Below are 230686 nucleotides of genomic sequence, written 5' to 3'. Positions count from 1 at the left end.
TTGCATATTGCGGGAAGACGTCGACAAGCCCTTCTTCTTCAAGCCGCATCAGCGCATCGCGGATCGGCGTCGAACTGACGCCGAATTGGCCGGCGAGCGCGGCGCGCGACAACGGCGATCCCGGCGGCAGTTCCAGCGAAATGATCATGCCGCGCAGGCGCTCGAACACCTGCGGCGCGGCCTGGCGATCGCGATCGAGCCGGTCGGTGGAACGCGGCGCTGCGCGGCGGGAGGCAGTGTTCGGGGGAGCCATCGGGCGACCGGCCGTTTCAGAAGGGACTTGCTTCAGATGCACTAATACATTAGTGCATCTCCCCAGAAGCGTCAACGAGACGCCGGAGGAGATGCACAATGAAAAACAGGGTGTGGAGCGTCTGCGCGGGCGCCGTTGCGATGCTGATGTTGCTGCCGGGCTCGCAGGCTTCGGCCCAGCAGAAGTCGGAGGTGACGCTGTCGCGGCAGCCGGGCATTTTCTACATGCCCTCGCACATCATGGAAAAGAACAAGCTGATCGAGAAGCACGCGGCTTCCCTCGGCGTTCCCGGCGTCACCACCAAATGGATCAACCTGAGCGGCGGCGGCGCGCAGACCGATGCATTGCTGGCTGGCAGCGTCGACATCCTCAACACCGGAACCGGCAATCTGCTGCTGTTGTGGGATCGCACCCGCGGCGGCGTCAAGGGCATCGTCGCCACCTCGGCGCAGCCGATGACGCTGATCAGCCGCGATCCGAATATCAAGTCGATCAAGGATTTCGGGGCGAACGACAAGATCGCGGTGCCTACCGTCAAGGTCTCGACGCAGGCGATCGTGCTGCAGATCGCGGCCGCCGAAGCCTTCGGCGCCGACCAATGGTCGAAGCTCGATCCCAATACCGTGCAGCTCGGTCATCCCGACGCCTATGTGGCGATGACCAATACGCAGCACGAGGTGCGCAATCATTTCGCGATCCCGCCATTCACGTTCCTCGAACTGAAGAACGTCCCTGGCGCCCATGTGGTGCTGTCGTCGCCCGACGTGATGGGTGGCCCGCTCAGCCAGGCGCAGTTCTTCACGACAACCAAATTCGCCGACGCCAACCCGAAGATCGTGCAGGCGGTGCGCGACGCCACCAAGGAGGCGCACGACCTGATCCGCAGCGACACCAAGACGGCGGTCGAAATCTACAAGGAAGTCACCGGCGACAAGACCAGCGTCGAGGATCTCTTGGCGTGGCTCAAGGAGCCCGGCATGATGGAATGGAACCTGCAGCCGCAGGGCACCATGAAATTCGCCGCCCATCTGTTCAAGGTCGGCACGCTGAAGACCATGCCAAAAGCGTTCACCGATTACTACCTGCCGGTCGCCCACGACCTGAAGGGTAATTGATCGCCATGGCCGCGCTTCTCGACGTCAGTGATGTGACGCTGCGCTACAAGACTTCGAGCGCGGTGGTGACCGCGACCGAGCGGGTCAGCTTCACGGTCGATCGTTCCGATCGCTTCGTGCTGCTCGGCCCCTCAGGTTGCGGCAAGTCGACGCTGCTGAAGGCGGTCGGCGGCTACATGACGCCGAGTGAAGGCAAAATGCGCATTAGCGGCCGCGAAATATCAGAGCCCGGCGCCGACCGCATGATGATCTTCCAGGAGTTCGACCAGTTGCTGCCGTGGAAGACGGTACTGGAAAACGTGATGTTTCCGCTCCTGATGACGCGCCGCCTGCCGCGCAAGGAAGCCGAGGCGCGGGCGCGTGCCTATATCGAGAAGGTCAGCCTCACCCGCGTCGTCGATGCCTATCCGCACACGCTGTCCGGCGGCATGAAGCAGCGCGTCGCGATCGCGCGCGGCATGGCGATGGAGCCGGATATTCTGTTGATGGACGAGCCGTTCGCCGCGCTGGACGCGCTGACGCGACGGACTTGCCAGGACGAACTGTTGCAGCTCTGGGCAGAAACCAAGTTCACCGTCCTGTTCGTCACCCATTCGATCGCGGAAGCGATCAAGATCGGTAACCGCATTTTGCTGCTGTCGCCGCATCCCGGCCGCGTCAAGGCCGAGGTGATCGATGTCGACCAGGTCTCCGGCGAGGACGGCAGCGCCGCGCGGCTGGAACAGCAGATCCATGATCTGCTGTTCGCTGACGCCGTCACGGCACACTGAGGGGAGCGCGCGATGGGCGAGGCAAGAATTCTGCTGCGCGATGCGGCCGATGCATCGGCAATTGTCCCGGCGGAAGTCGAACGCAAGCTGACGGTGCTGGAACTGCTGTGGAACGACGGCTTCGTCCGCAAGTCCGTGATCATCATCTTCCTCGCCGCGGCCTGGGAGATCTACGGCACTATCCTCAACAATCCGCTGCTGTTTCCGACCTTCCACGACACGATTCTGACGATGTTCGATAAAGTACGTGACGGCACCATTCCCTTGCGTGCCTGGGCGTCGCTAAAAGTGCTGTTCATGGGCTATGCCGCCGGCATCATCCTCGCGGCTATCTTCACGATTCTCGCGATCTCGACCCGGATCGGCACGGACTTTCTCGAAACGATCACCGCGATGTTCAATCCGCTGCCGGCGATCGCGCTGTTGCCGCTGGCACTGATCTGGTTCGGTCTCGGTAATGGCAGCCTTGTTTTTGTGCTGATCCATTCGGTGCTGTGGCCGGTCGCGCTCAACACCCATTCCGGCTTCAAGAGCGTGTCGAACACGCTGCGCATGGTCGGTCGCAATTACGGCCTGCGCGGGCTGCCCTATGTCGCGCGCATTCTCATTCCCGCGGCGTTCGGCTCGATCCTGACTGGCCTGAAGATCGGATGGGCGTTTGCCTGGCGCACGCTGATCGCAGCCGAGCTCGTATTCGGTGTGTCGTCGGGGCAGGGTGGCCTCGGCTGGTTCATCTTCGAGAACCGCAACCTCCTGGATATTCCTGCGGTGTTCGCCGGCCTGTTGACGGTGATCGTGATCGGCTTGATTGTCGAGAACCTGATCTTCCGCACCATCGAGCGCAACACCGTCCAGAAATGGGGCACGCAGTCATGAGCAGCAAGAAGAACCCCGCCGACCTCCGCAGCGCGCGCTGGTTCGCGCCCGACGATCTGCGCGCCTTCGGTCATCGCTCGCGCGCGATGCAGATGGGTTATGCGCCGGAAGAGTGGAAGGGCCGGCCCGTCATTGCGATCCTCAACACCTGGTCGGACGCGCAGCCCTGCCACATGCATTTCAAATCGCGCGTTGACGACGTCAAGCGCGGCATCCTGATGGCGGGCGGTTTCCCGATGGAGCTGCCGGCGCTGTCGCTGTCGGAATCTTTTTTGAAGCCGACCACCATGCTCTACCGCAACATGCTGGCGATGGACGCCGAGGAATTGCTGCGCGGCCACCCCGTCGATGGCGTCGTGCTGATGGGCGGCTGCGACAAGACCACGCCGGGGCTTCTCTTGGGCGCCACCAGCATGGGCCTGCCGACGATCTACCTTCCGGCCGGGCCGATGCTGCGCGGCAACTGGAAGGGCAAGACGCTGGGCTCCGGTTCGGACGCCTGGAAATACTGGGACGAGCGGCGCGCGGGCAAAATCTCCGACAAGGATTGGGTCGATGTCGAGGCCGGCATCGCCCGCAGCTACGGCACCTGCATGACCATGGGCACGGCGTCGACCATGACCGCGATTGCGGAATCGATCGGCATGACGCTGCCGGGCGCGTCCTCGATTCCCGCCGCCGACGCCGGCCACATCCGCATGGCTTCCGAATGCGGCCGACGGATTGTCGAGATGGTGTGGGAGGATTTGACGCCGGAAAAAATCCAGACGCGCAAGGCGTTCGAGAACGCGATCACGGTCGCGATGGCGATGGGCTGTTCCACCAACGCGATCATCCATCTGATCGCGCAGGCCCGTCGTGCCGGTCAGGATATCGGCCTCGACGATTTCGAAAAGGCCAGCCGCAAGGTGCCCGTGATCGCCAATGTGCGACCGAGTGGCGACAAATATCTGATGGAGGATTTCTTCTATGCCGGCGGCCTGCCGGGCCTGATGAGCCGCATCCGGGAGCATCTGCATCTCGACGTCATGACGGTGACCGGTGAGAGCCTCGGCGACAACATCGCGCGCGCCGAGGTCTACAACGACGACGTCATCCGCACCGTGAAGGATCCGATCTATGCCGAGGGCGCGCTCGCCGTGCTCAAGGGCAACCTCGCGCCTGACGGTTGCGTGATCAAGCCGAGCGCCTGCGAGCCGCGCTTTCTCAAGCACACCGGTCCGGCGCTGGTGTTCGACGATTACCCCTCTATGAAGAAGGCGATCGACGATCCGAATCTGGACGTCACCGCCGATCACGTGCTGATCCTGCGCAATGCCGGGCCACAGGGCGGGCCCGGCATGCCGGAATGGGGCATGCTGCCGATCCCCACCAAACTGGTGAAGCAGGGCGTGCGCGACATGGTGCGGCTGTCGGATGCGCGCATGAGCGGCACCAGCTACGGCGCCTGCATCCTGCATGTCTCGCCGGAATCCTATGTCGGCGGGCCGCTGGCCCTGGTGCGAACCGGCGACAAGATCACGCTCGACGTCAACGCGCGCAGCATCAACCTCGATGTGCCCGAAGCGGAGCTCGCAAAGCGTCGCGCCGCATGGAAGGCGCCGGAGCCGCGCTACGAGCGCGGCTATGGCTGGATGTTCACCCGCCACATCAAGCAAGCCAATGAAGGCTGCGACTTCGATTTTCTGGAGACCGGATTTGGGAAGCCGGTGGAGGAGCCGTCGATTTACTAGCCGTCGTCGTTCCGGGGCGATGCGAAGCATCGAACCCGGAACCTCGAGATTCCGGGTTCACGCTTCGCGTGCCCCGGAATGACAAACGAGAGGACCGGCGAGAAACGCCGGTATCAAACAAAAGCATCACAGGGGAGGACGACCAATGAATATGAATCGACGCAACCTGCTCGCAGGGGCCGGCGCTGCCGCCGCTTCCACACTTCTCGCCCGCGCCGCCGGCGCACAATCATTCCCATTCACGCCGAACCAGCGCTATCCCGATCCGGCCGTGCAGATCCTCGATCCCAGCTTTGCGAAATACCGGATCTATTCATCGACCGTCGAGCAGGTCGCGACCGGCATGCGCTGGGCCGAAGGGCCGGCGTATTTTCCCGAAGGTGGTTACCTGCTGTTCTCCGACATCCCCAACAACCGCATCATGAAGTTCGACGAGAAGACCAGCCAGACCTCAGTCTTCCGCGCCAACGCCAACTACGCCAACGGCAATGCCCGCGACCGCCAGGGCCGGCTCGTCACCTGCGAGCATTCGGTCACCCGCCGCATCACCCGCACCGAGAAGGACGGCAAGATTACCGTGCTGGCCGACAAGTTCGAGGGCAAGCGGCTGAACGCGCCGAACGACATCGTGGTGAAGTCCGACGACACCATCTGGTTCACCGATCCGCTGTTCGGCATCAACGGCGAGTGGGAAGGCAAGAAGGAAAAGCCCGAGCAGGCCACCACCAACGTCTATCGCCTCACCAAGGACGGCAAGCTGACGGCCGTCATTACCGATATCGTCAATCCCAACGGGCTGGCGTTCTCGCCGGACGAGAAGAAGCTCTATGTGGTGGAGTGGAAGGGGACGCCGAACCGCAGCATCTGGAGCTTTGACGTCAACGACGACGGCACGGTAGGCAACAGAACCAAGCTGATCGATGCCGCGGATCAAGGCGCGCTCGACGGTTTTCGCGTCGACCGCGACGGTAATCTATGGTGCGGCTGGGGCTCCAACGGCGCGCTGCAGTCCGAGCCGACGGACGTTGGCATCCGAAAAGTGTTCCAGCTCAAGGGCAAGTCCGAGGATCTCGACGGCGTGATGGTGTTCAGCCCGACCGGCAAGCCGCTCGCCCACATCCGCCTGCCGGAACGCTGCGCCAATCTCGCCTTCGGCGGCCCGAAGAATAACCGCCTCTACATGACGAGCTGCCACTCGGTTTACGCGCTCTACGTGGAGTGCCACGGCGCGGTTTGAGCCACGATGTCGTTCCGGGGCGCGAAGCGAACCCGGAACCTCGAGATTCCGGGTCTGGTGCTCGCGCACCATCCCGGAATAACGACAAACTGGGATGAATGCTATGACAAAACTGAGCGACGCTACCCGCAACAAGCTGAAGACGGTCTCCACCGCCACCGTCGCCACCGCGCTGTTCAAGCGCGGTTTTCGCATCCAGATGATTCAGGACGTTCATCCGCTCGGCCCCGATCAGCCGGTGCTGGTCGGCGAGGCCTTTACACTGCGCTACATGCCGGCGCGTGAGGACCTCAACAAGATTGATGTGTTCCGCGACCGCAGCCACCCGCAGCGCAAGGCGATCGAGGATTGCCCGCCCGGCGCGGTGTTGGTGATGGACAGCCGCAAGGACGCGCGTGCCGCCTCCGCCGGCGCCATCCTGGTGACGCGGTTGATGCAGCGCGGTTGCGCCGGCGTGATCACCGATGGCGGTTTTCGCGATTCGGCTGAAATCGCGGCCCTCGGCTTCCCCGCCTATCACCACCGCCCAAGCGCGCCGACCAATCTGACGCTGCATCAGGCGATCGAGATCAACGTCCCGATCGGCTGCGGTGACGCGCCGGTGTTTCCCGGCGACGTCATCTTGGGCGATAACGACGGCGTCATCGTGATCCCCGCGCATCTGGCGGATGAGATCGCCGACGAGGCGGTCGAGATGACCGCGTTCGAGGATTTTGTTACCGAGGAGGTACGCAAGGGCCGCTCGATCCTCGGCCTCTACCCCGCAACCGACGAGCAGACGCCAAAGGATTTTGCGGCTTGGCGCAAGGCGAACGGGCGATAATATGCCGCTGGCTGGCAACGAACGCGTTTTTCTCTAACAGCGAGTCCACATCATGCTGATGTTCAACAATCTGATCGACGGCGAATGGCTGTCCGATGGCGCCCGCGCGCCCAACGTCAATCCATCCGACACCAAGGACATCGTCGGCGAGGCGGTGCGCGGTACGCGCGCGCAGGCGGAGGCGGCGATTGCCGCCGCAAAGACGGCATTCCCGGCCTGGTCGCGATCAACGCCGCAAGCGCGCTACGACATCCTGAAGAAGGCATCAGACGAAATCCTGGCGCGCAAGGATGAGTTGGGCCGGTTGCTGTCGCGCGAGGAAGGCAAGACGCTGCCGGAAGGCGTCGGCGAGGTCGCGCGCGCCGGACAGATCTTTGCGTTCTTTGCCGGCGAATGTCTGCGGATGGCGGGTGAGAAACTAGCTTCCGTGCGTCCCGGCATCGACATCGAGATCACGCGCGAGGCGCTGGGCGTTGTCGGCCTGATCACGCCGTGGAATTTTCCGATCGCGATCCCGGCCTGGAAGATTGCGCCGGCCTTGGCCTATGGCAATACCGTGGTGATCAAGCCTGCGGATCTCGTACCCGGCTCGACTTGGGCGCTGGTCGATATCCTGCACCGCGCCGGCCTGCCCAAGGGCGTGCTCAACCTCGTGTTAGGACGTGGCTCGGAAGTCGGAGCGGTCCTGCTGGAGCATCCCGACGTTGCCGCCATCAGCTTTACGGGATCGGTGGCTACCGGCCAGAAGGTCGCGGCGGCCTGCATCGCCTCGCGGCCGATGAAAAAGTTTCAGCTGGAAATGGGCGGCAAAAACCCGCTGGTCGTGCTGGACGACGCGGACGTGAAAGTCGCGGTGGAATGCGCCGCCAATAGCGCGTTCTTTTCCACCGGGCAACGCTGCACGGCTGCGTCACGGCTGATCGTCACCGCCGGGATTCACGACAAATTCGTCGAGGCCCTGACCGAGCGGATGCGCGGCCTGAAGGTCGATGACGCCGTCAAGGCCGGTACCGATATCGGTCCCGTCGTTGATCAGAGCCAACTGGATCAGGATCTCAAATATATCAGCATCGGCAAGGACGAAGGCGCCAAGCTCGCCTTCGGCGGCGAGCGGCTCAACCGCGAGGCACCCGGCTTCTACCTGCAGCCGGCACTGTTCACCGACGTCAGCAACAAGATGCGGATCGCGCGCGAGGAAATCTTTGGGCCGGTGGCGGCGGTCATCAGGGTCAAGGATTATGCTGAAGCGCTGGCGACCGCGAACGACACCGATTTTGGCCTGTCATCCGGCATCTGCACCACCAGCCTGAAATACGCCAGCGACTACAAGCGCAATTCCGAAGCCGGCATGGTGATGGTCAACCTGCCGATCGCCGGCGTCGATTACCACGTGCCGTTCGGTGGCCGAAAAGGCTCCAGCTTCGGAGCCCGCGAACAGGGCCGCTACGCCGCCGAGTTCTATACGACGGTCAAGACAGCCTACACGTTGCCGTAACGGGCGGCCTCTGTTTTCCGCGATGATGAGCAGGCAGTGACTTCGGAAAGAGAAGCCGTCGCGCATCGCCAGATGCACGACGGCTTGCCGGAGCACGCTGCGGTGAAACGCCTGCGAATTCTCGGGCCGTGACGGCCGCGAACTCGCCGTCTCACTCGGCCGGACTGCGCGCGATATTTCCTACCGATGCTTGGCCATGCTGCGTCAGCGGCCGGTTGCCGGCCAATGCGCGCAGCAGTACGTAGAACATCGGCGTGAAGAAGATGCCGAACGCCGTGACGCCGATCATGCCGGAAAACACCGCAACCCCCATGGCATGACGCATCTCGGAGCCTGCGCCACTGGAGATCACCAGCGGCACCACGCCCATGATGAAGGCAAGCGAAGTCATCAGGATCGGCCGCAGCCGCAAGCGGCTGGCTTCGATCGCGGCCTGCACCGGCGTACGTCCGGCGAATTCCAGCTCGCGCGCAAACTCCACGATCAGGATGGCATTCTTGGCCGACAGTCCTACTAGCACGATCAATCCGATCTGGGTGAACACGTTGTTGTCGCCCCTGGTCAGCCAGACGCCGAGCATCGCCGCCAGCAATCCCATCGGCACGATCATGATGATCGACAGCGGCAGTGCCAGGCTCTCGTATTGCGCGGCGAGCACCAGGAATACCAGCAGCAGCGCCACCGGAAACACCACCAGCGACGAATTGCCGGCAATGATTTCCTGATACGTCAGGTCGGTCCACTCGAACGCGATGCCCTTCGGAAAGGTCTCTGCGGCGATCTTCTCCACCACTGCCTGGGCCTGCCCGGTCGAATAGCCGGGCGCCGCACCACCATTGAGGTCAGCGGTGAGGAAGCCGTTGTAGCGCATTGCGCGCTCCGGCCCGGCGCTTTCCTTGATCTTCAGCAGCGCCGACAGCGGCACCATCTCGCCGGTGTCGGAGCGCACCTTCAACAGCCCAACATCGTCGGCGCGGGCGCGGAATTTCGCGTCCGCCTGTACCCGCACCGAATAGGTGCGGCCGAACTTGTTGAAGTCGTTGACGTAGAGCGAGCCGAGATAGATCTGCATGGTCTCAAACACGCTGGTCACGGGCACGCTGAGCTGCCGCGCCCGGGTGCGGTCGATGTCGGCATAAAGCTGCGGCACATTGACCTGATAGCTGGAGAACAGCCCGGCCAGTTGTGGCGCCGCCTGAGCCTTGGCGATGAACGCCTTGGTGGCGTCGTTGAGCGCCTCATAGCCGAGCCCGGCGCGATCCTCGATCTGCAGCTTGAAGCCGCCGATGGTGCCGAGTCCCGCCACCGGCGGCGGTGGGAACATGGCAATGAAGGCTTCCTGGATCGCGGAAAACTTGCCGTTGAGCTGACCTGCGATCGCGCCCGCGCTGAGATTGGCCGCCTTGCGCTCTTCGAAAGGCTTCAACGTGACGAACACGATTCCCGAATTCGAGCTGTTGGTGAAACCGTTGATCGACAGGCCGGGAAACGCTACGGCGCTTTCAACCCCCGGCAGCTTCAAGGCGATATCACCCATGCGGCGGATCACCTCTTCGGTGCGGTCGAGCGTCGCGCCGTCGGGCAGTTGCGCGAAGCCGACCAGATATTGCTTGTCCTGGCCGGGGACAAAGCCACCGGGCACCGCCTTGAACAGCCCAAAAGTGACGCCGATCAGCGCGACATAGCCGACCATCACGATTGCCCGGCGCGAGATCACCCGTTTGACGCCGTGGCTGTAGGCTTCGGAACTGCGGTGAAAGAAGCGGTTAAAGCGCTGGAAGAACCAACCGAGCACGCGATCCATGCCGCGGGTCAGCGCGTCCTTCGGTGCGTCGTGGGATTTCAGCAGAACTGCCGCCAGCGCCGGTGACAGCGTCAACGAATTGAACGCGGAAATCACCGTGGAGATCGCCACCGTCAGCGCGAACTGCTTGTAGAACTGGCCGGTCAATCCGGTAATGAACGCCAACGGTACAAACACCGCGATCAATACCAGCGCGATCGCGATGATCGGCCCGGTGACTTCCTGCATCGCTTGATATGCGGCCTCCTTTGGCGTTAGCCCCTGCTCGATGTTGCGCTCGACGTTCTCGACCACGACGATGGCGTCGTCGACGACGATGCCGATCGCCAGCACCAGCCCGAACAGTGTCAGCGCGTTGATCGAGAAGCCAAACACATGCATGACGGCAAAGGTGCCGATGATGGAAACCGGCACCGCGATCAGCGGAATGATCGACGCACGCCAGGTCTGCAGGAACAGGATGACCACCAGCACCACCAGGGCCACGGCCTCCAATAACGTGTGCACCACCGCCTCGATCGAGGCGCGAACGAATTGCGTGGGGTCATAGACGATACTGTAATCCATGCCGTCGGGCATATTCGCCTTCAGCTCGACCATCATCTTGCGGACGGTGTCGGAAATCTGGATCGCATTGGAGCCCGGCGACTGGAAGATCGGTACCGCGACCGCTGATTTGTTGTCCAGAAGCGAGCGCAGCGAATAGTCCGCGGCGCCAAGCTCGATCCGGGCGATGTCGCGCAGCCTTGTGACTTCGCCATTGGCGCCGTTCTTGACGATGATTTCGCCGAACTCTTCCTCAGTCTGCAGCCGCCCCTGTGCGTTGATGGAGAGCTGCAAATCGAGCCCGACCTCGCTTGGCGATGCCCCGACTACGCCCGCCGCCGCCTGGACGTTCTGGGCCCGGATCTCGCGCACCACGTCGGCGGCCGACAGCCCGCGCTCGGCGACCTTCTGCGGATCGAGCCAGACCCGCATCGAATAGTCGCCGGAGCCGAACAACTGCACCTGGCCGACGCCTTCGATGCGCGCCAACCGGTCCTTGACGTTGAGCACGGCATAGTTGCGCAAATAGGTCATGTCGTAGCGGCCGTTCGGCGACAGCAGATGCACCACCATGGTGAGGTCGGGCGCGCTCTTGATCGTGGTGATGCCGAGGGTACGGACCTCGGTGGGCAGCCGCGGCTCGGCCTGCGCTACCCGGTTTTGCACCAGTTGCTGTGCCTTGTCCGGATCGGTGCCGAGCCGGAACGTCACGTTGAGCGTCATCAATCCATCGGTGGTGGCCTGGCTGCTCATGTAGAGCATGCCTTCGACCCCGTTGATCTGCTCCTCGATCGGCGTCGATACCGTCTCGGCGATCACCTTGGGGTTGGCGCCCGGGTATTGCGCGCGCACCACCACCGTCGGCGGCGCCACTTCCGGATATTCCGAGATCGGCAGCGCCGGCAGCGACAGCAGTCCTGCCACGAAGATCACGGTCGACAGCACGCCCGCGAAAATCGGTCGATCGATGAAGAATCTGGAAAAGTTCATGACTGTCTCGCTGATGGCTGGGCTGCGAAGCGCAAGGATCCCGGCGCGGCCGACCGTGATCGACCGCACTGATGCACTTCTGTTGCTTTTTTGATATTTGCCCGGCGCTCTCGTAAAAGCACCGGCATCAGACTGCTAGCGTTGCGCCACCTCGGTCGCGGAAGAAGCAAAACCCATCGCCACCACCTCGGGCGCGACCAGCGCACCGGGACGCACACGCTGCAGTCCCTTGACCACGATGCGTTCGCCGGCGTGCAGCCCGCCGGTCACTACGCGCATGCCGTCGATCGATACGCCGAGCGCAACTTCGCGATATTCCGCCTTGCTGTCCTTGTCGACGACCATCACGAATTTCTTGTTCTGGTCGGTGCCGACGGCGCGTTCGCTGATCAGCAACACCGGCTCGGCCTTGGGCTGTCCCATCAGCAGCCGCGCGAACTGGCCCGGCATCAGCCTGCCATCGGCGTTATCGAACACCGCACGCACCCGCACGGTGCCGCTGCGCGCATCGACCTGGTTGTCGATCAGCTGCATCTTCCCCCTGTAGGGTGTGCCGTCGGTGGTGCCGGTCCCCATCTGCACCGGGATGCGTCCGATCTCGGACGGCGTCGATTCATCCGCCAGCGTCCGCAATGCCCGCGTCACCACCTGCTCATCGGCGTTGAAGCTGGCATAAATCGGATCGACCGAGACCAGCGTGGTCAGAACCGGCGTGCCAGGTCCGGCGGCGATCAGATTGCCGACGGTGATCTCGAGCTTGCCGACCCGCCCGGAGACCGGCGCGCGTACTTCGGTATAGCCGAGATTGAGTTTTGCCGTTTGCAGCGTCGCCTCGGCCGCCTTGAGATTGGCTTCGGCCTCTCGGTAGGCGTTAACGCGACCGTCAAAATCGCGCTGCGAGATCGTGCGCGAATCCGTCAATTGCTGGCCGCGCTCGAAATCGCTCTTGGTGAGGATCAGGCGCGCCTTGGCCGCGGCCACCTGGCCTTCGGCGCGCGCCACATCGGCCGCATACAGCGACGGATCGATCAGGATCAACAGGTCGCCCTGCTTGACCAACGCCCCCTCCGTAAAGTGGATTTCCTGAATCGCGCCTGCGACTCGGGAGCGGATTTCGACCCGTTCGACGGCCTCAAGCCGGCCGGAAAACTCGTCCCAAGGCACGGTCTGCCGGGGCGCGACGACGGAGACCGAGACCGGCAGGGCTGCGGGCGCTGCTGTGGCCGTCTCGGCCTGCGCGCTTCCGCCTCGACCGCTCAAGAAAGTCGCGCCTGCAGCGATGGCCAAGGCGGCCAGCACCAGCCCTGCCCCAACCAAGCGTTTGTTTTTGATAATATTATTCATAAAGACCCCAGTTCGGCAGGACATTCGGCGCCGTTAACGCGGTTTGAACAGACCGGGCCGGTGACGGCACCCGATCGACGTCCACATTGCAGCGCACACATTCGTAACGTTCGGTATAAATGGCCCATCGACATGTCCTGTCAAGTCACTTATCTAACGATTGGTAGGAAACTAAAGGAGGACCCATCATGGCGATGGGACGGCCCCGCGAATTCGATGTCGAAAAGGCGCTCGACCTGGCGCTCCAGGTGTTCTGGCGCAAAGGCTACGAAGGCGCGTCGATGGCGGACCTCACGGAAACCATGGGGATCACCAAGCCGAGCCTTTATTCCGCGTTCGGCAACAAGGAAGAACTGTTTCGCAAGGCGCTGGATCGTTACGTCGACGGCCCCGGCGGTTACTTTCAGGTCGCGCTGGCCAAGCCGACCACGCGCGCCGTGGTCGAACACTTGCTGTATGAAAGCGCCGATGCCGTCACTGACCCGAACCATCCGCCAGGATGTCTGGCGGTCCAAGGCGCACTGAGCTGCGGCGATGCCGCCGAATCCATCAAGCAGGAATTGATGTCGCGCCGCGCCAAAGGCGAACAGGATTTGCGCCAGCGCTTCGAGCGGGCGACCGCCGAAGGCGACCTGCCTGAGGGATCCGATGCCGCCGATCTCGCAGCCTACCTGTCGGCGATCCTGCAGGGCATGGCGGTGCAGGCGGCCGGCGGCACGACGCGCGAGCAATTGCGCAAGATCGCCGAGATGGCGCTGCGCACGTGGCCGCCGCCGAGTCTGGCGTCGGTCTGACGTTCACACCTCGCCCTTCTCCGCCATCCCCACCGCCCACAGCGCAAACGCATAGGCGATCGCGACTTCATCCAGCCGGTTGAATCGTCCGGACGCGCCGCCGTGGCCGGCGCCCATGTTGGTGCGCAGCAGCACCGGGCCGCCGGCACTCATCGTCGCGCGCAGGCGAGCGATCCATTTCGCCGGCTCCCAATAGGTGACGCGCGGATCGGTCAGCCCGCCCATCGCCAGGATCGCGGGATAGTCCTTGGCCGCGAGGTTGTCGTAGGGCGAGTACGACAAAATGGTGCGAAAATCCTTTTCGCTCTCGATCGGGTTACCCCATTCCGGCCATTCCGGCGGCGTCAGCGGCAGCGTGTCGTCGAGCATCGTATTCAGCACGTCGACGAACGGCACTTCCGCGACGATGCCCGCAAACAATTCGCCCGATCGGTTGGCGACCGCGCCCATCAGCATGCCGCCGGCGCTGCCGCCATGGCCGACGATGCGTTTTGCGCTGGTGTACTTCGCATCACACAGCGCCCGGCCTGCGGCGGCGAAATCATCGAACGAGTTCGTCTTCTTCTCGCGCTTGCCGTCGAGATACCAGCCCCAGCCTTTGTCCGCACCCCCGCGGATATGCGCGATCGCGTAGACAAAACCGCGATCGACCAGCGACAGCCGGTTGGCGGCAAACGACGCCGGCATCGCCATGCCGTAGGAGCCGTAGCCGTAGAGCAAAAGCGGCGCGCGGCCGTCGCGCACGAGGTCCTTGCGGTGCAGGATCGAGACCGGCACCAACGCGCCGTCATGCGAGGCCGCCATGATGCGCGTGGTGACATAGTCGGCCGGGTTATGGCCGGACGGAATCTCCTGCCGCTTGCGCAGCACGCGCGCTCGCGTGGCCATGTCGTAATCATAGACTTCCGCCGGCGTCGTCATCGACGAGTAGGAGAACCGCAAATTCGTGGTCTCGAACTCGTAACCACCCATGGTGTCGAGCGAGTAGGCGGCCTCGTCGAAGGCGATGGCGTGCTCTTCGCCGTTAGCGAGGTCGCGGATGATGATCGCAGGCAGCGCATTGGCGCGCTCCAGCCGCACCATGTGGCCGGCATAGAGCTCGACATCGAGCACATAGACGCCCTCGCGATATGGAATCAGATCGCGCCAGTTGGCGCGTTCGGGTGCGGCGAGGGGCGCGGTGACGACCTTGAAGTCGATGGCGTCGTCGGCATTGGTGAGAATGAACAGTTCATCGCCACGGTCGGCCAGCGAATATTGCACGCCTTCCTCGCGCGCCGCGACCAGCCGCGGCGGCGCCTCGGGATGTTCGAGGTCGATCAGCCGCTGCTCCGAGGTCTCATGGTCGCCGCCGGCGATGACGCAGAAGCGGCCGGACGAGCTCTCATGCAGATGGGTGAACCAGCCGGAATCCTGCTCTTCATAAACGAGCGTGTCGTCGGCCTGTTGGGTGCCGAGCTTGTGGCGCCATACCTGCATCGGGCGGTGGTTGTCGTCGAGCTTGACGTAGAAGAAGCTGTTGCAATCCTTGCTCCAGACGATTCCGCCATCGGTCTCTTCGACGAGATCGTCGCGATCGGCGCAATCAACCCAGTCGCGCACGCGTATCGAGAAATATTCCGAGCCCTTGGTGTCGGCGCTCCACGCCTGCAGCTTGTGGTCAGGCGAATGCCGCGCGCTGCCGAACTTGAAATATTCATGGTCTTTGGCTAGCGCGTCGCCGTCGAGCACGATTCTTACGTCGCCGCCTTCGCGCGGCGTGCGGCCGAACATTTCATGCTGCCCGCCCTCGCGGAATTTTCGCAAATAGGCAAACGGGCCATCCGGCGCCGGCACGCTGGAATCGTCTTCCTTGATCCGGCCGCGCATTTCCGCGACCAGCTTCTTCTGCAACGGCGCGGTATGGCCGAGCAGGCTCTCCGTGTAGTCGTTTTCCGCTTCCAGATATTTTCTGATATCCGGATCCAGTATCGAGGGATCGCGCAGCACTTCCTGCCATTTGGCATCCTTCAGCCATGCGTAATCGTCCGTCACCGTGATGCTGTGCGTGGTGAAGGCATGCGGGCGGCGCGGGGCGACGGGAGCGGGCAGGGCGGTTTTCTTGGCGGCTTGGGTCACGCAGTCCTCGTTTGGCTCTGGAATTGAGCCTTATATCGGGGTGAATGTGGCGGATTACCAGATGCCTGCGGCCGTCATTGCGAGCGGAGCGAAGCAATCCATACCTCCGCGGGGGATAGATGGATTGCTTCGTCGCTTCGCTCCCTTGCGCAAACGCTTTGCGTTTGTCGCAAGCAATGACGGGGAGACACGGTCACTAGCTATTCCTCAGCCTCGCCGCGGCGCCGCCCCCGAACATCGGAATCCGGTTCACCGCGAGCACCACCGCAAACGTGATCACCAGCATCGCAATGCCCAGCACCGAAATCGCGGCAAGGTCGCCGCTTTCGTTGAGGTCGTAAATCAACACCGACAGCACCTTGGTCTGCGAGGTGAACAGCACGATCGCCGCGGATAGTTCGCGCATCACGCCGATGAAGATGAAGCACCAGGTCGCGATCACGCCGGTGCGCAACAAGGGCGCGGTGATATGGCGCAGCGCCTGCAGCCGCGTCGCGCCGAGGATGCGGCTGGCGTCTTCCAGCTCGGGGTGAATGGTCGCAAACGCCGCCTGCAATTGCTGATAGGCCGAGGGCAAATTGATGGTGAGGAACGCCAGCAGCAGGATCCACAGCGTGCCGTAGAGCACGAAGGGCGGCCGCGTGTAACTCAGGAACAGCCCGACACCGAGTACGATGCCGGGTACCGCGACCGGCGCGGTCGCGAGAAAGCCGAGCACGCGGTGGCTCGCGATCACGCGACGGGTCGTGACATAGGCGATGACGAGCGCGAGGATCGTGCCGATGGTCGCCGTCGATGCGCCCAGGATCACCGTGTTTTTCAATGCGAGCTGGGTCGACGACAATTCGGTGAAGACGAACACGATGTTGTGCAGCGTCGCCGTCGACGGCGTCACCAGCGTGGTCGCGTTCGGCGAGAACGCCGCGTTGAGCAGCGCGAAGTAGGGCAGGAACACCGGATTGAGCAGCACGACAAGGCAGAACGCCAGCGCCGCCCAGCGCCAGCCCTTCATCTCGACCCGGCGCGGCGCGCCATATTTGCCGCCGACCACGGAAAAACCGCGGCGGCCGAGTAGAAATTTCTGGCCCTGCAGCAGCAGGATCGTGAGCAGCAGCAGCGGCACGGCCGCGGCGGCCGCGAGTTCGAGTTTTGGCGGATACTGGAACAGGCTCCAGATTTTCGTCGTCATAGTGTGGAAGCCGGCCGGCAGCGCCAGGATCGCGGGCGATCCGAACAGCGTCATCGCCTGCAAGAACGCGATCAGCGCGCCCGCGACCAGCGCGGGCAGCGCCAAGGGGATCGTGACGCGCCGCGCCGTGGTCCATGCCTTGCCGCCGAGAATGGCGGAGGCGTCTTCCAGCTCGCCCGGCATGTTGTCGAGCGCGTTGGCGACCAGTACGAAGACGAACGGAAACGTGTAGCAGGAGATCACGAAGATCAGTCCGGTGAGCGTATAGATGTCGAACAGGGGATCTTCGGCGCCGGTGAGATAGCGATAAAGCTGGTTCAACAGGCCGCTGTTCGGCGCCGCCAGCAATTCCCAGGCGACCGCGCCGAGAAACGGCGGCGTGACAAAGGACGCCGTCACCAGCGCGCGGATGGTCTGGCGCCCCGGCATGTCGGTGCGCGACACCAGCCAGCCGATGGGAGCTGCGACAAGGCAGCAGATCACCGCCGAGGTGGTGGCGATGATCGCCGTCGTCAGCAGCGGATCGAGGAACGCCGGGTCGGTGAACAGCGTGACGAAATTCTGTAGCGTCGGATGCCGTGCCTTGTCCGTGAACGCAAAAACCGCCAGCCACGACAGCGGCAGCACGATCAGCACGATCATGAACGCGGCGAACAGCCACAGGACGGGGCGGGTCCAGTCGATGCGGGATTTTGGGGTTTCAGCGGCAGTGATCGTGACGGTGGTCATAAGAACTTTCTCTCCGTCATTCCGGGGCGATGCGCAGCATCGAACCCGGAATCTCGAGATTCCCCGATGCGCAATTTGCGCATCTGAGGTCTGGTCCTTCGGACCATCCCGGAATGACGGTGGTGGGTGTGGCGGACGGCATCCTCAAACCCTGAACAACCGCGCATAGCGCGTCTTGATCTCTTCAGCCATCTTCTCGACGCCCTCCGCATCTTCCTTCATCAGCTTGATGTCCGAAATCTTCCGCCGCCCCGGCTTCGATTGCACCTGCGCGTGAACCGAATACTGCGCGGTGAAGTCGGTGAAGAATTGTTGCGTCTCGCGGGTGTGCAGCCAGGCCTGGAACAGCCGCGCGGCGTTCGGGTGCGGCGCTGACGCAAAGATCGCCGTCGGCCCCGAGATCGTCGGCGCGCCTTCGGCCGGATAGATCGGCTCGACCGGTTGGCCGGCTTCCTTCAGCAGCACGACGCCGTATTCATTGCCGTCGGCCATCACGGCGCGTTCGCCAAGCGAAAGCTTTTTCGGCGGATCGGTCGAGGACTGCACCTGCATGACCCGCTGCTTCGACAGCTTCTCCAGGTAATCCCAGCCCAGCTCACGGATCAGCTGGAAGGTCGCAGTCATGATGGTGCCGCTATAGGCCGGGTGGCCCTTGACCATCTTGCCTGCCCATTTGGGATCAAGCAGGTCGGCAAAGCTTTTCGGTGCGTCTTCGGCCTTTACCAGATTGGTGTTGTAGGCCATCGACGACAAATAGATCCGCGACGTGGCGGACATGCCGTCGGGGTCGCGATATTCAGGAAGAAAATGCCGGGCCATATCCTCCGATACAAATGGCGCCAGCCACTTGTTCCGCTTCCAGGTGATGACGTGCGACGCATCCGAGGTGTTGATCACGTCGGCTGCGCGGATGCCCGAACCGAATTCCTGGTCGATCCGCTGAAACAACCGTTCCGAACCGGAACGCTCGATCTGAATGGTTATGCCGGGATAGGCGGCCTCGAACGCCTTGCCGAGCTTTTCGCCGACCGGCAGGTCCATCGACGAGTAAAGGATCAGTTTGCCTTCCTTCTTCGCCGCCTCCACCAGATCAGGCGTGATCGCGACCGGCTCCGGCGCCTGGGCGCGAACGGGGGAGGCGAACATCGTCCCGGCGGCGAGCGTGGCCGCGCCTTGCAGGACGTCGCGTCTCGAAAGTTTTCGGCGCTTCATCGCGTCCTCCCGTTTTCTTTTTCTTGCTTAACGGCTCAGCGCCCGGCAGCGCTCGGGCGGCAGCGTCAACCAGACCTCGCTGCCTTTTTGCACGTTGGTTTCAGTCGGCGTGGTGGCGCGCAAACTGGTGCCGTCGGCCACTTCCACCATGTAGTCGCGCGCGGCGCCGAGATAGACCTGGCGCGTGACGACGGCCTTGATCGCATTCTCGGGCGAAGCCGGCGCCTGCGTCGAAAGCCCGATATCGTGCTGGCGGATCGCGACCACGGCGCTTTGGCCCGATGTGAGCGGCGCACCGACCACCTTCAATGTCGCGCCCGCAAAGGCAACATGGGTGGCATCAAGCGCGGTGCCCTTGACGACATTGCTGGCGCCGATGAAGCGGGCGACGAACTCGGACTCGGGGCGGGCATAGATGTCTTCGGGCGTACCGAGCTGGTCGATTTTGCCGCCGTTCATCACCGCGATCAGGTCGGCCGTGGTCATCGCCTCGGACTGGTCATGGGTGACGTAGACGGTGGTGTAGCGGTACTCGTCATGCAGCCTGCGGATTTCGAACCGCATCTCCTCGCGCAGATTGGCGTCGAGGTTGGAGAGCGGCTCATCGAGCAGCAGCGTCTGCGGTTCGACGATCAGCGCGCGCGCGAGCGCCACGCGCTGCTGCTGCCCGCCGGAGAGTTCGCCGGGATAGCGCTGCGCCAGCGGCTCGAGCTTGGTCGTGGCCAAAATCGCCGCGAGTTTTTTCGCGATGGTGTCGCGGTCGAGCTTACGCAGGCGCAGACCGTAGACGATGTTTTCGGTCACCGTCATGTGCGGCCACAGCGCGTAGCTCTGGAAGATCATCGACATGTTGCGCTGTTCGGGCGGCAGCGTGCGCGCCTTCGACGATACCAGCCGCTCGCCGACATGGATCTCGCCGTCGGAGGGTTCCAGAAAACCGGCAATCAGCCGCAGCGTCGTGGTCTTGCCGCAGCCGGATGGGCCGAGCAGGCAGACCAGTTGTCCATGGTCGATTTTCAAGGAGACGTTATCGACCACCGCAAGCGAGCCGAATCGCTTGGTCAGGCCACGCAAATCCACCGACGCCAATCGCCTCACTCCCACTCTTGTTCGTGCACGGATCAGCGCCCGGCTTGGTATGCCAGTATACGGACAAAAACGGGATGGGAAAGGGAGTTGAGTTAGGAAACGATGTCGTCCGCGCCTCATGCGCAATGGCGCACGGCGCGGGATTTCACATTGTGAGAGACGCTACCTCGTCGTCCCTGCGAACGCAGGGACCCATACGCCGCGGCCGACGGAAGGGGCACATTGGAAGACGGCTCCGGTCCAGCAATCCACAGTTGATGTTGGCCAACGCAGAGCGTCATCCACCGCGCCATCATCGATGGATCACGCGGTATGGGTCCCTGCGTTCGCAGGGACGACCACCAAGATTGGACGTCATCTACGCCCCGACGTTCTCGCCGAGATATTCGATCGCGGCCTCGGTTCCGCCCTTGCCATGCGGAATGTTGAGCGCGTTGAGGCCGACCTCGATGACGCCGAGCGTGCCCAGAACCATCGGCGCATTCACATGGCCCATATGGGCGATGCGAAAAGCCTGGCCGGACAAGTCGCCGATGCCGGTACCGAGCACCACGCCGCATTTGTCCTTGCAGTAGCGCTGCAGTGCGGCCGGATCAAAGCCGTTCATCGTCACCGTCGTCACCGTGTTGGAGCGCTCATTGGCCTCCGCAATGTTGAAGCCGAGCACCTGGCCCTCGGACCACGCCGCCACCGCGCGGCGCACCGCCTCGGCGAGCAGGCGATGACGCAGGAAGGCGTTTTCAAGTCCCTCGACATGGAGCATGTCGATCGCCTTGCGCAGCGCGAACAGCAAATGCACCGGCGCGGTGCCGGCATATTTGCGGTAGTGTTCGCTGCCTTCGCGCTCGGTCCAGTCCCAATAGGGCGTGCGAAGGTTGGCCTTTTTGTGCACTTCGCGGGCGCGGTCGTTGGCGGCGACGAAGCCCAGGCCCGGCGGCGTCATCAGGCCCTTCTGCGAACCGGACATCGCGACGTCGATGCCCCATTTGTCCATCTCGAACGGCATGCAGCCGAGCGAGGCCACGGTGTCGACCATGAACAGCGCCGGGTGGCCGGTCGACTTGATCGCCTTGCCGATCGCTTCGATGTCGTTATAGGCGCCGGACGCCGTATCGACCTGTACAGCTACGATCGCCTTGATGGTGTGATCCTTGTCCTGCTTCAGCCGCGCTTCGACCTCGCTCGCGCGGATCGCGCGGCGCCAGTCGCCCTTCAGCACCTCGACCTCGGCGCCCATCGCCGATGCCGCATTGCCCCAGCCGATCGCAAAGCGTCCGCTTTCCAGCACCAGCAGCTTGTCGCCGCGCGATAGCACGTTGGAGAGCGTCGCTTCCCATGCGCCGTGACCGTTGGCGATGTAGATGTAGGATTGGCCCTTGGTGGCGAACAGTTTCGAGAGGTCGGTGAGCAGGCTTTCGGTCAACTGCACCATCTGGTCGGAATAGATGTCGAGCGCCGGGCGGTGCATCGCCTGCAGCACTTCGTCGGGCATGGTGGTAGGTCCCGGGATGGCCAGAAATTCCCGGCCCGCGCGAACGGTCATTTTTTGGTTTTCCTTATGGGCAGGTACGCGACGTCGAAGCGCACGAGGTTTGTTGTCATATTATTCGATCGAAGTCGTCATTGCGAGCCACCGCATCGCACAAATGTACATCCGATGACAGGCGCAGCGAAGCAATCCAGAGCCGCAAAAAAGATCAAATTGCTCTGATTGCTCCGCTCCTCGCGATGGGTGCGCACGTTATTTCCCCACCGCATTGGCGATCGCGCGCCAGATCTGATCCTTCAATTCGGTCGCCGGCGGGCTAGGGATCGTCACCGCAGGCCCGTCCCGCTTTTTGCAGGCCTCGACCAGCCGCAGCACCCAGATTTCGCCGTCGGTGTAATAGAGGTCGCCGCCGCCATTATGGCCCGCAATCGTCGGCCCTATGCCGGTGACCTGATATTTCGCCTCGACCATGCCGGCATTTTCCAGATCAGCCGCGAGCAGCGCGCGCTCGGCGTCGAGATCGGGGCTGATGTGGTGCGTCACGGCCGCAGTGTATTTGCTGACGCCGACGCCGCGATCTTCCGTCGCCGCCCCAAGCCAGACCGGTCGCTTCTCCTCGCCGCTTTCCAGCACCTTCCAGTAGCGCACATGGTTGCGGCGGTCGGCACTGGCCCCGATCGGCTTTTCATAGGCGAGATCCTCGCGGCGGCCGAGATAGTAGAGATTGCTCACCGGCGCGTCCTTGTAGGGCCGGTCGAGCAGTACGCTGCCGACGATCTCGATCGACGATTTCAGCGTGATCCGGTCGGCCGGATACCAGCCGGCCGCGTGCATGGCGCAGACCACGTCGGCGAGATCGCCGATCAGTCCGACATTCATGGGATCGCCGGGAATGCCCTGGCCGGTCCGCGTCACCATCGGCATGTCGGCGAGCCCGCGCTGATGCTCGTAATGCGTCCAGAACCCCGGCAGCACCAGATAGGCGAGCAGGCCGTAACCGCCGAGGATGACGAGCACGAGCATCGTCGCGCGCCGCAGCCCGCCGCGTTTTTTTCGCGGCGGCGCTTGCGGTTGTTGGTTGGTTTGAATATCCGGCACGGCGTTGCGCTCTAAGGAAGTCGGTCAGGGACGGCAGCCGCACTTCTCCCTCTCCCCGTTCTTACGGGGAGAGGGTCGGGGTGAGGGGCTCTCTCCGCGAATTCTGATGCCAGATAGATGGACCTGTACCCCCTCACCGGGATCGCGAAGGGCGATCCGACCTCTCCCCGCAAGCGGGGCGAGGTTAAGACAAAAACTACCGCCTCGTCTCCCGGCAGCCGGCGGCTTCGGCTTCCTCGACCGAGCAGAACCAGCGCGTGCCCTTTGAGATTTTCATCTCGATCTTCGCATACCAGCGGCTGGTCGGCTGGTGAAAGATGCATTCGCCGGAGCGGTTGACATTGCCCTTGATGGTGCAGTCCGGCGATGGCGCAACCGGACCGGACGCCGACGCCAGCAGGATCGCTTTGGCGTTCTCCGGCGGCTTGATCGCGCCGAGAATAGTGGTCTTCTTGTTGCGGACGCGCCAGTCCCACGGCGCGATGAACGCACCCTGCCACATCCCGGCCTTGGCCTCGCGCGCGGCCTTCTCGTCGCCCTCGTAGTCGTGCGAGACGCGCGTCAGCGCCAGCGCCCAGCCGTTCGACACCAGCCATTTCTGGATGTCCTCGCCGTCGGCCTCGCAGCGCGCCACCGTGCGGCCGCGGCGGTCGGTGACGGCCCTTGTATGACAGGTCCAGCTCTTGCTCCCGAAGCGTTTGATCAGTTCGTCGCGCGCGGCGGCGCCGCAGGCCCAGCGCTCGCCCTTGGTGTTGAGGCAGAGCTGATCGACGGACGGCGCGTCGATGCCGCCCAGACGGATGCGGCTGTTGCCGATCTGGAGCTGATCGCCTTCGCGGATTTTCGGGACGCCGGTGATGTCGGCCGCTTGCGCCATGGCGGGGAGCGACAGCAGCAAAAGCGCGGCCAGCAATTTCCGTATATTCATCGGTGGCCCCAGCAGCGGAATGATGCGGATAGTGCGGACAATGGGGCCGTCTTGCCAGTGTCGTAGCGTCGCATCGTTTTCAACTTCCCGTCATTGCGAACCGTAGCCCGGATGGAGCGAAGCGCAATCCGGGAAACTGCTCCCTCTGGCGAGACCGCCCCGAATTTCGCTTCGCTCCATCCGGGCTACGCTACTTCGCCTAACCGCCCCCTACGCGTTCTTCACCATCGCCCTTCTTGCCAGCGCCAGTCCCATCAACACAAACGCCGACGTCACCTCGGGTCCGCCGACCAGAATCCGCGTCGGCGTCTTCATCTTGTTCCATTCATAGGCCCTGTACGGCCCATGCCTGCCGCCTTCGCCGAAATGGGCCGTGATGCAGTTGAGCGCCGGCGCGAAGGTCGAGACGTCGGCGCCGAGATGCGCCAGCGCCATCAGCGCCAGCGCGGCGTCGAACGGGTTCATCTCGCGCGCGATCAATTCTCCCTGGACATAGCCGAGCACCTTGTTGCGGATGAACGCGAACGTGCCATCCGGATCGATCGCCCGCCGCGCCGCATCAGGCAACGCCATGAACGCGGCATGGCAGCGGCCGAAATAGGCGGAGTAGAGTTCCGGCAGATAATAGATGTGCGAGGGCGGATTTCTGAACGCGCCGCTTTCGGCCAGCCGCCGCTGGAAGCCCAGGATGCGATGCACCGTCTCCAGCCGCAAAGGCGTCTCCAAAATCCTCCAGCGCGCAAGATTACGGAAAGAGACTTCGAGAATGTCGAGATTGAGCGTCGGATCGAGGTCGTTGCCGTAGGGCCGGTCGCCGGCGAGATTGTCGATCCAGGTGACGACACCGCCTTCGTAATCGATATTGTCGTTCAAGGGCACGGTGACGCGCGGCTCGTTGGCGCCCTCGCGCACCTGATAGCCGCGGTAGAAATCCAAAAGCGGCTGGTCGAGGATCGGATCGGCGGAGCCTGCCTGGGTCGCCGCCGAGAACGAGCACGCCGTGGTGTCGCAGTCCGGCACGTAGATGCCGAAGCCCAGATCCTGCTTGATCTGGGCGAAGAAGCGCGAGAAGCGCGGATGCGGCAGCGGCGCCAGGGCCGTGATCACTCGCACCGTGGAGCCGTCGTGTGAGGACACTTCCTCGGCCGAGGTCTTTAGGCAGAAATCCACCATGTCGGCTATCGCGCGCCGCGACGTCGCGGCCTCGTCGGCGGACGCCAGCCCGGTCTCGACATAGCTCAGCAGCGCCTCGGTGAAGAAGGCGTCGTAATAGGCCGAGCGGTGGCGGATCTGCATCGGCTGCCATATCGGCTCGGCGACCCCCGTCCATGGCGGGTTGATCAGGGCGCGGGCGGGCGAATGCGCGATGAAAATCCGCGCCAGGCTGAACAGCAGCGTCGAGTTCTTGTAGCCGCGCGAGTTCAGCCCCGTTAGCGCCATCAGCATTTCGCGCCCGCCCATGTCGGGGTCGCCGATCAGGTTGAAGGCGGCATAGGTCGGAATGAAGCCGTTTCTGGCAAACGAGCCGAGGAGATGCACGCCGCAGCGGCGGATCACCCGGTCGATCTCGGCGAGACCGGGCGCCCGGTCCGCTGCCGCCGCCGGCTGCGGGGCGGGGTGGTGCACGCCGATATCGGCCATCAGTTCGGCGATCGGGGCGCCGACGGCGGCCCAGTCCGGCTCGGCCTCGTCGCGCGCCCTGATCAGCGCCTCCTGCAAGGCGCCTAGTCGTTTTTCGTCCCGCAACGCGGGCAGCCCGGTCCGCCGCAGCAGCGGCCGCAGCGCCGGATTGCCCAGGGCCGTGCGATAGAACTTGCCGAGATGGGGGTCGCCGCCGCGGTATTTCAGCAGCACGGGATCGCAGACGTCGTACAGCGAGGGGCCGTCTTTCCGCGCGGTCAGCGCCCGAAATGCGGCGCCGGCGATGGTGTGGAAGCCCATGCAGTTTCTTTCCGCCGGAACGGTGAAGGGAGGGCCGCGTTGGGCTTGGTCAAAAGCCCATGCGACCACCGCCGGCCGGATTCGGGCCTGCAAGCCCTTGAAAACTATACAAATCCGCGAAAAACACAAATGTGATGTAGATCACTTAAGTGAAATTAACTTTCCACCAGTATCTGCGGTTATGGGGATCCATGCACCAAATGAGGTTGTTCGGGAGGGCCCGGCAGGCTAAAAGCCCGGTTGTTGCGGTGCCGCAAATTGCGCGCAATTGGTCGGCACACACCCTGCAACCCCTTTCAAACTTGAACGGTCCTCAGCGACTAACTGGCGCTGGTCTTGCTTTGGTGCCTTGGGACAAACTTGGGATGGTAACGTGATGAACCTCGGTAAGCTCCGCATCTCCCGCCGCACCGTCACCATTGCCGTTGCTTTCGCAGGCGTGGTGTCGCTGGCGATCGGCGCCCATGCCGCGCTGAACAAGCGTTCGCTCGACGCCGCCAAGGCGATCGGCACCGAGCAGACCGGCTCGATCGGCACGTCAGCCAGCCGCGTTGCGCTGGTGATCGGCAACGGCCATTACCCGGATGCGTCAGCGCCGCTGTCCCAGCCCATCAACGATGCCCGCGGTCTCACCGCTGCGCTGCGGGCCAAGGGTTTTGACGTCGACGTGGTCGAGGACGCCACCAAGGACGACATGGCCCGCGCCATCGTCCGCCTGAAGGCCAAGCTCAAGCAGGACACCGTGGCGATGCTGTTCTTCGGCGGCTACGGCGTGCAGGTCGGCCGCGAGAGCTTCATGATTCCGGTCGATGCCGCGATCTGGAAGGAAGCCGACGTCCGCCGCGACGGCGTCAGCATCGAACAGGTGCTGGACGCGATGACCGAGAAGGGTGCCAAGGCCAAGCTCGTCGTCGTCGACGCCTCCCGCCGCAACCCTTATGAGCGCCGCTTCCGCTCCTATTCCCATGGGCTGGCCCCGATCTCCGCGCCGGAAAACGCGCTGATCCTGACCTCGGCGACGCCGGGCAAGGTGGCCGATGACGGCAAGGGCCAGTACAGCGTGCTGGTGACCGAACTGCTCAACAATCTGAATTCACAGCCCGGCGCGGCCAGCGCCTTCAACAAGACCCGCATCTCCGTCTCCCGTGCCTCCGACGGCGAGCAGGTGCCGCAAGTGTCGTCGTCGCTGATGGAAGACGTCCGCCTCGGCGGGTAAGAGCGGCGCTTTCAAGCCGAAACCTCTCCCCCGTCGTCCCTGCGAACGCAGGGACCCATACGCCGCGGCCGGCGTAACGGGCACGCGGGGAGACGGCTTTGCTTCGGCAAACGACAGCGGTAGTCGGCAGAGCGTCTGCGACCGCGCGCTATTTAGAGATCACGCGGTATGGGTCCCTGCGTTCGCAGGGACGACCGTGGGGAGAGAGTTGGCATTCCTCAAACAATCAGATCGCTGAGATCGCGCCACTCCAGATTCTCCCGCTCGATCAGCTCGATCTTCCAGTCCCGCTTCCAGCGCTTGAGCTGCTTTTCACGGGCAATCGCTTCATCCGGCCGCTCGAACGCCTCGACATAGACCAGCCGATAAACGCCATAGGTTTTGACGAACGACGAGCCCTCGCCTTTGCGATGCTGCTCCATCCGTTTCGCGAGGGAATTGGTGACCCCGATATACAGCGTCCCGTGACGCCGACTCGCTAGGATGTAGACGTAATACATGCGCGAAACATCATTTGGCCGTCGTCCCTGCGAACGCAGGGACCCATACCGCGTGATCTATCGATGAAGGGCGGTAGCCGACACCTTATCACGCAACGAACGCCGGTGGTTATGGGTCCCTGCGTTCGCAGGGACGACGGCAGCAGTTGTGCCCGCCCGCGCTACTTCCCCTCCGCCGCCGCCGTCACCGCGCGCACCGGATCGCCTTCGCGGAGCAGCGCGCCCGCGCGGGCCACCACGATGTCGCCTTCCTGCAGGCCGGAGGTGATCTCGACCTGGCCGGCCGACATCAGCCCCGTCTCCACCCGCCGCGTTTCGACGCGTGCGCGCCGCACCACCTGCACCACGGTGCCGGCGGAGCCATAGAGGATGGCGGTGAGCGGCACCGAGACGCCGCAGCTTTGCCCGGTCTTGATCTGCGCGCGGCCTGAGGAATTCACCAATAGCCGCCGGTTGGTGGTGACGCCGAGGAACACCTGCGCGAGCTGGCTGTTCGGCTCGACGGTGGTCGACAGTCGCCGCACCTTGCCGTCGACCTCGCCGGCGCCGATCACCTTGATCCGCGCGGTCTGGTTGACGGCAAGCTTGGCGATATCGCGCGTCGGCACCATGCCGACCAGATCGAACTCGCCGCGCGCGATGATCGAGAACAGCGCTTCGCCCTTGCCCGAGGCAAGCGCGCCGACCGACGCGGTGGATGCCGAGATCACCCCGCCCACCGGCGCCTGCACCGTGATCTGCCCGCCCTCCGGCAAAGTCAGCCGCGCCAGCACCTGGCCTGCGGTGACGCTGTCGCCCGCATCCACCATCACCTCGGCGACCTTCAGCCCCATCCGCTCGGGCCGCACCTGGTTCTCCTCGCGCGGAATGATGGTGCCGGACACCTCGACAATATTGGCGAAACAGGATTTGGCGGCGTTCAGCACGGTGACGGCGGCGCCCTTGGCGGGGACCTCCGGGTCGTCGGCGGCGAGGGCGGGGCAGGAAAACAGGCAGAACATCCCCGCTGCGATCAGGGGGGCCAGCTTGGGCGAAAGGTCGCGTGCGCGGATGGTCATCGGCATTTCGTTCCCGGTTTTAGGTGTTAACCGATACCAGAACGCCGACAGGAGAGCCAAGCGCCAAGAATGTCACCCCTCCGCCCGGACCGCCGCCGCCAGCGCCGCATCGAGCGCCAGTGGAACGCCTGCGAGTTCGTCCGCGCGGGCGATATGCCTTGCGATCGCGGGATTGATCGATGACGCATGGGTGAGCGGGAGCATATGACCGGCGGCCGGCAGATGCTGGACCTCGGCGCAGTCGATGATCGCGCCGAGCCGCTGTACGATGCGTTGGGTGACGTAGGGCGACAGCCCGCCTGAAACCAGCAGGGTCGGAACGCGAAGGGAGGCCGCCGCGGTCGCGACATTCTCTTCGGCGAACGCAGCCGTGAAATCGAACGCCAGCTTGTCGGCGCGCTCGATCATGCGCAGGCGCGCGCTGGCCGGCAGCGGATCCTGCGGACCGGACCCGTTCCAGAATTCGATGAACTGGTCGATCGCCTCGAGCGCCGATCCATTCCAGAGGTCCTCGGAAACGTCACGCGCGACCTGCGCGAAACGCGCGTGCAGCCGCCGGTCCGCATCGCTCTCGCACAACAGCGTCGGCAGCACCGGCTCGATCAGCGTCAGGCTGCGCAGGCGATGCGCGAACGGAGAACAGGTCGCGATCTTGAACGCGATCGCGCCGCCATAGGAATGGCCGACGAGATGGATCGGTCCCTTCGCGTCGTTGAGCGTGCCGCTCAAGGCGTGGACTTCTTCCGCGAGCGTCAGGGGCAGGTCCAGCGCGCAGGCGTTGGCACCATAGCCGGAGATGTCAGGGGCGAAGAACGGATGGCTGGGGCCGAGTTGATCGGCGAGCGTCTTCCATTGGCGGCCCGAGCCAAGCGAGCAATGCAGCGCCACGACGCAAGCCTTTTCGCGTTCCTTGCCACGCTCCGCGCGCGAAATTTGAATCACATTGGTCATCGAATTTTTGCTCATCGAAATTTTTTCCTGGCGATGAAGAGGCTGGTCTGATGGTCTTCTCCCTCTCCCCGCTCTTCGCGGGGTCGAGACGAGCGAAGCTCGCTCTTAGAGGGTCGGGGTGAGGGGCTCTCTCCGCGAGAGCTGACGCCAATTGCTGGACCTGTACCCCCTCACCCGACGCTGCGCCCGACCTCTCAGCGCGAGCTTCGCTCGTCGCGGCCCCGCAAGCGGGGCGAGGTTAAGTCTCACCGCTTGGTGATGACGATTTCGAGATATTCGGATGGCACCACCATCGTGCTGTCGCCGGAGCGGTTCATGCGAACGATCAGCGCATGTAGATCGTTGTACAGCTCTTCCTGCTTCGCCGGCTCCAGCGCGGCAAACGCTTTCAGCACCGGGCCGTAATAGGTCTTGAACACGTCAAGGAAGTGCGAAGGCGAGCGATAGCGGAACTTGAACAGGCGCGATTCGGCCTTGATCGCGCGCGCCTCCGCGTCGAACATTTCGGTCAGCCGCGCGCGCGTGCCCCACAGCGCCGGCGATTTGGTGCCAGCAGGCGGCGGCAGATATTTGCCGAGCGTCTTGAAGACCTGACCGATAAAGCCTTCCGGCGTCCAGTTCGCCAGGCCGATCTGGCCCTTGGGCCTGCAGACCCGCATCAGCTCGGCGGCTGCGCGGTCCTGGTTCGGCGTGAACATGACGCCGAAGGTGGAGAGCACCGTGTCAAAACTGTTGTCGTCGAACGGCAGGTTTTCCGCGTCGGCTTCCCTGAATTCGAGTTGCCAGCCTTCCGCCGCGGCGCGCGCCTGGCCGCGCTCCAGCAGCGCCGGCACGTAGTCGGTCGAGGTGACGTCGCACCACCGCCGCGCCGCGGCGAGGCTCGCCATGCCGTTGCCGGCGGCGACATCGAGCACCTTTGAGCCGGCCTTGAGATCGAGCGCCTCGCAGAGTTCCTCGCCGACGATCTGCAGCGTTGCGCCGACGATGGCGTAATTGCCTGACGACCATGCGGCCTGTTGACGCGTCTTGAGGGCGGCAAGGTCGGGGGCGGGTGCGGCGGAATCGGTCTGGGTCACTGCGATCGCGGTCTGGGCGGCCATCGGGTCTCCTCCCGTGTCATGCAGCCACGGAATGGGGCTGCGATGAACCAAACATGGCTCTGCTCGGACCTAAAGACTCTGGGGGGAGCCTGATTTTGCCTTGAGGGAACTTTGATTTTTCAGTGAGAGGCCGGCGTCTGTGAGATTTCGCACACGATCTCGCCGGAGAATCCGGTCAATCTCCCGCCGGACGAAGTGGCCGGAAATCGCGTGCCGGGACCAGGTGATCTCTGATAATTAAACCGGGATGAATCCGTGCAATTTCATTTTTCAAACCATGTGCTGGATGTCGACCTTCGCGAGCTGACCCGCGGCGGCGAGAGTGTGGCGGTCGAGCCGCAGGTGTTCGATCTGCTGGTTCACCTGATCGAAAACCGCGACCACGTCGTCACCAAGGACGATCTGATCGAGACGGTGTGGGACGGCCGCATCGTCTCCGAATCCACGTTGACGAGCCGGATCAACGCCGCGCGCAAGGCGGTCGGCGACAGCGGCAAGGATCAGATCATGATCCGCACCCTGGCGCGAAAGGGCTTTCGCTTCGTCGGCGACGTGCAGCCGAAGGCCGCGAATGGTGGCGAGGCGTACGCGGCTACGCCGCTCGATCCCACGGGCGAGCTGTTGCATCCGCCACTCCCGGCGCTTGATCGCACCGCGATTGCGGTGTTGCCCTTTGCCAATCTCTCCGGCGAGCCGGAGCAGGAATATTTTTCCGAAGGCATCAGCGAGGACATCATCACCGCGCTGTCGAAGCTGCGCTGGTTCTACGTGATCGCGCGCAATTCCTCGTTCATCTACAAGCAGAAATCCGTCCACCACCAGCAGATCGGCGAGGAGCTCGGCGTCGGCTACATCGTGGAAGGCAGCGTGCGCAAGGACGGCGATCACGTGCGCATCACCGCCCAGCTCGTCGATGTTGCCACCGGCAGTCACCTCTGGGCGGAGCGCTACGACCGCGATCTCGCTGACGTGTTCGCCGTGCAGGACGAAATCACCCAGGCCGTCGTCGCGGCGATCGAGCCGCAGCTCTACGCCGCCGAGGATTTCCGGGCCCGGCGCAAGACGCCCGACAACATGGATGCGTGGGATCTGGTGATGCGCGCGCTGTCGCATTACTGGCGCGTGACGCGGCAGGACAATCTGGTTGCGCAGGCGCTGTTGGAAAAGGCGATCAGCGTCGACCCCGGTTACGGCCAGGCGCTTTCCCTGCTGGCGGCCTGCCATACGTTCAGCGCCCATATGGGCTGGCAGGACATGCCCAAAGCCGTCTCGGTCGCGGAACGCGCGGCGCTGGCGGCGATCCGTGCCGACAGTGAGGATGCGTGGGCGCATTATGCGCTGGCCAGCGTCTATCTGTTCCACCGGCGCTTCGATGATTGCATCGCCGAATTCGAGCTGGCGCTGCGGCTCAATCCCAATTTTTCGCCCGCGCGCGGCATTTACGGTGTTGCGCTGTCCTATCGCGGCCAATGGGAGGAGGGCGATCGCGCCGCGCGCGAGGCGCTGAAATTCTCACCCCGCGATCCCTTTGCCGCGATCTATTGCGGCGTCGCCGCCTATTGCCAGTATGTCGGCAAGAATTACGCGGAAGCGATCCGCCTGTCGCGTGAAGCGTTGCGGCACCGCACCGACTTTGTCGGCGCTCACCGCGTGCTGACGGCCGCCCTCGGCATGGCCGGCGCCACTGACTCAGCCAAAGCGGCACTCGAGGGCCTCCGCCGCACCCAGCCCAACATCTCGCTCGCCTGGCTGGCCAGCGGACTGCCGTTCGAGCACGAGGCGGACAAGGCGCATTATCTGGAAGGGTTTCGGCGGGCGGGCTTGCGATAATTGACTAGAGCATGATGATTTTAGGTCGATGCATGCGCTCGCACCATCTCCGTCATCTCAGGAATAAGCGCACTTGCGCTTATTCCGAAGGTGCGAGCGGAGCGAGCCTCAAAGGATGAGCGGCCCGTGGCGGTCGCCCTTCGAGGGCCGCTGCGCACGGCCACTTCAGGGTGACGGATCACATTGATTCAAGCTTGCTTCATCAGGCTTTAGGATCTGCAATAGCTGCGCGGCGATATCTCAAGCTGAACTGGACGGCAAATCATAGCTGTCTGAAAGTCTTTGCCGGCCGCAACGGGCATGTTGATGCTGCCTCGCTTCCGCGATGCAACCCTCAAGGAGAGCTACATGCCATTGATAGAGGTTCACGTCATCGAGAACGTGTTCAATGCTGAGCAGAAGCGTCAGATGATCAGCAAGCTCACGGACGCCATGGTGTCGATCGAAGGCGAGGCCATGCGCGGCGTCACCTGGGTCAAGATTTCCGAAGTCGCGAGCGGCGATTGGGGCATCGGCGGTCAGTCGCTGACCACCGAAGCCGTCAAGGATCTCGCGGCCGGACGAAAGGTGGCCTGACGAGCTTCCGGCCTTGCATCGCCGGCGGGCCGGCCCTGCCGGGGGTGCGGCGTGCCGCTTCCTCATTCAGATCTTCACGCCGCCGTGTCCGGTGCTAATCGCCTTTAAGCGCATGCGCCGAAGCCTGCTGACACCATGCTGGCAGCAGGCCTTCGATAGAAAGGGGTCCGGCAATCTTCCCGGGTTCCGGCTACCGTTTGAAAGAAATAGCCATGACGATGCTGACCACCATTCCGACCTCCGCCACCAGGCCATTTGCCTGGCGAACCGCAGTTTTGCTGGCGCGCTTGCGCCGTCTCGTCAACCGCTTCTTCGCGGCGGTGATCGCCCGCCACGAGCGTCACGCCGCGCGCGCAGCCCTGCACAGGCTCGACGATCGCCAGCTCCAGGATATGGCGATGTACCGCTCGCAGATCGAGAGCAGGCTCGAAGAATTGGCCCAGACGCGCGCGCGAATGCAGCAGCCGGGGTGGCACTGAGGGTGGGTACGGAGACGCGGCTTATTGTCAGTCGGCCGAAATTACCCGGAGACGATCCACCTCTTGGGTGAGGGCGCGCCGGTACCCGAAAATCCAGCGGCATCCATCCTTGAAATGATATCGTAACAATGATATCATTCCTGGTTCGCTGGAGGATGCCATGCAGGTTTCAAAATGGGGTGACAGCCTGGCTGTGCGGCTGCCCAAAGCCCTGGTCGAAAAGATGGGTCTGCGTGTCGGCGACGAACTCGACATCGTCGACGTGGCCGAGCGAACGCTGATCGTCCAGAAGGAAGACCGCCGCAAGGCGGCGCTCGAGCGCCTGGCTTCCCTCAACTGGACGCTTCCTTCCGATTACAAGTTCGATCGGGACGAGGCGAACGAGCGGTGAAGGCGTTCTTCGACACCAACATCCTCGTCTACACCGCGACCTCGGACGCCAGAAAACAACGGGCGGTGGATTGCCTGAGCCGCGGCGGCGTCGTCAGCGTTCAGGTGCTGAACGAGTTCGTCCACGTCGCCCGCCGCAAGCTTCGTCATGACTGGCCGCAGGTCGAACTGGCGCTCGGGCTGTTCCGCGCGTCGCTCGATGACGTCTTGCCGGTCACGCTGAACACGCACACCGGCGCCGTGTCCCTCGCCCGCGAGCACGGCCTGCCGTTCTACGACGCCCTGATCGTCGCCGCCGCGATCGAGGGCAGTTGCGACACGCTGTTCAGCGAAGACATGCAACATGGCCGCAGCATCGGCGGCCTCGCGATCGTCAATCCGTTTCTCGACAGTGCACCATAGTCTGCCGCCCTCGGGCAACGCAGGCACTTGGCAGTTTTGCCCGACGGGCAAATCACCCAAAACTCTGTCAATCCGCCCGTGTAAAAATAATTCGCTTCGTGATTGACCCAAATCACCCGTACAACTCCGCGCATCCCGTCCCACCAAGAGGGGCGTATCGCCATCGTCACGGACGTTGGGGCGGGACGCGGTGGACGCAGGCAGTGTCGGGGCGCAAGAGTGGCGCCGGCGAGCGGCGCTGAAGCGTACGGTGAAGGCGTGTGGTTCTGACGTTCGCGGTGCTGGCGTCAAGTTCGCGGGAGGCAAGCTTCTCGCGGGCGACGGAGGCAAAAAAGCCGTTCTCCGGGGAGATCACGTTATAAGCCGTAAAGCCATTGCGCAGGGAAGGCCGGAGTGTTTCCGCTGAACCTGTATGCTCGTGTGCATTTCCTCTTTGTGCAATCGCACGCGAGACCGCGGGTGCAGCGCGCACCCGGTCTTCCCTGCGCCCTCTGAATTTTCATGGGGCGGTGACTGAAGAAAATCCTCGGGCGCGTGGCGTCGCGGGAGGTTTGCTGCTGTTTGAAATTTGAAGCGAGCGTGCGGGTAACACCCTCCCGTCGTCCCTGCGAACGCAGGGACCCATAGCCACCGGCGGGTGTTTTGCGAAAGGCGTCTGCTGCTCTGCCCTATCGAGAGATCACGCGGTATGGGTCCCTGCGTTCGCAGGGACGACGGAAACTACTGCATCTTCTTCCGCCGCGCCGCGGCCGCATCCACCACGTTGTCGACCGCTTCACGCCAGCTCATGATCTCCGCCGCCAAGATCGGATGATTGAACCCCTTCAGATTCAAATCGTCGATCGGCCTTCCCTCGACCCATGGCTCGACCATGCCGTAGACGCGCCTGGACACCACGATCTGGTTGGCCTTGGCTTCGTCGCACAGCCGCGATGCCAGATTGGTGACGCTGCCGATCGCGGCGTATTCCAGCCGCTGCTCGAAGCCGATCTGGCCGAGCGTGGCGTAGCCGAGCGCGATGCCGATGCCGAAGCCGAGATTGTGGCCGCGGTTGCGCCACTTGTCGGTCAGCCCGCCGATGGTGTCGCGCATCTCGACCGCCATGCGAACGGCGCGCGCGGTATGGTCGTCGAACTGGATCGGCGCGTTGAACAGGATCATCACGCCGTCGCCGGCATAGCGGTCGAGCGTGCCTTCATACTTGAAGATCAATTCGCCGAGCGCTGCGTGATATTCGCGCAGCACGTTCATCGCCTCTTCCGGCTCGGTGGTCTCGGTGAACGCCGTAAAGCCGCGCAGATCGCAGAACACCACCGTGACCTCGCGGCGGTGGCTGTCGAGCAGGCCCTCATGGCCGTCGGAGGAGGCGATCAGTTGCGCCACCTGCGGCGCGAGGAAACGTTCCAGCCGCCGGATGCGCTCGATCTCGCCAAGTTGAGTCTCCACGCGCTCCTCCAGCGAGCGGTTCCAGTCCTTGAGCTGGTCGGTCTGCTCCTGCAGCTTGTCGGCCTGCTCGCGCACGATGTCGTTGGCGGCCAAGAGTTCGCGGCTCTTGTGGTCCACTTCGGTGAACAGCCGCGCATTGCGCATCGCCAGCACCGCCTGGTGCGCAAAGGTCTTCATCAGCCCGATCAGGTTGGCGGAGAATTCGCCCTCGTTCCGCCGCAGCACCACCAGCGATCCCAAAATGCCGGTCTGGTCGACCAGCGGCACCACCAGCACCGAGTGGAAGCCGGCCTCGATCGCGACGTCGCGCAAGGGATGTTCGGGCACCGCGCCGAGCTGGGGGATCGAGATCGGTTCGCCACTGGTGGCGGCCTCGCCGAGCGGCGAGTGGTCGGCGTCGATGGCGCGGTGGCGGCCTTCGGCGTCCTTGTCGATGCCGATCGATTCGGTGAGGCTGAACTGGTGGTTGCCGGCGTCATAACCGTAAATCAGCACGGCGTCGGCATGGGTGATCTCCAGCGCGCGGGCGGCGACCGTGGGCAGCACGGCGTTGAGGTCGAGCGAGGAGGCGACGGCGCGACCGACCTCTTCGAGCACCTTGAGCTCGTTGATCGACTGCGCCAGATCGCGCGTCCGCTCCTTCACCTTGGATTCGAGGTTCGAATAGGTCTCGGCCAATTGCCCGGCCATGCCGTTGAACTGGTTGGCGAGCTCCTCCAGCTCGTCGGACGTCTTCACCTCGATGCGATGACCGAAATCGCCGGCGCCGAGACGCCTGGCGCCGGCCTGCAGTGCCGTGATCGGCACCAGCATGCGGCGCGCCATGATGATGCCGGCGATGATCGCGACCACGAGGCCTAGTCCGATCAAAAGCGCAATCCGTATCAGTTGATCGCGGATCGGCGTCAGCGCCTGCGCGGTCTCCTGTTCGAAGAACACGTGCCAGCCGAGCTTCGGCACCAGGCTCGACGTTGTCAGCACGGCGTTGCCCCTGGCATCCTTGCCCGACGCCGGCGCCACGCCGCCGGGCTTGCTGACGGCTGAGACCTGCGGCAGCGCCGACAGATTCTTGCCAACTTCAGGCCCGTTCGAGGAGGCGGCCAGCACGTCACCCTTGGAATCGGTGATATAGGCAAATGCCACCTTGCCGACCTGGGCATCGATCAAAAACTCCGACAGGAAATCAAGGTCGATCTCGGCGACGGTGGTGCTGCCATCGGCATGCGACAGCGCGATCGACATCAACGGCCGTTCACCGCGGAAGTAGGCCGGCGCAAAACTGGTGCCGCGGGAGATGGCTTCAGTGAATCTGCGGGAAAAATCGGCGTCGCTGCCGAGCGTGACGGTCTGGCGCGTGTGGCGGAGTTGCTCACGGCCCTGGCCGTTGAGGAACGAGAGCTGGGTGACCTGCGGCACCTGCCGCAGCAGCTGCGCATAGTCTTCGCGGTGCTGCTCCAGCGTTGCAGCTTCGGTGATCTTGGTGGCGCTGGCGCGCGTCACCCAGGAAATCTGCCGCTCGAGGTCGGACAGGGATTGCTGGATCCGCTTGGCGGTCGCTTCCGCCTTCTCGCTCATGCCGTCGTTCAGCGAGCTCTTGATGCCGCGGTAGCTGATCCAGACTTCCATCGCGCCGTTGATGGCCAGCACGAACACGACGAGGCCGACCAGGGCTACGACGTATTTGGCGAACAGGCCTTCGCGCAGTAACCAGACTCTGTCCTTCACCTCGTTCATCCGGGCCCTCGTGCCGGCCCACGGCTTGGGCGCGCGCATCGGTTTGTCACTGGCGCCGGCCTGTCTCGGCAGCCCCGGCGTGAGGGCCTGTCTAGCATGAATTGGGGGGAGGGGCTGTGAGCCCGCCGACATGGTTAGGAGGTTCTATTGCCCAAATTAGGGTCAAAAAGCCGCGGCGACGGCACTCCGCGCCCCTTCTTGTGGAAGAAGGCTAGGGTGAGGAGTCACGGCCTATCGAGAGAGCTTCACCGGTTGAACAACTGCCGCATGACCTCGTTCATTGGCTGGCTGTCCTGCTGGGCGGTCGTATCGCTCGGCGGCGCGGGAGGGGCAGGCTCAGCCGGAGTAGCTTCGGTCGGCGCGGCCTGGGTCGGCGCCTCGGCGGGCGAGGTGCGGCTCGGGATGCTGCGCTGGCCGCTTGGCCGGCCGCCGCCCTGGCCTTGGCCCTGGCCGAGACCACTCAGGCCCTGCTGCAGGAGATTGCCGATGGTCTCGCCGAGCTGGCCGCCGAGCGGACTGCCCGGCTGGGTTCCAGCCTGTCCGCCGGCACCGCCTTGCTGCCCGCCGGCCGCCCCCGGCTGTCCGCCGAGCAGGTTGCCAATTGCAGCCCCGAGGCCGGCGCCGTTCTGGCCAAACAGGCCCTTGCCCATCTCCTTCAGCTTGGCATAGGCGGCTTCGGGATTGTCGAGGATGCCCTGCATCTCCGGATAGATCCGCGGGCTCCCCCACGGGCCCGCGATCATCACGGGGATGCCGAGCCCGACCGGATCGCTGGCGCGGCCCTGGCCTTCGGTCGTCATCACGAGTTTTGGCTCGACGCGGAACCCGATCTGCTTGGTGCCGAGATCGATGGTGCCGGCGCCGGTCATCTTGACCAGCGGGCCCACCAGATTGAGATCGGTGGTCTGCGCCTGGCCCTTGTCGATCCTGAACGATGCCGACAATTGCGAGAGGTCCGTCGCCTTCTCCTCACTCTCCTGCCAACCCGACAAGGTGCTTGCCGTCAGCGAGCGGATCATCTGCGCGACGTTGAGCCCCTTGATGGCGCCGTCCTGGAACACGACGAAGGCGGTGCCGGCCATGTTCGACAAAATCGCGCGCTGGCTGGTGCCGGAGGAGCGCACGCTGAGCTTCGCCTGCATCTTGCCGTCGATCCTGTCGAAATCGGCCAGGCCCTGCAACAGCGGCAGCGCGCGTACGCCGGCGAGGTCGGCCCGCATCGCGTAGGTGGGATTGGCGGTGGAGACGTCGAGGGTCAGATCGCCATTGGCGTTGCCTTCATAGGCGCCGACGTTCGAAACCTGTGCCTTCAGGACGCCGCTTGTGAGCGTGGCGTCGATCGCGGCGGGGGTGAAGCGCGCGTCACCGATCTTGAGTTCGGCCGCGGACATGCGCACCTGCAGGTCGATATAATTCAGGCCGTTGACGTCGATCGTCGCGCTGCTCCAGGGCTGGCCTGCGGTACTGCCGGGGCTGCGCGTCGTCGCGACCGCAAGCTTCTGGAAATCGAGGTCGAGCTTCACCAAGGGCTTGCTCGACAGATCGACCGAGGCCCAGCCGTTGAACGCGGCGTCGCCGAGCGCGCCGGTGACGCTGTTGATCATCACGACGGAACCGTTGAGCCGGGCTTCGGCCTTGGCTGTGAGCGGGGCGGGCAACAGGTCGGGCGCGTCGATCCTGATCTCGGTCGGGATATTCTGCCGCTCGATCGAGGTTGCGGGTGGCGTCGCCTTGATCTCGAATTTCAGCGGATGGCCGTCCCTGCGGGCGCTGCCGGACAGCATGACCTTGCGGTCGGAATCAATGGTGATGTCGGCATTGAGGGCCTCGATCCTGCGCTCGACGCGGTCGCGCAGGTTTGAGAGCACGATGGTGCCGCCGGTGACGCTGATGTGCTCGATCGAAAAGGCTTCAGCTGTCTTGTCAGTAGCGGGCTTCGAGGGAGGGTTGGCGTTCCGCACGCGCTCGCGCCGCAGCGGCAAATTTGCCACCGGGCGAATGAGGACGAGTTCGGTGATATGCGGCTTCCCCGACCACAGGCTGGCGAGCGTCACGTCCGCCTCGATGCTTGCGGCCGCGAAGTGGCGGTTGATGTCGCGGTCCGCGGGATGCTGCAGCGTGACATCGTTCAGCGTGATGTTGAGCGATGGCCACAGGCCGATCCTGGCGCCGCCGTTGATGGCGAGCTTGTAGCCGGTCTCGCGCTCGACGCGCTCCTGGATCTGCGCCGTCAGGAAGCCCGACGGGACGCCGATCACAAGCAGCAGCGCGATGACGACGATCACGGCGGCAATGGCGACGCCGGCAAGTTTCAGTGCTTTCATATCGACATTCCAGACCGCGCAAACGGCACTTATTTCGGTAGCGCGATACGCACGCGCAACCGGTCAGGCGAGCTTATCCCGGAAAGAGGATGGGACCCAATGAAGCCAAAAATATTCCGGGGCTACTGCAAAGTTATGTGACTTATGACACACTCGTTGGTGTGTGAATCTTGCTAACGGCCTGAGGGGGCGGGTCCAAGCTTATTTTGGAAGGTAGTACAATGAGCAAACAGGCCGAATTTGCGGTCATTCTGAAAATGAACCCGATGTTCGCGGATCTGGGCGCCGACGAATTGCAGCGCATCTCCGGCCTTTGCCACACGGAGCAGCTCGGTCTCGGCGAAATGCTGTTCCAGAAGGGCGATGCCGGCGATGCCCTGTACGGGGTCCGGCGCGGCCAGATCAGGATCGAGACCGGCGCTTCCGACGGCAGCCGACTGACGCTGAATTTCATGGGCCCGGGCGATCTGTTCGGCGAGGTCGCCGTGCTCGACGGCCAGAGCCGCACCGCGGACGCCACCGCCGGCGAGCCGTCGGAACTGTTCGTGCTGCGGCGCGAGGATTTCCTCGCCTTCCTCGAGCGCGAGCCGAAGGTCGCGATCAAGATCATGATGCTGCTGTGCCAGCGCATCCGCTGGCAGAGCGAGCGGATGGAAGAATCGGTGCTGCAGCCGCTACCGGTTCGCCTGGCGCGAAGGCTTTGCGCGCTCGCCTCCGATTTTGGTTCCGAAGTGCATATCTCGCAGGAGCAACTCGGCGTCTTCGTCGGCGCCGCCCGCGAAAGCGTCAACCGTCAACTGCAGCTCTGGCGCAAGGACGGCATTTTGGACCTGCAGCGCGGAAGGATATTGCTGCAGAACATGACCAAGCTGACGGCAGTGGCGAGGAACGATTAAGTTACTTCCATCGTCAGGCACCGCCTGCCGTGGTAAAGTGATCGTATGAACAGGATCCTCAAAGAAATGATCGAGCATGCCGAGAACTGGCCCCTGGAGGACCAGGAGGAGCTTGCCGAGTATGCCCGCGAAATCGAGGCGCGCCGGACGGGCGTCTACACAATGTCAGACGACGAGCGGGCAGCTGTCGGGAAGGGATTGGCCGAGGCGGATCGCGGGGAGTTCGTGTCGGATGAACTGATTGCAGAAGCCGACAAGCGCCACGAAGGATGAGGGTACGCTATACGCCCGCGGCGTTCTCCGACCGTGAACGAATACTCGAATATTTGAGAGAGCGTTCCCCTAACGGCGCCATGAACGTTGCGGCAAGCATTCGCGAAACGGTCGCAAAGCTTAAAGACCATCCGCTCAGTGGTTATGAGACGGACGATCCCGGTGTGCGGGTGCTGTTTGTCGTCCGTTACCCCTACAAAATTTTCTATCGCGTACGCGACGCGGTAGAAATCTTGCATATCCGACACACGTCCCGGAGAGCATGGAAAAGCGATCGATAGCGGGAATCGCTTGAGGCAACCATGCGGTCTTCGTCACTTCGCCGCAGGTGACATCACCGGGGGCACGGCGGGCGGGCCCTTGGCGGGCGGCTCGTTGTGATGATCCGTTCCGTGGCCGGCGTGCTCCGTCTCGGCGCTTGATACCAGCAGCTTCTTGCCTAAGCGCCAGCACAGGGCGCCGAGATCGTCCATCACCATGAACATCGCCGGCACGAACACCAGCGACAGGACGGTGGAGAAGATCAAGCCGCCGATCACCGCGAGCGCCATCGGCGAGCGGAATTCGCCGCCGGCGCCGATCGCCAGCGCTGACGGCATCATGCCCGCGGCCATCGCGATCGTCGTCATCACGATCGGGCGCGCGCGCTTCATGCCGGCGTCGATGATGGCCTCGTCGCGCTTCTTGCCTTCGCGGATCGCTTCCACCGCGAACTCCACCAGCATGATGGCGTTCTTGGTGACGATGCCCATCAGCATCAAGATGCCGATCCACACCGGCGTCGTGAGCTGCTTGCCGGTCAGCAGCAGCGCTACGATCGCGCCGCCGATCGAGAGCGGCAGCGAGAACAGGATGGTGATCGGCTGCAGGAACGTTCCGAACAGCAGCACCAGCACCGCATAGACCATCATCAGGCCGGCGGTAATGGCGGTGGCAAAACCGTCTGACAATTCGGCCAGACTTTCGGCGTCGCCAGACGGGCTCACCTTTACGCCCTTCGGCAGGCTCTTCATGACCGGAAGGTCGTAGATTTTCTTGGTCGCATCGCCGAGGGCGGCGGTGCCGACGAGGTCGGCGGCCACCGTCGCCTGCCGTTCGCGATCGTAGCGGTTGATGCTGGTCGGGCCCTGATCGAGCTGGATGTCGGCGACAACCGACAGCGGCACGCCGCCGCGTTCGCCGCGCTGGCCGAGCGGCACCCGTAACTGCTGCAGCATCTGCAGGTCGCTGCGCGCATTGTCCTCGAGCTGGACGCGGATCGGCACCTGGCGGTCGCCGGCATCGAATTTTGCCAACGCCGGACCGACGTCGCCGATGGTGGCGACACGAATCGTCTGCGACAGGCTCTCGGTGGAGACGCCGAGCCGCGCCGCGAGCTCGGCCCGCGGCCGGATACGCAGTTCAGGCCGGTCGAGCGAGGTCTCCGAAATCACGTTGGCGATGATCGGAATCCGCTTCATCTGCGTCGCCAGCTCGCTGGCGACGTTATTGACGATATTGCTGTCGACGCCGGTCACGACCAGCGAAATCGCGCGCAGGCCGTTTTCGTCGAGGAACCAGAAGCGGATGTCGGGAACGTTTTCCAGTTCCTGGCCGATCTCGAGTTCGAGCTGCCGCTGGGTGATCTTGCGATCGGCCTTCGGCGTGTAATTGATGATCAGCGCGGCGCGCCGCACTTCCTGCGTTCCCGGCGGCACCCTGCCGCCATCGACGAAGATGCTCTTCACCTCGGGACGCTTGCGCAGGCGGGCGACGATTTCCTCCGTCACCTTCTCGGTATAGGCGAGCTGCGAGCCCGGCGGCAATTCCATCGCCAGCAGCGAGCGCGCGGTGTCCTGCGCGGGCAGGAAGCCTTGCGGCAGCAGCGTGATGCTCCAGATCGATGCGGCGAAGACGCCGAAGCCGATCAATACCGTGATGAAGTAGTGATGCACCGACCAGGTCACGAGCTTGGTGTAGCCCTGCAGGATGCGCCCGGGCGGCGGATCCTCGTGCGGATGATCCTTCAGGAAGTAGGCCGCCAGCACCGGCGTGACGAAGCGCGCGGCAAGCAGCGAGAAGAACACCTGCACCGACACCGTGATGCCGAACTGCTTGAAGAACTGCCCGGCGATCCCCGACATGAAGCTGGCCGGCGCAAAGATCGCGATGATCGTCAGCGAAATCGCGATCACGGCGAGGCCGATTTCGTCCGCCGCTTCGAGCGCCGCGCGGTAGGGCGACTTGCCCATGCGCATGTGGCGCACGATGTTCTCGATCTCGACGATGGCGTCGTCGACCAGAATACCGGTCGACAGCGTGATGGCGAGGAAGGAGACCAGGTTCAGCGAGAAGCCGAGCAGGTCCATCGCCCAGAACGCCGGGAAGATCGACAGCGGCAGCGAGATCGCGGCGATGATGGTTGCGCGAATGTCGCGCAAAAACAGCAAGACGACGACGACCGCGAGGATCGCACCTTCGAACAGTGTCGAGATCGCGGCATGGTAATTGCCCTTGGTGAATTCGACCGAGGTGTCGATCAGCTTCAAGTCGACATCGGGGTAGGCGGCCTTCAGCGCGTCAATGCGCTTCTCCACGGCCTCGGCCACCTTCACGTCGCTGGCGCCCTTGGAGCGCTTGATGCCGAGCGCCACCACGGGTTCACCGTTGAAACGGGCAAAGGTCCGGCGATCGGCAATGGTGTCGGTGACGGTGCCGAGATCGTCGAGCCGCACTTCGCCGCCGCCGAACAGCGGAATCATGGTGCCGGCGAGTTCGTTCAGCGTCTTGGCGCCGGCGAGCGTGCGGATCGCCTGGTCGTTCTTGCCGATTTCGGCGCGGCCGCCGGCGAGGTCGACATTGGTGCCGCGCAGGATCTGGCTGACATTGACGGCGGTAAGCCCCGCGGCCTGCAGCCGGTCGGGATCGAGCGAGACAAGAATCTCGCGCTCGACACCGCCGATGCGCTCGACCTGCGCCACGCCACGCACGCCCTGCAGCGCGCGTTTGACGACGTCGTCGACGAAATAGGAAAGCTGCTCCGGGGTCTTGCCGGGCGAGATCGCAGCGTAGGTGACGATCGGCAGGCCGATCACGTCGACGCGCTGGATCAGCGGTTCGTTGACGTTTTGCGGCAGGTTGGAGCGGACGCGGGTGACAGCGTCCTTGACGTCATTGAGCGCGCGATCGGTGTTGGTCTCCAACGCAAACTGGATCGTGGTCACCGACAGACCGTCGGTGATCGACGACGAAATATGCCGAACGCCCTCGACGCCGGACACGCCGTCCTCGATGGTCTTGGTAACCTGCGATTCGAGTTCCGCAGGAGCGGCGCCGAATTGCGCGACAGCGACCGAAATCACGGGGATGTCGGCACTCGGCAGCCGGGTCACCGCGAGCTTGCCGAAGCTGACCCAGCCCAGCACCAAAAGAATGATCGAAAAAACGACCGAAGGCAGCGGGTTCCGGATCGACCATGCCGAGATATTCAAAGCCATTAGCGTGCCCGCGTGCGCTCGAGTTCGTCGGCGAACATGATCTTGATCTGGTCGCCGTCATGCAGCGAGGTGCCAGCATCGGCCACGACGGTTTCGCCGACGTCGAGGCCTTCAAGAATTTCGGTGGAGGTTTCGGAGGTCAGGCCGACGCGCACTCTTCGCGTCTCGATGGTGTTGCCTTTCACGACCTGCAGGGTCAGGCGGTCGATGGCGGTGCGCGGGACGGCGACGCCGCAGGAGCGCTTGGCGTCGATATTGGCGCGGGCGAACATGCCGACCTTGAGCGACGGATTGTTGTTCAGCGAAATCCGGACCTTGCCGAGCTGGGTGGTGCGGTCGATCTGCGGCGAGATCTGCCGGACCTTGCCGACAACATCCGGCGCGTCGTCACGGCTGATGCGCACCGTGGCACCCGGATTGAGCTTGAGCAGATGCACGCTCGGCACCTCGGCTTCGAGCTCGATTTCATTGTTGACGGAAATGCGGAACATCGGGCCTGCCTGCGGCGAGGCGGGGGCGCCCACCGCGGTCCTGACCTCGGTGACGAGACCGGCCGCGGGGGCGCGCAGCGAGATCGGCCCCTGTCGGCCGCCCGGAGCGCCGGGCTGCTGCGGCGGCGCGGTAAGGCGCGCGAGTTCCTGATTTTCGGTGACCGTATCGCCTTCCTTGACGAACAGATCGGTGACCCTGGAGCCTTCCTGATCGACGCCGACCTGGGCCTCGCGGCGCGGCACGATGAAGCCGGTGACCCGGACCATGTCGGAGAAGCAGGCATTGGTGGATTTGGTCACGATCACCAGCGCCTGGCCCGGCGTGTCTTTTTCTTCTGCGTGCGGACGGTGCTCGAACCAGTAATAGCCGACGGCCAGAACGGCAACGAAGGCCACTCCGAGCGCAGGTTTGAGATATTCGGAGAGTTTCATCGCCGGATCAATCCAGACTGGAAGTCAAATCAAACAGGGCGCATCAGGCCGGCCGAAGGCCTGCAATGGAGCCCAAAACGAATACGTCCCGCACGGGGGCTGCGGGACGTATTGTAGCCGGAAAATAATGATCGGCGCCACGCCCTTACTTGCACGCCTTATTTGGCTGCGTTGGACGCTGTGGTCTTGTTTTCCATATTCACGACCTGGACGCGGCGGTTCACTTCCGCCATCGGCTGGCTCGGATCCTTGAGCTTGCTCTTGCCATATCCGACGGTGACGAGATCGGTGCCGTTGATGCCATATTTGTCGACGAGATAGCGCTTGATCGCGTCCGCGCGGCGCTCGGAGAGGTCCTGGTTATAGGCATCGCCGCCGGCCGCATCGGTATGGCCCGCGACCACGAAGGTCGAGCCTTTGAGATCATTGTTGGTGAGCGCGCGGCCGAGCGCCTGAACCGACGGCAGCGACTTCGCGCTGATATCGGCCGAATTGTAGTCGAAGTTGATCTCCAGATCGATCTTCGGCTTGTCCTTGACGATGGCGGCGATCTCCTCGCGTTCGGCGCTCGAAAGCGAACGCGTGGAGCGGCCGCGGATCTTCTGGACGAACTTGCCCTCCGCGGCGGCGGCTGCCGGGTCGACGGTGGTCTGCGGGCCGGTCGAAAGGCCGCGGGTCAGCGGCTTCTTTTCGGGCACCAGCGCGCGGACGATCTGATCCTCGGTGACGTTCTTGTCCTGGGCCAGGGCGGTTCCCGCACTGAAGCAAATTGCGGCGCCGAGCGTCGCAACCGAGACGATTGCGGTAAAGGGTTTCGCTGCCGAGATAGTTGCCATTGCCTGTCCCCTCCTGCGGGCTTCCCGCGTGGTTCCAACGTCATCCAAATGAGCTGCCGGACCCTGGATGCGGCCGGCTGCTTTCCTTTAGTCTGGACGCCAGCCACAAGGGTTCGAGGTGCCGCCAGCCTTCATCCAAAAAATCGTTACTGCACCCCGTAATCGGCGAATTCCTTGACGATATTGGGGTCCATCGCCTTCGCATTGTTGATATCCAGGTCGCCTTCCGGAATCGAGCCGTTGCGTTTCTTGGCAAGGCCGCGACCGTAGAGCGACGACGTCAATCTCGGGTTGATCTTGAGGGCGGCGTCGAAATCAGCAATTGCATTCTTGTTCTGGCCGCTCTTCAGGTTGACGAGGCCGCGGCTGTCCAGCGCGTCGACGAAATTCGGTCGCAGCCGCAACGCCTCGTTGCAATCCTTCAGGGCCGCCTGCAGGTCGCCGATCACCGTGCGCGCCCAGCAGCGGTTGTTGAAGGCTTCCACATCCTTCGGGTTCAGCCGCAGCGAATTGTTGAAGTCCTTGATGGCGAGTTCGTAGGCGCCCTTGCTCGCATAGACCTGCCCGCGCCGGTACAGCGCCGCCGCATCGTCCGGATTGTCCTTGAGCTTGTCGTTCAGGCTCTTGATGGTCGGGTCGTCGGCAAGCGCGGGCACGGTCGGGCTGGGGCCCTCGGCCGGCTTGGCCGGTGGCGCCGGCGGAGGAATCGCGGCTTCAACCGGTTTTTGCACCGCGGGCGGCGGAGGCGGAGGTGCCGGTGCTGCCACCGGCGGGGACGGCGGCGGCGGTGCGGGAGCAGGAGCGGGTGGCGCTGCAGGCGCCGTGGCCACCGAAGTCGAAGGCTGGCTCGCCGGCCGCGGACCTGAGCCGCTGGGGATGAAGGAGAAATCTTCGGCCAGCGACGACGAAATCCACGGCACCTGTTCCTGGCGCGAGGCGCGGGTCACGCCGACACGGGTGCGATTGAGCGTTTCCTCGGCCATCAAATCGGGCGTGCGCATTTCCTTCAGCAGCTCTCTTACGAACAGGCTGCGGTCGCTGCCATTGTCGGAAACGACGGACGAGAGCGCGGCCGAATACATCACCAGCGTGCCGTTCGGCGCAATCACCGGGGCAAGGCCGGCTGAAAAGCTGCGGAACCGGCGCTCGAACGGATTGCGCCTGGAGGCATCGATCAGCGCGATCTTGACGCCGGCGCCGCGGCTGTTGATTTCCCCCAGCACGGTCTCGAGGCTGAAACCGTCACGGCGCGGACGTCCGGCTCGGTCCAGATCTGGGCATCGACAGGGATCATGTAGCTCTGGCGGCTCGATTGCACGCCAAAGCCGGAGAAGAAGATCAGCGCCACCGAGCCCGGCTTGATCTTGCCGTACAGGCGCTCGAAGGCGCGGCGCATCTGCTCGCCGGTCAGGTTCTCGCCGATATCGACATTGAAACCGTTGCGCTTGAGCTCTTCGGCGATGTCGCGCGCATCGTTGATCGGCTCCTTCAGCGGCGCCTCGGCGTCCGGATATTTCGCGTTGCCGATGACCAGCGCATAGCGCTCACCGGCTGCGAACGACGGGGCTACCGACGCGACTGAAAATAACAATGTGAGGAGCAATGCGAGGCGGATTTTCATAATGACGGCAGTCCAGATCACGGCAGTCCAGCCAAAATGGCGCCGATGCCGGCTCGCGCCGCGGCGACCTTACTCTACGGTTTCGGCATTATCAAACCGCGCCCGCAGCCCGTCAACCGCTTGCGATATCGTCACTAATTGCGACAATTAACCGCGACAGGGACTGGGCGAATGAACGGAATAAAAGCGTTCTGTGATCGCAGAACCACAGCTTGCAATTGGTCGGCGCAAACGGTTCCTGGTCAGCCGACAATGCTTTCGCGCATGCACCCGGCTTCGCGTCCCGACATGACAGTCATATCGCGCGAAAGTGGTAGGCCTGTTCCATCGCTGCCGCGCTGATATCGCGTCATCCGCTTTCGCGGGGCACAACAACCGGCGGTAATGTGATCCGTCTCACATAGCTTGCGCCCTGTCGCGCGGCTGTCATTCGCCTTCCGGGGTTTGACCTTTGCGGATGACAATGGCTTGTTGCCGGGATCGGCCAATCCAAACATCCAAAGAAAAAAGTGACACCGATGGGAAATGCCTACGAAATCTACGCGCTGCGCTATGCGACGATGTCGCCGCGCACCCCCCATTTGAATTTTCTGATCCCCGATCCGCACGAGACCACGGCGCAGGACCTGGATTATTTCGTCTGGCTGATCCGAGGCGGCGGCTGCGACATCCTGGTCGATACCGGCTTCAATGCCGAAGAGGCGAAGACGCGCTCGCGCAAGCTCACGCTCAATCCGGTCGACGCGCTGGCGAATTTTGGTGTCGCGGCCGATTCCCTCCGCGACGTGATCGTTACCCATCTGCATTACGACCACGCCGGAAATCTCGATCGCTTCCCGAACGCGCGGTTTCATCTGCAGGACCGCGAGATGAGCTACGCGACAGGGCGCTGCATGTGCAACGGCATGCTGCGGCATCCGTTTTCGGTCGAGCACGTCACGACAATGGTGCGTCATGTCTATGGCGAGCGCGTCACCTTTCATTCCGGCGATGGCGAGGTCGCGCCCGGCGTGACGGTGCATCGCGTCGGCGGCCATTCCGACGGGTTGCAGGTGGTGCGCGTGGAAACCGCGCGCGGGCCGGTGGTGCTGGCGTCGGACGCGGCGCATTACTATGCGAACCTCCAGAAGCGCAGCCCGTTTCCGATCGTCTACAATGTCGGCGACATGGCGCAGGGCTGGGAGATCGTCGAGCGGCTTGCCGGTCATCCCGACCGTTTCATCCCCGGCCACGATCCGATCGTGAGCGAGATCTATCCGCGCGCCAGCGACAAGGTCGATGCGTTCGCGCTGCACCTCGCGCCGTCGCGCTCGTTTGCGAAATAGCGGGCGGTTGTGATGTCAGCGTACAAGACGATCGGCTTCATCGGCCTCGGCGTGATGGGCGAGCCGATCTGCCGCAATCTTGTGAAGAAGAGCGGCAAGCGTGTCATTGCCTTTGACCTGTCCCCGGAGCCGTTGGCGCGGCTGCGGGCCGACGGGGCCGACGTCGTGGGCTCCGTTGCCGATGTCATCAAGCAAAGCGAACTTCTGTTCCTGTGTCTGCCGAGCGCCAAACATGTCCGCGCGGTTTTCGAAGGCGACGGTATTCTGAAAAACATCCAGAGCGGGCAGGTGGTCGTCGATCTCGGCACGTCGTCGGTCAGCCAGACCCGGGACTTTGCCGCGCAGTTGCGGGCCAAGGGCGCGTCCTGGGCCGATGCGCCGATCGCGCGCACGCGACAGGCGGCGCAGGACGGCACACTCAGCGTGATGGTCGGAACGACACCCGCGCTTTACGCCGATATCGAGCCACTGATCCGCTGCTTTGCCACCGACGTCACCTATTGCGGCGAGGTCGGCGCCGGGCAGGTCACAAAAATTCTCAACAACATGGTGCTGTTCGAAACCGTCAACGCGCTGGCCGAAGCGGTTGCGGTCGCCAAACATAATGGCGTCGATCCCAGGCTGCTGCTCGACACGCTTTCAAAGGGCTCGGCCGACAGTTTTGCGCTACGCAATCACGGCATGAAGGCGATCGTGCCGGGCAATTTTCCGGAGCGCGCGTTCTCGACCGAGTATGCGCTGAAGGATTTGTCCTACGCGCTGGAGCTGGCGGCCGACGCTAATTTGAGAATTCGCGGCGCGGAGCTGATCGGCACGGTGTTGCAGGAAGCCATCGATGCCGGATCGGGAGATAATTATTTTCCTGTCATCGCGAAGCATATTGATAGCCGCTAACCGGAGATTCCCATGATCACCCGCTTTGCCGGGCTTACGCCCACCCGCAGCCGCGCCGTCACTCATGACGATCTGGTTTTCACGGTGGCCGTCGCGCCCGATCCGGTGAGCCCCTCGATGTATGAGCAGAGCGCAACGGCGCTCGCCCGGATCGACGAAAGCCTCGCGCTGTGCGGCACGGACAAGAGCAAAATCCTCTCGGCCATCGTCTATATCACCGACATCAAGCAGAAGGGCGAGATGAACCGCGCGTGGGACGAATGGGTCGATACGAAGAATCCGCCGATGCGCGCCTGCATCGGCGTCGATCTCGAGCCTCCGCACATCGTGGAAATCGTGGTGACGGCAGTGAAGTGAGCCGAGCTACCCCGGTCGTCATTGCGAGCGCAGCGAAGCAATCCGTCGCGCGTCATAACGGATAGATGGATTGCTTCGTCGCTTTGCTCCCTTGCGCAAACGCTTCGCGTTTGTCGCAGGCAACGACGTGGAGAGAGCGTGCCTCAGTACGCCTCTTTCGCGTCCGCCTCTTCGCTGGTCTGCACCAGTTCGAGGCTTTGCTCGATCTTGCCGAGCAGCCGCGCGAAATCGCGCCGCTCCTGCGCGGAGAGGGATGACAGGATTTCCTGCTCCTTGCGCAACAGGCGCGGAATCAGTTCTTCGTAGAGCGCCGTACCCTTGCTCGTCAGGCGCAGGCGGAATTCGCGGCGGTCGTCCTCGTTTTCGACGCGCTCGACGATCTGCCGCTTCATCAGCGACGTGACCGCGCGGCTGATGGTGGATTTATGCGTGCGGGTGCACTGAGCGATATATTGCGCGCTGCAGGCATCGTGGCGGAAGCCGAGCGTCGCCAGCACGCGCCATTCCGGAATGTCGAGCCCGTAGCGCGCCGCATATTCCACCGAGAGCGCGGAACTGACTTCCGCCGCCAGCCGGTTGAGCTGAAACGGCACGAATTTGAAGAGATCCAGCCGCGCGGCCTTTTTCGGCCCGCTCTCTTCTCGTGGATCGGCAGCCATTTCGCCTGAAATCGCCTTTGGCAAGAATCGCCTCGATTTGAGTTGACGCCGGACCCGGCTCGGGGTTTAAGATAGTTGCAGGTGAGACTAATTTAGCAGGGTCGCAGGCCACTAGCCAGCGTTTTCGAGCGAAGTGGGTAACGGTTCGCGTCAAGAAAACGCGTTAAAGCAGGAAATCTAGGCTTATCGGTCCTGACTCAATCAGAACCGATAAGTTCTAGTCACGGGGTTGAGCCCGCATGGCGCAGACTAAAACCCAGTTCGGATATCACCGCCACCCCGATCAGGACCGGGCGGCCGCCGATATCGCTGAACACGCCGTCGTCGTGGTCGGCGCGGGTCCCGTGGGGCTGTCGCTGGCGATCGATCTGGCGCAGCGCGGCCAGGCGGTCGTGCTGCTCGACGACGCCGACCGGATTGGCGAGGGCTCGCGGGCGATCTGCTTCTCAAAACGCTCGCTCGAATTCTGGGACCGGCTCGGCATCGGCCAGCGCATGGTCGACAAGGGTGTGGTGTGGAGCGTCGGCAAGATCTTTCACGGCGAGCAGCAGCTCTATCAGTTCAACCTGCTGCCGGAGCAGGGCCACAAGCGGCCGGCTTTCATCAACCTGCAGCAATTCTATGCCGAGGCCTATCTGGTCGATCGCGTCGGCGAGCTTCCCGCAATCGACCTGCGCTGGCGCAACAAGGTGACCGGGCTCGAGCCGCGCAACGACTCTGTGCTGCTGACAATCCAGACGCCTGATGGTCCGTACCGGCTGAACGCGCAATACGTCATCGCCTGTGACGGCGCGCGCTCGTCGCTGCGGCAAATGGTGGGTGCGGAATTCGCGGGGCAGGTGTTCGAGGATCAATTCCTGATCGCCGACGTCAAGATGACGGCCGCGTTTCCGACCGAGCGCTGGTTCTGGTTCGATCCGCCGTTCCATGCCGGTCGCTCGGCGCTGTTGCACAAGCAGCCGGATGACATCTGGCGGATCGACCTGCAGCTCAATCGCTTTGCCGATCCCGCGCTCGAAAAGCTGCCGGAGAACGTGCGGCCGCGCATCGCCCGCATGCTCGGGCACGACAAGTTCGATTTCGAATGGATATCGCTGTACAAATTCCAGTGCCGGCGGATGAACAAGTTCATCCATGGCCGGGTGATCTTTGCCGGCGATGCCGCGCATCAGGTCTCGCCGTTCGGCGCCCGCGGCGCCAATTCCGGGCTCGAGGATGCCGAGAATTTGGCGTGGAAGCTCGACCGCGTGCTGCGGGGCACGTCGCCCGAGGCGCTGCTGGAGAGCTACCATACCGAACGCAGCGCGGCGGCCGACGAGAACATCCGCGAATCCACCCGCTCGACCGACTTCATGGCGCCTAATTCCCACCAGGAGGCGCGGCTGCGCAAGGCGGTGCTGTCGCTCGCCAAGGAAACCGAGTTCGGCAAGCGCATGGTGAATGGAGGGCGGCTCTCGACGCCATCGGTCTATGCGACGCCGCTCTCGACCGCCGACGGCGATTCCTGGCGCGGCGGCGCGCAACCCGGCGCCTCGATGCCGGACGCGCCGGTTGCAGGCCCAGGCGGCGAACCGATGTTCCTCACCGAGGCTTTCATCGGAGCCGGAACGCGGTTCACACTGCTGGAGTTTAGCAATGGCGCGACGGCGGAAACGCCCGAAGGGTTGGGCGCAATCCGGATCGGCGGGAAGCGCGGCCTGATCGACTCGGCGGGCCTCGCCGCCGCGCGTTACGACGCCGAACCCGGCACCGCCTATCTGTTACGGCCTGATGGCTATGTCGCGGCGCGGTTCCGGCATCCAACCCGCGAGAGGCTCGACGCCGCGCTGGCGCGTGCCGCCGGCCACAACTGAGGTTTCGAACTGAGGTTTCATCATGGCGCTATCGACTGCTTCGAATTTTGCCAAGCCCGACGACGCGTTTCGTGCCATCGTCGAGGCGCATCGGGGCTTAAGCGACGAACAGAGCGCCGATCTCGACGCCGCGCTGGTTCTGGTGCTTGCCAATCACATCGGGGATATCGCCGTGTTGCACGAAGCGATCGTGCTCGCCAAGCGGCGAATGCTCGACGCGAGCCAACAGCAACAACAGCAGCAATAGTTCACGTCTCGAACGAAGTCAGGAATCGAATTGATGGCCAAAGGTTTCGCGTCCACCACGGATCTGGCGGAGAAGAAGATCACCTTCTCCGAAATCGGCACCGATCTCTACGCGTTCACCGCCGAGGGTGATCCGAACTCCGCCATCATCGTCGGCGACGACGGCTGCCTGGTGTTCGACGCGCAGTCGACGCCGGCGATGGCCAACAAAGTGATCGAACGGGTTCGCACGGTTACCGACAAGCCGATCAAATATGTCGTGCTGTCGCATTACCACGCGGTGCGCGTGCTCGGCGCTTCCGCCTACAAGGCGCAGGGCATCGTGGCCTCGGCGGAAACCTACCGGCTGATCGAGGAGCGCGGTCAGCAGGATTGGGATTCCGAGTATGGCCGTTTCCCGCGCCTGTTCCAGGATGCCGAGAGCATTCCCGGCCTGACCTGGCCGACGCTGACCTTCGAAGGCGAGATGTCGATTTACTTAGGAAAACGCGAGGTGCGGCTGATGCAGCTTGGCGCCGGGCATACGTCGGGCGATATCGTCGCCTGGGTGCCAGATGCCGAAGTCATGTTCTCCGGCGATCTCATTGAATACCACTCGGCCTGCTATTGCGGCGACGCGCATTTGCGCGAATGGCCTGCCACGCTGAACGAAATTCGCGCCTTCAATCCCAAGGCGATTGCGCCGGGCCGGGGCGACGCGCTGAAGGGACTTTCGACCGGGCGCGACGCGATCGCGATGACGCGTGATTTCGTCACCTCGCTCTATGGTGCGGCGGAGAGCTCCGTCGCCAAGGACCGCACACTGAAGGAGACCATGGCCGCGACCCGCGAGGTGATGGATCCGAAATTCTCCAGCTTTGCCATTTACGAGCACTGCCTGCCGTTCAACGTCTCGCGCGCGTTCGACGAGGCTTCGGGGATCGACGATCCCGTGATCTGGACCGACAAGCGCGACCAGGAAATGTGGGCCGCCCTGCAAGGAGGAGGATGACCATGAATATCAACACCTCGCCCGATCAGATCGTTCGCAGCTCCGCGCAACTGACGCCGGGCTACATGTCCGGCTTCGGCAACAGTTTTGAGACCGAGGCGCTGCCCGGCGCGTTGCCGATGGGGCGCAACTCGCCGCAGCGCTGCGCCTACGGGCTCTATGCCGAACAGCTTTCCGGCTCGCCCTTCACCGCGCCGCGCGGCAGCAACGAGCGCTCGTGGCTCTATCGCATCCGCCCGTCGGTGAAACATTCGGGGCGGTTCGAAAAGGCCGATGCCGGGCTGTGGCGCACCGCGCCGTGCCACGAATACGAACTGCCGATCGCGCAACTGCGCTGGGACCCGGCGCCGATCCCGAAGGACGACATGACCTTCCTGCAGGGCGTGCAGACCATGACGACGGCGGGCGACGCCAACACCCAGGCCGGCATGGCGGCGCATGTCTATCTCGTCACCAAGTCGATGGTCGATCAGCACTTCTACAATGCCGACGGCGAGATGATGTTCGTGGCCCAGCAGGGCAATCTGCGCCTCGTCACCGAATTCGGCCGCATCGATATCGAGCCGGGCGAGATCGCCGTGATCCCGCGCGGCGTGAAATTCCGCGTCGAGATTTCGTCAGGCCCCGCGCGTGGCTATCTCTGCGAAAATTACGGCGGCGCCTTCACGCTGCCGGAGCGCGGGCCGATCGGCGCCAACTGCCTCGCCAATTCGCGCGACTTCCTTACCCCCGTAGCCAGCTATGAGGACAAGGACACGCCGACCGAGCTCTACGTGAAATGGGGTGGTTCGCTGTTCAAGACAACCTTGCCGCATTCGCCGATCGACGTGGTGGCGTGGCACGGCAATTACGCACCTTACAAATACGATCTGCGCACCTTCTCGCCGGTCGGCGCGATCGGCTTCGACCATCCCGACCCGTCGATCTTCACGGTTTTGACCTCGCCATCGGAAACCGCGGGCACCGCGAATATCGATTTTGTCATCTTCCCGGAGCGCTGGGCGGTCGCCGAAAACACGTTCCGTCCGCCCTGGTATCACATGAACATCATGTCGGAGTTCATGGGGCTGATCTATGGTGTCTACGACGCCAAGCCGGAAGGCTTTGTTCCGGGCGGCATCTCGCTGCACAACATGATGCTGCCGCATGGTCCGGATCGCCAGGCGTTCGATCATGCCAGCAATGGCGAATTGAAGCCGGTGAAGCTGACGGGCACCATGGCCTTCATGTTCGAGACGCGTTTTCCGCAGCGTGTCACCGCGCACGCAGCGAAGTCGGCGACGTTGCAGGATGACTACGCCGATTGCTGGAAGGGACTGGAGAAGCGGTTCGATCCGAACAAGCCGTAACACTCTGCTCGTCATTCCGGGGCATCGCGCAGCGATGAACCCGGAATCTCGAGATTCCGGGTCTGGTCCTTCGGACCATCCCGGAATGACGACAGTTAGAGTTTGTCGCGATACCAGCAGGATAGCATTGTGCCCCATCCCAACGACCCCAAACTCCGCTCCTTCATCGACGTCGCGGCCGATTCCCACTTCCCGATCCAGAATCTCCCCTACGGCGTGTTCTCCGCCAAGGACGGGCTCGCCCCGCGCATAGGCGTCGCGATCGGCGATTATGTGCTGGATCTCTGGCAGCTCGCACAGGATTGCCGCTTCGATGTCGTCGAACCCGCAGTGTTCGCAGCACCTCAGCTCAATGCGTTCATGGCGCTGGGGCCAAAGGTCTGGTCGAACACGCGCGCGCGGATCAGCGAGTTGCTGCGGCACGACCATCCCGAACTGCGCGACAATGAAAAACTTCGCAAGCGCGCGCTGGTGCCGATGGCTGATGTCAAGCTGCACATGCCGTTCGCCGTCTCCGGCTACACCGATTTCTATTCGTCAAAGGAGCACGCCACCAATGTCGGCGTCATGTTCCGCGGCAAGGACAACGCGCTGCAGCCGAACTGGCTGCACATGCCAATCGGCTATAACGGCCGTGCCTCGACCGTCGTGGTCAGCGGCACGCCGGTGCGCCGGCCGCGCGGGCAGTTGAAGCCGCCGACCGCCGATGTGCCGAGTTTTGGGCCCTGCAAGCGGCTCGATTTCGAGCTGGAAATGGGCGTGGTGGTCGGCCAGCCGTCGGTGATGGGCGAAATGCTCACCGAGAAGCAGGCCGAGGAAATGATCTTCGGCTTCGTGATCCTGAACGACTGGAGCGCACGCGACATCCAGCAGTGGGAGTACGTGCCGCTCGGGCCATTCCAGGCCAAGGTGTTCGCGACCTCGATCAGCCCGTGGGTGGTGACGCGCGAGGCGCTGGAGCCGTTTCGATTGCAGGGACCGGCGCAGGATCCAAAACCGCTGCCGTATCTGCAGCAGGTGCAGCCGAACAATTACGACATGGCGCTCGAAGTCGGCCTGCGCGCGGCGCAGATGAATGCGCTCAAGAACATCAGCCGCACCAATTTCAAATACATGTACTGGTCGTCGGTGCAGCAGCTCGTGCACCATGCGTCGTCGGGCTGTGCCATGAATGTCGGCGATCTCTTGGGGAGCGGCACCATCTCAGGTCCGGAGAAGGACCAGCGTGGCAGCCTGTTAGAGATAAGTTGGAACGGTACCGAGCCGGTGGAGTTGGCCGGCGGCGTGAAGCGGACGTTCCTGGAGGATGGCGATTCGCTGGTGATGCGCGGCTGGTGCCAGGGCGACGGCTACCGTGTCGGCTTCGGCGAGGTCGAGGGGACGATTTTGGCGGCGGAGTGACGCCGGTCGCCGTCATTGCGAGCGAAGCGAAGCAATCCATCGAGCCGCAAAGAAAGTATGGATTGCTTCGTCGCTTTGCTCCTCGCAATGACGCGGATGGCTCAGCGCTCTTGCGGCGGAATGTCCCGCAGCCTTGCCGAATGCGCGGCGACGTCCTCGACGCTGAATTTCAGATGGACCCGCTTATCCGATGGCAATTGCTTGGTGACGCACACGCCGGGTCGCCGCTCAGTGGCGGGACGGATCGGCCGCGGCGCGAAACCGCCGCCGCAGTTCGGGCAGACATTATGCAGCTTGTTGTCCACGCAATCCGCGCAGAACGTGCATTCGTAGGAACATATCCGCGCGTCCGCCGCATTCGGCGGCAGGTCCTTGTCGCAATATTCGCAGTTCGGCCGGAGTTGCAGCGCCATCGTCGCCTCGCGTGATGCGTTTCAGTCTATCATGGCAAATCGAACGGGAAACGCGAATGGCGGATTTCCCTCGGTTTGGGCCATGCACCGGATTTCGACGAAGTCAGTGATCCGTCACCCTGAGGTGGCCGTGCGCAGCGCGGCCCTCGAAGGGCGACGGCCACGGGCCGTTCATCCTTCGAGGCTCGCTCCGCTCGCACCTCAGGATGACGGATCACGAATCCTGACGCTTCATCTCCTTCAGCGGCAACCTCGCGCGCTCCTTCAACCGGTCCAGCACGATTGACGAGCGCACATGGGCGACGCTCTGGTGCGGCATCAGCACGTCGTTGACGAGGCTGGAGAGGTTCTTGAGGTCGCGCAGCACCACCTTCAAGACATAATCCGCATCGCCGGTCAGCGAGTACGCTTCCTGGATATCGTCGACGCGGTTGACCAGTTCACGGAATTTCTTGGCGTTGTCGGGCGAATGCGTCGCCAGCGTGATGTGGATGAAGGCGATCAGGTTGAAGCCGAGCGCCTCGCCAGCGAGGTCGGCGTGGTAGCCCGCGATCACCTTCTCCTCCTCCAGCCGCATCCGCCGCCGCGAGCATTGCGAGGCCGACAGGCCCACGAGATCAGCGAGCTGCTGGTTGGTCAGGCGGCCGTCGTCCTGCAACGCGGCCAGCATTTTGAGGTCGAAGGTGTCCACCGAGATCATGCGTAAAATGCCTGTTTCATGCACAAAGTGTGCGTCATTATAGCCGAATTCGGGTGCATTTGCATGCACCTTGCGTCCGATTTGACTGATATTGACAAGGTCAATTTTCGGGAGATTTCGCCATGGGTCCGTTTCCGCACGACGCACCAGCCGCCACCATCAGCGCCGACAATCCGATGGGCACCGACGGCTTTGAGTTCGTCGAATACGCGCACCCGAAGCCTGAAGAGTTGCACGCGCTGTTCAAGCTGATGGGCTACGCGCCGGTCGCCCGGCACAAGACCAAGAAGATCACGGTCTACCGCCAGGGCGATATCAATTATCTCGTCAACGAGGAGTCTGGTACCCACGGCCACGGCTTCGTCGCCGCGCACGGGCCCTGCGCGCCGTCGATGGCGTTTCGCGTGGTCGATGCGAAGCTGGCCTATGAGAGGGCACTCTCGCTTGGTGCGGAGCCGGCGGATGTGTCTTCGGCGCAGAAGACGCTCGACGTTCCCGCCATCAAGGGTATCGGCGGCAGCGTGCTCTATTTCGTCGATCGTTACGGCGCCAAGGGATCGGCCTATGACCTCGAGTTCGAATGGCTTGGCGCAAAGGACCCGCGCCCCGCTGGCGCCGGGCTCTATTACATCGATCACCTCACCCACAACGTCCATCGCGGCCGCATGGATGTCTGGACCGGCTTCTACGAAAAGCTGTTCAACTTCCGCCAGATCCGTTTTTTCGACATCGAGGGCCGCGCGTCCGGCCTGTTCTCCCGCGCCCTGACCAGCCCGGACGGCAAGATCCGGATCCCGATCAACGAGGACGCCGGCGATTCCGGACAGATCGAGGAATATCTCAACATCTATCGCGGCGAGGGCATCCAGCACATCGCCTGTGGCGCGCGGGACATCCACGTCACCGTCGAGCGGCTGCGAGAGGCAGGATTGCCGTTCATGCCGTCACCGCCGGATACCTATTTCGAGAAGATCGACACGCGCCTGCCGCGGCACGGCGAGGACGTCGTTCGCCTGCAGCGCAACGGCATCCTGATCGACGGTGAGGGCGTGGTCGAAGGCGGCCACACCAAGGTGCTGCTGCAGATTTTTTCGGCGAACGCGATCGGACCGATCTTCTTCGAATTCATCCAGCGCAAGGGCGACGACGGGTTCGGCGAGGGCAATTTCAAGGCGCTGTTCGAATCGATCGAGGAGGATCAGATTCGCAGGGGCGTGTTGAAGGTCGGTAACGCGGCCTGATCCGTCATTCCGGGGCGCGCGTTAGCGCGAACCCGGAATCTCGAGATTCCGGGTCTGGTCCTTCGGACCATCCCGGAATGACGGTTATCTCTTCCACGCGCTAGTTACATCGGCGATCTTGGCCACCTCTGGCTCGCGGATCGCTGACGGCGTGCGCGAGAAACGCGGCGCGGGCGCAGGTTGGGTCACGCCATGCCGCTCGACGAACACCTTGCGCGCCGCCATGTGCGGGTGTTTTGGCGCTTCCGCCATGGTCAGAATCGGCGCGAAGCAGATGTCGGTGCCTTCCATGATCTTGCACCAATCCTCACGGGTCTTACTCTTGAACACTTTTGTCAGCTTTTCCTTCAGCGCGGGCCAGGCCTTGCGGTCCATCTGCGCATCGAAATCAGCGTCGGTCAGGTCGGCATGTTTGCGCAGCAGCGCGTAGAACTGCGGCTCGATCGAACCGATCGAAATGAAGTTGCCACAGGAGCACTCATAGACGCCGTAGAAATGCGCGCCGCCGTCGAGGAAGTTCTGGTCGCGTCCTTCGGTCCAGCGTCCCATCGCGCTCATATCGAAGAACATCGACATCAGCGACGCGGCGCCGTCGCACATCGCGGTGTCCACCACCTGGCCCTTGCCCGACCTTGAGGCTTCCAGCATAGCGGCAAGCACGCCGACCACGAGGTAAAGCGCACCGCCGCCGAAATCGCCGACCAGGTTGAGCGGCGGCACCGGTTTTTCCTTCGTCCCGATCGCGGCGAGTGCGCCGGTTATCGAGATGTAGTTGATGTCGTGGCCGGCGGCGTTCGCCAGCGGGCCTTCCTGACCCCAGCCCGTCATGCGGCCATAGACCAGCTTCGGGTTGCGCGCGAGCACGACGTCCGGGCCGAGGCCGAGACGTTCCATCACACCGGGGCGGAACCCCTCGATCAGTGCGTCTGCGCCGGCGAGCAGGTCGAGGACCTGCGCGATGGCGGCTTTATCCTTCAGATCAAGCTCGATGACCTTGCGGCCGCGCACCGCGACCGCCTTCAGGTTCTTGCCGGCGCCGATGCGGTCGAGCGTAACGACCTCGGCGCCCATATCCGCCAGCAGCATGCAGGCGAAGGGACCGGGACCGATGCCGGCGAATTCGACGATGCGGAAGTCGGCGAGCGGGCCGGAGGTGCGGGCAGCGGATTGGGCGGCTGGTTTGTCGAGCACGTTTTTTCTCTCCCAAGGGGGACGTCTTAATTAGTTGATTAGCTAAATTGTCCCGCCGATGCGAGGCCATGGCAAGCTCTTTTGCCGAGAATCGAACCAAAATAAGAAAGCGGCGCGCATCGCTGCGCGCCGCTTTCGTGAAAGTTGTGTTCAGGCGCTATCAGCCCGCGGCGGTCACCGCGCGCTGCGCCATCACCTTGATCAGGTTGGCGCGATAGTCCGATGTTCCGTGAATATCGCTCATCAGGCCAGCGGCGGAAATAGTGACGCCGTCGATCGCGCCTGCCGACCAGTTGGCCTTGAGCGCGGCCTCGATCGCGGACACCCGCATCACGCCGTTCTGTGACGCGCCGGTGGCGGCGACGCGGACGTCACCTCCCGGTGTCCTGGCGACGAACACGCCGGTCAGGGCGAAGCGCGACGCCGGATGGTTGAACTTCGAATAGCCCGCTTTGGCCTGAACCGGGAACGACACGGCGGTGATGATTTCGCCGTCCTCAAGTGCCGTCGTGAACAGGCCCTTGAAGAAATCATCCGCCGATATCGAACGCTTGTTGGTCTTCACGGTGGCGCCGAGCGCCAGCACCGCCGCCGGATAATCGGCCGCGGGATCGTTGTTGGCGAGTGAGCCGCCGATGGTGCCGCGATGCCGCACGGCCGGATCGCCGATCAGTGAGGCGAGGTAAGAAAGCGCCGGGATCGCCTTTTTAACAGTGTCGCTGGTGGCCACGTCGTAATGGGTCGTCGCCGCCTTGATTACTATTCCGTCGCCGCTCGGCTCGATGCCGATCAGCTCCTTGATCTTGCCGAGGTCGATGACGTCGGATGGCGAGGCCAGCCGCTGTTTCATTACCGGGATCAGGGTGTGGCCGCCGGCCAGATATTTTGCGTCCGAGCCCTTGGCGAACAGGCTTGCTGCTTCGTCGATCGAAGAGGGGCGATGATAGGTTGTCTGGTACATGATGCTTCTCCCTCTCAGCCGTGGATCGCATGCCAGACGCGATCGGGCGTCGCGGGCATTTCGAGTTTGTTGTTGCCGATCGCATCCGTGATCGCGTTGATCACCGCGGCCGATGCGCCGATCGCGCCGGCTTCGCCGCAGCCTTTGACGCCGAGCGGATTGCCCGGACACAGCGTCGTGGTGTGCGACAGTTTGAACGACGGCAGGTCGTCGGCGCGCGGCATGGTGTAATCCATGAACGACGCCGTCAGGAGCTGGCCAGAGCTGTCGTACACCGCGCCCTCGAGCAGCGCCTGGCCGATGCCCTGGGCGAGACCGCCATGGACCTGGCCTTCGACGATCATCGGATTGATCAGCCGCCCAAAGTCGTCCGCCGCCACGAAGTTGACGAAAGAGCTCTTGCCGGTGGCGGCATCGACTTCCATTTCGCAGATGTAGGCGCCGGCCGGGAAGGTGAAGTTGGTCGGATCGTAGAACGCGCCTTCCTTCAAGCCGGGCTCCATGCCGTCAGGCAGATTGTGCGCGGTGTAGGCGGCGAGTGCGACCATCGGCAACGCGATCGACTTGTCTGTGCCGGTGACCTTGAACTCGCCGTTCTCGATGACGATGTCGTTCTCGGACGCCTCGAGCTGATGGGCCGCGATCTTCTTGGCCTTGGCTTCGACCTTTTCCATCGCCTTCAGGATCGCGGTGAGGCCCACGGCGGCCGAGCGCGAACCATAGGTGCCCATGCCGAACTGCACTTTATCGGTGTCGCCATGGACGATCTGCACCTGGCTGATCGGAATGCCCAGGCGTTCGGCGACGAGCTGGCAGAAGCTCGTCTCATGGCCCTGGCCGTGGCTGTGCGATCCCGTCAGGACTTCGATGGTGCCGACCGGATTGACGCGCACTTCCGCCGATTCCCACAGGCCCACGCCGGCGCCGAGACTGCCGACCGCCTTCGACGGCGCGATACCGCACGCCTCGATGTAGCAGGAGACGCCGATGCCGCGGAGTTTGCCCTCGGACTTGGCTTTCGCCTTGCGGGCTGCGAAGCCGGCATAGTCGATCGCCTTCATCGCCGCATCGAGCGAGGCATTAAAGTCGCCGATGTCATAGGCCATGATGACGGGCGTCTGATGCGGGAACTGCGTGATAAAATTCTTGCGGCGCAACTCTGCCGGATCGACCTTCAACTGCCGCGCCGCCGTCTCCATCAGCCGTTCCACCACAAAACTTGCTTCGGGCCGGCCCGCGCCGCGATAGGCATCGACCGGCACGGTGTTGGTGTAGACGCTGATCACTTCGGCGAAGATGTTGGGGATGTTGTACTGGCCCGACAGCAGCGTCGCATAGAGATAGGTCGGCACCGAGGAGGAGAACAGCGACATGTAGCCGCCGAGATTGGCGTAGGTTTTTACGCGCAACCCGGTGACCTTGTGGTCCTTGTCGAACGCCATCTCCGCCTTGGTGAGGTGGTCGCGGCCGTGCGCATCGGTCAAAAAGGCTTCGGTGCGATCGCCGGTCCACTTCACCGGACGGCCGACCTTCTTGGAGGCCCACAGCGCCACCATTTCTTCGGGATAGATGAAAATCTTTGAGCCGAAGCCGCCGCCGACGTCGGGGGCCACCACCCGCAGCTTGTGTTCCTGCGCGATGTTGTAGAACGCCGACAGCACGAGGCGGGCGACATGCGGATTCTGCGACGTCGTGTAGAGCGTAAAGTGCTCTTCGGGCTCGTTGTATTCCGCGATCGCCGCGCGCGGCTCCATCGCATTCGGCACGAGGCGGTTGTTGGTGATGTCAAGTGAGACGACATTGGCCGCTGATTTGAAGGCGGCATCGGTTGCGCCTTCGTCGCCTATGACCCAGTCATAGATCACGTTTCCCGGCGCTTCCGGGTGCAGTTGCGGCGCGCCCGGCTTGATCGCGGCGCGGATGTCCGGAACAGCAGGCAATTCCTCATAGTTGACGACCACGGCCTCGGCCGCGTCCTTGGCCTGGTTCTTGGTCTCGGCGACCACGACCGCGACCGCCTGGCCGACGAAACGCACGGTCTCCGGCGCCATCGCCGGCCATGCGCCCATCTTCATGCCAGTGCCGTCCTTGGAGGTAATAGCCCAGCCGCAGATCAAATTGCCGATCTTGTCGTCGACGATCTGCTGGCCGGTCAGCACGCCGACCACGCCCGGCATTTTCATTGCCGCTGACGTGTCGATGCTCTTGATCTTGGCATGCGCATGCGGGCTGCGGATGAAGTGCGCGTGGGTCATGCCCACCACTTTGATGTCGTCGACGTAACGGCCTTTGCCGGTAATGAAACGGCGGTCTTCCTTGCGCACGACGCTTGCGCCAATGCCTTCAACGCCCATGTCCTGTCCTCCCGACCGGAGTTATTGTTTCCGCCATTTCCATCGAAACGCGGTCTCTAATTCGAAAAATGCTGGCCTGCGGCTTCTATTCCGCTGCCTGCGAAACCTTCATACGGCCGGCCGCATCGAGTACCGATTTGACGATGTTGTGGTAACCGGTGCAGCGGCAGATGTTGCCTTCGAGTTCGTGCCTGACGGTCGCCTCGTCGAGGTTGCCGCTATGGCGATGCACAATATCGATCGCCGACATGATCATGCCCGGGGTGCAGTAACCGCACTGCAGGCCGTGATTGTCGCGGAACGCCGCCTGCATCGGGTGCAGTTCGTCGCCTTTTGCGATGCCCTCGATGGTGGTGACGTTCGAGCCCGCGGCCTGGCCGGCGAGGACGGTGCAGGACTTTACCGCCCGGCCATCGATATGGACGACGCAGGCGCCGCATTGGCTGGTGTCGCAGCCGACATGGGTACCGGTCAGGTTCAGATTTTCGCGCAGGAGATGGACGAGAAGGGTCCGGTCTTCGACTTCAGCCGAGACGGCCTTGCCGTTCACGGTCAGTTTGACTGTAGACACGCGTGGTACCTCCCGATGTTTTGTAATTATTCCAATTAGAAACAGCGGCGAGGGAACTTGCAACTAGGATTTTGGTCGCCCCTGCCATTGTGATGGCATTCGCGAGAAGCGCGCCAAGCGCCCGCGCTATCTCCGTCATCCCCGCGCAACGGCTTCGCCGTTGTCGCTGGAGGTGCGAGCGAAGCGAGCCTCGAAGGATGAGCGGCCCCGCTGGTGGCCGTCGCCCTTCGAGGGCCGCGCTGCGCGCGGCCGCCTCAGGGTGACGGATCACGCGGCACGTTGGGAGGTGCCATCGCAACAGCGAGATGCCCTGCCCTCGGACGGGGTCCGAGCGGTCCGACTCTAATCTCGTTGCAGCTTTTGCCCGGATTTACGTACCTTTATCCATTCTGCCTTAAGTTTGCGCACCGGATTGGGGGCTGGGCCTCCCGATGCCTGCTTTTCAGAACGAAAACGGGGGGATGACGTGCGATTTCTGAAGCGAAGCGGCTCGTCTTTCAAGCTCCCAACCCTGCGGTTCCGCGCCAAGATCATGCTCGGTTTTGCCGTCGTGCTGGCGATTTCGGCCGCCAGCATGGGTTTTGCCTATCTCGGATTCGAGCGTGTTTCTGATGGCGTGGATTCCTACCGGCGCAGCGTGCAGGAGGCGGATCTGTCGCGCGACATCGATCGCGAACTGATCTCCTATCGCTCGCTCGCCCGCTATTTCGTGGCCACCGGAAAGGAAGAGGACGGCAAGGCGGCGCTGGCCGCGGAAGCCGGCCTGAAGGAAGCGATCACGACCTCGATGAAGGGAACCACCAACCCGACACGGCTCGAGCAGATCGTCAAACTGGAGCGGGAATTCCGCACCTTCACCAAGATTTTCGCCGACATCCTCAAGGTCAAGGACGAGAGCACGCGCATCGCGCAAAACCAGCTTATGCGCACCGGCAACTCGCTGCGCTACAAGCTCGACGATCTCCCGAGCAATGCCGAAGACGACGAAATGCCGGTGATCACGCTCGGCGCGAAGAAGGTAACCGAGCAGTTTCAGGCGGTGACGGCGCTCGCCAATACGTTCGTGGTCAATTCGGACAAGACGGTCGCAGCCAGTGCGCTGGCGCGCCTGAAATTCGTCGAGAACTCGCTGAAGGCGATTTCGTCGACTAACGCAAAGATCCTGGAGGGGATCAAGGAAGTCTCGGGAATGCTGGAGGAATACCGGCAGTCGCTCGCCAAGCTGGTCGATAATTCCAAGGAGATCGAAGAGCTGACGCTGGAAATGACGGAGTCGGCCGCCGCCATCAACAAGGGCTCGGGCGTGATGAAGTCGGACCTGCTCGCCGATCAGAAACGGCTCGAAGCCGAGTCGGACGCGACCATCGGTGAGACCGAACGGCTGATACTGATCCTCGCCGCCGGCGGCTTCCTGCTCGGCTGTGTCTGGGCCTTCTTCCTCGGCAAGGGCATTTCCCGGCCGATGACCGCGATGTGCAGCGCGATGCGCAAACTCGCCGCCGGCAATTTCGAAGTCGTGCTGCCCGGCCTCGGCCGCAGGGACGAACTCGGCGAGATGGCAAGCGCGGTCGAGGAGTTCAAGGTGCAGGCCATCGCTCGGGCCGAGCGCGACGCCGCTACCCAGGAAGCGCAGAACAAGGCCGCGAGCGAAGCGCGCCGCGCCGAACTCATTCGTTTCGCCGATGAATTTGAGACCGCGGTCGGTGCCATCGTCGCCAACGTATCGTCGTCGGCCGTGCAGCTTGAAGCCGCCGCAGGCACGTTGACGCGGACGGCTGAAACCACCCAGAGCCTGTCCAGCCAGGTTGCTGGCGCCTCGGAAGAAGCCTCCACCAACATGCAATCGGTGGCATCAGCGACCGAGGAATTGTCGGCGTCCGTCGATGAGATCGGGCGGCGCGTCAAGGAAAGCAGTGAGATCGCGGAGGCCGCGGTGCGCCAGGCCGAACAGACCGACGGGCGGATCGGAAAACTGTCGCGTGCCGCGCAGGAGATCGGCGACGTCGTCAAGCTGATCACGGCGATTGCCGAGCAGACCAATCTGCTGGCGCTGAACGCCACCATCGAGGCCGCCCGCGCGGGCGATGCCGGCCGCGGCTTTGCGGTAGTGGCGTCGGAGGTGAAATCGCTCGCCAGCCAGACGGCGAAAGCGACCGACGAGATTTCCAATCACATCTCGGGCATGCAGGGCGCGACGCAGGAATCGGTCGCCGCGATCAAGGAGATCGGCGGCACCATCGGCAGGATTTCCGACATTGCCTCGACGATCGCCAGCGCCGTCGAGCAGCAAAGCTCGGCGACGCAAGAAATTGCGCGCAGCGTGCAAAACGTCGCGCAAGGTACGCAGGAAGCCGCCGCCAACGTCATGCACGTCAATCGCGGCGCAACCGAAACCGGCTCGGCTTCCGAGGAAGTGCTGAATTCGGCGCGTACGCTGTCGAGCGAAAGCACGCGGCTCCGCGAAGAGCTTGATCGCTTCATGGCGAATATCCGGGCGGCGTAGTTGTGGTCACTCTCCATCGTCATCGTCGCCCCTGCGAAAGCAGGGGCCCATAACCACCGCTGAATATTGTTTTGGCGCGTAACTGTCCGCGTGCCCTTTGCAATGGCCGCGGCGTATGGGTCCCTGCGTTCGCAGGGACGACGAAGTGTTACTCCCTCCCGAACTGGTGCTTCAACTCGACTTTCGCGCGCTCCAGCCTTGTGCGTTGCGTTTTCGGCAACGTCTTGCCGGCGCGGTTGATGTAGAAGGTCAGCATCGACAGCGCCGAACGATAAGCGCCCGATTTCCGGCGGGAGCTATGTTCGGCGGAGCGCTTGAGCGACGCCGCGATTTTCTTCGCGCTGGTCAGCTTGAAGACACCGCGTTTCAGATCGAGCGCATCGCTTTCCCGTGTCACCCGTTGCGACCATCGCTTCGGCGAGGATTTCTTCGCGGTTGTCCCGCGGCTGGTTTTTCGGGCCGCGGTCTTTCGTGGGCGTGTCGTCTTCCGTCGTTCAGCCATGGTCGGCTCCATTGCTGTTTTGCCGAAAACGGTCGTCCCATGGTTCGGTTCCTCGAACGCACTTTCAGTTGTCGTCACCCGCGAAGGCGGTGACCCAGTATTCCAGAGACGTCGATCATAAAACCGATAGATCGCGGCGCCCTGAATACCCCCGCCTTCGCGGGGTATGACGGCCTCATGTCGCCCCGTTACCCGTCATTGCTGTCGATGGGGCGCGACGCCAGCTATGCAATTTCGCTTCCCAAGACCCCCGGAACCCCACCCCGCCGAGGGCGTTATCTTGGCGGCGGGCATCATGTTTGCCGCAATTTCACGTGAAAACCCTGGGGCTGGGGCGTTCCGGGGAATTTTTCATTGGCCCAATCCGATGGTTGCGAAAGCGATACGGCACGGTGCGGCGGTGGGTGAGAGTGCGTCCATTTCCGCAACGGCCAAGCAGGACAACGACCGCGTCGTCGAGACCAGTATCCCTGCGCGACTCGATTCCTTGCGCTGGGGCGGCTTTCATACCCGCGTGGTGGCCGCGCTCGGCATCACCTGGATCCTGGACGGGCTGGAAGTCACGCTTGCGGGCGCCTTGTCGGGCGCGCTGAAAGAGAGCCCGACGCTGCAATTTTCGAATTTCGATGTTGGCCTCGCCAACAGCGCCTATCTCGCGGGCGCCGTGCTCGGCGCGCTTGGGTTCGGCTGGCTGACCGACCGGATCGGGCGAAAGAAACTGTTCTTCATCACGCTCGCGCTCTATCTCACCGCGACCGCAGCCACCGCGCTGTCGTGGAACGTGGCGAGTTACGCGCTGTTTCGCTTCCTGACCGGGGCGGGGATCGGCGGCGAATATACCGCGATCAATTCGACGATCCAGGAACTGGTGCCGGCGCGCTATCGCGGCTGGACTGATCTGGTGATCAACGGCAGCTTCTGGATCGGGGCTGCGATCGGCGCGGTCGCTGCCATCGTGCTGCTCGATCCAAAACTGCTGGCTCCGGATCTCGGCTGGCGGCTGGCCTATTTCATCGGCGCCGTTCTCGGTCTGATCGTCTTTGTGATGCGGATGTGGATTCCGGAAAGCCCGCGCTGGCTGATGATCCATGGCCGCCCCGAAGAGGCGCACGCGATTGTCGACGACATCGAGAGGTTGTCGACGCGGCATCCGGATCATCCGGCCGATGAAGTATTCGCGAAGATCAGGCTGAAGATGCGCAGCCACACGCCGCTGGGTGAAGTAGCGCATACGTTGTTCACGACCTACCGGCAGCGTTCGATGGTCGGATTGGTGCTGATGGGCGCACAGGCATTCTTCTACAACGCGATCTTCTTTACCTTCGCGCTGGTGCTGACTGATTTCTTCGGCATCCCGTCCAACCATGTCGGCTGGTACATCCTGCCGTTTGCGGCCGGAAACTTCCTCGGGCCGCTGCTGCTTGGCCGGCTGTTCGATACGCTGGGCCGGCGCATGATGATCACGGTGACCTATGGCGTCTCGGGCATCTTGCTCGCGCTATCGGGCTATCTGTTCTCGATCGGCGTTCTGACCGCGCAGACCCAGACCATCGCCTGGATGGTGATCTTCTTCTTTGCCTCGCCGGCGGCGAGCGCGGCCTATCTCACCGTCAGCGAGACATTTCCGCTGGAGGTGCGCGCGCTTGCCATTGCGCTGTTCTACGCGATCGGAACGGGCATCGGCGGCGTGGCGGGACCGGCGTTGTTCGGCGCCCTGGTCGATACCGGATCGCGCAACAGCGTCTTCGCCGGCTACCTGTTTGGGTCGGCATTGATGATCGTGGCCGCCGCCGTCGCGTGGCGGTATGCCATCGCGGCCGAGCGCAAGTCGCTCGAATCTGTCGCACGGCCGCTCGCATTTGTGGAGTAGGATGAGATGAACGAGGATCTGCTGGAAATGCCATTGGAAGAAGATATCGTCCGCGAAGACGACACCGCGCCGGAAACAGTGCCGGTGCCGCGCTCGCTGGTGCCGCACTTAAGCGAAACCGCGATCCTGCTCGACATCGACGGCACGCTGCTCGATCTGATGCCGACGCCGCGCGAAGTCTGGGTGCCGCCGGGCCTGGTGAAGACGTTGAATCGCCTGCTGGTGCGAACCAATGGCGCGCTGGCGCTGGTCAGCGGCCGCTCGCTCAACGACATCGATTTGATTTTCGCGCCCGATCAATTCCCGGCCGTCGGCGGCCACGGCGCCGAGATGCGGATCGAGCCGGACAGCGAGTCAGTGGACGCCCATGCGCCGCCACTGGACAAGGAATTGAAGCGCCGGCTGGCCGCGATCGCAAAGCTGAGCCCGGGAATATTGCTGGAAGACAAGGGCTATTCGCTGGCGCTGCATTATCGCCTCGCGCCGCACGCCGAGAAGGCGATTTATGCCGCGGTGTCGCTGATCAGGGCCGATCTGCCCAACGCGCCGATCGAGGTGCTGCCCGGCAAATGCGTCTGCGAGATCAAGCATTCCGGATTCACCAAGGCGAGCGGCGTGCACGAATTGATGAAACGCGAACCTTTCAAGGGCCGCCGTCCGTTCTTCATCGGCGACGACGTCACCGACGAGACCGTGTTTGCGATCATGCCGGACCTCGATGGCCTTGCTTTTTCCGTCGGCCGCCGCGCCAAGGGCGTGGCCGGGCATTTCGATGCGCCGAGCGACGTGAGAGAATTTCTTGCGCACCTGCTTGATGATGAAAGGGACGCACCGCTGCCATAATGTTTCTCGTTTCGGCGGCTTTCGACCACAGATTCTCGCGGTTGATGCCGAGGTTCACGACAAAATTTATTTTTCGTGAGTTCCGGTGAGTTCCTCCGCGCCGCAGCCCGAATTTGGTTTCAATTCGTTGAAAGGGTGATGAGGAACCATATTGATGAACGGTTGTTAACCGCGGGCGTCATCAACGGGAGGGACCTTTGATCCTCGTCGTCGTTTCTAACCGCGTTTCGCGCGGAAAACCCAACGAACCCATGACGGGGGGACTCGCCGCGGCGCTATTGCCGATCGTCGAGAAGTCGGGTGCGATCTGGGTCGGTTCCTCGGGGCGGGTCCGCGACGGGAACTTGAAGGAACCTTTTGCCGAAATCGAAGCACTGGGTACCGGTGCGCTTGCGATGCTCGATCTGCCGGCAGCGCATTACGGCGGCTATTACGAAGGCTTTGCGAATTCCGCATTGTGGCCGGCGCTGCATTCGCGCGCCGATCTGATCCGCGCCACGCGAGAGGACTATCTCAGCTATCGCGAAGTGAACGCCTTCATGGCGCGCGCGCTGCTGCGATTCCGGAAAACGGATACGGCGTTCTGGATTCAGGACTACCATTTCCTCGCGCTCGGCGCCGAGCTGCGCGATCTCGGCGTCACGCAGCCGATCGGTTTCTTCCTGCATACGCCATGGCCGTCGCGTTCGGTGATATCAGGCGTGCCGCATCATTGCGAGCTGATCGAGGCGATGCTGGCCTATGATCTGATCGGTTTCCAGACCGAGGAAGATTGCGAGAACTTCCTGTCCTACGCGCAGTCCGACCTCGGCCTCGTGGTGCATGACGGCGTCATCATTTCGCGCCACGGCCGCACGCGCGCCGCGGTATTTCCGATCGGCATCGATCCGCAGCAATTCGCCCAGTTGGCGGCGAAGGCGTCGACCCATCCGGATGTCTCGCGGCTGCGGCGCAGCCTGAACGGCGAGAAGCTCGCGATCGGCGTCGACCGGCTGGATTATTCCAAGGGCCTGATCAACCGCATCAAGGCGTTCGACCGGATGTGGACGCTGCATCCGCAGCTTTCGCGCACCGCGTCGCTGCTGCAGATCGCGACGCCCTCGCGCGGCGCGATCGAGGCCTACGGCAATCTGCAGAGCGAGGTCGCCAAGCTCGTCAGCGACGTCAACGGCCAGCATGGCGAGGTCGACTGGACGCCGATCCGCTATCTCAACAAGGGCTACGGCCAGGCCGTGCTTGCGGGCCTCTATCGCGCCGCGCAGGTCGGCGTGGTGACGCCGCTGCAGGACGGCATGAATCTCGTCGCCAAGGAATATGTCGCCGCGCAAAACCCGGTCGACCCCGGCGTGCTCGTGCTGTCGAAATTCGCCGGCGCCGCCAACGAACTCGACACCGCGCTGCTGGTCAATCCGCACGATATCGACGGCATGGCGCGCACGATTGCGCTGGCGCTGTCGATGCCGCTGACCGAACGCCGGATGCGCTGGGAAGCGATGATGGCGAAGCTGCGCGGCCACACGATCCAGCAATGGTTCGCCGACTTCACCGACGCGCTGCGCGAATGCCAGCTCGACAGGGAAGAATTGGCGCCTGTGGTGACCGAGCCCGCGCTATGGCCGCTTCGCTCCGCCACCAACGGCGGCGCGCGGTATCATTAGAATCCTGGAGCAGCGCACTCAAGCCATCTCCTCATCCTGAGGAGCAGGCGGAGCCTGCGTCTCGAAGGATGCGGCCCCAGTCGAGCCTCATGGTTCGCCCGGCGATGCGAAGCATCATCCGGTGACGCGCAAGATGCGCTCCTCACACCATGAGGGACTCAAGCCGTTATCTCAGTAGCAATAAGACACGCCATCCAGCACCGGGCAGCGCGCCTTGTTCGGTGCGCTCGGATTTTCCATCGGCACCATGCCGCCCTTGCCGTTGCCGACGAACACGCCGGGGCCGATCACGACCGACGACTTGTTGCCGATGATCACGCTTGGATGCGGCGAGACCAGGTTCGACCGCGTGCCGTCCGCCCAGATGAGGGATTCGCCGGCGAAAACCCCGCGCCTGCCGTCGTCGCAGGTCACGTCCACCCCCTGGCGGGTGCAGGACTGCGCCATCGCCGGGCCGGCGGCGCCCAACGCAAGCGCCGATACCAGGATGGAGAATTGAAGCGTCCGCGTGATCATCATGCCGTCCTCGACCGATAGGGTTGCTACTTATTGTCGTCGATCGTGGCCGCATTCCGGTTCAAGGCCCGACAAAGCGCCAATTCCTCGACGCGGGGGCGACCAAATTGCCAAATAAATTCAATGAATTGGGGAAATTTTGACAGCCGGGCCCGGCCTCCCTTGCAAAATCAGTCCTGCCCCTTCAAGAGAAGGCCTCCGGAGAGATGGCCGAGTGGCTTAAGGCGCACGCTTGGAAAGCGTGTGTGCGGGAAACCGTACCGTGGGTTCGAATCCCACTCTCTCCGCCAGCCGAATTTCTGGCGCCGTACTTCTTGGGCGCCAATCATCCAAAATCTCGGGGATTTTGCCGGTGTTTTTGTTCGGGAGAATTCGGCGGACGGGCTGAGTTGCTCTCGATATGGCCTGGAGAAGGCATTTTTCTCCGCAACCTTCGTACCAGTTCCGGAAGTCTGAACCTCTATTTTCGGAAGCTAAGAGCGGTTTCGGGGCGATTCATTTCGAATCCATCTCCCTCATCCAAGATTGTGCGCTGGGTGCGCCTGACCCGATCCGAGATCCAGCCCGCGACCGGATTGAGGGTACGCACTGACGACAGTGCAAGACGGACCCAAGAAGGACGAGGTCTGTGTGGTTGAAAGTAATGGGGGAATGGCGAGCTTGTTCGGTCGCTGACATATGCGCCATCTAGCGCGACGAGCTCCGTTGCGCTTTTCGACAAGAGATTCTTCTGAAAGCGTCCATACGGGCATAAGTACAACCACACATTGAACGAATCGCCTTCAGGTTACAGAGTGTCTGATCGCGGCCCGGCTCATACCAGGGCTGCCAAATCCACAATCCTACGCCCCGGGAAAACATGGCCTTCGTCGAACTCAACCGTTGCTTCCTTCCTCTCAGCAAAGACCAAGAACCTAGTTTGGATTTCGTCCGCGTCTGGGGGCGCAAGCTGGGCGGCTGGTTGGACTGGAGTGATTTGCGCGAACGGCGGCGCATCGTGCTGTTGGCCGAAGCATCGAGCGGAAAATCCGAAGAGTTCAAAAATCAAGTCAAGGAACTCAACGCTGGCGGCAAAACGGCGTTCTATCTTCCAATCGAAGAGCTGGCCGACCAGGGATTCGAAGCCGCGCTCGATGCAAATGCAGCTAAGCGATTTGAAGAATGGTCAAGCAGCACCGACGAGGCTTGGTTCTTCCTCGACTCCATTGACGAAGCACGTCTCAACAGAAAAAGCTTTGACAGCGCGTTAAAACGTTTTGCGCGAGAGCTGGGTGTTGGCATTGAACGCGCTCGTGTACTCATTTCTTGCCGTGTAACTGACTGGAAGGGTCTCGAAGATCGAGAAACGATCAGCCAATGGCTTCCGGCTTGGGAGACTGCAAACTCCCATGCGACGAACGACGAAAGCGCGCTTCTCGATCCGATATTCGATAAGAAGCAAAAATCGACCCGGCAAGCCGATACCGCCGAGAAGAAGCCAAACGAATTGCTGGTCATTCAATTGCTTCCACTTTCTACGGAACAATACCGCGCCCTAGCCAAGGAAGCAGGCGTGACCAAACTTGACGCCTTTATTGCCGGAATAAACCAGAACGGGCTCGAAGCGTTCGCGGAGCGGCCGGGCGATCTTCTTGATCTTGCTGACTACTGGAAAGCCCATAAGCAGTTCGGCACCTTCGCCGAAATGGTAGACCACGGCATTACGCGCAAATTGCGGGAGCGCGACACGCACCGCCCTGACAATGAAACCTTGTCACCTGCGAAAAGCCGGGAGGGAGCGGCGCGTCTCGCAGCGGCGCTGACCTTCGGCAAATCCTTCACTCTCCGCGCACCGAACCACGATCCCGATCCGGGCCTGGCCATCGGCGCGTTGGACGCTGCGCTCATACTGAATGATTGGAACGAAGCGCAATGCAATGCGATTCTTCGACGCGGCGTTTTTGCGCCCGCCACTTACGGCCGAATTCGCTTCCACCACCGTTCGACCCAAGAATATATGACCGCTCAATGGCTGAATCGCCTCCTTACCGCGAACTGCCCCTTGTCTGAAGTCTGGTCACTTCTCTTCGTCGATCGATACGGAGTGGAAACCGTCGCTCCGTCTTTGCGTCCAGCAGCAGCGTGGCTTTCGCTTTGGCATCCCGATATCCGCGATGAGATCATCCGGCGCGAACCGCTGGTGCTTCTGCGTCACGGAGATCCCGGTTCGCTATCACTCGATGCTCGAAGGCACATATTGACCGCCTACGCCGCCAAGCACAAAGCGGCCGAGATCGCAGACGATAGCTTGGATTCCCGCGCTTTGTGGTCGTTTGCCGATCAAGGTCTTGCAGAAACCATTCAGGCCGTTTGGAAGATGAACGACCGCGCGGACTTTCGCTTGGACATGCTGCGTCTCATTCGGGACGGCGCTATCAAGGGATGCACCGGTATTGCCCGCGCGGTTGCGCTCGATGAGACGGCTTCTGACAATCACCGAATCGTCGCTCTTCAAGGTCTTCAGGTATGTAACGATCAACAGGCGCTCGCCGCAACGAGCCGCAAGCTGATGAAATCGCCCGACAGGGCTAGCGCGCGATTGGCTTCGGCATTCGCCGTGGTTCTTTATCCAGCTCATTTGAACACAAAGTCCGTGCTGCGACTTATCGAACAGTCAAAACCTGCTGACCGTTCGACGGTTGACGGATTCGGATACAACATCCAGCAGCTCTATCACGCAGCACCTAACGCGTCGGAGCGTTCCGCCTTCGCTTTCGGACTTGCCGACCTCTGTCTTCAACCGCCGTTCGTGGAAACGCATCAGCGAGTCTCGAAGCGCCATCATGACCTCGCTCGACATTTGGACGTGTTGGCCAAGCAAGAAATTGACATCCTCGGCAACACGAATCCGCCACCGGGTCTCGTCAGACTTTTGATGGCCGTTGAGCGGGCCGAGACACGCCAGCATATAGGTGACGGCGAGCCGCCGAATCTTCGCCAGCTCGTCCAAGAGAACCCGAAGCTTAACCAGACGCTCTTTTGGTTCGACCTAGAGGAACAGCGCGCGAATTCCCGAATCGAACGCAAACCCACGAGGTACTGGCAAGTCCATTTTGGGTTAGGACACATTCTCTGGGAGTTCACCCAGCGTGATCTTCCTGATCTCTATGCGAGCCTATCCGCTCGCCCGTTCGAAGACGACAGACGTGTCGTATTCAGCGCGATAATCTCCATCCTCGGAAAGGATGAGAAGCTGAAATCAGAAGCCGACAGTCTTAGCGCGCTTGTCTCGGGACAAGCGGTCCTCCTCGAAGATTTGGAAGGGTATTTAAGCCCGCCCGTCGAAAATCCGGAGCATCTTCGCTGGCAGCGGGAAGATAAAGCGCGGCGAAAGAAGCACGAGCAGCAGACCGCGAAGGACAAAGCTTCCTGGGTTAAATTTAAAGACGATTTGAGAAGCAACCCGAACGTTCTTTCTGATCCTGAAAATCTTACGTCATGGCAATCCGGAATTCATCGCCTGTGGGATCTGACTCGGTGGCTGCATGCGCGAACACACGGCAGCGAGGGAGCGGCGGCGCGTCAATGGCGGCTACTTGAAGAAGGATTTGGGCGTGAAGTCGCCGAAGCTTATCGAGACGGAATGAAGATTGCCTGGCGCAACATTGAACCGGAGCGTCCGAAGCGAACGCCAAGCGGCAGTATTACGGTCAAATACGTTACTTCGCTCGCGTTCGCCGCCGTCGGCATTGAGGCCGCGGAAGACCTGGATTGGGTCAAGCGTCTAACCGACGAGGAAGCGATAAGAGCAGCCCGACACGGATGCGAGTCTGACCAAGGTTATCCCGAATGGATTGACGCGCTCGCAATCTCTCACCCGCAGGCCGTCCTGCCAATAATTAAGCAAGAGATTGCATTGCAGTGGTCGGCTTCGGCCAACAACGGACGCTCCGACTTTCTTTTCAGATACGGCGCTTCCGCCGTCTCTCTCCAACAACCTATACAAGCAATGCTCCTGGAGCGTCTTTTGAAGACAGAGGCTCCCGATATTGCCGCGCTTGACCGTAGCATTAGGATCGTTCGCAATCTTCAACTGGACGAAGCCGACAAGCGGCGGCTTCTTCGCGTTGCAAGACGCAGATATGGCCAGCATGTCACCGCTGGTAGAAATGACTATGCGCTACATTATCTTGCCCTGCTTCTATTGCTGGACCCCGATACCGGAGTATCCGATCTGGAGAGCTGGCTCGACAGCGCACCTGCTGAAGACCGACAGTCTCGGGCTGAAAACACCCTGGCGAAGCTGTTTGATCGACACGACCCGTTTATTTCTGGCATTCTTTCATTGGTGTCAATCGCCATGCTCGAACGTCTCTTGCAGACCGCCTACTCGCACATTCGGCCTGAACAAGACTCCGTTCATGAAGGATCTTATTCACCCGATGCAAGGGACCGCGCCCAAAGTGCTCGTGGCACCATTCTCTCAGCCTTGCTGGATCGCCCAGGGGCGGATGCCTACCGCGCCATGGTGCGGGCGGCCAACGACCCGGACTTCGCAATCCGCTCGGAGCGATTCCGAGAGCTGGCACGCGGCAAGGCCGAACGCGATGCGGAGTACCCGGCATGGAGCGCCCCCGAAGTTGTCACTTTCGAAACCAAGTACACCGCCCCCGTTAAAACTGGCGATGACTTGCTTAGGGTCGTCTTGGGCGTCCTCAACGACATCAACCTTCAGTTCATCAAGGGTGACTCCACCTCCCGCCAGTTACTTGAGCGGGCGAAGGATGAAGACGAGGTACAGCAATGGCTTGCCGAGCAGATGCAATTGCGATCTCGCGGACGATATCACGCCTATCGCGAGGCTCAGGTGGCACAAGGCGATAAACCCGACGTTATCGTTGCCTCAACGGCCGTCCAGTGCGAGGTCGCAGTCGAAGTTAAACACGGGGGAAAGGGCTGGACAGCCAATCGGCTCGAAGATGCGCTCAGGACCCAGCTTGCCTTGGACTACCTGAAGCCCGCGACACGCCGCCATGGCGTGCTTGTGATCACGCACCACCGGGATCGCACATGGCTCGATCCAGCGACACGTAAGCCGCTTTCGTTCGAAGCAGTGGTAGAGTGGCTTTCGGGTATTGCCGAGACGTTAGTTGAAACGAACGGCAACGCCGTTGAAGTTCGTTGTGTCGGGATCAACGCATGGCGTGAAGTTCCTGCGCCCGCCACAGCAAAGAAACGTTCGGAAAAAAAGTCAGCGCGGAAGCCTCCGAAGACTGTAAAGAAGACGTGTCGTGGGTGCTGTTGATCGAGTTCAGCGCGCGCGACCTGCGAGCGTCCTGGATATGTGCGATGACCAACGGTGCTGTCACGCCACGAGATACTCTGGTCGCCCTGATGCAGGGAGCGGTCCCCGAGCGGCAAGCCGAAACTGAGGCGCTTTGGGAGACGGACAATCCCGAAGTCGTTCTCGTCGCCGATGCCAAGCGCATTACGCTCAACGCGGATAAAGACCGAATTCAGTTCGACGCGAAGACGATGGACGTGTTTTGGCTTATCGGGTTTAGCGGCTGGAGAGCCATCGAGTGCTATACGCCGGTCGTCGTGTGGTCCGCAAAGAGCGGGCAAGCCCTTGCTGAGCTAATCAAGCTTGACGATGGCCTTGCGGACGTTGAGCAAGCTTACAAAGAGCGGCGTGCGGCAGCACAGGCTTTGATCGATGCGGAAGACCCCGCATCAGCGCCATGGCCACCGGACGTGCCGGAACCGAACGCCGACCGTTACGCACTGAACGATCCGCAGCATCAAGTCGCATTTGACCTCACTTGCCTCGCGGTCGCCTTCACCATCTTTCATGAGTTTCGGCATGTGATGTTGGACCGTGATAAGGCTCGGTCCCGTGATCCCAGGGAGGAAGAACTAGCGTGCGATGTCTGGGCGCGAGAATTTATGACCGGCAAGCTGGCAGCATACGCTGCGGACAACCAGCATGAGTATTGTGACGTCTTGAGAAAACGGTCCATGGGTCTGGCGCTTGCCGCGCTCGTTCTGCATGAGATAACGCCGATTTGGGATCATGGCGGCAATCGATTTTACTTCTCGATTGCGGATCGCATGCAAGCCATCCTCGACAACACGCCGCTGCCAGCGAATGACCATTTTTGGGTATTTGCAGCATCGCTTCTAGTCGGAATCTTTCGACAGAAGCATATCCCCATTGATGCACCGGCGATGAGCGCCCACGAGCTCGTAGCGTACCTGATCGCCAGACTCTGACCGCCGTTGCCTTTTATTCAGTCCGCGCGAATCTTGTTTCCAATAACGCCGACGAGTAAACTCCGGATAATTGACTTTGGGCGGAGTTATGAAGTTTTCCTTCGATCCTGCCTTGATCGCCAGAGCCCGTCAGATCATTCTGCACGAGCCGAACCTTAACGTGCTTAAGCCGGAGCACGACGGTCAATACACGCCCGTTGCGGTCGCAATCGAAGCGGAACTTAAAAAGCGCGAAGACGCTGGACTGCTCTTGCTGCCCGACCTCAGTGCGCTTGCTAACTCATCTATCGGTATATTTTCCGACTATGGTGGCGAAGATCGCGCCAGCCGATATCTCACCTATTCCTTCCTGATCTGCTCCTTGGGATCGTTGCACACTTTTTGGCGTGAGATGAAAAAGCATCGCGCGGAGAGTGGCCTCGGTGACAAGGAAATCGGGTTCAAGGACTTCGGCATGGGTCTTATGAGAAAGGCGCTGCCGGGTTATCTGAACCTTCTCAACGGCTACGTACCAGGACTGCTCTTTACCGTCGTCGTGGACAAACGGATTGTATCGCTGTTTGGCCCGCAGGATCGGTCAACCGGTGCAGCGTTGAGCCAAAGGCTGGAAGAAGCCGGAGTTGGTAGGCTTAAGCCGGATGTTGCAGAAAAGGCGTTCCGCATCGTTCATACGATGGCGTTCTTGATCGCGCTGCTCGGGCATGAGGGGCAGAAGATTTTCTGGATGTCGGATCACGACGCGACTTGTCCCGACCTGAAAGCTCACAATCGCCTGTTGGCGCTGTTTCACAACGTTCTCGGCCTCTACACCGACCGTCAATTCGGTCTAATAGGCGGCGCACTTCCGTTCGCCGAACGCAGCACCGACTATCTCGATCTGCTGAGCGTCGCCGATATTGTCGCCGGATCGGTCGGTCAGTATTTTACCAGCCGCGACGATCTCGGTGCGGAAGCTGCAGGCGTCAAAGAAGGAGCTGAGAAGGTTCTTGTCTGGCTTGGACACGACGGATTGGCCCTAAAGAAATTCTGTATCCAGCTCGCTCTCGGCGACGACGGCACCATCCGATTTGGTTCCGTCGAATTCCAACCCAAACAAACCCCGGATACGGTCACGTTCCTGCCCATTCATCTCTGCCGGTGACCGGCGCCTACGGTGCGAAGGCGTCGAGCCGGTCGGCGTTGGGGACGATGATCGAAGATTTAACTGCAGGACAAGAGCCTCACGGACCTCGATAACTTACCAGAGCCGGACGACCTGGCCAAGCGGGGTTGAACAGCTTCCGCCAGATCTTGGCTGGGCTGAATAAGGTCGCATAGCTTAATTTCTGAGCTTGGCTGCATCCAAGGGCGGCGCTGATCCGGCGTCAAATGGTCAGGCGGCGAGAATGTAGAGGTGCTAGTAGCTGTCTCCGTCGACCGGAAATGGACGACTCGCGATGGGCAAGTTGCTTTGCTTGAACAGTGGGTCGCCGAGAATCCAATGATAAAGGTTTGCATACGAGTAATCGGGGTGAATCTTCAGTCCGACGCCGCCTATACGACCGCCGCTTGTTCTCAGAATTTTTTGGACAGCTGGAAAAACCTTTCCAGCGAATTCTTGGTGTCCTGCGACCATGGCAGTGGAAATCGACACAACCAGATCCGCGAGTTGCAGGAGACGCGAATTCGTAAACGGCATTGTGACAACGTGCGTTACGAACTTTTCGAATTTAACATATCTGGTGCCAGCGTTGATGGCCTCCGCGCATGAAACCAAGAACTTGTGTTCGTCACCCTGACCGCCCGACGGGCGAGCGGCTACTACCATTCCGACGTCTTGGCCAAGCGCTAGATCGAAGCGCTCAAGAGTCATAATCAAAACATCCATTTCAGCAGTCTTCGCTTCCGGAATGGCCAATCCTTTTGTCGCATCTGATATGGCTGTAAGCCCAATCGCGCCGTTCTGCGCAGCGAGCTGCAGAACCTCATTATAAAACTGTTCCCGCCGATCCCCCGTCAAATTGTTTCTCATCCAGTGGTCTCTGTTAGGAGACCACTTGAACGGCTCACCATCCGGGAAGCCGTAGATCTTGATGCACAAGTCATCTATGGCTAGCTCTAATTTACGGCATGTGGATCCCTCGATCGCGACTCCGCCTATTGCAACAAGTCTTCCCACCCGCTCGCGCGAGCAATTGTTTTGGGCGGCGTCGTCTAGGAAGAGTAAGAGCAAAGCCGTCCCCTTCGGTTAGGTGCCATCGACTCTTGATTGATACCGTCGTATCTTGCAAGTGCAGAAAGAGCCGAGGTGGGTGGAATGGTCGCCAACGAGGTTGCGGAAGCGCTTAGGAAATCGATTGCTTCAGGGCACCGGAACCCCTTTGTCACTTATGCGGAGTTCGCACGGGAGCACGGCTTTAGCGACAAATTCCCGCCGGCGTGGGCTAATGCTCCTACCCTCGATGCGGTTGCCGACGCGCTCAAGCGCGATAGCCAAATAGGGCTTGATCTCACGTTCCTAATTCGAAGTGCGAAAACCGGCTATCCCAGCGTCATCGACGGCAAACCTTTCGATGGGACACCACACCACAAGCTCCGCGCTCGCGAGGAAGCGGACAAAATCATCAAGAAGTTTGGACTAGCGGCAAACAATCCATACTAGGCGTTTGAAAGTTTGTAATCGCCCGCGCTTCGTAGCCGCAACACTTCGTTGAATGACGCGTCCTGAGTCTGGAATTTTCTATGTCGGGCCGGAGGGGTGTATGGGCAAATCGAACGGACGAATTTTGGTCCCACCCTATTGGAGGGCGCGCCAGAGCTTCCCGCACGGTCTCTCGCGGCAGTTGCCAGCGGCGTGAACGCCATGACGCGTTGAAGTGATACGACGCGCAGTCACTTGAACGAAGTTAGGAGTTTTGCGCGCCTACCGGATTGGAGGGAGATCAACTATTTAGTTTGGGCATAAGCCCTGCACTAAAGTGATGGAATGCCGTCACGCGAGAGGTCGATGTTCCATAACATTCGATGGACGAAGCCGCCATGTAGCAGCAAAGCTAAAATGTCAGCACTGAGCAAAGTAGAGATGTCAGTTTCTGCTCCTTTTTGGGAGTTCGGAGGCGGTCATTTCGATGGGCATGGTGGTGATGAGCAAGCGCGAGCTGAACCGTCTTGAAGTTCTGGCACGGCTGGACAGCGACAGATGAACGGCTCAAGCAGCTGCTGAGCTGATGAAGATGACGCCGCGGCAAACGTACCGGCTGTTGCGGAGATATCGCGACGGCGGCGCTTCTGCCGTTGCCAACCAGCGCCGCGGTCGTCCCTCGAACAACCGCTTGCCGGATGTTGTTCGCGATCATGCGATTGCTCTGGTGCGGGAGCGGTACGCAGATTTTGGACCGACATTCGCGGCCGAGAAGCTGGCGGAGCGTCATGATCTCAGAGTTTCACGAGAGACGCTGCGCAGCTGGATGCGGCAGGCGGGAATCTGGATGTCTCGCGCTGAACGCAAGCGCATCCAGCAACCTCGGCATCGCCGTGAGCATGTAGGTGAGCTGGTCCAGATCGACGGCTCGGAGCATCGTTGGTTCGAGGATCGTGCAGCCGTCTGCACGTTGTTGGTGTTCGTCGACGATGCGACCAGCCGCCTGATGGAGTTACGCTTTGTCGCATCGGAGAGTACATTTGCCTATTTTGAGGCGCTGAAGGCCTATCTTCGTCGCCACGGTAAACCGGTCGCCTTCTACTCCGACAAGCATTCCATCTTTCGGGTGTCGAACGAGAACGCAGTCAGCGGTAATGGAATGACTCAGTTCGGGCGGGCTTTATCGGAACTAAACATCGAGATTCTCTGCGCCAACACCAGCCAGGCAAAGGGACGCGTCGAGCGCGCGCATCATACGCTGCAGGATCGCCTGGTGAAGGAGCTGCGGCTCGCCGGCATCAACACGATCGAGGCGGCAAACGCGTTTTTGCCCAACTTCGTCGCCGACTACAACGGCCGCTTTGCCAAGCCAGCGGCCCGCGATCAGGACTTTCATCGGCCAGTCGATCTCCGTCAGGATCTCGATCAGATTCTGTGTTGGCGTGAGCAGCGTCAGGTGTCGCATCAACTGGTGGTGAACTACAGTCGTATGAAGCTGACGCTTAAGCCGGAAGGTCTGGCAGTTCGCCTTCGCGGCAAAATGGTCGAGATCTATGACTTTCCGGATGGGCGGCTGGAGGTTCGTTGGAAAGGCAGGTCGTTGCCTTACTCGGCCTTCGATAAACTGCAGCGCGTCAGTCATGCCGCTATTGTCGAGAACAAGCGCCTGGGCGAGATCCTCGCCTGGATCAAGGAACAGCAAGACCGCCAGCCCCGCTTTAACAGAGTTCCGGATGGACCTCGACGATCGAGCCAGAAGCCGGGCATTCTAAAGGACAGGACCATGAAAATCGTTGAAGCCGCCAAACCGAAGACGAAATCGCCCCGCGTGAGCCGGCGCCGCTCCGATATGGTGGTCTCCGCGGCGCCGGCTCACGCTCCCAGCGAGGCAGCCGAGTGACATTTCAACTTTGCAGGGCTAGGGACATCTCAACTTTGTTGCAACACGCCAGCCCTTGCTTGGAAATTTTCGCTAATGTTGCCGGCCAGCTTCGGGGTTGCTGGTCAGCGCAGGAAGTTTTGTTTCTGCTTTTCCCAGTCGAGTGGGAAAGGCTTGAAAAAGACCGGCAGTTCGAGAGCACTTGCCGGATGTCCCGACAGTATCGTTTCAATTATGTCAGGCGAGAGAAGGGTAAGTCGGAGTACGCGCCCAAGGTATGACTCGTTGATCTTCTCGGCCTTAGCAAGATCGCGAATGGTAGCATAACGCCGGGATTCTAGCATCTCGAGCCAGCGATGTCCGCGGACGACCGCCTTAATCAAGGTGGCGTCCACGCGAGGGGAGGGTGGTATCCAGGGCGCTGCGTTTGCTGGCGTGACGACCTGCTTGCGACCGCCCTGGCGGCGCAAAGTGAAGGGAATCCGCACGACCAAAGTGCGCCCATCGGCACTAAGCTTCGGTTTGTTAAACGGACCGGCGATGAACGAAACGTCGTTACTCATTCGGCAGCCTGCGGGACGTTGGCGGAAGTTCGAAGCTCGGAGCAGAGCGAGGTCATTCCCTCAATCTTGAGCGCGATGTCGATTGCGTCAGGCTGCAGATCAACCCTTTGAACAAGAAGCTCAACAATGCGGGATTGCTCGGCGGGGAAGAGGTCATTCCAGAGTTCGTGGAATTCGACGAGGGCCGACCGAACCTCGCTCTCATGCATCTGAGGAAATTGTTTTCGTGCAGCGCGCCAGGTCTGAATAATGACCTCCGGTGTCTGGATCAGCATTCGAACTTGATCGAGGACGACACGCTCGATCTCTGCCGCCGGGACTTGGCGAACTGGGCAGTCAGTTTTACCCTGCTTCATCGCGGTCTGGCTCACATAGTACCTGTAGAGCCGTCCGGCCTTACGCGTGTGGGTTGGCGACATGGCAGCGCCATCGGGACCGAATAGAAGGCCCTTCAGGATTGCCGGGGTCTGCGCCCGGGTGTTGCCCGCTCGCTTTCGCGGACTTTCTTTCAGGAGGGCATGAACTTGGTCCCAGAGCGGGCGATCGATGATCGGCTCATGCTCGCCGGGATAGGCCGTACCCTTGTGCACTGCGTCGCCAATGTAGACTCGGTTATTGAGGAGCTTGTACAGCACCCCCTTGTCAAGCAGATGGCCGTACCGGTTGCGCTCGCCGGCAGCGACCATTTCGCGCGCTAATAGGGTTGCTGACTTAAGCTGGACGAAGCGTTTGAATATAGTTCTGACCCGGGCGGCATCGGCTTCGTGGACAATGAGCTTACGGTCTCGGACCTCATAACCCAACGGTGTCCAGCCGCCCATCCATTTGCCCTTCTTGCGGGAGGCGGCCACCTTGTCCCGAATGCGTTCGCCGATAACCTCGCGTTCGAACTGGGCGAACACCATGAGGATGCTCACCGTCATGCGTCCCATGGCGTCCTTGGTGTTGAAGGACTGCGTCACCGATACAAAGGTGACGCCATATTGCTCGAACAACTCAAGCAGGTTCATGAAATCGAGCATGGATCGGGACAGACGGTCGATCTTGTAGACGACGATGACGTCGACCTTACCCGCCTTAACGTCCGCCAGGAGCCGCTGCAGGGCAGGGCGCTCTAGGGTGCCGCCGGAGCAGCCGCCGTCATCGTAGCGGTCGGGGACATGTACCCAGCCCTCGGCCTTCTGGGAGGCGACGTAGGACTCGCTGGCTTCCCTCTGGGCGTCCAGCGAGTTGAAATCCATGTCGAGGCCTTCCTCGCTCGACTTGCGGGTATAAACCGCGCAGCGCAGTTTGCGGGTTGGCGGTTCGTTAAGGGCGGAAACACTGCCAAAAGCCTCGCCACGGCTCTCCGAACCTCGCCTGCGGCTGGTGCGCTGGTGGGCGATACTCATACCCGTCCCGACTGGCTCTTAAGCCCGAAAAACACCCAGCCGTTCCATTTGGTGCCGGTGATCTCGCGGGCCACTGACGAAAGCGACTTGTAGGGGCGACCCAAATATTCGAAGTCGTCCTTGCGCACGGTTACGCAGTGCTCGACCCCCTGCCATTCCCGGATCAGCCGCGTGCCGGCGACCGGGCGCTGGGTGGGGCGCGCTTTGCGTTCGGCGGCATCCCTGGTTGCGTACTGCTTCGCCATCGCCCGCAGCCGCTCGCGTGTTTCGCGGCTCAGGCCGCCGTAGGCCAGTTCCTGGATTCGGAAAGACAACCGGGCTTCCAGAAAACGCCGATTAAAAGCTGGCGGCTCAGTATCGAAAAGCTCGCGCCAGCGCAACTTTAGCGCCTCCGCCGAGGCGCCTTTAAGGGCGGTCAACTGTGACAAAACGGTCTCTTTCACGGAGCAATACCCTGATCCTTGGGATGGATATGACCGCTCGACACCGCCCGGCAGTCGAGCGGAGTTTCCGACTTCTCTGGAGAAAATTGACTGGACTTTCGTTGCAAAAGACGCTGGAGGCCGACGGCCAAAATGGCCGAGATTTCCCCAAGCGCGGCGGTGGATTGGTGCGAATCGAAGGAAGAGATGGCAAACATTAGTGGACCGTGAGGCAACCCCTCTGAGGCTGTCACGCAACGTACCTGAACCTCACGATGCGGGTTCGTTTCCTTCTTTCTTATCGGGAGCCGCACATGAGTAAGCAAGGAAGCGATCCGAAAGGGGATCGCGACGCGCTGGAGCGCGCAATGATGGAGGTCGGTCCGTTTAGGACCGCACATCTCCCGCATCTTCTGCAGTTGTGCCCTTGCAAAAGATGCGTCGAAAATCTCATTGTTGAAACTGCAGTCAAGTTTAATGCGCGCGAGCGACTGATTGAAGGCGCCCCGCGTAAGAAGACTGTGATTGAAAATCTCAGGCGAGTTTCGGAAGCCGCAGGGAGTTTGGCCGAAGCGCTCGTTGGTCTTGACAACCATTCCCGCGAATATCTTGGGGTTCTGGACGAGCTTGATCAGATTGGTCCCATCGTCAATGCCTACGAAGCCGCTGCAGCAAGCATGTTGCCGAGGCCGGAATCCGAGCAGGAGCCTGCATCGGACGGGCGCTTCGTGGAAACATTGCTGGCCTTGGAGCACTATGTTTCTATGCGCCTCCGTCGGTTTCCCGGATATGAAGCCGAAGCGGTCGTCGATAAAGGCGGCAACACGAATGTCGCGAAGCAGATGCTTGGTCCTTCGGCCGCTTACTTAGTTCACGGCTGTTGGATTGTTTTTGAAAACAGCAGGCCTGGGCAGGCAACCGCGAGCGAGAATGGGGCATTCGTCAGGTTCGTCAATGCAGTCCACGAGTATGCGACCGGCGACATCGAAGAGAATTCAACTCTCCTGAACTGGATCAAGAGGCTGGCTAAACCGTTGCGTCGGCATGATCAACTGCTTGGCAAACTTGGGGCGCTAGAGGCTGAGTTGGAAGATTTAGAGGCCCAAGGCGCAATATCGCACTCAAGCGCGCGGATGCTCGAGCTGAAGACGAAAATTGAGAGTGCAAAACATGAGGTTGTTGATGCGCTCCTGGCTACATTATCATTACCCAAAGTTAAGCAAAATACCGCCCCGACTTCGCGAAGGTCGGAAGCCTGACCATCGCTGAGCGGATCTGTAGGGCAGCAGGGTGCTTATCGAGCATTCGTGCGTGCTGGTCGGTTAACGGCGGCGGCGCGCAATGATCTGCCCACCGTGGGATGCAGCCAAAGCGAGCCCGGCCTAAAGCGTGAGGGTGGCTGCCGGCGAGATGGACATCGCCGCAAGTAGACGCGACCTGCGTGGCGCCATCGTATGCGCGGGGTCCGACAGCGACGGCCTGGCTCCGCCGAGCATGATCGCAGAGGGCGTAGGGAAGTGTCTCGACGCGCAAGCCTCGGGATTTCTCGCCTATGCCCTCCGCTCCGACCTTCACCACCAAGCAAAGAAGGAATCAGATCATAATGGTTGTAAGCGAGGGAAGACGAGACGAAGTGTTGTTGTTAGAGACTCATCGATAGGGGTGGGGGTGCCAAAAACACTAGGACCTTTGACGTCTAGACCGGTCCCCATCATTCATACGCAAAAAGTTGGAATTAAATACAAAAAGCCACAGGTCAGGCGACTGACAGAGAGAGCTTTTGGCCAGGCGCGGAGCGCTTGATGCTAGGGGGTGGGGGTGGGTCAAATCCTCCGAGCTGCCTAGCCTGAGGACCGGCCCTACTCTCATTCCGGGATTTTTTTTCTGCCGCCTCGCATTTTCAGCGAGCGCCATTCGAATGAAATACGAACGCTGCTGGAGCTGAGGAAAAGTGGCCATTGGTTCAGACACTTAGCTCAATGAAAAGTTAGCTGGCTCGACATCGCTGCGGCGATAGCCGGCAATTTGGAGCATTTATTTTCTGTTTGCGGCAGAGCCGGCTAGTGGTTGCGCGCGAAAATGGTCGCGAGATTAGATAAGGGGTGGGCAGCCGCGGCCACGTAGTCAGCGCCGTGCCGAGACGGCGCAGGGGGATCAAACCCTGTTCGAAAACCGATTGAACGCCGTTATCGCCTGCATAACAAGTCTGCGGACTGTCGGCTCGGCTGGCTGTCCGCGGGCATCCGAAGGTCCACTCCTCTTGGTTGCGGCGCAATACTTTAACCCTTTTATGATTGACGAGCGGTGGCCATTCTGTTCCGCTTTCGGAAAGCAGGAGGGCTTGGGTGCTAGTTGGCGTGCCGGGGTGGGATGATCCTCTAAAGGCTCTTGAGTTCGGCGCTGTGCTCGGTTCGCTTGAGGAAGCGAGCGCCTACAGATTCGATTTCGCGAAAGTCACATTCGTGACGCCGGGATGGATGCTGGTGGTCGGAGACGCTCTGCGAAACTTCAGGGCAGCCCGCCCAAATGCGAAGCGGCAGGCGATTAATTACCGACATTTAGGGTATCCTGCACATGTCGGCTTTTTCCAATACTTTGGGGTGGATTACGGCCAAGCTCCAGCAGAGGCCTTAGGAAGCAATACGTATGTGCCGATTACTGAGGTAAATGTCCTCGAGTTGCGCAAAGATGCCGCCGAAAGGTACGTGCAGCTTGGGGAGCTGATTGAGGAAGCTGCACAACAGCTCGCTCGTGTCCTGACACAAACGAACGATGGGGAAGTGGTCGAGACCTTGACCTATTCAATCCGTGAGATTGTTCGGAATGTTGTCGAGCATAGTGGTGCTGAAACATACACGATAGCGGCTCAATATTGGCCCGCTAGGAATTGTGCAGAGCTGGCGGTTTCAGATATTGGCTGCGGAATATTGGAGTCGTTGCGAGAAAATCCGAAGCTCCAAATCGAAGTTGATTCGGATGCACTCAAGCTGTCGCTGCTTCCTGGTATCTCCTCTAAAGCTTGGCGCAATCGTAAAACGGCCGACGTCTGGGCTAATAGTGGATACGGTCTGTTTATGACCCAAAGACTTTGCTCCCTCGGGGGCGAGTTTACGCTGCTTAGCGGGACGGCCGGAATGAGGATTGCTGATGGCGAAACGGTCACAGTGCAATGCAATGCCCGCGGAACTACAGTGGTCTTGAGAATCGATGCGGGCGCAGTCGCAAGCCTTCCAAAGCGGCTCTCGGAATTCCGAGACGAGGGCGCGCGGCTTGCTAAGCTCGTCGGAGGCGCCAACAAGTTTGGTCCCTCGCTTGCTTCGCAGGTCTTAAAGCCGGCAGCAAAAGCGGATCCCCTTTCATGAAAACTCGATTTGAGGAAGTGATCGCCTCCGGACTGGTGAGCGTTGTGGAGAGCGTGGATATTGCGCCGCGTCCCGAAAGACTCCTCCCGATTCCCGCGGAGTTTTCCGAAGGCCTAATCGGACAATGGCTTGAAAAGCACGTCGGAAAGGGTGGATCCCTGTGGCGTCACCAAAGCCTCGCTCTTAAATCGATCGATGAAGGCTTAAATGTCGTGGTGTCAACGGGGACAGCCTCAGGAAAATCGCTGATATTCCAGGCCGCGATTGCAAAAGAGCTGACAGAGGGTGATGGTAAAGCGATCGTGCTTTATCCCTTGAAGGCACTCCTTTCCGATCAGCTTGCTAGATGGAAGAAGCTGGCGACTGAAATTGGAATACCAGAAGAGTCAGTAGCGGAACTGCATGGTCAGGTCCTGCCTGACGATCGGATGGAAGCGGTAAAGTCAGCGCGGTTGCTTGTCGCAACACCCGATGTCCTTCAAGCGTGGCTTATGCGACAGGTATCGAATCCTTCCATTAGAAGCCTGTTATGTTCGACAAAATTTGTCGTGCTGGACGAGGCTCACGTCTATGAATCAGTCTTCGGTAGCAATGTCGCTTATCTCCTCCGGCGGTTCCTCGCCGCGCGAAGACGTGCTTCAAAGGAAACGGGCGTAAACAATCACCTGCAGATTATTGCAGCGACAGCTACAATTGCGGATCCATGCGAACACCTCCACAAGCTGACTGGATGGCCCTTCGTTGGTATTGGCGAAGACGACGATGGAGCGCCAACATTCGGGCGAACCCTATATCACATTGATGGACCTGATACGGCTGCGCCGGCCGAGGCTTTCCTGTCGGATATTATCTCGAGGGTGATCGACGGTGCCGGATCGCAGGGCTCTTTTATTGCGTTCCACAATTCTCGACAGGGGGTCGAGCGAGTTGCCAGATCGATCGACCAAGATGATGTCCTGCCTTATCGCAGCGGCTACGAACTTGAAGATAGGACCAAGATCGAGAAAGCGCTGAGAACAGGGGCGTTGCGAGGGGTGATCTCAACATCCGCACTCGAGTTGGGGATTGATATCGCCCATTTCAGGCTTGGGCTGAATCTGGGAGTTCCGCAGTCGAAGAAGTCGTTTCGTCAGCGGCTTGGGCGCGTGGGGCGTACGGCTCATGGTTGCTTCGCGGTTATAGCGCCGCGTCTTGCCTTTGCGCGTTATGGTACGACGTTCCAAGAGTACTATGACGGATCTGTCGAGCCGTCGCATCTCTATCTCAATAATCGATTTATTCAGTTCGCGCATGCTCGTTGCCTAGTCGACGAGTCGGAATCACTAGGGAATGACACCAAAGGATTGCCACCCGGCGTATCTTGGCCAGAAAGTTTCGAGAAAGTATACGAGGCAGCTCGGCCGGGAGCGCGCCGGCCGCGAGAGTACGACTATGTCGCTCAGCTCGGAGCTGACTCTCCGCACTATAATTATCCGCTGCGGCAAGTGGGAGAGGCGAGCTACAAGATTAGGGAGGGTAGTAAGGATTTCAGCGAATCGATCGGTGACATCGCTTTGAATCAAGCGATAAGAGAAACCTATCCCGGTGCTCTTTACCTACACCTTCGTCGTCCGACAAAGGTCGTGGAATGGCGCTCGTCATCGTTCGACCGGACTATCAGGATTGAGTCAGCACGCAGTATGGCGCCGACCCGGCCAATCTTGAAGAAAACAGTCAATGTGAGCCTGAATGCCGAGGAGATCGTGGCCGGTCGGCTGCTCACGGGAACGTTAGGCGCAATCGCCGAGATTAATGTCCAGGTCAACGAATCTGTTGAAGGCTTTTCGATCGGTGGAAAAAGCTTTCTATACCGCGATTTGCGAGGCCAGGATCCGAGGATGACCCGAAAGCAGCGCGAATTTCGGTCAACAGGTGTCTTAATCCGAGTTACGGAGCCGTGGTTCGCGGGAACTGGGCCCCAAGCTAACGTCAGGTCAAGTATCGCCGAAGGCTTGAAGCAACTGCTACTTAGAGAAAAGAGCATCTCTCCAAATGACATTGATTGTGCTCACACCAATATTGCCTTCTATGTTGAGGGTGCGCCAAAGCGAGCAACGGACACGATCGTAATTTACGACAGCATTTATGGCGGCCTTCGATTAACCGAGCCGCTTTTTGCCGAATTTCCGGACTATGTTGCCATGCTGGAGAGAGGTGCTCAGCTCGCAGGCTCCAATGCCTTTATCGATGCAGATACTGTCTCAAAAGTACGAGATTGGTTCCAGACGCTTTCGCCGGGCGTGGCTGCGATCACCGGCGCGCCAGCGGCTGGAGAGGGAGAATATCTCATTTACGCGCCTGGAAGCGAAGTAGCACTGTTGCATCAAGGTGTTTTGGTCGACCGCGTTTTGATAGAGCCGAAGCTTATGCCGATGGGCGAATCGACCATGCTTATGTACCGATACGACAGCGGCAACAGGGGAGCTGCTTGGATCCCTCACGATCAAATACAAGCTATCGGGCAGGATTGGCATTATGCATTTTGGAATCCGGAAACGGGTCAAATAAGAGACGCTGATATGACGGACGGCGCTTTTTAGGTATGGCAAGTTGTTCGGCGTGATGTCCGTCGATTTGCATCAGCGTCTATCGCAGCACCGAGTCGGCCTTTGGCCTGCTTCTTCCATAACATCTATTTTCCGAATCCACCGGCGTTCTTACGCCTAGCTATTCCAACCTAATTCGTCACGGTCCCCTGCAACAGCTTGATGCCATGCGCGAGCGCGCCTTGCATCAACAGTGTGTCAACACCGTACGCAATCATGCGAAAGCCCCTGGTACGAAAATCGCGCGCCCACTGCTCGTTGCCGGCAAGAAAACCTGGTGTTTTGCCGTGCTTCTTGCACGCCACGATCAAGCTGTCGACGGCTGCATGGAATTTTGGATTGTCGAACTCTCCGGGGATGCCGAGGAAGTTCGTCAGATCGTAGTGACCAAGCCAGATCACGTCGACGCCGCCGACCGCCGCGATCGCATCGACATTATCGATGCCTCTTGCGGTCTCTACCAGCGCGATCACCATCGTGCGCGCGTTCGCTTGGGCGATCTTTTCGGTCTCGGGCCCGTCCGAATAGTCATCGTGCGCCGCTACAGCGAAGGCGGCGCCACGTCGCCCCGCCGGTGGATATCTGGTGCAGTCAACGATCGCCCTTGCCTGCTCGGGTGTTTCGACCATCGGCACCATGATGCCCATCGCACCAATGTCGAGTGCACGCGCTATGTGATGGTAGTCGCCTGAAGGGACGCGTACGAGAGGCACCAGATCAAGCCCACGGCAGAATGCGAATTGTGCCTTCATTGTCTCGAAGCCGACGCCTGAGTGCTCCATATCGTAGAGGATAAATTCAGCGCCTGCTTCGCGGCAGATCGCGGGGTAGCCGGGCGTGAAGAATTCGAACGTCATTGTTCCGAACGCACAGCCGCCGGCTGCAAGGCGAGGTTTCAACGGGTTTGGACGCAACGCATTTTCCCCAAAGTGCTCCATGGTCACCCGAATATGGCGGAGACGGTGACGATCATTAGCATTCGACGTAGCTTACGGTTGCCCCTGGCTTTGTTCAATCCCGCCTTACGTGGTCTGCGGATCGATGCCTAGTGACTGCTACCAAGGCGATTCTGTTGCAAAAGTCGAAAATCGAGCGACCCGAAAAATCTCGCGAAAGTCGATCTTTGGACTTCTCCGCCGCTGTGTCGCTTTTCAACGCCCCCTATGGATGAAACGACATGGTCCCTCACGTCGCCGCTCGTAAGACGCTTCAGCGGCTCTACGAAATTTCGTTCATCCCCCCAAAAGACTTTTGCAACAATATCGACCCAGAGCTGACCTTTCTAGTGCTTTTCGGCTTGCCTCTACTTGGCGACAGCAAGTCCGTCTGAGAATATCGTTTGACGCACAAAACATCTCAGCTCCATCGGGCAGCGAGGGTATCGTCCATGGCCAACGACGAGCATGTCGCAATGCTTCAGCAGGGCGTGGCCGCCTGGAATGAATGGCGTCACGAAAAGCGCATTGATCGTCCAGACCTGAGCAAGGCTGACCTGAGGGCAGTGAACCTCCGAGGGTGGGACGTCAATCCGTTGTTAAATACTGCGGGCTGTCAGGTGAACCTCAGCAGCGCGAACCTCTGCGGAGCTGACCTTCGAGGCGCGGACCTCGGCTGGGCGGACCTCCATGGGGCCGAGTTGAACGGCGCAGATGTGAGCGGAACGGACCTCCGTGGCGCAAACCTCCGTGAGGCGGACCTTAGCCTGATGTTTGTAGGGGCTGCCCCGCCATCACGGACGAACCTTAGGAGCGCGAACCTCAGCGGCGCGAGACTGGGCCATGCGAAGCTTCACGGGGCGATCCTCAGCGGGGCCGACCTCAGCGGGGCGAATCTCATCTGGGCGAACCTGCAGGACGCGGACCTCGACGAAGCGGACCTTTGCCGGGCAGACCTTTCCTCAGCGAACCTCCTCCGTACGAACTTCAGTAGGGCGACGCTCAATGAGGCCGATTTATATCGTGCCACCCTGGTGGATACCGACTTCACAGGTGCTGATCTCACTGGCTGTCATATCCATGGAGTGTCCGCATGGGGCTTGAAGCTGGAAGGGGCAAAGCAGCGGAACCAGGTGATCACACCTTTGGGCGACCCCGAGATCACTGCCGACAACATCGAGGTCGCGCAGTTCATCTACCTCATGCTTCATAACGAGAAGGTTCGTAATGTAATCGACACGATCACCAGCAAAGCGGTGTTGATCCTCGGTCGATTCACCGATGAGCGAAAGGCTGTCCTGAACGCCCTGCGTGAAGAACTGCGGAAGCGCGATTACCTGCCGATCCTGTTCGACTTTGAGAAGCCCCGGAGCCGCGACACGGACGAGACAGTCACGCTGCTCGCTCGAATGGCGAGGTTCATCATCGCTGATGTCTCCGATGCTAAATCTGTTCTGCAAGAGCTGCGTGGGATTGTGCCGGATCTTCCCTCTGTGCCCGTTCAAACGATAATCCTCGCGGCGCAGGAGGAGCCGGGCATGTTCGACTTCTACCGGCACAGGCCTTCATTTCTGCCGGTCCATGGCTACGCAGATCAGGAGCAACTGCTCGCTGACCTCGGCGACAAGGTGATCCGTCCCGCTGAGCTAAAGGTTCTGGAGCTTCGAGGTTAGATGGGCTGGGCCAGGCATGCAATTCTCGGCCGGCCACTGGCCGACTTATTCCGTAACATCTCATGTGCGAATGCCGCGGCATCGGGAATCACGGCTCCGGTTCCCGATTCGCGAGCGCCAGAGTGCCCACTCGAGCCAAATTCGGTCGCAGGCAAGAATGTGGTCAAGGCGGCCACCAAAAATGATTTGCCATAGAGGGCACGGCTGGCCGCCAGGTCGACCGGCAAGGTTAGGCTACCAGTGCAAGGAGCCCGCTGGCGCGGGCAAACTTTGCGGCCGAACGGCATGGGTCCAAAGGCGGTTCTGCCACAAAAGTTGAAATTGCCTCCGAAACCTCTCGCAGACACGTTCTAGAAAAAGGCTTGATAAGGTCTGCAACTGACAATTGCGCTGTTGCCGATGTCAACCTTCGCCGCCATAGTCACGCTGTCACACCGTGAGCGGCACATTGCGCGTCACGTGTAACTAGCAGCATCCAGCAAAGGACGGGCCGCTTGGGGAGCAGCGTGTGAAAGTTGTCTATTTGGGGCGCCCGAGCAGGCGCACAAATCCGCCTCCCTCCTTGGAAGGCGACGTTATTGAACTTCTCTCCAACAATTGGGATGACTACGGTTATAAGACAACTTTTCCAACTACCTGTCGTATCGGCGATGAAGTTCTCGATCTCGGTCTCGTCCGGCTGCTAGTGGAGGAGGTCTTCACAACTAGCACAGCTCTCGATTCTCTTCTTGCAGAGGGGTGGGACGGGACCTTCCCGATTCCTGACAGAAATTACATCTCGACTCCCGCCGAGATCGCCTTCTACGAACGGCTCGATGGCGCAATCGGTACGGAAGTTGCGATTGAGGTTGCCAGGACTTTGCGCGACGCGAGCTATATGGTTCGCATTGCGGATGACGAGACTGCCAAGAGACTTGTTGAGACAAATGGATTTAAAAATTCGCTTCAGCGCGAGCGTGGGAGCGTTAAAGCTTATCTTGACGCATGGCGGATTTTTGAACGACAGAATATTTCGGTTCTCGATCTCGGTTTTCGCTTTGAGAACATTTTTGGCAACATCTCCGCGCTGGATCTCAAATTTCAAGCGGAGAACATGCTTCCACACGAAATCAACGTGCTCATTGGTCCAAACGGCTACGGTAAGTCCCGAGTGTTACATCAAATGGTGGAGGATTGGATTTCTCCATCAACAGGAGAGGGACCGGGATTCGTAGCGAAACCAAACCTCAGTCAGCTGGTAGTCGTTTCATATAGTCCGTTTGAGCGCTTCCCAGTCGACTTGGCCGGAAAGCGCATGCAGGACCGCGACGCTTATCGCTACTTCGGCTTTCGCGGGCGAGCCAATCCAACAGAAACAAATAAACTTGGTCGTATCCATCTGTCACACGAGTTTCCCAAACGTAATGCCGCTCAATCGCTCGTAGGCTGTCTTCGAGATGACAAGAAGTATTCCTCGATCCGCGATTGGGCGCTGAAGGTCGAAACGGTCGAGCGAGTCCTTAGGACTGCAATCGAGTTCGACTTCGCAACGGTAGAGGTTGACTTCAAACACCGTGCTCGGACCTTTTACAGCGATCCGGGGTTTATTGAGCCGTTGGAGTTCCGTGAAGACACAGATGACGATCGTCGCCGATATATTCCTGTAGCTTCTGACAGGATCCATGCGCTACGTGATGACTGGTTGAACGAAGCACTCATCCCGGAATCTGGTGTTACCTTCTTCCGTGACGGTAAGCCTATTGAACTTAGTTCTGGACAGAGGCTCTTCGCCTATATCGTTATCAATATTCTTGGTGCGATTCGGAGGAACAGTCTGATTCTCGTGGATGAGCCGGAGCTTTTTCTCCACCCAACTCTCGAAGTACAATTCGTCGATATGTTGAAATCGATATTGGCTCGATTCAACTCCACGGCGTTGCTTGCAACTCACTCGATCGTAACGGTGCGAGAGGTGCCTGCCGACTGCGTTCATGTTTTTGAAAAGACGGAGGATGATCTAGTGCTGAACCATCCTCCGTTTCAAACTTTTGGTGGGGATTTTCAACGGATTTCCTCCTACGTTTTCGGAGACAAGGCTGTCTCAAAACCATTTGAGGGTTGGATTCGAGTGCAGCTGCAGAATTTTGGTTCTGCGGATCGATTGATCGAAGCTCTCGGTGAGGGACTTAATGAAGAGCTTATCGTGCAGATCAGGGCTATGGAGCGCGGACAGTGGTAATGCCCTTGCCTGTTCCGGTTGCATGTAGCCTACAACTAGTCGACAATGTGATTGCTGAACGTCAGAATGGTGTAAATGCCGCATTCTTCACGGGCATAGCTGCTGAGTGGCGTGCTCGGGTACAAGCCTATATTGACGCGTGTGGCTCGCCTGCGCTGGTGCAGACCTGGCCGGCGATCGATCAGAAGAGGGGAAGTTTTCTCAATTTATACGCCGCGCCTGCTGAGGGCTCATGTCAAGGGGCTATGCTTCAAGCCCTGCGTAAGCATGCCCTGAATCTTTGTCCAGCTTGTGGTGAGCCGGGCAGGCCAAACACCCTTGATCACTATTTGCCGAAGGGGCGGTATCCTCATCTTTGCATCACCCCAATGAATCTGTTCCCTATGTGCGATGCATGCCAAGCCGAGAAGCTTGAAAAGACTGGAGATGCCAACGGCGCGCGCTTCTTCCTGCACCCGTATTTTGATGTATTCGTCGCTCAGCAGGTTATTGCGATCGCCATACAGCCCCCGTTTGACGCGCCGACTTTCGACTTGTTGCCGGTGCCTGGATTGACGCCCGAACAAGCGGGGCTTGTCACGTCGCATGTTCGCGAGCTCGCAATCACCCAGAGATACGGTCACTTTTTTAGAGGGCAGCACAGGCGCCTACTTCGTCTCGTTCAAAGCATGCGAGCGTCTGGTCAGGACGTGGTCGAGACGCTTGAAACATTTCGGGTCAACTACGAGCATCCGACCAGGAATGCGTGGGAGTACATTTTCTATTCTGCCGTGCTGGAGACACCCGACTTTGTAGAATATCTTAAAGAGGGTCAGTTGCCGGCTTACACTTAGAATAATCAAATTGCTGGATGTGTAAGCTCTCAATCTTCGTCAACATCGCCTTTATAGATCTTATGCACCGCACCGTGGTCTGTGATAATTTGCCTGGATTTCAATGCTTTGATCCTAGCTGACAGCAACGTTCCCAGCGGCAGCTTGAGTTCGCCGAATCTCGCATGGTGAAACTTCCGATGACATCCCGGACACAGGGCCACAATGTTTTCCGGAACGTCTAAGCTAACCTCAAACTGGTCCTGGCATTGCATCGGAACCAAGTGATGCGCTTCAACGAATGGCTTCTTGGTCTTTCGCGACGTAAAGGTCAGGTGGGTTGGCTCAACTTCGCACTGATGGCTCGCTGCTTGTATTGCGATCGCTGCCATTTCGGGGTTGCGCTTGTATTTGCCCGCCTGCTTTCCGTTAACCTTCGGAGGTGGCGGCAATCCGCCGTCTGGCAATGACTTGCTCGGGAGCTCCGTTGCGATTTCGTTGGCAGCCTCCTGATAGTCATCAGACGATATAAGGTCGAGGTGATCCAGCAAATTGGACCCAAGTTTGGTCACCAGTTCGTCGTACAAGTTGAGTAGCTGGACAAGATCCTTTCGAAATTTGTCGATAGAAACTTCGTCGCCGGCACGATAGCGGCGACTAATGATTGCGCCACTCTCGTACCCTTTGCCCAGCGGTTTGGTCGCGGCTAGATCAAGCGGTCCCGCAATGAAGTCTGTGGGAACATGCAGAGTTTGGATAGCTAGACGCGCAACCTGCGCAATCTTTTTGTTTCCGATCTTGTCGCCGAATGCCTCCCGAAATTGTGTGAAGCCCTGGTTCAGTGAGAGGAAGCAATTCTGCATGTCTTGGCTGAACAACAAGACGACATAGTAGCCACGCTCGGTCGAGGTCGTGATATCTCGCAGTAGGATGGCGACCCACGGGATATAGGCGAGCGTCCAGTTTATCTGGCCGACCGACCCATAGATTCGATACTTCTTGGCGGCTCTCCCAGAGTCGAAAATGATCTGCTCGATAAGCTTGGGTAGGTCCTTGGTGATGGTGGCATCGACTGCAAGCTCGTTTCCAGACGTCAGCTTTCGCCTGGACTTCACGCCGGCGACTACTTGCTCCGAGTTTGGAAGATAGTCCTCAAATACCTTATCGAGTTCGCGCATGCCGTTCCCCTACCCAGCGGTATGCTATCATGGCATGTGTGGTCTTGAACGCGACAAAATTATCGTTGGTTGACGGTCCATCTCGGCCATTGAGTCACTTTTTTCCATAACAACTGATTTGCGAATGTCTGCTGTTGAAGGGAGGCGGACATTCGTCGGATCATTGGTGTCAGCTTCGTCGCCTGAACCTAGGCAGTCAGGCGCTACGCTTGAGCTTGCCGGTCTTCAACAGGCCCTCGAGTTCCTTGAGGGCCTGTTCCTCGGAGATTCCGTCTACCAGCGCGATTTCTCCGCAGAGGCGATCGAGCGCCGATACGTACAACTGCCGTTCGCTGAAACTCTGGCCGGAGTCGCCCGGTCGGAAAAGATCGCGAGCGACCTCCGCGACCGCGACGATATCTCCGGATTTGATTTTGCCTTCGTATTCCTGAGCAAGCCGGGACCAGTTGCCGCGGCCTTTCCGGGGAGTTTCGCTCAGAATCTGTTTCACTCCTTGGACCGAGGAAAGATCTGATGGCTTGCGCATTCCGACGTTCGCGGCTTTCCGGACGGGAACGCGGACGGTCATTTTGCTTTTTGTGAAAAAGATCACGAAGAACTCCAGGCTCGCTCCTGCAACGGTCTGCTCTTCAATCGACAGAATCTGTCCAACGCCGTGCGCCGGATAGACGATGAAGTCCGTCGCCTTGAATTCAAAGCGAATCTTCCCGTTTTCGCGCGCACCTGGAGGCGCCGAGGCGGCATCCGGCGCCTCTAGGTAACGACCGGATTTCGCTTTCTGATCGTCCAAGCTCATGTCGCGGTTCGACTCCTTCGGGTGTTGTACCGACTGATCGCCAATCACGCGGCAAATTACTTGAGGGTTCTAGTCCCTGCGGCGCGCTTGGCGCCGTCTTCGCTGCTTACAACATCATTAAGCGCGAGAAGCCAGCATCGCCACATAATGATCGCACGCATCGGATTCCCATCGAGTCGTGTGGCTTCTCAGCAACTTGTTCCGTACGGAGAAGAGGCTTCGGCGGGCTCTCGGGTGCGCCGTGGAAGTTCTTCGAGATCACGACCAGCACGGAGAATTACGGGATTCTCCGCGGCGCGATCCCAGTTGCGGCTGAACTTTCTGACTTCTTCCCGAATGTCCGAACCGCGTCAAAAAGCACACCTCAAGCAGCGACTGTTCGACGTGTGCTCTTCCCTGTGAATTCACCGCCATTAAACTTAACCAGCAATCTTAATCAGCGGTTTTTCTTGCGGGGCACTGTAGCCGCGCTACCGTCGTCTCATCGGTCACGGAGGTGATCTATGAGCGATAAGAAGACGAAGGCCGAGTTGCTCGAGATGCTGGCCGAGGCGGTCCGCAATACGCAACCCCAGCCGGTCGGTAACACCCAACCCGAGCCTGTCCACGACCCGCAACCCGAGCGGAAACGTAAAACGCAATCCCGCAAAACGCGGCCAGCGTCGCAGCGCACGGCCAAAATCAAAGACGTTCGGGCATCTGCTAGCCGCGGGCAGCGGCGTCGATAATGCAGCCGAGGACTTCATGATCGATAAAATGACGAAAGGCCTCGCGCAACGACCGGCGGAAAAAGCTTTTCTGCAGGCACATAAGCGAAGGGCGGTAACTGAATACGAAAAAGCGCAGGAAGCCTTCCAAAAGAACTACGAACGATTGCGGGCGGAGCGATTAGCTAGGGAAGCCGCGAAGCCCAAAGAGAAATAGCACCTTTGTTCCTGGGTTACATGAAAGCGCTGGACGGCACTCAATATTGACGCGCCCTAGACTGCTCGTGACCGCAGAGCGCGCCCATACCCGCGTAGTTTCTCGGGTCAAAAGCCTACATTCCACAATTGCCTGATTCCAGCGAGAAGCGGAAGTCAGCGTTCCATAACGATGGATCGGCGAACGCACGGCTATCCCAGCCGGCACGCCGCTGCTGCAGAGGCAGGGGGGATGATTCTCGCTTTGAGTGTCTCGTTCCACCCTATCGCGTTCATCTGAAGACCGGTATTGTTATAGCCAAAGCCGTGTCCCGAGGGTCCCGGCAGCAGTTTCGGGGGATGGATGCAAAAGGACGGTGCGGCGATCGTCTTCAGCGCTGGCGACTTGGTTGGGCACTTGAATTGTCGTTACCTGACATTCCTCGATCTCAAGGTCGCCCAAGGCGAGCTCGCTAAACCGAAGGTCCGCGACGATCCGGCCCTCGATGCCCTGGTTGAGCGCGGCAGGATCCATGAGCAGGGCTTTGTCGATCATCTCGCCAAGCAGGACAGGAGCGCCACCGTCATTGCCGGCGTTGGCATCGACCAGGCCTCGATTATCCAAACGCGGCAGGCGATGACGCGCGGCGACGCGGTTATCGTTCAGGCGGCGTTACGGGATGGGTATTGGAGCGGCCGCGCTGACGTGCTCCGGCGGGTTGAGACTCCCAGCGGTTTGGGCGCCTGGTCATATGAGGTCACCGACACCAAGTTGGCCCGCGAGACCAAAGGCAACACGGTCCTGCAGCTCAGCCTCTACTCGGACCTATTGGCGACCGTTCAGCAGAAGGTCCCGGAGACGGCCCATGTCGTGACACCCGGGACGGAGTACCTGCCGGAGGCCTACCGTGTGGCCGATTTTGCGGCGTTCTACCGACGCATCAAGCGAAGTCTGGAGACCTTTGCGGCTACGCCTCCACGTGATGGCCTCTATCCCGGCCCGATTGAGCACTGCGAGGTCTGCCGATGGCGCGAGCCCTGTGCTTCGAGGCGGCGCGCCGACGATCACCTGTCGCTTGTCGCAGGGATAGCCAAGACACAGATTGACGAGCTGCTCCGGCGAGGCGTGGGCACCATGGCCGCCCTCGCCAAACTGCCCATCCCGCTGCAATGGCGGCCTGATCGGGGCACTGCGCCAAGCTATGAGAAGGTGCGCGAGCAGGCGCGACTTCAGGTTGATGGTCGCGGAGCGGGGCGGCTACTTCACGAGGTGCTGCCACTGGTGGCGGAATTTGGCTTGTTCCGGCTGCCCGAGCCTTCGGCCGGCGACATCTTCTTCGATTTCGAGGGCGATCCGTTCGTGGACGGCGGCGGGCTCGAGTTCCTGTTTGGCTACGTTTATGCCAACGACGACGGCACGGACGCCTATGTCGGCGACTGGGCGACGACACGGCAGCACGAGCGGGTAGCGTTCGAACGCTTCATCGACTTTGTCAAAGAGCGGCTGACAAAGCACCCCAGCTTGCACATCTACCACTTTGCGCCCTACGAGCCGGCTGCGCTGAAGCGGCTAATGGGACGATACGCTACCCGAGAGGACGAGGTCGACAATCTGCTTCGCGCGGGTGTGTTCGTGGATTTGTACGCCGTCGTTCGGCAGAGCATCCGCGCCAGCGTCGAAAGTTACTCGATCAAGAAGCTGGAGCCGCTCTACCGGTTTGACCGAACAATCCCACTGATCGACGTTGGCGGCGCGATGGCTCGGGTGCAGGCCTGCCTCGAATTGGCCGATACTGATGGAATTGACCCAAGCGATCAGGCCGCCATCATCGGTTACAACCGAGATGACTGCGCGTCGACGCGCGCTTTGCGGGACTGGCTTGAGGGAGTGCGGCGAGGTCTGATCTCGCAAGGGAAGGCAATCGATCGCCCGCACTTAAAGGCGGCCGAAATTAGCGAGGACCTCAGTGTCTGGAAGCGCCGGGTCGCCGGACTTGTGGCTCGATTGATCACTGGCGTCCCGGACGATGTGGCCGAACGCAGCCTGGAACAGCAGGCGCACTGGTTACTGGCCCATTTGATCGATTTTTTCGGACGCGAGAATAAAGCGGTCTGGTGGGAGTATTTTCGGCTGAGTGACTTGTCAGCAGAAGATCTCCTGCATGAGCGTGCCGGGCTAGCCGGGTTGACCTTTCTCGGCACTGTTGGGGGAACGGTGAAAACGCCGATTCATCGCTACGAGTTCACGGTTCAGGAAACGGATGTTCGCGCCGATGACGATTTGAAGCGGGTTGGAGGCGAAAAGCTTGGCAGCGTCGTCGCAATTTCCAATGATGACAGGACAGTCGACATTAAGAAACGTCAGGACACGGCAGGCCTGCATCCCGAAGCCGTGTTTGCGCACAAATTCATCGACAATCAGGTTCTTGCAGAATCGATCTACCGAATTGGCGAGCACGTTGCAGATCACGGGATCATCGGGGCCGGACCCTATCGCGCCGCTCGCGATTTGCTGCTCAAGGTCGCTCCACGCCTTCGCGGGCGGCCGTTAGAGCAAGCTGGCGAGCCGTTGTTAGCGCGAGCGATGCGAGCGGCGCACTCGCTGGATCAAAGCCTGCTCCCGGTGCAGGGGCCGCCGGGGGCCGGCAAGACCCATGCCGGTGCGCACATGATCTGCGCACTGGTGCGCGACAAGCGCACAGTTGGCGTCACGGCGAACAGCCATAAGGTCATTCGTCACTTGCTTGACAAATCGCGGGAGGCAGCTGCCGAGCAACAACTTGGAATGCAATGCATTCAAAAGGTCAGAGAGAAGGCAGCCTCTCTTCCGGGCCTTCAGCTGACGACCAAGAACCCAGATTTTATCGAGGGGCTCGGCAATGGTTGTCAAGTTGGTGGTGCCACCGGCTGGTTTTGGGCCCGCCCGGACGCGGCGGGCATTGTGGATGTTCTGTTCGTTGACGAGGCCGCGCAGATGTCACTAGCAAATGTATTAGCCGTCTCTCAGGCGGCCGAAAGTATTGTCCTTCTGGGCGACCCAAGGCAGCTTGAGCAACCGATACAAGGAAGTCATCCAGACGGCGTTGCGACATCTGCGCTTGATCACGTCTTGGGCGAACACGCAACGATCGAGGGCGGTCGTGGACTTTTCCTTGAGGAAACCTGGCGCCTTCATCCGGATATCTGCACCTTCACGTCCGAACTGTTCTATGAGGGCCGACTTCGATCGCGCGCGGGATTAGAGCGGCAGGAGATCAGGTCATTGAGCCGCGTCCGCGGATCCGGACTTCGTTATCTTGCCGTGCATCACGAGGGTAACCAGAACTCCTGTCCCGAAGAGGCAGACGAAATCAAAGGGCTCGTCGACGAAATCCTCAGCAGCAAGGCAAGCTGGGTCGACAGCACAGGGAAGGAAGCCCCCATCAGGTTGGAGGATATCTTGATAATCGCTCCTTACAACGCGCAGGTCTTCGAACTGCAGGAGCGATTGCCTGGCGCACGTATTGGCACTGTCGACAAGTTTCAAGGACAAGAGGCGCCAATCGCCATATATTCAATGACAACATCGAGTCATGCCGACGCTCCACGAGGGATGGAGTTTCTCTACAGCCTCAACAGGCTCAACGTGGCGACGTCGCGGGCAAAGTGCCTTTGCATTCTCGTGGCATCTCCGCGCGTGTTTCAGGCCGAGTGCCGGACGCCGCGGCAGATGCAGCTGGTAAACGCCTTTTGCAGATATTTGGAGTTGGCCTGCACGGTCTCTCTCCAAAGAGGCGGGCCCGGAATGCCTTGATCTTTGCGGACGTAGACCGTGCCGTTCGGGGATAGCCTGTGTTATCAGCGAGTCAGTGTGTCTTTAGCAACGCCGTGGGGCCACGTTGAATTTCAATCGCTTTCCAAGGCCGTTTCTTACAGCCTATGATCCTTCAGATCTGCCAGGTAGCAGCATCGATCCGCTTGGTTTCGAGCGCGGCTACCTATTTTTGGCTGACAAGATACTGCCCGGCTTGACCAATGCTGCCGGCCGGCCGCGTTATTTCTCAGCTATCTGTGCTGGCAGTTTGCTTGCTCCGGCCGGGGCGGAGAACGAACGGAGCGATGCTCGCATGAGGACAGAGCGCGTGTTGCTATTTGAACGATTCTGGGCGGCCGCGAATGTGCTTGCGTCTGAACAAGATGAGGAACTGTCCGCATCTGGCATCCGTGGGGTGACCTATGCGCAAGCGCACGTCGCAAGACTTAAGGAAACCGACGGCCGCCTCACTGATGCCAATTTCAAAATGTTGGCAGTGCAGGCGCGTTACGGTGCAATTGGCATTTACGCTAACGTTGCTGGTTATCTTCGACTTCTTAATCGTTCGGCCATGTTGCCGACTCAAGATTCGGGCGAACGGCTAGGAAATGCATTTCTGAACGAGACCGATGCTCCGCCCAAGTTGCGCAGCATTATCCGTGACGGAGAGGGCGCTATAAGCGTCGGCAGTCTACGTGAATGGGGCCGCCGTGCCCATGTAGCAGCACCGGTTGGTCGTGGCGAAGGGGATTGCCTTGAGGAGGCCTTGGTTCGAGATCCTATCCGGTTGCGCATAGTTGACCTCCTCAAGCAAGTACCACCGAAAAAAGGTGAGCACGAACTGTCCCGCTTGGCGAGAATGCAGAGAGCTGCCTCGCGGCGGGTAGATTATTTGGACTTGAAGGAGGCTATCGGCGCTATTCTCGCCTTTGAACGATGCTACCGACTTGTCTTGCTTGGATTTGAACGGGTCTTGTGGCTGTGCAAAGCCGAGGGTGTCATAAGGGCGGCGAGCGCCGCGCGAGACCCAATAGTTGTTCGGTGCTCGGACGAGATTTCAGACGCGGCCAGAGAACTCCAGAATGCGCTCTCTTCGGGAATGACCGAGGAGTTTCGGCGCGATATAGATCGGCTGAATGATACTAAGGTCTTCGTGAATACCGCGGCAGCGGCGGACCGAACATCCCTGTTTGTTGAAGCGCTGCTGGACCGCCATGCCGACGTTCAGCGCGGCAAATTCGATCGCGGTCGCCGCAAGCTTCCATGGATCGAACGCAAGTCCGGCAGCTATGAGCTGACGCTGTCGCAGATCGGAGAAGTGAGCGGCGAACCAAGATCGATAGATGACGTTCACCCGCACGAGTATAGGCTGACAGTTGCTGATCGCTTCATTGCGGCGAGCCTGGGTCAGGCGTCATGAGCCACGACGACGACCTGGATAGACGCAAGATGATGGATTGGGTCCGTCCGGATATTGCCGCGCATGGCATTGTTGTCGGAATGCTCGCAACGACTTTCGAGTTTGACCCAACGTTTTTTGATTCTGATTACCTGCCAACCTTCCTTGGGCTTGGAGCATGGGAAGATACGTCGTGGTCCAATCGTGTAGCAATGCAGCGCGCGCTTGCTCAAACCGAGTCGACGGTTGTGATGATGGATGCGCGCCGATTTCGTGGCCGTCCACGCTCTCTTCATATTGAACATATGCCGTTGGTTGGTCCTGGCGGGAGGAAGTTGCATGCGAAGGTGCTATTGGTGGTGCAAGAGCGCGCCGTCAGACTCTTGATCGGCAGTGCGAATCTAACTGAAGCGGGTTATCGTCACAATCGCGAGGTTACCCTGCCTATTTTGGCTACAGCGCAGACGCCGTGCGTTTCGGCGCTTGTACAGCAGGCGCTGACCACGATGGAGCAGCCGCTTCGGTCTTGGTGGACGTTAGCTGCTGAGCAAGTGCGGAACCGAGCGCTCGACGTAATGAGTGATTGGCGTAAGCAACCTCTTGATGACGACCATTTTGTGTGGAGCTGGGGCGAAAAGTCGCTTGCAACGGAATTTGTTCGCTTATGGCCCGAGGAGAAGATTGTCGCAGTCACGATCGTTTCGCCCTTTTGGTCGGACAAGGGTGATCAGGGCCCGATTGCTCAACTGTTAACCCAATTTGGCGACAATAAACTGGCTGGAGCAAAAATCCGCTTACTCACCGAGGCTTCGCCAGAATCGCAATCGTCGTTTCGTCCAAAGCTCCCTGCAGAACTTGCTGCTTGGGACGTCCGCCGGCTTGGTATGACCGGTGAAATCCAAGCTGTAGATCCTTTTGTTATGCCCGCCGAAGTCGGAGGACGCACGGATTTCCAGTCAGTACGAGCTCTCCACGCAAAAGTGGTTGTGGTCGAAGGGCCGAGCACAACGATGGCCTATGTTGGATCGGCAAATTTTACCGAGCATGGATGGGGCTTTGCTGGTGCCCGATCGAATATTGAGGCCGGTGTCGTTATGCTTCGACGGGGTCGCGAACGCCAGCATTTGACATACTTGATCCCTAAGGCAACTGGCCAACCCATTCCATTAGATGGTAACGGCCGGAGTGCCGTGACGCCGCCAGAAAAGAGTAACGACGATCTTATCTGGCCGACTTTCATTCACGACATTCGTCTGGTGCCGGTTGGCAACGAAAAGAAGCAGTTGCAGCTAGAGCTCACGCTTGTGGACCCCAAGCAGACCCATTCTTTCTCTGTTTCACTGCTGGGGGCCGTGGATCTGCCGTTACTCAACGGCCGCAAGCCTAAGAGCGGGGCACTAGAACCCAATGTCTTGGAACAGTTACTGCGCGATCAGCGTGTAAGTGTGTTGTGGAGTTCATATTCTGTCGAGTTTCCTGTCAACGTAGATCTTGAGGCTCGGCTTCTATTACCAATTAGTCCCGGAGCTAAGCCGCCAGGCGAGAGTGTGCTACTTGCCTATTACCAAGGTAAAATATCGATCGAGGACATCTATCCTCGACCGCCAGACGAACCCGGAGACGATTCCTATGCCGCCAAGGTCAGCAGCAAGGACGAGTCTGCGGTCGATACGACAAGAATTCAATCTTATCAGGTTCGCGAATTCGTAGAAGCTCTGCAGGGCATTCATGACGACCTTAGGGCCGCTGCAAGGTCGACCGAAACTGGGATGAAGCATGCTTTGTTGGGCGAAGTCAGTCCTCTCACGCTTGCTCGAGAGGTAATACGGGCAGTGCACGAGCGTCGCCGCTCGCCCACGGCGGCTGGATTTCAATTGGTTGAAATCTTGGCCTGCTTTGCGCAGGCCGATAGCTTTGACGTGCCAACTTCGCGCGTTGGCACGTGGCGCGAGTGCCTAGCTCGTGCTCGCAAGGATGTAGAAGAACTGCTTTCGAATCTCATCGAGTGGAACGGTGGCGAATTAAAATCGCAGCGCGCGTTTCATCGCTACCGTAGCGCCATCCTGAAGTCCGGGGCTCACGCGTGATTGCCCTTAGCCAGCACATAGATCTTGGGCACGACAAGAGGCGTATGAAAGATCCACGCGACGCAGAACGTCAGACTGCGACCGCGCGCGAGCTCTTAGCGAGGCTGTTCAACACTAGGGACGCGAGGCGCTGGGAGCTGCAGCTCTTGGCTGACGAAGTGGGTATGGGAAAGACGTTCGTGGCACTGGCCGTTGCCTTTTCCGTACTAGAGAGCATGGACGCCAGTGAGCAGAGTACCGGACTAGACGGTTGCTATCAGAAGATTTTGATCGTTACACCGCCCAATGGGGCACTATTCAACAAATGGAACCGAGAGGTCAGCGAGTTTGTTCGGCGTTGTGTATCACGCGGTGTTTCGCCAGAAGCACGCGAGCGCTTTCGACCGGTTCCCGCCGATCGTCTAGATGAACTGGTTGCTGCTGTCCGCCGGCGAGGTGGACGCGGTGGCCGAGTGGTTGTCACAACAATGAATGTGTTTGGCGATCGCAAACTAAGGAACTACGACCTAAAGCGACGCTTTTTGCTTGGCGTTATTTTTCGTTACTGGGGTGCGAGATTCAACATCGATTCGCGCGAGCGGCTGCTTAAAGGCGCGCCTGATCACTGGCCAACGACAGCCTATCACCTAACCGACCTAACGGAATGGGAGGCCTCTCAGCTGCCCTTTAGCGAGAATGAGGCGATTATAGCGTTAGAACGGCTAGACAGGCCGAGCCGGTATCAAGCACTCCTGGAGCAATTCCTGCTAGCGTCTCGCGAGCTCAGCGAGCCGTTTCGTCGTGACAGGCAAGATGGCTTCAAGAAAATTGAAACCTATCTGACCAAGGTTTACCGTGCGCTGAATGAGGAGATGCTCAATCGTTCATTTCCATTGGTGATTGTCGATGAGGCTCATAATTGGAAGAATGGACCAAGCAAGGGAGCCAATGGCTATGCCAATTTTGCTGAACTGATTGCAGAACGAACGCGTCGATTGCTCCTTTTGACCGCGACACCGTTCCAATTGCGGTCAGCTGAAATGCTCGAAATTCTCCATGTGTCGGCCCGCCTGGAGTGCTCCGCGGATGTGGAAATGCGCCAGCGTCGCAGGGCGCGATTGGTCGAGCACTGTCAGGTGGACGTAAAAACGGCATTGCATGGTGCGGAACAAGCCGGCCGACGATTTTCGAAGAATTGGTCACGCGTACCGTTGTCTGCTGGTGCCATCGCCGAGGTCTGGAATTCCCCCGCTCTGAAAACGGTAAGGGGTCAGCTCTGCGAACCTAATATTTTGGCAGAAAAGGGTCATCTTGAACTACAGAGCATTGCGCGCGATGCAGTGGCGTCTCTCGATCCAGAATTGAGACCTTTCTTTTACCAAGCTCTCCTGCTTTTTGCATTCAATGAACGGCTGTCGCGGGTGCTCGGCAAATTGGTCATCCGGCACCGTAGACATACGGAGCATCGCCTGACCCTTGTTGGGCAAGAATATGCGCTACCTGACACAGCAAGGGCTCGACAGGATCGACACCTACTGCATGCGGCGCCGGGTCTCGATGTTCATGGTGACGGAGAGCTGCCCCATTACCTTCTCATGCGTTGCGTGACAGCGCTCAAACAAGGCAAAGGCCGTTCGTCCCTGGGGAGTGCGCTAACGGGATGCTATTCGACATTGCTCGAGTCAGCAGAGGGTCGCCGGTTGGGTCGGGCCTTTGGCGAATTGCCCGCGGCCAAGCCATACTTTGAGACGCTCTTTAGTATGGTCCGTGGCAAAGATGACCCAAAGCACCCAAAGCTAAGCGAGGTTGTCGAAGCCGCCACCAAATCTTGGAGGGATGGCGAGAAGACCCTTATTTTCTGCTTTCGGGTTAACACCGCACAACGCCTACGAGATATCATTGCTGATCGAATCCGTGTCGAACTGAAGCAGCGCCGTAGAAAGTGTCTAGGCGGTGAAACGGCGTTGCGTACACTTCGTGGACGGATGACCCGACGCGAGGGCGACCTCGTTGTGTTGGGTTTGGACCGCGTGCTGTTATCGCTATCTCGGACTGAGCTAGCCTCGGTACCGCGAAGGGACTTGGCACTCCAGACCGAGGACGTCCGCGAAATCGCGCAACAGGCCCTTCGATACAAGCAAGATTTGCTCGGGGAGCGAGTTGATCGTGTTTTCGTCCACCGAGCTGTTGAATTTGCGGTGGCTCATCGGCTGTTTGGAAATGCAACGAGCGAGTTGCGTTTGATTCTTCGCGACATGTCCGTGGTGGACTGGATTGAGCACCCCTATGGCTCGGCATTTTCATCTGAACCAAGCGATTCAGAAACCGAAGACGTGGCTCACGTAGATGAGCGAGGGGTTCACGCCTACTATAAGCCGGTAACTGAAAAACCCGCGGATCGTGACATCGAGGAGCTTACGCGCGCGCTGCTAGAGCGCCGCGAACGGGCGCGTCGCTCAGGTAGTGTTCCAATCTTGGATAGTTACTTTGAAGCCCCGAGCCTCTGGCTCGGACCGGCGCCGTCAATTGCAGACCAGGTTCCTGCCGCGTTGGCCTCTCTTCATGAACATCTGTTTCATTTGACCTTCGGCCACGGGCCGCCAGATTGGAAGACGCGTTTGTTGGTATTGCAGGCGCTCCGTCGAGCGCTCTTGCGTGAGAGCATGCTATTGCGGCTACTGCCGGAGAAATCGGACCGCGACGAGCGCGGCTGGGGTGAACTCCTCGCCGAGAGGTTTCTGGAGCCTCTTCCGGGACAGCATGAAAGCATGGCCGACCGTATGGCCATTTTTGCAGAGGACGTCCTAAGCGCTAGCGGGTCTGCCGATAATCGCCTTAGCGCTCGGTACAACCTTATTGATGCCACGCGTCTGCGTGATCAGAATTTTGTTGCGCTTGTCTTGGGCGGCGGTGATCAGCAAGCGCGCGAGCGAATTTTTGCAGGATTCAATACCCCTCTACTTCCAGAGATTTTGATCTGCACGTCCGTCGGCGCTGAGGGCATAGATCTTCATCGGCATTGTGGACGGGTTGTGCATTATGACCTTGCTTGGAATCCGGCAGTGCTCGAGCAAAGGACTGGTCGCATCGATAGAATTGGAAGTAAGACATTTCGTGAGAGGGAGGCGGCGAAAGTAGGCGAGGGTCCATTGCTGGAAGTTGGCGTCCCATTCCTTGCCGGTACATATGATGAGCGCATGTTCGAAGAGCTTAGAATGCGCGCCCAAACCTTTGAGGTGCTAACGGGGGGTGATGTCACCAGCGATGATGATCGTGTACGACTGGACGATGCGTCAGGGACCGACGACGGGCAGGGCGCTGAGGGCCGCGAGCAAGGGCTACGTCTCAAAGCTCTCCCGCCTGAAATGTTAAACGATCTTCGTGCCAAGCTGCATGTATGGAAGTCTGCGCAGTAAAGCACTGTAAGGTGGGCGGACATTGGCTGGCAATTGATCGCCATTTGCGTACCTGAGCAGCCTGTTTGTGCGTAGGAGAACCCTTTGAATAGACAACATTGTTCACCCGTTCTTCTCACTGCGGACGGGCGCTCCGTCGCGCTTGAACCAGCGCCGCAGCAGGGCCGGGGGGCCATCATGCTCGAGGCAGAGATACAGGAGTTGGTTCATGCTCACCCTGCAGCGCTGCCAATCGCAGAAATCGACCCGATGTTCGTCGGAGCAATTAGTGTTTGTCGCGAGATGCAGCTTGGCAGGGCAGGTCGGGTTGACAATTTTCTAATCACTCCTTCGGGCTTGCCGGTGCTAGTGGAATGCAAACTCTGGCGTAACCCAGAAGCGCGGCGCGAGGTGATCGGTCAGATTCTAGATTATGCCAAGGTGCTCAGCCGATGGTCGTTTTCTGATCTTCAGCGTGAGGTGGCGAACCGCACGGGTATGGGGCCGGATGCGCTTTTGAAACTCGTACGGACCGTTTCGCCAACTGTTGATGAGATACAATTTACAGATGCTGTAACGGCCAATTTGCGCCGGGGTCGGTTCTTGCTCCTGATTCTCGGCGATGGAGTGCGCGAGGATGTGGAGGTCATCGCAAGCTATCTCCAGGTTCATGCTGGATTGCACTTCACTTTCGGCCTGGTGGAGTTTCCGGTCTATCGCCTACCTAACGGAGAGCGTTTGGTGGCTCCCCGCGTTGTCGCTCGGACAACGTCAGTGCTACGGAATGTCGTGGCGGCGCCAGAAGGTTTTGTTGTGCAGGATCTAGACGAAGCCGCTGCTGAAGAGGACGTTGGGGCGGATCCAGATCGCGCCGCTTTAGCCGCCACACAACAGGCCTTCTGGAAGGAATTTCTAGATTCTCACCTACGATTGGACGACCGTAGCCAAAGCGTTCCCAAACCGGCCCGTCAGGGCTATCTCGCTTTCATGCTACCAGCACCTCAGGGCAGCAGTTGGCTCACCGTCTACCGGGATTTGCAAAAAGGAGAGGTGGGGGTGTTCCTCTCAGCAAGTCAAAACAGTCCTGGCGAGGCGGCTATGAATGAAATTATCGGTAACTGGGATGAGGTAAAGGGTGCTTTGAACGGCACGGCGCATCTCACAGACGACAGATACGGCCGCAAACGCATCATCGATTCTAAGACAGTGGGAAATTTGGGGGAGGCAGCCATTCGAAAGCAAGCCTTTGATTGGTTAGCGGAGCGCGTCAATGCTTTCGTCAACGTCCTTCGTCCCAGGATTCGTGACGTGATTGCGGACCAAAATGAACGCGCGAGCTAACTCACACTCTCGGAAATCAATGAGGCTATGGCGGATCTGTCTAGTCGTTGAAGCCGTAAAGTCGACGGTGATGCGACAAATACTCGTGGCGCTTCGAGTTAAGATTCGGGATCGTTTGCCTGGGCGTTAATGAACCATCCGCCACGGCTCGCATTATGGGTTGAGAGATATTTGAGCGGCTTTTTGCTGACCAAACGAGTTTCCTCGCCATCCCAGCGATTTGGTTAGTCGTGACCGGTTCGTCCAGCGGACCCGACGTTACAAAAAACAAAAAGCTCATCGCCAAATCTCGTATAGCCGGTCGCCCAGTCACCTCCGCGTCGATCCTCGGGAACGCCAAGCAATTGCTGGATCTGGGCGCGTGTATATCGCGTTCCTACCGCAAATTCCATCGACCGCTTCTCCGCGAATGGCTCCGGCTGTTCTGGCCATTTATCTATTGAGAGGCTGCAAAGCCGGCAAGCCATTTAGCAGGTTGACGCGTCATGCGTTCGATCGGCTCGGGATCCTGCAGTGGCCATACCTTGACCGTCTTGTGCGAGATAAAAAAGCACCGGACGAAGGGCAAGCTATATTGCGGCGCAACCAAAAACTGTTCCGTAAGGGCCGCATGCGAAGGGTGCCCTAGTGCACGACGCCAGCCCGCCGCGGGCGTGTCAGCGCAGCCACCTTCACGCTGACACGCCATCTCAATCTTTGGGCCAGCGAAAACTCGACCGGCCTGATGGGCTCCGAACGGGTTCGCCGCCATCCCCATCGCCGCAATTGATCCGCCCCAGCGTGCGGCTTCTCCTGCGGTCCCCGCGCTTGTGGGTCCGGGTCCCCTGACGCCTTAGGCCGCCTCGCTCGGAAGCGTCGATGTCATTTCGGCGATCTTCTGAAACTCGATAAACAGATCGGGTTGATACTGCTCGAGGTATCGCGCCACGCGGTCGTTGCTGATCAGCTTCTGGAGATATCCCTTTACGACGGTAAGGTGCAGGTGATCCTGGCCGTACGAATCCTGGATCGAAGATATGGCTTCCTGCAGCCGGGAAAGTTCGCGCTCCATGCGCGCAATAGCTTCCGCAGTCATTCCTTTAAGCCGTTTGGGCGTCTGTGGCGTGACCAACTGCGCCTGCGGCGTTCCGGCCAGGATAGCCGAAGCATAACTGACCGAGAAGTTGTTGGCATTGATCAGAAGCTCGGCCGCCTCGATCTGGCGAAGCGGGTTCATCTTTCGAAGAACGTCAAATACCGCCATGGGACACATCTTATCCTTCAGCAGGCCAACTGCTTCTCCGCAGATGCCGTCCAGCAATTGAACCTTGCGCGACAAGCTTCGAACGTTGATATCTAGTGCTCTTGCGATTTTTTCCTTCGGAACGTTCCGTTCGATCGCTTTGGCGATCATTCGCTGCTCCTGGACGGGAGACAGTCGACTGATGCGCTTATTGTAAGTAAAGGCTTCATCATCGGTAGAGACCAGGCATTCCACCTCCGTCCGGCCGAGGTCTCGGAGCACTTCGATCCGCAGATGACCGTCAAGCAAAAGGTATGAATTGGGGTCGCGGCTGTCTTGGATCACCGCTGGCGGCTCGACCAACCCAATCTCTCGAATAGATGCTGCGATCTGACGGTATTTGTGGCTGGATTTGGCGGTCGTTTCTATCGCTTTCACCGGCAGAATGGATGCAATGGGAACGACTACAAAGTCGGAACTGAAGGCCTGTGCGACCGTATCCAAAATCTGAGGTTCAATCGGTTTACTCATAGCACCATTCCGTCAGCTATCCTCTGCTCCAGAAATGCTGGCATTGAGTCGAGACTTTCCGCCTTTAGCAAGTTTGCAAAATTCTCATCATCGCGCAGCTCACGTATCGCTTCGACGATGAAGAGTAGGCGGCTTTGAGTAACCTCCGCCTTTTTGACGAGCAGCTTTTGCCGATCGGCTTCTTGACGATAGACACGGATGATTGATTCACTTGTGAGGGGACGCTTGGCACCATCGCGACGACCAAACCGGCTGTCGTGCATATGCTTGCCTCGGCGCCGCCGTTGCTCGATAATTCGCCGAACGGCGACCAGCTTCTTTCCGCGTAATTTCTTTTCGGTATAAGCTTGGGTCAAAGCGTGCTGAACATCCTCGTCGCTCGATTTTGCAATCTCGATAGCCATATTTAGCGGAAGGATGCCTGCTTCAACCGCGGTAACTAGCCGCTCCTCACCCTTTTCTAATAGAGTTCCGATCATATGAATGTATTCGACGCTGACGCCAATCTTTGGCGCAATTTCGCGATCGCTGTATCCGCGACTGCGTAGGGTGCTGATGTCCTGCAATAGGTCGATCGCTCGATGTTGGCGCCTTGCGCAGTTTTCAACGAGGCTCATGACCAGGCAGTCACTTTCCTCGGCCTCAATTACAATGGCCGGGATCTCCGTCTGACCGAGCTGGATGAAGGCTTCGATTCGACCCTGGCCACAAACTAGATCGTAGCTTGCTGAGTCTGCCTCGCTCCTTCGTGGGCTCACCGTAATCGGGCGCTTGAGCCCGACATTAGCGATGCTCTGCACAATTTCCTGAAAGTTGCGACGATTGCGAACTCGTGGATTCAGAAAGCGAATCTGGTCAATCGGAATGGTCTTTACGCGCTTCGAAGCCTTGGCTTTAGATTTACTCATGCTGCCTCCCGAAATGATGTTTGGGCCGCCATCGAATAGAGAAACTCGAGCGATTCGAATCGGTAGGCATCCAGCGAAAGTGCGTTGTCTTCCGCCATCCGGATCCGGCCGGTATTCATGTCGATGCCTGGAAGAATGTAGTAATCGAGAGGGCGTTCGTTCGAGCGATCCAGGCGGACGGCAACCGTCACGTCCGGCGCAAGGCCCGTGTCAAACCGGATTTGCCATCGAAGCGCACCAGCCCGGGTCTCAAAGGACCGTGCGAGCACGATCGATGCGGTAAATTCCTGGTTGATCAGGAGCAGTTGGCTTATGGGGTCACAGACGACGGTTCCGCCCGCGCTTTCGAGGCCCGTGACAATTTCGGCCAATTGTCGGGGGAAGGACTCGCGTATGTGCCGGTTGATTTCAATATAGCGATAATCACGGTCGGGCGCGTAGCCGATTAGGCTGTAAGCTCTCAAGAGACTGCCGAATCGATATCGGTATATACTTGACGAAGGCATGCCGTCGCGCTCATCGATGATGAGACCCGACAACGATCCCTCTTCGTCAAGGACGACCTGAAGTAGGGAGAGCAATTCTTCATCGGAATAGTGATTGCAGCGTTGATCAATGATCGTTCTTGCACGCTCGAAAAGAGCGCGATCTACAATTGAAGGGAAAACACCATCCGCTCGAACCCAGGTGTCTCGCTGATTGACTACGCGGCGCTGCTTCAGCTTGTAAGAAACGCGATTAAAAATGTTGTTGCCGATATATTTTTCGTTGGTCAGAATCTGGTGTATTGAGGCGCGCGTCCAGGGACGGCCGAGATCACTTAGTATTCCTCGTTGATTCAGCACCAGTGCAATTTCACGCTCCGACTTACCGTCCTCAACGAACATCGAATAGATCTTGTGAACATGTTCGACCTCCTCGAGCGGACCAGGGGTTAGGACGACACGGTCGGTCTGCAGATTTTTTCGGTCGCCACGTCCCAGTTCGCCTTTCGGGTTCCGAGCCTCATCGATTAGTAGGCGCCGCAGACCAAATCCGGCAAGACCGCCTTGGCGAAAGCCGTGTTCTATGAGGCGGCATTGCCCGGCGAATACTTTGACGGATAGTTCACGACTGTATTCGCCAGCCATGACGCGTTTGACGTTTTTGAGCAGGATCGAACCGATGCTGCCGTCATTGTCAAATTGTTCGCCACAATAGTGAACCCGTATGCCTGCCCGAGAGCAAACGTGCTCATGGTAAGCACCTTCATCGGCATCCTGGAATCGTCCCCAACGGCTGACGTCGTAGACCAGAATTGCTTGAAACCCCGCCGTCCCGGATTCCACTTCCATCATCAGCGATTGCAATCCGTCACGACCGTCCATTCTCAGACCGCTACGGCCGGAATCTTCAAAAACACGCGTGATCGTGTAGCCGCGTTGTTCAGCATAGCGGCGGATCGTGTGGAGTTGATTTTCGGTTGAGTATTTCTGGAGGTCTGTCGACATTCGAACATAGGCGGCGGCTAGGGAAGGCCCATCTGCTCGATTTGAGCTTTTTCCGAAGCGTTTAATTTGCCTTGTCAATGGGCACCCAATTCCGACGCGATACTGCCGGCCTCTCCCAAGGCGGTCCCGAGTTACCCGCCTGATCGTATGGGACAGGAGGGTGGAATGTCGTTTCCAAAAAAGGGCAAGTCCTTTCCTAAAAAGGGTAAGTCCTTTCCAAAATGCGACGGAAATGGAAGTTCGGATTTCAGCCTTGACGATCAAGCGTTCGCGATGAAAATTGCATCCGCATTGAAATCAGAACTGAAGGATCGAAACTCACGCGCAAAATTGATCGCGGGCTGGACCGGCGCAAATGAGCGCACGGTCAAAAATTGGATCCTGGGACGATACGCGCCCTGCGGCCGACACCTCGTGGTGTTGGCCCAGCATTCAGATCAGGTGCTCGACGCCATTCTGACGATGGCGGGTCGGCAGGAGTTGCTTCTAGCTCGAAAGGTCGAGGATCTGAGGCGAAGGGTGTTTGAATTGGCGGACATCATGGGGAGGCCCGAGGCCTGACCATGGCAGCCGATCTAGAGGACTAGGAGCGGGCGGGCTGAGGGCCAGTGGTGCTCCTCGGCGCCACCGGCCGGCGAGCGCCCCCGCCGAGGGTTAGTATGGCCTTGGGAAGGCCTGGCGCCGCCCAAACGGGGGAAGGCTTAGAAGGTCCTAAGCCGCGCCGCCGGCGCTTCCGACGGCCCGGTCAAAAGGCACGCTGACCCCCTGAGTACCCGCGACTACCCTGGGCTAAGCGGAGAAGGTTCGATCCCAGTTCCTCTCCCTCCGCCAATGATCAATAGCCTGTTGTAATTTGATAACTAATTCGTCGTCCGTGAAGAACCATCCAAGCGGTTGATCAAGAATCGATTTTCCGGGCGAGATTGGCTTTGAGATTGCAAGCTTTGGGGCTTTGACTGCCCAAAAGCTTGCAATTTCATTTTTGAGGATTCCGTCGAATCGCGAGCCGTGATTCCGTCATCGCATCGGAGGGAGCGATGCGACCAAGGGAACGACGAGAGACGGGACAAGCCGATCTTCTGCGCTCGCGGCTGGACGCGATCATCGACATGGGCCACCCGCTGGTGAAGCTGGCACAGACGATCGACTGGTCGTTCCTGGAGCAGCGGTTCGGGGCGGTCTATGAGGACAAGCCGGGCCGGCCGCCATTGCCGACCCGCCTGATGGCGGGACTCGCGATCCTCAAGCACACCTACGACCTCTCTGATGAGGTGTTGTGCGAGCGCTGGGTGGAGAACCCCTATTACCAGTTCTTCTGCGGCGAGGAGTTCTTCCAGCACCGGTTGGTGTTCGATCGCTCTTCGCTGACGCGCTGGCGACAGCGGATGGGCGAGGAGAAGTTGCAGGCCTTGCTGCAGGAGAGCCTTGCGGTGGCCAGCAAGACCGAGGCGATCAAACCGGCCGATCTTAATCGGGTCATCATTGATACGACGGTGCAGCCCAAGAACGTGATGTTCCCGACCGATGCCAGGCTGCTGAACCGCGCCCGCGAGATCCTGGTCCGGCTGGCGAAGCGATATGGTGTCAAGCTGCGCCAGTCCTATGCCAGGGTGGGCAAGTTCGCGCTGATCAAGCACCAGCGTTATGCCCACGCCAAGCAGTTCAAGCGCGCCAACAGAGCCTTGAAGAAGCTCAAAATCTATCTCGGCCGCATCATCCGCGACATAGGCCGCAAACTCGGCGGCAACGCCGACTTGCTCGGGGGGGTCGTGTTGGAGCGCATGCTGGCGCGGGCGCGACAAGTGCTCGAGCAGAAGCAGCGCCAGCGTGGCCCGAAGCTCTACTCGCTGCACGCGCCGGAGGTGGAATGCATCGGCAAGGGCAAGGCGCACCGGCCTTACGAGTTCGGCGTCAAGGTCTCGGTCGCCACTACGCTGGCGCACGCCAAGGGCGGGCAGTTCGTGAGCCATGTGAAGGCGCTGCCCGGCAACCCCTATGACGGCCACACACTTGCAACCGTCATCCCCGAGATGGAGGCGCTGATCGGCAACACCATCGAGCGCGCGCTCCTCGACAAGGGCTATCGCGGCCACAACGCTCCGCCCGATTACAAGTTCAGGGTGTTCATCTCAGGACAGAAGCGGCGGGTGACGCCACAGATCAAGCGCCAGCTGCGACGGCGTTCCGCCGTCGAGCCGGTCATCGGCCACCTCAAATCCGAGCACCGCATGGGCCGCAACTACCTCTGGCATCGTGAAGGCGACGCCATCAACGCCGTCCTCGCCGCCGTCGGCTATAACTTCCGCCGCCTGATCTGCTGGCTCAGGCTCTTGTTGTGGCAAATCATCGCCACCTTCCCCGGGTCAATCCAGCCTGAAAATCCAGGATTCTTCACGGCCGACTAATTCTCGAAACCGACGAACACTGTAGCCTCTTCAACAGACTTCCGCTCCGACACCACCGCGTTCGCCGGAAACGTTTCATCCGGCCAACCCAGCGCGATGCTTTTCATGATGACCTGATCGTCGGCTATGCCCGCGTGTTCGCGCACCACGGGTGATTGCATGATGCCCTGGCTGTTGATCACGGCGCCGAGCCCGCGAGACCATGCGGCATTGACCAGGGCGGTCGCCACGGCGCCGCAATCGAACGGCGTATCGTCGCTGCCGTCAAGCACGCGGTCATAGGTGATGATCACGCAGACGGGCGCGTCGAATTGACGGAAGCCGCGCAGCACCCAGTCCTGGCGCTTGTCCTTGTTGTCGCGCTCGATCCCCATCGCGGAGAATAATTGCTTGGCGACACCGACCTGCCGGTCGCGGTGTTTGCCCGCAAAGGCCTGACCCGTGCGGAACTCGCGCGACTGCGGGATGCCCGCCACCATCCGCTCGGTGTTGCCGGCGCGGATCCGATCCAGCGGTTCGCCTGAAATGACGTAGAAATTCCAGGGCTGGGTGTTCATCGACGACGGAGCGCGCATCGCCAAACCAATGATTTCCGCAATCAGCGCCTTGGGTACCGGATCGGGTTTGTAACCGCGGATACTCCGGCGACCGAGAACAACGTCGTCAAACTGCATCTGTTTGGGATTCCCTGATACGTTCTGAAACAGTCTGGATTTTCGCGGTTTCTGCACCCTTGCGCAAGCGACGGCGGCGTGTCCTCAACGGTTCAGCCACGCGGAACATGATCGCATCGATATTGCGCGCACGCAGTCGTTTAGCGAATTCCGGGATGATGAAATTGTGCCGCTGATTTGCCCGACGTGTCAAGTTTTCGGCCCAAACCGTCGGTTGCGGCGGCCGCCGGCTACTTTGCATGGGGTTGTTTTCGATATTTTTGGTGGGAGTCGCGGCGGCTCGGCGCGAGATCGGGATATGCTCGATGAGCCCAGCCTGCGCGCTAGTCTTCATCTGCGCCGGGCGTCTTCCTCAGCATGAAATGTCCGAACGCCGAAGCGATGGGTTTGGCCGGGTCGTCCTGCCATGCCTGCGCTTCGAAGGCGACGACGCGCCGGCCCTGCTTTACGATCGAAACCCTGGCGTAGCTGTCCAGCGCGCGGCCGGAGCGCAGGTAATTGATGGTCAGACCGATCGGCTTGGGCGGTGCCAGCACGCCGAGCTCGCGCGTCACACCCACAATCGCGGTCGTTTCCAGAAAGGCGCCGGTCATGCCGCCGTGGATGGCGGGCAACATCGGGTTGCCGATGATCTTTGGCGAGAAAGGCATGACAAGCGTGTCGTCCTCGCCGAGGCGGATACCGAGACAGCGCGCGAAGGGACTGTTGGCAAACAGGCTTGTCGGATCTTCCGGGGCTTCGAGTGCCGGAGGCGCGCCATTGTGTATCCGTTCGTCGGTCAGCATGTTGGTCCGGTTCGCGCCAATCATGAAGCAGGCCGTCGCGGTAGCGACCGGATCATCTTCGGACTCCTGGTAGGCGGCCGAGCGTACGAAGGCGATCGAGCGGGTGACGCGATAGCAGAACGAATGTGCCTTGATGTCGAGGCCCGGTGTTGCAGGTTTCTGATAGTCGATGCGCAGGTCCAGCGTGGCAATCGATCGCGTCCCATCGAGGGCGAGCTGGACGGCCATGCCGCAGCTCTCGTCGAGCATGGCGGTGACGACGCCGCCGTGAAGAACGCCTGTTTCGGTGTCACCGACGAAGACGGGGCGGTAGGGCAGGCTTGACCAGGCCTCACCAGGGGCGGCGCGGTCGAGCCGAAGTCCGCTGATGTATCCATAGACAGAACGGCGCGCTTCGATGGCCTTGGCAAGCTGGTCAAACGGCAGGGGTGCATTCAATGATTTGGTCATGGGGCTCGTTTCGCGGGCTGTTGGCGAATTTTTCTTTCGCTACCCTATCCCGCCTGTTGAATGGCCAAGTCGTACGCCTCGATCGTTGCCTTGGCGCGAACAGCTACTTCCGCCGCCGTCATGCCGGGCTTGTAGAGGCTGCTGCCGAGGCCGAATGCAAGAATGCCGGCGCTGGTGTAGTCCGCGAAGTTCTTGTCGGAGACGCCACCCACCGCGGCGATCATCAGGTTTGCGGGAAGAACGGCGCGAATGGCGGTGATGCCAGCGGCTCCAAGCACGCTCGCCGGAAAGAATTTCAGGCTGGAGGCGCCTGCCTTGGCCGCGAGCAGCGCCTCCGTCGGGGTGAAGACGCCAGGCATCGTGACCATGCCGCGGGCCCGGGCGCTGGAGATGACTTCGGGATCGACGTTGGGGGAAACCATGAGCCGGCCGCCGACATCATGGAGCCGTGCCACATCGTCCAGCGTCAAGACGGTGCCCGCGCCCACGAGGATTTCGGCAGGGGCTTTTTTGACGGCGATCTCGATGGAGCGGAATGGATCAGGCGAGTTGAGCGGGATCTCGATTGCCGTCATGCCGCTGTCGATGAGCACGCCGACGATATCCTCCGTTTCTTCGGGCTTTATTCCGCGCAGGATCGCGACCAGCGGACGCTTCATCGGGGGAAACGGGACAACGCTCATTCATACACTCCAAAATGATTCCGCGGCCATCGAAAGGCCGCGACGGACCGCGTTCTCGGCGCCGATTGATCTGACAGGAACCGACACCGTGTCAAACGCCAACTGGTAAAGCGTCTGGAGCCGCCCTGACGCCACCAGCGTGATGCCGGTGCTGGGTACTTCGCCAGCGAGCCCTGCCGCCAATTCGAGACCAATCAGGGTGCCGGATATTTTCTCGCGGGCCGAGGCTGGCGTGCCGCCGTAGAGGAGTTGGCCCGATCGCACCTGGAACAGCAGATTGGCTGATAACGAAGGCGTCTCGAACGCGGCGGTGACCGCCGACCTGAATGCGTCGATATCTTCCGCTTGATCTGCGCCCGTCACCGCGTGGGACAGGATCGTCTCGCGCGAGATGACGTCGAACAGCTCTCCCGTCATGAATGTGGCGAAGCGATCGACAGTCCCGCCATTCGCCCTGACCCACTTCGAATGGGTGCCCGGCATGCAGACGACCGCTTCACCCGCCGCGTCCACACCCAGCGCACCGAGCAACTGCGTCTCTTCGCCCCGCATGACGTCCGGCGCCTTGGGGTCTCGCTGCGCGATGCCCGGGAGGATGCGGATGTCACGGCCCTGTCCCGGTACCGGGACAGCATGCTTCAGGATCGATGCGAGCCGCGCCGGCGTGTCGACATATCCGGCTTCAACCCAGCCCTGCCGGGCGCCGGCCATGCCGCAGACGACGACGGGCAGCCCAGGCGCGGCGCCGACGGCTTCCAGATGCGATTGCAGCACGGCCGCGAAGCCGAGCTTGCTCGCCACCATCATGCCCTCGGGGCTGCGCCTTTCCCCCAGCACGTTGCCGGCCCGGTCGACGAGCCAAAGCCGAAAACTGCTCGTGCCCCAATCGACCGCGACATAGGCCGCCTGTTTCATTTTAACCCCGTCCGAATGCCATCTGCGCCTCTGCGACATCGTATCACGCCGATCTGGCGGGCGAGGAGTTTACCTACCCCATTCGGCGTTCGCTTTGCAGTTGATTTGCAGAGGTGCAATCAGCATGATCTGAGCTCATGCGGGCCAGGCTGCTTGAGCGCGGCGGGGGCTCGCCAATGAACGCGTCAGCAAGAATGCGTCATAACGACAAGGGGAGGGATGCCGTCGTGATCAATCCGCTTTGCAGGAGTGCGCTTGTCGGCCTCGGTGTATTGCTTGCCTTCCTTTCGGCGCCGGCCCACGCGCAATCGAATCCCAAGACAATAACGATGGTGGTTCCCTACGCGGCCGGCGGCGGCACGGACACGGTAGCGCGTCTCATTGGCGAGCGGATGTCGCGCACACTCGGTCAGACCATCATCATCGAGAACGTCGTAGGAGGCGGCAGCACGCTGGCCAACGATCGCGTCGCCCGGTCGGCTCCCGACGGCTCCACGGTTCTGATCAATCACGTCGGACTGCTTGCGGCGCCCAGCCTTTTCATCAACCTGCGCTACGATACAAAGACGGCGTTCGAGCCGGTCGGCCTTGTCAACAATGCGCCGATGGTCCTGATCGGCCGCAAGTCGATCCCCGGCGAGGGACCGAAGGATTATGTGAACTGGATCAAGGCGCAGGGCGACAAGGCGAACTTCGCGCATGGCGGTCTCGGGACAAACAGCCATTTGTGCGCCGTGATGATGGGCAATGTGCTCGGCTTCAAACCGACGGTCGTGGCTTATCGCGGATCGGCTCCCGCAATCGGCGATCTGCTGGCGGGGCAGATCGATCTTCTGTGGGATCAGGTGACCAACGCGCTGCCGCAGATCCAGGCCGGAACACTGCACGGCATCGCCATTACGTCGCCGCAACGTCTTGAACAGTTGAAGGATGTGCCGACCACCGCCGAACTCGGCATGCCCGAGGTCAGCTACTCGATGTGGCATGGGCTCTACGTGGCGAAGGGCACGCCCAAGGAGACCATCAATGCGCTGAATTCGGCACTCCGCGCGGCGCTGGCCGAGCCGGAGCTTTTGGAGAAGCTGAAGCAGCTCGGAACCTTGCCATTCCCTGACAAGGAGTTGACGCCTGAGGCGCATGCCAGCCTGTTCGCCGCCGACCTGCCACGTGTGGCCAAGCTTATTGAAAGCTCTGGGATCAAGGCGAGCGAAGCGAAGTAGCTGTCTCGTGCGGCGTCGAACGGCCGCGCTGGAACCGGCGCAGCTCCGTCACACCATCAGATCGTGTTGCGCGTGACTGCCGGACAAGTGATGCCATTGTGCAGACAGTTCGATCGTTTGGGCTGCCTCTGAAATCGCTGGCGCCGCACTGGCTCCTGCAGCGTTTTCGGAGGAACTGATCGATGCCGGGATGTCCTTTGCAGGATCGATCACATCCGAAGTTCTTACGTCGGACATCTTGTCCTTGAAGTGGAACGCGTCGTTGGCGCCGTTGATGGTGATTGTCACCACCTGTGCGGTGCCGTCGATGGTGGTCACCTTGAAGCAGTCGGTCAGCGTGTCACAGTCGTTGAGCGCCTGCACCTCGCAATTGGCGTTGTCGAGCTTGTAGGTCCAGACGCCATCCGCCGTCATTGTGAAGGTGCCATAGCCGCCCGCGCTCGCCTTCGGCGCACACACCGCTGTGAATGTGTTGGGCGTGTTGTCGACGTCGGTATCGGTGAGCGTGCCGGTCGCGATCGGCGTACCGTATGTGTGAGCGCCAGCTTCAGTTACCGAGCCGGTCGTGGCGCCAGAAACAACGGCGGCGTCGTTGGCGCCGTTGATGGTGATCGTCACCACCTGCGGTGTGCCGTCGATGGTGGTCACGGTAAAGCAGTCGGTCAGCTTGTCGCAGACATTGAGTGCCTGCACTTTGCAATTGGTGTTATCGAGCGTGTAGGTCCAGACACCATCCGTCGTCATGGTGAAGGTGCCATAGCCGCCCGTGCTCGCCTTTGGCGTATCGATCGCCGTAAAGGTGTTGGGAGTGTTGTCGACGTCAGTGTCGGTGAGTGTGCCGGTCGCGGTCGGTTTACAGGATACGGAATTGGCCACGCCGCCAGCCTCGATGACCGAGCCCTCCTTGGTTCCGCAAATGACGGCGGCGTCGTTGGTGCCATGGATGGTAACCGTCACCAGTTGCGCGGTGCCGTCCAGGGAGGCCACCTTGAAAGTGTCGATCAGCGTGTCGCCGACATTGAGCGCCTGCACCGCACTATTGTCGTCGTCGAGCTTGTAGGTCCACACGCCGTCCGCCGTCATCGTGAAGGTGCCATAGCCGGCATTGCTGGCCGTCGGGCAATTGACCGCCGTAAAGCCGGGCGCGTTGTCGACGTCGGTAGCGGTGAGCATGCCGGTCGCGATCGGCAGGTCGCACTTGGTGCTACCGTCCTCGGTCACGGAGCCGGTCGTGGCGCCGGAAATGACTGCTGCGTCGTTGGCGCCGTTGATGGTGACTGTCACCACCTGTGGGGTGCCGTCGATGCTGGTCACCGTGAAGGAGTCGGTCAGCGTGTCGCCGACATTGAGTGCCTGCACCGCGCTGTTGGCATCGTTGACCGTGTAGGTCCACACGCCGGCCTTCGTCATCGTGAAGGTGCCGAAGCCGTGCGCGCTCTCGGTCGGCGTGCTGACCGCCGTGAAGGTGTTGGGCGCATCATCGACGTCGGCGCTTTTGAGCATCCCGGTGGCGCTCAGCGCGCCCTGCGCGGTGTTGGCGACGCCGCCGGCCTCGATCGCCGTGCCATGGGTGGCGCCCGAGATGACGGCCGCGTCGTTGGTGCCGTTGATGGCGATCGTAAAGGGCTGACTGGCCGAGAGCGTGCCGTCGGATACGGTGATCGTGAAATCCGTGGTGGTCGGCGCAACAAGCGCATTGATCGCGTCATTGTTCGGAACGAACGTATAGTCGCCGGTCGTGCTCTCGACGTAAAGCGTGCCGTAAGGACCAGCCTTTGACACATCGTAGGTTCGGCCAGCGATGACGGTGCTGCCGACGGTTCCCCCGCTGATGCCGAAGGTCAGCGTCGCGCCGCTGCTGGGGCTGCTGGCAAGGAAAGTGCCGTTTGTCGCAGTGAAGACGTCAAAGACCGTGGTGTCGATTTCAGTCGGCCCGGCTATCGCATTCAACGTCGGCGGCGTCGGCGGTGGAGGCGGCAGTTTTCCGAGAATGGTCTCCGGGACCGAGGCGAAGATCGAGCCGGGCAGCACAGGCAAATCCTGCTCTGGGGCGGAATTGTCAATCGGAGTGAAATTGATCGGCTGCACGGGTAACTGTTCGAGAGCCGGAGGTGTGCTCGAGCCGGTTGACCCCATCCCTTTCTCGAAGGTGGCGAGCGCCTCCTGCTGGGCCGCCTGCAATTCGGCCATTCGCGCAGCGGAGTTTGTGGTCTGACTGACGCTGACCGAGGAACCTTGCGGACGCAAGGCGACGGTCTGTCCGGGATCCTCAACGAGGAAGTATCGGGGGATCAGCTCCTTGGTGACGAGCTCGAAGGCGCCATGTTCGAGGTCCTTGTAGGAGATGTTGCCGTCGTCCAGGAATGTGACGTTCGGATCGGCGGCCTGGACCTCCTTCACAAGCGAGAAGGTCAGTGCTGTGAGCGACAGCAGGCCGAATCCGCCGGCGGCACTGCGGTTTCGCGGATCGGCAGCCGTTGCTTGAGCGGAAGTGGCGATCGCACGCGGGAGGGGGCCGGAACCGGCCGCGGTCTGAACGTTGCCGATCGTTCGGGGAAGCGGGGCCGCAACGGCCTTCCGTTCGTCCCCCGTCTCGTCGTGGGATCTGACGAGCATGGCTCTAACCCCGCCTGCCACCTACCTCATGCATTTTTTCGTCGTCTGGCTCTGCCCAGCCCGAAAGGTCAAAATACTCCGCGCCGCCAGCAGAGGCTGGTTGCCGAGATTTCCCGTTCCAAACTACCCCAACTCATGGGCGTTAGGCATTAGGCTCAAAAGATGTAATACTTTTGATAGGGCGGTGGATGATGCCTTCCGCCGACATCGGGTCTAATGTTGCGGTCCAACGTCGCCTTGGCCGACGATTCAAGGCGCCAGTGAGCGGTCTCTCGGACAAGATCTTCTCGGGAAAGGGGGGGTCATGTGCACGCGTGCGATTGCCGTATGGGTGGCAGGTTTCGTTCTGGCGGCGGCCGGACTTTTCGGCGCGCCGGCGCACGCGCAACGCGATTCCGCCAAACCCGCCGTTCAGGATGTCGCGTCAAAGCCGATTGGAAAAGTCGTTGTTGCCACGGGCTCGGTCACGATTGAACGCGCGAGCACGCCGGTCATTCAGGTGGGCACCGCAGGTCAGGCTGCTCAGGCCAAAGTAGGTGACCTCGTCTATCAGGGCGATGCGGTTGCGACCGGCGCCGACGGCAAGGCCGGGATCAACTTCACCGACGGCACTTCCTTCAACCTGTCGAGCAACGCGCGCATGGTTTTGAACGAGTTCGTGTACGATCCAAATAGTACGTCCAATTCCAGCCTGGTCAACCTGACCAAGGGAACCTTCACCTTTGTCGCCGGCAAAGTCGCGAAGACCGGCGATATGAAGATCGACACCCCCGTCGCGACCATGGGCGTTCGAGGCACCACGCCGCGCGTCGAAATTTCCGATGACGGGACGGTCAGATTTTCCACGCTGATTGAAGAGGGCAAGAGCAGCGTCATGCGAAAGCCGGGCGCGCCAGCGGCGCAGCAGCCGGACCAAAAGGCTTTTCCCAAGTCAAATCTGAACATCTGTCGAGGATGCTAGGCCCGTTCTCTGGTTCGAACATCGGAAGGCCTGACATGGAATTGAGTGCGAGCAGGCGCATTATTCACGGCGTAGCGCCTGCGCTTGCCTTGCTGCTGTTGCTGCTGGGGTCACCGGCTGCCGCGCAGAGCCCGAAGAAGAGCGACTATTTGGGGAATGTCGCGCGGTGCAACGGCTCGGATCGCACATCGCTTGCAGCCCGGATCGACGGTTGCACGGCGCTCATCGATTCCGGTCAAGCTACGACGACGGCGCTTGCCATTGCCTATAACAATCGCGGCAATGCCCAATACGGCAAAGGGAGACTTTGATCGGGCCATTCTGGATTTCGATCAATCGATCAAGCTCGATCCAGCTTTCGCCAAGCCCTTCAACAACCGCGGCGCGGCTTATTTGAGGAAAGGCGAATACGACCTTGCCCTCAAAGCTTTCGATCAGGCGATCAAGCTCAATCCGAACTACGGCAGGGCGTTCGTCAACCGTGCCGGGGTCTACCTGAAAAAGAACGAATACGATCGCGCGACGCGGGACTACGACGAGGCCATTCGCCTTGAGCCCAATCTGGAAGCCGCGTGGAGCGGACGCTGCTGGACCCGTGCCATCCTCGGCTCGTTACAGGCGGCGCTTGAGGACTGCAACAAGGTGCTGCAATCATGGCCGAACGATGCCGCCACCCATGACTCGCGTGGACTGATTCACCTGAAGATGGGACAGGCGGGTGCGGCGATCGATGATTTCAGCTCCGCGCTACGGGCAGATCCAAAGCTCGCGACTGCGCTCTATGGGCGCGGGCTTGCCAGGCTCAAGAACGGCGACAAGGCTGGCGGCGATGCCGATATTTCCGCGGCAAAGATCATCCACGCCGGAATCGATGACGACTTCATGCGCTATGGCGTGCGCGACGGCAGCTAGTCAGCGATCCCAGTGCGGCGAACGTGTCGTGAAACGATGCCGCGCCTGATCTACTGGGCTAATCCAGCTTCACGTTCGCTTCCGTCACGACCTTGCGCCAGCGATCGACTTCCGCGGACACCATTTTCGCAAACGCGGGACCGGCGACATCAGGGACATCGGAGCCGTTGCGCTCCCAGGCTTCCTTGATGGCTGCTGTCTGCATGGCCTTCTGCAACTCCTTGGCCATCTGCTGGACGATCGCCGGCGGCGTATTCCTGGGTGCGAACAGGCCGTACCAGGTCGACACTTCATATCCGGCGAGGCCCGCTTCCGCGGCGGTCGGAAGATCGGGGAAGGCCGGCACGCGTTTCGTCGCGGCGACGGCGAGTGCGCGCAACTGTCCCGCCCTGACGGGCGCTGCCGACGAGCCGAGCCCATCGAACACAACAGGCACGTGGCCGGCGATGAGATCCTGCATCGCGGGGCCGGCCCCGCGATAGGGGACGTGCTGGATGTTGGTCTTGGTCAGGACCTTGAACAGTTCGCCGGCCAGATGATGCGTGGTGCCGGCGCCGGCGGAGCCGTAGTTCAATTTGCCCGGATTGGCCTTGGCGTAGGCGATGAACTCGGCGAGCGTCCTGGCGGCGACCTTGTCCGGATTGACCACCACCACCTGCGGCGGCCGCGCGATCAGCGCCACCGCGATAAAGTCCTTCTCGATGTTGTAGTCGAGGTTGGGATAGAGCGAGGGTGCAATGGCGTGATGCGCCGCGCCCATGAAGAAGGTGTAGCCATCAGGCGCGGCCTTCGAGGCCGCCGATGCGCCGACAGTACCACCGGCGCCCGCGCGGTTTTCGATCAGCACGCGCTTGCCGAGCTGGGCATCGAGCTGGGCCGCCAGCGGACGGGCAAAGGCATCGGTGCCGCCGCCGGCCGCGAACGGCACGATGAAGGTGATCGGTTTGTCCGGCCATGTCTGGGCCTGGGCCTGGCCGGCCACGGCGAAAACGACCGCGATAAGTGCAAACAGTGCGCACCGGACAACTCTTGGTTTCACGGTATTTTCCTCCGGCTATTGCGAATTGGGCGGGCCGCTATCGGCGGCGTGATTGTCTTTTTTGCCTCCCTGGTTCCGGTGTTAAACGCGGAAGGGGCAGAGCAACGGGGCTCCACCGTATGCAAGATGCCACACGTGATCCATTAAAATGAGGGGCCGAACGCGGGTCAGAGCCGGGACGTTTAGCCGCTCCCCTCGGTCATGCTGCCGCCCGTTTTCGGCACACGGTTCTGCCGATGAAAATCCGGGAAGTCCGGCCTTCGCTCCTATCGTCCGTGCACCGAGGCCGATACGCCGGGACGGAGCAGAAGCACGATCAGCAGCACCGGAAAGAGCGGGGCGATCCTGGCCACGGGGAAAATCAAAGGCGGGCTCAGCATCGGCAGGAGCCAGATCATGAACGCCAGCGTCCAGCACCACAGCGGCAGCGGCGCGGCGCGCGACATCAACCAGAACGCCGCCGCGATCACCAGCAGCGTCACATCATAGGGTCCGGAATGCGGCGCGGCGAGCACCGTCGCAGCCAGAAACAGCGCCGTCTTTTCCCTCGTCCCCAACCGCGATCGAAACGCGATGATGACGGATGAGGCTGCGCCGAGCACGGCGAGCAGTTGAATCCACGACGCCAGCCGTTGCGGCGCGCCGAGCAGAACCGCGCAGGTGTAGACACTGTGGCCCCACATGCGGCCGAACTCGATCCACTTCTCGCTCGGGCTGACGAGATTCTCGATGATGAGCGGAAACCAGCGCAGCCACAGGTCCCATCCGAAAATCAATCCGCTCGCGATCATCATTGCGAATGCCGACAGGCCCGACGCCAGCAGGGCGCGCCACTGCCCGGCCGCGATCAAGGCGATCGGGACCAGGATGCAGAACTGGGGTTTGAACGTCAGCAGTCCGAGCACCAATCCGCCGAGATAAGGCCGCCGTTCGAGAAGGCCAAACCCGCCGACGATCAGGGCTGCGACCAGAAAGACGGCCTGACCGTCGATCGCATTGATGGCCGATGCCGGGCAAGCCAGCGCGGCCACGAGCAGGGCGGGCGATGGCACGGCGGCTGCCGCACGCGATCGCAGCGCCAGCGCCAGCAGGGCGCCGGTCACGACCTGAAACGCCACATAGGAGCCGAAGAATCCCAATGGCGCGAACGGCAGCAGGATCAGCAGAAAGCTCGGCGGATAAGCCCATGGCCGAAATTCCAGCGGCTTGGAAAGCCAGCCGGCAAAATTCGTGTTCAGGAAGTCGGTGAAGCGATCGCCGTCGAAGATCAGCGGCGCGTTGCCATCGAGGACCGAGCGGATCGCGCCGTAGAAGACCATCCAGTCGGTGCCGAGGGTATTGTAGTCGATCCCGATCTTGCCTGGATATGGAATGGTCGTCAGCAGATTCAGCCAGACGTAAAACGCCATCAGGAGGCCGGGGATCAGCACGACCGCGGGTGGACGCAGCGCGTCCCTCTGCTCGAAATTGCCTCCGCCTTGTGCCAAGTCCATGCGTTGTCCTGCCAAGCGATGAGCTGCTTTGCTGCGGGCGGATGCGAATCGGTGTCGATCTTACGACGATCGCGACGATGTGCCGAATGATCCGGCAAAGAGCTTAACGAAAGCGCTTCGGCGGCCGGGCCGCGCCCCCGGCATGAAACCGATGCCGGGCCAATTTTTCCGCTTTCCGCGGCAGGAAATTTCGGTCTCCCGCCCTCGGTCCAAATGGACTCTGGTTGCAAAGCAAAATATGCTCACCCTGGGCCTGTGGGGAAAACGCTTATGAAATGCGGTGCTGCTGCGGTCGCAGTTTTGCTGAGTACGATTTTTGCCAGTTCGAATGCGGACGCGCGCGGGCCCCTACGGTACGATCAGCGTCGGCAACTGGCAGGGCGGCGCCTATACCAACGACGAGACCGGGTCTTTCACGCACTGTGCAGCCGGCGCCCGATACGCCAGCGGTGTCTTTTTTCTCGTGATGATCGACAACAGTGGTGGCTGGAGCCTCGGCTTCATGCATGAACAATGGAAGCTGACGACCGGCGCGGCGTTTCCGCTGACCCTGACATTCGACGGCCAGCAACCGTTCAATGTTCACGGCGTTCCGATCGCCGACAAGCTGGTGCGTGTGCCGATGCCGAGCAATTCCTCGCTCATCGCCCAGTTCCGACGGGCAAAAGCCATGACCGCCTACACACAGGGGCAGCTGTTTCAGTTCAACCTTGATCAGACCGGACAGCTGTTGCCCATTTTGGCGAACTGCGTCGCCAAGACCAGGCAATCGGGTGTGGCCAGCGCCGGCGATTTTTCGGTCCTTCCCGCCGCCAAGCCGGTCGCCACGGCAGCTGCGCCGGATTCGGCACCGGCCAAGCCCGACAGACAGTTCGACCAGACGGGCACCGGCTTTCTGGTGAGCCCGAACGGGCACCTCGTGACCAATGCGCATGTCGTGCAGGGCTGCGTCGGCGACATCTTGGGCAATCTGTCCGGCGAGGCGCCCGCCAAATTGCGGTTGGTGTCGAGCGACGAGACCAACGACCTTGCCCTGTTGCAGGTTACCGGCTCGTTCAAGAACATCGCCAGGATCAGGGACAAGGCGATCCAGTCCGGCGACAGCGTGGTGGCGATCGGCTACCCCTTCCATGGGCTGCTGACGTCCGATTTCACGGTGACGACCGGGATCGTGAGCTCGCTCAGCGGCATCCTGAACGACACGCGCTTTCTGCAGATCAGCGCGGCCGTTCAACCCGGCAATAGCGGCGGGCCGCTATTGGCCTCGAGCGGCGACGTGGTCGGCGTGGTCGCGGCCAAACTGAACGCAATCAAATTCGTGAGGGCCACGGGCAACATTCCCGAGAACATCAATTTCGCCATCAAGACCGGAGCGCTGCGGGACTTTCTCGATAACAGCGTGGTGCCGTATCAGATCTCCGACGCCAAGGACGAGTTGAAGACCGCCGACATCGCGCGCAATGCGCGGGCGTTCACGTTTCTCATTTCCTGCAAGGCCAAGGCGAAAGAAAAAGAGACTGCAAGGAATTAGGGCGCCCGGCGGCGAACGCATCGGCAGCGCGCCAAATTGATGGATGCGCCAATTCGAAAGCTGGGCGCGGAGCCTGCCGGATGGCCCGGCGGCTCAACGCTTACCGCGAATTGCTGCCGCGGCTATGCGCGGCCTGGGCATTCCAGGCACTCCATCTCACGGTCGCAAGGCTTCGCTGGTCGGTGGCGAGCGGTCGCCGGGTCTGCCGCTCATAGGCGGCGATGATGTGCTGCGACTGCCGGATTTTCTGCTCGAGTTCGGCAATGGCCTTCTGCGTTTTGCCGATCCTGCTCGATTGCGCAGGCTCGCCCACCGTGAACCTCGCGGTTTCGATGTTCTTCAGGGTCTCGCGAAGCTTCCTGAGCTGGGCGCGGTGCCACGCAATGGCGCTGTCGCTGTCTACCGGCATGCAAACTCTCCTGATTCGCAGCCGAATCTAGCACGCAACGGGCAAGTTGGGCCAAGGGAGGGCACCGACGGGGCATCAAGGCCACCGGTTTCGCAGGGTACGATCCGGCCGTTCCCGATTTCGGCCCTTTTTTGCCATCGAAGCGACTGGAGGCGAGCCTTCAAACAACAAACTTGCATGGCGATCTGTGCTTAGCGCGGTCCTTCTTATCGTCCTGGCGGCAGATTGCCGGACCTGGCGCAATGGAGCGTGCGATGAGCGAAGTTGAATTCGATCGGATTGTCGATGCTGTGCGGAAGGAAATCGCGCTTGCACCGGCGTTGAATTCGTTGACCGGGTGGCGGGGTTCCGCCGGGTGGGTGAAGGCCGCCGGTGACAAACCCACGTCCCGTCGCGACGCTCCTCCCATGGCCAGGATTCGCCGCGTAGGCGAGGGGCGGAAGCGATACAGGTGAATCGGTACAGGGTGAGCTAATGGAACGATCAGTGTTCGAAATCGTGAAGGCGCCGCTGGGCTGGTCGGTATTTGCCGACAACGTCAAGATCGGTGGCGTCTACGATTCGCGCGGTGCCGCCCTCGAAGCCGCCGCACTGGCCGCGTCCTATTCGATCAACGACGGTGTAGGCGTTCAGATCAACGTGCCCGGCGCGGAGGAAGAAAAGCCGAGATGGGCCGTCGCGTTTGAGATCGCGACCGCTATCCTGCCAACGAAGGGCGGGCGCGAGCGAAGCGGCACACGGTAAGCCCGTATGAAGGCAATCGCTTGACTCTGACTGATCGCCTGCACTCCCCGCGAGGACTTTCACGCTAGCCTGAACTTGTCCGCGCAGTCGCGAGCCAAGCGTGGATCGACACTGCCGCCGTCGGTTTTCCGCCGTCGGCCCTTCATTTCACATCGTCGAAGGGCGACACCGCGGGGCTACCGACGCGCATCCGCTTGATGCGGCGCACCGCCATGGGTGTACCGTCGGACTGGTACTGCAGTTCGTATTTCTTGCCGTTCTGGTCGATGGCGCTGCAGCTGATGCTGGAAAGCTCAAGTGTCACAAAATTCCCGGCCTGCCTACAGAGGCCCGTAGCCAATTCGATCGACGGCACCGGCAGGCCATCGGCCTTCGGCCGATCCTTGGATTTCAGCAGCATCCGGTCGATCGGCAGCTCGTACACGTTGGGGTCCGGCCTTCGTCCGTTGTCACCGGAAAACGTAATGATGTGGCTGTCGTCCTTGGGGTCGTTGATCGCGACCGTGAAATTCGCCCTGCCTTCCTCGTTCTGGGAGAACGCCACGGCCCGGCAGGGCAGATCCCGCCCGCCGACCTTGAACGTCCTGCACTTGCCGGACATCATCGCAAAGATGATGGTATCGGGCTCTGGCCGCGGAAGCTCTTCCGAGGCGCGAGCCGGCATTGCAATGAGGGCGATGGCAAGGGCGAAAGCCTGCCGGCGGAATTTCATGGTCATGCCCCGGTTGATAGGACATGGCGCGCTGTGTGACCAGAGTCTCGCAGGATTCCGGAAGCGCGCCAAGGTAGGATAGCCCTGTTTTGCAGCGCCACAACGGGCATCAGAAATCGAGCGGCGCGTTGTCGACCACTTCCTTCATGACGAAGAAAGTCCGGGTCTGGCGGACGCCCGGCAGCGCGATCAATTGTTCGCCATGGATGCGGTTGAAATCCTCCATGTCGCCGACGCGGATCTTGAGGAAATAGTCGAAATCGCCGGCCACCAGATGGCAATCCAGCACGAATTTCAGTTGCGCGATTGCCCGCTCGAAGGCGGCAAAGCTTTCAGGTGTGGAGCGGTCCAGCACCACGCCGACCATGACCAACGCTCCCTTGCCGACCTTGCGCGGCGCCACCATCGCCCTGACCTGGGAGATGAACCCCTCGTCGAACAGGCGCTGGGTCCGGCGATGACAGGTCGCGGCGCTGACGCCGGCCGTTTCGGCCAGCTCGGCATTGGTCAGCCGGCCGCCATTCTGCAGCAAACGCAATATCTTAAGGTCGATGCGGTCGAGCCGGCCGCTCATGAAAGAATCTCTCGGAAGTTTATCAAATAGCGGATGAAACAGTATTCAGCTATGGCATCTTTGCAATATTCATAAAGGATATCCGACAACTTAGAGAGCACATTTCTGGTACCCGGTGATACGGCCGTTCCCGAGAGATCAGGACCACCAAAGGGGATGACGATGCTGGAGAAATTCGAACGCTATCCGCTCACATTCGGGCCCACCCATATCGAGAAGCTGGAGCGGCTCTCGCAGCATCTCGGCGGCAAGGTCGAGCTCTACGCCAAGCGCGAGGACTGCAATTCGGGTCTGGCCTTCGGCGGCAACAAGCTGCGCAAGCTCGAATACATCATCCCCGATGCGATCGCCTCCAACGCGGACACGCTGGTCTCGATCGGCGGCGTGCAGTCCAACCACACCCGCATGGTCGCCGCCGTTGCGGCCAAAATCGGCATGAAGTGCCGCCTGGTGCAGGAAAGCTGGGTGCCGCATGAGGACGCCGTCTACGACCGCGTCGGCAATATCCTGCTCAGCCGCGTGATGGGCGCGGATGTGCAGTTGGTCGATGAAGGTTTTGACATCGGTATTCGCCAAAGCTGGGAAGAGGCGATCGCGGATGTGAAGGCCAAGGGCGGCAAGCCCTACGCGATCCCGGCCGGCGCCTCCGTGCACAAATATGGCGGGCTCGGCTATGTCGGTTTCGCCGAGGAGGTCAGGCGCCAGGAGAAGGAGCTCGGCTTCGCCTTCGATTATATCGTGGTCTGCACGGTTACGGGTTCAACCCATGCCGGCATGCTGGTGGGATTTGCCAGGGACGGCCGCGCGCGCAAGGTGATCGGCATCGACGCTTCCTTCACCCCGGCCCAGACCAAGGCCCAGGTGCTCGACATCGCCCGCAACACCGCCGGTCTCGTTGAACTTGGCCGCGAGATCGTCGAGGACGATTGTGTGCTGATCGAAGACTACGCTTACCCGGCGTACGGCGTTCCCTCAGAAGAGACCAAGGAAGCCATTCGGCTGTGCGCGCGCCTCGAAGGCATGATCACCGATCCCGTCTACGAGGGAAAATCCATGCAGGGCATGATCGACCTCGTGAACAAGGGATACTTCCCGAAGGGCTCGAAGGTCCTCTATGCCCATCTCGGCGGCGCGCCCGCGATCAACGGATATGCCTACACCTTCCGCAACGGATGAAGTGAGGCGGGCTTACGCGTCGGCTGCTCGGACCAGTGCGAGCAGTTCGTCGCCGTAATGTTCGAGCTTCTTGTCGCCGATGCCCGGGATGTTGCGCAGCTCGTTGAGCGTCATTGGACGCGCGGCGGCAATGCCGTCGATGGTGGAATCGTGCAGCACGACATAGGCCGGCACGCTTCGCTGGCGGGCGATGTCGGAGCGCCATGCCCGAAGCGCCGCCTGCAGGCCGGCATCGGCGGGTTTTGTCTCGGCGCGCGGCGCCAGATCTCCGCGCCTTGATTTGGCGCGGCTGGCGCGGATGCGCGCGCCGGGCGCCGCCTCGCGCAGCATGACTTCCGTCTCGCCTTTCAGGACGCCGCGCGCGCTTTCCGTCAGTTTCAGCGCGCCAAAGGCTTCGCTGTCAGCCCTGAGATGCCCCATGGCGACCATTTGGCGGATCACGGCGCGCCATTGCTTTTCGTTGAGATCGCCGCCGATGCCGAACACGGACAGCTTGTCGTGGCCGAATTGCGTGACCTTCTCGGTCATGCGGCCGACCAGCACGTCGATCAGGTGCATGGCGCCGAAACGTTGCCCGGTGCGGTAGGCGCAGGATAATAGTTTTTGCGCGGCGACCTTGCCGTCGCGAAGCTGTGGCGGTGACAGGCAGTTATCGCAATTGCCGCAATTGGTGCCGGCGACGGCCTCGCCGAAATAGCCGAGCAGGCGGCTGCGCCGGCAGCCGGCGGTTTCCGCCAGCGCCACCAGCGCATCGAGCTTGCCGATCGACACCCGCTTGAACGCTTCGGCCCCGGTGGATTCATCGATCATGCGGCGCTGCTGCACGATGTCGGACAGGCCATACGCCATCCAGGCGCTGGATGGCTTGCCGTCGCGCCCGGCACGCCCGGTCTCCTGGTAGTAGGCTTCGATGCTTTTCGGCAGATCGAGATGCGCCACGAAGCGCACGTCCGGCTTGTCGATGCCCATGCCGAACGCGATGGTGGCGACGATGACAACGCCGTCCTCGTTGATGAAGCGATCCTGGTTGCGGGCACGAACGCTGCCGTCGAGGCCGGCGTGATAGGGTAGCGCCGGAATGCCGGCGCTGGTCAGGGCTGCCGCGGTGTCCTCGACCTTGGACCGCGACAGGCAATAGACGATGCCGGCGTCGCCCGCGTGGCGTTCGCTGATGAAGGCCTTGAGCTGGGCCGGGGCATTCTGCTTTTCGACGATCTCATAACGAATATTCGGACGGTCGAAACTCGAGATGAAGCTCGGTGCGCCTGTAAGCCCGAGCCGGGTCACGATCTCCTCGCGCGTCATCTCGTCGGCAGTCGCGGTCAGCGCGATGCGCGGCACGTTGGGAAAGCGTTCGGCGAGCACGGTCAGGCCGATATATTCGGGACGGAAATCGTGCCCCCATTGCGACACGCAATGCGCCTCGTCGATTGCAAACAGCGCGATATTGGCCTGTCCCAGCAACGAGAGACAGCGCGGTGTCAGCAGCCGTTCCGGCGCGACGTAGAGCAGGTCGAGGTCACCAGCGAGCAGCCGCCGCTCGACCTCCGAGGCTTCGTCAAACGATAGCGTCGAGTTCAAAACCGCCGCGTTGACGCCGGCCTCCAGCAGTCCCGCGACCTGGTCGCGCATCAGCGCGATCAGCGGCGACACCACGATGCCGCAGCCTTCGCGCAGCAAGGACGGCAGTTGATAGCACAGCGATTTGCCGCCGCCGGTTGGCATCAGCACCAGGCAATTGCCGCCGTCCGTCACGTGCCGGACGATTTTTTCCTGCTCGCCGCGGAAGCCGGGCAGGCCGAACACGGAATTCAGCACTGAAAGCGCGTCAGGGGTGGTGCCGGAGACACGGTTGCGGGCTGCGGGGGCAGGCATAAGGGGTGAGGTCGTCCGGTTAGTGGCCGTGCGGCAGCCGGCTTTGAGGCAGATGCGGCGGAATCGATGAGGCCAAGTAGGCCAAAAAGATCATGGCAAGTCCATGCCTGATTCGATGCTCTCGCGGCGCATTTCAGGGCAGCCAGGAGGGGTCAACTACTGGTGAATGGCGCCCTCATGGGCGAAACGTCGGCGGGAGATTTGTGTTAGAACACGACCCAAACAATAAACACAGGGGAGCGCATGACGAGATCGGCGCGGATCATCGCGGGCATTGTCGCGGTCGTGCTGATTGCAGCCGTGGCGGCAGCCTTTGCGATCGTCTGGCGGCCGGCGTTTGCCACGATCGATCCTCCGGCGCCGCAGACCTTCGATGCCGCCCTCGTCAAAAAGGGCCGGGATCTGGCGGCGATCGGCAATTGCAACGATTGCCATACCGTGCGCGGCGGCAGGAACTTTGCCGGCGGTCTGCCGGTGCCGACCCCGTTCGGCACGATCTTCTCCTCCAACATCACGCCGGAGCCGGAGACGGGAATCGGGCGATGGTCGGAGGCCGCGTTTCAGCGCGCAATGCGGTCCGGCGTCAATCGTGAAGGCCAGCATCTTTATCCGACATTCCCATACGACCACTTCACCAATGTCAGCGATGAAGACGATCGGGCGCTTTATGCCTTCCTGATGACACGGCAGCCTGTTCGTGCGCCGGCGCGCGAAAACCAGCTTTCTTTCCCGTTCAACCAACGGTTCGCCATTGCCGGGTGGAAATTGCTGTTCCTTCGTCACGACACCCATCAGCCCGATCCCAAGCAAAGCGCTGAATGGAACCGCGGTGCCTATCTGGTCGAAGGGCTGGCGCATTGCGGCGCCTGCCACACGCCGCGCAACGCGCTGGGTGCGGAACGCAACAGCGCGCAGTTTGCCGGCGGCGATGTCGACAACTGGCACGCCTATGCGCTCAACGATCAATCGCACTCACCGGTGCCCTGGACCGCCGACGCTCTGTTCGCCTATTTGCGCGACGGTTTTCATCCCGATCACGGCACCGCACGCGGGCCGATGGCGGAAGTCGTCAGCAATCTGTCGTCGGTGCCGTCGAGCGATGTTCGCGCCATCGCGGTCTATATGGCCGGCGTGTCCGGTACGCCTGCGGCGGATCGCAAGGGGCAGGGCGAGATGGCGCTGGCACAGGGCAAGACGGCTGCGCAGGCCAACGCGGCTGGCGCGTCGATCTATGCCGCGGCCTGCGCGTCATGCCATGAAAGCGGCCGGCCGCTTCCCTACGGCGGAATCAATCTCGGACGCAGCACCGCGATCTCAAGTCCCGACCCGCGCAACCTCGCCAACATCGTGCTGTCGGGCGTCCGCGCGGTGGAAGGCGAGCGCAGCCCGATCATGCCGGGCTTTGCCGTCAGCATGAATGATGAACAGGCTACGGCCCTGTTGAATTATCTGCGGGCGCGGTTCAGCAACCAGCCGGCATGGACCGGCGTTGACAAGACAGTTCAGGACGCGCGCCGCGCGCAGACCGTATTTCTCCAGACATCGCCCGGGCCACGCAACGCGCCCGCCGATCCCATGCAGCGAGACAAGCCATGATGACATTGAAGGTCAACGGCCGGGAGCATCAGGTCGATGCGGAGGCGGATACGCCGCTGCTTTACGTGCTGCGCGAGGACATCAAGCTCAACGCCGCCAAGTTCGGCTGTGGACTCGGCCAATGTGGCGCTTGCACGGTAATTGTCGATGGCAAGGCGGTGCTCTCCTGTGTGACGCCGATGGTGCTGCTCGAAGGAAAGCAGGTGACGACGCTGGAAGGTCTCGGCACGATCGCGGAGCCCGCGCCGATCCAGCGCGCCTTCATGGAAGAGCAGGCGGCGCAATGCGGCTATTGCATCGCCGGCATGATGATGCGGGCGCAGGCCCTGCTGCAAAGAAATTCCAAACCGACCGATGAGCAGATTCGCGCCGAGCTCGAACCGCATCTGTGCCGCTGCGGCACCCATATGCGAATCCTGCGCGCGGTGCATCGGGCCGCAAGACTCATGGATACGGCGGATGCCTCCGCTCCAGCCAGCAGGAGCGCCCGATGAACGCCCCCGTTATTCTCGATCGCCGTCGCGTGTTGGCAGGCGGCGGCGCGCTGATCGTCAGCTTTTCGCTCACAGGCGCCTTCGCGCAGCAACAGGATGCCCCGGCGGCGCCCGCGCCGAGCCCGCCCGGTAGCCTGAAAACGTCGCCCTATCTCGACGCGTGGATCCGCATCGATGCCGATGACGGCATTACCGTATTCACCGGCAAGGCCGAACTCGGTCAGGGTTTCAAGACGGCGTTTCAGCAGATTGCCGCCGAAGAGCTCGATGTGGCCTTCGGGTCATTGAAGGTCGTCACCGCCGATACCAAAGTTACCGCCAACGAGGGCTATACGTCCGGCAGCAACTCAATGAAGGACAGCGGTACTGCGATCCAGAACGCGGCGGCACAGGCGCGCGAACTGCTGGTTGCGGAAGCAGCAAAGCGGCTCGATCTGCCGGTCGAAAACCTGCGGACGGCAGACGGTGCGGTGATCGCGCCGGATGGCAAGCGCCTGTCGTATGGGGAGCTCGTTGCTGGCGATATGCTGCATGTGCAGGCGCAGCCCAAGTCAAAGTTGAAGAACCCGGCGACATACAGGGTGATCGGCCAGTCGGTGCCGCGCGTCGATATTCCGGCCAAGGTTACCGGTGGCGCCGCCTACGTCCAGGATATGCGGTTGCCCGGCATGGTGCACGCCCGTGTCGTGCGCCCACCGAGCTATGGCGCGCAACTGACCGAATGCGACACTTCCGCCGTCGAGAAGCTCCCCGGCGTCGTCAAAATCGTGCGTGACGGCAATTTCCTTGCTGTGGTCGCGGAAAAGGAATTCCAGTCGATCAAGGCGATGAACGCGCTTGCTGCCGCTACGAAGTGGAAGGAGACCGCGAGTCTACCGAAGCAGGACGACCTGCTCGCGGTGTTAACCAGCCTGCCGTCGCAGAACACGACCATCTTCGAGCGGAGTAATGCCTCGGCCACCGGCCAGAAGACCCTCGAGGCGATCTATACGCGGCCGTATCAGGCGCATGGATCGATCGGACCATCCTGCGCCGTGGCGCAATTCGTCGACGGTGCGATGACCGTATGGACGCATACCCAGGGCGTCTATCCCGATCGTCAGGGCATCGCCGAAATGCTGCGCATGCCTCCGGCCAGCGTTCGCCTGATCCATGTCGAAGGCTCCGGCTGCTATGGCCATAATGGCGCCGACGATGCCGCGGCCGACGCCGCGCTGATCGCCCGCGCGTTGCCCGGCCGCCCCGTTCGCGTGCAATGGATGCGCGAGCAGGAACATGCCTGGGAACCATATGGCCCTGCGATGGTGACCAAACTGAAAGCCTCGCTCGACGGCAACGGCAAGATCGCGGACTGGAATTTCGAGGTTTTCAGCAACACCCATTCGATGCGGCCGGGCGGCGCCGGATCGATGCTGGCGGCGCAACACATGGCGCAGCCGTTTGCCTTGCCGGCGCCCAGACCGTTGCCGTTGCCCGAAGGCGGCGGCGATCGTAACGCGATCCCGTTCTACAATTTTCCCAACGCGCGGGTGGTGCATCACTTCATCCCGGCGATGCCGTTGCGGATTTCGGCGATGCGTGCGCTCGGCGCCTACCACAATGTGTTCTCGATCGAGAGCTTTATGGATGAACTCGCCACGCTCGCCGGTGCCGATCCGGTCGAATTCAGATTGAAACATCTCGACGACTCGCGCGGTCGCGATGTGATCGAAAAGGCTGCGCAGAGTTTTGGGTGGAAGGCCGGCCAAACATCGCCGCAGGATCGCGGTTTCGGCTTTGCCTTTGCGCGTTACAAGAATCTGGCGGCCTACTGCGCCATTGCTTCCGAGGTTGAGGTCAATCGTGAGACCGGTCGTCCACGTCTGATCCGCGCGGTGGCGGCGGTTGACAGCGGGCAGGTGGTCAATCCGGACGGGTTGATCAACCAGATCGAAGGCGCAATCGTGCAGTCAATGAGCTGGACATTGTACGAAAGCGTTAGCTTCGACGACACCAGGATAACCAGCATCGACTGGCAGACCTATCCGATCCTGCGTTTCGATGCCGTGCCTGAGAGCATCGAGGTTCACATCATCAATCGCCCGGGCCAGCCGTTCCTCGGCAGCGGCGAAACCGGGCAGGGGCCGGCGGCGGCATCGATTGCAAACGCCATCGCCAATGCCACGGGAAGGCGGCTGCGGAATTTGCCGCTGACGCGCAAGCGCATCAAGCAGGCGATCGATGCGTGAAGGCGCCTACTGATAGCTCGCCACGATATCCGACACCGCGCGTTCGAGTTGCTTTGCGGTGGCGCATTGGCGGACCACGGTGCAGAAGGTCGAATAGCGCGGCATTTCGGAATCGCCCCAGCCCCAGGCCATGCGGCCTTCCGGATTGAGCCAGACCACCCGCTTCGACCGCTCGGCGATGCGGCGAAGGATATCGGCGCGGGGATCGAGATTGTTGCTGCGGGCGTCACCGAGCACGATCACGGTGGTCTGTGGTGTGATCGCGTTCATCCATCCGTGCTCGAAGTCGTCGAAAGAATTGCCGTAATCGGACGAGCCGAAGCCAACCTTGGACATGATCTCGGCCATCGCCTCTTCCGGCGATTTCGATTCCAGGATCCCGCTGACCTCGATCAGGTGTCCAGAGAACGCAAACGAGCGGACGTCGTCCACGACCTCGTGCAGGCTGTGGATCAGCAGCAGGAAGAAATCCGACACCCGCGCCACCGAACCCGAGACGTCGCAGAGTGCGACGATCTTCGGTCTGTCGCGGTGCCGCCGTTTCCAGGCGGTGAGGAACGGCACGCCGCCCCATGCCGCGTTTCGCCGGATGGTGCGGCGCACGTCGAGATGGCCGCGGCGTTGGCGCTTGCGCGGCTTGGAGTAGCGCTCGCGCAGGCGCCGGGCGATCTGGCGGATCAGATGCCGCATCTGCTCGACCTGCCGCGGCTCGATCCGCGACAGCGGCGCGTTGCGCAAGATCTCGTTGCGCAGACTTTCGGCTTCCTCGCGCCCGTACAGCATCAGCGCCTGCGAGACGGTGTCGCGGACCGTGCCGCGCAGCCCGTCCAGCGCGTTGGTCAGCCGCTCGGCCAGGGCGGGGTTGGTCGCGGCGAGATTGTCGAGATCGTCGCGCAGGCGCTGGATGCCCATCTGGTCGAGGATGCGGCCGGAGAAGATGCCGCGCTGCGTGAAATAGCGGATGTCGGACAGCGAGGCCGCGCTCGCAGCGTTGGCGATGGCCGCCGAAATCTGGTTGCGGTCCTGCGCCAGCAGCATCTGGGCGAGTTGGCCGAGCCCATCGGCCTGCTCGTCGCTGCCGCTGGAATCGCCGGGCGAATCGGCGGCTGAATTAGACCCGGACGGATCCTGCTCGTCCGCTTTGCCGTCTTCGGGCGGCGCCTGCGGCTCCGGCTGATCGAAGAACAGATCAAAGCAATCGCCGAGCGCCTTCTTCTCGTCCTGCGTCTTGGCCAGCGTCAGCAGAAACGTATCCCGCAGGACCGTTCGGTCGGCAAAGCCGACCTTGGAGACGGCGCGCATCGCATCGATGCTTTCGGCCGGCGAGAGTCTCACCCCCGCGCCCCGCGCCGCACGAAAGAAGCGATGCAGGTTCTCTCTCATCGCTTGTCTATCCGAAGACGTTCTGACGCGAGGCCTTGGCGATGAAGGTGGAAACCTGAGGCATGGTGGCCTCGATATCCGCCTCGTATTTCAGGAGGACGTTCAGCGTATCCTTGACCACCTCGTGGCCAAGCTCGGAAGCCTGCAGCAGCACCAATACACGCGCCCAGTCGATGGTTTCGCTGACCGACGGCAGCTTCTTCAGGTCGAGCGAGCGGACCTCGTGGATGAAGCTCACCATCTGCTTGCGCAGATTTTGCGAAATGCCGGGCACCCGGCTTTCGACGATCCGCTCTTCCAGCCTCTGTTCGGGGAAGCCGATGTGAAGATGCAGGCAGCGCCGCTTTAGCGCGTCACCGAGATCGCGTTCGCTGTTCGAGGTCAGGATCACGGTCGGCGGCGCGACCGCGACAACGGTGCCGAGTTCCGGAATCGTCACCTGGAAATCACTGAGAATTTCCAGCAGGAGTGATTCGAATTCGGCGTCCGACTTGTCGATTTCGTCGATCAACAGCACGCAGCCGGCCGGCTGCTCCAGCGCCTGCAGCAGCGGGCGCGGCTCGACGAATTCCTTGGAGAAGAACACGTCGCCGAAATCGTGAAGCTGGTTCAGCGCGGCCTCGAGCGTCGGAGCGCCGCCGAGGACTTCGCCGAGCTTGTCTTTGAGGATCTGCGTGTACAGAAGCTGCTTGGCGTATTTCCACTCGTACAGCGCCTTCGCTTCGTCGAGCCCCTCATAGCATTGCAGGCGGATCATCTTCATGCCGCGCCAGGCGGCGATCGCTTTTGCAAGCTCGGTCTTGCCGACGCCGGCGGGGCCTTCGACCAAAATGGGTTTTTCGATCTGCTGCGCCAGATAGACCGCAGTCGCGATCTGGCGGCTCGCAATATAGCCTTGCGCTGCAAGGCCGCTTTCCACTGCCTCGATCGAGGCCGAAGGCCTGATATCAGCCACGGGGTTTCAACTCCGAAATTCGATAGATTTCGCAATGTTCTGCCCGCGTTCCCGGCAAAGAACAAGCGCCGTTTCGACATGGGCGACGGCAAATTCCGCCATTTTCCGCCTAGCGCAATGCCAGTCCGGTCGCGACTTCCAGTTCCTTGATCGCCTGCGCCGCGTTGACCACCTTGATCGTGGTCATTCCCATCTCGCGCGCCGGCTTCAGGTTGACGCCGAGGTCGTCGAGATAGACGCAGTTCTTGGGGTCGACCTTCAGCGTCTCGACCATCATCTGGTAGATGCGCGGGTCGGGCTTTCGCAGGCCGATTTTGGCGGACTCGATGACATGGTCGAACAGTGCCATCACTTCGGCGACATAGAGCGTGCGGCCGCTGTGGCTGCCGATGGCGTTGGCGGGCAGGTTGTTGGTGATGCAGCCGGTCTTGAACCGCGCCTTCACGCGCTTGAGCGCCTCGACCATTTCGGGGCGCAGGTCGCCCGACAGCAGCGGCAGCACGTCCCTGCCGCGAACCGCCGCGCCCAGTGCCAGCGATTCGGCTGCGAACAATTCGTCGAAGGCTTCGATATCGACTTCGGCGCGTTCGAACTTCGCCCAGGCGTTTTCCAGGTGGTTGGCGGCGTTGGTGCGCCGGATGATGTCGGCGGGCAGCCCGCGCTCGGTCTCATAGCGCGCAAACGCCTCGAACGGCGAGGTGGTCAGCACGCCGCCGAAATCCCAGATCACTGCCTCGATCATTGTTCCTCGCCTGAAACAAATGCGTTGGCGAGCGGCTAACACGAATTGCCCGCTGGAACCAGCCCGATCGGGCGCTTGGCGGCATGCGCCGCGCGGGTTATTGCTGCGCCGATGAAAATCCCGTCTCGCGTGGTTGCCGGCCTTATTGCCAACCTTGCCCTGCTGCTCTCCGTTCCCGCGCATGCCATCGTCGGCGGCGGCGCGCCGTCGACGGAAGGTGTGGCCCGCTCGGTTGTTACCATCGTCGGCTCGCGCGGTAATTTTTGCACCGGCGCGTTGATTGCACCGAAACTGGTGCTGACCGCGGCGCACTGCGTGCCATCAGGCGCGGAGTACAAGATCGTCGAATATGGCGCGGACCGGCAACCTTCGTTGCAGGATGTCAAAACCGTCGCCATCCATCCCGGCTTCAATATGCAGGCTATGCAGGCGCATCGTGCGACGGCAGATGTCGCGTTGCTGCAATTGGTGGCGCCACCCAAGGGAAAGACGCTGGCCGCTCTCGGCATGCCAAACATCCCCATCATGATCGGCAGCCGCTTCACCGTCGCAGGCATCGGCGTGACCGTACGCGGCGACGGCAAGAGCGGCGGCACCATCCGCGTCGCCGGTCTGGTCGCGACCGGCAAGCCCGGCACGCTGCAGATCAGGCTTGTCGATCCCGCGGGGCAGGGCACGCGCGAGGGGCTTGGCGCCTGCACGGGTGATTCTGGTGCGCCGGTATTCGAGGACAAGCAAGATGGTCCTGTTATCGTCGGTGTGGTGAGCTGGTCGACCGGGTCGAACGGAAGCGCTGGCTGCGGCGGCATGACCGGCGTTACGCCGCTGACGCTCTACCGGGATTGGATTTTGCAGGCCGTGCAGAAGTGGGGAATGGGGTTGTAACCACACCTGTCGTCCCTGCGAACGCAGGGACCCATACGCCGCGGCCCATCGGCAAGGCTATGGAAGCTAATTTTCTTCGTAACAATTAACGACGGTGATTATGGGTCCCTGCGTTCGCAGGGACGACAATGACCACCGAGCCAGGCCTAATGTTCCGCCGCCTTGTTCGCGGCGGCGTTGTTCAGCACGATCAGGCCGTCGACGGCGACGCCGACCTTGCTGTTGATCAAAAATGGATTCACGTCGATCGACGCGATGCGATTGCCGGCGTCGGCCATCAGGTTGGAGAGGCCGACCAGCGCCTTCACGGCGGAAGCCTCGTGCAACGCCGGTTTGCCGCGGTAGCCCTTCATCTTCACGCCGGCCTTGGTCTTGGCGATGAGTTGTTTCGCCTCGGCCTCGTCGAGCGGGGCGCCGGCGAGGGCGACGTCCTTCATCAGTTCGATATCGACGCCGCCGGTGCCGAACAGCACCACTGGACCCATCTCGGCGTCGAGCGACGCGCCGACCACCAGCTCGAGGTCGGCCTTGACCTGCTGCGCGATCAGAATGCCTTCGAGCTTCGGCTTGCTCTTGATTTTCTTGACCCGCGCGGTGATGTCGTTGAACGCCTTCTTCACCTCGGCCGCGCTGTTGAGGTTCAGCACCACGCCGCCGATGTCTGACTTGTGCAGGATGTCGGCGCTGACCACTTTGGCCACGACGGGAAAGCCGATCTTCTTGGCGATTTTCACCGCCTCAGCAGCCGTCTGCACGATTTCTTCCTTTGAAACGGGAATGCCGTACGCCTTGAGCAGCTTCTTCGAGGCCACCTCGTCGAGCGCCGCGGCGCCGTTGGCGCTTTTGAGCGCTTTCTCCAGCACCGCACGCGCGGAAGCCTTCGAGCTCGATGCGATGTCGGGCACTTCCTTGCGCAGGGAAGAATATTCAATCAGCGACTTGATCGCGCCGACCGCGCGGTCAAGCCCCTGCATGACCGCGATGTTCGGCAGCGACTTGCGCAAGGCTTTGGTGAATTCGGTGAAGCCGATCGACATGGCGCTGATATAGACCACGGGCTTGCTTGCAGCGCCGGCCATCTCGTTGACGATACGCAGATTGCGTTCGCGCATTTCATGCGGCGCCTTCGGCAGTTCGGCGTCGATGATGACAATGTCGGTGTCGGGATCGTCGATCATGATCTTGATCGAGCTCATGTAGACCGAGGGGTCCACGACCGCGGCAAAACCGGCATCGAGGGGATTGCCGACGATGCTGCCGGGACCGAGCATCTTTGCCAGTTGCGCCGTCGCGTTCGGGGTGAGCGGCGCAAAATTCAAGCCGGCCGAATAGAACGCGTCGATCAAGAGGCCGCGCTTACCGCCGGACAGCGAAACCGCGGCGAGGCGATTGCCCTTCGGCGACTCGGCATGCACGAAACATTCGGTTGTCTCGATCAATTCGTCGAGCCCGCGGACGCGGATCACGCCTTCGCGCGTCGAGATCGCGTCGAATGTTTCGATCGAGCCGGCGAGCGCGCCGGTATGCGCCATCGCGGCGGCGCGGCCACCCTCGGAGGCACCAAGTTTCAGCGCGATGACCGGCTTGCCGGCAGCACGCGCGGCCTTGCAGGCTTCGCGGAACACTTTTGTGTTCCTGACGCCTTCGAGATAGACCACGATGACGCGGATCGAGGGATCGGCGGCGAAATAGGCCATCAGGTCCGGCGTCTCGAGGCCGGTCTCGTTGCCGGTGGTGACCATGTAGCCGACACCGACGCCGCGATCTTCCAGCGTCTGGCGGATCGCCATCACGATGGCGCCGGATTGTCCGGCAATCGCCACCGGGCCTGCTTCCATGGTGACGATACGGTCGTCGATATTGGTGAACAGTTTTTCGCCCGCGCTGAGATTGCCGAGGCAGTTCGGGCCGGTGACGGCAAGGCCCGTCTCGCGCACCGCCTCCTTCAGTTCGAGCGCCAGCCGCTGGCTGTCCTCGTCCTGCAGTTCGCTGAAGCCCGAGGTGACGATGGTGGCGGATCGCGCGCCGGCCGCTGCGGCATCGCGGATCACCTGCACCGCGAAACGCGCCGGCACCAGCACCAGCACGTGATCGGGCTTTTCGGGGAGGCTAGCGAAATCCTTGTAGCAGGGCACGCCCCAGATCGTTTCGCGCTTGGCGTTAACCGGAAACAGCCCGCCTTCGTACTTGTATTTGATCAAATTGTTCCAGATGCGCTCGGCATAGTTGCCGGGCTTGTCGGTGGCGCCGACCAGCACGATATTGCGCGGGTGCAGCATCGCATGGATGCTCTTGACGATGTCGCTGGCGTCAGACGAAGGCGACCATTTTTCGGCTTGATGCGATGCGGTGCTTGCCTGAGCGTCCATGGGTATCCCTTAAACTCTGTTGTTTCTTTTGGCAGTGACGATCGAGAATGCTCGCCGCACCGTGTTTTTCTTGTGATCGAGACCTTTTATTGAGAGTTGGCGAGTGTGGCAACACGCGCGGTGTGCGCCGCGCCATTCTCGCCGTGCACGATATCCCGGCTCGCGGAGAATTCAGCGTGAATCCGGCGCGTTCCCGATCATGGTGGCGTGCACAAGATAGCGCTCGGGCCCCTGCGTCAACGCGCCGAACGGCCAGCAGGTCGACAGCACCAGTTCATGCCCGCCTGCGAGCGGATCGATGCCGGAGGCATCGAAGCGCACGACCGAGGTCGTATCCACCCGGTAGCGGAACGCCCGGCCGTCGCGTCGCGTGACGTCGATCTCATCGCCGATAGTGATGTTCTTCAGGAAGGCGAAATGCGTATCGCGGTGCGCCGAATAAACGGCCACGCCGCGTTCGCCCGCGTCGGGTGTCCGCTCGACATGACCCGGGCCGAAGGCAAGCGCCTGGCCGCTGCTGCCTGCGAGCACGATGGTGCTGGCATGGAGCCGCTTCACCTCGATGCGGGCGACCGGCCATGTATCCGCCCATGACCACGGCTTTGTCTCGCGCCCGGTGGCGATGGTTTTTTCAAAGGCCCGTTCCAGCAGCACCTGCGCCAGCAGCGCCTTGGCGTGAATGTAGGCGCCCTGGCCGAACAGGATCAGGCCGATAAGGGCGAGAAGGAGAGGAAGGACGAAGCGGGGCATCTTGCTGGGTTTCCCGTCATTGCGAGCGCAGCAATCGCGCTCCGTCATTCCGGGATGGTCCGAAGGACCAGACCTCAGATGTGCAATTGCACATCTGAGGTTCGATGCTTTCGCATCGCCCCGGAATGACAGCGGGGAAAAAAGGGGGCGCGCGCGACCCTGGGGGGACAGGTGGAAGCCGCGCGCGCTCTGAAAGAGGAGGTGGGGGGCCCCCTCCTTTCAGCCGACGTCAACGCAGTGACATCTGACGTCGAGTAAACACGAACAGGATCAGGCCAAGCGTGAGCAGGATCACACCCGCAATCATCTTCAGTTCGGCGTCGGTCGCCGTCCTCGGAAGCGTGACCGTGCTGGGCGCCTGGGTGACGATGGGCTGCACCCGTTTCAGCGCCGCGATCTGAACCTGCGCCTGCTCGTTATCCGCGCGGCGTTCCGTCGGCGTTGCAGGAAGGCGTGGGCGCTCGCCGAACACCTTTTCAAAATCCCAGCCGGCCGGCAGGTTGATCGGCAGTTCCGAGACCTTGAGCGGCGCGCCTTCCGGCCGGCTCGGAGTTTTGTCGACCGCAACCAGGCTGGTCAGCCGCGTGACGAGTTGATGCTCGAGCGCGAGCGCCAGGATGGTCTTGTCGGCATCTTCGGGGCTTGCCTGCCGCGTGGTGCGCGCGACTTCGGCGTCCGCGATCTTGCGCCGCGCCCAGAGCCTGGACAGGCCCTTGCCTTCGGCCGCATTCGCCAGCGGCAGGGTGACGACCCAGGGGCGGTCGCCGATGCGACCCTTGATCTCGACCGAGCCTGACAGCTTGTCGAGCTTTGCCGCAAGAACCAGCGGCTCATCGCGATAGACGTCGGGGATCGCGGCCGGCGTGATATCGGCCGTGGCGTCCGAGAATTTTGCGGTGAGATTCGTCACCGCGGGATTCTCCAGTTTGGAGAACAGCCCGCGCATGCGCTCCTCGACCTGTTCCACCGAACCGATGTGGGTGAAGGTGCCGCGGCCGAGTTCGGCGGCGCGCGTCATCAGATAGGTGTTCGGTGCCGAGCCGATGCCGACCATGAAGATGCGCGAGCGGCCGCGCAGCGCGTTGATGGTTTCGAACAATTGCTGCTCGTTGCCGATCGCGCCGTCGGTGAGGAACACGACCTGCCGGACGTAGCCGGCATCGCCGGCGTTGTCGGACAATGCGGCGCGCATCGCCGGCACCATTTCGGTGCCGCCATTGGCCTGCAGCGCGTCGACAAAGGAGGTGGCCCGGCCGATATGCTCCCGGTCGGCCGGCACGGCTGACGGGAACAGCACATCCATGGTGTGATCGAAGCGGATCACGTTGAAGCGGTCGTTCGGCTGCAGGCGGCCGAGCGCATAAATGAGACTGGCCTTGGCCTGGATGATCGAGACGCCGCCCATCGAGCCGGAATTGTCGATCACGAAAATCACCTCGCGCGGCATCGGTTTCTGCTGCGCCTGCTCGACCGCCGGCGGCGTGACGAACGCCAGCAGGTAATCGCTGTCGCCGACACGCTCGCGGAACAGCCCGACCGATGGCGCTTTCTCCGCGGCCGGCTTCCAGGTCAGTTCGAAATCGCGGTCGGCCGGCACCGGGCCTTCGGCAAGACGAATGATGCTCGTGCTGCCATCGGCCTTTTCGGTCTTGATCGCGTGATGATGGCTCTTGACCTCGCCGAGCGGGAAGCCGGCCTGCAGCCGCACAGTGATGCGGGTCGGATTAACAGGCGCGTTCATCGCGGGATCGAGCACTTCAGGCGAAATGCGGTCACGATCCGGGACGGGGTCGGACTTGCTCGCACCCCATCCGCCGCTGTCGGGGCGGAAGTCGACGCTTTGGACAACCGGTACGGGATTGTAGCGCGGGGCAACCACCATCGGCACCCGCAGCGAGAACTCGTTGCCGGATTGTGCGACAGGCTCCTGATATTCGATCTGTACCAGCACGGTTTCACCGGGGCCGATATTGGCGACCGAGTTGGTGAAGATGTTCGGCCGCTCCTGTTCGGTCAGCGCCGCCTTCTGTCCGTTCTGCTTCGCTTGTTCGTAGATGATCTTGGCCTGCTGCCGCTCCTTGATGTCGCCGACCACGACGCGATCGCCGATTACCATCTTCAGCGTATCAACCGCGCCGCCCGACGGCAGCGGATAGACATAGACGGCCTCGACCCAGTCTTGCGTCGGGTTGCGGAAAATCTGGGTGACGCGGACGCGGACCGTCGGACCCGATACGGTGAGATCGACATCGATGCCGAGCCGCAACGCATCGGCATAGCCTTCGTCGTTCTTCAGCAGCAGCGAGCCGGAGCGCGCGTCGCCCGGTTTGAGATAGGCGGCCTGCGGGCGTTCCGCCGACCACACCGGTTCAAAGCTCAAGAATAATGCCGCAAACCCGACCAGGATTACGGCAACGCCCTGCATCACGAAGAACAGCACCATCCGGATCAGGCTGGGCTGTTCGCTGCTTTTGTCGGCCTCAATTTCGTCGCATGTCGTCATGTCGGTCACTCCCGAACGGCGATTTCGCCGCTTGGGAGCGTGCGGAATTCAGCGATTTGGCGCGAGCGGATTGATCGGCCTTGTTCGGTCGTCCGCCACCGCGGTCCGCCACCGCCGGGACGGCTTTGTGCGGGTTTGTGATGGATTGTGCGTCTGATACACTGCCGCGGTTAAAGCAGGGGTGACGATGCCGACGCCGGACAAGCAGCTTTCAGCCGAGCAAAGCCGGCAGATCGCCGATACCATTCGCGAAGAGATCGCCCGTCGCCGCATCTCCCGGCAATCGCTGGCGGAGCTTGCGAAACTCAGCCTCTCGACGCTGGAGAAGGTGCTCGGCGGCCGCCGCCCGTTTACGCTCGCAACCACGGTGCGGCTGGAGCAGGCGCTCGGTGTTTCCCTGCGCAAGACGGCGGATGCACCGGCGCCCGTCGCGCCCAACGGGAACGGCGACATCGCGCCTGACGGGTTGGGCGCCTATTCGCGCCGCGCGGTGGCCTGGATCGAGGGGACCTATGTCACGGTGCGTCCGTCGTTCGGCGACAAGGATGCGATCTTCGCCTACCGCACCGAGATCGTCTGGGACACAGTGGCGTCATCGCTGGTGTTTCACGAAAGCGAACGGCAGGATGCGGCCTACACCCAGTATGGCGAAGTGGCGGTGCCGAACCAGTCGGGCCACATCTATCTCGTCACCAACCGGCACGGCCAGTATCGCCTGATCACGCTGGCGCGGCCGGCGATTTCGGGCGAGATGTATGGCATCATCACCACGCTGCTCGCCGGCCGCGGCTCGCTGTTGACGCCGATCGCAGCCCCCATCGCCTATCTGCCGATCAAGATGATCCCAAGCCCGACCTTCGGGAGGATATCGCAGAGCGATGCCAATTATGCGGTGTATCGCCAGCATTTGCGGCGAACGGTCGACGAGCCGTTTGCGTTGTTCTTGCCGGGATAGCGCGCACCAGCCTTGCATTACCGGCGAAACCCACTATATGAGCGATATTCGAGTTACCGCTCTGCCTTGTTGACCACGCCGAAACCGGCCCCAATCCCCAAGACATCGTTGAAATCGGATCAAGCCTGCGCGGAGGTCGTGCGGGCAAAGCGCTTTCGCGCATCTTGGAGATAGTTACATGGCTACCGGAACAGTTAAGTGGTTCAACGCGACCAAGGGTTTTGGCTTCATTCAGCCCGATGATGGCAGCACCGACGTTTTCGTGCACATCAGCGCCGTCGAACGTGCGGGTCTGAGCTCGCTCAATGAAGGTCAGAAGATCTCGTTCGAAGCGAAGAAGGACCCGATGCGCGGCAAGACCAGCGCCGAGAATCTTCGCGTCGATTAAAGGTTGCCGATTTTGGATTTCCACGGATGTACTGGGATCCTCTGATTGGCCTCCGATACAAGAGCCCGCCGGTGATGAACTGGCGGGCTTTTCGCTTGTCGCATCCCGGTGCACCGTCATGAAGCAATCGCCGCCTTGTCGGTCGGCTTCGGCGCGTTGAATTTCTGTCGTAGCGTCGGTTTGTGGATTTTCCCCGTGGCGTTGCGCGGCAGGGCGTCGACGAACTCGATCAGGCGCGGACATTTGAACCGCGCCAGATTGGCCTGGCAATGCGCATGGATCTCCTCTGGCCGAAGCGTATGGCCGGGCTTGACCGCCACGATCGCCATGCCGACTTCACCCCATTGCTCGTTCGGGATACCGATCACCGCAGCTTCGGCGATTGCCGTGAGCTGATGCAACACGCTCTCGACCTCGGCCGGATAGACGTTCTCGCCGCCGGAAATGTACATGTCCTTCCAGCGGTCGACGATGTAGTAGAACCCTTCCTCGTCGACGCGCGTGGCATCGCCGGTGTGCAGCCAACCGTCGGTGAATGATGACTGGTTGGCGTCCGGCCTGTTCCAGTAGCCCGGCGTGACGTTTGGCCCCCTGACCCAGAGTTCGCCGAGTTCGCCGACATCCGCGTCCGTCCCGTCAGGACGGACGATCCGCACTTCGGTGTGTAGCACTGGCTTGCCGGACGAGCCGGCCTTGCGCGCGGCGTCCTCGCGGTCGAGCGCCAGCACGGCCGGAGACGTCTCGGTCATGCCATAGCCCTGCTGCAGGGCGACGCCGCGTTCTTCCCACACTTTCAGGAGCGGTACCGGCATCGGCGCGCCGCCGACGCCGCCGATCACGAGGCGGCTGAAATCGGACGTCGCAAACAAAGGATGCTGCGCCATGAACTGGTAGATCGCGGGCACGCCGAAGAATTGGGTGATGCCCCAGGATGGGTCGCTGATCAGTTGCAGCGCCAACGCGGGATCGAACGCGCGCATGATCAACACCGTGCCGCCGGCATGCAGCACCGGATTGGTGTAGCAATTCAGCCCGCCGGTATGAAACAGCGGCAGCACCGTGAGCAGCACCGTCGACGGCGAGACATAGGCGGGGCCGCCGAGGTTGACGCAATTCCAGAATGTCATGCCATGGGTGATGATTGCGCCCTTGGGCTGACCTGTGGTGCCCGATGTGTACATGATGGTCGAGATGTCATCGAGTGTGACCATCTCCGCGTGATCGAGCGGCGTCGAAGCCGCGATTGCCGCCTCGTAGGAACCATCAGCGCCGAGCAGCAGTGCGGATGAAACGTTGCAGAGCTTTGCGACCGTGAGTGCGACCTCGGCGAGTTCAGTGTCGTGGATCATCACCGTCGGCGAGGCATCGCCGACAATGAACTGGAGTTCGGGAACGGTGAGCCGCGTGTTTAGCGGCAGGAATACCGCGCCGATCCGGAAACAGGCGAACTGCACTTCCAGCGTATCCGTCGTGTTCAGCGCCAGCACCGCGACGCGATCGCCGCGCGTCACACTGAGTTTGTCGCGCAGGTGAGTGGCAAGCCGCGAGATGCGCGCGTCGAACTGCGCGTAGGAAAGCCGGCGTTCGCTGGCGAGGTCGTGGGCTGCGATCTTGTCCGGCGTGCGACGGCCGAAATGCGCGATCCAGTCGTAATAGCGAACCGACGACATGCTTCCTCCACGTCCAGCGGTCTCGCGCCGCCGGTTTTGCTGATGGTATTCAATTTAGCAGGAGATGGTTCATATGGGGGCCCTGTCTTGCGCGGAGTGGCTGGCGTGGGGACTGTTGATCGGGTCGGCATTAGTTGTTCCTGAAATGCCCACCCACACACCAATCGTCATAGCCGCGAAGGCGGGTATCCAGTACGCCGCGGCCCATCGATCTGATCGCTGGCGCCTCTGGAATACTGGATCATCTGCTTTCGCGGATGATGACAGCCGGTGGATGACACGACTTCACGATCTCGCGGCCTGATTTGCCCGAGGCTTGCTATCGAATTTCCTGGCCCTCCAGTCAGAGGGCGCAGGGAATGCCGGGTGCACGCTGCACCCGCGGTCTCGTGTGCAATAGGCGAAAAAAATACGCACACGAGCATACAGGGCAGCGGAGGCATCCGACATTCCCTGCGCAATGGCTTTACGGCTTATATCGCGCTCTCCCCGGCGGGCCGGGCTCGTTGTCACCGTCGCCTCGCGGATATCGCGCTCGATCCAGTTGGATCGATGCGCAACCGCGAGACTTGACGCCAGCATCGGGGCGTCAGGACCACACGACTTTGCCGTACGCATCCGTGCCGTACGTCAAAGGCACATCCGCGTCCACCGCATCCCATCCCGCGCTTGTGACGATCGCGAAACGCCCCTCGTACCGGGACGGGACGAAATCGATATATTGCTGATTTGGCCTCATCGTCAAGTCAATTTCGGAAAATCAGAAATTGACTTGCGCGACCGAGGACATCGCGTCAGGCTGAGAAGTTCCAAAAACGGAGCCGAGCATGACCTTTTCGGAAAACCGCTTTCACACTTTTCCGGATCATGCTGTAGCCGCGCGGCACCCGTCACAAGTGAAGCTGCCTCACCCAACGCACCGATGCGAGATCACTATCGTCATCACTATCGTCCCAAGAGACGGGAAATCGTCTCGGCGTCGGCATCGAACGGCTCGACCCCGATATACCGGAATTTCGCTTTGGTATCTGGATCGGAACGGATCGCTTTGATGATGGAGGTCAGTGCAGCCATCTCGGTCGGAGACGTGTCTTTTGGAGCGCCGACGGCATACCAATCTCCGTTTGAGTAGCCTGGAAACGTCTCTGCCATCGTAGGAACTTCGGGCAATAACGCATGACGCGCCTCGCCGGTGATGGCGAGCGATCGTACGCGACCCGTGCGGGCGACATCGACGGCGTGCAGGATAGTGGAGAACATCAGGTCGGCCTTGCCGGAGCTGACGAGAACAAAGGCTGCATCGTACGTTGCCGGCATCCGCTCTCCTGCAATGGAAAAGTGCTTCAGAAACCGCTCCGTTGCGGCGAGAGCGGTCGGATTGCCCGTATCCACATAGCGGATGGGTTCGGGACGAGAACGAGCGTACGCGACGAACTCTGCGAGCGTACCCGAAGGAAACGTTGGAGACGTCATCGCGACGTACGGAACATGAGCGAAGCCGGCGATCGGGATGACGTCGTCGGGAGTCGGCGAGTCGCTTCCGAATAGAACGAAATGGTAGTCGTTGCTGCTGTCGAGAGGGGGCGGCCATCCCCGTTCCGCCGGAGACCCGGCAATCCCGTAGGAGGCAAACGATAGCTCGGACTCGATGGAGCCACGAACCCCTTCGTCGCGCTGTCGTGGGCTGCTCGATCCGATGTGCCGAATCCTGATGTAGGCGTTCGGGCGAAGCGGAACATCGGGGGCCGGCCTGACCTGCGCAGTGGGATCCCTACCGTCAGATGTCAGGATATTGGTGACGCCGCATCCTTCGTGGCCGCGCGAGACATCGGCCAACCGTCCGCTCGAACCGTCGAACACGCAATAGTCCATCGCGTTGATTGGCGCCTGCATCCCAGCTGGAAGGACGTATATCGTGTATCGACTCCAGGCCGGCAGACGGTCGATGTGTTTGACGATCCTGTAGATCTTCGTCTGCTGCTTGGCGAGAGTTGCCGGAACGGCAGTCATCTCTTCCAGTGCGCCGTTCCGAAGCAGCGCGGCGATGCCCGGCTTGCCCGGCGGGATGGAGTATTTGGTCAGCGGCCCGATCCAAACGGCCCGATCCATCTCGGCAACTGTGTCCGGAAGGAAATCTGATGGCCCAAATTCATCGAAGGAGGGAAGACGGATGCCGTGGAGGCCAGGTCGGTAGACGATCCTGTCGTATCTGCCGATCTGGCGTTCGAGGACTCGTCTCAGAACGTCGTCGTCGAGATTTCCTCTCGGGATCGGAAGACACAGATCGAAGGTGACCTTGTCCGCGGGAACGCCGGCGACTGCGGAATTGTACATTCCGCCTATTCCCTTCGGCGAAACCACAATGACCCGGTCCACAAGGTCGACCTTGCCTTCGACTTTCCAGACCATGGGCGCTCGACTGCCCAGGACCAGATAAAGCTGCCGATCACCTTCGAGTATCACCCGCGAGGCGAGCGTCCGGCTGTCCTGCCCCATCGTCGAAATCGGCGAATCGATCCGGCCCCGATCCACGCCGATCGCCATGATCTTCGCATTAAAGCCGGGCGAAGGAAGCGTACACGCGGGAAGCCGTGGCCATTTCGGAGCATCGGGATCGTTCACGGCGGGGTCGTCCGCGAACGGTGGCAATTCCGCGAACGGTGGCAATTTGGGTCCCCACAGCGCGGCCAGCCGGACATTACCCGCGGCATCCTTCGTCACGCGGCCGATCACTAACCCTCGAGAGCCGGGGCCCGGAAAACCGTCGCATGGCGGCGCCTGACCCTCGAGCGTGATATCTCCCGGATCGATGTCTCCCTTGACGACCTTTTCGATGCGTGCGGCGACCGGAGCTTCGCGCACCCATGACCCGACGACTTCGAGATAGACGGCCACAGTTCCTTCGATGACGGGTAGATCGTTCTCCTGGGCGAAAAAGATCGTCTGACCCGACGGCCCCCTGCAGGAGTATGCGGGCTCGCAGAGAAAGAGGACAACAGACAAAACTGCGAAAGCGACCAGACGGGCTTTGATCATTCAAAACCACCTTGTGAAAACTCTCTCGACGAGTACCAGATACGCTGACCGCGGCAAACACCCGCGCAGCGATCACCGGACTTCCGCTGTTGGCACGAAACGGACCTGCCGGGCCGACCGGACGAGGTCCGTTGACGGGCGTAGAGCGGAAGTCGGCGGTACGCAGTCAAACCGACGCGCTTGACCCTAAGGAGACCTAAGCAACAAGTTAGTCAGGCTTGAACAACAAGTTAGTCAGGCTTGCTCGCCAGATTCCGCTCCCGACGGCGCCGCTGACCTCGACAAAGGAGATTCCGGCGGAAAACCTAACTTAAATTTTAAGGGCGCTGGTTAACAACCCGGCGCTCCCTAATGACTATCCTGTGGCTATGGCATGAAATTGGCATGACGGCGCAGGAAGTGGAGTCTATTGTGTTTGGCATGGGTGGTTAGGGGGATTTTGGGGTGTTCAACGTCGGCGCTGCGGCGTGGCGTGGGGATCGAACCGGACAATGCGTCGTCAGGGACGCCGCGTCGTCTCCCGGCATTTCATTTGCGTTGATCCATGCCGTACCGCGCGCGGAAATGCTGCAGCTCGTGCGATCCGGCGCGACCGTCGTCCTGGACCTGCATTTGCCGACGGATCAGCCGGGGATATTCTTGAGCTGCCGTATCGATCTGTGCTTCCAGGATCTGTCGCGGCTTCGGCGCTCGTTTCATCAAGCCGCCAATCATCGGTCGTCGGCCTTGGCGATCGCCGGGATGACATTGCTGTTGGCGGTCTGCGGCTGGATCGTCGGTGGAACCGAGGGCGTTCACCGGGCTCTTACCGGAGGCGCGCCGCGACAAGACGGATCGGCAATCGCGCACGAAACCATCTTCCGCTGGTTCGGCGCCCGCCTGCTGCGCCCCGCCGAAGCGCCGGGATTGTTCAGCATCCTGGTGGACGTCTGCCGCCGCGCCCGCTTATCTCGTTTGCCGGATATCTATTGTCTTCCCGCGCCTTCGCAGATGAATGCCTACGCGCTTGGTGGTCCCGAAGGCGCCGCGATCATACTGACCGAGGGATTGCTGCGCGGCATGACACGCGATGAGATCGCCGGCATCCTCGCCCATGAGGTCGCCCATATCCGCAACAATGATATCTGGACGATGAGTTGGGCGGCGGCGCTGCATCGCTCGATCGAATGGACGTCGCTCGCCGGCCTTGCCTTGTTGCGCGCGCAACATGGTTGCATGGCGGTCAGCCCATCGCTTGCTGCACTGCTGCGTGCCGCGCCTTCGATCGCTCAGTTGCTTTGCTTGGCACTGTCGCGTACTCGCGAGTTGGACGCGGATGCCACCGCCCTCGAATTGACCGGAGACTGGCAAGCGCTGATCGCAGCGCTCCGCAAGCTGGAACGCCACCACGCCGGTTTCCTGGTCCCGTCCGCGGCCGCGCGAGACGACGGTACGATGCGCTTGCTTCGCAGCCACCCCGCGACATCGGAACGGGTCGGCGCGCTACTCTGCCTCGCTTAGAGCATGATCCGGAAAAGTGGGAGTCGGTTTTCCGAAAAGATCGTGCTCGAACAAAAGAAAATGACCTGCAAAGTGAAAGCTGGTCGAATTAGGTCAACGCGTTTGCCGAATGCGCGGCGAAGCACGTCGCAATTTGGAACCGTGCACAGTGTTACCACAAAAATAACGCGAGACCTCCGCGAAACCATCGCTCGTGCGGTGCATTGTGGGGAGAATGTACAATGAAAAAAATCGGGAGCAAATGCCCAGAACGAGAGAGCAACCCAGACGAGGGTTAGCTCGCAACTGGGATCAACGCGGAAAGCAACAGTTCCGGATTAGCAATTTTCCTTTCTACGTTGTCCCATCATAGCTGTATTGGCCCGCGTAACGCAGCGTTTGCCCAGTAAGTGGCAGAGACGTTGACGGATGTGGACTGAACTGTTTTTTGCATACAACCGGTTCCGATTGATTGATCCCGATTGAGTGATCGCGTGCGAGTGCGTCATGCCGCTGGGATGGCGGCTTGCTCGTCGCGAAATGTTCGGTCGCAAAGACCAGTTCGAGTGCGAAGACGAGAGCACGTCGTCTTCGTTCGTTGTGGGCTGAGGGCACCACCCATCGCAAGGGAGATTAAGCGATGACACACTTCGATACCCAGCAACAAAACCCCGCGCACAATTGGCAGTCTAATCCGCAAGGTTGGTCAGCGTTCAACGCGCCATGGATGCAGGCGATGGCCGGCTACGGACCGGGCGGCTACGGTTCAGGCGGTTATGGACCGGGACAGCCGGCATATGGCCAACAACAATACGGCCAATATGGCGGTCAACCCGCCTTCGGTGCCTCTGGATACGGTGCAGGAGGGGGCGCGCAGCCTCATCAGGGCTGGGGCCAGCAGCAACCGCAGTGGGGGCAGCAGTGGGGCGGTCAGCAACGCCAGCTTTCGCCGCAGGATGTGAATGAGGTGGTACGGCAATTGGTGCCGGCGCTGCCTCAAATTTTGGCCCAGGCACAGCAGTCGCACGGGGCGATCGGCTACGCGGCCTTTGGCCAGGCGCCGCGACAGTTGAGTCAGCAGGATGTCAACGAAGTGGTCCGGCAGCTCATGCCTATCGTACCGCAAATCGTCGGAATGCTGCAGAACCAGCCGCAACTGCAATACGCCGCTATGCAAGGCGGGCAAGGCTTCGGTCAGCAAGGCTTCGGTCAGCAAGGGTTCGGCCAACAAGGCCTCGGTCAATTCGGACAAGGCTTCGGGACGCCGTTTGGCATGCCGCAATTCCAGTCGGCATACGGCGCTCAGCAAGGCCGGCAACTAACGCAGCAGGACGTCGCTGATGTCACCCGCCAGCTGATCGGCGTGATTCCGCAGGTCATCGGCAACCTTCAGGCTTTTGGTCAGCAGCAGCGGATGATCTGACAGCTGTCGGCTTCACCGGCAATCTGCGGCCGCCGCCCGGTTCGGCGCGGCGGTCGCCGTCGAGCGTTATTCGAACGCGTCGATTTCAACGACGCGCCTGATGAAGGAGAACCACTATGCCCGCCTCCAATCCTACGGCCTCCAACGCTTCGCAGCCGCCGACGCAAGACCTCCAGCAACTCGTCGGCCTGCTCGGCAATTTGATGCCGCTTCTGCTGCGCCTGCAGTCGCAAGCCTTCCCGCAGGAAGCCTACCCGTCGCAAGCCTTCGATCCCTCGCTTCAGGGCGGGGCCGGTTTTGCCACTCCGAATCCGGCGCTTGACCGTCAGGCTTCGGAGAATTTCATCAGTGATATCATCGCCGAACAGCTGCGCACGTTCTCCGCCTATCTCGAAGCCAACGCCGGGCAATATGCCGGCCTCCAGAACTGCATTCCGATCGTCACGGAGGCCGCGCACAGGTTCGTGGCGCGCGACTACGCTCAAGCCTTCAACCTGATTTGGCTGGCCTATCGCGCGATCGAAACGATCCGGGCCGCCGATCCCCGCCTTCCGCCACCGCGGGCGGCTTCGGCCGACCAGACCCTGTCATCCGTTCATTGAATTTTGGAGACCACATCATGAGCGAAAATTCAGATGGTAAGGGCTCCGCCTCGCGCAGCCGTCGGCGCCAACCGGCGAGCGCGCCTACCAGCCAATACATGATTGCGCCGGCGGGACCGGGCGTCACCAGGCAGACCCTGGTCGATCGGCTCGAGCAGATCGGCAATATCGAGATCTTACGAACCTACGCGGAGCGTGAAAATCTCTGCCCGCCGATTGCGGTGGTGCGCGCGTCCGACGAAACCGCAGCTGCGCTGCGCCGCTCTGGCGCCGGCGCGTTCGTCATCGAGCCGGACCGCCCCCTGCGAGCCGCCTCGTTCCCCGGCGCCTTGCCGCAAACGCCCGTGATCGCTGCGACGACCGCGTTCGGCGGGACCTTTAGGGTGACGGCTCAAACGTTGGGCGAGAGCGGTGAGCCCGTCGAGTTTGCCGCTGTACAACTGGTCGGGGAACGCGGCACGGTTCAAGGGCGGACCGACAAGGACGGCAAAGTCGATCTCATTCTTTATGGCGAACCGGCCGAAACCGTCACCGACCTGTTCATCAAGCCGCGCTCCGGCTATTGGGGCCTTTGGCGGCATCGGCCGGAGCTTCGGGCCGACACCGTGAATGCCTTCACCCTGCAGTCACTGTCGCTGCCCGAGACGCTGGATTGGGGCGGTCAAGCGATACGTTTCGATCAACTTCCCGCTCAATGCCGCGGTGCCGGAATCAAGGTCGCCCTGATCGACAGCGGCGTTGCCACCGGCCACAAGCAATTGGCCGGAATCGGACACGGCATAGATATCAGGGGAGGCGAACAACGGACCTGGTTGCAGGACGACGTCGGCCATGGCACGCCGTGCGCGGGTATCATCAGCGCCGTTGCGGCCGATATCCACGGCATCCGCGGCTATGCGCCGGACGCGGAACCGCATGTGTGCAGGCTTCCTCTCGACGCGCGTTGCAGCGATCTCGTCGCCGCGCTCGACTATTGCCTGCAGCGAGAGATCGACGTCGCCTGCCTTGGGTTCGGCTGCGAGCGGGGCTCGGCCATCGTCGAGCAGCGCATCGTCGCGGCGAAACAGCAGGGCGTCGCCATCATCGCCGCGGCCGGCAATTCCGCTGGAGCGGTGCTGTTCCCCGCCAGTTCCCAACATGTGGTGGCGGTTGGCGCGATCGGACAACTCGGAAGCTACCCGGACGACAGCCCGCAGGCGGCTCAAGCGGCGGCGGCGGGTCCGATCGCCCGCGGGCTATTTGTGCCGCCGTTCGCCTGTCGCGGGCCCGAGCTCGATCTATGCGCGCCCGGGGTAGCGGTCATCGCCTGCCAATCGCCGGACGGCTACGCCGTTTACGACGGTACCTCGCTGGCGGCCGCGCATGTGACAGCGCTAGCGGCGCTGGTCCTCGCGCACCATAGCGATTTCAAAGGCGGCTTCACGAGAAGGGACTTTCACCGGGTCGAACGACTGTTCCAGATTCTCAAAGGCACCGCACAATCGATCGGTCATCCCTGGCTGACCGGCGCCGGCCTCCCCGACGCGGCGCGCGCACTTGGCGTCCGCTCCGCAGCCAAGCCGATCGGAGCGACGCTCAATGCCGAATTGGCGGAGATGCGCAGCGCCATCCGGCAGCTGAACCAGATTCGCTCAAATGCGAGCGAGGCGAATTTGTTCGAGCCGCCGCGCGGTCCGGCCAATGTTTCGCAACTGCCGCTGAATCCGACGCCATGGTCGTTGGCGCCTGAGCACAGCGCAGATGCGGGCGTGCGCGAGCTTAAGGCGGCGATGATGCTCGCGGGTCTTTCCGGCGCGCGTTGAGTTCGTGTTCGTGCCTGGTCCAACGGGCGCAATAGCTTCGCCTAGTGCGCCCGCGTGCGCGTCGCAAATCGCGCATCACAAATAGCGATCTCGGTCGCGAGGTTTCTAGAAACAGGGGAACCGCAAGTTCCTAGGCCGGGCCACCTATTCGCTCATTTTTGGAAACGGCTGAGCGCACGCCTTTGCGGGTGACGTCGCTTATTGATGGCACGTTTGCGACATGCCGTGCCCCATCTCGAAGCTGAGCTGGACCTCGTCTAGCGAAAGCAGTAGCTTCCATCGGCGCGCAACGAAATGGTCAACGGAGGCCCTCCGTGGAACATCGCGGCATCAGTTTCTCGGTCGTCGAAATGAACTTTCCGCGCGGTTGGAAATGGACCGTAGGAAAGGGCAAAACGGTTACGGTCGGCGTTTGCGCCACCAGACTAGATGCGATCCGTCAGGCTCAAACCTTTATAGACGCAGTTATAGATTGGGCAGCGTAAACCACTGCGGGGCGGATCGCTCGGGCGCGCGAAGTTCAATTTCTGGTTCTAGCCCCGAGCCGGACGGCGCTCCAACCCTCCCGACGTCGGATGTCTGAGATAAGATAAGCCGGACATTGCGCGGGGCGCTCTCCTTTGACCGCCGCTCGCGACTTCCCCTTCTGGCACTTTTCGGACGTCACAGCCGGACTCAGGAATGTCCGCTACTGGGGGAAGAGCGGAAGTCGCGATTGCGTCGCCTGACTTCCGAGTCTGACCTTTAGCCGACATTCGGTCCAGGCGCGGCTATGTCAGCTTTCGAGGGTGGAGGAGACCGAACCACAAGCCCTTGTCCGTAACCACAGGCCACGCGCGGGCTATGCAGCTGTTGGTATCGCCGATCTGCACCTTTCGCTCGCAGGTTTTCAACCGTCGGAAGGCTGTTCTCAACTGAATAGAAGCGATCAAGCTGGCTCAAAAGCTTCCATTCCCGAAACGATCGAAGGAGACTCGTGAAAATCCAACTCGTTCAATCTTGCCAGGAGCGCGGCCAGCCTGGGTGGCGGCGGCGCATTCTCATTAAGTATTGAACGTAAGCGTTCGCCGATCTCGGTGCAGATAGCCCGTGAATGCGTTTCATCGATCAAGATGCCATCTAGGTGCTTCGACATGTTGGTCCCCTGCTGATCTATGCAGAGCGTAGCAGGCAGGTGTTTCAGCCAATTTGAGAAAATTGGCTATTTGCAAGTTCACGCGGATGGTGAAGAAAACACTAAGGTGCGGCGCTCACTACACGGCGAGCACAAGTGAAGCGGCAACGGCGCAGCCAGCCAAAAATGAATTGAAGTTTCGATCCGCATCTGTGCCAATCCATCTGCTGTCGCCTCCTGAAAGGCGAAGCGTGGAAGGGAAACGGCGGATTCAAATCCAAAGGCTGGCTTATTTGCGCCAAGCAATGGCACGCAGTTTACGCCGCGAGACTCGCATAGTTTATTTACCAAACACTGCAAATTGCGAGAAACCATGTCGCCTAACCGGCGCTCAAGAAATTTTACGCATGCTCTTCGAATGACAGGGGGAGACGTCTGCTCTCGCGATTGATTGTGATCTTCGTGCGTGGTCGTGCAGCAAACGCTTTTGCAGTATGGGAGTTCTCGCGGTTTAGTTGGGGGGTCAAATGAAAGTGACGGAGCACTACACTGTTCGCCACTTGCTTACCGCTATTTGCAGTCTTGTCTGCGTGGCATTGTTGGCGATCGGCGCGAATGCAGCGTTGGATCTGCGCGCCCCGGAAGCCGCAAAGATGGCGTTTACCCAGGAAACAGACAGCGCTATCCAGCTGGCGCTCATTATCGGCAACGGCAATTACCCGGACGCCGCCGAGCCATTAAGTCAACCCATCAACGACGCAAGCGGTCTGGCATATGCAATGCGCCGCCACGGATTCGATGTCGATATGGTTGAGGACGCCACCAAGGCAGATATGACTCGCGCGGTCGAGCGCTTAAAATCCAGGATCAAGCCCGGATCTGTCGTGATGTTGTTTTTCGGCGGCTATGGGGTGCAGTCTCGCCACGAAACCTACATGATGCCGACCGATGCGGTGATCTGGAAGGAAGGTGATGTGCGCCAAGAGGGGATGTCCGTCGAAACCGTGCTCCACGCAATTAAGGAGCGGGGCGCTCGCGCCACGCTGGCCGTCATCGACGCCTCTCGACGCAATCCCTATGAACGCCGTTTCCGCTCCTTTTCCCACGGACTTGCGCCAGTCAGCGCTCCCAACAACGCGCTCATCATCTCGTCTAATACACCTGGCAAGGTCGCCGATGACACGAAGGGCGAGCACAGCGTTCTCGTTACTGAGTTGCTTAATAATCTCAACGCGCATGTTAGCGCTGAAGGCGTCTTCAACAAGACCCGTGTCGCCGTCTTTCGCGCTTCCAATGGCGCGCAAATGCCGTCGGTGTCCTCCTCGCTTTTAGAGGACGTGCACTTAAATCCCGGCGATGATCCCGATCTGACGACGTCGTCCCTCGCGCCGATTGCCACCGAAAACGCTCCGATCGTAGTACAGAAGTAAAGCCACCACCCTGCAGATAGCGATTGATTGCCTCATCAGAGCATTGCTCCGGCTGAGCGAAAACCAGGTCGGGCAGATGCGCGGCGAGCGGACTCGCCAGGGGTAAAGGCCAGTTCGCCGGGCTAACGAAAGACAATGCGGAACGGTTACTGCGATTCTGGCGGTTCGCCCGACCGACTCGCCGCAGGATCGTCATTGATCCCGCGGCGACGCGATAACGTTATGCGACTTCCTGTTCAGCGACTTCCTGTTGCTGCTCCGGCTCGGCCGGCGTCGCAAGTTCCTTGGCAAGCTTGGTTGCGCCGACATAGTCGGTCTTGCCGGAGCCCAGCAGCGGCAAATTGTCGACCACGCGGATATCCGCCGGCACCGCCAGTTCGGACGCGCCCACGGTCTTGGCCTGGCGCTGCATCGGCGCGCGCTCGGCATCCTTCTGCGTGGTCAGGAGTACGATCCGCTCGCCCTTGCGTGCGTCGGGTATAGATACCGCGACCGACATCGCCTGCGGCCACAGCGCTGCGGCCATGGCTTCGACCGCCGACAGCGAGACCATCTCGCCGGCAATCTTGGCGAAGCGTTTGGCGCGGCCCTTGATGGCGATGAACCCGGCCGCATCAATGGTGACGATGTCGCCGGTGTCGTGCCAGCCGGCGGCGAGCGGCTCCAGCACGCCGGGGTTTTCCGCACGGAGATATCCGAGCATGACGTTGGGCCCGCGCACCGACAGACGCCCGCCTTCCTCGATTCCGGGAACGGGGTCGAGGCGGGCCTCCATCAGCGGCGACAGCCGGCCGACGGTGCCGGGACGATTCGCCATCGGCGTGTTCATCGCGAGCACGGGCGCGGTCTCGGTGACGCCGTAACCCTCGAGGATACGGATGCCGTAGCGCTCCATGTAGACCTGCCGTGTGCGGTCCTTCACCGCCTCCGCGCCAGCGATCACGAGGCGCAGGGTGCGGAAGTCGTAGGCATGGGCCGAGCGCGCGTAGCCGGAGAGGAAGGTGTCCGTGCCGAACAGGATGGTGGCGCCGGTCTGGTAGATCAGTTCCGGCACGATCCGGTAATGCAGCGGCGACGGATACATGAAGATTGGAATGCCGGCCAGCATCGGCATCATCATTCCTCCCGTCAGGCCAAAGGAGTGGAACACGGGAAGCACGTTGAACACCTTGTCGTTGGCATTGGCGTCGACGCGCGCCAGCGCCTGGGCCGCATTGGCCAGGATGTTGCGATGGGAGAGCACGACGCCCTTGGGCGTGCCTTCCGACCCTGATGTGAACAGGATCACCGCCGGATCGTCCGCCTTGCGCGCCACGCGCGGCGCGGTGCCGGCGAGCAGTCCGCGGACCTTGTCGAGCGAACCGATGCCGGCACGCACGTCCTCCAGGTACACGACGCTGGCCTGTCCGGCGATGGCTGATATCAGCTTGTCGAGCTTGCCCTTCTCGATAAACGCTTTCGAAGTCAGCACGGTCTTGACTTGCGCGGCCTGCATCGCCGCCAGCACGTTGACCGGGCCGGCGGAGAAATTCAGCATCGCCGGCACGCGGCCGATGGTCTGAAGCGCCATGAACACGACGGCGACGCCGGCCGAATTCGGCAGCAGCACGCCGACATTCTCGCCGGCAACGGTGCCCTTCTCGAGCTTGCGGCTCAAGACCTGGGCACCGAGGATCATCTTGCGATAGGTCAGCCTGGTGCCCAGCGCGTCCTCGATGATCGGCTTGCCGGTATCGCGGTCGCGGCGGGCATGTGCCAGCGCTTCGAACAAAGTTTGGTCCAGCATGGCGTTCTTGACCACGGCGTCGATCATGACGTCCTGCAGCGCGGCGCCGGCAGCGTTGCGGCGGGTCTTGCCCTTCAACGAAGGGTCGACCGACAATTTAACCTGCGGCAGGATCGTGATCGTCACCTTGGGGAACCACGAGCGCTTGATCTCGCCATTCTTCAGGTAGCTCAGACGCGAACGCTGCGCGCCCTCGATGCGGACGGGCACAACGACCGCATCGGCCTTGTCGGCGATCATCGCGGTGCCGTCATAGACCTTCATCAGCGAGCCCGACACCGTGATACGGCCTTCGGGGAAAATCACCACCGGCTCGCCCGACGCCACCAGCTTGATCAGGTCGCGCGCCGCCAGCGGCTTGCTCGGATCCATGGTGTAGTGCTTGATCAGCTTCAGGAACGGTTTTGCCCACCACGCCTTGGAAATCCCGGTGTCGACGGCAAAGCTGGCGTCGATCGGCAGTGTGGCATGCAGCAGCGGGCCATCGACCAGGCTGACATGGTTCGGCGCGATCAGCATGCGGGTGCCGGCCGGTGGTAGATTCTCCATGCCGCGGACCTCCACACGAAATAGCGCACGAAACAGCAGCGCACCGAAGTCGCGCACGCCTTCGCGGCCCCATTTGCCGAGCACGAACCAGACCGAGCCAAAGCTTGCGATCGCAAGGCCGAAGAAGATCCAGGCAACCGGAAGACCAACCGCCTGCAGTCCCGCGACGAGCAGCGAGCCGACGACCATGAAGGCCGCCTGCAGCACATTGCCGGCCGCGATCACGCGGGCCCGTTCCGATGGCGCGGACCATGCCTGGACAGCGGCGAAGGACGGCACCACGAACAAGCCGCCGCCCACGGCGAACAGGAAGAAATCGGCCAGCATCCGGACGCCGGCGAAGGAAGTGGTGAATGCAGCGGCCGTTACGTCGGTTCCTTGCACCGTGCTTCCGACGGCCCAGGCCAGATCGAGGCCGACGATGCCCATCACGATGGCGCCGATCGGCACCAGCGCGAGATTTGGGCGCACGTGGCTGAGCTGCGCGGCAAACAGCGAGCCTGCGGCAATACCGATCGCGAACACGGCGAGGCAGACTGTCACGACGCCTTCGGTGCCGCCGACGCCGCCCTTGACCAGTGCGGGCAGCAGCGACAGCACGATCGCGCCGACCATCCAGAACCAGGACACGATCACCATGCCGTCCCACAGGCGCGGTTCGGCGTAGAGCGTCTTCAAAAGGCGAACGGTGGAGGTCCAGGGATTGGCCGTGATCGGCAGATCAGGCGCGGACGGCTGGCTCACCGGGATACGAGCCGCGAACGCCCAGGACAGGATCGACAGCCCGACCACGGCCAGGCAAATCCATCCCATATGCGAGGCGCCTGCGACAAACAGTCCGCCGGCGATCGTGCCGATCAGGATCGCCATGAAGGTTGCGCCCTCGACAAGGGCGTTGCCGGTCGCGAGTTCGGAAACCGAAAGCTGGTCGGGAAGGATCGCGTATTTCACCGGGCCGAACAGCGCTGCCACCACGCCGAACAGCGCGAGCGCCACGAACAGCAACGGGATCGAATGCATGTAGAAGCCGGCGGCCGCAAAGCAGGCGGCAAATATTTCGGCGAACTTCAGGCGTCGCGCGACGGTCATTTTGACGAATTTGTCGGCCAGTTCGCCGCCGAGCGCCGAAAGCACGAAAAAGGGAAAGATGAAGACCGCGCCGGCCAGCGTCACCAGTGGAGCGCCCTCTTCGGCGGCCACGCCATAGAGCAGCATGATGACGAGCGCATTCTTCAGCACATTGTCGTTCAGTGCCGAACAGAATTGCGACCAGAACAGCGGGGCGAAGCGGCGAGAGGACAGCAATTCCTTGATCATGACTATTTCCTGTTACTTCGGCCGGGCAATCCCGGATGTGGTCTACTAATCGTGAGCTGCTAATGTGAGCGTCGTCGGTCGTGCGAAGGTTGTGGCCAATGCGCGAAGTGGTCACCGGGCACGGTTGCATTGAATGGTTGTACGGAAAGTTATCCGGACATTGTCGCCTGGGACCTGGCGGATGATTTGCCGCGGCATGGTGATCCCTTTCTTACGATTGGAGACACATTTGAACGAAAGCGGCGGCGCCTCAGGTCAAGTAGTGCAGGGAGGCAAACGGCGAGAGCGAGCGCTTCCACGGGCTGCAAGGATGATGGGCTTTCATCATCGCGCGCAGACGACGCGCCGCCTGCCGGCGGGCCAGAACGCCGCCGACGTCGCAGGCATTGGCAATGCGCTCGATCGGCGCGGTGGCGATGCGGACGATAACCTTGCCAAATCCCTTCACGAGTTCGATGGCATCGTCGACGAAAGTGGTGGTCAGTCGGGAAACAAGGGTTTGCATCGGGGTAGCCTCCGGGTTAAATGAACATTGTTCAAAATGTATAGGGCAAGCGTGAGCATTGCTCAAGAAGAATCTTTGCGGGAACGCAAAAAAAAATCGCGGCGCCATCTCATGATCGAGACCGCACGCGGCTTGATTGCCGCTAATGGATTGAGATCATTGAAGGTTCGGGATGTCGCGGAGGCCGCCGACTGCTCGATCGGAAGCGTCTATAACGAGTTCGGCGACTTCGACGGCCTGATCCTGACCGTGAATCGCGAGACGGTTCGGACCCTGACCGCCCGCCTGGTCGCGGTCCCTGCCGAAGACCCGGTCCGCCAGCTCAACGGACTGGCTGAGACCTACCTGACCTTCGCGGCCGATCACGCCAATCTTTTGCGCTCGCTGTTCGAACACCGGATGGAGAACGACCGGCCTTTCCCGGAAGACATCCTGCGGATGGTGATGCAGGCGTTTGCGCGGATGCATGAGCCGATGGTCCGGCTCCTGCCCGACCGAAATCCGGAAGAGGTGGCGTTGCTGGCGCGCATGATGTTCTCCGCCGTGCACGGCATCATTTCGCTCGGCCTGGAAGAGCGAATGGTCGCGGTGCCGCCGGAAAAGCTGCGCCAACAGCTGGCGCAATTCGTGGATACACACCTGGCGGGGTTGGGCATCCCGCTTGATAAAGCGCGAGACGGCGAGGGCTGACCCCGCGCCGCTTGCGTTCAATCACGCCGCGATTGTGGCCGGCGGCGGAATGAAGAACGGGATAGCAGTACGATGCGCGCGCAGGATTTGACGGCACTCAACAAGCTTGATTCCGTTCCTCCCGCGAGATTAGCTCCAGCCGGGCGTTCGGGAAAATCATATGGCGCGCATTGTTGTCCTTGGTGCGGGATTCGCAGGGCTCTGGGCCGCCCTCGGTGCTGCGCGCAAGCGCGACGAAATTGGTGCGCCGGCAGCGGATGTCGAAATCCTCGTCGTCGATCGCAACCCCTACCACAACATCAGGGTACGCAACTATGAGGTCGACATTAGCGATGCGGCCATACCGCTTGTCGAACTGCTTGACCCGGCCGGGGTCGATCACAGGGTTGCGGAGGTCCGGGAAATAGATCCCGTCAAGCAACATGTCAGCGTCACAACGAACGGCGGCAGCGAGGTCATTGGATACGATCGGCTGGTGCTGGCGCTTGGCAGCCAGTTGGTGCGCCCTGCAATACCCGGGCTGATGACCAACGGCTTTGACGTGGATACCTACGCGGCGGCCGTTCGGCTCGACACGCACTTCGCCGGATTGGGCGAGCAAGCGGCTTCGGAAGGCCTTGCCACGGTGGTCATCGTGGGCGCCGGCTTTACGGGCATCGAAGTCGCAACAGAGATGCCGGGCAAGCTCGAAAAGGCGGGCATCGCCGGCAACCGGCGCGTCATTCTCGTCGATCCAAACCCCATCGTGGGCGAGACGATCGGGGAACAAGCGCGCCCGATCGTCAGCGAAGCGTTGGCGGCGCTGGGTGTGGAAACGCGGCTCAACGTAACGGTCACTTCAGTCGATGCAAGCAGCGTCACGCTGAGCTCCGGTGAAATGATCCCGGCACGGACAGTCGTGTGGTGCGCGGGCATGAGGGCAAGCCCCGTGGCCCAGACGATAGCGGTCGAGCGGGATCGGCTTGGTCGCCTCCATGTGGATCATTTCATGCGCGTGGCCGGTGCGACAAACATCTTTGCCGCCGGCGATGTGGCTTCCTGCGTCGCGGACGGTGAACATTGCACCGTGATGTCCTGCCAGTTCGCAAGACCGATGGGCCGCTTTGCCGGGAATAACGTTGTGGCTGATTTGCTTGGACAGCCGATGCTTCCACTTCACATCGATTGGTATGTGACCGTGCTCGATCTCGGAACCTGGGGAGCGCTTCATACCGTCGGATGGGACCGCCAGCTGTACACATCCGGAGCCCCCGCGAAGGCGACCAAGCAAGTGATCAACCGGCAGCGGATCTATCCGCCGAGGAACGGTGTACGCGCGGACATTCTGGCTGCCGCCGCACCGACGGTGCAGAAGCCGCCACCAGTTGCACGTCGATAATTGATTGCATCGGACCGCTTTGCGCCACCGGACCGGCAGTATTGGGTGGCACACGTCACGTCAGCGTTGCCGTATGCAGGTTCGCGGCCGTGATCTTCATGCGCAGCCAGGATTCGAACGCGCCGACATAGCTACGGCTTTTTGCTTCGGCGGACCGCACAAGATAGTAGGAGACCGTCTCGACCGCGAACCTGGGATGATCGAACGGCGCGACGAGCGTGCCCTTTTCCAGTTCGTCGGCAGCGAGAAGCTCGCTCTCCAGGACGACTCCCAAGCCTTCGACAGCCGCGTCTATGGCCATGGTGGATCGATCGAACCAAAGTTCGTGGCGTGCCTTGATAGTCGAGCCAACGACCTTTCGAAGATAGTCAGTCCAGGTCAGCGCGTTGGAGGAATGGATCAAGGTGGCACGGCTAAGATCGCTTATCTCGCGAAGCTGAATCTGTTCGATCAATCGCGGACTGCATAAAGGGCGCAAGCGCTCCGCCAAAAGCGGTTCGATCTGTCTGCCATTGACGACGGGAGGGCGCCCATAGGCAATGGCGAGGTCGAAGCGTAGGGTCTCAAGATCGCGCAAGTCAGAGATTGTCGACAATCTGATCCCGATCTCCGGGTGTTGCTCGATAAAATTCCCTATCCGCGGCTGCAGCCACTTGGCTGCAAAACTGGGGCCGCTGGCGATAAACAAATGGTCCCGCTGAGACTGGGGAGCCACCAGTCTGGTCGCTCCCATGATCGTTCCGAAAGCACGCTCTATCTCGCCTGCGTAGATACGGCCGGCATTCGTGAGGGCAGCGCGGCCGGCGTGCCGGGAAAAGACCTGAACGCCAAGGAAATCCTCGAGGTTCTGAATATGGTGGCTGATTGCGGAAGGCGTGACCCCGAGCTCCTCGGCGGCGCGGCTAAAGCTGCCGTGTCGCGAGGCTGCTTCAAATGCCAACAACGCCTTCAGCGGCGGCATTCTGGGCCGATGCGTTGACTCAACTTCATCGGCTGCTGAGTTTTTTGAAATGGCGCTCATCATGGCCGCCCGGTACGAATGTCGCCGTGGACTGAGGCGATTGTCATACCACGAACGCCCCGAAGCAACAGGTTCCTGCTCGAATAAGCCCGCGAACGGATAACGGATTCGGCTGCGCCGCGCCTACATTCGCGGCGATCGACGCCGCTTGTCGGAGGAAGGCATATGACGTCAGCGTTGAAGACGGCCGCAGACGAATTCCTTGTCAGATATGGCGGGGACATCTTCCCGAACCTCTTTACCTCGGCGAAGGGGACCATCGTCACGGATAGCGATGGGCGCGAATACCTCGATTTCACGTCAGGCCAGATGTGCGCCACGATTGGCCACAATCACCCCGCGATCGTCGAGGCGGTGGAGCGTGCGGGGAAGAAAGCATTTCACCTGTTTAGCGGAATGATCCCTGAAGTCGTCGCCGAGCTTGCGCAAGTCCTGGCCAGGGATTGGCTGCCGGGCGGTCTCAAAAAGTCTATCTTCATCAATACCGGCTCCGAGGCGACGGAAGTCGCGCTCCGTATGGCCAAGATGTACACCGGCGGTTACGAAGTCCTCGTCCTTGGCGGCTCATGGCATGGCATCACCGGAGGGGCCGCCTCGGTCTCCATGGCGAGCGATCGAAAAGGCTATGGCGTGCCGCCGCCCGGCGTCTTCGTCATTCCCGAACCCAATGCCTACCGGCCGTACATCGACAAGGGTAGCGTCGAGCAATCGGCGCTCGCCAATCTCGATCTCGCGTTGAAGATGTTCGACATGCAGTCGAGCGGGCGTGGCGCCGCGATCATAGCCGAGCCCATCATCAGCGCTGGCGGTGTGCTGGTGCCTCCCAAGGCGTTCATGGACGCGCTTCGCAGGGCTGCCGACGACCGTGGAATGCTGCTGATTTTTGACGAAGCGCAAACCGCCTTTGGACGCATCGGCAAGAGGACCGGGTCGGAGTATTTCGGCGTTGTTCCTGACATCATGACAATGTCGAAGACACTCGGCGGAGGGCTGCCGATCGCTGCGGTGTCGACCACCGAGAAGATCGAGAACAAGCTCCACGACGATCATTTCACCTACTACACCAGCCACGTGTCCGATCCCCTGTTGGCAGAGGTCGGACTGGCGGTGCTCCGCGTGATTGCCGAAGAAAAACTCGTCGAACGGGCGAACGTCATGGGCGGCTATCTGCGTAACAAGTTCGAGGCGCTGCAGCAAAAGTACGAACAGATCGGCGATATCAGGGGGGCGGGACTTTTGCTCGGCGTCGAACTGGTCACCGATCGCAACAGCAGGCGCGCGGCTCATCAGCTCGGCGGACTGACCACCCGGAAGTGCTTCGAGTACGGGCTGAGCATGAACATCCGCCGCCGTCCTGAGCGCGGATCGGTATGGCGTATCGCGCCGCCGCTGACCGTCTCGACCGACGAAATCGACAGGGCCGTCGAAATCCTGGATCGGGCCTTGAAGGAAAGCCTCGACGAGCTGACGCGAAAATAAATCTGCCTGGAGCATGTCTGGAGGCTGAAATGATCCGCAACTGTTCGTCAATCCTCGCAATTGCCACCCTGTCGCTCGCGATGCTCGATATTCATCCGGGTCAAGCGGCGAGCCAAACCCTCGAAAAGATCAAAGAGGTCGGCAAGATCTCCTTCGGCTACCGGGAGGCGTCCATTCCATTCGCCTATCTGGGGGCTGACAACAAGCCGACGGGTCTCTCGCTCGAACTATGTGCAGCGGTCGCCGGCAGGATCAAATCCGAATTGAAACGGCCGGTGCTGGAGATCGAGTACATCCCGGTGAATGCATCCAACCGCATTCCGCTTCTCCAGAACGGCACCATCGACATCGAATGCGGCAGCACGACCAACACCGCCGAACGGCAAAAGCAGGTCTCCTTTTCCATCGCGACTTACGTGGCATCGCCGCGCTGGCTCGTTGCGGCGACTTCTCCGGTTACCGAGCTGAATGGACTCGACGGGCAGACGATCGTTGTTACGCAAGGCTCCTTGAATCTCGCGGGAGTCCACAAGATCATCGCTGACCAGAAGCTGAATGCGAAGATCGTTCAAGGCAAGGACCATGCCGAATCCCTCCTGATGTTGAGTACGAGCCGCGCCGCGGCGTGGTTCGAGGACGACATCCTGGTTGCCGGACTGGTCGCCAACTCGCCCGACCCCAAGGTCTTCCGGATGCTGCCCGCAACCTACGCGCCGACCTATTACGGGCTGATGACCCGGAGAGAGGATCCAGAGTTCAAAGCGCTGGTCGACTCCGTGATCAGGCAGAAGATGGCATCGGGCGAGTTCAACAAGCTTTACTCAAAGTGGTTCGAGTCGCCGATTCCGCCGAAGGGACAGAGCCTGATGCTGCCCATGAGCGATGCGATGAAGGCACGCGTCGCATCTCCTAGCGACGCGCTCACTCCGTAGATCCGTGCGGGCACAGGCAGGCCGCCAGTTCAGGAGCCGCGCAGCAATTCGCTGATCACGTTGAACTGGTTGTCGCGAAACTCGACCATATAGCCGTCCTTGATCGGACGGTAATCCGTCGGCGAGGTGTTGAGCTTGACGCCTGGCATCAGCATCGGCAGCGCGACGCCCTTGAGGTTGGCCGCCTGCGCCATGATGTTTTCGCGGCTGAGATCGTTCTTGCACTGGGTCAGCACCACGACCAGCGCCTGGGCGACCATGTAGCCATAGCCCGCCGCCATGTTGGCCGGATCGATATTGGGCAGCCGCGCCTTCATGAAGTCCCGGTAGGTAACCAGGTCCGCGTCGGTGGAATCTGTCGAATAGGGTTTTAGCGCGCCGACCGACATGATGCCGGTCGCCGCTTCGAGCCCTGCCGGCACCATCACCGTTTCCTTGTTGGCGCAGCCCGAGGATATGAAACGCATCGGACGCCAGCCGGTCTCGTGCGCCTTCCGGATCGCTTGCGCGCACGCACGCGGCGTCACGCTGTAGATCAGGAACACGTCGGCCTTGGTGTTGGCGAGCGTGAGGATCTGCGAATCCACCGTGGGATCGGCGACTTCGAAACTCGCAGCCATCGCGATCGCCTTGTCGGCATCCGCTCCAAGCGCCTCCTTGACGCCGCGCAGATAATCCTTTCCGGCATCGTCGTTCTGATAAAGGATCGCAAAGCGCGCATTGGGATTTTTGGCGCGGGCGAAGCGCACCTCGATGCCGGCTTCCTCGACGTAGTTGGGCGCCCAGGGCAGCGCCATCAGCCATGGCTGGTTGACCGGGTCGTTCCATTTCGAGGCGGAGCTGATCAGGAACAGATGCGGCACCTTCGCGCCGTTGAGATACTTTGCGGTCGCCGAACTCGGCGCGGTGCCCATGGTTCCGAACATGAAGGCGACGCCGTCGTTCTCGACCAATCGGCGCGTCGCCTCGACTGTCTTTGGCGGCGAAAAACCGTCGTCGAGCGAGACCATGTTGAGCTTGCGTCCGTTGACGCCGCCCTTCTCGTTGATCAGGTCGAAATAGGCCGCAAATGCCTTGCCGGTGACGCTGAGCGCCGACGCCGGGCCGCTATACGGCATGATGTTGCCGAACTTGATCTCGGCGTCGGTGATGCCGGGTTGCTGGGCGGAGGCGGTTGTTGCGGCAGTGAGGGAGAGCAGCGTCGAAAAATAGAAAGCCAGGGCGGATTTGCTCGCTCGGATCATGCTTCATCCTCCCCGGCGAATGGCCGATGATGTGTTATTGGTTTTAGGCAAGGCTAGGCACCCATAGGGAACCGGTCTTGCGTTGAGTTGCTGGACGCGGCATGCGTCGGGAAAACGCTGGCGCGGCAGGCCGCGTCTGCAAGATAATGCCAGCCGCTCAACGCAAGTTTACGCGAGCCAAATCGGGGCATCGTAATCCCCCGGGAGGAAACCATGCTTGAGCGCACAAGGGTGCAAAGCCCGTTCTATACGGCCGAACACGAGGCCTTCCGCGACGTGATGCGCCGTTTCGTGACGCGTGAGATCGAGCCCTATGCCCATGAATGGGACGAGGCCGGCGAGTTTCCGCGCGAGCTTTATCGGAAAGCTTCCGAGATCGGGCTGCTTGGGCTCGGTTTCCCGGAAGAATATGGTGGCGTCGCCGCCGACCAGTTCATGAAAATCGTAGTTTCGCAGGAGCTGGCGCGCGCCGGCGCGGGCGGGATCAGTGCGAGCCTGATGAGCCACACCATCGGTTCGCCGCCGTTCGCACGCGCTGCGAGGGCTGAGGTCAAGGACAGGGTGCTACCGCAGGTGCTGTCGGGCGAGAAAATCTCCGCGCTCGCGATCACCGAGCCGAGCGGCGGCTCCGACGTCGCCAATCTCCGCACCAAGGCGCGCCGCGACGGCGACCATTATGTCGTCAGCGGTGAAAAGACCTTCATCACCTCGGGCATGCGGGCCGATTATCTGACCGTCGCGGTGCGCACCGGCGGCGAGGGGCCGGGCGGCGTTAGCCTGCTCTTGATCGAAGGTGACACGCCGGGCCTGTCACGCACAAAGCTGAAGAAGATGGGCTGGTGGGCGTCCGATACCGCGACGCTGCATTTCGACGAGTGCCGCGTGCCGGCCGAAAACCTCATCGGCGAGGAGGGCCAGGGTTTCAAGATCATCATGCACAATTTCAACAGCGAGCGCATGGGCATGGCGGCGAGCTGCACCGCCTATGCCCGCGTCTGTGTCGAGGAGGCGATTGCCTATGCCAAGGAGCGCAAGACTTTTGGCAAACCGATCGCGCAACACCAGGTGATCCGTCACAAGCTGGTCGACATGGCCCAGAAGGTCGCGGCGTCGCAGGCGATGCTGGAAATGCTGGCGTGGCGGCTCGGGCAGGGCGAGAGCCCGGTTGCCGAAATCTGCATGATGAAGAACCAGGCGACCCAGACCATGGCATTCTGCGCCTCCGAGGCCGTGCAGATCTTTGGTGGCGCCGGTTTCATGCGCGGCGTCAAGGTCGAGCGCATCTACCGCGAGGTCAAGGTCAACGCCATCGGCGGCGGGACGGAAGAGATCATGAAGGATCTCGCTTCGAGGCAGATGGGGCTGTGAGTGTCACACACACCGTCATTCCGGGGCGCGCGTAGCGCGAACCCGGAATCTGGAGATGAGTCAGACAATGTCGGGATTCCGGGTTCAGCCCTTTGGGCTGCCCCGGAATGACGGAGAAAAACAAAAGATGCTCTTCACAGCCGACCACGACGCACCGCGCCGTATTCTGCAAAAATTCATCGCCGCCGAGATCAATCCGTTCGTCGACGAATGGGAGAAGAACGACATCTTCCCGGCGCATGCGCTATTCAAGAAGCTCGGCGATCTCGGCTTCCTCGGCCTCAACAAGCCGGTCGAGTTCGGCGGCCAGGGGCTCGATTACTCCTACGCGCTGATGATGGCCGAAGAGCTCGGCGCCATCACGTGCGGGGGCGTGCCGATGGCGATCGGCGTGCAGACCGATATGGCGACGCCAGCGCTGGCGCGCTTTGGTTCGGACGAAGTGCGCCGCGAGTTTCTTGGCCCCGCGATTGCCGGCGACGCGGTGGCCTGCATCGGCGTCTCCGAGCCCGGCGCCGGCTCCGACGTCGCCTCGATCAACGCGCGGCCGAAGCACTGGTCGCGGGCGAGGACGTGACCCGGCTTGCCACCATGGCCAAGCTCAAGGCGGGCCGTCTGGGCCGCGAGCTTACCGATGCCTGCCTGCAGTTCTGGGGCGGCATGGGTTTTATGAACGAGACGCCGGTCAGCCGGGCCTACCGAGACAGCCGCCTGACCTCGATCGGCGGCGGTGCCGACGAGGTGATGCTGACGGTGCTATGCAAGATGATGGGCACACTGCCGAAAAACCAATAAGAGAAATCAGAGATATTGATGAGGAACGCCTGATGATCACGCTCTATCACTGCGACGGTGCACGCTCGTTCCGTCCGCTCTGGATGCTGGAAGAGATGGGGTTGCCCTATGAGCTGAAAATGCTGCCGTTCCCGCCGCGGGTGTTCGCCAAGGAATATCTCGCGATCAATCCGCTCGGCACCATTCCGTTCATGATCGACGGCGAGACCAAGATGACGGAGTCTTCCGGCATCTGTTATTATCTCGGCACCAAATATGGGCCGACACCGCTGGTGGTCGGGCAGGACGATCCGGCCTATGGCGCCTTCCTGAACTGGATGTATTTCAGCGACGCCACGCTGACCTTTCCGCAAACGCTGGTGTTGAGATACAGCCAGCTCGAACCGGAGGAGCGCCGCAACCCGCAGGTGGCCGGCGACTACGCCAAATGGTTCCTCGGCCGGCTGCGCGCCGTCGAGGCAGCCACCGCGAATGCCGAAACCTTGTGCGCCGGCCGGTTCACCGCAGCCGACATCGTGAACGGTTATGCGTTGCGGCTTGCGGGCAATATCGGGCTCGCCAAGGATTTTGGCCCCAATGTCGCCGCCTATTGGGCCCGGTTGCAGGAACGTGACGGCTACAAGCGCGCCGTTGCGGCGGAACGCAAGGCCGGTGTCGAGCAGAATGTGGCGCCAAGGATAAGGGCTTGAAGGGAAACCGCCGTCATTCCGGGATGGTCCGAAGGACCAGACCCGGAATCTCGAGATTCTCAGGGGCGCAAGGGGCGCCCCACAGTTCGATGCTTCGCATCGCCCCGGAATGACAGCCTCTTCCGTCGGTGACAGACACCAATTTTCCGCTATGGTTGAGCCCGTCGCAGCGGCCAAAGAGCCGCGCGGGGAGGACGAACCATGGACGACACCGGCCACAAATCCGGCCATCTGATGCTGATCATCCCTGAGCGCGTGTTTTACGCGGGCCTACTCGGCCGGCCGCGCCAACGCTGTTCAGGCGCGTTCAACATCTATGTCTCGTTCGAGGGCGGGCTGTGGCTCACGACCGCCGATGGCCGCGAGAGCTATGGCGAGATGGTCGCCGTGCTCCCGAACGCCAGGCACACCATCGCCAGCGACCATCGTTCGGTGCTCAGCATCGTGATCGAGCCGGAGAGCGTTCGTCCCGGCGTGCTCGAAGAGCTTGCCAGACGCCTCGCGGGGCCTGAAGGCGAAGCTTTCACCAGCCGCATCCGCGCCGCTTATCGCGAACTGCGCGAGCATCATGCCGGCGACGAATTCACCAGCGCCGAATTCGATACGCTTTGTCTCGGCGAAGCGCTGCCGCGGCGCGAACTCGATTGCCGGGTGGCGCGCGCGATTCTGCAGATCGGAAAATTCTCCGGCGAGCCGGTGACGGCGGCGAGCTGCGCCGCCGAAGCCGGATTGTCCCCGTCGCGCTTCCTGCATTTGTTCAAGGAAGAGACCGGAATATCATTTCGCTCATTCCGCGCCTGGAAGCGGGCGCGGCATCTGCTGCACTTCGCCAACCAGGACATCAACCTTGCGCATCTCGCGCAGGATATCGGCTATCCCGACTCCACGCATTTCAGCCACTCGATCCGCCGCTTCTACGGCTTGAAGCCGCGCGCGATCTTTTCAGGTTCGCGCGATCTGGCGATCTATAGCCACCGCCATGCCGTCGCCGACAATAGCGGGTGGACGCAAGAAGCCGGCTGATGCCCGACGCATGATCGCGAAAGCTGTTTTCGCGACTCCTCGCGTCTCGCAATCGAAGGCTGATCCATGGGCGACAAGGCCGTCATTACCTGCGCGCTGAACGGCGTGCTGACCGATCCGAAGCAGCACAACGTGCCTGTCACGCCGGAGCAGATGGCGCGCGAGGCCAAGGCCGCGTTCAACGCCGGCGCCAGCATCATGCATGTTCACCTGCGCCAGCAGGAGCCGAACAAGGGGCACCTGCCGTCTTGGGACGTCAACGTGTCCAGAGAAATTCAGCAGGCGATACGCGAGGCCTGCCCCGGCGTCATTATCAACCACACCACGGGCACCTCGGGTCCGAAATATCAGGGCGTGCTCGACTGCGTGCGCGAAACGAAGCCTGAAATCGCGGCCTGCAATGCCGGCTCGCTGAATTATCTCAAGGTGAAGTCCGACAATACCTGGGCGTGGCCGCCGATGATGTTCGATAACGCGGTCGAGAAGGTGCAGGACTATCTCGACGTCATGAAGGATGCGGGTACGATTCCCGAATTCGAATGCTTCGACGTCGGCATCGTGCGCTGCGTCGGCATGTACCGGCAGACCGGCATGTATTCCGGCCCGCTCGAATATAATTTCGTGATGGGCGTCGCCTCCGGCATGCCGGCTGATCCGGACCTGCTGCCGATCCTGTTGAAACTGAAATTGCCGGAAGCGCATTGGCAGGTCACTGCGATCGGTCGCGCCGAAATCTGGCCGCTGCACCAGCGCTGCGCCGATCTCGGCGGGCATCTCCGCACCGGGTTAGAGGATACGTTTTATCTCGGCGATGGCACCAAGGTGACCTCGAACGGGCAGTTGATCGAGGCGATCGCCGCTTGCGCACGGCGCGCGGGCCGCGAAATCGCGAGCCCAGCGGAAGCGCGGCAGATCTTTGGGACAAGGCATTGAGGTCGTCATTCCGGGGCGCGCGAGGCGTGAACTATGGTGCGCAATTGCGCACCTGAGAATCTCGAGTGAATTAGTTTATGGCTATTCTCGAATCGACGATCGCAACCGGCGGCGCTGCCTTTAAGGCCAATCGCGACGGCATGCTGGCGCTGATCGCGCGGATGCGCGCGCTTGAAGATCGCACGCGAGCCGCATCCGCCGCGGCCAAGGACCGCTTCCACAAGCGCGGGCAGTTGCTGCCGCGCGAGCGCGTGGCACTGGTGCTCGATCCCGGTTCACCATTCCTCGAACTGTCGACGCTTGCGGGCTACATGTTCGATGTGCCCGACGCCGACAAGAGTATTCCCGGTGGTGGGGCGATCGCCGGCATTGGCTTCGTCTCCGGCATCCGCTGCATGGTGAGCGCCAATGATTCAGGCATCGATGCCGGTGCGCTGCAGCCGTACGGCCTCGACAAGACGCTGCGGGTGCAGGAGCTGGCGCTGGAGAACAAGCTGCCTTACGTGCAACTGGTCGAAAGCGCCGGCGCCAACCTGCTGCGCTACCGGGTCGAGGATTTTATCCGCGGTGGCAATATCTTTCGCAACTTGGCACGGCTGTCGGCGGCGGGGTTGCCTGTTGTCACCGTGACGCACGGATCATCGACCGCGGGCGGCGCCTACCAGACCGGGCTATCCGATTACATTGTGATGGTCCGCGGCCGCACCCGGGCTTTCCTTGCCGGGCCGCCGCTGTTGAAGGCGGCGACGGGCGAGATTGCGACCGAGGAAGAGCTCGGCGGTGCCGAGATGCACACGTCCATCTCCGGCCTCGGCGACTATCTGGCCGAAGACGATCGCGACGCGCTGCGCATCGCGCGCGACATCATGGCCAATCTGGAATGGGATCGGCCGAGGGCTGCGGAAGCGTCAGTCAAGCCACCACGCTACGATGCGGAGGAGTTGCTCGGCATCATGCCGATGGACCACAAGCGTCCCGTCGACATGCGTCAGGCCATCGCGCGCTTTGTCGACGATTCCGATTTCACTGAGTTCGGCGCGAACTACGGCCCCGCCACCGTGTGCGGCCACGCCCGCATCGAGGGGCAGGCGATCGGAATCATCACTAATAACGGCCCGCTCGACGTGCCCGGCGCCAACAAGGCGACGCATTTCATCCAGGCCTGCTGCCAGTCGCGCACGCCGATCCTGTATATGAACAACACCACCGGCTACATGGTAGGCCGAGCCTACGAAGAGGCCGGCATGATCAAGCATGGGTCCAAGATGATCCAGGCGGTGACCTCGGCGACCGTGCCGCAGATCACGATCTACTGCGGCGCATCCTTCGGCGCCGGCAATTACGGCATGTGCGGGCGCGGCTTCCATCCGCGCTTTTGCTTCTCCTGGCCCAACGCCAAGACTGCCGTGATGGGTGGCGAGCAGGCAGCCGAAACGATGGCGATCGTGACGGAAGCTGCCGCCGCGCGGCGCGGCAAGCCGATCGAGAAGGAAAAGCTCGACGCCATGAAGGCGCAGATCACCGGCGTGTTCGACGGCCAGATGGACGTGTTCTCGACCAGCGCGCGCGTGCTCGACGACGGCGTGATCGATCCGCGCGATACCCGCAGCGTGCTTTCAGAAGTGCTGGCGATCTGCCGGGAGGCCGAGGCCCGCACGCCCCAGCGCATGCAATTCTCGGTCGCGCGGCCATGAGCGGAATCGAGATGAAGCGGACGCCGTTCTTCAGGATCCTCGTTGCCAATCGTGGCGAGATCGCGCTGCGGATCATGCGCACCGCGCGCCGGCTGGGCTACGGCGTGGTTGCGGTCTATTCGGACGCCGACCGCGACGCGCTGCATGTCCGCGAAGCCGATTCTGCGGTGCGGATCGGAGAGGCGCTGCCGGCGCAGTCTTACCTGCGGATCGACGCGATCATCGCTGCCGCCAAGGCCAGCGGTGCCAGCGCGGTACATCCCGGCTATGGCTTCCTCGCCGAGAACGAGGATTTCGCGCAAGCCTGTCGCGATGCCGGACTGGTGTTCATCGGGCCGTCGCCCGAGGCGATCTGGGCGATGGGCAACAAGGCCGGCGCCAAGGACATCATGCAGAAGGCCGGCGTACCTGTCGTGCCCGGCTATCAGGGCACGGACCAAAGCGATGTCGTGATGCTGGCGGAGGCCGGGAAGATCGGCTTCCCTGTCATGATCAAGGCGGTTGCCGGCGGCGGCGGGCGCGGCATGCGGCTGGTCAAGGACGCCGCGGCATTCCCGGACGTGCTGCGCAGCGCGCGGTCCGAGGCGCAAGGCGCGTTCGGCGACGCAAGCGTGATTCTGGAACGCGCCATCCTTGATCCCCGCCATATCGAGATCCAGGTGTTCGGCGACCGCTACGGCAACGCCATTCATCTCGGCGAGCGCGATTGCTCGGTGCAACGCCGGCACCAGAAGCTGATCGAGGAAGCGCCGTCGCCCAAGGTGACGCCGGAGTTGCGGGCTCGCATGGGCGCGGTCGCGGTATCAGCGGTCAAGTCGATCGGCTATGAGGGCGCCGGCACGCTGGAATTCCTGCTCGATCCAGGCGGCGAGTTCTACTTCATGGAGATGAACACGCGGCTGCAGGTCGAGCATCCCGTCACCGAGGCGATCACTGGGCTGGACCTTGTCGAGCTGCAGTTGCGCATCGCCGCAGGTGAGCCGCTCGGGATTACGCAGGAAGATATCAAATTCTCCGGCCACGCCATCGAGGTGCGGCTGTGCTCGGAGGACGCCGGCCATGATTTCATGCCGCAGTCCGGCAAAATGGCGTTGTGGCAGATGCCGGATGGCGTCCGCGTCGAGCATGCGCTGCAATCCGGCTCCGAGATTCCGCCGTTCTATGATTCGATGATCGCCAAGATCATCAGCCACGGTGCCGACCGCACCGAGGCGCGGGGCCGGCTGATTTGCGGGCTGGAGCAGACCGTCGCGTTCGGCGTCACCACCAACCAGGGATTTTTGATTTCCTGTCTGCGTCATCCAGGTTTTGCGACGGGTGAGGCGACTACAGCCTTCATCGGTAACCATCGTGACGAATTGTTGGCGCCGCGCGCCAACGCCAACGCGGATGCCGCGCTGGCCGCCTTGCTGCTCTACGTCACCAACCCCCATGCACCGCCCTGGCGCAGCGGGCGAAGTCTGGCGGCGGCGTTTCCGCTGACGATGCGGATCGATCTAGGGCATGGGGTGCACGAGGTGGATATCGTGCGCGGCCGCGATGGCGGATATGTCGCCGCCGTCGATAGCAGCGAGCTTCGTTTCGAGATTGACGAACTCGGCCGCGACGCGATCCGCTTCCGCACCGACGGCATGATGGAGTTGGCAAGATTCCTGCGCGACGGCGACCGGCTGTATTTCCTGCATCGCGGCGCCACGATCGCCGTGCGCGACCTGACCCTCGCTGCCCCAGTGTCGGCCACGTCGGCCGGCGGCGACGGCAAGGTGCGCGCGGCGATGAACGGCCGCGTGGTCGCGGTGCTGGTCAGGCCGGGCGAACAGGTCACGCTCGGCCAGCCTGTCATGACGCTGGAAGCGATGAAGATGGAGCATGTGCACACGGCGGGCGTTGCCGGCACGGTGTCGGCGATCGATGTCGCCGAAGGCGAGCAGGTGACGACAGGCAGAATCGTGGTGGAGATCGCGGCGGCGCTTGCTTAGTAGCCCGCATGAGCGGAGCGATATGCGGGCCGGTCCCCGGGGTCGCTTCGCTCGCCCGGGCTACGGCACCATCTTACAAATTCTCCGCGCGCCCCGTCCCCTCGTTCAGCCAACACGCCACCTGATGTCCTTCGCCAGCCTCCACCAGCGCGGGCCGCTCCATCTTGCAGCGGTCCATGGCGTAGCGGCAGCGGGTGTGGAAGGCGCAACCCGAGGGCGGGTTGATCGGGCTCGGCACGTCGCCGTCGACCATGGGCGCAAGGCGCTTTGCCTTGGGATCGGCGATCGGGACCGAGGCCAGCAGTGCCTGCGTATAGGGATGGCGCGGGTTCGCAAACAGTTCGGACTTGTCCGCGATCTCGACAATGCGCCCGAGATACATCACGGCGACGCGGTGGCTGATATGGGCGACGACGGCGAGGTCGTGGGCGATGAACAGATACGAAAAATCGTTCTTGCGTTGCAGGTCGATCAACAGGTTGATCACCTGCGCCTGGATCGAGACGTCGAGCGCCGATACCGGCTCGTCGCACACAATGAGACTCGGCCCGAGCGACAGCGCGCGCGCGATGCAGATGCGCTGGCGCTGGCCGCCGGAGAACTGATGCGGGTAGTTCTTCATCTGGTCGGCCCGCAACCCGACCTGCGCGAACAGTTCGGCGACCCGCTCCTGTTGTGCGCGACCGGTGGCAAGACCGTGCACGCTGAGCGGTTCGCCGACGATATCGCCCGCGGTCATGCGCGGATTGAGCGAGGCAAACGGGTCCTGGAACACGATCTGCATCGAGCGGCGATGCGGCCGCATCTCGGCCTTGCTGAGGCCGGTAATGTCGGTGCCGTTGAGCTTGATGGCGCCGCTCGACGGCTCCACCAGCCGCAGCACGCTGCGCGCCACCGTCGATTTGCCGCAGCCGGACTCGCCGACAAGCCCCAGCGTCTCGCCCTTGCCGACGGAAAAGCTGACGCCGTCGACGGCATGCACGGTGCCGACGCGCCGGCGCAAAATGCCGCCGCGCACGGCGTAGTGCTTGACGAGGTCGGTGACTTCCAGGAGGGGGCGTTGCTCGGTCATGGCGCGCCCACCAATTCCGCTGCGCGCCAGCACGCCGCGAAGTGATCGCCGTCGACTTCCTGCAGCGGCGGGTATTCTGCGCGGCAGCGGTCCACGGCGAGGCTGCAGCGCGGCGCAAAGGCGCAGCCCGGCGGCAGGTTCGTCAGCGACGGCACCATGCCGGGAATTTCGTTCAGCCGCGCATCAGTCTTGGCGCCGAACGAAATCACCGCCGGCATCGAGGCCATCAGCCCGCGCGTGTAGGGGTGCCTCGGATTCGCGAACAGGTCTTCCACGGTCGCTTCCTCGACCTTCTTGCCGGCATACATCACGATGACGCGCTGGGCGGTCTGCGCGACGACGCCGAGATCATGCGTGATCAGGATCAGGCCGGTACCGAGCGTCTTCTGCAGATCGACGATCAGCGCCAGGATTTGCGCCTGGATCGTCACGTCGAGCGCGGTGGTCGGCTCGTCCGCGATCAACAGCGCCGGGCGGCACGCCAGCGCCATCGCGATCATCGCGCGTTGCCGCATGCCGCCGGAAAGCTGATGCGGATATTCCTGCGCCCGCCGCTCCGGCTCGGGGATGCGGACGAGACGCAGCATCTCGACCGCCTTCGCCCACGTCTCCTTGGACGTCATTTCCCGGTGCAGGCGGAGCACCTCGGTGATCTGGTCGCCGATCCGCATCACGGGATTGAGCGAGGTCATCGGCTCCTGAAAAATCATCGAGATCCGATTTCCCCGGATCTTGCGCATTTCGGCCTCGTCGAGGCCGAGCAGATCGGTCCCCTCCAGCGTCACCGAGCCGCCGATCACCCGGCCCGGCGGGTCAGGCACCAGCCGCATCACCGACAGCGCGGTCACGCTCTTGCCGCAGCCGGATTCGCCGACGATCGCCAGCGTCTCGCCGCGGCGGACGCTGAACGAGACGTCGTCGACCGCCCGGAACAGTCCCGAATTGGTGAAGAACACCGTCTGCAGGTTCTTCACATCGAGAACCATGTCGTCCTTCTGCGCCTCGGTCATCAGCCGCGCTGCCTCGGGTCGAGGATGTCGCGTAGCGCATCGCCGAACAGATTGGTGCCGAACACCGCAAGGCTGATGGCTACTCCAGGGAAGATCACCAGCCACGGCGCGGTGCGGACATATTCGGCCGCCGATTCCGACAGCATGCGGCCCCAGGACGGATAAGGCTCGGGAATGCCGAGGCCGAGGAACGAAAGCGAGGCCTCGGTGAGGATGGTGGAGCCGAGCTGCGCGGTCGCCAGCACGATCAGCGGCGCCAGCGTGTTCGGCAGCACGTGGCGAAGCGCGATGCGGGTCTCGCTCATGCCGATCGATTTGGCGGCTTCCACGAACGGCAGTTCGCGCAGCGCCAGCGTATTGGCGCGGATCACGCGGGCGACCGTCGGGATCAGCGGGATCGCAATGGCGATGATCACGTTCGGCAATGACGGCCCGAGCGCCGCCGTCATCACCAGCGCCAGCACCAGCAAGGGCAGCGCTTGCAGAATGTCGGTGATGCGCTGGAACAGCAGGTCGACCCAGCCCGACAGATATCCCGAGGCGAGGCCGACGATGACGCCGATCGACGATCCGAGCGCGGTGGCGCCGATGCCGACCGCCAGCGAGATCCGCGCGCCATGCACGATCCGGCTCCAGACGTCGCGGCCGAACGAATCCGTCCCCATCCAGTGCAAGGCGTCGGGCGCCGCCAGCCGGTGCGCGGAATCGACGCTGAGCGGGCTGAAGCGGCAGATCAGGTCGGCCGAGATCGCCATCCAGACGAACAGCACCATGATGAACAGGCCGATGGTGCCGAGCAGATAGCGTTGCGCGAGAAACAGCAGCCGGCGCCAGCCATGCGTCGATTGGGCGCCGGCCCGTCTTAACTCGCTGTCGAAGTTGATCGTGGCCAAACGACTAGTCCCCATACCGGATGCGCGGGTCGATCGCGGCGTAAAGCATGTCGACGGTGAAGTTTGCGACCACCACGACCACGGCGATCAGCATCACGAGGTTTTGCACGATCGGGTAATCGCGCCAGCGTAGCGCTTCGACCAGGAAGCGGGCGACGCCGGGAATATTGAACACGGTTTCGGTGACGATCAGCCCGCCGATCAGGAACGCCGCCTCGATGCCGATCACGGTAATGACCGGGAGAATGGCGTTCTTCAGCGCGTGGCGATAATTGACCGAGGCCTCGGAGGCGCCCTTGGCGCGCGCGGTGCGGATATAGTCCTGCCGCAGGATTTCCAGCATCGAGGAACGCGTGATGCGCATGGTCAGCGCGGCACTGCGAAAGCCGACCGCCATCGCTGGAACGGCATAGATCGCGAAGGCCTCGGTCCAGGTCTTCGGGTTCGGATTGTAGATCGGCATGCTGCCGAACAGCGAAACCGACGCCATCAGGATCAGCAGCCCCAGCCAGAAGGACGGTAGCGACAGGCCGCTCAGGCTGACGACGCGCAAGGTATAGTCGAGCCGCGAGCCCTGATGTACGGCGCTGATGACGCCGAGCGGAATGCCGATCGAGGCGGAGAACAGTAGGGCGAGGGCCGCCAGCCGCGCCGTGATCGGAATCCGTGGCAGGATCTCCTGCAGCGCCGGCTTTTCCGATACATAGGAATAGCCGAGGTCGCCATGCAGCAACCCGCCGATCCAGTTCAGATATTGCTGGTAGATCGGCAGATTGAGGCCGAGTTCCTTTTCGAGATTGGCCTTGTCGGTGGGATCGACGAAGCCGGCGGCGTCGAACAGGATGTCGACGATGTTGCCGGGAACGACGCGCAGCAGCACGAAGATGATGATCGAGATCCCGACCAGGGTCACGAGCATCAAGGCGAGGCGTCGCACGATATAAGCAAACACCTGGGCGGTTCTCCCTGGACGAATGGCTTGAGTTCGATTCTGACTAAATCAGAACCGAACTCCAGTTTTTGTTGTTTTGACGCGTTTTCTTCACGCGAACCCGGATTCCACTTCGCTCGAAAACGCCATGTTCGCGGCTGGACTTTACTTGTCCATCCAGACGTCTTCGTAACGATAGCCGTTATAGGAGCTGTTCACCATGATGGTGATGCCCTTGACGTAGGGTTGCCAGCACGAACCCATGCGGCCGTGGAAGATGATCGGGCGCGCCACGTCTTCCTGCAATTTCTTGTCGATTTCCCAAACCAGCTTCTTGCGCTTCTCCTTGTCGGTCTCGGCGGATTGCTGGTCGAACAGCTTCTCGATCTCCTTGTTGCAGTAATTGGTGTAGTTCCGCTCCGATCCGCAGGAATAGTTCTCGTAGAAGGACTGGTCGGGATCGTCCACGGCGTTGCCGGTGAGGTTGAGGCCGAGCGCATAGTCCTTGCGCGCCACTTTCGGAAACCACTGCGCGGTGTCGACGACGTCGAGCTCGGCGTCGATATAGATGCTCTTGATCTGATCGATCAGGATGACCGCAGGGTCGCGGTAAACCGGAATATTGCGCGTCGAGACCTTGACGGCGAGGTGCTTGTCCGGGCCGTAACCTGCCTTCTGCATCAGTTTGCGCGCCTCTTCCCGGTTGGCGTTGATGTCGGGGCCGTAGCCGGGGATCGATTCCAGCATTTCCTTCGGCATCGCCCAAAGGCCGCCCGGCGCCGGAAGCATCGTCCCGCCGATATCGGCCTGCCCCTCGAACATGATCTGGACGAACGCCTTGCGATCCAGCGCCAGCGCCAGGGCACGGCGAATGTCGGCATTGTCGAACGGCGGGGAGGACGAATTGACGATGATGTTGGTCGCGACGTTGATCGGCTCGACCACGCAAACCGCGTTCGGCGCCTGCGTCTTGACGTCCTTGAGCAGCGGGATCGAGACTTCGGTCGGGAACGTCATGTCGAATTTCCCGGAGACGAATCCGAGAATGGCGGTCGAACGGTTGGTAATGATGGTGAATTCGATGCCGTCGAGGTGCGGCAGGCCCTTCTTGAAGTAGTCGGGATTCTTCGTCAGCTTGATCGATTCGTTGGCCTTGAACTCGACGAACTTGAATGGGCCGGTGCCGATCGGATGGGTGCGCATCTCGCCCGGCGAGACGTGGCAGGGGTATACCGGCGTGTAGCCGGAGGCGAGCAGCGAAAGCAGCGCCGGCTGCGGCCGTTTCAGGTTGAACGACGCCTCGAAATCGCCTGATGTCGTGACGTCGCTGACCTGGTCGTACCAGGACTTTCGCGGGTTCTGGCGAAACTTCTGCTGCGACTTGCCCATCAGCATGTCGAAGGTGCATTTGACGTCGGCGGACGTGAACGGCTTGCCGTCATGCCATTTGACGCCCTGCTTTAGCTTGAAGGTCAGCTTCGTGTTGTCGCTGCTCCAGGCCCAGCTCTCCGCGAGATCGGGGACAATCGAATCCACGCTGTTCTGCGCCACGTCCTGCTTGAACACGACGAGGTTGTTGAAAACCGGCATGAAGGGAATGTTGATCGAGTAGGTCGCGCCCTCGTGGATCGAGGCACTGCCCGGGCTGTCGCGGTGATAGACCCTGAGGATCCCGCCCTGTTTCGGCTCGCCCGCCGATGCAACGTCAAAAGCCGGCAGCAATAACAATGCCGCGACGGCAAGCGCTTGCACGCTCCGCATGATCCCCTCCACATTTTTCGGTCTCAATAGGCCGATTGGTATCGAGGATACCACGGCATAGCCTTGGGGCAACCTGACAAGCCAATGCGAGGATTGGCAATTCGGACTAATCGAAATCCGCGTGGCGGAACTTGCGCGCCGCGTTTTCAGCCACTTGCAGCAAGCTCGCCGGGCGCGTTGCCGTGCAGCCGTCGCAATGCGGCTCGCGCCAAAATGTCTCACCCGGCGATGATGCACCGCACCACTGCGCTTCGACAGATCGGCGTTCGCTACCAATGATCTGGTCCGGACCCGCTTCACACGATCCGCGAGGTCTTGTTGCCCCAATAGCGATCGCGCAACAGCCGCTTGTAGAGTTTTCCGGTCGGCAGCCGCGGCAATTCGGCCTCGAAGTCGATCGAGCGCGGCACCTTTTGGCGCGACAGCGACTGGCTGCAGAAGGTGATCAGCTCTTCGGCCAGCTCTGTGCACGGGGAAACCCCCGGCATCGGTTGCACCACCGCCTTCACTTCCTCGCCGAGATCGGGATTGGGCACGCCGAACACCGCCGCGTCCGCAATCTTGGGATGGGTGATCAGGAGGTTCTCGCATTCCTGCGGATAGATATTGACGCCGCCGGAGATGATCATGAAGGTCGCGCGATCGGTCAGATAGAGATAGCCGTCCTCGTCGACATAGCCGACGTCGCCGACCGTGCTCATGCTGCCGTCGACCGAGCGGGCCTCCTGGGTCTTGGCAGCATCGTTGAAATATTCGAACGGGCTTGCGGTCTTGAACCACACCGTGCCCGCCGTGCCCTTCGGACAGGGCTTCATGTTCTCGTCCATGATGTGGAGGTCGCCGAGCAGCACTCGGCCCACGGTGCCGCGATGCGCCAGCCACTGCTCCGAATTGCAGGCGGTGAAGCCGAGGCCTTCGGTGGCGCCGTAATATTCGTGGATGATCGGTCCCCACCACTTGATCATGTCGTCCTTGACCAGCGCCGGGCAGGGCGCGGCGGCATGGATCGCGATCTCGAGTGAGGAGAGGTCGTAGCGCTTGCGCACCTCCTCCGGCAGTTTCAGCATCCGCGAGAACATCGTCGGCACCAGCTGGGTATGCGTGATGCCCCATTTCTGGATGAGCTGCAGATATTGCTCGGGATCGAAATGCTCCATGATCACGACGGTGCCGCCGATGCCGATGGTGAGGTTGACGGCCGCCTGCGGCGCCGAGTGGTAGAGCGGCGCCGGCGACAGGTAGATCATGCCTTCGCGATACTGCCAGAGCTTTTCCAGGAAATCGAACAGCGGCAGTCGCTGGGTCGGCGGCTGATCCGGCAGCGGGCGCAGGATTCCCTTGGGGCGACCGGTGGTTCCGGACGAATAGAGCATCGCGGTGCCGATGAATTCATCGGCAATCGGCGAACTCGGCATATCCGCGGTCGCAGCCTGCAGTCCGACGATGCGGTCGCTTTCGCCTTCGCCGTCGGCGACAATGCAAAGCTCGACCTTCGGGCATTCCTTCAGCGCCTCGCGCGCGATATCGAGTTTTGTCTTTGAGGTGATGAGAATGCGCGACTGGCTGTTGGTGAGGATGTAGGCGAGTTCGCCCGCCGTCAGGTAGGAATTCACGCAGGTATAATACAATCCACTCCGTTCGCCCGCGGCACAGGCTTCGCAGTAGCGGCTGTTGTTCTCCATGAAGATCGAATAGTGGTCGAGCCGCTTGAGGCCGCGGTTGCGAAACAGATGCGCCAGCCGATTGCTGCGGGCGTCCAGTTCACGGTAGGTCACCGCCTCGCCCGTGCTTGCCATGATGAAGGCGGGCTGAAGCGGACGAAGATGAGCATGCTTGCCGGTATACATGTTGGCTTTGGTCTCCTTACGCGGCCATATCCAGAATTTCGCGCACCTGCGCCGGCCCCTCGATCTTGCGCGGGTTTCGCGGCACCCAGGGCGTTGCCATCGCTGCCAGCGCGATGCGGTCGAAATGCTCAGGCCCAACCTTGACGTCGCGCAGGCTGCGCGGCATGCCGAGGCCTCGAATGAATTCGTCGAGCACGTCGCCGGCGTCCGCGCCAGGACGTCCCATCGCGGCCGCGACCAGCGCCTGCCGCTCGGCATTGGCTGACATGTTCCAGCGCATCACCGCCGGCAGCATCACGCAGGAGGTGTAGCCGTGCGGCACGCCGAATTCCGCGCCGAGCACATAGCCGATGCCGTGGCTGGCCCCCATCGGCACGCCGGAAGCCAGCGGGCCGGTCGAAAGCCAGGTCCCGATCTGGCAATCCATCCGCGCGTCGAGGTCTTTGGCGTCGGCCTTCACCCGCGGCAGCGCCTGCGCCAGCATCGACAGGCCCTTCAGCGCCTGGGCGTCGCCATACGGCTGCGCCTCGCGCGAGCAGATGCCCTCGACGCAATGATCGACGGCGCGGATGCCGGTCGAGAGCCACAGCCATTCCGGCGTGTGCGCGCCGAGCCAGGGATCGAGGATCACGGCGCGGGGCATCAACAGCGGATGGCGCAACGCTTCCTTGACCCTGGTCTTCTCGTTGGTGACGCCAGCCGTGGCGGAGAACTCGCCGCCGGCAATCGTGGTAGGCACACTGATCTGGCGCACCGTCGGCGGGCTGAGCTGCGGCGAAGCGCCGCGACCCGATCTGATCCTGTCGATGTCGTCGGGATTGCGGATATCGTTGGCGAGGCAAAGCTGCACCGCCTTGGCGCCGTCGGTGATCGAGCCGCCGCCGATGGTAACAATGACGTCGGCACCGGCGGAGCGCGCCTGGTCTGCCGCGGCAATGACGGCCGCGCGCGGCGTGTGCGGCGGCATCGCGTCGAAGGTGCCGGCGCAGCGCGGCCCGAGCACGCGGCGAATGTTCTCGATCTCGTCGGTTTCGCGGTTCAGCGTGCCGCTGACCATCAGGAAGGCGCGTTTCGTGCCGAGCCGGTTCAACTGCTCGATGAGCGCCTCGGACGCCGGCCGCCCGAACACAACCTCATCCATCGCGCCGAATACGACACGCCCTTTGTGCACGGCTGTCCTCCCCGGACATTTTCTGGCCCTTGTTGCGGGCCTTGGCCAGCAAGGTTAGCGGAGGAATTTCGGGACGTCATGCCCGAAGATGGAGCTGGAGTGCTCAATCCCCGCACAAACCGTACGAGCCGTCATACCCCGCGAAGGCGGGGTATCCAGTACGCCGCGGCCTATCGGTTTAATCACTGGCGCCTCTGGAATACTGGATCGTCCGCCTTCGCGGACGATGACAACTGAGTATGCGTCCGCGATCTCGCGTCACGTTTTCGTCATCAGTCGGCGATTAGCTGCGACGATTCTGCCGTCATCGCACTGCGGAAAAACGGGAGATCCGCATGGTGTGGCCCGTTGGCTACGCGGATGCGTAACGATTGTGCTTGATCCCCGTGGCTTCTTGACGAGACTGGGAACCGATCACATCTGTGGCCTCCGCCATAAGTTCCACGGCGGCTTTCATCCATCAGGGATGTCGAGAGGGAGATGGGGATTGACTGCAACTGAGCAATTGAAACGTCCGGCTTGGCCGGCGGGGATCGCCGTTCGCTCACCTCATGGCCTCAAATGGTTGACCCCGGTGCTCGCGCTGGCGCTGTCGGCGTGCGGCGACAAGCCGCCACAGCAGCCGGCCGCTGCGGCGCCGCCCGTCACCGTTGCGCAGCCGGTGAAGCGTACCGTTACCGACTGGGATGAATTCACCGGGCGGTTCGAGGCGGTGCAGGAGGTCCAGGTTCGCGCCCGCGTCGGCGGTTTCGTCACCAGCGTCGAATTTCGCGACGGCGCCATCGTGCGCACGGGCGATCTGCTGTACGTCATCGATGCCCGGCCATTCGAGGCGGTCGCCGAACAGGCCGACGGCCAGTTGTCCGATGCACGCGCGAAAGCCGAACTCGCCAAGCGCGAACTCGACCGCGCGCTCACACTGGTTGTGACTTCGGCGGTTTCGGAGTCGATCGTGGACCAGCGCCGCCAGACCTTGCAGGCGGCCCATGCGGCGGAAATGCAGGCCGAAGGCGCGCTCAAGGCGGCCAAGCTCAACATCGAGTTCACCCATGTGATGGCGCCGATCACCGGCCGCGTCAGCCGCCACCTCGTCACCCCAGGCAATCTCGTGCAGGGCAGCGAGGGCGGCGCCACGCTGCTCACCTCGATCGTCTCGCTCGATCCGATCTACATCTATTTCGACGTCGACGAGGCAACTTACTTGCGGAACAGCAAGCTCTGGTTCGAAGGCAAGCGGCCAAGCTCGCGCGATACGCCAAACCCGGTCGAGGTGTCGCTGACCGGCGAAACCAAGCCCTCGCATGAGGGCAAGATGGATTTCCTCGACAACCGCCTGGATGTCTCGACCGGCACGTTGCGCAGCCGCGCGGTGATCCCGAACAAGGATCTTTCGATCCTGCCCGGCCAGTTCGGACGCGTCCGGCTGATCGGCAGCGCGCCTTATGAGGCGTTGCTGCTGCCGGATACGGCAATTGCGACCGACCAGTCGCGCAAGATCGTTTTCGTCGTCAAGGACGACAACACGGTCGAGGCGAAGGCGGTCACGCTCGGCCCCCTCGACGAGGGGCTGCGCGTGATCCGCGAGGGGCTGAAGGCGGAAGACCGCGTGATCATTGACGGCCTGCAGCGGGCCCGGGTGGGCGCGAAGGTCACGCCGCAGACAGCCGAGGTCAAGCCGGCCGGTGGCAAGACATGAATCTCGGCCGGCTCTCCATCAATCAGCCCATCCTGGCGATGGTGCTGTCGATCGTGCTGCTGATCGTCGGCGCGATCGCCTACACCACGCTGCCGGTCTCGGAATATCCGCAAGTGGTGCCGCCGACGGTGGTGGTCACCACGCAATATCCGGGCGCCACCGCGCAGACCGTTTCCGACACGGTTGCAGCCCCGATCGAGCAGGAGATCAACGGCGTCGAGGACATGCTGTATCTCTACAGCCAGGCGACCTCGAACGGTAATCTGACCATTACGGTCACCTTCAAGCTTGGCACCGACCTCGACAAGGCGCAGGTGCTGGTGCAGAACCGGGTCGCGATCGCACAGCCGCGGTTGCCGGAAGAAGTGCAGCGCAACGGCGTCGTCACCCGCAAGAACAGTCCTGACATCCTGATGGTGGTCTTCATGCTGTCGCCGGACGACAGCTTCGACCAGCTCTACATCAGCAACTATGCGCTGCTGCAGGTGCGCGACGAGTTGCTCCGCCTCGACGGCGTCGGCGACATCCAGATGTTCGGCGCCCGCGACTACTCGATGCGGCTGTGGCTGGATCCGGACCGGATCGCAACGCTCGGTCTGACCTCTGCCGAAGTGGTGGCCGCGATCCGCGCGCAAAACCTGCAGATCACGGGCGGCCAGATCGGGGAGCCGCCGATCGCCGACCGCGCGTTCCAGCCCAATCTCACCTTTATCGGGCGCCTGAAGGATCAGAAGCAGTTCGAGGACATCGTCGTCAGGGCCGGCGCCGACGGCCGAATCGTGCGGTTGCGCGACGTAGCGCGGGTCGAACTCGGTGCGTTGTCCTATGCGACCAACAGCTTTTTGCTGCGCAAATCGGCGGTCGCGCTGCTGGTGACGCAGCGGCCGGGATCGAACGCGCTGGCGACCGCGAAAGGCATTTCCGATACCATGGAGAGGCTGAAGACCCGTTTTCCAAAGGGCCTCGACTACAACATCGGCTACAACCCCACCGAATTCATCGCGCAATCCATCCACGAGCTGATCAAGACGATCTATGAGGCGATGCTGCTGGTCGTCATCGTCGTGCTGGTGTTTTTGCAGGGCTGGCGGCCGGCTATCATTCCGATCATCGCCATCCCCGTATCGCTGGTCGGCACGTTCGCCGTGATGGCGGCACTCGGGTTCTCCATCAACAATCTCACCTTGTTCGGGCTCGTGCTCGCGGTCGGCATCGTCGTCGACGACGCCATCGTGGTGGTGGAAAACGTCGAACGGCACCTCGAGCACGGCATGAGCCGGCGCGATGCGGCGCTCAAGACCATGGAGGAGGTCGGCAGCGCGCTGGTCTCGATTGCGCTGGTGCTGTGCGCAGTGTTCGTGCCGACGGCCTTCCTCGGCGGCATTTCCGGGCAGTTCTTCCAGCAATTCGCCGTCACCATTGCGGTTGCGACCGCAATCTCCTGCTTCTGCTCGCTGACATTGTCGCCGGCGCTGGCCTCGCTGATCCTGGTGCCGCATGAGGAGAAAAAGCCACCGGCACGCTGGAATTTCATCGCGCGCGGCTGGGACACGTTCACCGGCTATTTCAACCGCGGTTTTGATCGGCTGTCGCACGGCTACGCCAGGGCGGCCGATTTCGTGATCCGGCATGCGGCGGTGATGCTGCTGTTGTACGTGGCGCTGATCGGCAGTGCCGGATGGCTGCTTGCCACCACGTCGCAAGGTTTTATTCCCGCGCAGGACCGCGGCTATGTCATCGTGTCGGCGCAGTTGCCGGGCGCGGCGTCGCTGGCGCGCACCACCGACATCGTCCGGCAGATCGAGAAAACGGCGCTGGACACCCCGGGCATCATCCGCGTTGCGGCATTCGCGGGATTTTCGGGCGCGACCCGAACACAGGCGGGCAATGCGGCGGCCCTCTTCCCGGTGTTCGAAGAGCCGGAGGTACGCCTGAAGAAGGGTCTGACCGCGGCGGTGATCACGAACGATCTGCGCAAGCGCCTGTCCGCAATTCAAGGGGCGTTCATCATCGTCATTCCGCCGCCGCCGGTGCCGGGCATCGGCACCGGGGGTGGCTTCACGATGCGGGTTCAGGATCGCCAGGGCCGCGGCCCCGAACTGCTGGCCGCCGCCAACGACGAACTCGTCAACGCGGCGCGCAAGGCACCTGGGCTGACGCAGGTGTTCTCGCCCTTCACGGCTAATACGCCGCAGCTCTTCGTCGATATCGATCGGGTCAAGGCGCAGAAACTCGGCGTGCCGATTGCGAACGTCAACGAAACCATCCAGACCTATTTCGGCTCGACCTACGTCAACGACTTCAACCTGTTCGGCCGCACCTATCACGTCACTGCCCAGGCCGACCTGCCGTTCAGAAAAGAGCGATCCGATCTGGCGCGGCTGCGCACCCGCAACGCCGCCGGCGACATGGTGATGCTCGGCAGCGTGGTGGATTTCCGCGACGTTTCCGGTCCCGACCGCGTCGCCCGCTACAATCTCTATCCGGCGGCGGAGCTGCAGGGCGAGGGGTTGCCGGGCACGAGTTCGGCCACCGCGATCAACACCATGAAGCGGCTCGCGGAGGAAACGCTGCCGAGCGGTTTCTCGTTCGAATGGACCGACCTTTCGTACCAGCAGGTCACTGGCGGCAATGCCGGTCTCTACGTATTCCCGATCTGCGTGCTGTTCGTGTTCCTGGTGCTGGCGGCGCAATACGGTAGCTGGAGCCTGCCGTTCGCGGTGATCCTGATCGTGCCGATGTGCCTGCTCGCTGCGACCATCGGCGTACGGATCATGGGGCAGGACGTCAACATCCTGACCCAGATCGGTTTTGTGGTGCTGGTGGGGCTGGCGGCAAAGAACGCCATTCTGATCGTCGAGTTCGCGCGCGACATCGAGCTTGAGGGAAAGCCGCGGCTGGAGGCCGTGATCGAAGCCTGCCGGTTGCGGTTGCGGCCGATCCTGATGACGTCGTTCGCCTTCATCCTCGGCGTGCTGCCGCTGGTGATCTCGTCGGGCTCGGGGTCGGAGATGCGGCAGGCGGTGGGCGTCGCCGTGTTCTTCGGCATGCTCGGGGTGACGCTGTTCGGCCTGATCTTTACGCCGATCTTCTATGTGATCGTCCGCAACCTGGCCGATCCAAAGCCTCGCAAGGATACGGTCGCGGCATAACGCATGGCGCGGCCCGTGCGGCCTAAATCGCAAGTTCCCCAATACTTTAGGCTTATCCGAAATGGATGGGCAGGTGCGGGGTTATTGAATAGTGTTGCCAGGTTCCTCTGACAAAAAATTCCGGGAGAAAAAGATGAAGTCGGGATTGTTAGCCGCCGTTGCGGTGGGTGGGCTTTTGCTCGCCGCGCCGGCATCGGCGCAGGGCGTCAAAATCGGTATTCTGAACGACCAGTCCGGGGTCTACGCCGATTACGGCGGCAAATGGTCGGTCGAGGCCGCCAGGATGGCGGTCGAGGATTTTGGCGGCGAGGTGCTCGGTCACAAGATCGAAGTCATCTCCGCCGACCATCAAAACAAGCCGGATCTTGCCAGCGCCATCGCGCGGCGCTGGTATGAGGTCGAAGGCGTCGACATGATCACGGAGTTGACGACGTCGTCCGTCGCGCTCGCGATTCACGATCTCTCGAAGCAGATGAAGAAGATCGACATCGTCGTCGGAGCGGCGACCTCACGCCTCACCGGCGACGCCTGCCAGCCCTGGGGCTTCCACTGGGCCTACGACACGCACGCACTGGCGGTCGGCACGGGTGGTGCGCTGGTGCAAGCCGGCGGCGACACCTGGTTCTTCATGACCGCGGACTACGCCTTCGGCTACGCGCTCGAAAAGGACACCGGCGATCTCGTCAAGGAAAAGGGCGGCAAGGTCGTTGGCTCGGTGCGCATTCCCCTCAACTCGTCGGACTTCTCGTCCTTCCTGCTGCAGGCGCAAAGCTCGAAGGCCAAGATCATCGGTCTGGCCAATGCCGGCCTCGACACCACCAACTCGATCAAGCAGGCGGCCGAGTTCGGTATCGTCAAGGGCGGCCAGAAGCTTGCGGGACTGTTGCTGACGCTGGCCGAAGTCCACGGCCTCGGCCTTGAGGCGGCCCAGGGCCTGGTGCTGACGGAAGGCTATTACTGGGATCGCGACGACAAGAGCCGCGACCTCGCCAACCGTTTCTTCAAGCGCACCGGCCGCATGCCGAACATGATCCAGGCAGGTACCTACTCGGCGACGCTGGCGTATCTGAAGGCGGTCAAGGCGGCAGGTACCAAGGACACCGAAGCGGTCGCCAAGAAGCTGAAGGAGCTTCCGGTCGACGACGATTTCGCGCAAGGCGGCAAGGTGCTCGAAAACGGCCGCATGGTGCACGACCTCTATCTGTTCGAGGTCAAGAAGCCGTCGGAATCGAAGAAGCCGTGGGATTACTACAAGCAACTCGCCGTGGTTCCCGGCGACAAGGCGTTTCCGGCGGCCAAAGACTCAGGTTGCCCGTTGGTGAAGTAGGTTTCTCGGTCGTCCCTGCCTTGTGCGCAATCGCGCACTTGGCGCAGGGACCCATAACCACAGACGCTCGTTGTTAAAACGAGCGTCTGATATTCTGCTTCATCGATCCGCCGCGGCGTATGGGTCCCTGCGTTCGCAGGGACGACGTGGGGGTAGATCTCGCTCTATCCTCACGCATGCACCAGCCGCCACACGATGGCGCCAATCGCTCCTACCCATAGTGCGATCGCCACCAGCGCCTGGATCGCAAAGCCCCGGCTACGGTCCTTGACCGCTCTGGCATAGCCGAACACGTAGAGAATGCGCCCGATCACCCAGACCAGCCCGATTGCGGCCGCGATACCGTCGCCGATATAGATCGCGAACAGCCACAGCGAGGGCAGGAAGATCGGCATCCATTCCAGCGTATTCATCTGCGCGCGAAATACCCGCTCGAAATCCGGATTGCCCGAAATGGCCGGCAGCTTGACGCCGAATTTGCCGCGCGCCCGCGACACCAGGATGGACGAGTAGAAGTAGACCAGGACCGCCAGCAAGGTGACGAGCGCGGTGAAATGGTACATCGCTGAAATTCCCCTGTTTCGTGCGAGCGCTTAATAGCCCGTCATTTCCAGATAGCCCATCCCCGTATGACTGCCTGCAAAGCGGATCGGGCCTTCCCAATAGGGAAAGCTGGTGCCCATCCAGCTCCTCGGATTGAGCGGCCTGCATTCGATCGCCAGCGCCATTTTCGCAATCGCGATGCGCCATGCCGTCGGGATCTTGCGTCCTTCGATCTCCGTGACGGTCAGCGGGGTCATGACGATGTCTTCGGAGCCGAGTATTTCGGCGGTGCCGTCGGGCGCAATCCATTTGCCGGAGCCGTAATGCTGGCCGTCGGTCTGGCGCATCCGGTACAGCATCAATTTGTCGCCCGCGTTGAAATGCAGCGAGAGCCAGTCCCATCCGCTTTGATCGGCGGCCAGCGGCTGGCTGCTCCACTCGCGATCGAGCCAGGCCAACCCGGTGACGTCGACAGGCGTGTCGTCAATGGTGAGAATGCCCTTCGCCGTATAATGCGGCTGGCTGTAATAATAGGAGGCCTGTTCGCGCAGCGATTTGCGACTGTAGCCGCCGTCGCCCTGCAGCACCAGCGGGCGATCCGCGTCGAGGCGCAGCGCGTAGCTGAAATCGGCACCCGATGCTTTCAGCTCACAGGGTGCGATATTGTCGTCGTTGACAGGCTCGAGCCCACGCATCTCCCAGGCATCGATCAAGGCGTGAAACGGCTTTGCATCGACGCCGGCCTGCCCGATCCCGCCGCGCGCGAACGCTTGGGCGACGCGATGGGTATCGGCGCGGGTGACGGCGGCATGGCCCATCCAGATTTGCTGGTTGGCCCAGCCCTCCTGCGGGCCGCCCGCCGCAATCGCCTGGCGAAACAGCGTCCATTGAGCGCCATAGGCCGCGCCGCTGCTGTCTGCGAGATTGGCCGTCACATACCACCACTCGATGCGAAATTCCGGATGCGGCCCGTGGTCGGCGGGAAATGCGAATGTCCTGCCGGGCACGACCGACGCAAATCCATCCGCGCTTTCGCCAAGCCCGGCGAAGCCTTGCGCGAGCGCCTTGCCGCCGAGTCCTGCGAGCAGCGTGCCGCCGATGAAGGCGCGGCGGGTGATCGTGCCGCTACCTTTCATTGGCGAAGATCCTGATCAGGCTTGCCGGCTGCATGCGCGCCAGCCTGATGACGGGGAGCGCAGATGCGGCAAGCGCCGCCGCCATCGCGACGCCGGTCAGCCACAGCAGTTGCAGCGGAAAGACGTGAAACGGTAACCGCCAGCCGAACGCCTTGACGTTGACGACCGCAAGCAGACACCACGCGACCAGCAGACCGAGCGGAAGCGCGAAGATGGTGGTGATCAGCGCCACCGACATCGTCTTGAGAAGTTCGATCGCCGCGAGCTGCCGCCGCGTGATGCCGATCGCCCATAGCGGCGCCAGTTGCGGCAGCCGGGAATTGGCAAGCGTCAGCAGGCTCGTCAGCAGCGCGACGCCGGCGACGCCGAGCGTGAATGCGTTCAGTGCGGCGGTCACTGAAAAGGTACGGTTGAAGATCCGGGTCGATTCCGCCTTCATCGTCGCCTGATCGGCGACATTGCGGTCGTCGAGCGCAAATTTTTCCTGCAATGCCGAGATCAGCGCCGGTATCTTGGGCGAGGCAACCCGCAATCCCATGCGCGTGAGTGGCACTTCCGGAAACCGCCGCGTCAGCGCGGCAAAATTCACCGCGATCTGGCCCTTGGGATTGCCGTAATCAGCATAGATGCCGACCACGTCGAGCGTCCAGTTTCCGCCTGACGCGGGGACTTCGATGCGGTCGCCGACGGAGAGGCGCAGCCGCCGCGCCAGCTGTTCGCTGACAAGCGCCGCATTGCCGGGACGAAGCTTGATCCAGGCATCCTCAGTCGACTGCAGCAGTGGCCAGTTGTCGCGATAGGTGGCGTGATCGGGCAGGCCCAGTACCTCGATCGGCGCCCCCGCCAATTGCGTATCGGCGCGGCCGCCCGGCAGCACCGCCTCGACCTCGGGGCGCTCGCGCAGCCACGCCTTGATCTCGACCGCCTGTGCGTCGTTGGCCGCATTGACATAGACGTCCGCCGCCAGCCGCCCGTCGAGCCAGACCAGAAAGGTGCGGCTGAAACTCTCGACCATGGTGGAGACGCCGACATTGACGGCAAGCGCAAGCAATAGGGCCATCAAGGCGAGCGACAGCCCGGAGAGCTGCTGGCGGCTGTCGGCCCAGAACCAGACGCTGACCGGGGCTCGCGCATAGCGCTGACCGAGCGACAGCATGAATTCCAGAAACATCGGCAGGATCAGCGCCGCGCCGAGCATCAGCGCCGCGAGCACGGCAAAGCCCGAAATCAGGGAATCACCGAACCAGAGCAGGCACGCCGCCGCCGCGAACGCCGCGAGCGCCAGCGCGCTCTGGTAGGTCAGCCAGCGCCGCTGCGCCTGTTGCCACGCGAAGGGCTGGGCGGTCGCGAGCAGCGGCAGACGTAGCGCCTTGGTCAGGCTGGCGGCGGCCGCAGCGAGCGCGCCCAGAATGCTGATGGCGATGCCGGCAATCCACCATTGCGGCTTGAGCGTCAGGTGTCCCGGAATCTGCGCGCCGTAGAGCCCGCGCAGCGAGGCGGCGACATCGGGCAGCAACGCGCCGGCGATGAAGTAGCCGCACACGAGACCCATCAGCCCTGCGATCAGCGCCAGCGACACCAGCTCGAGCACCAGCACGCCGTTGAGCATCCGCGCCGAGACGCCGCAGGCGCGCAAGGTCCGCAGCACCGGCAGCCGCTGTTCGAACGCAAGCCCGATCGCCGAATTGACGATGAACAGTCCGACAAAGAACGACAGCAGCCCGAACGCGGTCAGGTTCAGGTGAAAACTGTCGGTGAGGCGTTCGAGGTCGGTCTCCGCATCTGATACGATCAGGCGAAGCCTGTCGCCGGCAATGCTTTCAAGCGGCGCGCGCCTGCCCGCCGTCTTGCCGATCAGGAGGCGTGAGAGTTGATCCGGCATTTTGAGGAGGTTCTGCGCGATGCCGATGTCGACGACCAATACGCCGGGCACGAGATTGGACTGCACGCGAAGCGGCGGCAGCAACGCGCCGCCATTGGCCTCCGGGCGGGCGCCCTCCGCGAGCTTGAGGTCGGAAAGCGTTTCCGGCGCCACCAGCATCGCGCCCGGCGGCGTCATGAAGGATTGCAGATCCGCCTTGCCGATCGCAGGCGCGTTGCCGACTTCCGCGGGCAACGTCACCGGTTCGATGCCCAACAGCCGGAACGAGCGTCCCTCGATCTGGATCCGGCCTTCGAGCACCGGCGAGACCGGCCAGCCGGCGCGGCGCAAATCGACGAAGAGTTTTTGCGGAAAGCTCGCGCCGCTGCGGGCGACCAGCATGGCGGTGCGGGTGCCGCCAAACGTGGCTGCGGCGCGATCGTAGGAGGTACGTGCCTGCTGATTGAGCGCCTGCACGCCGCTCCATAGCGCGGTCGCCGAGATCAGTCCGATCAGCAAGGTCGCAAGCTGCATCGGATGCCGCCGCCAATGGCTCAGCAATACGGCCAGCGTCCACAGCGCGCGCTTCACGCGATCACCCCGGCATGGAGGTTGACCTTCCGGTCGAGCGTGGCGGCAAGCCTTTCGCTGTGGGTCACCATCAGAAAACCGCAGCCGCTGCGCGCCACCAGATCGCGCGCCAGCGCCAGCACCTCGTCCGCGGTATCCTCGTCGAGATTGCCGGTCGGCTCGTCCGCCAGCAGCAGCAGCGGCTTTACCGCCAGTGCCCGGCCGATCGCGACGCGCTGCTGCTGGCCGCCGGACAATTGCTCGGGATAGCGTTTGAGGAAATTGCCGAGTCCGAGCCGCTCCACCAGTTCGTGGTGCCAGGCCGGATCGTGACGGCCGGCAATGCGCGACTGGAAGACGAGATTGTCCTCCACCGTGAGACTCGGAATCAGGTTGAATTGCTGAAACACCAGGCCGAGCCGGTCACGGCGCAATTCCGCGCGCCCGGCGTCGCTGAGTTCGGAAACCTGTGCATCGGCCAGCCTGATCTCGCCGCCATCGGCCGCATCAAGGCCAGCGATCAAGTGCAAGAGCGTACTCTTGCCGCTGCCGGATTCACCCGTCAGCGCGACGCTCTCGCCGGCTGCGACCGTCAGGTTCACCCCGCGCAGCACTGCGACTTCTTCGCCGGCCGCGCGGTAGCTCTTGGTCAGGCCGGTCACGTGAAGCACCTGGCCGGTCACGCTGGGATTGCCGTTGGTCATGCGCGACGATGGACTGATCTGACCATGAAAATCCCCTGACGTGATGGCGTGCAACATATCAGGGCACGTGCCCGGGATCACGGCCTCAATCGCGCCGCGACGTGATCGTGATCCGGTTATGGCACGCGCCCGCCCTGGCAGCCGCAGTTGCGTTGCGGGCGCTTCACGGAAAAATCCGGGTTGCCTTGCCCGCGACCCCCCTTGTACCATTGGAACCGGCCGATCCTACAGAGCCAGCAAAGATAAACGGGGAAACCAGCCATGACCGCGCAACCGACGCCGAAGGGTGCCTGGAAAATCACCTTCCTGCTGTTCCTGTTCATGCTGGTGAATTTTGCCGACAAGATCGTGGTCGGCCTTGCCGGTGCGCCGATCATGGACGAGCTGAAGCTTTCGCCGGAGCAGTTCGGCTTCCTCGGCTCGTCGTTCTTCTTCCTGTTTTCGATTTCGGCCATCGTCGTCGGCTTCATCGTCAACCGCATCGACACCCGCTGGGTGCTGCTCGTGATGGCGGTGATCTGGTCGCTGGCGCAGTTTCCGATGGTCGGCACCGTCAGCTTCACCACGCTCCTGATCAGCCGCATCATCCTCGGCGCTGGCGAGGGACCCGCGTTCTCGGTGGCGGCGCATGCGATCTACAAATGGTTTCCCGACGAGAAGCGAACGCTCCCCACCGCCATTCTCTCGCAGGGCTCGGCGTTCGGCGTGATCCTCGCGGTGCCGGCGCTGAACTGGATCATCGTCAATCATAGCTGGCACTATGCGTTCGGCGCGCTCGGCGTGGTCGGCCTGATGTGGACCGTGGCATGGCTCGTGATGGGCAAAGAGGGCCCGCTGGTGCAAACGGTTGCGATGGCCACCGCCGATCCGCGCGTTCCCTATTTCCAGCTTCTGACCTCGCGGACGTTTATCGGCTGTTGCGCCGCGACCTTCGGCGCCTATTGGGCGCTGTCGCTCGGATTGACCTGGTTCACGCCGTTCATCGTCAAGGGATTAGGTTTCTCGCAAAAGGACGCGGGCTGGATTTCCGTTCTGCCCTGGGTGTTCGGCGCGGCCATCGTGCTGCTGACGGGGTGGATATCGCAGGTGATGTTGACGCGTGGCTACACCACGCGCGGCGCGCGCGGCGTGCTCGGATCTGTTCCGCTGATCATTGGTGGATTGATCCTTGCGGTGATGCCGCATGTCGACGGTGCAGGGTTGCAGATCGCGTTCCTCGTGGTCGGCTCCGGGCTGTGCGGATCGATCTACGTCGTGTGCCCGCCGATGCTCGGCGAATTCACGCCGGTCCGGCAGCGCGGCGCCGTGATCGCGATCTATGGCGCGATCTATACGCTGGCGGGGATGATTGCGCCGTCGGTGATGGGCGTCGTGATCCAGAATGCGGCGGTGCCGCTCGACGGCTACATGACCGGCTTCACCATCAACGCGGTGGTGATGGCGGCGTCGGGGCTGCTCGGGCTGCTGCTGCTCTGGCCGAACACCGAGCGCGCAAGGCTGATGGGTGAGACGGTGGTAGAGCCGAAGTTCGCGTGACGTAATGGCGCGCTACCGGCTTCATTGCATTGGCGCCTCCGGCAACTCGTACAAGCTGGCGCTCTATATGAATTGCGCCGGCCTCGACTGGGAGCCGGTGGGGGTGGATTTTGCCGGCGGCCAGACCCGCGATCCAGGCTGGCGGGCAACTACGAACGCGATGGGCGAGGTCCCGGTGCTCGAAGTCGACGGGCAGCTCATGTCGCAGTCGGGCGCGATCCTGATCTGGCTCGCGGAAACCACCGGCAAGTTTGCGCCAGCCGCTGACCAGCGATACGAGGCCTTGCGCTGGATCATGTTCGATAATCACAAGTTCACGAACAACCATGCGATGCACCGGTTTCAGAGGTCATTCATGCCGGAGCCGGTGCATCCGGCCATCCTGTCGTTCCTGCGCTCGCGCACTGAAGCGAGCTTCGCAATCGCCGAAAAACATCTCGCCGATCGCGCCTTCATGCTCGGCGACAAGCCGACCATCGTGGATTTTTCCCTGGCGGGATATGTGTATTACCCCAAGGAGGAAACCGGCTTCGACATCGCGGCGGATTTTCCGGCGCTCCATGCCTGGCGCGAGCGCCTCGCGGCGCTACCGGGCTGGCAACCGCCCTACGAACTGATGCCGGTGGGCTCGCGGCTGCCGGTGCGTATGGCCTGAACTTGGCACTCGCTGCTGGCCGGCGCCCGATGGCCTGATCGAACAGCGTCCATTCCGCTCGAGATGTACAGCCGACATTTTCCGCCGGTTGATCGCGCCATGCCGTCCTAGACATTACCGCAAGATCGAGTTATCAATCAAGGGTTGCAGTATTGGATCGCTTCGGCGCTTGAATGAATGAGCCGGAGGCGCGCGCTTCCGATCCATGACGTTTTTTCTGCTCCGAGGGTGCTGACGCGGATTTGCTTCGGCGGAGAAGTTGACTGCCGAAATTGCGGCCCGTTCAGCGGTGCCTCGGCAGGCTGGTGGGCAATATTTTCAGGACCATAATTTTCAAGACCATAATTTTCAGGTCCATGGCGGGTGCTACAGCTCGAAAATCCTGTTCCGGGAGAGAATTCAAATGGCCAAGAAGGCAGGTTCATCAAAGGCGGGCAAGCCGCGCGGTGGGAAGGTAACGCCGTTGCGATTTGCCCAGCCGTTCTTCACAACGACGCCCGTTGCGGCGCGAAACGTCAGTTCGGCGACAAACACGAGGAGCATGGCAGCGTTCGCTGCGCAAAAACTGGGTCGCATTCCTCCGCCCACCCGCGACCCGGTCATAGACTTGAAGGACATCATAGGTCAGCCGGGAGTCACCGAAATCCAACATGCCGGTGCCATCAAGCTTCACGCCATCGGCGATTCCGGCCGGGCTGGAGGAGACATCGTGCCGCAGGAGCACGTGTCCGACGCGATGAAGGAAGATTACGACCCGGCAAACCCGGGAAAAAGTCCCGCGTTGCTCATTCATCTGGGAGACGTGATTTACGGGCATGACAAGGCCAAATTGTATCGCGACGAGTTCTATCGCCCCTATATGAAATATCCCGGAAAGATCATCGCGATTCCCGGCAATCATGACGGTGAGACGTTCAAGGGCACGGATCCGGTGTCGCTGCGGGAATTCCTCGCCAATTTTTGTGCCCCAAGGGCGGTCGTCCCCAGTATCGCGGCGGATGTCCGCATATTCCGGGAGACGATGACGCAGCCCGGGGTCTACTGGATGTTGTCGGCGCCCTTCGTGAACGTCATTGGCCTCTATTCCAATATCGCTGAAGGTCCCGGAAATCTGCTGGGCGCAGGCGGGGATGACCGGCAGATCAAATGGCTGACAAAGACCCTGAAGGGCCTCAAGCAATCCGGGGACAAGAAAGCGCTTGTGATCGCGACGCACCATCCTCCCTTCAGTTCCGGAGGACACAGTCCGAGCAAGGAAATGCTCACCCAGATTGACAATATCTGCATCGCCGCCGGCGTCGCGCCGCACGCGATGCTGGCTGGTCACTCGCATAACTATCAGCGCTACACGCGAACCGCCAGCTTGGGCGGCGCGCCGGTGCAAATACCCTATGTTGTAGCAGGCTGCGGTGGACACGCGGCGTCAACCGTAGTCGCGGCTAACGGGCAACATATGGGCGAAACAATCTTCGAAAAATCACTAAGGGGGTTTGGCTACCTGACCGTAACGGCTACCGCCACGCAGCTCGTCATTGCGATGACGGAGACCACCGACGGTGTGAAGAAGCCATTTGATAAAGTCACGATCGGTATTTCGGATCACAGCGTGACATGAAGCTTTTAAAGCCCGGTCGAGATGCCCCGAACCTCGCAAGAGCGCTGTATTCTCCATTGCTTCGCAAATGGAAGAAATCAGGACCTCGTTTCGGGAGGAAAATTGACTCCCTAACCGGCCTAAGGCAGTTACCTTGGCAAGATTAATGACCCGCATGAACGGGCAGTGTAGCTAGCTCGCCGCCGCGCCGAACTCGGTCTTGCTGCCTTGCGTGCCGCGCACCAGTTTGCCCGGACGCGCGCCGGTGGCCTTGCCGCCGCGCTGCGTCACCACCCCGGAGACGATGGTGGCCTCGTAGCCGTCGACCTGTTGCATCAGGCGGCGGCCGCCGACCGGCAGGTCGTAATGCACTTTTGGCGGATGCAGGTGCAGGCGATCATAGTCGATCACGTTGACGTCGGCCTTGAAACCGGGCGCGATCACGCCGCGATCGTAGAGGCCGACCGAGAGCGCGGTCTTGCGCGACTGCGCCGCCACCACGAACGGGATCGACAGTTTCTCGCCGCGGCTGCGGTCACGCGTCCAGTGCGTCAATAGATAGGTCGGGAAGCTGGCGTCGCAGATGATGCCGCAATGCGCGCCGCCGTCGGAGAGGCCCGGCACGGCGCTGGGTTCGCGAAGCATCTCGTGCACGGCATCGAGGTTGCCGTCGGCATAATTCAGGAACGGCACGTAGAGCATGCCGCGGCCCTCGTCCGTCAGCATCGCGTCGTAGGCGAGTTCTTCCGGCTGCCGACCTTGGCGGCGGGCTTGCGGGCCAAGCGCATTTTCCGGCAGCTGCTCGTAGTCCGGGGGATTACCGAGCAGATACATCTTGTCGTAGTTCGGCCGGAAGAACAGCGGGTCGTCGGTCGCCGTCGCCGTCTCGCTCAGGATGGCGGCGCGCACTTCGGGCCGGCGCAAATGCGTCAGCCGCTCGGCCAGTGGCAGCTTGGCGATCGCGCGATAGCTCGGATGGGTCTGGAACGGGTTGCGCGACAATTCGAGCCCAAGCAGCAGCCCGACGGGACGCGCGGCAATCTGTGTCGTGATCGACAGCCCACGGGCCGCGGCTTCATTGATGGTGTCCATCGTCTGGCGCCAGCGTCGCGGCGCCTTGTCGGCCTGGGCTACGGAAAACGAGATCGGGCATCTGGTATTCTGGGCGACCCGCAGCATCATCGGCAGATCTTCGTGCACGGTGCTTTGGTCGAGCACGAATTGCAGCACGCTGCGGCCGACGCCGTGCATCGCGGCCGCAATCGCGGTCAATTCATCTTCGCCCGCTTTCAGCGTCGGCGTGTAGTCGCCCGTCGAGGTGCGGTGGTTGAGGGTGCGCGAGGTTGAGAAGCCCAGTGCGCCTGATCGCACGGCGTCTCCGGCGAGCGCCGCCATCGCCTTGTTGTCCTCAGGCGTTGCGGGATCGCGCCGCGCGCCGCGCTCGCCCATCACGTACACACGCAAGGCCGCGTGCGGCAGTTGCGCGCCGATATCCATGTCGAAGCTTCGCTTCGACAGCCACTCCATGTAATCCGGAAAACTCTCCCAGGCCCAGGGAATGCCGGCGCTCAGCACCGGCTCGGGAATATCCTCGACGCCTTCCATCAACTGGATCAGCCTGAAATGATCGGCCGGGCGGCATGGCGCAAAACCGACGCCGCAATTGCCCATGATCGCTGTGGTGACGCCGTTCTGCGACGAGGGCGTGATGTCCTGGCTCCAGGTGACCTGGCCGTCATAATGGGTGTGGACGTCGACAAAGCCGGGCGCGACCAGTTTGCCCTTGGCGTCGATTTCTTCCTTGCCCTTCGCGGCAACCTTGCCGACTTCGGTGATGCGGCCACTGGCGATCGCCACATCGGCTTCGAACAATTCGCTACCCTTGCCATCGGCAACGGTGCCGCCGCGGATCACGAGGTCGGGGGTCGAGGTCATGGCTTCCATCCCGGTTCTGGTCTTGTTGGCGCATCATCCGACGTCTCCCCGTACAGTCAACCGCCGGGGATGAGGCTCAGGAATGCATCAACGCGTTTTCGAGCGAAGCCCGCCCTCGGACTTGATCCGGGGGTGGGTACCAATTCGCGTGAAAGAAAACGCGTAAAAATGGAAACCAGGGTTTACGTCCTGGCGGGTTCCGCCGGCTTGCGGTCGGTGACCAGCGCCAGCAGCACGGTCAGCACCATGAAGGCGACAGACGTGCCGAACACCCAATGTGGCAGGTTCTGGTCCATGATCCAGCCGAACAATAGCGGGCTGAGAATGCCGCTGAAATTGAAGCCGGTGGAGACGATGCCGAAGGCGCGGCCCGCCGCGCCTGCCGGTGCGGCGTTGCGGACCAGCATGTCGCGCGATGGCGCGATGACGCCGCCGAGGAATCCGGCCAGGCCCATCGCGGCGGTCAGCACGGCCGACGGCAGGTTGATCGTCGCAATGACTGAGATGATCACGGCGTTGATCGCAAAACACGCGGCGGCGACATTGCCGTGCCGCCGGGTGCGGTCGGCGAGATAGCCGCCGGCCAGCACGCCGACGGCGCTTGCGCCGAGAAAGGCAGTCAGCGCGATATTGGCCGCCGAGAATGTCACGCCATAACCGCTCATCAGCGCGACCACGCCGAAATTGCTGATACCGGCATTGGACAGGCCGAGCAGCATGAAGAAGATCGTCAGCACGATGAGGGCGGGCGTGACGACGCTCTGCTGCGCTGCCGGTGTGCCTTCGGTCTTGCGATCAGCCGAACTCGCATCGGGAATTCCGACCGCGATCAATAGCAACGCCACCACTGGGCCCACCGCGCCGGCTACCATCAGCGCGCCGAGGCCGCCGATAGTCGCCACCAGCGCGGCCATGATTGCGGGCGCCACCGCGCCGCCGAGGAAACCCGCAAAGGTGTGGACCGAAAACGCGCGGCCCATCCGCGCTTCGTCCATGTGCGTCGACAGGATCGCATAGTCGCACGGGTGATAGACGCTGTTGGCAAGGCCGAGGAGCGCGGCGCAGACGATCAGCGAGGCGTAGCTCAAATGCAGGCCGAGCATGATCAGCGCGAGGCCGCCGAGGGTGAGCCCGATCAGCAGGACTTTGCGCGCGCCAATATGGTCGGCGATATAGCCGATCGGCGCCTGCGTCAGGCCGGAGACGACGCCGAACACGGTCAGCGCGAAACCGAGTTCGATATAGCGCGACGCCGAGTTGCTGCTTCAGGAAAGGAAACAGCATCGGCAGCACGAACAGATGGAAATGGCTGACCCAATGGGCGACCGAAATCGCAGCCAGCGTACGCAGCGAAGCGTCCGCTTTGCCTTGTTGCGGTGCGGCTAGAACGTCGACCATGTCAGCTCAAAACCCCGTAGTTTTTACGGCCCGGCCGGGCGCTGGTGAAAATATAGGCCAAGCGTTATTTGTCCATGAATAGAGCTGCATGGCTGCCCCTGCGGAGGGCAGGGCCGCGCAAAATGCGTCAGTGAAACAGGAAGACAAAGGCACGCCGGCACGGCAAGGATCGGACATTGCCTGATCCCTTAAAACCGCCCCGCGTTCTCGCTTCCGAGGGTTCCAGCACCTCGGCCCGCGAGGCCATCACGTTTCTGGTCTGTCGGGCGATTACGTCGAGGTCTGCGATCCCTCGCCATGGTGCCTTTCGCGGTACTCGCGGCTGGTCAGCAAATTTCACCGTTGCCCGGGATTGCGCGATGATCCCGCCGGCTATTTGGTCTTCATCGAGCAGCGGCACCTGGTTCATACGCAGCGCCGACGATCTCGAAGGCGAGCTTTGCGCCGTGCCCGCCATCTATCCTCGACTGTGATCCTGAATGGTGAGCACGCTTCCGCCTTCGCGCTTCGAGCTACGGCGGACGAGTCGCTTTGCGAACCCTACGAAGTGCTAGCCGTTACAACGGTTCATCATCATTGCCCGTGTGATCGTGCTTCGGCGTGGCGATATCGCCGTCCTCGTAGTCGTCATCCTCGGCCGGCGCACGCTCCGGCTCCTTCGGTTTATCCTTCGCCGGCTTCGGAGGCTCGTTTTTCCTGCGCGTTCCGCCCATGTGATGCCTTTTCCGTCGGATGAATCGACGTTGCTCTGCATGCCGATTCGGAGTATCGGCATGATCTCAATCTGATCGAGTTTGGCCGGCATGTTAGCGCCGGTCGCAGGAACTTTCCTGCCCTTTTTGCGGCGTTCAGTCCAAAAGGGCCTTCACACGGAGCAAGCATGAAGAAGCCCCGCCCTGCGGCGGACGAACCGCAGCCGCGCAAAACCATCCGCGCCGACAAGGCGCCGACCAGCGGTTACTCGCTGGTGGTGGACGGTCATTTCAAATCGCATCACGAGACGGTCGAGGCTGCCGAAGAGGCTGGCATGGCCTTGAAGAACAAGTTTCAGATGCTTCAGGTTCAGGTCTACGATGCCGAGAACAAGACGCGTTCGATGATCGATTGGCCGGGGCCGGCGTAACGCTGCGAAGATCTCAGGTTCGCCGTCCGCCGTTCTGCTGGCTCGCCAGCCAGTCGGACAAGGCCACCGGCTTCTCATCCGGCCGCTTGGCGCTTGCATGCGCTTTCTTTGCGGTCCTCGCGGCGGGAGCACGTTGCGGCTCGGCCGCCTCGCGCGCGAGCCGCAATGCTTTCAGCTTCGCCATATTGTCGAGCACAGCCTTGGCGGTGGCGTCGCGTTCGGCCTTGCCGGATCTCGCGTCCTGGGCGGCCCTTGCCGCCTTGTCGGCGCGAGCCTGGGCGCGATCACGATCTTCTTTCGTCATTTCAGGTCAGCCTCTTTTCGCGGCTCTGGTCTTGGCTTTGCTTTTGACCGCCGGTTCCGGCGGGTTTTCGCGGTCGGCCGCTTCCTTCGCCAGACGGAGCGCGCGCAACTTCTCGGTCCGCTTTCGGATCGCGACGTCGGCGGCGGCGATCTCGGCCATCGCCTTGATGCCTTCGACTTCCTGGGCGCGCTTGCGATTGAGCCGGATCTCTTTCAGTTCGGCGGCACTCTTCGGCTCATCATCCATGTCATACCTCTGAAATCACGACAGATATCGTCAGGCGGTCTTGGGCGCGGTTTACCACGGATCGGGGCCCAGAGGACGTTATTTTCGGTCGAAAAAGCCCCACTTTCTTGTCAAATCAGCCCTCATGATGAAGGTCCGCCTCGTCGTCGGCCTCCTCGGGGGCTCCCTGATCGAAGCTCGCGAGCCAGGCGCTGAGCGCCTCTGACGCATGTCCCTGCGACTTCATCTGCCGCAACGCAATGCGGACGCTGATCCGGCCGCGGCGGTCACTGGCCACCGCCGTGGGCGGCTCTCCGGCCAGCACCGCGTCGACCACGCGCCGCTTGGTCGCAAGGGCTGCGGGATCGCCGCACGCAGCCATCATCTGCTGAAAGGCATCATGGTGCGCGGCCTCGATGGCCGCGGCGATCATCGCGGCCTGCGGAATGGAAGCGATTCAGGCATGAAAAAGCATTCTCGCGGGCAATGCCAAAGGAGAATACCGTCTTGTCAGGCAGGACAAGCCGGACCGGCCATTCCGGTCAGAACGTTGCGCCGGCCCTCACCATGTAGGTGCGTCCGGGCAGCGGATAGGCCGCGAAGCGGCCCGGCGTGAACGTGCTGGCGATGGCATAGTCGTAGTACTGCGCATCGAACAGGTTGATCACGCTCACCGACCAGAAGAAGTGTTCGTAAGCCCCACTCAGTTTCAGGTCGACGGTAGCGTCGGCCGGAATACGCCGCTGGGTGTTCGCCTGGTCGTTGTCCATGAAGCGCTCGCTCCAGGCGCGCAGGGTCGCGTCGAACACCAGATAGTTCTGCCAGATGTTCCAGGTCACGCCGCCGCTTCCCGTATAGCGCGATACCAGCGGCACGTCGTTGCCCGCGAACGCACCCTCGCGGAAGACAGCGCGCGTATAGGCCATGCCACCGCGGAGCGTCACGGTGTCGCTGACGCGCAGCGCGGCGCTGGTCTCGGAGCCGTAGCGGCGCGTGGGATCGAGATTGACGTTGTAGAACAGCACGGGATTGAAATGGATCTCGTTCTCAAGATCCATGGCGTAGACGCTGGTCTGCACCTGGAACAGGTTGGTCTTGACGCGGAAGCCGCCTTCGATGTCGTGCGAGGTCTGGGTCTTGAGCTGGAAATTCTGCGACAAGGATAAGCCCGTCAAGGGATCGAATGACGGGCCCGTCAGCACGCGCTCATCCACGTCTGGGGTGCGGAACGCCTGTGCGGCGCGACCGAACACCGAGAAGGTGTTCGTGAATCGATGCTCGAGACCGATGTGAAGCGCGTAGTTGGTCTCGCTGCTGTCCAGCGGTGTGGCCTGTGCATCGAACGCGAACGGCGCGGTGGGGTCGTAGCGATCCCGCGCCGAGACGCGCGTGTTCTGCGCCCGCGCGCCATAGGAGAAGTCGGTCGTCGGAAGCAGGCCGATCGTATGCATCCAGTAACCGGCCAGCGACTGCTGCGTGAGGTCGTAGATATGGATCGGCGGCACGCCCTTGAAGGCGCCGCGTTGCTGGTTGAACGTCGAATCGTAATAGTCGACGCCGGTCAGGATCGTTGAGGGCAACCCGAAGATTGTGTTCTTGACGCTCAGGCGCGGCGTGATTGACCAGGTCTGCAGGGCGGCATCGTTATAGGTCGACGCTAAGCTGATGGTCGGCACCGTGCCGAAGAAGCCGCTCTGCGTGTCCCTTTTCCGGTAGCCGCCGTCGACAATGAGATCAACCCCGTTCATCAGGGTCTTGGTGAAGCCGGTCGTTACGCTGGCCGTCTGCTGGTTCCCGTAGTCGAATGGTGTGCTGGTGCCCCTGCGGTTGGTCACCAACTCGTTCAGGCCGATCGACGGGTCGACCAACCTGCCGCCGGGGAAGCCAAGCTTCTGATCGCTGCCGGTGACGGTCAGGAACGCGGTGAGGTCCGGCGTTGTGTAGTTGATGTTGCCCACGCCGTTGCGTTGGTCGAGCGCATTATTGACCCGGTAGCCATCGGATTTGATGCCGTTGCCATAAAACGACGTCGACCACGGTCCCGAGTTCAGCGCCGCGGAGACATTGGCCATGCGCTGGTTGAAGGAGCCGTATCCGGCCTCGGCGCGCATGGCAACGGGTGGGCCGCCGACGCCATTCTTCAGGACGATATTGATGACGCCGCCGACCGCGTTGTCGCCGTAAAGCACCGCGCCACTATTGCCGCGCGTGATTTCGATGCGCTCGATCGAATCGCGCGGAATGGTCGAGAGATCGACCTGGGCCATGTCGACATCGTTGAGCCGGCGTCCGTTGATGAGGACGAGGGTATTGGCGGTGGCGAACGCGCCAAACCCGCGCAGATCGACCGACGTCTTGGCGCCGTTCACGCCGCCAAACAGGCTGGTCAACTGCACGCCCGGCACTTGCGCGATGATCTCGGGCAGCGTTTGGGCCGGCGAATGCGAAATCTCCTCCGCCGTGATTACGGTCGACGATGCGCCGACGATGCCGGAGAATTGCCGGACGCCGCTTCCGCCAGCGCCTTGCGAAGCACTTTGCGATGAGACGTTCGAGCCGGTCCCGGCTGCGGGTTGCGTGCCGGTCGACGGCGAAGCCGCCGGCACGACGCGGCGCGAGGTCGATGCCTCATCGTAGGTCGGTTTGGCGCGGGTCCGGTTCGGGTCGGTGGGCGAGGTTACCTCGATCGGCGGCAATTGCTCTGATGGCGCCTGCTGCGCCAGCGCGCCGGAAACGCCGAGCGATACGACGGGTATGAGAAAGCTGGAGGTAAGCCGGAAGCGCCGCTTCGCGGTTTCGATGTTGGAAGACATGGTTGTAGGCCTCGGTATGACGTCAGTGGCACGTCACAGCGAACCAAGTCTCACCATGTGCTTTGAACAGCCCAGGTGAAGCTAATGCCTGTACTCCCCGACCGACATCTTCGCGTGTGACCACGGCTGACGGCAGGTCTCCTGGCTCGCGGGTCGTTACCCATCGTCGCCTTCCCAGGACCGAGATTCCCAGTGGCCTTTGACGAAGGATTCGCCGCTCACAGTTGCGGGGGCAGCCGCGGAATTGGGGGATTTCCCCGCACCGCATTCCCTTTTGATCCCCAAAACGGGAACCGTCGGGAACTATGGTAGAAGTTCGTCAAAGTCCGAGTCAATCCGCCTTGGGCGCGCTCGCGGTCCTCACTGGACGAGTGCGCTATTTTTGCCGCATGAGGCACGCTTGCCTGAGCTCCTGTACCGGGGCGGGCAAAACTGCTTTAGGACGATCGATGAGCGTTGAGGCCGTAACTATCAGCAACGAGGATGCCGCGCGCCGGCGGATCGGCGCGACCGCGGCGCTTGCCGTCCTCGTTGTGCTGCTGGTGCTGATTTCGCTCGGCATCGGGCCGGTGCGGCTGTCGCCGCTTGCGGTGGCGGAAGCGCTGTTCGGCGGCGGCAGCGAGGTGTCGCAGGTGATCGTACGCGAAATCCGCCTGCCGCGGACGCTGCTGGCGCTGGCGATCGGCGCCATTCTCGGGCTGTCAGGCGCATCGCTGCAGGGCCTGTTGCGCAATCCGCTGGCATCGCCCTCGCTGTTCGGCGCGCCGCAATCGGCAGCTTTCGGCGCGGTGCTGGTGATCGCGCTGGGGTTGGCCGACGTGCGCTCCTATGCGCTGCCGGTCGCGGCGATCATCGCGGCGTTCGCGTCCGTTTTCGTGCTGCTTTCGATCGCCGGCCGCAATGCGGGGCTGCTGATCCTCATCCTGTCGGGCCTTGCGATTTCGAGCTTTGCGGGCGCTGCGACCGCGCTGGTGATGAACCTCTCCAGCAATCCGTTCGTGGTGCTGGAGATCGCGTTCTGGCTGCTGGGCTCGCTGGAAGACCGCAGCTTTCAGCATGTCATGCTGGCATTTCCGTTCATCATTGCCGGCGCGATCATGCTGTTCAGCCAGCGCCATGCCTTTCGCGCGCTGAGCCTCGGCGAGGAAACCGCGCAAAGCCTTGGCGTCGATGTGGGACGTTTGCGGCTGTTCGTGATTTCGGGCGTGGCGCTCGGCGTTGGCGGCGCGGTCGCCGTCACCGGCACCATCGGTTTCATCGGGCTCGTTGCGCCACACCTGATGCGGCCCTTGATCGGTCACGATCCCGGCCGGTTGCTGGTGCCGAGCGCGCTCACCGGCTCGGCGCTGCTGCTGGCGGCTGATATCGCGGTTCGTATCATCCCCTCGACATCGGACATCAAGGTTGGCGTGCTGACCTCGATCATCGGCGTACCGTTCTTCCTCTATCTGATCATGCGCGAACGCCGCGCGCTCGGCGGAGGCGTCGCATGAGCGAGGTGGCGCTCCTCACCGCGCGAGGGCTTGGTGTAACGCTCGCCGGCCGCGTCGTGCTGAACGACGTCTCGCTCGCACTGTCGCCGGGACATCTGGTGGCGCTGGTCGGGCCAAACGGCGCGGGCAAAACCACGCTGCTGCGGGCGCTGGCAGGATTGATCCCGTCCGAGGGCGAGATCGAAATCGGCGGCCACAAGCTGGCTTCGCTGCCGCTGCGCGAGCGCGCAAAACGCTTCGGCTATCTGCCGCAGGGGCATGTGGTGCACTGGCCACTGCCGGCGCGTGACATCGTGGCGCTTGGCCGCTATCCGCACGGCGCGACCGATCCGGCGCGGTTGTCACCTCGGGATGCGGAGGCGGTGCAGCGCGCGATGCAGGCGGTCGACGTCATCGAGTTCAGCGACCGCCGCGTCACGGAATTGTCCGGCGGCGAGCGCAGCCGCGTCGCGCTGGCCCGCGCCCTGGCGGTGGAGGCGCCTGCCATCCTGGCCGACGAGCCGACCGCCTCGCTCGACCCGCGGCACCAGATCGACGTCATGAAGAATTTACGCGCGACCGCCGACAAGGGTGTGCTCGTCATTGTCGTGACGCACGATCTCGGGCTTGCGGCGCGGTTTGCCGACCACGTGCTGGTGCTGCGCGAAGGGCGCCTGGTGTCGCAGGGCGCGCCGGTGGAGGCGCTGTCCGAGCATGTGATGGCTGACGTGTTCAGGATCTCGGCCTATCGCGCGGAATTCCAGCGCGAGGCGGTAATCGTGCCTTGGGCGGATATCTGATGCGACGGCGGCTGGCGTTTCCAGTTGCGATGCTCGCGCTTGTGTTGGCGGGCAGCACCGCGTCATCGGCCACTCTGCCGCGGCTGGTGTCGATGAATGTCTGCACCGACCAATTGCTGCTGACGCTGGCCGACCCCGAACAGATTCTGGGATTGAGCAGGTTTTCGCGGGACGGCTGGCAGTCGCAGGCGGGCGACATCAGCCGCTACCCGGTGTTGTCAGGAGGAGCCGAGGACGTGCTGCTCATCCGGCCCGACGTCGTCGTCGCCAGCGCGTTCGACAAGCGCTCGACGCGGGAGCTGTTGAAGGCCAAGGGACTTCGTCTCGCCGAACTCGCCGTGCCGCGAACCCTCGATGAAGCGCGGCAGCAGATCCGCGAAGCCGGCGACATCACAGGTCATCCCGATCGTGCCGCGGCGGAAATCGCGCGGCTTGACGCGGCGCTGGCGCGCGCCCGTCGCGCGGTCTCGGAACGGCATTATCGCGTGCTGCCATTGTCGCGGCGCGGCTGGGTGGCGGGCAGCGAAAGTTTTATCGGTTCGCTGCTGGCCGAAACCGGGCTGCGCAGCGCGGCCGGCGATTTCGGTTTTGCCTTCGGCGGCTTTGCGTCGCTGGAGGCGATCGTGAATCTGAGGCCGGACTTCATCGTGGTGTCGCAGGCCGGCGACACCGCGAGGGACGACGGCCAGGCATTCCTGCTGCATCCGGCGCTGGAGCGCTTCTATCCGCCGGAAAAGCGCATTGTGATTCCGGAGCGCATGACCGAATGCGGCGGCGTGCTGCTGGCGGACGCGCTCGATGCGCTGACGGCGGAGGTGAAGCGGGTAGGGCGGTAAGGTCCGGCCAAAATTATCTCGTCGTCCCTGCGAACGCTGGGACCCATACGCCGCGGCCGGCGGAAGTGGCACACGGGGAGACGGCTTTGCTTCGGCAAGCGACAGCGGGTGTTGCACAAAACAGAGCGTCAACTACCGTGCATCATCGATAAATCACGCGGTATGGGTCCCTGCGTTCGCAGGGACGACATTGATCTTAACCGTGGACCACCGGGCCACCCACCTTCTTCCACGCGTCGATACCGCCTTCGATATGGGCGGTGTTGGCCAGCCCCGCATTCTTCGCGGCGGCCACCGCCATTGCCGAGCGTTCGCCGAAGGCGCAGAAGAACACCACGCGGCGGCCGGTGGCGGCGGCGACTTCGCGCAGCATGCCGCCTGCCTGCAGGCTTTCGTTGATGCCGGGGTAGGGCGCATGCAGCGCGCCCGAGATCGTGCCGTGCTTGGCGCGCTCGCTGGTCTCGCGCAAATCGACCAGCAGGATATCGGGCCGGCCGAGGCTCTTGATCGCATCAAGGGCGGAGAGCGCGAGCCCCTGCCTGGCAAGGTCTTCCTGATGCAAGCCGACATGCATGTTGGCGGGCACGGCGACGTCCATCATCTTCGGATTCGGCAGCTTCAGATTGGCCATCAGCTCGATATATTCGTCGACCGAGCGCACTTGAAGGCGCGGATTGTAACGCCGCTCCTCGCCGATGGTGGAGACGGTGTCGCCCTTGTAGTCATGGGCGGGGAACACCATGGTTTCATCCGGCAATTTCAGCAGCCGGTTGAAGATCGATTCGTACTGCGCGCGTGAAGATCCGTTCTGAAAGTCAGTGCGGCCGGTGCCGCGGATCAGAAGCGTGTCGCCGGTGAAGACGCGATCGCCCATCAAATAGCTGTAGGAATCGTCGGTGTGGCCGGGTGTGTACATGACGTCGAGGCTCAGGCCCTCGATCATCACCTTGTCGCCGTCGGACACCCGCATCGACACCACGTCGGCCTTGCTCTGCTCGCCCATGATGGTGATGCACTGGGTTCGGTCGCGCAGTTCGCCGAGACCCGTGACATGGTCGGCGTGCAGATGGGTGTCGACCGCCTTCACCAGCCGCAAGTCCAGTTCGCGCAGCAGCTGGCAGTAGCGATCGGCCTTCTCCAGCACGGGGTCGAGGATCAACGCTTCGCCGCCGGCACGGCTCGCCAGCAGGTAGCTGTAGGTGCCCGAAACGCTGTCGAAGAGTTGACGAAAGATCATGGCCGCTGCCGCGCTCTCAATCTGAGTCTCGCGCAGGATATTATTCTAGTTTGATGGTCTTCTCAAATAACTTTCATCTACAGGAAGTAACATTCTCGAAGGAATTTTACTCCTTGAGGCCGGACGTGGCCTCCCCCGTCATTGCGAGCGAAGCGAAGCAATCCATGCCGCATCGCAGGGATAATGGATTGCTTCGCTGCGCTCGCAATGACGGTGGCGGCCATCACGGCCGCACCAGCGTATATCCGTTCTCGGTCAGAAACAGAATCTGTGCGACGCCGACCTGAACCGGCGTTGCCGCCGCGATGAACTCCGGCCGCTTGCCGCTCTCGCGTTCGAGCGTGTCGACGGTGTTGAGGCAGATATCGAAACGCGCGCCCTGCGCCACCAGGCTCTCGACCATCTTGCGGTTCGGATTTTCCGGGCGCAGCAGCTCGATGCCGGGGCCGAACGCCACGACCTCGATCGCGACCTTGTCGGGATCGTAATGCTTCATCAGATTGCTGGTGACGCTGAGCACGAGGCCCTGTTTGCGCGGGTCGTTGTCGGAGAGCTGCAGCACGACTTTGTGCTCGGCAAACGGCTTGTCCTGCAGCGGTGCCTGCTGGGCGCGAGCGTCGGGCGCGGCGGCTGCGATCAGAAGCACCGCGATCGCAATGCGAATGATGGTCGAAAAACCGTTCATCCCTGTCCCGCAATGCCCGGATTGTCTTCCACGCCTTTCAGCGTCACACCCGGTGCGGCCCGGTTGGGCGGCTTGCCGGACCGGAGATGGCTTGCGACCACGTCCCATACCGGCGCGCCGGTCTGTTCGTTGACGGAGGCCCAGCCCGCCACCTTGTAACGCTTGCCGGCTTCCAGCGCGTGGCCGTTGTCGAGCTTGAGTTCGGAAATCCGCTTGCCCACGGTCTCGTTCGGACTGCAGGTGTAGGCGAGACCGCCGACGCGGACCATGTCGCCGCCCTGCTGGTAATAGGGATCGGTGTTGAAGAGATTGTCGCAGATGTCTTCCAGCACGTCCTTGATCTGGCCGCCGGTCATGGTCTGGATGTAGGTCTCCGGATAGGTGACGGCGGTCTGCGCCATCACGTCCTCCATCGTCAGCGGCTGGCCCGCCAGCGCAGTGGTGCCCCAGCGAAAGCCCGGCGACAGCGCGATCTCGGCATTCAGTTCGCCTCGCAGCGCGTCGCAGATCAATTGATCCATCGTGCCGCTGAAATTGCCACGTCGATAGAGCAGGCGGTCGGCGGATGCGATCTTTTCGTCCAGCGCCGCCGCATAAGGCGCGCGCATCTTGTCGATCAGCGCCTGCATCGCCGGATCGGGCTTCAGCAACTCCGAAAACACCGGCAGCAGCCGATAGCGCACATTGCTGACCTTGCCCTTGCCGACCTCGAGATCGAGCACCGCGAGAAATTTGCCGTTCGAGCCGGCATTGGTGACGAGCGTGACACCGCCCGGATTGGTCACGGCAACCGGCTGCGGCACGGCGTCGTGGGTATGGCCGCCGAGAATGACGTCGATGCCGGTGACGCGGCTTGCGAGCTTGAGGTCGACATCCATGCCGTTATGCGAGAGCAGGATGACGGCATCGACCTTGTCGGCGTTGCGATGGGTGTCGACCAGCTTTTGCAGTTCTTCTTCGCGGATGCCGAATTTCCAGTCCGGCGTAAAACGCTTCGGGTGCGCGATCGGCACATACGGAAACGCCTGCCCGATCACGGCGATGCGATGCCCGCCGATCTCCTTGATGACGGATGGCTTGAAGACGCGCCCCGAGGCCGGATCGAACGCCTTGGCGTCGTTGAAGGCAGCTTCCTCGGTGAGAAAGACGTTCTGCGCCAGGAATTCGCCCTTGAAGCGTTCGAGGTTGGCGCGCAGCGCCTTTTCGCCGTAGGTGAATTCCCAATGGCCGGTCATCGCCTCGATGCCGAGCAGGTTGGCCGCATCGACCATGTCGGCGCCCTGCAGCGTGTTGGCAAGGCCGGCGCCCTGCCAGAGGTCGCCGCCGTCGAGCAGCAACGCGCGCCCCGCGCCGGCCTCGCTGCGCATCCGGTCGACCAGCGTCTTCAGATGCGCAAACCCGCCGAGCTTGCCGAATCTCCCGGCGGCTTTTTCGAATTCAATGCAGGTGAAGGCATAGGCGTCGGCGCTGTCGGGCCGGATGCCAAAGCGGTCGAGGAAGGCGCGTCCGACCAGATGCGGCGGGTTGCCGCGCATCGAACCTATGCCGAGATTGACGCTCGGTTCGCGGAAAAACACCGGCCTGAGCTGCGCATGCACATCCGTGATGTGCAGGATGCGCGCATTGCCGAAACGTTCGAGATCGTAGACGCCGGCATTGTCCGCGCCGCGCACCAGCCGAGGCAGGCCGCCGGACAGGGCGGCGGCGCCCGCTAAGGTCAAGAAGTCGCGGCGGCGGATGGTCATGCGGGTCTCCGCGCGTCGTAACGGCTCTTAATTGTTGAGCATGATCTTGGCGGAAAACCGGTTTCCACTTTTCCGGATCATGCTCTAGCGAATTTCCATATCTTTCCAGCGGGTCTTCTCGCTGGTGGCCTGGAAGATCGACGCTTTGGCCAGCGCCTCGGCTTCCTTGGCCGAAGCGGTGGCCTTATCGAAATCGCCGGCATCAGCCGCCTTCTTCGCCGCCGCCAGCGTCGCCGCCGTGGTGGTCCATTGGTTGCGCAAGCTGCCGGCCTCCTTGTTGGCCGCTTCGGCCGCCGCGTAGGCCGCCTTGAAGTCGTCCTCGGAGCCAGCGGCCGTGGCGTATGTCGGGCCTGCGGCCAGCAGTACCAGAGACAACACCGATCTGAGCATTTTAATCCTCATGGCCGCGCTCCCGGACCCGAAATCGGTAGCCCGTTGCTGACGTAGGACAAATAATATTCGACGTTGCGATATTCATCGTCCTGCGGGCTGAACGGCACGCCGCGGATCTGGCTGTTGCAGGTGGTGAAGCGGCGGCTGGTGGTTCCCATGCCGCTCCACTCCGAGCGGTAGATCGGCATCGCGTTGAGGATGCCGAGCGCGGGCGCCAGGATTTCGGCGCGGATGCGCTCGCCCGGGCTCTGCACATGGCAGGTGGCGCAGGAGAAATTGAGCTGGCCGCGCCGCGTGTAGAAATATTCCTTGCCGTTCTCGTAGGCCGCGAGCGCGCGGGGGTCGTCCGGGATCTTGATGTCCATCGGCTTGCCGCGCGAGGTGAAGGCCATGTAGGCGGTCAGCGCCGCCATTTCGTCCCTGACGTAGGAATACGGCGCTTCGCCATTGGCCTCGCGGCAGCGGTTCAAGGCCAGCTCGAGCGTGATGACCTTGCCTTCCTTTTCGTCGAAGTAAGGATAGTTCTGGCGAACGCCGATGCCGCCGTTCGGGAAGCAGTCGGCATAGGTCTTGCCGTTCTTGAACGGCTTGGAAAACATTTCCTTGCCCATTTCGAGCGAGAACTCGTAAGGCGGGAATTGCTCCTTCTCCTGCCACTGGCGGTACAGGTCCTCGTTCATCGAATAGGGACCGTTGACGAAATCTTCCAGCTTCACCTTCGGGAATTTGTCGGTGAAGAATTTCCTGAACGCCTTGGCGTCGGCGACGGGATCGACCTTGTCGGCGGCATCAGAGGGCAGGCTGCCCGCCAGCGTCAACGCCGCGAGCGCAAGGGCGGCGGAGGCCAGATAGATCGCGGATCGCAGCTTCATTGGATCTTCGCCGTGGTGGTATCGGTCGCGCCCTTGTTGTCGACCCAGCTGATCTTCAGCTCGTCGCCCTTCTTGCCGCCCTTGAAGGCGAACTTGACGTAGGGGTCCTTGGAAACGCCGCCGCCCCAGTCGGCCGTGAACACGTTCTTGCCGTCATACTCGAAGGTGAGCTGCTGGATGAAATGCGCTGGAATGATCTCGCCCTTGGCGTCCTTGACGAAGCCGGAATCCATCGGATGCTGGATCAGCGCCTGCACCTCGGTGGTCTCGCCGCTTGCCGTAGCGCGGACACGAATGCTCGATGCCATCTGAAAACTCCCTCGTGTCTTAGCCGCCGCAACCGCCGACGGTGACTTTGACTTCCTTGTTGGCGCTGTAGAGTTTGCCGCCGGCTTCCACGACCACGATCACGTTGCTGGTTTTCGCCATCTTGATGCGGTTGGCAACGTTCGGAAGCGTGCCTGCGGGAATCTTGTAGGACGCCACCAGCACGACCGGATTTTCGCTGACCAGGAACGAGATCGAGGTCACGTCCGCCAGCGTCGTCGTCACCGATATCGGAACCACGGCGCCGTTCTCCGCGATTTCGGGCGCGTCCATCTTGACCTTGTCCGAAGGTTCCGCCGTCTTGCCGTAGAGCGCCTTGATCGCGTCGGCTTCGCTCTTCGCCTTGAATGCCTCTTCCGGATATTTGTCGTTGGCCGCGGCGAGCGCCGGCGTCAGGCCAAGTGGATTGCCGAGGCCCAAGAGCGCGACCGCGCCTGCACCCTGCAGGATCAGGCGCCGCGTGGCCGAAAATCCGACGTCAGTCATGTCCATTGTCTCCTAAAGCGTGCGTGCGCACGTCACAGCCTTGAATCTCTTGGTCTTGATCTCTCATTCTTGCGTCACAGCGTTTGCAGGAAATCCACCACCGCGTTGATTTCCTTTTCGGTCAGGATCCGGTTGCGTCCGAACGGAGGCATCATGGTCAGCGGATTGCGCAGGGTTTCGTCATTGAGAATGGCGACGAGATCCTCGCGCTTCGGATATTTGCTCTTGATGTCGACCAGCTCGGGCCCGATCGTGCCGGGCAGGTCGCCGCCCTTGATGACATGGCAGGTCAGGCAATTGCCCTTCGAACGGTCGAAGGCGAGCTTGCGGCCTTCGTCCACCGCAGACTGCGCCTGGGCGGTGCCAGCGGAAGCGAACGCGCCGATCACCAGCGCCAGCGCGAGCGCCGGGAGCCTTGCGGATTTCGTCGGGGAATGATCGGTCACAGGCGTTTCCGTAATTTCTATTTCGGTTGCATGGTGTCGAGCGGCCCGGTTGTGCGTGGCGTCAGGTTCCGCCCCTCCGCCGTCGACGATAGCCTGACATCGGCGGCGTTGGCGCAATTATTCATGCAGGGCTTGGCCATCGTATCGGGGCGCGGGTCGGTCCAGATGAAATTGTCGCGATTGCGCATTTTGACTTTCGGCAAACTGTTGCGATCGGCAACAAATTCGGAAGGAACGAGATCATTCAGGCTCAGAATATAGGCGGTCAAAGCATAAACGTCATCCGCTGACAACGTGTGCGGCGCGGGCATCGGCATGGCGCGGTTAATATAGTCCCAGAGGGTCGGGGCAAACGGCCAGTAGCTGCCGACCGTCGGCTCCGGGCGCTCGTCCCGGAGCGATCCGACGCCGCCCACCAGTTTGGGGAAGCGGCCTTCGCCTTCGCCGAAGGTTCCATGACAGGCGGCGCATTGCTCGGCGTAGACGTCGGCGCCCCTGTCGACCGTGCCCTTGCCCGGCGGGAGGCCTGCGCCGTCCTCGCCGCGCACGTCGATATCCCATCCGGCAATCTGCGCGGGCGTCGCCAAGCGGCCGTAACCGAACGAGCCAGGCTCTGCCGCGCCCGCGAGGCCTCCGGCCGCAAGCACCATGGCCAGGATCGGCAAGCAAAGCTTACGCGAGCTGCACATTGAAGACGCTTCCGTCTGATTTGACCTGCCAGGTCTGGATCGAATTGTTGTGATAGACCGAGTTCGAGCCGCGCTGCTTTCGCAGCTCCGCAATTGTCGGCTGCACGTAACCGGTCTCGTCGATGACGCGGGATGCAACCAGCGCCGGGCGGCCGTCCCAGCGCCAGGGCAGGGTGAACTTTGTGAGTGCCTTCGACAGCACCGGCTCGTGCAGCCGCGCGCTCTGCCAGCTGATCCCGCCATCCATGGAGACATCGACGCGTTTGACCTTGCCGTTGCCGGTCCACGCCAATCCCCTGATTTCATAGAGGCCGGGCCCATCGAGCGGCTTTTCCGGGCAGGGAAAGGTGATGACGGATTTGGCGTCGATCAGCCAGGTGAAGCCGCGCGAGGTGCCGTCTGGCATCAGGTCGGTGTATTTCGAGGTTTCCTCGCGCGAATGCCAGGGTTTGTCGCCGAGCTTGATCCGGCGCAGCCACTTGATGTTGACGTTGCCTTCCCAGCCCGGCACCACCAGCCGCAGCGGATAGCCCTGTTCGGGCCGCAGCGCCTCGCCGTTTTGCGCGTAGACCACGAGACAATCATCAAGGCATTTGTCGAGCGGCAGGCTGCGGTTCATATGCGCGCCATCGGCGCCCTCGACCATCGCCCACTTCGCTTCCTTCTTGACGCCGACCTCTTCCAGCAGCGTCGACAGTTTTACGCCGGTCCATTCAGCGCAACTGACCATGCCGTGGCTGAACTGCAGCGAGTTCATCTGCGCGGCGCGCCAGTTCATGCCGCCATTGGCCGGGCATTCGATGAAATGAATACGCATGGTCTGCGGGAAGCGCAGGATGTCCTTGATGGTGAGCAGCAGCGGGCGCTCGACCAGCCCGTGGATCATGAGTTTGTGCTGCGCCGGATCGATATCGGGCCGGCCTGCATGGTGGCGCTCGAAGAACAATCCATTGGGTGTGATGATGCCGTGAAGGTCCTGCAACGGCGAAAAGCTCACGGACGATTCCGCGCTGGCGGTGAGCCAGGGGACGTTGCGCCGGATCACGGAGGCTTCGGTATCTGCAGGCCGGCCATAGGGCCGATCGACCACGCCCGCGCCGATCGATTGCGACCAGGGGGCGTCGGCGGGAGGCGCCTCCGGCACGGGGTCGGCGATGGCGGATTTGCCGCCAAGGGCGAGGCTGCCGGTCAGTGCCGCGCCGAGGGCGTCGCCCCAAAGGCGCGTCCGCGCCGGCGGGATCGGAGGGAATAGCTTTGCTGCGTAACGGGTTATGCCGCACGTTTTCTTCCCCTCGCGGCCACATCGCCGCATCATTTCTTGTTTTTTTGAGCCGGTATCGGCATTTACTAATTTAGTCAATGCTAAAGAAAGGCCGGAACGCTAGGATGTGATGTGTGCTTCGCAGGCACGGAAAACCATCCCGGATTTGACGCTATGAGAGCAGTCGCTGCGGCAGCCAAAGAAACACAATCCGCCCCCGGCGCCGACGATGCGGCGGCGCTGAAGAAGCTGGCGAAGCAGGCCGGCGAAGCCGCGCAGCTCCTGAAAATGCTCGCCAATGAAAAGCGCCTGTTGATCCTCTGTTTTCTGGCGGTACGCGGCGAGATGACGGTCGGGGAACTCGTCGGCATCGTGAAACTGAGCCAGTCCGCATTGTCGCAGCATCTGGCGAAATTGCGCGCCGATGGCCTGGTCGAATTCCGGCGGACGTCGCAGACACTGCATTATCGGGTTGCCGACCCACGCGCATTGCGCTTGCTGCAGGTGCTGAAAGAGATTTATTGCGGCGAACTGAAGTGACGCCTCGGGCGTTGCAGACCTACAACGATTTTCAGGCGAGGCGGCAATGGCCGAATATGTGGTGGAATTCGGCAAGGATGGACGGCCGGTCGAACCGGACGGCCGGCTCGATGCGGCCGCATTCCACCGCAACCATGAACCGATCTGGGCGGTGCTGCAAAAATTCCTCGTCGGCAAATCCGGTGACGTGGTGGAGGCCGGCAGCGGCACCGGCCAGCATGTCGTGCATTTTGCAAAACGTGCGCCCGGCATCACTTGGTGGCCGAGCGATCTCAACGTGCGGCACCTGAAGAGCATCGAAGCGTGGCGCGCGCATGCCGCCCTGCCGAACATCCGTCCGCCGTTGCGGATCGATCTCACCGATCCCGCCTGGTGTGCGGCGATGCAGGACGGCAGCGGGCCGGCCGAATTGCTGGCGGTGTTCTGCGCCAATGTGATTCATATCGCGCCGTGGCGCGTCGCCGAGGGCCTGTTCGCCGGCGCGGGCCGCTATCTGCGCAGCGACGGGCGCCTGTTTCTCTACGGCCCGTTCAAGCGCGACGGCAAGCACACCGCGATGAGCAATGCCGTGTTCGACACCAGCCTGCGCGAGCAGGATGCCGAATGGGGCGTGCGCGATGTCGCCGATCTCGAGAATCTCGCAGCCGGCGTGGGTCTCGCGCTGGTCGAAACCGTGCAGATGCCCGCCAACAATCTTATCCTCGCGTTCGGGCGCCGATAGCAAAACACTACGCGGCGTTATCCGCCCAGCCGATCCTGTTCCTCAGGAATGTGTAGCCGAGCGCGATGAATCCGGCGCGCTCGCGGTTGTCCTTGCCGTAGCCGTGACCGCCGGCTGCCGGCTCGTAAAACCAGGCTTCGTATCCCATCGCTTGCAGCTTGGCCGCCATCTTGCGGGCGTGGCCGGGATGCACGCGGTCGTCGCGGCGCGTCGTGGCGATCAGGATCGGCGGGTAGTTCTGGCCCGGTATTGCGGCGTGATACGCGGAATAGGTTTTCAGCCAGTCCCACTCTTCGGGCTTGTCGGGATCGCCATATTCCGCAATCCAGCTCGCGCCCGCGAGCAGCTTTGTGTAGCGGCGCATGTCGATCAGGGGAATCGTGCAGAACAGCGCGCCGAATCTTTCGGGGTAACGCACCAGCATGTTGGTGATCAGGATGCCGCCGTTCGATCCGCCTTCGGCGGCAATTCTGTTGGCGCGCGTCACGCCGCGTTTGACGAGGTCGGCGGCCACGGCCGCGAAATCATCATGCGCGAGCCGCTTTCCGGAATAACGGCCGGCATCATGCCAGCGCGTACCGAACTCGCCGCCGCCGCGGATATTGGCCTGCACCGTGGTGCCGCCGCGCTCCAGCCACAGCTTGCCGAGTGCGGAATTATAATATGGCTTCACCGCGGCGCCGAAGCCGCCATAGGCGCTCATATAGAGCGGTGCATCGCCGGTCTCGGTGGCGGGACCGGTCTGCACATAGGGAATGCGCTCGCCGTCCACCGAAATCGCCTCATGGCGGGTGACTACGAGACCATTGGCGGAAAAGGTCTTCGGCGCCTGCTTCAGGATAGCGGGGCTGGCTGTGCCTTCGATCAGCAGCAGCGAAGGCGGCGTCACCGGATCCTGCACATTGGCGAGCAGGTCGCCGTTGCTCTCGGCTTCGTGACGGTCGAGGCGCCAGACATCGACCACGCCGATTTCGGGAAGGCCCTGCAGTTGCGCGCGCGTCCAGCCGCTTGCCGACGGCGTGCAGATTTCGAACACCGGGCGCAACTCGTCGAGAACAGACAATATGAGTTTGCCGGCGGTCCAGAAAAAGCCCTGTAGCGCCCGCCGCGGCCGCGGCTCGAAAACAATGGTGAAGTTCCGGTCGCCTGCCAGGAAGGCCGAGAGCGCGATGCCCAGCACGCAGTCCGGCGCATAGGTCTTGCCGGCTACCGTCCAGGCTTCACGCAGTTTCACGACCAGCCAGTCCTGATGGGCTTCCATCCAGATGTTGGTCGGCAGGTCGAGCTTTGTGTGCGGACCGGCCTCGGTGCCGAGCCAGATACTCAGGTTGAAGAAGTCGATCCGATCGATGAACCACATCCGCTGCGTGGGCCCGGTGTCATCAACGCTGCAGTATGCGGCCATCCGATCGGCCGGCACTTCGAACAGCACCGGTGCGGCTTCCACGGGCTCGCTGCGGCGCCACCGCCGGACCGTTCGCGCATAGCCGGAATTTGTCGCCATGCCCTCGCCAAGGGCGCTCGAAATCAGGAGCGTGTCGCGGTCGACCCATTCGGCACCGCTCTTGGCTTCCGGTAAACTGAATCCGCCTCCGACGAAGGCTTTGGCATCCAGATCGAATTCCCGCAGCGTCACCGCGTCGCTGCCGCCCCGGGAAAGGGCTGTGATCACGCGCGAGTTTCCCGGCAGCGGCTGCGCCCAGTTGAGCAGCCAATCCTTGTCCTCTTCCGTGGCGAGGCGATCGATGTCCAGCAGCGTCTCCCAGGCAGGCTCCGCTTTGCGAAACTCCGCAAGCGTTGTTCGCCGCCAGATGCCGCGCGGATTTTTGGCGTCCTTCCAGTGATTGTAGACGAGCCCGCCTTGGCGGGTGACGTAGGGAATATTGTCGCTTCGGTCATAGATCGCCTTAAGCGTGTCACGGTCCTTCTCGAATGGCCGGCCGCCGAAGGTTTCCAGTGTCAGCCGGCTTTGCCAGTCGACGAAATCAAGCGCACGTTCGCCTTCGATTTCCTCGAGCCAGAGATACGGATCATCGTCGGGCGCGGCGATGGTCGGCCTGTCGTCGATTGGCATGGTTTGCGCTCCGGGAAGGCTCACGGCACATACAGCCGGCCCTGATTACGCGTCTGCCCGCGGGCTGTCCAATGTGCGCACGGCTATCTCGCTTGCGACCGCGCCGCTTTGGTCGGCACGCTGCCTGGGCGTTTCCGCACCTTAGTTATAGGCGAGGCACCATCCCGGTCCGCGAAGCCAGCAGCGCTCGTCGGGAACGTCCTGGTCTCGGTACAGCCGTGTAACCTTTTGCCAGCCGCCACCGGCAAAGGCTTCGGCAAGCGCCCGTTCGGACGCCTCGTCGCGGCTGCCGGCGCAGGGAAAGATCGCAACGGGCGAGATCCAGTATGCGAGATAATCGGCGCCTCTTCGCTCAATGCGGAACACCGCGCCCGCGCTCGCCATGCGCGCCGGCGCGATACCGCCAAATCCCTGATCCGACGTCATCGGCATGATCAGGCGGCCGCCATCGGCAAGGCCGTCGAGCCAGCGCGTGGCAGGCCGCGTGCAGCCGGCATTGACATAGATGACGTCGGCGGCATCGAACAGCACCTGCGTGCCGTCGCCCTCGATCACGGCGACATTTCCGTACCGAGCGAGGCTGGCTTCGGCCCGTGCGGCGAGAGCCCCATCATACTCGATTGCCGTCACCCGGCCCGACGGTCCGACGAGATGCGCGAGAATGGCGGTGTAATAGCCGGTGCCCGTCCCAACATGCACCACGTGTTCGCCTGCGGCGGGCGAGGCCTGGTGAATGAGATGTGCGTGCAA

At 61.7% G+C, this 230686-nt stretch carries 183 protein-coding genes, 1 tRNA gene, 4 pseudogenes and 1 riboswitch (2 of these 189 only partly in view); of the genes and pseudogenes, 92 read left to right on the top strand and 96 right to left on the bottom strand.

The annotated features are described in order from the left end of the window. Positions 1-253, bottom strand: the 5' end (the start) of a protein-coding gene (locus V1283_RS36375) for a GntR family transcriptional regulator (protein ID WP_334391412.1). It extends 467 nt beyond the left edge of the window; 253 of the gene's 720 nt are visible here — the first part of the coding sequence; it begins with the start codon at positions 251-253; its stop codon lies beyond the left edge, outside the window. 140 nt (positions 254-393) lie between these two features. On the opposite strand from V1283_RS36375, the gene V1283_RS36370 reads away from it, so the two are divergent. The 7 genes from V1283_RS36370 (at position 394) to V1283_RS36340 (ending at position 8302) form a co-directional block, all read left to right on the top strand. After that, entirely contained in the window at positions 394-1368 is a 975-nt protein-coding gene (locus tag V1283_RS36370) for an ABC transporter substrate-binding protein (protein ID WP_334393307.1), read from the top strand. A 5-nt stretch (positions 1369-1373) separates the two neighbouring features. After that, a complete protein-coding gene (locus tag V1283_RS36365) occupies positions 1374-2138 on the top strand; it encodes an ABC transporter ATP-binding protein (protein WP_334391411.1) in 765 nt (254 codons plus the stop codon). Positions 2139-2150: 12 nt separating this feature from the next. After that, entirely contained in the window at positions 2151-3014 is an 864-nt protein-coding gene (locus V1283_RS36360; RefSeq protein WP_334391410.1) for an ABC transporter permease, read from the top strand. Then, positions 3011-4747, top strand: coding sequence for an L-arabinonate dehydratase (gene araD / locus V1283_RS36355; protein WP_334391409.1), 1737 nt, complete (start codon positions 3011-3013; stop codon positions 4745-4747). Before V1283_RS36360 ends, araD begins: the two co-directional genes overlap by 4 nt. A gap of 145 nt (positions 4748-4892) precedes the next feature. Then, positions 4893-5984, top strand: coding sequence for an SMP-30/gluconolactonase/LRE family protein (locus V1283_RS36350; RefSeq protein ID WP_334391408.1), 1092 nt, complete (start codon positions 4893-4895; stop codon positions 5982-5984). A 103-nt stretch (positions 5985-6087) separates the two neighbouring features. Further along, positions 6088-6807 carry a ribonuclease activity regulator RraA gene (locus tag V1283_RS36345; protein ID WP_334391407.1) on the top strand — a complete coding sequence of 240 codons (720 nt, stop codon included), beginning with the start codon at positions 6088-6090 and terminating at the stop codon, positions 6805-6807. Positions 6808-6859: 52 nt separating this feature from the next. Beyond that, positions 6860-8302 (top strand): aldehyde dehydrogenase family protein, encoded by a 1443-nt coding sequence (locus tag V1283_RS36340; protein WP_334391406.1) that lies wholly within the window; start codon positions 6860-6862, stop codon positions 8300-8302. A gap of 151 nt (positions 8303-8453) precedes the next feature. Here V1283_RS36340 and V1283_RS36335 read toward each other — a convergent pair whose 3' ends face one another. Further along, positions 8454-11642, bottom strand: coding sequence for an efflux RND transporter permease subunit (locus tag V1283_RS36335; RefSeq protein WP_334391405.1), 3189 nt, complete (start codon positions 11640-11642; stop codon positions 8454-8456). Positions 11643-11777: 135 nt separating this feature from the next. Then, positions 11778-12986, bottom strand: coding sequence for an efflux RND transporter periplasmic adaptor subunit (locus V1283_RS36330; protein ID WP_334391404.1), 1209 nt, complete (start codon positions 12984-12986; stop codon positions 11778-11780). Positions 12987-13174: 188 nt separating this feature from the next. Between V1283_RS36330 and V1283_RS36325 the strand changes: the two genes are divergently transcribed. Then, positions 13175-13780 carry a TetR/AcrR family transcriptional regulator gene (locus V1283_RS36325; protein ID WP_334391403.1) on the top strand — a complete coding sequence of 202 codons (606 nt, stop codon included), beginning with the start codon at positions 13175-13177 and terminating at the stop codon, positions 13778-13780. Between the two features lie 3 nt (positions 13781-13783). Here the strand turns inward: V1283_RS36325 and V1283_RS36320 are convergent, their stop codons facing one another. From V1283_RS36320 to V1283_RS36285, 8 genes are all read right to left on the bottom strand, one after another. After that, complete coding sequence (locus V1283_RS36320) at positions 13784-15898, bottom strand: S9 family peptidase (protein WP_334391402.1); 2115 nt, start codon at positions 15896-15898, stop codon at positions 13784-13786. Between the two features lie 196 nt (positions 15899-16094). After that, complete coding sequence (locus tag V1283_RS36315; protein WP_334391401.1) at positions 16095-17816, bottom strand: ABC transporter permease; 1722 nt, start codon at positions 17814-17816, stop codon at positions 16095-16097. A gap of 144 nt (positions 17817-17960) precedes the next feature. Further along, on the bottom strand, positions 17961-19028 hold the full coding sequence (locus V1283_RS36310) for an ABC transporter substrate-binding protein (RefSeq protein ID WP_334391400.1): 1068 nt from the start codon (positions 19026-19028) through the stop codon (positions 17961-17963). A gap of 27 nt (positions 19029-19055) precedes the next feature. After that, a complete protein-coding gene (locus tag V1283_RS36305; RefSeq protein ID WP_334393305.1) occupies positions 19056-20108 on the bottom strand; it encodes an ABC transporter ATP-binding protein in 1053 nt (350 codons plus the stop codon). Between the two features lie 367 nt (positions 20109-20475). Continuing rightward, the gene (locus V1283_RS36300) at positions 20476-21660 is read right to left on the bottom strand and encodes a pyridoxal-phosphate-dependent aminotransferase family protein (RefSeq protein WP_334391399.1); all 1185 of its coding nucleotides are present in this window, start codon (positions 21658-21660) and stop codon (positions 20476-20478) included. 198 nt (positions 21661-21858) lie between these two features. Further along, on the bottom strand, positions 21859-22629 hold the full coding sequence (locus V1283_RS36295; protein WP_334391398.1) for an LssY C-terminal domain-containing protein: 771 nt from the start codon (positions 22627-22629) through the stop codon (positions 21859-21861). 271 nt (positions 22630-22900) lie between these two features. After that, entirely contained in the window at positions 22901-23632 is a 732-nt protein-coding gene (locus tag V1283_RS36290; RefSeq protein WP_334391397.1) for a thermonuclease family protein, read from the bottom strand. 210 nt (positions 23633-23842) lie between these two features. Continuing rightward, positions 23843-25573: a hypothetical protein gene (locus V1283_RS36285; protein WP_334391396.1), complete on the bottom strand. Its 1731-nt coding sequence runs from the start codon at positions 25571-25573 to the stop codon at positions 23843-23845. 376 nt (positions 25574-25949) lie between these two features. Between V1283_RS36285 and V1283_RS36280 the strand changes: the two genes are divergently transcribed. Then, positions 25950-26789 (top strand): caspase family protein, encoded by an 840-nt coding sequence (locus tag V1283_RS36280; protein WP_334391395.1) that lies wholly within the window; start codon positions 25950-25952, stop codon positions 26787-26789. Between the two features lie 218 nt (positions 26790-27007). On the opposite strand, the gene V1283_RS36275 is transcribed toward V1283_RS36280, so the two are convergent. From V1283_RS36275 to V1283_RS36260, 4 genes are all read right to left on the bottom strand, one after another. Next, complete coding sequence (locus V1283_RS36275) at positions 27008-27289, bottom strand: GIY-YIG nuclease family protein (protein ID WP_334391394.1); 282 nt, start codon at positions 27287-27289, stop codon at positions 27008-27010. A 161-nt stretch (positions 27290-27450) separates the two neighbouring features. Further along, entirely contained in the window at positions 27451-28347 is an 897-nt protein-coding gene (locus V1283_RS36270) for an efflux RND transporter periplasmic adaptor subunit (protein ID WP_442895806.1), read from the bottom strand. Between the two features lie 72 nt (positions 28348-28419). Further along, the gene (locus tag V1283_RS36265; RefSeq protein WP_334391393.1) at positions 28420-29313 is read right to left on the bottom strand and encodes an alpha/beta fold hydrolase; all 894 of its coding nucleotides are present in this window, start codon (positions 29311-29313) and stop codon (positions 28420-28422) included. Between the two features lie 230 nt (positions 29314-29543). Continuing rightward, on the bottom strand, positions 29544-30398 hold the full coding sequence (locus V1283_RS36260; RefSeq protein WP_334391392.1) for a class I SAM-dependent methyltransferase: 855 nt from the start codon (positions 30396-30398) through the stop codon (positions 29544-29546). A gap of 255 nt (positions 30399-30653) precedes the next feature. On the opposite strand from V1283_RS36260, the gene V1283_RS36255 reads away from it, so the two are divergent. From V1283_RS36255 to V1283_RS36235, 5 genes are all read left to right on the top strand, one after another. Beyond that, complete coding sequence (locus V1283_RS36255) at positions 30654-32228, top strand: winged helix-turn-helix domain-containing protein (RefSeq protein WP_334391391.1); 1575 nt, start codon at positions 30654-30656, stop codon at positions 32226-32228. A 348-nt stretch (positions 32229-32576) separates the two neighbouring features. Further along, complete coding sequence (locus V1283_RS36250; protein WP_334391390.1) at positions 32577-32804, top strand: tautomerase family protein; 228 nt, start codon at positions 32577-32579, stop codon at positions 32802-32804. Between the two features lie 212 nt (positions 32805-33016). Continuing rightward, complete coding sequence (locus V1283_RS36245) at positions 33017-33283, top strand: DUF1127 domain-containing protein (RefSeq protein ID WP_334391389.1); 267 nt, start codon at positions 33017-33019, stop codon at positions 33281-33283. Between the two features lie 160 nt (positions 33284-33443). Beyond that, entirely contained in the window at positions 33444-33674 is a 231-nt protein-coding gene (locus tag V1283_RS36240) for an AbrB/MazE/SpoVT family DNA-binding domain-containing protein (protein WP_334391388.1), read from the top strand. Further along, positions 33671-34075, top strand: a complete 405-nt coding sequence (locus V1283_RS36235) for a PIN domain-containing protein (protein WP_334391387.1) — start codon at positions 33671-33673, stop codon at positions 34073-34075. The genes V1283_RS36240 and V1283_RS36235 overlap by 4 nt, the downstream gene beginning before the upstream one ends. Before the next feature lie 720 nt (positions 34076-34795). Here the strand turns inward: V1283_RS36235 and V1283_RS36230 are convergent. Beyond that, positions 34796-37255: an adenylate/guanylate cyclase domain-containing protein gene (locus V1283_RS36230; RefSeq protein WP_334391386.1), complete on the bottom strand. Its 2460-nt coding sequence runs from the start codon at positions 37253-37255 to the stop codon at positions 34796-34798. Positions 37256-37500: 245 nt separating this feature from the next. Further along, a complete protein-coding gene (locus V1283_RS36225) occupies positions 37501-39579 on the bottom strand; it encodes an AsmA family protein (RefSeq protein WP_334391385.1) in 2079 nt (692 codons plus the stop codon). A gap of 221 nt (positions 39580-39800) precedes the next feature. Between V1283_RS36225 and V1283_RS36220 the strand changes: the two genes are divergently transcribed. From V1283_RS36220 to V1283_RS44840, 3 genes are read left to right on the top strand one after another with little or no spacing between them, the layout of a single operon-like run. Then, positions 39801-40475 carry a Crp/Fnr family transcriptional regulator gene (locus V1283_RS36220; RefSeq protein ID WP_334391384.1) on the top strand — a complete coding sequence of 225 codons (675 nt, stop codon included), beginning with the start codon at positions 39801-39803 and terminating at the stop codon, positions 40473-40475. Positions 40476-40520: 45 nt separating this feature from the next. Next, complete coding sequence (locus tag V1283_RS36215; protein ID WP_334391383.1) at positions 40521-40748, top strand: hypothetical protein; 228 nt, start codon at positions 40521-40523, stop codon at positions 40746-40748. After that, positions 40745-41029 carry a type II toxin-antitoxin system RelE/ParE family toxin gene (locus V1283_RS44840; protein WP_442895805.1) on the top strand — a complete coding sequence of 95 codons (285 nt, stop codon included), beginning with the start codon at positions 40745-40747 and terminating at the stop codon, positions 41027-41029. Before V1283_RS36215 ends, V1283_RS44840 begins: the two co-directional genes overlap by 4 nt. Positions 41030-41062: 33 nt before the next feature. Here the strand turns inward: V1283_RS44840 and V1283_RS36210 are convergent, their stop codons facing one another. The 4 genes and pseudogenes from V1283_RS36210 to V1283_RS36195 form a co-directional block, all read right to left on the bottom strand. Beyond that, positions 41063-44224, bottom strand: a complete 3162-nt coding sequence (locus V1283_RS36210; RefSeq protein ID WP_334391382.1) for an efflux RND transporter permease subunit — start codon at positions 44222-44224, stop codon at positions 41063-41065. Beyond that, positions 44224-45147, bottom strand: a complete 924-nt coding sequence (locus tag V1283_RS36205) for an efflux RND transporter periplasmic adaptor subunit (protein WP_334391381.1) — start codon at positions 45145-45147, stop codon at positions 44224-44226. Before V1283_RS36205 ends, V1283_RS36210 begins: the two co-directional genes overlap by 1 nt. 158 nt (positions 45148-45305) lie before the next feature. Then, positions 45306-45983 (bottom strand): OmpA family protein, encoded by a 678-nt coding sequence (locus tag V1283_RS36200; RefSeq protein ID WP_334391380.1) that lies wholly within the window; start codon positions 45981-45983, stop codon positions 45306-45308. A 146-nt stretch (positions 45984-46129) separates the two neighbouring features. Continuing rightward, positions 46130-47604: pseudogene (locus V1283_RS36195) on the bottom strand (caspase family protein). 518 nt (positions 47605-48122) lie between these two features. On the opposite strand from V1283_RS36195, the gene V1283_RS36190 reads away from it, so the two are divergent. From V1283_RS36190 to V1283_RS36180, 3 genes are read left to right on the top strand one after another with little or no spacing between them, the layout of a single operon-like run. Further along, positions 48123-48929, top strand: a complete 807-nt coding sequence (locus tag V1283_RS36190; protein ID WP_334391379.1) for an N-acyl homoserine lactonase family protein — start codon at positions 48123-48125, stop codon at positions 48927-48929. A gap of 12 nt (positions 48930-48941) precedes the next feature. Then, positions 48942-49823, top strand: a complete 882-nt coding sequence (locus tag V1283_RS36185; RefSeq protein ID WP_334391378.1) for an NAD(P)-dependent oxidoreductase — start codon at positions 48942-48944, stop codon at positions 49821-49823. A 12-nt stretch (positions 49824-49835) separates the two neighbouring features. Then, positions 49836-50180, top strand: coding sequence for a RidA family protein (locus V1283_RS36180; protein ID WP_334391377.1), 345 nt, complete (start codon positions 49836-49838; stop codon positions 50178-50180). A 143-nt stretch (positions 50181-50323) separates the two neighbouring features. On the opposite strand, the gene V1283_RS36175 is transcribed toward V1283_RS36180, so the two are convergent. Further along, positions 50324-50839, bottom strand: coding sequence for a MarR family winged helix-turn-helix transcriptional regulator (locus tag V1283_RS36175; protein WP_334393301.1), 516 nt, complete (start codon positions 50837-50839; stop codon positions 50324-50326). 239 nt (positions 50840-51078) lie between these two features. Here V1283_RS36175 and V1283_RS36170 point away from each other — a divergent pair, with 239 nt between their 5' ends. The 5 genes from V1283_RS36170 to fahA all read left to right on the top strand — a co-directional run bounded on the left by V1283_RS36170 (position 51079) and on the right by fahA (position 56679). Next, positions 51079-52692, top strand: a complete 1614-nt coding sequence (locus V1283_RS36170) for an FAD-dependent oxidoreductase (protein ID WP_334391376.1) — start codon at positions 51079-51081, stop codon at positions 52690-52692. 22 nt (positions 52693-52714) lie between these two features. Continuing rightward, the gene (locus V1283_RS36165) at positions 52715-52939 is read left to right on the top strand and encodes a DUF2783 domain-containing protein (RefSeq protein WP_334391375.1); all 225 of its coding nucleotides are present in this window, start codon (positions 52715-52717) and stop codon (positions 52937-52939) included. Positions 52940-52972: 33 nt separating this feature from the next. Beyond that, the gene (locus V1283_RS36160; protein WP_334391374.1) at positions 52973-53929 is read left to right on the top strand and encodes an MBL fold metallo-hydrolase; all 957 of its coding nucleotides are present in this window, start codon (positions 52973-52975) and stop codon (positions 53927-53929) included. A gap of 2 nt (positions 53930-53931) precedes the next feature. Beyond that, the gene (hmgA, locus tag V1283_RS36155; protein WP_334391373.1) at positions 53932-55278 is read left to right on the top strand and encodes a homogentisate 1,2-dioxygenase; all 1347 of its coding nucleotides are present in this window, start codon (positions 53932-53934) and stop codon (positions 55276-55278) included. Positions 55279-55407: 129 nt separating this feature from the next. Continuing rightward, positions 55408-56679: a fumarylacetoacetase gene (gene fahA, locus V1283_RS36150; RefSeq protein ID WP_334391372.1), complete on the top strand. Its 1272-nt coding sequence runs from the start codon at positions 55408-55410 to the stop codon at positions 56677-56679. Between the two features lie 101 nt (positions 56680-56780). Here fahA and V1283_RS36145 read toward each other — a convergent pair whose 3' ends face one another. Both V1283_RS36145 and V1283_RS36140 read right to left on the bottom strand, forming a co-directional pair. After that, positions 56781-57092 (bottom strand): DUF1272 domain-containing protein, encoded by a 312-nt coding sequence (locus tag V1283_RS36145; protein WP_334391371.1) that lies wholly within the window; start codon positions 57090-57092, stop codon positions 56781-56783. A gap of 214 nt (positions 57093-57306) precedes the next feature. Next, complete coding sequence (locus V1283_RS36140) at positions 57307-57792, bottom strand: Lrp/AsnC family transcriptional regulator (protein ID WP_334391370.1); 486 nt, start codon at positions 57790-57792, stop codon at positions 57307-57309. A 122-nt stretch (positions 57793-57914) separates the two neighbouring features. Here V1283_RS36140 and hppD point away from each other — a divergent pair, with 122 nt between their 5' ends. After that, positions 57915-59033: a 4-hydroxyphenylpyruvate dioxygenase gene (gene hppD, locus V1283_RS36135; protein WP_334391369.1), complete on the top strand. Its 1119-nt coding sequence runs from the start codon at positions 57915-57917 to the stop codon at positions 59031-59033. A gap of 84 nt (positions 59034-59117) precedes the next feature. Here hppD and V1283_RS36130 read toward each other — a convergent pair whose 3' ends face one another. The 4 genes from V1283_RS36130 to V1283_RS36115 form a co-directional block, all read right to left on the bottom strand. Next, positions 59118-60224, bottom strand: coding sequence for a CaiB/BaiF CoA transferase family protein (locus tag V1283_RS36130; RefSeq protein ID WP_334391368.1), 1107 nt, complete (start codon positions 60222-60224; stop codon positions 59118-59120). A 160-nt stretch (positions 60225-60384) separates the two neighbouring features. After that, on the bottom strand, positions 60385-61185 hold the full coding sequence (locus V1283_RS36125; RefSeq protein WP_334391367.1) for an FAD binding domain-containing protein: 801 nt from the start codon (positions 61183-61185) through the stop codon (positions 60385-60387). Positions 61186-61199: 14 nt separating this feature from the next. Next, positions 61200-63539, bottom strand: a complete 2340-nt coding sequence (locus V1283_RS36120) for a xanthine dehydrogenase family protein molybdopterin-binding subunit (protein ID WP_334391366.1) — start codon at positions 63537-63539, stop codon at positions 61200-61202. An 85-nt stretch (positions 63540-63624) separates the two neighbouring features. Further along, entirely contained in the window at positions 63625-64110 is a 486-nt protein-coding gene (locus V1283_RS36115) for a (2Fe-2S)-binding protein (RefSeq protein WP_334391365.1), read from the bottom strand. Between the two features lie 532 nt (positions 64111-64642). Here V1283_RS36115 and V1283_RS36110 point away from each other — a divergent pair. Continuing rightward, a complete protein-coding gene (locus V1283_RS36110) occupies positions 64643-66613 on the top strand; it encodes a methyl-accepting chemotaxis protein (RefSeq protein WP_334393300.1) in 1971 nt (656 codons plus the stop codon). 148 nt (positions 66614-66761) lie between these two features. Here V1283_RS36110 and V1283_RS36105 read toward each other — a convergent pair whose 3' ends face one another. Continuing rightward, entirely contained in the window at positions 66762-67115 is a 354-nt protein-coding gene (locus V1283_RS36105) for a DUF3175 domain-containing protein (protein ID WP_334391364.1), read from the bottom strand. Between the two features lie 367 nt (positions 67116-67482). Between V1283_RS36105 and V1283_RS36100 the strand changes: the two genes are divergently transcribed. From V1283_RS36100 to V1283_RS36090, 3 genes are all read left to right on the top strand, one after another. Further along, on the top strand, positions 67483-68985 hold the full coding sequence (locus V1283_RS36100; protein ID WP_334391363.1) for an MFS transporter: 1503 nt from the start codon (positions 67483-67485) through the stop codon (positions 68983-68985). A gap of 6 nt (positions 68986-68991) precedes the next feature. Continuing rightward, a complete protein-coding gene (gene otsB, locus V1283_RS36095) occupies positions 68992-69828 on the top strand; it encodes a trehalose-phosphatase (protein ID WP_334391362.1) in 837 nt (278 codons plus the stop codon). A gap of 197 nt (positions 69829-70025) precedes the next feature. After that, positions 70026-71486 carry a trehalose-6-phosphate synthase gene (locus tag V1283_RS36090; protein ID WP_334391361.1) on the top strand — a complete coding sequence of 487 codons (1461 nt, stop codon included), beginning with the start codon at positions 70026-70028 and terminating at the stop codon, positions 71484-71486. Between the two features lie 171 nt (positions 71487-71657). Here the strand turns inward: V1283_RS36090 and V1283_RS36085 are convergent, their stop codons facing one another. Next, positions 71658-72005: a hypothetical protein gene (locus V1283_RS36085; protein WP_334391360.1), complete on the bottom strand. Its 348-nt coding sequence runs from the start codon at positions 72003-72005 to the stop codon at positions 71658-71660. 197 nt (positions 72006-72202) lie between these two features. On the opposite strand from V1283_RS36085, the gene V1283_RS36080 reads away from it, so the two are divergent. The 4 genes from V1283_RS36080 (at position 72203) to V1283_RS36065 (ending at position 79395) form a co-directional block, all read left to right on the top strand. Continuing rightward, positions 72203-72292: transfer RNA gene (locus V1283_RS36080), tRNA-Ser, on the top strand. Positions 72293-72861: 569 nt separating this feature from the next. Beyond that, positions 72862-77286, top strand: a complete 4425-nt coding sequence (locus V1283_RS36075) for a hypothetical protein (RefSeq protein WP_334391359.1) — start codon at positions 72862-72864, stop codon at positions 77284-77286. 44 nt (positions 77287-77330) lie between these two features. Then, positions 77331-78254, top strand: coding sequence for a phage exclusion protein Lit family protein (locus V1283_RS36070; protein ID WP_334391358.1), 924 nt, complete (start codon positions 77331-77333; stop codon positions 78252-78254). A gap of 88 nt (positions 78255-78342) precedes the next feature. Then, positions 78343-79395 carry a hypothetical protein gene (locus V1283_RS36065; RefSeq protein ID WP_334391357.1) on the top strand — a complete coding sequence of 351 codons (1053 nt, stop codon included), beginning with the start codon at positions 78343-78345 and terminating at the stop codon, positions 79393-79395. A gap of 255 nt (positions 79396-79650) precedes the next feature. On the opposite strand, the gene V1283_RS36060 is transcribed toward V1283_RS36065, so the two are convergent. Continuing rightward, positions 79651-80265: a hypothetical protein gene (locus V1283_RS36060; protein WP_334391356.1), complete on the bottom strand. Its 615-nt coding sequence runs from the start codon at positions 80263-80265 to the stop codon at positions 79651-79653. Positions 80266-80550: 285 nt separating this feature from the next. Between V1283_RS36060 and V1283_RS36055 the strand changes: the two genes are divergently transcribed. After that, positions 80551-80895 carry a hypothetical protein gene (locus tag V1283_RS36055; protein ID WP_334391354.1) on the top strand — a complete coding sequence of 115 codons (345 nt, stop codon included), beginning with the start codon at positions 80551-80553 and terminating at the stop codon, positions 80893-80895. A 466-nt stretch (positions 80896-81361) separates the two neighbouring features. After that, a pseudogene (locus V1283_RS36050) lies at positions 81362-82774 on the top strand (ISNCY family transposase). Positions 82775-82878: 104 nt separating this feature from the next. On the opposite strand, the gene V1283_RS36045 reads toward V1283_RS36050, so the two are convergent. The 4 genes from V1283_RS36045 to V1283_RS36030 are packed head-to-tail and all read right to left on the bottom strand — an operon-like array spanning position 82879 to position 85347. Continuing rightward, entirely contained in the window at positions 82879-83316 is a 438-nt protein-coding gene (locus tag V1283_RS36045) for a hypothetical protein (protein WP_334391353.1), read from the bottom strand. Then, positions 83313-84707 (bottom strand): recombinase family protein, encoded by a 1395-nt coding sequence (locus V1283_RS36040; protein WP_334391352.1) that lies wholly within the window; start codon positions 84705-84707, stop codon positions 83313-83315. Before V1283_RS36040 ends, V1283_RS36045 begins: the two co-directional genes overlap by 4 nt. Further along, a complete protein-coding gene (locus V1283_RS36035; protein ID WP_334391351.1) occupies positions 84704-85150 on the bottom strand; it encodes a DUF2924 domain-containing protein in 447 nt (148 codons plus the stop codon). The genes V1283_RS36040 and V1283_RS36035 overlap by 4 nt, the downstream gene beginning before the upstream one ends. Then, the gene (locus V1283_RS36030) at positions 85147-85347 is read right to left on the bottom strand and encodes a hypothetical protein (RefSeq protein WP_334391350.1); all 201 of its coding nucleotides are present in this window, start codon (positions 85345-85347) and stop codon (positions 85147-85149) included. The genes V1283_RS36035 and V1283_RS36030 overlap by 4 nt, the downstream gene beginning before the upstream one ends. Before the next feature lie 96 nt (positions 85348-85443). Between V1283_RS36030 and V1283_RS36025 the strand changes: the two genes are divergently transcribed. The 3 genes from V1283_RS36025 to V1283_RS36015 all read left to right on the top strand — a co-directional run bounded on the left by V1283_RS36025 (position 85444) and on the right by V1283_RS36015 (position 91070). Continuing rightward, on the top strand, positions 85444-86388 hold the full coding sequence (locus V1283_RS36025) for a hypothetical protein (protein WP_334391349.1): 945 nt from the start codon (positions 85444-85446) through the stop codon (positions 86386-86388). Positions 86389-87474: 1086 nt separating this feature from the next. Continuing rightward, complete coding sequence (locus V1283_RS36020) at positions 87475-88491, top strand: ATP-binding protein (RefSeq protein WP_334391348.1); 1017 nt, start codon at positions 87475-87477, stop codon at positions 88489-88491. Then, complete coding sequence (locus V1283_RS36015; RefSeq protein WP_334391347.1) at positions 88488-91070, top strand: DEAD/DEAH box helicase; 2583 nt, start codon at positions 88488-88490, stop codon at positions 91068-91070. The genes V1283_RS36020 and V1283_RS36015 overlap by 4 nt, the downstream gene beginning before the upstream one ends. 137 nt (positions 91071-91207) lie before the next feature. Here the strand turns inward: V1283_RS36015 and V1283_RS36010 are convergent, their stop codons facing one another. Beyond that, positions 91208-91933 (bottom strand): HpcH/HpaI aldolase family protein, encoded by a 726-nt coding sequence (locus tag V1283_RS36010; protein WP_334391346.1) that lies wholly within the window; start codon positions 91931-91933, stop codon positions 91208-91210. Positions 91934-92463: 530 nt separating this feature from the next. Here V1283_RS36010 and V1283_RS36005 point away from each other — a divergent pair. From V1283_RS36005 to V1283_RS35995, 3 genes are all read left to right on the top strand, one after another. Continuing rightward, complete coding sequence (locus tag V1283_RS36005; RefSeq protein WP_334391345.1) at positions 92464-93684, top strand: pentapeptide repeat-containing protein; 1221 nt, start codon at positions 92464-92466, stop codon at positions 93682-93684. A 508-nt stretch (positions 93685-94192) separates the two neighbouring features. Next, entirely contained in the window at positions 94193-95902 is a 1710-nt protein-coding gene (locus V1283_RS36000; RefSeq protein ID WP_334391344.1) for an AAA family ATPase, read from the top strand. Next, positions 95902-96735: a hypothetical protein gene (locus V1283_RS35995; RefSeq protein WP_334391343.1), complete on the top strand. Its 834-nt coding sequence runs from the start codon at positions 95902-95904 to the stop codon at positions 96733-96735. Before V1283_RS36000 ends, V1283_RS35995 begins: the two co-directional genes overlap by 1 nt. Before the next feature lie 29 nt (positions 96736-96764). Here the strand turns inward: V1283_RS35995 and V1283_RS35990 are convergent, their stop codons facing one another. Together V1283_RS35990 and V1283_RS35985 are read right to left on the bottom strand one after the other, a co-directional pair. Then, positions 96765-97892: an MrcB family domain-containing protein gene (locus V1283_RS35990; RefSeq protein WP_334391342.1), complete on the bottom strand. Its 1128-nt coding sequence runs from the start codon at positions 97890-97892 to the stop codon at positions 96765-96767. A 196-nt stretch (positions 97893-98088) separates the two neighbouring features. Next, positions 98089-98688 (bottom strand): CarD family transcriptional regulator, encoded by a 600-nt coding sequence (locus tag V1283_RS35985; RefSeq protein ID WP_334391341.1) that lies wholly within the window; start codon positions 98686-98688, stop codon positions 98089-98091. A gap of 503 nt (positions 98689-99191) precedes the next feature. Here V1283_RS35985 and V1283_RS35980 point away from each other — a divergent pair. The 7 genes from V1283_RS35980 (at position 99192) to V1283_RS35950 (ending at position 111584) form a co-directional block, all read left to right on the top strand. Beyond that, on the top strand, positions 99192-99416 hold the full coding sequence (locus V1283_RS35980; protein ID WP_334391339.1) for a hypothetical protein: 225 nt from the start codon (positions 99192-99194) through the stop codon (positions 99414-99416). A gap of 16 nt (positions 99417-99432) precedes the next feature. Then, entirely contained in the window at positions 99433-99612 is a 180-nt protein-coding gene (locus V1283_RS35975) for a hypothetical protein (RefSeq protein WP_334391338.1), read from the top strand. Between the two features lie 342 nt (positions 99613-99954). Then, positions 99955-103383 (top strand): TM0106 family RecB-like putative nuclease, encoded by a 3429-nt coding sequence (locus V1283_RS35970; RefSeq protein WP_334391337.1) that lies wholly within the window; start codon positions 99955-99957, stop codon positions 103381-103383. An 85-nt stretch (positions 103384-103468) separates the two neighbouring features. Further along, a complete protein-coding gene (locus V1283_RS35965; protein WP_334391336.1) occupies positions 103469-104803 on the top strand; it encodes a hypothetical protein in 1335 nt (444 codons plus the stop codon). Further along, a complete protein-coding gene (locus tag V1283_RS35960) occupies positions 104800-106869 on the top strand; it encodes a hypothetical protein (RefSeq protein ID WP_334391335.1) in 2070 nt (689 codons plus the stop codon). The genes V1283_RS35965 and V1283_RS35960 overlap by 4 nt, the downstream gene beginning before the upstream one ends. 146 nt (positions 106870-107015) lie before the next feature. Then, positions 107016-110264, top strand: a complete 3249-nt coding sequence (locus V1283_RS35955) for a helicase-related protein (RefSeq protein ID WP_334391334.1) — start codon at positions 107016-107018, stop codon at positions 110262-110264. Positions 110265-110441: 177 nt separating this feature from the next. After that, complete coding sequence (locus V1283_RS35950) at positions 110442-111584, top strand: hypothetical protein (protein WP_334391333.1); 1143 nt, start codon at positions 110442-110444, stop codon at positions 111582-111584. An 832-nt stretch (positions 111585-112416) separates the two neighbouring features. On the opposite strand, the gene V1283_RS35945 is transcribed toward V1283_RS35950, so the two are convergent. Genes V1283_RS35945 through V1283_RS35935 form a run of 3 tightly spaced genes read right to left on the bottom strand, consistent with a single transcriptional unit; the run spans position 112417 to position 115813 of the window. Continuing rightward, positions 112417-113337 carry a plasmid partitioning protein RepB C-terminal domain-containing protein gene (locus V1283_RS35945; RefSeq protein WP_334391332.1) on the bottom strand — a complete coding sequence of 307 codons (921 nt, stop codon included), beginning with the start codon at positions 113335-113337 and terminating at the stop codon, positions 112417-112419. Continuing rightward, the gene (locus tag V1283_RS35940; protein ID WP_334391331.1) at positions 113334-114245 is read right to left on the bottom strand and encodes a plasmid partitioning protein RepB C-terminal domain-containing protein; all 912 of its coding nucleotides are present in this window, start codon (positions 114243-114245) and stop codon (positions 113334-113336) included. The genes V1283_RS35945 and V1283_RS35940 overlap by 4 nt, the downstream gene beginning before the upstream one ends. Beyond that, entirely contained in the window at positions 114242-115813 is a 1572-nt protein-coding gene (locus tag V1283_RS35935) for a recombinase family protein (RefSeq protein WP_334391330.1), read from the bottom strand. The genes V1283_RS35940 and V1283_RS35935 overlap by 4 nt, the downstream gene beginning before the upstream one ends. Positions 115814-115900: 87 nt before the next feature. On the opposite strand from V1283_RS35935, the gene V1283_RS35930 reads away from it, so the two are divergent. Together V1283_RS35930 and V1283_RS35925 are read left to right on the top strand one after the other, a co-directional pair. Continuing rightward, complete coding sequence (locus V1283_RS35930; RefSeq protein WP_334391329.1) at positions 115901-116296, top strand: hypothetical protein; 396 nt, start codon at positions 115901-115903, stop codon at positions 116294-116296. Between the two features lie 476 nt (positions 116297-116772). Next, positions 116773-118140: an IS5 family transposase gene (locus V1283_RS35925; RefSeq protein ID WP_334385573.1), complete on the top strand. Its 1368-nt coding sequence runs from the start codon at positions 116773-116775 to the stop codon at positions 118138-118140. Here V1283_RS35925 and V1283_RS35920 read toward each other — a convergent pair. From V1283_RS35920 to V1283_RS35900, 5 genes are read right to left on the bottom strand one after another with little or no spacing between them, the layout of a single operon-like run. After that, complete coding sequence (locus tag V1283_RS35920; RefSeq protein ID WP_334391328.1) at positions 118137-118814, bottom strand: nitroreductase; 678 nt, start codon at positions 118812-118814, stop codon at positions 118137-118139. The two genes, V1283_RS35925 and V1283_RS35920, sit on opposite strands and share 4 nt — an antisense overlap. Next, entirely contained in the window at positions 118804-119148 is a 345-nt protein-coding gene (locus tag V1283_RS35915; RefSeq protein WP_334391327.1) for a hypothetical protein, read from the bottom strand. The genes V1283_RS35920 and V1283_RS35915 overlap by 11 nt, the downstream gene beginning before the upstream one ends. Further along, on the bottom strand, positions 119138-120049 hold the full coding sequence (locus V1283_RS35910; protein WP_334391326.1) for a PaaI family thioesterase: 912 nt from the start codon (positions 120047-120049) through the stop codon (positions 119138-119140). Before V1283_RS35910 ends, V1283_RS35915 begins: the two co-directional genes overlap by 11 nt. A gap of 44 nt (positions 120050-120093) precedes the next feature. Beyond that, complete coding sequence (locus tag V1283_RS35905; RefSeq protein ID WP_334391325.1) at positions 120094-120732, bottom strand: 2-dehydro-3-deoxy-6-phosphogalactonate aldolase; 639 nt, start codon at positions 120730-120732, stop codon at positions 120094-120096. Then, the gene (locus tag V1283_RS35900; protein ID WP_334391324.1) at positions 120733-121647 is read right to left on the bottom strand and encodes a 2-dehydro-3-deoxygalactonokinase; all 915 of its coding nucleotides are present in this window, start codon (positions 121645-121647) and stop codon (positions 120733-120735) included. A gap of 176 nt (positions 121648-121823) precedes the next feature. On the opposite strand from V1283_RS35900, the gene V1283_RS35895 reads away from it, so the two are divergent. Next, positions 121824-122867 carry a Bug family tripartite tricarboxylate transporter substrate binding protein gene (locus tag V1283_RS35895; RefSeq protein ID WP_334391323.1) on the top strand — a complete coding sequence of 348 codons (1044 nt, stop codon included), beginning with the start codon at positions 121824-121826 and terminating at the stop codon, positions 122865-122867. A 48-nt stretch (positions 122868-122915) separates the two neighbouring features. Here V1283_RS35895 and V1283_RS35890 read toward each other — a convergent pair whose 3' ends face one another. Then, on the bottom strand, positions 122916-125483 hold the full coding sequence (locus V1283_RS35890; protein WP_334391322.1) for a VCBS domain-containing protein: 2568 nt from the start codon (positions 125481-125483) through the stop codon (positions 122916-122918). A 304-nt stretch (positions 125484-125787) separates the two neighbouring features. Here V1283_RS35890 and V1283_RS35885 point away from each other — a divergent pair, with 304 nt between their 5' ends. The 3 genes from V1283_RS35885 (at position 125788) to V1283_RS35875 (ending at position 127356) form a co-directional block, all read left to right on the top strand. Continuing rightward, positions 125788-126444: a FecR family protein gene (locus tag V1283_RS35885; protein ID WP_334391321.1), complete on the top strand. Its 657-nt coding sequence runs from the start codon at positions 125788-125790 to the stop codon at positions 126442-126444. A gap of 89 nt (positions 126445-126533) precedes the next feature. Beyond that, positions 126534-126755, top strand: a complete 222-nt coding sequence (locus tag V1283_RS35880) for a hypothetical protein (protein WP_334391320.1) — start codon at positions 126534-126536, stop codon at positions 126753-126755. Then, on the top strand, positions 126727-127356 hold the full coding sequence (locus V1283_RS35875; RefSeq protein WP_334391319.1) for a tetratricopeptide repeat protein: 630 nt from the start codon (positions 126727-126729) through the stop codon (positions 127354-127356). The genes V1283_RS35880 and V1283_RS35875 overlap by 29 nt, the downstream gene beginning before the upstream one ends. 58 nt (positions 127357-127414) lie before the next feature. Here the strand turns inward: V1283_RS35875 and V1283_RS35870 are convergent, their stop codons facing one another. Together V1283_RS35870 and V1283_RS35865 are read right to left on the bottom strand one after the other, a co-directional pair. Then, positions 127415-128395 (bottom strand): Bug family tripartite tricarboxylate transporter substrate binding protein, encoded by a 981-nt coding sequence (locus V1283_RS35870; protein ID WP_334391317.1) that lies wholly within the window; start codon positions 128393-128395, stop codon positions 127415-127417. 266 nt (positions 128396-128661) lie between these two features. Then, positions 128662-129888 (bottom strand): glycosyltransferase family 87 protein, encoded by a 1227-nt coding sequence (locus tag V1283_RS35865; protein WP_334391316.1) that lies wholly within the window; start codon positions 129886-129888, stop codon positions 128662-128664. A 328-nt stretch (positions 129889-130216) separates the two neighbouring features. On the opposite strand from V1283_RS35865, the gene V1283_RS35860 reads away from it, so the two are divergent. Further along, entirely contained in the window at positions 130217-131419 is a 1203-nt protein-coding gene (locus V1283_RS35860; RefSeq protein ID WP_334391315.1) for a S1C family serine protease, read from the top strand. Positions 131420-131519: 100 nt separating this feature from the next. Here V1283_RS35860 and V1283_RS35855 read toward each other — a convergent pair whose 3' ends face one another. Continuing rightward, positions 131520-131828, bottom strand: coding sequence for a hypothetical protein (locus V1283_RS35855; RefSeq protein WP_334391314.1), 309 nt, complete (start codon positions 131826-131828; stop codon positions 131520-131522). A gap of 474 nt (positions 131829-132302) precedes the next feature. On the opposite strand from V1283_RS35855, the gene V1283_RS35850 reads away from it, so the two are divergent. After that, positions 132303-132572, top strand: coding sequence for a hypothetical protein (locus V1283_RS35850; RefSeq protein WP_334391313.1), 270 nt, complete (start codon positions 132303-132305; stop codon positions 132570-132572). 142 nt (positions 132573-132714) lie between these two features. Here V1283_RS35850 and V1283_RS35845 read toward each other — a convergent pair whose 3' ends face one another. Together V1283_RS35845 and V1283_RS35840 are read right to left on the bottom strand one after the other, a co-directional pair. Then, positions 132715-133290 (bottom strand): hypothetical protein, encoded by a 576-nt coding sequence (locus V1283_RS35845; protein ID WP_334391312.1) that lies wholly within the window; start codon positions 133288-133290, stop codon positions 132715-132717. Positions 133291-133393: 103 nt separating this feature from the next. Beyond that, positions 133394-133858 carry an Lrp/AsnC family transcriptional regulator gene (locus tag V1283_RS35840; protein WP_334391311.1) on the bottom strand — a complete coding sequence of 155 codons (465 nt, stop codon included), beginning with the start codon at positions 133856-133858 and terminating at the stop codon, positions 133394-133396. A 162-nt stretch (positions 133859-134020) separates the two neighbouring features. Here V1283_RS35840 and V1283_RS35835 point away from each other — a divergent pair, with 162 nt between their 5' ends. Then, positions 134021-135034: a 1-aminocyclopropane-1-carboxylate deaminase gene (locus V1283_RS35835; protein ID WP_334391310.1), complete on the top strand. Its 1014-nt coding sequence runs from the start codon at positions 134021-134023 to the stop codon at positions 135032-135034. A gap of 12 nt (positions 135035-135046) precedes the next feature. Here V1283_RS35835 and recQ read toward each other — a convergent pair whose 3' ends face one another. After that, positions 135047-136909 (bottom strand): DNA helicase RecQ, encoded by a 1863-nt coding sequence (recQ, locus tag V1283_RS35830; RefSeq protein ID WP_334391309.1) that lies wholly within the window; start codon positions 136907-136909, stop codon positions 135047-135049. Between the two features lie 243 nt (positions 136910-137152). On the opposite strand from recQ, the gene V1283_RS35825 reads away from it, so the two are divergent. The 3 genes from V1283_RS35825 to V1283_RS35815 are packed head-to-tail and all read left to right on the top strand — an operon-like array spanning position 137153 to position 141227. Then, on the top strand, positions 137153-138505 hold the full coding sequence (locus V1283_RS35825; protein WP_334391308.1) for a cytochrome c: 1353 nt from the start codon (positions 137153-137155) through the stop codon (positions 138503-138505). Continuing rightward, positions 138502-138999 (top strand): (2Fe-2S)-binding protein, encoded by a 498-nt coding sequence (locus V1283_RS35820; RefSeq protein WP_334391307.1) that lies wholly within the window; start codon positions 138502-138504, stop codon positions 138997-138999. Before V1283_RS35825 ends, V1283_RS35820 begins: the two co-directional genes overlap by 4 nt. Beyond that, entirely contained in the window at positions 138996-141227 is a 2232-nt protein-coding gene (locus tag V1283_RS35815) for a xanthine dehydrogenase family protein molybdopterin-binding subunit (protein ID WP_334391306.1), read from the top strand. Before V1283_RS35820 ends, V1283_RS35815 begins: the two co-directional genes overlap by 4 nt. A gap of 6 nt (positions 141228-141233) precedes the next feature. On the opposite strand, the gene V1283_RS35810 is transcribed toward V1283_RS35815, so the two are convergent. The 3 genes from V1283_RS35810 to V1283_RS35800 all read right to left on the bottom strand — a co-directional run bounded on the left by V1283_RS35810 (position 141234) and on the right by V1283_RS35800 (position 144307). After that, a complete protein-coding gene (locus V1283_RS35810; RefSeq protein WP_334391305.1) occupies positions 141234-142610 on the bottom strand; it encodes a vWA domain-containing protein in 1377 nt (458 codons plus the stop codon). 7 nt (positions 142611-142617) lie between these two features. Next, entirely contained in the window at positions 142618-143565 is a 948-nt protein-coding gene (locus V1283_RS35805) for an AAA family ATPase (RefSeq protein ID WP_334391304.1), read from the bottom strand. A gap of 109 nt (positions 143566-143674) precedes the next feature. Next, positions 143675-144307, bottom strand: a complete 633-nt coding sequence (locus tag V1283_RS35800) for an HAD-IA family hydrolase (protein WP_334391303.1) — start codon at positions 144305-144307, stop codon at positions 143675-143677. Positions 144308-144418: 111 nt separating this feature from the next. On the opposite strand from V1283_RS35800, the gene V1283_RS35795 reads away from it, so the two are divergent. After that, complete coding sequence (locus V1283_RS35795) at positions 144419-145192, top strand: S1 family peptidase (RefSeq protein WP_334391302.1); 774 nt, start codon at positions 144419-144421, stop codon at positions 145190-145192. A 146-nt stretch (positions 145193-145338) separates the two neighbouring features. Here V1283_RS35795 and V1283_RS35790 read toward each other — a convergent pair whose 3' ends face one another. The 3 genes from V1283_RS35790 to V1283_RS35780 form a co-directional block, all read right to left on the bottom strand. After that, positions 145339-147561 (bottom strand): acetate--CoA ligase family protein, encoded by a 2223-nt coding sequence (locus V1283_RS35790; protein WP_334391301.1) that lies wholly within the window; start codon positions 147559-147561, stop codon positions 145339-145341. A 171-nt stretch (positions 147562-147732) separates the two neighbouring features. Continuing rightward, positions 147733-148311 (bottom strand): class GN sortase, encoded by a 579-nt coding sequence (locus V1283_RS35785; protein ID WP_334391300.1) that lies wholly within the window; start codon positions 148309-148311, stop codon positions 147733-147735. Positions 148312-148540: 229 nt separating this feature from the next. Then, positions 148541-150814, bottom strand: a complete 2274-nt coding sequence (locus tag V1283_RS35780) for a marine proteobacterial sortase target protein (RefSeq protein ID WP_334391299.1) — start codon at positions 150812-150814, stop codon at positions 148541-148543. Between the two features lie 187 nt (positions 150815-151001). On the opposite strand from V1283_RS35780, the gene V1283_RS35775 reads away from it, so the two are divergent. After that, the gene (locus V1283_RS35775) at positions 151002-151769 is read left to right on the top strand and encodes a helix-turn-helix domain-containing protein (RefSeq protein ID WP_334391298.1); all 768 of its coding nucleotides are present in this window, start codon (positions 151002-151004) and stop codon (positions 151767-151769) included. 178 nt (positions 151770-151947) lie between these two features. Next, entirely contained in the window at positions 151948-152157 is a 210-nt protein-coding gene (locus V1283_RS35770; protein WP_057841312.1) for a cold-shock protein, read from the top strand. Positions 152158-152273: 116 nt separating this feature from the next. On the opposite strand, the gene V1283_RS35765 is transcribed toward V1283_RS35770, so the two are convergent. Together V1283_RS35765 and V1283_RS35760 are read right to left on the bottom strand one after the other, a co-directional pair. Then, the gene (locus tag V1283_RS35765; protein ID WP_334391297.1) at positions 152274-153827 is read right to left on the bottom strand and encodes an acyl-CoA synthetase; all 1554 of its coding nucleotides are present in this window, start codon (positions 153825-153827) and stop codon (positions 152274-152276) included. A 945-nt stretch (positions 153828-154772) separates the two neighbouring features. After that, positions 154773-156863: a tripartite tricarboxylate transporter substrate-binding protein gene (locus V1283_RS35760; protein WP_334391296.1), complete on the bottom strand. Its 2091-nt coding sequence runs from the start codon at positions 156861-156863 to the stop codon at positions 154773-154775. Between the two features lie 444 nt (positions 156864-157307). On the opposite strand from V1283_RS35760, the gene V1283_RS35755 reads away from it, so the two are divergent. The 4 genes from V1283_RS35755 to V1283_RS35740 all read left to right on the top strand — a co-directional run bounded on the left by V1283_RS35755 (position 157308) and on the right by V1283_RS35740 (position 162169). Beyond that, positions 157308-158363, top strand: a complete 1056-nt coding sequence (locus tag V1283_RS35755) for a zinc metalloprotease HtpX (RefSeq protein WP_334391295.1) — start codon at positions 157308-157310, stop codon at positions 158361-158363. Positions 158364-158982: 619 nt separating this feature from the next. Next, positions 158983-159765 (top strand): hypothetical protein, encoded by a 783-nt coding sequence (locus V1283_RS35750; protein ID WP_334391294.1) that lies wholly within the window; start codon positions 158983-158985, stop codon positions 159763-159765. Between the two features lie 116 nt (positions 159766-159881). Then, a complete protein-coding gene (locus V1283_RS35745) occupies positions 159882-160367 on the top strand; it encodes a hypothetical protein (protein WP_334391293.1) in 486 nt (161 codons plus the stop codon). Positions 160368-160384: 17 nt separating this feature from the next. After that, positions 160385-162169 (top strand): S8 family serine peptidase, encoded by a 1785-nt coding sequence (locus V1283_RS35740; protein ID WP_334391292.1) that lies wholly within the window; start codon positions 160385-160387, stop codon positions 162167-162169. 928 nt (positions 162170-163097) lie between these two features. Here the strand turns inward: V1283_RS35740 and V1283_RS35735 are convergent. Next, positions 163098-163304, bottom strand: a complete 207-nt coding sequence (locus tag V1283_RS35735; RefSeq protein ID WP_334391291.1) for a hypothetical protein — start codon at positions 163302-163304, stop codon at positions 163098-163100. A gap of 506 nt (positions 163305-163810) precedes the next feature. On the opposite strand from V1283_RS35735, the gene V1283_RS35730 reads away from it, so the two are divergent. Continuing rightward, the gene (locus tag V1283_RS35730) at positions 163811-164713 is read left to right on the top strand and encodes a caspase family protein (RefSeq protein WP_334391290.1); all 903 of its coding nucleotides are present in this window, start codon (positions 163811-163813) and stop codon (positions 164711-164713) included. A 220-nt stretch (positions 164714-164933) separates the two neighbouring features. Here V1283_RS35730 and V1283_RS35725 read toward each other — a convergent pair whose 3' ends face one another. Together V1283_RS35725 and V1283_RS35720 are read right to left on the bottom strand one after the other, a co-directional pair. Beyond that, positions 164934-168365, bottom strand: a complete 3432-nt coding sequence (locus V1283_RS35725) for an acyl-[ACP]--phospholipid O-acyltransferase (protein WP_334391289.1) — start codon at positions 168363-168365, stop codon at positions 164934-164936. 250 nt (positions 168366-168615) lie between these two features. Continuing rightward, positions 168616-168870, bottom strand: a complete 255-nt coding sequence (locus V1283_RS35720) for a hypothetical protein (protein ID WP_334391288.1) — start codon at positions 168868-168870, stop codon at positions 168616-168618. Positions 168871-168981: 111 nt separating this feature from the next. Here V1283_RS35720 and V1283_RS35715 point away from each other — a divergent pair, with 111 nt between their 5' ends. Continuing rightward, positions 168982-169560: a TetR/AcrR family transcriptional regulator gene (locus tag V1283_RS35715; RefSeq protein ID WP_334391287.1), complete on the top strand. Its 579-nt coding sequence runs from the start codon at positions 168982-168984 to the stop codon at positions 169558-169560. Positions 169561-169720: 160 nt separating this feature from the next. Next, entirely contained in the window at positions 169721-170938 is a 1218-nt protein-coding gene (locus V1283_RS35710; protein ID WP_334391286.1) for an NAD(P)/FAD-dependent oxidoreductase, read from the top strand. 55 nt (positions 170939-170993) lie between these two features. Here V1283_RS35710 and gcvA read toward each other — a convergent pair whose 3' ends face one another. Next, positions 170994-171959, bottom strand: coding sequence for a transcriptional regulator GcvA (gcvA, locus tag V1283_RS35705; RefSeq protein WP_334391285.1), 966 nt, complete (start codon positions 171957-171959; stop codon positions 170994-170996). A gap of 165 nt (positions 171960-172124) precedes the next feature. Between gcvA and V1283_RS35700 the strand changes: the two genes are divergently transcribed. After that, on the top strand, positions 172125-173438 hold the full coding sequence (locus V1283_RS35700) for an aspartate aminotransferase family protein (RefSeq protein ID WP_334391284.1): 1314 nt from the start codon (positions 172125-172127) through the stop codon (positions 173436-173438). After that, positions 173330-174370, top strand: a complete 1041-nt coding sequence (locus V1283_RS35695) for an amino acid ABC transporter substrate-binding protein (RefSeq protein WP_334391283.1) — start codon at positions 173330-173332, stop codon at positions 174368-174370. Before V1283_RS35700 ends, V1283_RS35695 begins: the two co-directional genes overlap by 109 nt. A gap of 29 nt (positions 174371-174399) precedes the next feature. Here the strand turns inward: V1283_RS35695 and V1283_RS35690 are convergent, their stop codons facing one another. Further along, a complete protein-coding gene (locus V1283_RS35690; protein WP_334391282.1) occupies positions 174400-175614 on the bottom strand; it encodes an ABC transporter substrate-binding protein in 1215 nt (404 codons plus the stop codon). A 213-nt stretch (positions 175615-175827) separates the two neighbouring features. On the opposite strand from V1283_RS35690, the gene V1283_RS35685 reads away from it, so the two are divergent. The 7 genes and pseudogenes from V1283_RS35685 to V1283_RS35655 all read left to right on the top strand — a co-directional run bounded on the left by V1283_RS35685 (position 175828) and on the right by V1283_RS35655 (position 184095). After that, positions 175828-176982: an acyl-CoA dehydrogenase family protein gene (locus tag V1283_RS35685; protein ID WP_334391281.1), complete on the top strand. Its 1155-nt coding sequence runs from the start codon at positions 175828-175830 to the stop codon at positions 176980-176982. 127 nt (positions 176983-177109) lie between these two features. Then, positions 177110-177777: pseudogene (locus V1283_RS35680) on the top strand (acyl-CoA dehydrogenase family protein). A gap of 32 nt (positions 177778-177809) precedes the next feature. Beyond that, positions 177810-178466, top strand: a complete 657-nt coding sequence (locus V1283_RS35675; protein WP_334391280.1) for a glutathione S-transferase family protein — start codon at positions 177810-177812, stop codon at positions 178464-178466. A gap of 201 nt (positions 178467-178667) precedes the next feature. Next, positions 178668-179489 carry a helix-turn-helix transcriptional regulator gene (locus V1283_RS35670; protein WP_334391278.1) on the top strand — a complete coding sequence of 274 codons (822 nt, stop codon included), beginning with the start codon at positions 178668-178670 and terminating at the stop codon, positions 179487-179489. 66 nt (positions 179490-179555) lie between these two features. After that, positions 179556-180422, top strand: coding sequence for a 3-keto-5-aminohexanoate cleavage protein (locus tag V1283_RS35665; RefSeq protein ID WP_334391277.1), 867 nt, complete (start codon positions 179556-179558; stop codon positions 180420-180422). A 77-nt stretch (positions 180423-180499) separates the two neighbouring features. Next, positions 180500-182116: an acyl-CoA carboxylase subunit beta gene (locus tag V1283_RS35660; RefSeq protein WP_334391276.1), complete on the top strand. Its 1617-nt coding sequence runs from the start codon at positions 180500-180502 to the stop codon at positions 182114-182116. A gap of 11 nt (positions 182117-182127) precedes the next feature. Then, entirely contained in the window at positions 182128-184095 is a 1968-nt protein-coding gene (locus V1283_RS35655; RefSeq protein WP_334393299.1) for an acetyl/propionyl/methylcrotonyl-CoA carboxylase subunit alpha, read from the top strand. A 73-nt stretch (positions 184096-184168) separates the two neighbouring features. On the opposite strand, the gene V1283_RS35650 is transcribed toward V1283_RS35655, so the two are convergent. From V1283_RS35650 to V1283_RS35620, 7 genes are all read right to left on the bottom strand, one after another. Beyond that, on the bottom strand, positions 184169-185167 hold the full coding sequence (locus V1283_RS35650) for an ABC transporter ATP-binding protein (RefSeq protein ID WP_334391275.1): 999 nt from the start codon (positions 185165-185167) through the stop codon (positions 184169-184171). Then, entirely contained in the window at positions 185164-186177 is a 1014-nt protein-coding gene (locus V1283_RS35645) for an ABC transporter ATP-binding protein (protein ID WP_334391274.1), read from the bottom strand. The genes V1283_RS35650 and V1283_RS35645 overlap by 4 nt, the downstream gene beginning before the upstream one ends. Then, positions 186177-187070: an ABC transporter permease gene (locus V1283_RS35640; RefSeq protein ID WP_334391273.1), complete on the bottom strand. Its 894-nt coding sequence runs from the start codon at positions 187068-187070 to the stop codon at positions 186177-186179. Before V1283_RS35640 ends, V1283_RS35645 begins: the two co-directional genes overlap by 1 nt. Before the next feature lie 4 nt (positions 187071-187074). After that, on the bottom strand, positions 187075-188022 hold the full coding sequence (locus V1283_RS35635; RefSeq protein ID WP_334391272.1) for an ABC transporter permease: 948 nt from the start codon (positions 188020-188022) through the stop codon (positions 187075-187077). Between the two features lie 144 nt (positions 188023-188166). Continuing rightward, positions 188167-189762 carry an ABC transporter substrate-binding protein gene (locus V1283_RS35630; RefSeq protein WP_334391271.1) on the bottom strand — a complete coding sequence of 532 codons (1596 nt, stop codon included), beginning with the start codon at positions 189760-189762 and terminating at the stop codon, positions 188167-188169. Between the two features lie 296 nt (positions 189763-190058). Beyond that, positions 190059-191609: an AMP-binding protein gene (locus tag V1283_RS35625; protein ID WP_334391270.1), complete on the bottom strand. Its 1551-nt coding sequence runs from the start codon at positions 191607-191609 to the stop codon at positions 190059-190061. A gap of 16 nt (positions 191610-191625) precedes the next feature. After that, positions 191626-192780 carry an iron-containing alcohol dehydrogenase gene (locus V1283_RS35620; RefSeq protein ID WP_334391269.1) on the bottom strand — a complete coding sequence of 385 codons (1155 nt, stop codon included), beginning with the start codon at positions 192778-192780 and terminating at the stop codon, positions 191626-191628. Between the two features lie 574 nt (positions 192781-193354). Between V1283_RS35620 and V1283_RS35615 the strand changes: the two genes are divergently transcribed. The 3 genes from V1283_RS35615 (at position 193355) to V1283_RS35605 (ending at position 198955) form a co-directional block, all read left to right on the top strand. Further along, positions 193355-194476, top strand: a complete 1122-nt coding sequence (locus V1283_RS35615; RefSeq protein WP_442895910.1) for an efflux RND transporter periplasmic adaptor subunit — start codon at positions 193355-193357, stop codon at positions 194474-194476. Then, positions 194473-197628 carry an efflux RND transporter permease subunit gene (locus V1283_RS35610; RefSeq protein WP_334391268.1) on the top strand — a complete coding sequence of 1052 codons (3156 nt, stop codon included), beginning with the start codon at positions 194473-194475 and terminating at the stop codon, positions 197626-197628. The genes V1283_RS35615 and V1283_RS35610 overlap by 4 nt, the downstream gene beginning before the upstream one ends. A 133-nt stretch (positions 197629-197761) precedes the next feature. Continuing rightward, on the top strand, positions 197762-198955 hold the full coding sequence (locus V1283_RS35605; RefSeq protein WP_334391267.1) for an ABC transporter substrate-binding protein: 1194 nt from the start codon (positions 197762-197764) through the stop codon (positions 198953-198955). A 170-nt stretch (positions 198956-199125) separates the two neighbouring features. Here V1283_RS35605 and V1283_RS35600 read toward each other — a convergent pair whose 3' ends face one another. Genes V1283_RS35600 through V1283_RS35585 form a run of 4 tightly spaced genes read right to left on the bottom strand, consistent with a single transcriptional unit; the run spans position 199126 to position 203769 of the window. After that, positions 199126-199518 (bottom strand): MAPEG family protein, encoded by a 393-nt coding sequence (locus tag V1283_RS35600; protein ID WP_334391266.1) that lies wholly within the window; start codon positions 199516-199518, stop codon positions 199126-199128. Between the two features lie 30 nt (positions 199519-199548). Further along, complete coding sequence (locus tag V1283_RS35595; protein WP_334391265.1) at positions 199549-200634, bottom strand: lipocalin-like domain-containing protein; 1086 nt, start codon at positions 200632-200634, stop codon at positions 199549-199551. Continuing rightward, on the bottom strand, positions 200624-203086 hold the full coding sequence (locus tag V1283_RS35590; RefSeq protein ID WP_334391264.1) for an ABC transporter permease: 2463 nt from the start codon (positions 203084-203086) through the stop codon (positions 200624-200626). Before V1283_RS35590 ends, V1283_RS35595 begins: the two co-directional genes overlap by 11 nt. Then, positions 203083-203769 carry an ABC transporter ATP-binding protein gene (locus V1283_RS35585; RefSeq protein ID WP_334393297.1) on the bottom strand — a complete coding sequence of 229 codons (687 nt, stop codon included), beginning with the start codon at positions 203767-203769 and terminating at the stop codon, positions 203083-203085. The genes V1283_RS35590 and V1283_RS35585 overlap by 4 nt, the downstream gene beginning before the upstream one ends. Positions 203770-204030: 261 nt before the next feature. Here V1283_RS35585 and V1283_RS35580 point away from each other — a divergent pair, with 261 nt between their 5' ends. From V1283_RS35580 to V1283_RS35570, 3 genes are all read left to right on the top strand, one after another. Then, on the top strand, positions 204031-205305 hold the full coding sequence (locus V1283_RS35580; RefSeq protein ID WP_334391263.1) for an MFS transporter: 1275 nt from the start codon (positions 204031-204033) through the stop codon (positions 205303-205305). Positions 205306-205309: 4 nt separating this feature from the next. Next, complete coding sequence (locus tag V1283_RS35575) at positions 205310-205960, top strand: glutathione S-transferase family protein (protein ID WP_334391262.1); 651 nt, start codon at positions 205310-205312, stop codon at positions 205958-205960. 403 nt (positions 205961-206363) lie between these two features. Beyond that, positions 206364-207575: a metallophosphoesterase family protein gene (locus V1283_RS35570; RefSeq protein WP_334391261.1), complete on the top strand. Its 1212-nt coding sequence runs from the start codon at positions 206364-206366 to the stop codon at positions 207573-207575. Between the two features lie 171 nt (positions 207576-207746). On the opposite strand, the gene V1283_RS35565 is transcribed toward V1283_RS35570, so the two are convergent. From V1283_RS35565 to V1283_RS35555, 3 genes and pseudogenes are all read right to left on the bottom strand, one after another. After that, complete coding sequence (locus V1283_RS35565; protein ID WP_334391260.1) at positions 207747-209489, bottom strand: N-acyl-D-amino-acid deacylase family protein; 1743 nt, start codon at positions 209487-209489, stop codon at positions 207747-207749. Positions 209490-209671: 182 nt separating this feature from the next. Beyond that, positions 209672-210887 (bottom strand): annotated as a pseudogene (locus tag V1283_RS35560) (MFS transporter). A gap of 557 nt (positions 210888-211444) precedes the next feature. After that, positions 211445-211600, bottom strand: coding sequence for a hypothetical protein (locus tag V1283_RS35555; RefSeq protein WP_334391259.1), 156 nt, complete (start codon positions 211598-211600; stop codon positions 211445-211447). A gap of 167 nt (positions 211601-211767) precedes the next feature. On the opposite strand from V1283_RS35555, the gene V1283_RS35550 reads away from it, so the two are divergent. After that, positions 211768-212010: a hypothetical protein gene (locus tag V1283_RS35550; protein WP_334391258.1), complete on the top strand. Its 243-nt coding sequence runs from the start codon at positions 211768-211770 to the stop codon at positions 212008-212010. 13 nt (positions 212011-212023) lie between these two features. Here V1283_RS35550 and V1283_RS35545 read toward each other — a convergent pair whose 3' ends face one another. The 4 genes from V1283_RS35545 to V1283_RS35530 form a co-directional block, all read right to left on the bottom strand. Beyond that, on the bottom strand, positions 212024-212314 hold the full coding sequence (locus V1283_RS35545) for a hypothetical protein (RefSeq protein ID WP_334391256.1): 291 nt from the start codon (positions 212312-212314) through the stop codon (positions 212024-212026). Between the two features lie 6 nt (positions 212315-212320). Further along, entirely contained in the window at positions 212321-212560 is a 240-nt protein-coding gene (locus V1283_RS35540) for a transcriptional regulator (protein ID WP_334391255.1), read from the bottom strand. A gap of 115 nt (positions 212561-212675) precedes the next feature. After that, positions 212676-212972: a DUF6925 family protein gene (locus V1283_RS35535; protein ID WP_334391254.1), complete on the bottom strand. Its 297-nt coding sequence runs from the start codon at positions 212970-212972 to the stop codon at positions 212676-212678. 109 nt (positions 212973-213081) lie between these two features. Next, positions 213082-215352: a TonB-dependent receptor gene (locus V1283_RS35530; protein ID WP_334391253.1), complete on the bottom strand. Its 2271-nt coding sequence runs from the start codon at positions 215350-215352 to the stop codon at positions 213082-213084. Between the two features lie 114 nt (positions 215353-215466). Then, positions 215467-215665, bottom strand: a riboswitch (cobalamin riboswitch). A gap of 136 nt (positions 215666-215801) precedes the next feature. Here V1283_RS35530 and V1283_RS35525 point away from each other — a divergent pair. From V1283_RS35525 to V1283_RS35515, 3 genes are read left to right on the top strand one after another with little or no spacing between them, the layout of a single operon-like run. Continuing rightward, positions 215802-216845, top strand: a complete 1044-nt coding sequence (locus tag V1283_RS35525) for a FecCD family ABC transporter permease (protein WP_334391252.1) — start codon at positions 215802-215804, stop codon at positions 216843-216845. Next, positions 216842-217624: an ABC transporter ATP-binding protein gene (locus V1283_RS35520; protein WP_334391251.1), complete on the top strand. Its 783-nt coding sequence runs from the start codon at positions 216842-216844 to the stop codon at positions 217622-217624. The genes V1283_RS35525 and V1283_RS35520 overlap by 4 nt, the downstream gene beginning before the upstream one ends. Next, the gene (locus V1283_RS35515; protein WP_334391250.1) at positions 217624-218460 is read left to right on the top strand and encodes an ABC transporter substrate-binding protein; all 837 of its coding nucleotides are present in this window, start codon (positions 217624-217626) and stop codon (positions 218458-218460) included. Before V1283_RS35520 ends, V1283_RS35515 begins: the two co-directional genes overlap by 1 nt. A gap of 196 nt (positions 218461-218656) precedes the next feature. On the opposite strand, the gene V1283_RS35510 is transcribed toward V1283_RS35515, so the two are convergent. From V1283_RS35510 to soxC, 10 genes are all read right to left on the bottom strand, one after another. Continuing rightward, positions 218657-219697 (bottom strand): MBL fold metallo-hydrolase, encoded by a 1041-nt coding sequence (locus V1283_RS35510; protein ID WP_334391249.1) that lies wholly within the window; start codon positions 219695-219697, stop codon positions 218657-218659. 223 nt (positions 219698-219920) lie between these two features. After that, positions 219921-220382, bottom strand: coding sequence for a DsrE family protein (locus V1283_RS35505; RefSeq protein ID WP_334391247.1), 462 nt, complete (start codon positions 220380-220382; stop codon positions 219921-219923). Beyond that, positions 220379-222127 (bottom strand): thiosulfohydrolase SoxB, encoded by a 1749-nt coding sequence (gene soxB, locus V1283_RS35500; protein WP_334391246.1) that lies wholly within the window; start codon positions 222125-222127, stop codon positions 220379-220381. Before soxB ends, V1283_RS35505 begins: the two co-directional genes overlap by 4 nt. Before the next feature lie 84 nt (positions 222128-222211). After that, entirely contained in the window at positions 222212-222517 is a 306-nt protein-coding gene (locus tag V1283_RS35495; protein WP_334393296.1) for a hypothetical protein, read from the bottom strand. Between the two features lie 8 nt (positions 222518-222525). Continuing rightward, positions 222526-223392, bottom strand: coding sequence for a sulfur oxidation c-type cytochrome SoxA (gene soxA / locus V1283_RS35490; protein ID WP_334391245.1), 867 nt, complete (start codon positions 223390-223392; stop codon positions 222526-222528). After that, positions 223389-223700 carry a thiosulfate oxidation carrier complex protein SoxZ gene (gene soxZ / locus V1283_RS35485; protein WP_334391243.1) on the bottom strand — a complete coding sequence of 104 codons (312 nt, stop codon included), beginning with the start codon at positions 223698-223700 and terminating at the stop codon, positions 223389-223391. The genes soxA and soxZ overlap by 4 nt, the downstream gene beginning before the upstream one ends. 19 nt (positions 223701-223719) lie before the next feature. Next, entirely contained in the window at positions 223720-224205 is a 486-nt protein-coding gene (soxY, locus tag V1283_RS35480; RefSeq protein WP_334391242.1) for a thiosulfate oxidation carrier protein SoxY, read from the bottom strand. A gap of 74 nt (positions 224206-224279) precedes the next feature. Next, the gene (soxX, locus tag V1283_RS35475) at positions 224280-224603 is read right to left on the bottom strand and encodes a sulfur oxidation c-type cytochrome SoxX (protein WP_334393295.1); all 324 of its coding nucleotides are present in this window, start codon (positions 224601-224603) and stop codon (positions 224280-224282) included. Between the two features lie 65 nt (positions 224604-224668). Further along, on the bottom strand, positions 224669-225340 hold the full coding sequence (locus V1283_RS35470; protein ID WP_442895804.1) for a c-type cytochrome: 672 nt from the start codon (positions 225338-225340) through the stop codon (positions 224669-224671). Continuing rightward, complete coding sequence (soxC, locus tag V1283_RS35465; RefSeq protein WP_334391241.1) at positions 225324-226655, bottom strand: sulfite dehydrogenase; 1332 nt, start codon at positions 226653-226655, stop codon at positions 225324-225326. The genes V1283_RS35470 and soxC overlap by 17 nt, the downstream gene beginning before the upstream one ends. 120 nt (positions 226656-226775) lie before the next feature. Here soxC and V1283_RS35460 point away from each other — a divergent pair, with 120 nt between their 5' ends. Both V1283_RS35460 and V1283_RS35455 read left to right on the top strand, forming a co-directional pair. Further along, positions 226776-227141, top strand: a complete 366-nt coding sequence (locus V1283_RS35460; RefSeq protein ID WP_334391240.1) for an ArsR/SmtB family transcription factor — start codon at positions 226776-226778, stop codon at positions 227139-227141. Positions 227142-227187: 46 nt separating this feature from the next. Further along, positions 227188-227862: a DUF938 domain-containing protein gene (locus V1283_RS35455; protein WP_334391239.1), complete on the top strand. Its 675-nt coding sequence runs from the start codon at positions 227188-227190 to the stop codon at positions 227860-227862. A gap of 7 nt (positions 227863-227869) precedes the next feature. Here the strand turns inward: V1283_RS35455 and V1283_RS35450 are convergent, their stop codons facing one another. After that, on the bottom strand, positions 227870-229936 hold the full coding sequence (locus V1283_RS35450) for a prolyl oligopeptidase family serine peptidase (protein WP_334391238.1): 2067 nt from the start codon (positions 229934-229936) through the stop codon (positions 227870-227872). 141 nt (positions 229937-230077) lie between these two features. Next, on the bottom strand, positions 230078-230686 hold the 3' portion of the coding sequence (locus V1283_RS35445) for a protein-L-isoaspartate O-methyltransferase family protein (RefSeq protein WP_334391237.1). It continues 261 nt past the right edge of the window; only the last 609 of its 870 coding nucleotides appear in the window; its start codon lies beyond the right edge, outside the window; the stop codon is at positions 230078-230080.

The organism is Bradyrhizobium sp. AZCC 2262 (assembly GCF_036924535.1).
Classification (GTDB): Bacteria; Pseudomonadota; Alphaproteobacteria; order Rhizobiales; family Xanthobacteraceae; genus Bradyrhizobium.
Note: the sequence above shows the minus strand (reverse complement) of the source record. Positions and strands in the feature narration are given on the sequence as shown.

Excerpts from the sequence above, each read along its gene's own strand:
- V1283_RS36060 (WP_334391356.1), bottom strand. The coding sequence starts at position 80,265 with ATGAGAAACAATTTGACGGGGGATCGGCGGGAACAGTTTTATAATGAG.
- V1283_RS36010 (WP_334391346.1), bottom strand. The coding sequence starts at position 91,933 with ATGACGTTCGAATTCTTCACGCCCGGCTACCCCGCGATCTGCCGCGAA.
- V1283_RS44840 (WP_442895805.1), top strand. The coding sequence starts at position 40,745 with ATGAGGGTACGCTATACGCCCGCGGCGTTCTCCGACCGTGAACGAATA.
- V1283_RS36210 (WP_334391382.1), bottom strand. The coding sequence starts at position 44,224 with ATGGCTTTGAATATCTCGGCATGGTCGATCCGGAACCCGCTGCCTTCG.
- V1283_RS35930 (WP_334391329.1), top strand. The coding sequence starts at position 115,901 with ATGTCGTTTCCAAAAAAGGGCAAGTCCTTTCCTAAAAAGGGTAAGTCC.
- V1283_RS35605 (WP_334391267.1), top strand. The coding sequence starts at position 197,762 with ATGAAGTCGGGATTGTTAGCCGCCGTTGCGGTGGGTGGGCTTTTGCTC.
- V1283_RS35520 (WP_334391251.1), top strand. The coding sequence starts at position 216,842 with ATGAGCGAGGTGGCGCTCCTCACCGCGCGAGGGCTTGGTGTAACGCTC.
- V1283_RS35715 (WP_334391287.1), top strand. The coding sequence starts at position 168,982 with ATGATCGAGACCGCACGCGGCTTGATTGCCGCTAATGGATTGAGATCA.
- V1283_RS35630 (WP_334391271.1), bottom strand. The coding sequence starts at position 189,762 with ATGCGGAGCGTGCAAGCGCTTGCCGTCGCGGCATTGTTATTGCTGCCG.
- V1283_RS36300 (WP_334391399.1), bottom strand. The coding sequence starts at position 21,660 with ATGACCGTTCGCGCGGGCCGGGAATTTCTGGCCATCCCGGGACCTACC.
- V1283_RS35760 (WP_334391296.1), bottom strand. The coding sequence starts at position 156,863 with ATGATCAAAGCCCGTCTGGTCGCTTTCGCAGTTTTGTCTGTTGTCCTC.
- V1283_RS36100 (WP_334391363.1), top strand. The coding sequence starts at position 67,483 with ATGGTTGCGAAAGCGATACGGCACGGTGCGGCGGTGGGTGAGAGTGCG.
- V1283_RS36310 (WP_334391400.1), bottom strand. The coding sequence starts at position 19,028 with ATGAAGCGCCGAAAACTTTCGAGACGCGACGTCCTGCAAGGCGCGGCC.
- V1283_RS36140 (WP_334391370.1), bottom strand. The coding sequence starts at position 57,792 with ATGATCTCGGTGGACACCTTCGACCTCAAAATGCTGGCCGCGTTGCAG.
- V1283_RS36055 (WP_334391354.1), top strand. The coding sequence starts at position 80,551 with ATGGTCGCCAACGAGGTTGCGGAAGCGCTTAGGAAATCGATTGCTTCA.
- V1283_RS36215 (WP_334391383.1), top strand. The coding sequence starts at position 40,521 with ATGAACAGGATCCTCAAAGAAATGATCGAGCATGCCGAGAACTGGCCC.
- V1283_RS35455 (WP_334391239.1), top strand. The coding sequence starts at position 227,188 with ATGGCCGAATATGTGGTGGAATTCGGCAAGGATGGACGGCCGGTCGAA.
- V1283_RS35650 (WP_334391275.1), bottom strand. The coding sequence starts at position 185,167 with ATGACCGAGCAACGCCCCCTCCTGGAAGTCACCGACCTCGTCAAGCAC.
- V1283_RS36280 (WP_334391395.1), top strand. The coding sequence starts at position 25,950 with ATGAACCTCGGTAAGCTCCGCATCTCCCGCCGCACCGTCACCATTGCC.
- soxY (WP_334391242.1), bottom strand. The coding sequence starts at position 224,205 with ATGACTGACGTCGGATTTTCGGCCACGCGGCGCCTGATCCTGCAGGGT.
- V1283_RS35675 (WP_334391280.1), top strand. The coding sequence starts at position 177,810 with ATGATCACGCTCTATCACTGCGACGGTGCACGCTCGTTCCGTCCGCTC.
- recQ (WP_334391309.1), bottom strand. The coding sequence starts at position 136,909 with ATGCCTGCCCCCGCAGCCCGCAACCGTGTCTCCGGCACCACCCCTGAC.
- V1283_RS35820 (WP_334391307.1), top strand. The coding sequence starts at position 138,502 with ATGATGACATTGAAGGTCAACGGCCGGGAGCATCAGGTCGATGCGGAG.
- V1283_RS35970 (WP_334391337.1), top strand. The coding sequence starts at position 99,955 with ATGCAAAAGGACGGTGCGGCGATCGTCTTCAGCGCTGGCGACTTGGTT.
- V1283_RS35865 (WP_334391316.1), bottom strand. The coding sequence starts at position 129,888 with ATGGACTTGGCACAAGGCGGAGGCAATTTCGAGCAGAGGGACGCGCTG.
- V1283_RS35700 (WP_334391284.1), top strand. The coding sequence starts at position 172,125 with ATGACGTCAGCGTTGAAGACGGCCGCAGACGAATTCCTTGTCAGATAT.
- V1283_RS36205 (WP_334391381.1), bottom strand. The coding sequence starts at position 45,147 with ATGAAACTCTCCGAATATCTCAAACCTGCGCTCGGAGTGGCCTTCGTT.
- V1283_RS35815 (WP_334391306.1), top strand. The coding sequence starts at position 138,996 with ATGAACGCCCCCGTTATTCTCGATCGCCGTCGCGTGTTGGCAGGCGGC.
- V1283_RS36145 (WP_334391371.1), bottom strand. The coding sequence starts at position 57,092 with ATGGCGCTGCAACTCCGGCCGAACTGCGAATATTGCGACAAGGACCTG.
- V1283_RS35990 (WP_334391342.1), bottom strand. The coding sequence starts at position 97,892 with ATGCGCGAACTCGATAAGGTATTTGAGGACTATCTTCCAAACTCGGAG.
- V1283_RS35835 (WP_334391310.1), top strand. The coding sequence starts at position 134,021 with ATGCTGGAGAAATTCGAACGCTATCCGCTCACATTCGGGCCCACCCAT.
- V1283_RS35900 (WP_334391324.1), bottom strand. The coding sequence starts at position 121,647 with ATGAAACAGGCGGCCTATGTCGCGGTCGATTGGGGCACGAGCAGTTTT.
- V1283_RS35610 (WP_334391268.1), top strand. The coding sequence starts at position 194,473 with ATGAATCTCGGCCGGCTCTCCATCAATCAGCCCATCCTGGCGATGGTG.
- V1283_RS36175 (WP_334393301.1), bottom strand. The coding sequence starts at position 50,839 with ATGGCTGCCGATCCACGAGAAGAGAGCGGGCCGAAAAAGGCCGCGCGG.
- V1283_RS35980 (WP_334391339.1), top strand. The coding sequence starts at position 99,192 with ATGAGCGATAAGAAGACGAAGGCCGAGTTGCTCGAGATGCTGGCCGAG.
- V1283_RS35725 (WP_334391289.1), bottom strand. The coding sequence starts at position 168,365 with ATGATCAAGGAATTGCTGTCCTCTCGCCGCTTCGCCCCGCTGTTCTGG.
- V1283_RS35580 (WP_334391263.1), top strand. The coding sequence starts at position 204,031 with ATGACCGCGCAACCGACGCCGAAGGGTGCCTGGAAAATCACCTTCCTG.
- V1283_RS36285 (WP_334391396.1), bottom strand. The coding sequence starts at position 25,573 with ATGGGCTTCCACACCATCGCCGGCGCCGCATTTCGGGCGCTGACCGCG.
- V1283_RS35765 (WP_334391297.1), bottom strand. The coding sequence starts at position 153,827 with ATGTCGTCGGTTCGCTATTACGACTGGATCGCGCATTTCGGCCGTCGC.
- V1283_RS35885 (WP_334391321.1), top strand. The coding sequence starts at position 125,788 with ATGTGCACGCGTGCGATTGCCGTATGGGTGGCAGGTTTCGTTCTGGCG.
- V1283_RS35645 (WP_334391274.1), bottom strand. The coding sequence starts at position 186,177 with ATGACCGAGGCGCAGAAGGACGACATGGTTCTCGATGTGAAGAACCTG.
- V1283_RS35730 (WP_334391290.1), top strand. The coding sequence starts at position 163,811 with ATGAAAGTGACGGAGCACTACACTGTTCGCCACTTGCTTACCGCTATT.
- V1283_RS35905 (WP_334391325.1), bottom strand. The coding sequence starts at position 120,732 with ATGAGCGTTGTCCCGTTTCCCCCGATGAAGCGTCCGCTGGTCGCGATC.
- V1283_RS35670 (WP_334391278.1), top strand. The coding sequence starts at position 178,668 with ATGGACGACACCGGCCACAAATCCGGCCATCTGATGCTGATCATCCCT.
- V1283_RS35915 (WP_334391327.1), bottom strand. The coding sequence starts at position 119,148 with ATGAAGACTAGCGCGCAGGCTGGGCTCATCGAGCATATCCCGATCTCG.
- V1283_RS35790 (WP_334391301.1), bottom strand. The coding sequence starts at position 147,561 with ATGGACGCTCAGGCAAGCACCGCATCGCATCAAGCCGAAAAATGGTCG.
- V1283_RS35555 (WP_334391259.1), bottom strand. The coding sequence starts at position 211,600 with ATGGGCGGAACGCGCAGGAAAAACGAGCCTCCGAAGCCGGCGAAGGAT.
- V1283_RS35950 (WP_334391333.1), top strand. The coding sequence starts at position 110,442 with ATGCTCGAGGCAGAGATACAGGAGTTGGTTCATGCTCACCCTGCAGCG.
- V1283_RS36265 (WP_334391393.1), bottom strand. The coding sequence starts at position 29,313 with ATGAGCAAAAATTCGATGACCAATGTGATTCAAATTTCGCGCGCGGAG.
- soxC (WP_334391241.1), bottom strand. The coding sequence starts at position 226,655 with ATGATGCGGCGATGTGGCCGCGAGGGGAAGAAAACGTGCGGCATAACC.
- araD (WP_334391409.1), top strand. The coding sequence starts at position 3,011 with ATGAGCAGCAAGAAGAACCCCGCCGACCTCCGCAGCGCGCGCTGGTTC.
- V1283_RS35545 (WP_334391256.1), bottom strand. The coding sequence starts at position 212,314 with ATGACGAAAGAAGATCGTGATCGCGCCCAGGCTCGCGCCGACAAGGCG.
- V1283_RS35745 (WP_334391293.1), top strand. The coding sequence starts at position 159,882 with ATGCCCGCCTCCAATCCTACGGCCTCCAACGCTTCGCAGCCGCCGACG.
- V1283_RS36105 (WP_334391364.1), bottom strand. The coding sequence starts at position 67,115 with ATGGCTGAACGACGGAAGACGACACGCCCACGAAAGACCGCGGCCCGA.
- V1283_RS35850 (WP_334391313.1), top strand. The coding sequence starts at position 132,303 with ATGGAACGATCAGTGTTCGAAATCGTGAAGGCGCCGCTGGGCTGGTCG.
- V1283_RS36110 (WP_334393300.1), top strand. The coding sequence starts at position 64,643 with ATGCTCGGTTTTGCCGTCGTGCTGGCGATTTCGGCCGCCAGCATGGGT.
- V1283_RS35985 (WP_334391341.1), bottom strand. The coding sequence starts at position 98,688 with ATGAGCTTGGACGATCAGAAAGCGAAATCCGGTCGTTACCTAGAGGCG.
- V1283_RS35960 (WP_334391335.1), top strand. The coding sequence starts at position 104,800 with ATGAGCCACGACGACGACCTGGATAGACGCAAGATGATGGATTGGGTC.
- V1283_RS36165 (WP_334391375.1), top strand. The coding sequence starts at position 52,715 with ATGGCGCTATCGACTGCTTCGAATTTTGCCAAGCCCGACGACGCGTTT.
- V1283_RS36245 (WP_334391389.1), top strand. The coding sequence starts at position 33,017 with ATGACGATGCTGACCACCATTCCGACCTCCGCCACCAGGCCATTTGCC.
- V1283_RS35920 (WP_334391328.1), bottom strand. The coding sequence starts at position 118,814 with ATGCAGTTTGACGACGTTGTTCTCGGTCGCCGGAGTATCCGCGGTTAC.
- V1283_RS36370 (WP_334393307.1), top strand. The coding sequence starts at position 394 with ATGCTGATGTTGCTGCCGGGCTCGCAGGCTTCGGCCCAGCAGAAGTCG.
- V1283_RS36345 (WP_334391407.1), top strand. The coding sequence starts at position 6,088 with ATGACAAAACTGAGCGACGCTACCCGCAACAAGCTGAAGACGGTCTCC.
- V1283_RS35720 (WP_334391288.1), bottom strand. The coding sequence starts at position 168,870 with ATGCAAACCCTTGTTTCCCGACTGACCACCACTTTCGTCGACGATGCC.
- V1283_RS36065 (WP_334391357.1), top strand. The coding sequence starts at position 78,343 with ATGAAGTTTTCCTTCGATCCTGCCTTGATCGCCAGAGCCCGTCAGATC.
- V1283_RS35975 (WP_334391338.1), top strand. The coding sequence starts at position 99,433 with ATGATCGATAAAATGACGAAAGGCCTCGCGCAACGACCGGCGGAAAAA.
- V1283_RS35740 (WP_334391292.1), top strand. The coding sequence starts at position 160,385 with ATGAGCGAAAATTCAGATGGTAAGGGCTCCGCCTCGCGCAGCCGTCGG.
- V1283_RS36070 (WP_334391358.1), top strand. The coding sequence starts at position 77,331 with ATGACCAACGGTGCTGTCACGCCACGAGATACTCTGGTCGCCCTGATG.
- V1283_RS36315 (WP_334391401.1), bottom strand. The coding sequence starts at position 17,816 with ATGACCACCGTCACGATCACTGCCGCTGAAACCCCAAAATCCCGCATC.
- V1283_RS35665 (WP_334391277.1), top strand. The coding sequence starts at position 179,556 with ATGGGCGACAAGGCCGTCATTACCTGCGCGCTGAACGGCGTGCTGACC.
- V1283_RS35795 (WP_334391302.1), top strand. The coding sequence starts at position 144,419 with ATGAAAATCCCGTCTCGCGTGGTTGCCGGCCTTATTGCCAACCTTGCC.
- V1283_RS36120 (WP_334391366.1), bottom strand. The coding sequence starts at position 63,539 with ATGGGCGTTGAAGGCATTGGCGCAAGCGTCGTGCGCAAGGAAGACCGC.
- V1283_RS35460 (WP_334391240.1), top strand. The coding sequence starts at position 226,776 with ATGAGAGCAGTCGCTGCGGCAGCCAAAGAAACACAATCCGCCCCCGGC.
- V1283_RS36200 (WP_334391380.1), bottom strand. The coding sequence starts at position 45,983 with ATGGCAACTATCTCGGCAGCGAAACCCTTTACCGCAATCGTCTCGGTT.
- V1283_RS36040 (WP_334391352.1), bottom strand. The coding sequence starts at position 84,707 with ATGAGTATCGCCCACCAGCGCACCAGCCGCAGGCGAGGTTCGGAGAGC.
- V1283_RS35530 (WP_334391253.1), bottom strand. The coding sequence starts at position 215,352 with ATGTCTTCCAACATCGAAACCGCGAAGCGGCGCTTCCGGCTTACCTCC.
- V1283_RS35860 (WP_334391315.1), top strand. The coding sequence starts at position 130,217 with ATGCGGACGCGCGCGGGCCCCTACGGTACGATCAGCGTCGGCAACTGG.
- V1283_RS35910 (WP_334391326.1), bottom strand. The coding sequence starts at position 120,049 with ATGACCAAATCATTGAATGCACCCCTGCCGTTTGACCAGCTTGCCAAG.
- V1283_RS35925 (WP_334385573.1), top strand. The coding sequence starts at position 116,773 with ATGCGACCAAGGGAACGACGAGAGACGGGACAAGCCGATCTTCTGCGC.
- V1283_RS36030 (WP_334391350.1), bottom strand. The coding sequence starts at position 85,347 with ATGTTTGCCATCTCTTCCTTCGATTCGCACCAATCCACCGCCGCGCTT.
- V1283_RS35855 (WP_334391314.1), bottom strand. The coding sequence starts at position 131,828 with ATGCCGGTAGACAGCGACAGCGCCATTGCGTGGCACCGCGCCCAGCTC.
- V1283_RS36005 (WP_334391345.1), top strand. The coding sequence starts at position 92,464 with ATGGCCAACGACGAGCATGTCGCAATGCTTCAGCAGGGCGTGGCCGCC.
- soxA (WP_334391245.1), bottom strand. The coding sequence starts at position 223,392 with ATGAAGCTGCGATCCGCGATCTATCTGGCCTCCGCCGCCCTTGCGCTC.
- V1283_RS36330 (WP_334391404.1), bottom strand. The coding sequence starts at position 12,986 with ATGAATAATATTATCAAAAACAAACGCTTGGTTGGGGCAGGGCTGGTG.
- otsB (WP_334391362.1), top strand. The coding sequence starts at position 68,992 with ATGAACGAGGATCTGCTGGAAATGCCATTGGAAGAAGATATCGTCCGC.
- V1283_RS36220 (WP_334391384.1), top strand. The coding sequence starts at position 39,801 with ATGAGCAAACAGGCCGAATTTGCGGTCATTCTGAAAATGAACCCGATG.
- V1283_RS35845 (WP_334391312.1), bottom strand. The coding sequence starts at position 133,290 with ATGACCATGAAATTCCGCCGGCAGGCTTTCGCCCTTGCCATCGCCCTC.
- V1283_RS35810 (WP_334391305.1), bottom strand. The coding sequence starts at position 142,610 with ATGAGAGAGAACCTGCATCGCTTCTTTCGTGCGGCGCGGGGCGCGGGG.
- V1283_RS35570 (WP_334391261.1), top strand. The coding sequence starts at position 206,364 with ATGGCCAAGAAGGCAGGTTCATCAAAGGCGGGCAAGCCGCGCGGTGGG.
- V1283_RS36275 (WP_334391394.1), bottom strand. The coding sequence starts at position 27,289 with ATGTATTACGTCTACATCCTAGCGAGTCGGCGTCACGGGACGCTGTAT.
- soxZ (WP_334391243.1), bottom strand. The coding sequence starts at position 223,700 with ATGGCATCGAGCATTCGTGTCCGCGCTACGGCAAGCGGCGAGACCACC.
- V1283_RS36340 (WP_334391406.1), top strand. The coding sequence starts at position 6,860 with ATGCTGATGTTCAACAATCTGATCGACGGCGAATGGCTGTCCGATGGC.
- V1283_RS36350 (WP_334391408.1), top strand. The coding sequence starts at position 4,893 with ATGAATATGAATCGACGCAACCTGCTCGCAGGGGCCGGCGCTGCCGCC.
- V1283_RS35940 (WP_334391331.1), bottom strand. The coding sequence starts at position 114,245 with ATGAGTAAATCTAAAGCCAAGGCTTCGAAGCGCGTAAAGACCATTCCG.
- V1283_RS35565 (WP_334391260.1), bottom strand. The coding sequence starts at position 209,489 with ATGACCTCGACCCCCGACCTCGTGATCCGCGGCGGCACCGTTGCCGAT.
- V1283_RS35655 (WP_334393299.1), top strand. The coding sequence starts at position 182,128 with ATGAAGCGGACGCCGTTCTTCAGGATCCTCGTTGCCAATCGTGGCGAG.
- V1283_RS36335 (WP_334391405.1), bottom strand. The coding sequence starts at position 11,642 with ATGAACTTTTCCAGATTCTTCATCGATCGACCGATTTTCGCGGGCGTG.
- V1283_RS35535 (WP_334391254.1), bottom strand. The coding sequence starts at position 212,972 with ATGATCGCCGCGGCCATCGAGGCCGCGCACCATGATGCCTTTCAGCAG.
- V1283_RS36085 (WP_334391360.1), bottom strand. The coding sequence starts at position 72,005 with ATGATGATCACGCGGACGCTTCAATTCTCCATCCTGGTATCGGCGCTT.
- V1283_RS36075 (WP_334391359.1), top strand. The coding sequence starts at position 72,862 with ATGGCCTTCGTCGAACTCAACCGTTGCTTCCTTCCTCTCAGCAAAGAC.
- V1283_RS35695 (WP_334391283.1), top strand. The coding sequence starts at position 173,330 with ATGGCGTATCGCGCCGCCGCTGACCGTCTCGACCGACGAAATCGACAG.
- V1283_RS35770 (WP_057841312.1), top strand. The coding sequence starts at position 151,948 with ATGGCTACCGGAACAGTTAAGTGGTTCAACGCGACCAAGGGTTTTGGC.
- V1283_RS35595 (WP_334391265.1), bottom strand. The coding sequence starts at position 200,634 with ATGAAAGGTAGCGGCACGATCACCCGCCGCGCCTTCATCGGCGGCACG.
- V1283_RS35550 (WP_334391258.1), top strand. The coding sequence starts at position 211,768 with ATGAAGAAGCCCCGCCCTGCGGCGGACGAACCGCAGCCGCGCAAAACC.
- V1283_RS35800 (WP_334391303.1), bottom strand. The coding sequence starts at position 144,307 with ATGATCGAGGCAGTGATCTGGGATTTCGGCGGCGTGCTGACCACCTCG.
- V1283_RS36250 (WP_334391390.1), top strand. The coding sequence starts at position 32,577 with ATGCCATTGATAGAGGTTCACGTCATCGAGAACGTGTTCAATGCTGAG.
- V1283_RS35540 (WP_334391255.1), bottom strand. The coding sequence starts at position 212,560 with ATGGATGATGAGCCGAAGAGTGCCGCCGAACTGAAAGAGATCCGGCTC.
- V1283_RS36230 (WP_334391386.1), bottom strand. The coding sequence starts at position 37,255 with ATGAACGAGGTGAAGGACAGAGTCTGGTTACTGCGCGAAGGCCTGTTC.
- V1283_RS35600 (WP_334391266.1), bottom strand. The coding sequence starts at position 199,518 with ATGTACCATTTCACCGCGCTCGTCACCTTGCTGGCGGTCCTGGTCTAC.
- V1283_RS35505 (WP_334391247.1), bottom strand. The coding sequence starts at position 220,382 with ATGAACGGTTTTTCGACCATCATTCGCATTGCGATCGCGGTGCTTCTG.
- V1283_RS35775 (WP_334391298.1), top strand. The coding sequence starts at position 151,002 with ATGCCGACGCCGGACAAGCAGCTTTCAGCCGAGCAAAGCCGGCAGATC.
- V1283_RS36290 (WP_334391397.1), bottom strand. The coding sequence starts at position 23,632 with ATGAATATACGGAAATTGCTGGCCGCGCTTTTGCTGCTGTCGCTCCCC.
- V1283_RS36270 (WP_442895806.1), bottom strand. The coding sequence starts at position 28,347 with ATGACCATCCGCGCACGCGACCTTTCGCCCAAGCTGGCCCCCCTGATC.
- V1283_RS36185 (WP_334391378.1), top strand. The coding sequence starts at position 48,942 with ATGTCAGCGTACAAGACGATCGGCTTCATCGGCCTCGGCGTGATGGGC.
- hppD (WP_334391369.1), top strand. The coding sequence starts at position 57,915 with ATGGGTCCGTTTCCGCACGACGCACCAGCCGCCACCATCAGCGCCGAC.
- V1283_RS36295 (WP_334391398.1), bottom strand. The coding sequence starts at position 22,629 with ATGCTCGTGCTCGTCATCCTCGGCGGTTACGGCCTGCTCGCCTATCTG.
- V1283_RS36365 (WP_334391411.1), top strand. The coding sequence starts at position 1,374 with ATGGCCGCGCTTCTCGACGTCAGTGATGTGACGCTGCGCTACAAGACT.
- V1283_RS35495 (WP_334393296.1), bottom strand. The coding sequence starts at position 222,517 with ATGCTCAGATCGGTGTTGTCTCTGGTACTGCTGGCCGCAGGCCCGACA.
- V1283_RS36180 (WP_334391377.1), top strand. The coding sequence starts at position 49,836 with ATGATCACCCGCTTTGCCGGGCTTACGCCCACCCGCAGCCGCGCCGTC.
- V1283_RS35995 (WP_334391343.1), top strand. The coding sequence starts at position 95,902 with ATGCCCTTGCCTGTTCCGGTTGCATGTAGCCTACAACTAGTCGACAAT.
- V1283_RS36260 (WP_334391392.1), bottom strand. The coding sequence starts at position 30,398 with ATGGCCGCCCAGACCGCGATCGCAGTGACCCAGACCGATTCCGCCGCA.
- V1283_RS35780 (WP_334391299.1), bottom strand. The coding sequence starts at position 150,814 with ATGACGACATGCGACGAAATTGAGGCCGACAAAAGCAGCGAACAGCCC.
- V1283_RS35575 (WP_334391262.1), top strand. The coding sequence starts at position 205,310 with ATGGCGCGCTACCGGCTTCATTGCATTGGCGCCTCCGGCAACTCGTAC.
- V1283_RS35515 (WP_334391250.1), top strand. The coding sequence starts at position 217,624 with ATGCGACGGCGGCTGGCGTTTCCAGTTGCGATGCTCGCGCTTGTGTTG.
- V1283_RS35750 (WP_334391294.1), top strand. The coding sequence starts at position 158,983 with ATGACACACTTCGATACCCAGCAACAAAACCCCGCGCACAATTGGCAG.
- V1283_RS35825 (WP_334391308.1), top strand. The coding sequence starts at position 137,153 with ATGACGAGATCGGCGCGGATCATCGCGGGCATTGTCGCGGTCGTGCTG.
- soxB (WP_334391246.1), bottom strand. The coding sequence starts at position 222,127 with ATGACCATCCGCCGCCGCGACTTCTTGACCTTAGCGGGCGCCGCCGCC.
- V1283_RS36325 (WP_334391403.1), top strand. The coding sequence starts at position 13,175 with ATGGCGATGGGACGGCCCCGCGAATTCGATGTCGAAAAGGCGCTCGAC.
- V1283_RS35840 (WP_334391311.1), bottom strand. The coding sequence starts at position 133,858 with ATGAGCGGCCGGCTCGACCGCATCGACCTTAAGATATTGCGTTTGCTG.
- V1283_RS36225 (WP_334391385.1), bottom strand. The coding sequence starts at position 39,579 with ATGAAAGCACTGAAACTTGCCGGCGTCGCCATTGCCGCCGTGATCGTC.
- V1283_RS36045 (WP_334391353.1), bottom strand. The coding sequence starts at position 83,316 with ATGAGTAACGACGTTTCGTTCATCGCCGGTCCGTTTAACAAACCGAAG.
- V1283_RS36125 (WP_334391367.1), bottom strand. The coding sequence starts at position 61,185 with ATGTACCAGACAACCTATCATCGCCCCTCTTCGATCGACGAAGCAGCA.
- hmgA (WP_334391373.1), top strand. The coding sequence starts at position 53,932 with ATGAATATCAACACCTCGCCCGATCAGATCGTTCGCAGCTCCGCGCAA.
- V1283_RS35470 (WP_442895804.1), bottom strand. The coding sequence starts at position 225,340 with ATGTGCAGCTCGCGTAAGCTTTGCTTGCCGATCCTGGCCATGGTGCTT.
- V1283_RS35625 (WP_334391270.1), bottom strand. The coding sequence starts at position 191,609 with ATGTATACCGGCAAGCATGCTCATCTTCGTCCGCTTCAGCCCGCCTTC.
- V1283_RS35710 (WP_334391286.1), top strand. The coding sequence starts at position 169,721 with ATGGCGCGCATTGTTGTCCTTGGTGCGGGATTCGCAGGGCTCTGGGCC.
- gcvA (WP_334391285.1), bottom strand. The coding sequence starts at position 171,959 with ATGAGCGCCATTTCAAAAAACTCAGCAGCCGATGAAGTTGAGTCAACG.
- V1283_RS35685 (WP_334391281.1), top strand. The coding sequence starts at position 175,828 with ATGCTTGAGCGCACAAGGGTGCAAAGCCCGTTCTATACGGCCGAACAC.
- V1283_RS36170 (WP_334391376.1), top strand. The coding sequence starts at position 51,079 with ATGGCGCAGACTAAAACCCAGTTCGGATATCACCGCCACCCCGATCAG.
- V1283_RS36190 (WP_334391379.1), top strand. The coding sequence starts at position 48,123 with ATGGGAAATGCCTACGAAATCTACGCGCTGCGCTATGCGACGATGTCG.
- V1283_RS36015 (WP_334391347.1), top strand. The coding sequence starts at position 88,488 with ATGAAAACTCGATTTGAGGAAGTGATCGCCTCCGGACTGGTGAGCGTT.
- V1283_RS35890 (WP_334391322.1), bottom strand. The coding sequence starts at position 125,483 with ATGCTCGTCAGATCCCACGACGAGACGGGGGACGAACGGAAGGCCGTT.
- V1283_RS35660 (WP_334391276.1), top strand. The coding sequence starts at position 180,500 with ATGGCTATTCTCGAATCGACGATCGCAACCGGCGGCGCTGCCTTTAAG.
- V1283_RS35945 (WP_334391332.1), bottom strand. The coding sequence starts at position 113,337 with ATGAGTAAACCGATTGAACCTCAGATTTTGGATACGGTCGCACAGGCC.
- V1283_RS35585 (WP_334393297.1), bottom strand. The coding sequence starts at position 203,769 with ATGACCAACGGCAATCCCAGCGTGACCGGCCAGGTGCTTCACGTGACC.
- V1283_RS35895 (WP_334391323.1), top strand. The coding sequence starts at position 121,824 with ATGAACGCGTCAGCAAGAATGCGTCATAACGACAAGGGGAGGGATGCC.
- V1283_RS35735 (WP_334391291.1), bottom strand. The coding sequence starts at position 163,304 with ATGTCGAAGCACCTAGATGGCATCTTGATCGATGAAACGCATTCACGG.
- V1283_RS35690 (WP_334391282.1), bottom strand. The coding sequence starts at position 175,614 with ATGATCCGAGCGAGCAAATCCGCCCTGGCTTTCTATTTTTCGACGCTG.
- V1283_RS36025 (WP_334391349.1), top strand. The coding sequence starts at position 85,444 with ATGAGTAAGCAAGGAAGCGATCCGAAAGGGGATCGCGACGCGCTGGAG.
- V1283_RS35510 (WP_334391249.1), bottom strand. The coding sequence starts at position 219,697 with ATGATCTTTCGTCAACTCTTCGACAGCGTTTCGGGCACCTACAGCTAC.
- V1283_RS36240 (WP_334391388.1), top strand. The coding sequence starts at position 33,444 with ATGCAGGTTTCAAAATGGGGTGACAGCCTGGCTGTGCGGCTGCCCAAA.
- V1283_RS35450 (WP_334391238.1), bottom strand. The coding sequence starts at position 229,936 with ATGCCAATCGACGACAGGCCGACCATCGCCGCGCCCGACGATGATCCG.
- V1283_RS35875 (WP_334391319.1), top strand. The coding sequence starts at position 126,727 with ATGCCCAATACGGCAAAGGGAGACTTTGATCGGGCCATTCTGGATTTC.
- V1283_RS35525 (WP_334391252.1), top strand. The coding sequence starts at position 215,802 with ATGAGCGTTGAGGCCGTAACTATCAGCAACGAGGATGCCGCGCGCCGG.
- V1283_RS35785 (WP_334391300.1), bottom strand. The coding sequence starts at position 148,311 with ATGCCCCGCTTCGTCCTTCCTCTCCTTCTCGCCCTTATCGGCCTGATC.
- V1283_RS36160 (WP_334391374.1), top strand. The coding sequence starts at position 52,973 with ATGGCCAAAGGTTTCGCGTCCACCACGGATCTGGCGGAGAAGAAGATC.
- V1283_RS36360 (WP_334391410.1), top strand. The coding sequence starts at position 2,151 with ATGGGCGAGGCAAGAATTCTGCTGCGCGATGCGGCCGATGCATCGGCA.